A 228159-nucleotide genomic window follows, 5' to 3' on the forward strand; every position below is an offset into this window, starting at 1 on the left:
GATCGATCTCTCTAGTCGGGGGGATTTCTGGCGAGACGATAACGGACGCGGGGGAATCGATCGCTTTCCCAACCTGTAACCGAACTTTCACGGGACGCTGAAAAACCTTCTCGAACGCCAGTTCCAGGTTCGGGAGTCTAGAACGAACGAATCGAGATAATACTTGTTCTGAAGAAATACCCACGATCGCGACCGACTCGTCCATGCTTAAAAGATGACCGTGCTGACGGAATAAAGGACGAGTAGTAGCGGCAGGTTCGAGTACCTCGATAACTCTTTGCCAAATTTCGCTAGTCCCGTCCGCGGCCCCGGTCGCGACCGAACCGTTAGTATGATCGGGAATCGCTGGCGAGGTTTCTTCCCGGACGGGAGAAGGGGTCGGTTTCGGTTCGACGGGAGGGGGAGGGGGAGCGACGGGGGGGGGATTCGATCGAGCGGGAGTTTGAGGGACGGTAGCGGCCGGGGGAGGGTTCGATCGAACCGGGGTCGCGGGTACGGTAACGGTAGGGGCGACGCGCGCGGAGGGAAGAAGGCCGAGAAGGGTGATTTCTAGCCAGAGACGGGGCTGGGTGGTGTTTCTCAGTTGACTCTCGCTGTCCTTGAGCGCTTGCTGACCGCGGAGGATCTCGTCTAATTGCCAGGCGCGGGCTTCGGTACAGAGTTCCTGCCAGGTGGGGGCGGTCACGGCGACCATTTCCGGGCGATTGGGGGCGGTTTTGGCGAGGAGGAGATTCAGGTAAAAGCCGGCGAGGTTTTGCAGGACGATCAGGGGTTCTTTACCCCGGTTCATTAAATGGCGACACTGTTCGATCACTCGATCGGGAACGTCGGAACGGATCGCTTGAAGTAGGGCGAGCAGATCGCGTTCGGGAACCGCGCCGACGAATTCCCAGACCCGATCGGCCGTGACGGTTCCCGCGAGTAAACTGAGTTGGTCGAGGAGACTTTCCGCGTCCCGAAGTCCCCCGTTCGCGATCTGGGCGACTAGGGTGATGGCTTCGGTGTCGATATCGATCGATTCCAGGTGGGCGATTTTCTGGAGATGACCCACCATCGCGTCGAGGGGAATGCGTCGGTAGTCGAAACGTTGACAGCGGGAGATGATGGTGGGTAGAACCCGCTGGGGATCGGTGGTGGCGAGAACGAAGATCACTCGATCGGGCGGTTCCTCCAGGGTCTTCAGTAGGGCGTTAAACGCTTGCGTACTGAGCATATGGCACTCGTCGATCACGTAGACTTTGTAACGGCACTGGACGGGGGCGAATTGCGATCGCTCGATGATCTCCCGGATGTTATCGACCCCGGTGTTACTGGCCGCGTCGATCTCGATCACGTCGAGCGCGGAACCGTTGGCGATCGATCGGCACACCTCGCACTGGCCGCAGGGAATCGGGGTCGGAGAAGCGCTGGAGAGACAGTTTAGGGATTTGGCGAGAATGCGCGCGGAGGAGGTTTTTCCCGTCCCCCGCGGCCCGGTAAATAGGTACGCGGGAGCGATGCGCTCGCTGGTGAGGGCGTTACTCAAGGTCGTGGCGATCGCTTCCTGTCCCACGAGGTCGGAGAAGGTCTGCGGGCGATACTTGTGATGTAGGGGTTCGTAAGTCATGTCGATCGGATCGTTCCCACCGGCCGGAGACTCCTTATTATCTATCCTATTCTGATTCTTTTTTAAGATTAGAACAAGTGTATTTTTCTCTCTCGATCGGGCCGGGGGAAACGGGAGGCTTTTGGCGAGCGGCGTTCAGAGGGGTGGTGGAAACCGCTACGCTACTCTACCCTACGGATTGTCACGGGATACTTGACGGATTTCTTGATTTATGATAAAGAGAATTCCTGTGGTTATACGGCAACCATCTAAACGGGGTTAAACCTTTACAAATCCGTCGTAACCCACCATTTTCGGGGTGTCGATCGACGGGATATTATTCGGGCATTGTCTAGATCCGATAAGATTCGCCCCGATCGCTTTCTTCCTCGCTTCCGTCCTCTGTTTCGCGTGAAATTTAACCTAATTCCTTCGGTTCGATCTCTAGATTGGGTAATCCCTCCAACTTTTCCACGGGAGCGGGTTCCTCGATAAACGGGACGAAGATCGTCAGCGCGCCGGGGAGACAGGAGACCTCGATCGGCGTTGTCCCGAGAATTTCCCCGTCCACGACCACTTTTTGCGGCGGATCGGTGGTAATCCGGACCCGATCGCTCCGTAGATATCCCACGTCATCGCGTAGACTCGCCTCGCCCGATAACGCCGTACTCAGCAAATTATAGGACACGGCGATCGCTCCCAAAACGTTCGCGGGAGCGACGATCGTGATATCCAACAATCCGTCATCCCCCACCAATCCCGCGGGCCCCTGCGCCAGAATCGAGGTCGGCGGCGCGACATTCGCCACCGTTACCGCCACCGCCTCGGTTCGGATCACGCGATCGCCCGTCTCGATCTCCACCGCGAAACGCTCCATTTCCCGCAGTTGGGCGAGGCCCGCCAGCACGTAAGCGAGCATTCCCAGGCGATCTTTCGTCGCGCGATCGGCTTTTTCCACCGTTTCCGCCTCGAAACCGATTCCCGCCAGCAAAATCATCGGCTTACCGTTGCAGAGTGCGGTATCTACCTTTCTCGTCATTCCCGTCCGGATCGTCTCGCAGGCCGCGTTCAGATCGAGGGGGATACCCAGCGCGGTGGCGAAAGCGTTGGCCGTGCCGCGGGCGATAATTCCTAACGGGATTCCCGTGGTTATGGTCGCTTCCGCTACCGCCGAAACCGTCCCGTCTCCCCCGGAGGCGATTAACGCTTCTACCCCGCGCTCGATCGCCTGTCGCGCCATTTGTTCCGTGTTCGTATCCGGCGAGGTCAGCAGGATTTCTAACTCGATATCCGGTTCGAGGATCGATCGGATTCTTGCTAGATCGATCTCGGCATTTCCCTGACCCGCGACGGGGTTGAAAATGAGACAGGCGGTTTTCAGCATGGAATCACCGGTTTAGGAGGTTTTTCGCGCCGCTCTGGAGGTTTTGCAGGGTGGAGACGAGGGGTTGATAGATCGGTTGGCGATCGTGGAGGAAGGTACGCGCGCAGTTGCGGCCGGGCATCCCGGAGATCGAACCGCCGGGGTGGGTTCCCGCGCCGGTCAGATATAAGCCCTCGATCGGCGTTTTATAATTGGCTAATTCCGGCAGGGGACGGAAGAAAATCATCTGTTCGAGGGTCATATCGATGTGATAGTGATTGCCCTTGTACGCGCCTAAACGCTCCTTTAAATCGGCGGGACTCTCGATATAACGGTCGATGATGGCGTTTTTCACGTTCGGCGCGTATTCGGCGATCTTATCGATAATGCGATCGGCCACTTTCGCCTTCAGTTCCTCCGTCCATCCCGTCCCGTATAATCCCGTCCCTCCCGCGTTTTCCACCTCGTAGGGCGCGAAAAACTCGATCCACAGGGTATGTTTTCCCTCGGGAGCCATCGAGGGATCGAGGGTGGTGGGTTGCACGACGTAGAGCGTGGGATCTTCGAGGGGGATTCTGCCCACTTGCGGCTCGCTATGCCCGATCTCCACCTGTTTTATCGAATCGGCGATTAAAACGGAACCGATCGTGTATTCCTCGCGGTGTTGGTAGCGATCGAAACGCAAGGGTTCGGAGAGCGCGAGATCCATCTTGAGAATACTATCGTTCGTGTTGACGATGCGGCGCTCCACTCGCTCGCGCAGTTCCGGATCGGCCGCGTCCGTATCCGAGGGATCGACCAGTTGTAAAAACACCCGGCGCGCGTCGATATTGGAGATAACGCCGTATTTCGCGCGGTATTCTTCGCCGTTATCGGTCTGTACGCCGATCGCTTTCCCGTCGTCGATGAGGATCTTTTTCACGCCCCGATCGGTGAGGATCGTTCCGCCGTGTTCGCGCGCGAGTTTCACCAGCGCTTCCGTCAGCGATCCCGTCCCTCCTCTCGGCCGCGCCATACCGGGACCGTGACGCATGGCCATCATCATCGCGCCGATCGAGAGGTTTTTCTGCGAGGGGGGCGCGCCCAATTCCGAGGCCAATCGGGCCAGGGGAGCCTTGACGAACTCGCTATCGAACCATTCGTTCAAGATATCTTCCGGACTGCTGAACACGGTGCGGACGAGATCGAGGGTTTTATTCGGCCCGCCGAGGATAGAGAGTAGATCTTGAATTTTTTTAAGATCGTAATTTCCCGCGATATCGACGATCGATTTCGGGGGCGCGTTGAAAACGGGGACGATGGCGTTAATGAGCCTCTGCCAGAAGTGCATGAACTCGACGTATTTTTCCCCGTCGCGACGGTTGAAACGCGCGATCTCCTCGCCGGTGGCCTCGATCGATTTCCGTCCGAGAAAATAGGTTCCGTCGGGATGGGGGCAGAAAACGACGGGATCGCAAAAGAGATATTCCAACCCGTATTTTTCCAGTTCTAACTCTTCGACGACCGGGCCGAGATGGATAAATTCGTGATCGATGGCGCAACGGTTAAAATTGAATCCGGGGGCTGTTTCGGGCAGGATGGCCTCGGTGGTCGCCGCTCCCCCCGGAATCGAGCGTTTTTCTAGGAGTAGTACGCTGTATCCGGCTTTTAGTAAATAAGCGGCGCAGGTGAGTCCGTTATGTCCCGCCCCGATAATGATCGCGTCGTAATTGTCCATTATCCCACGCATTTATGATGGATATTGTCAATATCCCATACATAAAAATACAGATTCATCGCTCTTTTGAAAGACTGTTTCCCTCTTACTTTCGGCTTCGGGGGAGGGGAAATCCACGCGACTAAAAAAGCGGGTCGCGAGAACCCACTTTTTTAGATCGAGAAAAATACGGTATGACGGGGATCGGTATTTTCGGACATTCGGAAAGACGATCGCTATCCATAGGTTATAGACCGGATTATTCGGGGGACAAGGAAACATTAGACCTGTTCGAGAAAGTCATAAATTTTGTCTAATTGTTCCAACGTCACCAGACCGTATTGCCAGAGGATCATCGGTAAGTGAATACCGTCGGTTTGCATCGATCGCTCGGCCATAGCGATCGATTCCTGCGGCAGGGAAAGCTCCTCCTGCAAGAACCGACGGAATCGCGAGTAAGCTAGATGGGACATGAGCGGGGTTACTTCTTTAGGAATAAGTTTCATTTTGCGGGTCGTGCATCATTTTTCTCGGGCGGGGATAGTCGGTTTCCCGGCCGTCCTCTCTCGAACGCCGGCGATCGCGGGAACCCGATCGATGCCAACATTTTAACCCGAGGGTTTTCAATGATTTCGATAGATTTGCTTAAATTGTAGTGGGCGTTACGGGCGCCCGGCCTCACACCGGAGAGTATTTCGCTTCTTTATCGGGAGGGGGATTTTCGAGAGACTCGAAGGTTGACCACCGATAGAAGGCTTTTCTAGGGTCGCTTTTTGAGCTTCCGCTTAATCTATCCCAATCTGTCAGAATATTCAATGCCAGATCGGTAGAGCATACAAATCTTAACGTATTTTTCCAAATTTTCGGAAAGAATCTTCCATTAATTTTCAAGATGGTTCTCGCCGGAATATTTGATAGTTAACTCTACCTATGGATAGATGCGCGCTCGAACGGCTACGGTTTCCCGATCGATTCGATCCGGATCGTGTCGCCCTTTTTTACCCCCAATTCCCGCGCGCGACCTCCCGCGAGTTCGATCACGCTATCGATCGGGACCGAGGGGCCGTAAACGGGACAGGGATCGGCGGAACAGGGCGGTACATCGATGAAAACGGCTCTCACCACTCCCTTTTCGAGAAAGATCATATCCAAGGGAATCGAGACGTTCTTCATCCAGAAACGAGCGTATCGCGCCTCGGGAAAGGGAAACAACATCCCGCGATTTTTCGGTAGGGAGGAGCGATACATCAGTCCGATCGCTTGCTGTTCGCCGGTACGCGCCACCTCTAGATCGATACTCGCATCTTTAATATACGCCCTGGCGGTAATCGGTAACATTTGACCCCGGTTTTCGGTAATGGTTCCGGCGATCGATCGATCGGGGGAATTGACTTCCGTTGATAGAGTAGTACCACAGCCGATTAACCAAAAACCTAAAATAATGATTAAATTTTTTCCGAGCATACAGAAGCGGATCGATCGATCGCGAACAAACTAGAAATGAATAGGTATAAATTATCACGACTTTAGACGAGATCTTTCGCGGGAAGAAAAATTTTTCGGGGAATCGGGTGTAGGAGGCGGGAGGCGGGAGGCGGGAGTAGGGGGTAGGGAATAACTTTCTCGAAGCTCTCGATGTTGTCCCGAAATTATCTATCTCCCCATCTCCCGACACCCGACACCCCATCCCCCCATCTCCCGGAAACGCGCTTCAACTTTCCCGCAGGACGTAACCCACGCCGCGGACGGTGTGGATCATGCGTTTTTGACCTTCGGCTTCTATTTTCAGGCGTAGATAGCGGATATAGACCTCTATAACGTTTGATTCGCCGCGGAACTCGTCTCCCCAGACGTTTTCGAGTATTCGATCCCTAGATAGTACCTCCCGCGGGTGCAACATTAGATAGCGCAGGAGTTCAAATTCCTTCATGGTCAGGTCGATTTTTTTCGTTTTGTACGAGAGACGACGGGTGGCTAGGTCGAGGACGAGATCGCCGAAACGCAGTTGTTCGGTGACGATCTCGCTCGGCTGGAGATAAAAACGGATCAGACGCAGAAACGCGCGAGAATCGTAGGGTTTGAGGAAATAATCGTCGGCTCCCGCTTCCAGGCAGGCGATCCGTTCCTCTAGGGTTTCTCGATCGATCAATAAAATGATAATCACCCGACTGCCCAGCGATCGCAGGTGATGGCAGAAAGTGACCCCCGCGTTTCCCGCGCGCTCGCGATCGAGGAGGATCATCGAGGGTTGAACGGTCTCCACTTCCACGAGGGACCGATCGACCGTGGGGACGCTCACGGGATAGTAACCCGTCTCTTTTAAATCCGTACTCGCCTGTTTCGCCAGCGTTTCTTCAATTCCCACCAACAGGATACAGGGATTGTAACCGGGAGTCATCATGATGAGATCTCTTGCATAATTTAAAAACTTTCGTGGGGTCAAAGGAGGTAGGAGGCGGGAGGCGGGATTCAGCGGTAGTTAAGAGGAATTATAAAGAGAAAAATCGTCAAAGTTGCTAGAAAAAACTTATTTATCTTGTATAGTAGCGATTTTTGAAATTTTTATCCTTGTAAAGATGAGAGGTTGAGCGGCAACCCGAAAACGGCTAGTTAATTATACCTAATCCATGTCTCGCCAACCGATCCGATAAAAAAGTTAACGCGGTGGTTCGATCGAGGGTACCCGCGACATCCGACCAACCCGCGACCCGATCGGGGTCGGACCAGAGGGTAAGATGATCCGCGGGAGGGTCGGCGTAAAAATTCTCCGCGCCACCCCCGAGGAAAAGAGAACTCCAATGGGTAAAATAATCGTGACTCAGACGGTAGATCGGGAAATTTCCGACTAGGGGAACGCCCCACCCATCCAGAGCGAACAATGCCTCGACCTTTCCCCCGAAAGCTCGCCATAGCGTGGCGTTAGCCATCGCTGTCACCACTCCCGCGCTAAAACCGATCGCGATCAGGGGTTCCTCCGGCGACGGGACGCGATCGATTACGGTCAGGGGAGGCAGAATAAGATAGGGATCGACCCGGACGGACGCGCGCCGGAGTCTCTCGATCGATCGATCGCTGAGAGTTCGATCGTGGAAACCGGAACAGATCAGGAGAAGCATTCGGGAGCGTGGTGATGGGAGATGGGGAGATGGGGGGGATAGAAATTTTGTGGCCTAGCGATATAGTAGCTAGAGAAACGTTGAAAGGTTTTAACTCCTGACTCCTGACTCCTGACTCCTGACTCCTAACTCCTAACTCCTGACTCCCGACTCCTAACTCCCGACTCCTGACTCCCGACCCATGCAACTCGAATCTACCCTAAACCAGTTAAAAATCGCCTCGGAAGGGAAATTACCGCCTAGCTACGGGGTTTATTTCAAGAATACGCTCGTCGCTTTATGTCACGCGCTCGAAGATCATATCCTCCAGACGAGCGCCGGGGACGGGGACGCGAAACCCCTCGTTCTCGTCACCTTCCAACAGGGAAAATGGTACTTACAGGAGGCCGATCGATACGCGGACATCGCTCGATCGAGCCATCATATCGCCATCGCCGCGGTCGCCGATAGCGGTTTCGCCGAGCATAAAACGGGGAGTTTAGACAATGTTTCGCTGATCCATCTCGATAAAGCGGATAGTCTGGTCGAAGAGTGGAATTTAATCATTCTCTCGCGCGATTACGCCGCGATGGTGCTATGTCACGAGCTATCCGAAGAGGAATACCGCGCCGACACCCGGCCGACGGTGGACACGGAGCGGAAATTCTACGGGTTGTGGACGTTCGATCGCTCCCTTGTCGAGAAGACGGCGACCATCCTGCTCGATCGTTTCCGTCCCTATAACCCGACTCTCACCGGGGAGTTAGAGCTTTACCTATCACAAATCGAACAAAATATCAACCCCGTCCCCGCGGATCTTACGGCGGTCGTTTCCCGCATCGTCACCTACCTGCAAACCAGTCAACAGCAACTGTTTACCGTTAGTCGGCAGGCTCTAGAGTTACGGGAGTTAGAAGGACAGGCCTCGCGGATGAATAAAAATCTCGCCGCCAATCAACTCCAGGCTTTCCTCCGCATGGCGCAGAAAGTCGATGAACGGGATCGGGATAATCCCGTCGCCTCCTTACAGGTAGCCGCTCTAGCGGAAATGTTGGCGCAATTGCTCGATTTACCGACCCTGAAAGTCCGGCGCTTACGATTGGCGGGATTATTGTACCGGATCGGCTTGGCGGAAGCCCCGATCGAGGTGTTCACCCAGCGAGCCAGTCAGTTAGAAGGCTCTAGCGCTCTCTTCTGGCGCGACCGTTCCGTGTTGGGGGCGCGACTGTTGGCCACCATGCCGGAACTCACCCCCGTCCGGGAGATCATCTATCACGAGTGTGAATACTGGGACGGGAGCGGTGTTCCCAACGGATTAAAAGGGGAAGAAATCAGTCTCGAATCGAGAATCCTGGGATTAGTCGCCTATTTTCAGGAGTTAACACAACCGAGGGGCGATCGACCGGCGCTCGATCTCGGGGACGCGTTCGCTCGCTGTCAGGGGTATAGCGGGACGCGTTTCGATCCGTCTCTCGTGGAGCAGTTGGGATCGGTGATCCGTTTGTGCGAGATGGGATGGATGACCCTGCCCGATCGACCCAGCCAAGCGCCCTCGGTCTGGCTAGAGGAAGCTAGTAGCTGATTTCCAGGGTAACGAAGGCTCTCACCGTCTGTTCTCCGCCGATTACCGGACTAGGGGGGGCCGCGTCCGCGCTCCGGAAAACGGTCTCGCTTTTCGCGATGGGAACCGGATTGTTCGTGTTACCGATCTGGATAGAAACCGGCTCTTTCGGGGTGAAACCGAGCGATTGCAGGACGACCGCCGCCTGTTGTCGGGCTTGTTGGGTAGCCTTGACGAGCGCGCTTTGTCGGGCCGTGGCGATCGCCTCATCTTTCGCGGTAAAACCGATATTATCGATGCGGGTCGCGCCGGCTTTCACCGCTTCGTCGAGTAAATTGCCGACTTTCTCCGTTTCCATTTGGAAACTGACGATATTCGTTCCCACGTACCCCACTAACTGCCGTTGATTGTTGTTGTAGTTGTAATTGGGCTGTAGGTTGATGCCGGTGGTTTCTAATTTTTCCACCTGACGCGAACGGAGGAATTTTACCAGCGCGTCGCTCCGGGTGGCGATTTCCCGCTGGACGGTGGCCGCGTCGGCCCCCTGGATCTCGACCCCCAGTTGAACTCTCGCGAGCGTGGTGGGAATGTTTTCCACCCCTTCCCCGGTGACGGTAATGGTTCTTTCCTGTCTCTCGCTGGCATTACTCGGCATAATCAATCCCGTGTTGAGGACGGTGGTGGCGATTAAAAAGGCGGTTAAGAATTTTTTTCGGTTCATACCATTGTGGCGATCGATACTCTTCCATCTTAGCGATCGCGAGAGTAATTCGGGGGGAAGATCGATCGGTTCTCGACTCCTTCCTAGGATTTCCAAAGTTTATAGGGAAAACGGACTAAATTGCTGTTAAAGTAGCGCGGATCGCCCGTCACCTCCCGATCGATCCAGTCCGGCAGGTTAACCGATTGATTCTCGTCGTCTAACTCCACTTCCGCGAGGATCAATCCCTCGTTATCGCCGTGAAACTCGTCGATCTCCCAGATTACCGGATCGATCGGGATTTTATAGCGGATTTTCTCGATAAACGGTCTCTGACAGAGGGTTTCGAGAATCTCCCGCGCGTCTTCCACCGGAATCGGGTACTCGAATTCCGAGCGGCGACTTCCTTCGGTTTTACTTTTCAGGGTTAAATAGCCCGTATCCCCGACAATCCGCGCGCGTACCGTCACCCCGTCCACGCTGGGGATATATCCCTGACAGTAGAGTGTACCGGTCGCGAGAGCGCGCCATCGATCGCCCCTCACTAAAAATTTCCGTTCGATCTCGATTCCCATAACTTTACCGGGTCTGTTCTCGGCTTTTCCTCGAAAGCTCTATCGCGTGGATGCTACCCCGCTCAAAACTACGTCCCGATCTGTCCACCTATCGGAAAATCGGGAGCTATTGTTCGGTAAAGAACGGAGAGGGAGGGATTCGAACCCTCGGTACGGTCTTACGATTCGTACAACAGATTAGCAATCTGCCGCATTCGACCACTCTGCCACCTCTCCACGGTGACAAGATACGAGTGTAACACACCCGGCGCGTCTCTGGCAAGAACCCGGTTTTTCGCGAAAAGGAAGCGGGGAGAAAACCCCGCTCTGTCTACCCGTCTCAAACTTCTTTCAAACCGCCGGCGAGATTATCTCAGGAGAGCCTGCACCATGCGCGGGTGTAACTGTTCCGCCGCGAATTGGGGTTCGTTGGGGGGGTACAATTCTTCTTCGGCGAAGTTGAACCCGTATTCCTGACTGAGCGCGACCAACTGTTTCGCCCGCTCGCAGGTTTTCAGTTTTTCCCCGAGGGTGCTGTCTTCTTCGGCTTTTCGCGCGAAAGCTGTGATCTGACTGATAGACATGGTGGTTTCCTTATCCAATTCGTCACGGAGTATGAATTGACTGGAATTATTCTAAAAAAAATTTCCCTTCGATCGCAAGGTTATCGAAGATAATTAACGTATCTCTCGGTGAATTTTCGTGATAAAATAACTAAGTTTTTTTAACAAAAATTTTTTCTAGAATTTTGCCAAACTCCTTTCAGGTATAAATTCTAGCGTTTTTTCACTTCCCTCGACCTCGCACTTATTGTTGTTATTGACAAAGTGACGATCGATACAAAAGATTTTTTTTCGCCGGGGCAAGATCGGGAAAAAGAGCGAGGGACATCATGGCGACCTATCAAGTGACTTTAATCGATCGATCCCGCGATTTCCGACAAACGATTCCCGTCCCCGACACGGAAAGCATTCTCGACGAGGCGGCGGAACAGGGAATTAAAATTCCCTTCGAGTGTGTCGTGGGGGCCTGCGCGGTCTGCGAGAGTAAATTAGTATCGGGAACGGTGGATCAGGAGGAACAGATGATCCTGAGCGAGAAACGCGTCGCGGAGGGGTATGTCGTTACCTGCGTGGCGAAACCGACTTCCGATTGCACGTTAGAAATCGCCCTCGATAACTATCTCTAAACTTTCGGGGAGTACAATAGGGGGTGATCCGTCGATCGAACTCCCTTCATGCTTTCTTTGCCCGATTTTACCGATCCCTCGCTATTTTCCCTCGCTTTAACCCATCGTTCCTACGTGAACGAACATCCCGAAATCCCCGAACATAACGAGCGCCTGGAATTTCTCGGGGACGCGATCCTCGCTTTCCTGGTGGGGGAATTGCTGTATCAACGCTATCGGGAGATGAACGAGGCGGAATTAACCCGCTTACGGGCGAATTTAGTCGAGGAAGCCCAATTATCGAAATTCGCTGTCGAACTCGGTCTCGGCGAGTTACTGCGGTTGGGGAAAGGCGCGATCAAGGATAACGGTCGATCGAACCCGGCCCTTCTCTGCGATGCTTTCGAGGCGATGATCGGCGCGTATTACCTCGATTCCGGCTTGGAAGCCGTTCGCGCTTACGTTCACGCTCTCTTTCCCCCGGTAGCCGATCGATTCGTCTCCACGCCGGCGCGGGGTATTTCCTTCGTCGATCCGAAAAATCGCCTGCAACAATGGGCGCTGGAACGATTCGCCCGTAACCCGGAATACGTCATCGTCGGGGAATCCGGGCCGGATCACGCCAAGGAATTCACCGCCCAGGTACGGATTAATAATACCCTCTACGGGACGGGAACGGGAAAACGCAAACAGGACGCGACGAAAGCGGCGGCCGAGGACGCGCTGAGACGGCTGGATCTGTAGGGCGGTTCCGCGCCTACGGGAATCCACGGAATGTTACAGTGAGTCCAGAAAACTTGTACGTGTATTCCCTTGGCTCGATGAAAATTTTACTCGTAGAGGATGATAATCGGATCGCCGATCCCCTGGTCGAAGAACTCACCGATCGCCATCATGTGGTGGAATTGGCTACCGATGGCGAGATGGGGCTAGAATTGGCGCTCGCGAGTCCCCACGACCTGATTTTGCTCGATATCATGCTCCCGAAATTGGACGGCTTGCAGGTTTGCCGTCAGTTACGCGATAAAGGCGATCGAACGCCGATTCTCATGCTCACCGCGCGCGACGAGGTAGAGGATCGCGTGGCGGGTCTGGACGTGGGGGCCGATGATTATCTCGTAAAACCTTTCGCTTTAGAAGAATTATTCGCCCGCGTGCGCGCTCTCGGTCGTCGGGGCGCGCCCAATCTTCCCCCGGTTCTCGAATGGGGACCCTTACGCCTCGATCCCAGTAGTCGCGATGTCACCTACGATTCCACCCCCGTCTCTCTGAGTCCGAAAGAGTACGGACTTTTGGAATTGTTTCTCCGCAACGGCAATCGGGTATTCAGCCGCGCCCAGATTATCGATCATCTCTGGACGCTGGATCAGTTTCCCGAGGAAGCGACGATTAAAGCCCATATCCGCAGTCTCCGGCAAAAACTCAAGGCCGCGGGCGCGCCGGAGGATTTTATCGAAACGCTCTACGGTTCCGGGTATCGTTTGAAACCGTTGTAGGGAGAGGCGGGAGGCGGGAGGCAGGAGGCGGGAGTCAGGAGGCGGGAGGTGGGAGGTGGAAGATATCGATAATATCTTGTCTTTTACCCAGAATTCCGCCTCCTACAGTTGATTTCTGAATTTCGGGGCGGAGACGATCGAGCCTTCCGCGGCCGGGAGCGATCCCGAGATCAGGCGGACGGGGCGGCCTCATCGATCTCTACGAATGTTGGGGGATCGATCGAGTCGGAAGCTTTACCGTCGTTGCTAACGGTCTCGATCGCTCCCGCGACCGTCGGGGAAACCTCCCGCTCGCCGTTGGCTTCGGGGCGTAATAACTGTTGGATCTGACCGATCAGATCGCCTAATTTCCCCTCGTCTAGAAAGGTGTTAATCAACGATAAACCGCTGGTCGAAAGCAGGAGTTTATTGATCTCTCCCAGATTCTGCCCGGGGCGATCGCCTAACGTCGGAAAGGCGTAAATCCGCGCGTCGCCTAATACGCCGGGTTGCGGGGCGAGCGCCTGGACGATTTCCGGGAGACGGGTGACGAGTTCCGGCCAGATTGTTTTGATGAGATCGGCAGTGACGGTGACGGTATTCCGGCTATTAATGGCCGCGATCAGGGCTTGTTGGGCCTCGGCTTCGGCGATCGCTTTATAACGGTTGGCATCGGCGAGGGTTTTGATCGACTCGGCTTCTAACTGGGCGGCCTGACGGGCGATTTCCGCCTGCCGACGACGGCGGAACACGTCGATCTCGACCACGTTCTGATCGGCGACGCGTCGTTTCTGCGCTTCCTGTTCGGCGGCGATCAGGCTCAGGTTTTTCTCCCGTTCGGCTTTTTCCAGTTCCTGCGCGGTGACGATGGTGGCTTCGGCGCGCGCTCGTTCGGCTTCCGTGGTGAAGCGTTCTTTTTCCTTGTTGGCGATGGCGATCGCCGCTTCCTGTTGGGCGATTTTCGAGGCCTGTTCGGCGAGGGCGACTTCCGCGCGCGCCTCTAGGTTAGAGGATTCGATCGTTTTCTGACGGGTGATCTCGGCGATTTCCGATTCTTGTTGTTGGAGGATCTGGGTGACTTTCAACTGTTTATTGCGTTCTTCCAGGGCGATTTTGGCCTCGATCTGGCTTTGTTGGATCGCGAGATCCTGTTGGATTTTCTCTTCTTCAACGGCTTTCTGTTGGAGGATTTTCGCCCGTTCCATTTTGGCGATTTCCTGGGCTTGGGATTCTTGAATCTCCCTTTCCCGTTGTACTTTGAGCAGTTCGATCTCTCTTTGTCGATCGAGCCGCAGGGCTTCTAGATCTTTTTCCTGACTGAGGCGCGCGTCTTCTTTCTGTTTGGCGATCTCTAACGATTGTTTTTCCGCCGATAATTCCTGTTGTTCGACGGCGACCTTCGTGGCGAGTTCGAGTTCTTTTTTCTGGCGATGGGTGGTCAGTTCCACGTCTAGTTTCTGCTTGATCGATCGCTGGATCGTTTCGGTTCTTAATTTCACCCCCTGCGCGTCGAAAAAGTTGTTTTCATCGTAAGTGTCACTTTCTTCGATCTCGGAAATCGCGATATTATTCAGGGTTAACCCGACTTTTTTAAGATCGGGTTGAATTAGATTAAAAACTTCTTGAGCGAAACCGAGTTTATCGGAATCTATCTCGGCGATACTTTTCTGTTTGGCGGCGGCGCGAATGGCATCGTCCGCGCGTTTTTCGAGAGCGTCTTTAATATTCGCCTCGGAAACAATACCGTCTTTAGAAAGGCGGGAAGCGGCGTTTAAAACATCTTCTTTGATGGCGGTCACGCAAACGTAGAAAGTGACGCGCATATTCGCCCGTAAATAATCTTGGGTTCTCACCGCTTGATTCCCGGATCTCACCACATCGATCGAGATCTCCCGTAACGGCACGCGGGTTAATTTATGGAACCCCGGCAGAACCACGCACCCCCCGTTTAAAATTACTTCTTTATTTTTTAAAATAATCCCCCCGGTTCTCACGAAAGCCTCGTTCGTGGGAGCGATGACATACACTCGGGTATAGACGAAAACCCCGACGATCAGGAGGATAATAATCGCGCCGAGTAAACCGGGAAAAATTAATAGATCGCCGGCTCCTCCCACTTGGGCGAAGGTGGGTTGTGCGGGGAGGGTCGGGATCGGGCGATCGCTGACGAGAAGGAGATCCGCGGGTTGTTTCTCTCTAGCTACCGCGCGGGGGGAAACCGAGGGTAACGAGGTTAAAAATACTAACCAGAAGTTCATAGTTATTCTCCTTATTTTATTCTGGACGGTGAACTCGATCGATCCATTTATCTTCATCGGAACTATCTTTCGCGATGGCGATATAACTATGTTGCTGTCGATCGATAATTAAAATCCGCTGTCCGTAGTGGGGGATCACCGTCGCCCATTCCGGTAACGCGACACTAATGGTAACTAAATTGCCCGCGGAATCCATCACATCTCCCTGTCCTAATCTGCCTTCCACGAGATAGGGAATCGCTCGCGATGTCACCGTACCGATCCGACCGATCAATCGCTCGCTACTCACATCTTCCCCGAAAGACGCGAAGATTTTTCCCAGAGGACGCGCCAGCCAGGAACCGATCCCGAAACTGATGAATAAAGAGACCAGAAAAACGATTCCTCCCCATCCGAAAATACCTCTCGGTATCGGATAGGCAAGGATGGCGATTACTACATTAAAAAACAAGCCGATCACTCCCCACAAACTTAAATCTAACGCTAGGAGTAACAGGGTAGGGACCCGGCCGAATCCTAGAAAACCGAGGATATCGAGCGGGGATTCCGCCTCGCCGTCTAGATCGAGATCGTCATCTCCCATTCCCGAAAAAATCACGAATAGGAATAACGTGATGCCGATTCCGAACAAGAACCAATAGGGCGCGTTAGACGGGTGGAATAGCATAGTAAGCCTAGGCGATACAATGTCAATCTTTCGTGATTCTGACACGGGGATTGGTAACGGGAAAATCTCGATCGAGCGATCGAATGTCCACCTCGATACGCCGGGTTGTAGCGCTATCCTTGTCTCGGCAAATTTGTAGGGGAGTATGACCGATCGATCGTTTCCCGATTGCTCTCGATCGAAAAAATCCAGAGTTCGTTCAAGTACCGCCTTCATTATAACCAGCGTTCCCGATTTACCTCGGGAGATAGATAAAAATTTTAATACTCGCGAGGGATGGCGGTAGGATTCTGGAAGAGAAAACCCCGCGCGAATCGATCGCCCCGGCTCGATCGCTATAAATCCTGTAATTCGGGCAGTAAATTCTCGAAGGCTCTTCCCCGGTGGCTGATCCGTCGTTTTAAATCCGGGGACATCTCGGCGAAAGTTAACCCGTACTCGGGAACGTAAAAGATCGGATCGTAACCGAACCCACCGGAACCTCTCGGGCCGGTTAAAATCTCTCCGGGACAGATTCCCGTCGCGGAAAGAGCGATCGAACCGTCGGGGCGGGCGATCGCGATAACGCAGACGAACCGGGCCGATCGATCCGGGTCGTCGCCCAATTCCCGCGTGAGTCGCTCGATCCGCTCCCGATCGGTTCGGCCGTACCGCGCCGAATATAACCCCGGCGCACCCCCGAGCGCGGTCACTTCCAGCCCGGAATCGTCGGCGATCGACCATTCCCCCGTCGCTAGGGCGATCTGTGTGGCTTTAAGCTCCGCGTTCTCCTCGAAGGTAGTTCCCGTTTCCTCGATCTCCAGGGATTCGGGTTTGAGTTGCAGATCGATGTCGAGATCGGTTAAATACTCGGCGATCTCCTGTAATTTTCCGGGATTACCGGTGGCGAGGATTAATTTTTTCATGCTCGATCGATTCTCGGACGGGGCGTTTAGATGGGAACGGAATTTCTGTCAGAATTAACGGTATCTTTTTCGATTGTAACGGTATACCGAACTGGGGAAGAAGGACGCTCTAAATTCGGCGATCGGGAAAATTCGATCGATCGGCTCTCTCGAACGAACGCTCCAGGAATCCCCGGCCGCGGGGAGCGTCGCTTTCTCGTTCCCCGATCGGGAAAAGTGGGATTCTTCCGTTAAAGGCAACAGGGAACAGGGAAGGCATCTTCTCGGGGTTGAAATTCCCGAGAAGACGCGCTCGCCCCCAGGAGACCGGCTTCTGACCCGTCGGTCGGCCCTTGGAAACGAACGGGCAACAAATTTTGAATTCGACCAGAAGTTCTTACGGTTGCCCGTTGTCTGTTCCCGGTTCCCTCGGTCGAAGGTCGGTGAACGCGCGCCGACAAAAAGGGGGCGGGTAGCTAACCGATTCCCCTCGTTTCTAGGATAGCTTCCCAATACTTCTCGGATAACGCCATTCACTCGTTCACAAGAATACTGAAACCCTCGCAATTTCGTGGGCGAGAAACTCCAGGAAATCCTTAACCGAGAGGTATTGGATAGCTTCCGCCTCTTCATTTGTTATCGATCGCTGTAAGGAATTCTCGAATATCGATAAGTCGTTACGCTATTGATTTCGGGATTGACCGGTAACGAGAATCACCGTTTGCCGAATGTTCGCGAGACCTTCCTTCGGTTCGGTCCGTGGGCGATGTCTAGTTTTTCCCGGTGTTTTTGTAGCGTTGCCATCCCGTGATCGCGAATCGGATTCCTCATTTTCACGATAGCTTCCTTCGGTTCGGTCCGCGGGCGATGTCTAGTTTTTCCGGGAGTTTTTGTAGCGTTTCCATCCCGTGATCGCGAATTGGGTTCCTCCTAACAACAGGCAACCGAGTGCGAGAGAAGGTTCGGGAACCGGCGGCGGTGTCGTCGGGGAGAAAGCTTCTAAATCATCGAACGTGAAGAGCAGTCCGGGATTGTTGCTCGTGACTTCTAACTGGATATCGTAAATAGAGTTGAACGATACACCCGAGAAATTGGGGCTGGAGAACAAAAAGTCGATCGGGGTAGCGGAGGAGATTTCACCCAGTGTTTGCGAGAAGCTCGCGTAAGGCGCGACGGAACTATTGCGCGCTCGTAGCGTGATCGTGCCGACATTGGTGGAACCGCCGGCGTTGAGGGCGAAGCGGTTGGCGTTTAAGCGAAAGCGATCGAACGCGGAGAAATTGCCGTTGGCTCCCAGTCCCGAAACTCCTCCTCCTCCGTTCCAAGTCACCGTCGTGCTCGTGCGATTGCCCTCGGGTCCATTCACCGATAGATCGAGTCCCCCGCTAGTGATCTCGAGGATAGTAATGTCACCGCCAATGGTACTCCCCGGATCGAGGATCTCGAACACGGTGTTTCGCGCGCCTCCTAGTACGGAAGATAATCCGGTTTGAGCCTGGGGGGGAAGGGGGAGGGGAGTAGTAAAGCCGTCGTCAAAATAGGTTAGAGCGTCAGGGGGAGTGAACCCTTGCGTGAAATGGTCGATGGTCTGGGTCGCACCTAGCGTGGCGTTCGCTCCGAGAACGACGGAACTGAAGACAAGACCGAATATTAAGGCTTTTTTCATGGTTGCTCGTGTCATGGATAAAGAATTGCCGGTAGAGGCTCTTCGAGTTTTTACCGAGCGAACCCATCGCGCTCACCCGAAGCTCTTTCTTCTAGGGATACCGATGATTCCCGGCGATCGATCCAGAAGGGACGGAATTCGTTATCGATATACAAGCAAGTACAGATCGGGAGAGAAAACTTTATCGGAAGACTACACTCTGTCTCGAAAAATAAATTTTGATAGCGGGAAGTACAAAAAAAGACACAAAAAAAACCGCTCGGTGTGGCGGCTTTTCGCGAGATTTCGCTGAAATCGGCAGGAAACGGGACAGTTATCGTTAAAATCGGCTTTTTACGCTAAGAATCGGGTTTTAGTCATCGCGCGCACGCTTTCCCGAATTCGAGAAGAAAACGAACCCGATTACCGTTCCCAACCCCAGCACGAGAGAGGGTTCGGGAATCTCGTAACCCTGAATAAAATCTACCCGAACGGTCGAGGAGTTCCCCCCCCCCGTGATGACATTTAACTCGACGTAGTTAACCGCGTTCAGATTGAGAAGATTGTTAGCCGCTGTAAAGTCGGTGAACCGAATAAAAGTAAATTGATTACTCCCGATACCGTTTCTCACTACGCTGGCGGAGTTTCCGCTAATATCCCGGATGGTAACGGTGAACACGGGTTGAAAAAGGGGATTCGTGCTTCCCGTGATCACGTCCAGCGTCTTAAATCCGATCGACCCGACGTTCAGACGTTCTAAGAATTTACCGGAATTGCTTTGAGTGGCGGGAGCGAGGGGATCGATATTGTTCCAGATCATACTGGAGGAAACCCGGGCGTTGTTCGAGGAGGTCACTTGCCAGAATCCGCCGATCGAGGAACTGGGAATCACCCGAGACGTACCGCTCGTATTTAAATTCCCGGCGTTCCGGAGGGAATACATATTCAGGTCGCGATCTCCCCCGATCACCTGGTTAGCGGGTAGAGTGAACGGGGTGCTATTGATCGTGGCGGGAGAACCACTGGAGGTGGGAAAAGCGGTTCCCGTCCGAAGAATGGTTTTGTTGACTCCGCTGGCTACCTGACTATTGGTGTAGGGTTCGGTGAACTGCGTGTTGAACGTGTCAATGTTGAAAGAGGCGGCGAATCCCTGGCCGGCGCTCAACATGGTCACGCCGAGGGCTAGTCCCGTTCCCGTGAGTGCTTGCTTTAACATTTCTGTCCCGTGTAGTTTCTTAACTGTCTTTTTCGATTCGTGTATCTTTGTACGTCGGATACTAAGATAGGTTAATTTTTTCGGCGTTGTTTTAACGCCACTATAGCGAAATCATCGAGAAATGTCCAGACTGACCCTCGAACCTTCCGATAGTTTTTAGAATCTGTCCGGAGGCGCGGATAGGTTAAGATCCCCATAGCGTCTTGTGTTTCCCGCCCCGTACCTTCCCGCTCGAAAATCGCCCGCCATCTATCTAGACGATAGAATTTTGTGTATGGTTTACCCGGTTCCTCCCGACGATTTCCCCCCGCGACGGTTCCCGAAAGTCCCCCTAGACCGCCGCGCCTACGCTTTCGGGATCGATTTCATCTCGGTCTGGTTTCTCAGTTCTTTCGCGGGAAACAATCCTTTCGGACAATTCTTGGCATTTTTCGGGATCTGGTTCGTCCTGCGGGTGATCGTGGCGGTTCAGAACAAGGGGCAGAGCCTCGGCCGCTGGGCGTTGGATATGAAGGTGATCGAAGCTCGCGGTCGGCGGGTTCCGGGCGTGGTCGAACTGGCCAAACGGGAGGCGATCGTCGGCGCGGGGGCGGCGTTGACGATGGTCGGGGCGAACGCCGCTTTCGCCAATCCGTTAACGTTTATCCTGTTAGCCTCGCCCCTGGTGGCCGATTGCGGCATGGCGATCGGTGACGAGGAATTTTTCCGGGCCTTTCACGATCGCCTCGCCGGAACCCTCGTCATTCAAACCCGACGCGGTTTCTCCCTCGACCTGCGCCTCAAACGTCTCTGGTACGAGATCGTTAAAAGAAAGCAACGGTAAAAAAAGTCCCGGTTCGCGAGCGGAACCGGCGATCGGGAACGGTCGGGAAAAGGAAAAAAGAAAGCGGGAAAAAGTGAGGATTTCCTGACAGAAAATTCGCGAACGAAACCGGCGATCGGGAACGGCCGGGGAAAGGGAACAAGAAAGCGGCGAAAAGTGAGAATCTCGGAACGGGAAGGGCGGACGGTCACGGGATCGGCCGGGATCGAACCGGCGGCCTAGCGCTTAGGAGGCACTCGCTCTATCCAACTGAGCTACGACCCCACCCTGCTCTTCTATATGATAGTACAGGATTCGTAAAATCTAACCGGTTCTCGCTAATAGGCTCTCGATCGCCGTCACTAAGCGGTCGTTCGTCCAATTCCCGTACAGCGAGGCGATGATGGCGCATCCCCCCGCGCCGACCCCTTCTTTAACGAAACCGCGCTCGTAAGCCTGTAACGCGGGATATCTCGATCGGGAAAAATCTAACCGGCCCGCGAGTAAAGATACGTCCCCGACCAGATCCGCCAGGCCCGCGGTATCGCCGGTGGGATCTTCCGCCACCCATCGCGTCGTGCCGACGACAATATTCTCGGCGGGAAACGGGCGATCGAACCCGCGGGCGATCGCCCGGATCAACGCGTGAACCGCCAGCATCTGGGTTCCCCCGGCCAGCAGTACCCCGACCCGCCGGCCCGCGGCGATCGCCATTCCCGCCACGACGATCTGCTGGGGATCGCCCACGGCCGCCACTAACGCGAAAGGATCGGCGAATTTTCGCCCCCGTAAACCCCGATCGACGATCTCCCGTTTCTGTTCGTGATTACAGCGCGGGTGACTACTGTTCATCTTGCCTGTCACCGGGAAACCGAGTCCCGTCAGGATGGCGGCGGCGGTCGTCGTCCCCCCGACCACGCACTCGCCGATGGTCAGATAACCGTCCGGCACTTCCGTCGCCAATTTTTCCCCCCATTCCTGCCCCCGATCGAACAGGTGGCGGACGATCTCGATATCGAGCGCGTTTCCCGACCCCAGACAGCGGGCCGGCCGCCCCCCGAGGTCGATACAGGCGACCGGGGGAGGGTAGGGTAAACCCGCGTTAAACAGGTAAACGGGAATCTCGAAAGCCTCGACGACCGCGCGGGAAATATACACGGGAGACGCGCCGGCGATCAGGGGGGGGAGGGGATAGCGCGGGTTCGGACGCGGGCCGTGGACGAGAAATTCCGCGTCGGCGAGGGCGGTATGTTTTCGCGCCTCGCTCGTCGCGCCGGCCGCCGAGATGCCCTCGATCAGCCCGGTTTCGGTAAAGCCCAAGACGCAGGCGAAGACCGGACGTTTGCCCCGATAGCGGTTCAGCCATTTTTCCGCCCTTTCGAGACCGCTATAACACTGGATCATGGGTCACTCGTAATCTAGTAAAACCCGCACCCATTCGGGGGGACGGGGAATGCGATCGCCGAGTCGATCGAGAACCAACAGGGCCACGAGATGGACGGCGAACAGATACAATAAGCTATTGAGAAAAATACCGATAAAAGCCACGGTCTGCACTTGTACGAGCGTCGGTTTGACCAACCAGCCCAATCGCGTGAAAGCCCAATCGATAAAGTTGGTCGCCTGGGAGATGACGTACATCCAGAGATTTTCGCCGAGCAGGATAGAGAATAACCAGAAACGGAAGAACAACCCGATCGCTCCCAGAAGGGCGCCGGTAAAGATCGAGAACTCCCAACGCGCGCCCCGTCGCCAGCACAGCCCCAGTTGTACCCCCATCAGCCCGTAGGGGACGAGAAACACCACGCTCCGGGTCGGCCCCATCAGTACCGAGAGCAGTAAACTGGAGACGATCGCCGTCATCCAGGCGGAGCGATGTCCCCAGCGCAGGTAGGCCAGGGCGATCGGCAGGGGAAAAAAGAGTCGTAACAGCGGCCCGAGCGGGAAATAGTAATTGATCAACCAGAGTAAACTGGTCGCGCTGGCCAGAAAAGCCGTTTCTACCATCACGAGGGTAGAGAGCGATTTGACCGAGGGGGCGGGGGGCGACGGGGGGGAAGACGGGACGGGCGCGGGAGCGGTTTCGTCCCCCAGGTCCACCCAGTTGATCTCGTCCTGGCGATCCCGATCGAGATCCCCGGAAGAAGCGGTATCGGCGGAAAAATGATCCATCGGTATCCTCTAAGCGATCGCCCGTTCCAACGCTACCATATCGGGAATACAGAGCGTTTCCTGCTGGCGCACGATCAGACCTTTTTTCTCCAGTTTCGTCAGCGATCGGGTCACGGTCTCCCGCGCTAACCCGCTGATACTACTCAACTCGCGGTGGGGGAGATTGGGAATCGTGATGCCGCCGGCGGCGCGCTTGCCCTGTCCCTCGGCGAGAAATAATAGGGTGTCCGCGACCCGGGAGAGACTATCGGCCTCGCGTAATCGTAAACGGCGGTTGAGTTGGCGTAACCGTTTGGCCATTAACTGGGAGAGTCGGATGCCGGCTAACGGTTCGGAGTTGAGGAGACTGACGAAATCGTTCGCGGGAACGCTACTGATCGTCGTTTCCGTGAGGGTGATCGCGTCGGTCGATCGGGGGGCTTCTTCCAGGGCGGCCATTTCCCCGACCACCTCCCCCTTACCGACGATATTCAGGGTGACTTCCTTACCATCGACGTTATGGGTGCGAATTTTCACCCATCCCTCGATAATGAAATAGACCGATCCCCCCCAGTCGTTTTCTAGCAAGATAATCCGGTTGGCGGGATGGGTGCGGGTGACGGCATGACAGGTCGCTTTCGTGAGGATTTCTTCGGAAAGGCCGGCAAATAAGGAAGCTGTATCGATTAATCGTTTAATATCGGGTGATCTCTCGCGCGATTCGTGTCTTTCTTCCATAGCTAATAATTAAGTTGCTATCCGAGCCGTAGCGCCTACAATGGACGGTTGTTCAGTTTTCAGGTGATCTAGTGAGTGTCCAACCGGATTTTCGATCGCCCCTCACCGAGATCGATCTTATTCTCTCTAGGGTGATTTCGTCTCTAGTTAACCCGCGCGATGTTTCCCCGGAGACGATCGCGACGGCGTTGGAACAGTTAACGCGGGCGCGCGCGCTTTTACTCGACCTCGCGGTTATCCCGGAGGACGGGCGCCCCTCGCGGACCCTCTGGCGGATGGGGATCGAGAGCGATCGCGCGGGGGCGCGGGTGGCTTTTTTCCGGGAGACGGACGGGACGGTCGATCTCTTTCCCCTCTCCTGGAGTTTGGAGGACGGCGAGAGCGATCGGCTACCGGCCGGGCTGGTCGATCGCTATCTGGTCGATTGGTTGGCGACTCTCCCGCCGGACGGGGATTCCTGGCTCTACGAGGCCCTACGGGAGCTATCGGGGATCTGGATCGCCCACGATCGGGAAAGTTCCCTAGAAACGCTCGAGAATTCCCTGATCGCCGCGAAGATAAGCTCGCCCGATCGGATTCACCGGGTCGAGCGGACGATCGCCACCGCGCTAGCCCACGTCGCGCTCGCGGGCCGCGCCGGGGCGGAAACGCTATTGATCGTTCAGGGGGGAGGGGAGATGACCGAGTTAGCCCTGATCGAGATCCCGGCCGATCCCCTATCCCTGTCCCGCCGCTCGATCGCCTTCTCCCGCTTCGAGTACGGTTCGGAAACCTTTACCCGCCACCTGCTCGAACACGCGATCTATCCCCGCTGGCGGGCGATTGTCGCCGATTCCCTACCGGATCTCGATTCGCTGGACGATCATCCTCTCGGTCGGGCGTTACGGGAGGCGGCCCGGTTGACGCTCCTCATCCTCCAGGAGCGATCGGAATTTACCTCGCGTCTGGGCGATCGGGCGTGGACGGTTCATCGAGCGGAGGTGGAAAGGGAGGTTATTCAACCTTTTATCGGTCTTTTGCGGCAAAAAGTCGGTTTTCTATTGGAAAGTTCCCGAAAAAACCTGACCGAGAACGATCGGGTCATTTTCTGCGGGGATTTTTTCCTCTCGCTCTGGCCCCTCTTGTCCTCGGCGTTGACGGTGGAATTCCTACCGGCCCCGATCGTCGCCCCTGACTCCGAGACGATTTCCCCGGCCCTGTTCGGTCTCGGGCGCGTCCCCCTATATCCCTCGCTAGAGGACAGGAGTGGAAATAATGATTAAAAACTCGTCTCCCTCCCCCGGCTAAGGTCACAATTTAGGTGCGGTTAGTCAGTTTCTTAATCGTCAAGAGTCTAACTCTCGATCGCCTCGCTAACCGTGTCAACGTGAAAGCTAATCATGAATATTCCTTTCAAGCCCCTGTTTAGCTCTCCCTACGCCCGGCAGGAGACGATTTTCGCCTCTGAATCGCTCCATCCGTCGGTCTATAGTCGAAGCAAACGTCTAGTCGATATCGCGGGGGCGATCGTCGGATTACTCGTCACCGCTCTCCTCGCTTTGCCGATCGCCATCGCCCAAGCTCTAGATAGTCCCGGCCCGATTTTTTACCGTCAGCTTCGTTGCGGCCTGAACGGGGAAACCTTTTTCCTGTGGAAATTCCGCTCGATGGTGGTGGACGCGGAACAAAAACAACACCTCGTCAAAAATCAAGCGATCGGGCATATTTTCAAAAACGATCGCGATCCGCGGGTTACGCGGGTCGGTAGATTTCTCCGCCGTTCGAGTTTAGACGAGTTCCCCCAATTCTGGAATGTCTTAAAAGGGGAGATGAGTTTAGTCGGAACCCGTCCGCCAACACCCGACGAGGTGCGAAAATATAACACCTACCATTTCCTCCGTCTGCGGGTTAAGCCGGGACTGACGGGGGAGTGGCAGGTGAAAGGTCGATCGAGGGTGAGCGATTTCGAGGAGATCGTGCGGATGGATCTCGATTACCAGCACAAATGGTCGCTCGGTTACGATCTCTACCTGATCTGGCGCACGATCGGGGTCGTGTTAAGCGGTCGGGGCGCGTGTTAAACGGGGGAACTAACGCGCGAACCCCGTTACCGCTCCGTCCTTTACAAGCCCAATCGCTCCGTTTTCCTCGCGCCGAAGGAACGGAACAGCCAGATTGACCCCGAAACGAGGGAGGGGGCGAGGACAAAAATGGCCGCCAGGACGATCGGGTGTTCCCGCGCCCAGGCCGAGGAGAGCATGATGGCGAAAATTAACCCGCAATAGGCGACACCGAGAAAAGGTATGCCGATAACGAGGGCGGCGAATCGCGTATCTTTATCCATAAAAATTCTCACAATTTTCGCGTCGAATAAGCGTGAATTCGCTCTCGATCGAGCGTTTTCGCTTGTCTGTCTAACTCTACTTATAGCCTTTTCCCCCGCTCGACTTGTAGAAACGTCGGTAATTTTTTAGAATTAGTAAAGAATTCAGTGCCGGTTATCTTTGCCCAAACAACGACTCGATACGCTTTTAGTCGAGAGAAATCTCTGTTCGTCCCGCACCGAGGCCCGGAAGTTAATCCTCGCCGGGGAGGTGAAGGTCGATCGCCGGACGATCGACAAACCCGCCACGGAAATCGATCCCAACGCCGAGATCGAGGTTAAGCATAAATTGCCCTACGTGTCAAGGGGTGGCGAGAAATTAGCGAAAGCTCTAGAAACTTTCGGGATTCGGGCGACCGGTCGCGTCTGTTTGGACGGGGGCATCTCCACGGGAGGTTTTACCGATTGTCTCCTGCAAAACGGCGCGAAACGCGTTTACGGGGTGGACGTGGGTTACGGTCAGGTGGCCTGGACGCTACGGCAGGACGATCGCGTGATTTTGAAAGAGCGGACGAATTTCCGGTATCTCACCGCGGAAGATCTCTACGGAGAGGACACCCCGGCCGATCTGGGGGTGATGGATCTCTCGTTTATCTCCCTGACGAAAGTTTTACAACCGCTCCGGAATTTATTAATCCCTCCGAGGGAGGTAATTCTCTTAGTGAAACCGCAATTCGAGGTCGGACGGGAGAAGGTGGGAAAAAAAGGGGTGGTGCGCGATCCGAAAGACCAAGCGGCCGCGATTTTTCGGGTGGTGGAGGAAGCGATCGGTTTAGGATGGTTATACGGGGGATTAACGTGGTCGCCGATCACCGGCCCCGCGGGTAACGTGGAATATTTATTATGGTTGAACGAGTTTTCGGATCGATCGAGTCCCGCGTTAGCGGAAATCGAGGCGCTCGCGGTGGGTGCGATCGGCGAACTCGGGTAAACTTATGCCTAGCGGAGATCTCTATCACGAAGCGGTAAAAACGGCTTTAATCATGGAAAAATTAACTTTTTATCGCGGCGCGATCGAAAAAATATTAACGGAATATCGAGATCGTTTATCTTCGGCAACGGTAGAAGAAGTGGAAAATTGTTTATCCTTTGACGCAGTACGAGATCATTATTTTTGGTTTCGGGTAGGATGGGAGGGAAAGCGTAGAGTGAGCCAGATCTCGGTGTATATCCGCCTGAAAAATGGCAAGATCTGGATCGAGGAAGATTGGACGGAACGCGGGATCGCTACCGATTGGTTAGAAGCGGGAATCTCTCCCGAAGAAATCGTTTTAGGATTTCACCATCCGAGTAAAAGATTTTTAACCGAATTCGCGACCGCTTGAAAGGATCGATTATGGAAGAGACGATTTTACGCGTGGTTTTAGTCCATCCCCAGATCCCGCCGAATACGGGAAATATCGCGCGAACCTGCGCCGCGACGGGAACGGAATTACATTTAGTCGGGCCGTTGGGATTCGAGATTAGCGATCGCTATCTCAAGCGCGCGGGGTTGGATTACTGGCCCTACGTGAAATTGCACTATCATCTATCGATCGAGGATTTCTGTAAATACCGGGAAAAAATCGGCGGACGCTCGATCGGTTTTAGCGTGCGAGGGAATTGTAGTTACGTGCAATATTCCTATCAAAGTTGCGATTGGTTACTTTTCGGCAGTGAAACCGATGGGATTCCCGCGCCGTTACTCGATACCTGTGACGCGACGGTTTATATTCCCATGTCGCGACCGGAAGTGAGAAGTTTAAATCTGTCGGTGAGTGTTTCGATCGGTCTGTTCGAGGCGCGACGACAGTTAGGATTTATCGCGTGAATCCTAAAATTTGGCTATAATCCGCTGTTTCGGTCGGGCGATCGAGGTAAGCTAGAGATAGCCGCCAAACCGACAACCCGATCCGACTATGACGAAAAACGAATGGATTAAACTAATCAACGCCATCCGCCTCCGCAAAAAAGAGTACAGCGGCCAAGATGGAGAGATTTCTTATCATTTCAGCTATTCCAAAGCTTCTAATTTTAGAGGCTATTTAGAGAACGGTGATGGAGTGCAATTAAATCACGATGAATGCCGCTTTGGAGTTTCAACAAAACAACACAGCTTTGGTCTAACTTGCGTTTATGGACATGAAGCATTTCTAAATTGTGATGGACACGAAAATTATCCCTTAGAAAAACTAAAAAAATATCATCCTAGAGAAGCTTTTACTCCGCACATATCCACAGCGCATCCAACAACAACATCGGGGGCTTTTTCCTCTTTTCCAAATAATGCAGATCGGTTTGTATACAATGTGGGATTATACGCCGCCGCTTTTCTTTACGCGTTCGATGTTAAAGATCCCTACCTGCAATTAATTGATGATGAATGGATTGTCGTTGACTCTAAAACGGGTTATTTTGATTTTATTACCTATTTTTACCATCATCAAGTTATTCCGATCGAATTACCGATTCCTAAATTTATCGATGCTAAACAAGTCCCGATTTTAAAATTAGCGAACGGTGTCGAGATTAAAGATTCGATCGATCTCCCTTCCGAGACAACAAATACCGACGACGCGGGAGAGTATTTAAACGAGATTCGGAGATCGATCGAGGAAAACCAAACCACCTAGAATAAAAAAATTGATCGGAGGGGGGTCGTATCGGGTTTCGTCGCCTCAACTCAACCTACCGATTCTAGAGATAATCTAGAGAATTTTGGAATTATCAATCGGCTATTCTGGCTTTATTACCTCGATCGATTATTGATTTAAATACTCTTCTAATTTGGCATCATGAATGTGGTTGAAACTTGCATGAATTATCTTGTACGGTAAACCAAAGTATTTCGATATTCAGCATTGTTAAACAATCGATAAGTTCCTTGCTTTCTACGGGACCGGGTAATACAATAAACTTACTTACTTGATTCGCACCAGCCGTGTGCATGAAAAGCTGTCCGACTGCTGTATAAATCGAGGTTGTATCTAACGAGGTTTTAACTTCGTAGATCCGTTGAAGTATTCCGTTCTCTTCGTAAGCTAGATCTATTTTTTGAGTATTGTATAAAAAAGCCGATGGATTGGCCTTTTCAAGAAAATTTTTAAGGGCATCAACGACAAAACCATGTTTTACGTCGATCACGACAGAGCCACGCTTTGACAATAATTTTTCTCCGCTAAATTCGGACGAAAAAAAATTAGCTTGCGATACCTTGACTCGCTCGTTTTTTTCTTTAGCCAATTTTTCATCGTATGAATTTATGGAATAGAACCTAAGTCTTTCCCACAATTCAGCGTCCGATAACTTCTGTAGCTCGTCAAATACTTCTTGATTCAACGGAGATAATTGTTGAGGGCTTCCATTCTCCATCCATCCAGTACGAGTATTGTCCAAGTATCCATCGAAATGATCTCTTAAGTTTTTGAGAATATTGTAAAACTCATCTACTGTTGTTGAAGAACCAAAAGTTCCGTAAAATTTAGAATAAGCTTCTTTCCATGTTCTCGCGTTTAACTGAGGTGGCGGCTCTTGGATTCCGAGACGGGATAAGAAATATCCGACTTCAATCAATTCTTTGCGATGGGGTGCGCTCATAGATAGTTACTTCAATTTAAACAGTATAAGATCTCGCGAGTCAGGTTAAATTTGGATCGGGTGATGGCAATGTCTCGACAAGGCAACTCGCTAGGATCTTCTTCTGGCGTGTTCCGATCGAGTGACCGTAAAATAGAAGAAAGGGAAAGTTAAATGACCACGATGACTACTATCCTACCCGATCGATGGGAACGAGTCCAACGTATCACCCGACAAGCACTAGATCTATTCGAGGACGAGGGAGAAACCCGACGCTGGTTATCCACTCCGAAGGAAGCTTTAGAGGGAAAAACTCCCCTAGAGGCTATGGCGATCGATCGGGGGGAAAAACAGGTCGAAGAATTGCTTTATCGTGCCGAATACGGGATATTTGGCTAATGTACGTCTGGCGACTCTGTAACCGAAAACATCAAGAAACCGCCCGATCGAATTCAATTATCTCATCAATCCTAATCACCCAGATTGTACTCGATCGAAAACTTCAGACAAAAATAATCACCAATTGTCGATCGAAACACGTTACGCCAATCTAAAACCGAAAAAAAAGGATTCGGAAAAATCCGAACCCCATTATTATCTATCGAGTTCTATCTAGCGTTTCGCTAACTTTTTAACCGGCAATTTACGCAGACGGATCGATTTCGGGGTGATCTCCACCAACTCATCCGGGCCGATATATTCTAGGGCGCGTTCTAGACTCATATCTACCGGGGTTTGTAACTGTACCAACTCGTCGCCGGTCGCGGAACGATGGTTCGTTAACTGCTTCGTTTTACACACGTTCAGATCGACATCTTGGGGTCGATTGCTTTCCCCGACGATCATTCCCTTATAAACCTTCGTCCCCGGAGTGATGAAGAAAACGCCGCGATCTTCCGCGTTTTTCAGCGCGTAGAAAGTCGCCACCCCTTCCTCGAACGCGGTCATCACCCCGTTATAACGGGTTTCCAACTCGCCGGAGAAAGCGCGGTACTCTAGGAAACTATGGTTCATAATCCCCTCACCGCGAGTCAGACGGATAAACTCACCCCGGAAACCGATCAAACCCCGCGCGGGAATGACGAATTCTAGTTGAGTTCGTCCGTTCGTCCCGGTCTGCATATCCTGCATTTCCCCTTTCCGTTGGCCGAGACGTTCGATACAGGCGCCGACGGCCGTTTCGGGAACATCCAACACCAGATATTCAAACGGTTCGCAGGGTTGACCGTTGATCTCGCGATAAATTACCTGCGGCTGGGAAACTTGGAACTCGTAGCCTTCCCGACGCATGGTTTCGATGAGAATGCCGAGATGCAATTCCCCACGACCGGAAACTAGGAATTTCTCCGCGGAATCGCTTTCTTCTACCCGTAAAGCCACGTTCGTTTCTAACTCGCGCAGGAGACGATCGCGAATCTGACGGGAGGTGACGAAGGTTCCCTCGGTTCCCGCGAAGGGGGAATCGTTCACCGAGAAGGTCATCTGTAACGTGGGTTCATCGACCTTGATCAACGGTAAAGCCTGGGGATCTTCGGGAGAGGTTAGCGTTTCCCCGATGTTCGCGTCCGCGAACCCGGCGACCGCGACGATATAACCCGCGCTGGCCTCGGGGAGTTCTACCCGTTTTAATCCTTCAAAACCGAGCAGTTTGGTGACTTTTCCTTTGACGATCGATCCGTTATCTTTCACCAGCGCGGCCTGTTGTCCGGCTTTGATCACCCCGTTATGGATGCGACCGATCACGATCCGTCCCAGATATTCGGAATAATCGAGGGTGGTGACTTGTAATTGTAGGGGTCGAGTTACATCCCCGGCCGGTGGCGGAACGTGATGCAGGATCGCCTCGAACAGCGGTTGCATATCGCTTCCGGTGTCTTCTAGTTCGGCTTTGGCGAATCCTTGCATTCCCGACGCGTAGAGGGTGGTGAAATCGCATTGATCGTCATCCGCGCCGAGTTCGACGAAGAGATCGAACACTTTATCGACCGCGAGATGGGGATCGACGTTGGGGCGATCGATCTTGTTGACGACTACAATGGGCCGTAAACCTTTTTCTAGGGCTTTTTTGAGAACGAAGCGCGTCTGCGGCATCGGCCCCTCGTTGGCATCGACGATCAGGATACAACCGTCTACCATGCCTAGTACCCGTTCCACTTCGCCACCAAAGTCCGCGTGACCGGGAGTATCGACAATATTAATTAACGTATCTTTGTAACGAACGGCGGTATTTTTGGCGAGGATAGTGATTCCTCGTTCCCGTTCGAGGTCGTTGGAGTCCATGACGCAGGTGGGAACGTCTTCCCCCTCGCGAAAGATTCCCGACTGTTTGAGGAGTGCATCGACTAGGGTGGTTTTCCCGTGGTCAACGTGAGCGATGATAGCGACGTTACGAATGGGCAGTGACATACAATAGGGATTTAAGAGTCTAACGTTTATTTCTAGCAAGTAACGATTTTGTAATAATTCTAGCGCATCGTTGCCCGGCGCGAGGGAAGTTTATTTTTTATTTAGGATGGACTCGTTTAAACGAACTCCACTTTATATCGGGGTTCGGGAAGGGTTTTCGCGGTTCGATCGGGTTTCCCGGCTAGAATCCCCGATCGGGAACTACCGGCTTTTTCGCGTTTTTCTCGATAAGTTTTGTTACCGAACTCGGGGCTGAAGCGCTCGGTCATCGGGAGACCGTGCCATAATTACCCATGAGATAGCTTTGAGAATTTGTCGATCTATGAAAATCCTCCGATATCTGCAATGGTTAGCCGTGGGTTTATTTTTGTTCGTCAGCCTCGGTTTTTTTCTGGAACGATCGATCGCCCAAGATACGGAAAATAATCCCTGTTTCGAGACGATCGCGAGCGCGGACGAACTATTTCTCGCGGGGGAAAAGTCGGAAGCGCGAACGCTTTACCGTCAATGTAAACCCGATTTTCCCGAGAGTTCGGATAATGGAACCGAGGTTCCCCCTCCCGTTTACGATATCCAACAATTAGAGGGAGGTCATAAACTTTGGACGAACGCGCTCGACGGCATCGAATCGAATCTCGATAGCAAAATCTTTTTCAACCTCGTACCGTTAACCCAACGATACCCGCAATTTATTCCCGCTTCTTTAAAACTGGCGGATTTCTGTGTGAACGACTCGGAATTCTGCGAGCGATCGGCGCGGGAGGGACAGCCGAAAACGGCGAGCGAAGTGCTAGAGAGAGTGACCGAATTATATCCCGATAACGCCGATTTGGTCAAGAAAAAAATCGAATTACTCGCGCTAGAAGAGAAGTATTTAGAGGCGGCGATCGATGCCCGGCAGTTCTCGATCGTCTATAGCGATCGACCCGAAGCGGCGGAGTTCGTAGAAATCGCCGATAAATACCTCGGGAAATTTAAAGCTAAAATCAACGATCGATTGGTAGGACAGACCGTAGCCGGGGTGATTATCGGTGCTGGCGCGGGTTTCCTGAACGGCAATGTTTATCAAGGATTGTCCGGGCTACAAATGGTCGTCTTGATGTTACAGGGAGAAGCGAATTTCGGACGGGAAGCGGCAACGGCTTTAGCGAATAATTACATCGCGCGGGGAGAGTTAATCCAGGACGGGGAAGTTCTCGACTATATTCGCGGAATCGGCGATAAAATCACCCGGTTCATGGGTAGAAAAGATCTAGAATACGAGTATTACGTGGTGAAAGATGATAAATTGAATGCCTTCGCTTTACCGGGAGGAAAAGTATTTATCAACACGGGAGCGATTTTACAAACCAACTCGGAAGCGGAATTAGCCGGTTTATTAGGTCACGAAATTTCTCACGCGGTTCTCTCCCACGGATTTTTGCGGATCGCGGAATCTAGTTTACTGAATAACTTAAGTTTAGTCGTTCCTTTCCTCAATTATGTCTCTCCCCTGATCACCGCGCAATATAGTCAGGAAAACGAGCGACAGGCGGATATTCTAGGGACAAGAGTTCTTCCCCTCTCTAATTACGCGGCCGACGGACTATTAAATGTTATGGTCACGTTCAAAAAAATCTACGGTGACGCTCCCACGAATTACCTATCCACCCATCCCGCGCCCGTGGAAAGACTCCAGTATTTAGAGAAAATAATCCGGGATAATCGGTTCGATCGCTACGCCTACGAAGGAGTGAAAAAACACCAAAAAATCCAGCAAAAACTCCAAACAGATACCGAATAAATCTCCCGTCGGGTGGGTTACACCGTACTAACCCACCACCCCCGTCGAGAATTCCGAAAGATTTTGTCGGAAAATTCACGGATATTGTCATACATTCCTCGCCCTCAATTTCTCGATAACCAGGCGACCAGATCTTCCTCCCCGCTAAAATCGAGTAAATCCTCCCCGAGTTGTTCCAAACTCTCTACCGGTAGACCCCGAATCCGCTCGGCCACATCGGGCGATATTTCCCCGAAACGACGGGTAAGCTGGCGTAGAATCAAGATAGTTTCTCCTTCTTGCTTTCCGGCCGCTTTTCCTCTGGCCTCGCCTCTGGCTTCGCCTCGCGCGAGAATATCTTGATAGATCACGGATTCTTTCACGATTTCCTCCCGAAATAGATGTCGGATCAGATCTTTCCTCAATACTAAACCGGCGAGAATACTCGCGGCGGCGGCCGCGTTGCTTTTCTCCCGCCGTCTCTGTATCCCCTCCACTCGTTCCGCCACGTACCGCAGGATTTCCGCTCGATTTCCCGTTTTTCCGAGAGGCGCGAGCGGGAGTAATCCGGGGAATTCGAGCAATTCTTCGGAAGGGATCTCCCAGAGACGGACGACCTCGAATTCGTGACGGGTGTTCGGAAGGTGAAAAGAGGTTTGATAGACGAGTTCGGAACCGGTTTCCCGGAGATAGATCACCACCTGTCGCATGATTTTATTCGGGAAACGACGGTAGACCCTGGTTCGGTAATCGAGCATACGGAAGGGCATGGTCTCGTCGGGTTCCGTCTGGAATTCGAGATGTAGTACCACCTCGTCGGACTCCAGAAGTATTAAGGCATCGGCGCGGATGGGTTCGAGGGAGAGTTCCGAGGGGCTGAGGGCGGTTAACTCGATCGATTCTCCGAGTAGCCAAGAGGCGAAATCCCGGCTGTAGGTTTCGGCGAGAAATTTGCAGATATTATCGTACATTCTCGAATGACGGCGCGATGGGCGAGGTTAGCGGTGAAATCGCTCGCTTTCTAGATAAACGAGCGATAAGCTCCTCCTCCCCGTTACAATCGAGTCAATCCTTCCCGAATCGTTCCCAACTCTTTCGGGGTAGATGGAAATTTCAGAATCGACGATTTCCGGCGGGTTTCGCGGTGCTAACCTAACCCCGCGGTCTTCGGTTAGCCGTCCCCGACGCGCTCTTGAAGACGCTGACGGATGCGATCGAGATGTTGCCGATTATTCGCGGGTAATTGGGGACAGGGTAAATCCAAGTTCGGCCAGTTTTCCAGATCGTGACAGGGACAGACCATCGCTAGATATCCCGCGACTTTCATCGGGACGGGTAACTCGCACCGCGCGCAGGGATGGACATCCCAGGAGGGAGAGAGAAGATCTTGAATCGTTTGTTCGGTTCCTTCTAGATAGCAATCGCCGTTCGCGGGATCGAGAACCTCGCGCCAACAGTCTTCAAACTCGATCGAATAACGATCGCCGGAAAAGATCGGCGACGGGAGCAGGGCTTTCCGTCCGTTATCGACGATCACCCTCTTGCCCAGTTGAAACCAATGGGCGAGATATTGTTTAACGTGTGTCGGATCTGCCATAAATAATAGACGCTACCTCTCGCCTCGATCGCCTGTACCGTCCATCCTAACGCGCCCGATCGACATCCCTCCGTAGAATTTCGGATTAAATTCGGATTTCCCGCTCAAAAGCGGACGGGACGGATTCGGAACCGATCGCCTCGATCGCGCGATCGATGACATCGCACCCCTCCCCCACCGACTCGATCCGCGAGAAACGATCCCGCAATCCGGCCGCCCCGGCGAATCCCTTACAGTACCAGGACAGATGTTTGCGCGCCTGGAAAATCCCCCGTTGTCCCTTGTACTCCCATAGCCCCTGTAAATGCTCTTTAGCCAGGCTTAAAAGCTCCATAGAGGTCGGCGCGGCTAACTTTTCGCCTGTTTTGAGGTAATGATCGATCTCGCCCACGAGAACGGGATAACCGAGGGTTCCCCGCGAACACATCACCCCGTCCGCCCCGGTCGCTTCCAGACAGCGGATCGCCGATTCGAGATCGAAAATATCCCCGTTCGCGATCACCGGGATCGAGACCGTCTGTTTCACCCGGCGAATCCAGTCCCAACGAGCGGGGCCGGTGTATCCCTGCGCCCGCGTCCGCCCGTGAACCGTGATCATGGTCGCCCCCGCGTCCTCCATCCGTCGCGCGAAATCGAGAATCGTGATCTCCGCGTCACTCCATCCCAGCCGCGTTTTCACCGTCACGGGAACCCCCACCGCGCCGACCACCTCGCGGACGATCTGTTCGGCCACTTCCGGCTGTCGGAGGAGGGAGGAACCGCCGCCTTTGCGGGTGATTTTATTGACCGGACAGCCCATATTGATGTCGATCGTCATCGCCCCCTCGCCGACCGCCTTTCGCGCCGCCTCCGCCATAAAATCGGGACGACAATCGAACAGTTGAATACTCACCGGCTGTTCGTCGGGATCGATCTCCATCAGTTTCGGCAGGCGCTGGAGATGGTGGATCTCGGTCGCACTCACCATTTCCGTGTACATCATCGACACGGGCGCGAAACGTCTCACCAACCGCCGGAAAACGAGATCCGTGACCCCCGATAGCGGCGACTGGAAAACGCGGCTTTTGAGGGCGATCGAACCGATTTTTAACGGGTCCGAGAGATGGGGAAGAAGAGATCGCATGGAAAATAGTTAAAGGAAAGAAACGTTTTCGGGAACTCTAGAGAGGAAAGTATTACAGTGTCGGGATAGCCATCCTTCGTTGAAGAGCGTTTCAAGGAGTCGCGACCATGCCGTATCTATTTTTACTGCCCCTGTGTCTCGCCGTCGGGATGGTTTATCTGGCGCGGAACAGTAGTGACGAGATCGCCTATCTGTCCACTCTCGTCGCGGTGGGAAGTCTTCTGTTCAGTTTAATCCTCGCCCCGTGGGAGATCCAGTTACTGATCCTGATCGCCGTCGTGGCGATCGTTACCGTACTCTGGAAGCGATCGGGAGAGGAAGGAGAGGGAGCGATCGAGTCTCCCGTCGAGGAGACAACGGGAGAGAAAATCTATCGCGGAGTATCCTACACGGAGACCCCCGCGGAAGAAGTTCCCGAAATCGAAGTAGAGGGAAAATACCGGGGCGCGAGCGTGAAAATTAGCAACACTCGCTCGATCGCCGCCCCGATCCGTTCCTCGGCCTTAAAATACCGGGGGGCGAGCGTGGCCGGGGACGGGGAAACGGAATAGAGGTTATTCGGGGACTCGGATTAGCCCTTCGGAACGGAGGCAACCCTGATCCCAGCGACAGTTGGGGTTCACTTCCACCGGTTTCACCCGCGCCCAGATCTCGCCGTTGCTATCCGCGTAGAAACTATCGATCAGCGCGGCCACGCGGGTTCCGAATGGTTCGGTGATCTCGACGCGATCGCCCGGATTGAATACCTCACCGTTCGCGCCGGTCGCCTTCTCGATGACGGGAATTTCCGCTTTCGGGATCGGTTTGCGGATGGCGGGCCGGGGACGGGCCCCGAACGCGGGCACCTCGGGGGTAACCGGTTTCGCCACCTCGAAAACGGGCGGTTTTTCCGGGGGTTGTTCCAGGGGTTTTTCCGGCGGTTTCGGCGGAACCGCCGAGGTTCCTTTTTTGATAATTTGCAAGGGTTGAAGCGGGGGAGTGGCCGGGGGGGTCGGTTTCTTGGGTTCTTTGGGTTGTTCCGCGGCCGGTTCTTGGGGTTGTTTCGGAGTGCGTGGCATGGCAGGAAAGGCTAAGGGGCAAAGATTTTACTTACTGATTGTAGGGTAGAGAACGGGGTGTCCGAAAGCGCGCCCGGACACCTCGGGCGATTAGGGTCGGATCGATAGGCGACCCTGACAGAAAAAGGTTCGATCGATTAACCGGAAATCCTCGATTTCTACGTCCGTTCCCAGATCTAGGGTGAAGGGACACAGAGCGATCGACGACCGTTCGGGTAAACCTTCGAGATACCGGGGAATAACGGTCAACTTTCGCGAATTTTCTAATTGTAGATCGGCGGCGAGGGCGATCGAACTCCCGTTTTCGAGAATTCCCGAGACGCTAAAATAGCCGTCGTTTAACGTCGCTTTCGTCCACCGGGGTTTCTGATTTTTCACCCGATCGCGCGCGTCGGCCACGCCGTTTTCCTGTAAAAAGAGGATTAATAAATCGGTTAACGCGCCTTTGAGAAGGGGGGACCCGATCGAATCGTTTAACTTCGTCTCGTCGATTTTTACCTCGCCACTGACGCGGATCGGTTCCAAAAGCTGGAGGGGTTTGCCACGGAGAACCTGACCGATATTGAGGCGGATATTTTCCCCCTGAAGTTGTACCCGGCCTAAATGTAACCCCTGATAGATGGCGCTCTCGACTCCCAAGCGTACACCGGGAATATAACCGCGGAGGATCTGGCGATCGTGTCCCTGAATCTGCACGTCTAGATCCTCGATCTGTTCGACGCTCGATCGCAAAAATAAGCGCACCGCGGGAGACAGCACTTTGCTGATGATATCACTCTGCGTATTGACCCACATTATCGTTCACTCACACACACACATTTCCGTTCGATTGTAACGTCGATCGGGCGCGGCGGCGATCGGGATGTGTTACCCTATCGCTAAAAAAGTTCGCCCCCCGACTTCTATGACCGTATCCCCGCGCACCTGCCTCAACTACATCAACGGCACCTGGACGGCTTCTAGTAGTTATCGCGTCGCGGAAAGCCGCAACCCCGCGGACGATCGGGAGATAGTCGCTACCTTCCCCCTCTCCGATCGGAGCGATGTAGAGAGAGCGATCGGGGCGGCGCGGGAGGCTTATAAAGCGTGGCGTTTGGTTCCCGCGCCCGAACGAGCCGAATATCTCTACCGAACCGGCGAGATCATGGCGAAACGGAAGGAAGAACTCGCCGTGCTGATGACGCGGGAGATGGGCAAAACCCTGACGGAAACGGGGGGGGACGTGCAGGAGGGCATCGACTGCGCTTTTTACTACGCGGGGGAGGGACGGCGTTTATTCGGACAGACGACCCCATCGGAACTACGGAATAAGTTTGCCATGACGGTGCGCCAGTCGATCGGGGTGTGCGCGTTGATTACCCCGTGGAATTTCCCGGTGGCGATTCCCTGCTGGAAAGCTTTCCCGGCGCTCGTTTGCGGCAATACCATCATTCTCAAACCGGCGCGGGATACCCCGGCCTGCGCGACAGTTTTGGTGGAAATTCTCGAAGAAGCGGGATTTCCGCCCGGTGTGGTCAATTTACTCCACGGTTCCGGGCAGAGTGTCGGTCAAGCTCTCTGCGAGAGTCCGGGGGTGAACCTAGTTTCCTTTACCGGTTCCTCGGCGACGGGCGCGACGGTGGGGGAAATCTGCGGTCGCACCCATAAGCGGGTTTGTTTGGAAATGGGGGGGAAAAACGCCCAGATCGTCATGGATGACGCGGATCTCGACCTCGCGCTAGAGGGGGCGTTATGGGGCGCGTTCGGAACCACCGGGCAACGCTGTACGGCTACCAGTCGCTTATTGTTACACGAGAAAATTAAGGCGGAGTTCGTGGAAAGATTGCTTGACAAAACAAGGCAATTGTGTATCGGCTCGGGACTCGATCCGAACACGGATATCGGCCCGTTAGTGAATCGCCAGCAATTGGACAACGTTCGCCAATACATGGAGATCGCCAGGGGAGAAGGGGCGAAAGTGCTGATCGGTGGCGAAGTTCCCCAGGATAGCGGGCTAGAGTACGGTTATTTCTTTCAGCCGACAATTTTGGATGGTGTTACCCCGTCGATGCGGGTGGCGCGGGAGGAGATTTTCGGGCCGGTAGTTTCGGCGATCGAGGTGAAGTCTTTCGAGGAAGCGATCGAGATTCTAAATAACACTCCCTACGGGTTATCGTCTTCGATTTATACCCGCGACGTGAACCGCGCTTTTCAAGCGATACGCGATATCGAGGCGGGAATCACTTATATTAACGGCCCGACGATCGGCGCGGAGGTTCATTTACCTTTCGGGGGGGTGAAACAAACCGGTAACGGACATCGCGAGGCGGGAAGTGCGGTACTCGATGTGTTCTCGGAATGGAAAACGGTTTATGTCGATTTTTCCGGTCGTTTACAGAGAGCGCAGATCGATAATCGGGAGTAGTTCGGGGAGCGATCGGGAAATCCGTAGAATATTTCTAGGGGCCTGTTCTACGGATATATATCGTCATCGTCTCGATCGAGGGCGAGATACGGAAAAAATCCTTAAAAACGCCTCTATAGGGTTGTTATACGGATAAGATTGGTATAATGTATGGTTGGGAACAAAAGATTATGGATTGTATAGCAATCGCAAAAGGTGTCATTACAAATCTACGCAAGGAGCAACAGCCAAGCCCCGAAAGTGCTAATGTCTTTTGGAAGGGGATCTATATGACTTTTGATGAGGCGTGGGCTGTTATTCAAGCTTTTGAACAAGAGAAAGCGAGCTATCTGGAATGGCATCGAAATACTGAAACCGGGGCAGGAGTAACCGAGCTAGTATTCAGAGGCTTGAGTCAGGCCGCTCAAGGTGCCGGGAAAGGTTTAAAGCTTTTCATTCCTTTGGTTGGTGATGTAGTTGAGGGAGCGGCAAAGAACGTTGAGAATCTTGGTAGCCAAGTTGGTGAAGGAATTAGAGAGGTCAATGAGCAACGTCATCTACCCATATTTTCAGAACTTGATCAACAGATCCAGTCTCTTAAAGACGCAATTGAAAAAGTAGATAGGAGACCTAAAAACTAACTGAAAAATTCACGAGATACGGATTAGATTCTGTTTCTCGAACCGACCCGCGTTTATTATATGCTCTTGTCGATCAATGCCGATCTCGGGGTGTCGGGTTTCGTTTCTAATTGGGAGAGTTGTTTATAAAGCGCCAATTCAAATCTGAATTGCATCACGGTCTGATCCTACTCCATAGAATACCTCGAATGGGGTTCGATAGTCAAGACATTTTCGAGGACGATTGTTAATTAAGTTTACCACTCTTTGAACTTCTTCGGGCTTGACGATTTTCAAGTTCGTTCCCTTGGGAAAGAATTGTCTAATCAGACCGTTGGTATGCTCGTTCAATCCTCTCTCCCAAGAGTGATAAGGATGGGCGAAATAAATATCAACGTCTAATTTTCGGCTTAACTCTTGATGACCGCTAAACTCTTTTCCGTTGTCACAAGTGAAGGTTTTTCTTTTTTCTCCTGGAATCGCTTGGAAGAGTTCTTCCGTTACCCGATTAATTTCCCGTGCGGTTTTATCTTTGGCTAATCCCGCTACTAGGAATTTCGAGGCTTTATCTACATGAGTCACTAACACCCCGATATGATTCGCACCGATTACCGTGTCGCTCTCCCAATGTCCGATCTCGGTTTTCTCGTCGGCGATTGCCAGTCGGTTCTCGATTCCCACGCGCCCCGGAATCACTCCCCGCTTGCTTTTCGCCCCCCCTCGTCTCTTTCTTTTCCCTCGTCCCCGGCGTAAATACTCTCGATACTGGCCGCACCCCTGATAGTTCTCGTAGATCATCTTATAGATCGTCTCGTGAGAGATGGATTCTTTCCCGGACCAGGACAAACGGCCGGCTATTTGTTCGGGACTATGATAATCTTTCAGCCCTTTTTTCACCTCGTCGATCACCGTCTCGGTCACATTGGCAAAGGGATGTTTGGAGTTTTTTCTTCGCTCCTCACTCTTTCCTTGTGCCGTGTCGGGTAGATAGACCCCGAGCTCACTTTGATTTCTTCGGAGTTCTCGAGAGATCGTACTTTGACTGCATCCGAGCAATATCGCCATCTGTCGTTGAGATAAACTTCCCTCTTGATGTAATTGGTAGAGTCGATTTCTTGGCTCTATGGTAAGATGTTGGTGGCTCATTTTCGGATTTGATCTAGTGTTGTTAATGATCAGACAGTACCTGATGAGCCTTTTTCTGTCAACTCTTGAGGTTGATGCGTTTCATTTTTGAATTGGCGAAGGCTTGGAGAGTTTATCGCTCAAGATCGATCGAATTGGCCCCAGAAGATTCTTCGTGTTCGACTCGTGGGATAAAATGGGAAGGTACTCTACATCCAGTGAGCGCGAAGTTTGGACGGAAGAGGGTATATGAACGATAATCTGAAAATTGGCGATATTATTAAGCTGAACGATAATCTTGCCGTGATCGTCGCGATGGCGGGAGATTGTATCGATGACCAAATAGTTCCGGACGAACACGTCGCCTTGTGGTATGGCGGCATAAACCAAGAGAAAGACAACGAAGTATGGACGGTTCCCGGCGAGTATTGCCATAAAGTAGAAACGGTTCGTGTCCGTCACTAAACTTTCGACGGGTAAAAAAACACCCGAAAGGAAACCCGAAAATTTACTGGAAAATTAACGAGATACGGGTTTCGTTTCGTTCCTCGAACCGACCCGAGTTTATGATATGCTCTTGTCGATCGATGCCGATCTCGTGGTGTCGGGTTTCGTTCCTAACCGGGAGAGTTGTTGATAAAGACTTTGAAAGTCTACGGTTCGGGATCGATCGATAATCTATATAAAATCCTAACCCCCGAATAACGGGTTAGATAGCGTTACCCATCCAACCCGATCGAATCCTAGCGCATCGTCACGAACTCCTCGGCCGCGCTGGGGTGAATTCCTACCGTCGCGTCGAAATCCGCCTTTCTCGCGCCCATTTTCACCGCGATCGCGACTCCCTGAATGATTTCCGCCGCGTGATCCCCGACCATGTGCGCGCCTAACACCCGATCGCTCTCGATATGTACCACTAATTTCATCAGGGTTTTATCCTCCCTGCCGGGTAAAACATTATATCCGGGACGGAATTTCGATCGATAGATTTTAATCGCGTTTTCCCCGTATTTAACCCGCGCTTCGGCTTCCGTCAATCCCACCGTAGCCGCTTCCGGAGTGGTGAAAACCGCCGAGGGAATATTTTCGTAACTCATCACCCGCGATTTTCCGCCGAAAACCGTATCCGCGAAGGCGCGTCCCTCGTTAATCGCCACGGGAGTCAGATTCACTTTATCGGTGCAATCTCCCACCGCGTAGATGTGCGGTTCGCTAGTTTGGCTGTACTCGTTGACGGCGATCGCCCCGTTTTTCACCTCCACGTTAACATTCTCCAGTCCCAGATTCTCCAACTTGGGAACCCGTCCGGTAGCCGCCAAACCCACCGCGTCCACGAGGACGATTTCCGAACTTTCCGGGTGTTGAATAGAGACTTTTAAGCCGTCGGACGTTTTTTCGATCGAGGTAGGAAAACTCTTCGGCATCAGTTTAATTCCCTGCCGGATCATTTCCGCCTGGATCTCGTCGCGGATATCCTCGTCAAAACCCCGTAAAATCTTATCGCTCCGGATTAACTGCGTCACTTCCGTCCCCAATCCGTGCATCATACACGCGAATTCTACCCCGATATAACCCGCGCCGAGAACGAGAATCCGTTTCGGTTGTTCCGGTAGGTGGAACATGGCATCGGAAACCATCGTGTACTCGATCCCCGGAATATCCGGTTTGACGGGATATCCCCCGACGGCGATGAGAATTTTATCGGCCGTTATCTTTTTATCCCCGGCCTCGATCGTGTGGGAATCGAGAAAACGGGCGATCGCGGGGAAAACTTCGACTTTAGAATTATCTAACATCCGTTCGTAAACACCGTTCAGACGCGCCACATCCCCGTTGACGTTGGCGATCAATTTCTGCCAATTTAAATGACTCTCTACCGGACTCCAGCCGTATCCTTCCGCGTCTTTAAATAACTGCGGGAAGCGGGAAGAATAGACCATCAATTTTTTCGGGATACAGCCGCGATTGACGCAGGTTCCCCCCAGTCGATCGAACTCCGCCAATCCCACTCTAGCCCCGTATTCCGCGGCCCGGCGCGCCGTAGCGATGCCCCCCGATCCGCCGCCGATAACAAATAGATCGTAATCGTAACTCATAAATGACGTTCCTCTGCTAAATTAAGTGAAAATCGCCCGCCTACACCGGTTGAATCCATGCTATCGCGTTTCTCGATCTTCCCTCTGTTCCTGTTCGCGTTTACCCTGTTCCCGTCCCCGAAACCGGTCGTCGCGGATACTCCCCCTTCGCGGTTTATCTGTCCATCGGAGCTAGAAACGGGGATCGATCGAATCCTACAAAGGGAAGAGTTTACCCGTTCCTACTGGGGAATCCTCATCCAACCCCTTCATTCTAATCAGTCCCTCTACCGACGGAACGAGAATAAATTCTTTATCCCGGCTTCTAACGCCAAATTATTAACTACCGCCGCCGCTTTACAGGCTTTTCCCCCCGATTATCGGATAAAAACGCCCGTTCTCGCCCGAGGGAACGCGCCGAATCTGGAAACCCTCACCGTCGTGGGAAAAGGCGATCCTACCCTCACCACCGAGAAACTGCAAACCCTCGCGCGACAGTTGAAAGATCGCGGCATCCGACAGATCGATCGATTACAGGTAGACGATAGCTTTTTTCCCCGATCGAATCTCAATAAAACGTGGGAATGGGAAGATATCTTTTTCTATTATGCCGTCGCGCCCTCTAGCCTGACGCTCAACGAGAACGCGGTCAAACTGGAAGTTTCCCCGACCCGCGTGGGGCAACCGATATCGCTACAATGGTCGGATACTCTCGCCGCACGGCAGTGGTCGATCGAGAACCGCGCTACCACCGCGCCCGCTGGAACCCCGAATACTCTGGAAATAAAAGGAAATCTCGGCGATTCCCGTTTAATTATCACCGGTTCGCTGGCGATCGACGCGAAAGATGATTTCTCGATCGCCATCCCCGATCCGACCCGTTATTTCCTCGATCGCTGGCGGGAGATCCTACAGGACGAGGGAATTACCGTCAAAAGCGCGGGAATTACCCCGGAACCCGTCGGCGAAGAAATTACGTCGATCGAATCCGATCCTATATCACAAATCGTTCAAAGAGTCAATACCGAAAGTCATAATTTCTTCGCCGAAACCCTCCTGCAATTAATCGGGGGAACGGAGGGAGTGAAAGAACGTTTAACCGGTTTAGGGATTAATAGCGACGGGTACAGCCTTCAGGACGGTTCCGGACTCTCGCGGCAGAACCTCACCACCCCCGAAACCCTCGTCCGCGCCCTGCAACTTTTCGAGAAGAATGCTACCTATCGCGATTCCCTAGCGATCGCTGGAGTGAGGGGAACTTTAGCGGGAAGATTTCAAAATACACCGATTCAGGGAAGACTACAGGGGAAAACCGGCACATTATCGGGAGTGGTATCCCTCTCCGGCTATCTAGAAAATCCGAATTACGATTCGATCGCTTTTAGTATTCTCGTCAATCATAGCGATCGACCGGCGACGATTACCAGAAACGGCATCGACGAGATTATCCTACTCTTGGGAAGATTAAAACGCTGTTAAGGGGAGTAGAGGAGTGGGGAGAAAAGCGGAAAGCTTCCTGTCTCCCACCTTCTCCTAAATCCCGCAGGAACGCGAGCGGGTGAGTTGGAGGACGATCGAATCGATCGATTTCACCAGCGCCTGCCCGGAAACACTACTATTATTGGCGAGAATGCTGAAAACCATCACGCCTTCATCCGGATGGATCAGATAACCGGAAAGCGCCCGGACTCCCCAGAGAGTGCCGGTTTTCGCGTACACGGTGCCGGTCGCGGTCGTGTTCCGCATCCGGTTTTTCAGGGTTCCACTGATGCCCGCGACCGGTAGGGAAGCGTAAAACGTGTCCCGATTGGGAGAAAAATACATGGCGCGGAGGATTTCCACGAGAGCGCGGGGAGTGGTCACGTTCTTTCTCGATAAACCCGAACCGTCCGATAAACGATAACTATTGGGATCGATGCCCATTTGGGAGAGGAGAGATCGCACGCTTCGGAAACCGCCGATGAATTTAAATAAAGTATCGGCGTAGACGTTATTACTGTGTTGATTGGTAATATTCACCCAATCGCGGAGGGTTTTATTGCGGATGGCCGCTTCGGGATTCATGGCCTGTAGCGCGGCGGCCGTGGTAAATATTTTCGTGTTCGAGGCCGGGATAAAATACCGGTCGGCGTTATGGCTATAGTAAACCGTTTTCCGATCGAGCGACTCGACGAGAATCCCCCATTGATTCGGGGAGCGTTCGATCGAGCGGGCGATACTATCCCCGACGAATTCCGTACAGACGCGAGGGGCGTTATTATCCGGGGGGGGAACGTAAAGTTCTATAACATCGGATTGACGGATCGGGTTCGGGTGAGTGGAGAGATCCATCTCGTTCGCAACGCCCGGCCGCGCCAGAGCGAGCGTCGCCATACCGACGATCACGAGAGGATTCAAGCACCGGGAAAACTGTTTCATGCTGTTATTACGGGTAAGCGTCTGAGTCGAGGAGCGAGTTCGCCCTATTGTACCAGTTCGCGCTTCGGTATAATGGTTATCGATCTCACAAATTAAACCTGAATATTCCCGTTTTCTGACATCCAAGAGCGAATTTTCAGCCATAAAGGGGCTTTATCCGGGGCCGATCGAGACCGGACGCTCTGATAGCATTCGTAGGCGTGATTGAGACGCGCGGTAATCTCGGTGGCGTTGGGGTGGGAATTGCGATCGGGATGCCAGTAACGCAGGAGGGTTTTATAAGCGATCTCCACGCGAGAATCGGGAGTTAACGGGGTAATTCCCAAAATTCTCCACCAATCCGGCGAGGGATCGCCGACGAGCAGTACGGCGAGCGATCGATCCGAGGGATAGAGAATCGTGGCGATAAACTCCCAACTCGCCCCGTAACAGACACGGTACACGGCTTTTAATCGCTCTTTCCCCAATCTTTGACAGGCTTGTAAGTGCCATTGCCGGAACTCCTCGCGGGCTTTTCGGTGCGTTCGGAAATCCCGCTCGGCGAACCTGCCCTTGCCTACCCTGTCCGCGAGAACGGCGAGATTGTTCCCGCGCTCGATCGCCCGGAGATCGAGATAGGGATGGTAAAACGGATCTCGACCGCCGGCGAGGGTTTCCAGGATTTCTTTGACGTGACCGGTCGCGGGGGGAAGACTCAACAGCCAGTTCAACTCCGGACACACCCGATCGACCTCCGGCTTATCGCGCCACTGCCAGTAATCGATATCGACGCGGGCGAGGGAGTTCCGATAGTAATCGTGCCACAACCGGGGGACGATACAGGCGATCGGCGTGGCGAGCGGGGTGGCGAGCGGGTAGGATTGACCGGTTAAGGCGCTTTCCGGCGCGTCTTCGAGAAGACAGGCGAGATGATAGGCGGGATGGCGACGGGGCTGTTTTCTGGGGGTAATAAACCAGAAAGCGGCCAGGATCAAGGAAACGTACAGCAGGATGGATAGAAATCGATCCGCCACGATGGTTAGCGTCGGGTAAAGTTACTCGCTACTTTATACCATTTGAGGGATGACAAAAGGGAGGGAGTGGGGAGGTGAGGGAGGTGAGGGATGAGGGAGATAGGGAAGGTGAGAGATTATTAAAGATAATCGATCTCCTGCCTCCTGACTCCTGACTCCTGACTCCTGCCTCCTGACTCCTGACTCCTGACTCCCGCCCCCTCTTAACTCTGCCAGAGCCTTTCTAGGACGGTTTCCGGTTTGATATCGGCGACTTTCGCGGTGGGGGAGAGGATTTTCACGAAACGATCGTCGGTGGGTAGCAACTCGATCGAAGAGGGAGCGAGAAGGGCGATCGTCGGGGTTCCTACCGCCACGGCTAACTGTAGGGGAACACTATCGGTGGATAACAGGATATTCCCCCCGGCGATCATCGCCGCCATTTTGCCGATATCCGCGGTTCGCGAGATCTTGAGACCGCCCACTTTCTGGCTTAACGCGGCGACCCAGGATTCCTCGCTAGTCCCCTCGATGGCGACGAGCGGTAAACTCGGTTGTTTCCCCTGAATCTCTTGGAGGATTTTCGCCCAAGCGTCGATCGGGTAAACCGTCTCGGTTCCTTGAGAGGCCAGCAGATCGCTCCCTCCCCCGTAGACGAGAATATAGCCGCTATCCTTGATATCGAGGCGTTTTTGTTCCATTTCCGCCCAATCGATATCTTCTTTTTTCAGGGTGACTTGGAGCGGGGGACGGGGCGAGGCAATCTTTAACGCCGCGACGAGATCGTGATAGATATCGGCCAGATAGCCGGACGTTTTGCGGGGGACGGAATTGGAGAGGAACCAGCTTCCGTCTTTTCGGTAGCCGACGCGGACGGGGATACCGTTAAGCCAGAGTAGGAGACCGACAGGGCCGCGACCGGAGAGATCGAGCGCGATCTCGTACTCGCGATCGCGGATCACCCCGAGTAGATTGAGATAGTCCGCCAATCCGTATCGATCCTGATAGTCGAATAAAAGAATTTCCTTAACGTTCGGACAAACACGATAGGCGGCCTTCGCTCGCGGCTCGACGAGGACATCGATCGACGCTTTCGGATAGGTTCGCTGGAGGGTTTCTAGGGTGGGAAAAAACAGAAGTTGATCGCTAATTCCCCCCGGTACAAGGGTTAATACTCGCATCTTATCTGGCTAGACCTGAATCGATCAGCTTAATTCTAGCAGTGTCCCCGAACATCCCATCCAGAATGTCAGGAAGAATTCACGAGTCCCCCGCGGATTCCCGGAAAAACCCTCTAACTTTCATCAGAACGTGACCTAAACGGTTCTTTCCCGTCCCGTCCGCCCCGCACCCCCAGTAGTAATCGATCGGCGAATTCTCGATCAATAATTCCTCTCCCGTCACTAGCAAAATTTCTCGAATCTCGCCATGAATTGTAAACTTTCTTAATACGCCCCGGTACATGATTTCTTCTTTCACCGTTTCCCAATCGGGACGGAGGGGATAGAGGCGCTGTCTTCCCATCTCGGCCGCCTCTCTCGGCGTTTTCGCCAGTCGGATCGCTTCCCCGTAGGGATGGCCGGGATATTTGGCCGCCTGGAAGTAATGCTCGCTCGTCGGCCACCAGAATCCGTCGAGATCGAAGCCGTGACGGGAAAAGTTGGAAAAACACCCGTAAGGTTTCTCGTGAATGCTATAAAAGAAAATAGTCATTTCGATCGCTCGCCCCCAAGTTATATGCCACGCACTCAAAAGAACGATAATTTTATCGATAAAAGTTTTACCGTGATGGCGGACATTATCCTCAAGGTACTGCCCGCGAATAAAAAAGCCAAAGAGGCTTTCGTCTATTATCGCGATGGGATGTCGGCGCAGGCGGACGGGGAATACGCCGAGGCACTGGATAACTACTACGAGGCGTTGAAATTAGAGGAAGATCCCAACGATCGCAGTTATATTCTCTATAATATCGGCATTATTCACGCCAGTAACGGCGAACACGAGAAAGCCCTGGACTACTACGAGCAAGCGATCGATCTCAACCCCCGAATGCCCTCGGCCTTGAATAATATCGCCGTGATCTACCATTATCAGGGCGAGAGAGCCAGGGAGGAAGGAAAAGAGGCGGAAGCGGAAGCGCTCTACGATAAAGCGGCGGAATACTGGAAACAGGCGATCCGACTCGCCCCGAATAACTACATCGAGGCGCAGAACTGGCTGAAAATCACCGGTCGATCGGAAATCGACGTGTTTTTCTAGATCGCCGAATCCCCCCCTATCCACCCGTAACCCTCGAAACCTTCGTGAAACCTCTTGCACCATTCGTTGTTGAGGGTCTAAAAACTTCAAAAATGAGAATTTTACAAGATAAATGGGGTTTCTGAGAGATTTTTAGCCTTAAAATTCTTTAGTCTTCCTCCTGACTCCTGACTCCTGACTCCCTAACCACCCGACAATTCTTGAATTCCACGAGAGGTCTATGATCGATCGAGCCACCGTCCAGAAAATCGCCCACCTAGCCCGTTTAGAAATCACCCCCCAGGAAGAAGAACGCTTTACCGGACAATTGAGCGGGATTCTCGACTATTTCGAGCAGTTGAGCGAATTAGATACCGAAAACGTGCCGCCGACGACTCGGGCTATTGAAATCAGCAATATTACCCGCGCCGATCGCGCCCGCGTCTATAGCGAGCGCGAGGAATTATTGCGGGAATCCCCCGAACCGGAAGGCGACTATTTTCGGGTTCCCCGGATTCTCAACACCGACGAGGAAGGCTAGAACGCGAGACCGGAAAAGAAGCGGCCGATACGGCGATCGAGAAATTATCTGCTATCTTGGTCTATGATCGCCGTACTGTTGGAGGCAATAAGCATGGTCGCGTCTCAAGATGTCCTTTCCTTTCCCGGTTTTTCGGGAGATTCGTCCACCCCGACCGAAATTAGACCGTGGGGATCGTTTACCACTCTAGAAGAAGGGCCGGGATACAAGATCAAGCGGATTGAAGTGAATCCGGGCCATCGTCTTAGCTTACAGATGCACTACCATCGTAGCGAACACTGGATCGTGGTCTCGGGAACGGCGAAAGTCACCTGCGGCGATCGGGAGGAAACCTTGGGCGCGAATCAGTCTACCTACGTGCCGCAGTGTACCGCTCACCGTCTGGAAAATCCCGGCGTGATCAAATTAGTGTTAATCGAAGTGCAAAACGGGGAATATTTAGGAGAGGACGATATCGTTCGCTTTCAAGATGACTACGCTCGCCATAAAGCTTGAGCGGGTTTCGGGTTCCTAGGATAGTCAACTCCCGAACACGACCTGATTTCTCGCCCCGGCGATAGCGATCCCTGTCAGTTCCTTGAAAAGCCCACTTTTGAACGGATGGCGAGAATCAGGTCATCATGCCTACCTATAGATGTAAACGATGCGGTAACGAGATTACCCTGTCTATCAAGCCCGGTCAATGCGAGTTTTGCGGTAGTACCCAATTCAAGCCAGTCGGTCAAAATAGCTCGAAATTCGTCACTCCCGATAGCGAGGATCTTTCCGATAAAAAGAGTCCCCCCCCGTCGCCAACCCGTATCGCCCGCTCCCCGAAAACAACGCTTTCCGATGATTCCCTCATCTCCAAGCTGGCGACCCCCGCGAAAATTCCCCCTTCCCCTCCCCCCGAAGTACCGATTTATTCTAGCCCGCCCCCGCGCGGTATCCCCCCGCGCCCCCCTTCGCCGGCCCGGAAAGCTTTCTTCCCGAAACTCCCGATCGCCTTACTGGTCAAGTTTTTTCTCTTCCTCGGGATCTGCGGTCTCGGGGCGGGAGGCTACGCGTTCTGGCGATCGCTATTCGATACGAGCGAGTTTCAAAAAACGATTTTACAGGAAACGTTCGATCGGCCTCGATCGTGGGCTTTAACGGATAACGCCTCGTTCCAGAAGGGGGGACTGTACCAACGACAGGTTCGCCGCAACCATTTCGGGGCCTCGATCTGGATGGGAAAAAGTTTTCAAGACGTGGATTTCTCGGCGGACGCGACGAAAACCTCCGGACCGAACGATATTCCCTACGGGTTGATCACCCGGATCAACACCAAAAACGATCAGAAATTTTATTATCTCTTCATCAACGGTCAGGGCAATTTTGTCATGGGGAAACATGACAAGGATCAATGGCTCCATCGGGTGGGATGGGAGAAACACGAGGCCATCAAAACCGGGAGCCGTCGCAATCGTCTCCGGATCGTGACGAAAGGGAATCTCGTGATCGGTTTTGTCAACGGTCAGCAAGTGGGGAGTTTTTGGGATAGCGATTATCGATCGGGCCGGGTCGCGCTTTTCTCGATGCGGGGACGCGGCGATCGGGTGAGCGTTTATTTCGATAACGTGTTATTAAAAGAGAGAGTTCCCAAAAAATCGGGCAAGTAGGCGATATAGCACTCGTCTTTCCACTTTCAACGGCAATATCGCTCGATAGTAACAATCTTACCTAAAAAAATGCTAGAAAAGCGCGCCGGAGGCCGGGGGAGCGAGAAGGAATCCGGGACGGCCGCTTTTCCGCGAAACTGGATGGTAACGATGAAAATCTTGCCATTCCCCGCGAGATCGAGCGGTGGGGAGTGAATTTCCCCCGGCGAGCGTGTGAGAAGTGATCGGTAGTTCTCGCCGGGGGAAAAGATGTGTTCCTTTGCTGGATGACTTCTATCATAGGCACCCCATTTGTCAGGACTATCGCGGCGAGATGTCAATGCCGTGACGGGAGGGGAAAATCCGAGCCACGAGCCGCGTCGATCGGATTCCGCGGTCGATCGGGGAACGATTCGCCGTGGTTTTTTCCGGGGAGGTTTCCCGCGCCGATCGAGTTCGAGCGCGAGCGTAAAAAATGAAAAAAAATGCGGTAAGAGCGAGTCGTGGGGTCGGTATGTACGCCCTCTCGACTTTCTCGAACCGCGGGTAGACGCTTAACGATGAAATTTTTTAGTATCGCTCTAGTGACAGGGGTTTATTAATGTTTCACCTCGCTATTGGAAGGTTGGCTCCGATGAGCGGTGGTATTCGAGGGTTTCTTACTAGAATGCTGTTGGGTTACGGGTTTTTTCGAGTGGCTACTTTTGACTCCGGTTACGGGTTTTTTCGAGGAGCTACTTTTAACTCCGGTAGTGGGTTTCTTCGAGGAGCTACTTTTAACTCCGGTAGCGGGTTTCTTCGAGGTCGTCATCTCCGATTTCGTGGCGGTACCGGGAGATGATTTCGCTCCGGTCGCCGCGGTGGCGGGAAGGTTAATCGCCAGAGAACCGAGCGCGAGAGCCGTTAACATTCCGAAGACGATTTTTTTCACGGTTTGAATCTCCTAAATAGGGTAAATAGGGTCAGTTTGGAGCGAATTGACGCGAAGGAGAGTGTTATAAGCGATTCGGTTAATCTCGTCGGTGGAAATTAAAGTATTCCTTGACTGGATTACCTTCACGATAGGGATCGAATATGTCGCGACTATCGCCGTCCCGTGACAATCCCGTGACAATCTGGAAGTTTTTTTTCGATGGTATTCCCGAAAACTATAGCAAAAAGTCTATGCGAGGGGCGCGGGGCGATCGAGACGGCCGGTGAACTCGCTTTCTTTCCCCCGGAAAGCCGATTTCTCGCGGAATTCAAAAATTGGCGCGTGGTTCAGGAGCCGGGAGTTGGGAGTCAGGAGGAATAATAAAGAATTTTATCGCTATAAATCTCGAAAAAACCTCATTTATATGGTATAAATCTGATTTTTGTAGTTTTTAGACCCTCGCGAACGAATCGCGTGAGAGGTCTGGCTTTCGTTCCCCCGATCGAACTCTATCGCGTGGATAGTCTTCGGAAAGAGAGACGCTTCGCGATCGAGCGCTCCCGACTCTAATCGGGAGAATCGATCGGGGATTTTTCACACCCGTTCGCGACGGTAACTAGGGAACGGTTTAGCGTTCCGTTGCTGTTCGAGAATCCCGATCGAACCGGGGTTCTTCGAGAAAAATTCTGTCGGGAAATTTCGCTTGCTTGAAGGGAGTTTACAGGAAAGTACAGATTCCCATTATATAAATAATGGTATGTCAAGTCGTCGGTTTTGTCAAGCCCTTTTCTCCTTATCCCCGTCTTCTTAGAGTCCGGTTTCGGGAGATTCGCGAGCGCCACGTCCCGCGAACCCCTAACATATCCTTAACGCCGATGAACCGGTCGGGAACTACCTGTATGATTGGAGAGGACAGCGATGAAAGCGAACCCCCAGCGAGAGATCAAGTAAAATTTCAGTTTTTTTCTATGGATAATCTGCAACTCTGGCAACGTTACCAAGATTGGTTATACTATCACCCCGGACTCGAACTGTATCTCGACGTGAGCCGCGTCCGCTTCGATAACGCTTTCGTCGAAACCCTCGCCCCCAAGTTCGATCGGGCCTTCCGCGCTCTAGAAGCGTTAGAGAAAGGAGCGATCGCCAATCCCGACGAACAGCGCATGGTCGGCCACTACTGGCTTCGCGCCCCCGAACTCGCCCCGAACGACCAACTTCGCGCCGAGATTACCGAGCCTCTATTACAGATTAAAGATTTTGTCCGAAAAATTCACGCGGGAGAGATAAAACCGCCGGATCGAGAGAAATTCACCACCATTCTCTCCGTCGGTATCGGCGGTTCGGCGCTGGGCCCGCAATTTGTCGCCGAAGCGCTCGCCCCGGATGTCCCGCCGATGGAGATTCACTTTATCGATAATACCGATCCGGCGGGGATCGATCGGGTTCTCGAACACCTGGATCTCGCCACCACCCTCGTCATTATCACCAGCAAATCCGGCGGCACCCCCGAAACCCGTAACGGGATGTTAGAAGTGCGTCACGCCTACGAGAAACAGGGGCTAGACTTCCCGAAACACGCCGTCGCCGTCACCATGCCGGGGAGCAAGATGGACGAGTACGCGCGCGACTGGTTAACCCGTTTCCCCATGCAGGATTGGGTGGGGGGACGTACTTCCGAACTTTCCGCCGTCGGTCTCCTTCCGGCATCGCTACAGGGAATCGACATCGACGCGATGTTAGCCGGCGCGAGGGAAATGGATATCGCCACCCGCGTCCACGATTTGAAAACCAATCCTTCCGCCCTTCTCGCCCTCGCGTGGTATTACGAGGGCAACGGCAAAGGCGAGAAAGATATGGTCATTCTCCCCTACAAAGACAGCCTCTATCTTTTCAGCCGCTACCTACAGCAATTGGTGATGGAATCGTTGGGTAAAGAAAAAGATCTCGACGGTAACACCGTTTATCAGGGTATCGCCGTCTACGGGAATAAGGGTTCGACCGACCAACACGCTTACGTCCAACAACTGCGCGAGGGGGTTCCCAATTTCTTCGCCACCTTTATCGAGGTTCTCGAAGACCGCCGGGGAGAATCTATAGACGTGGAACCGGGCGCGACCTCGGGCGATTTTCTCTCCGGACTGCTACAGGGAACCCGACAGGCACTGTACGAGAATCACCGGGATTCGATTACCATCACGATTCCCGAGGTCACGCCGCGTCACGTCGGCGCGTTAATCGCCCTCTACGAGCGCGCGGTGAGTATTTACGCGAGTTTGGTCAATATTAACGCCTACCATCAGCCAGGAGTGGAAGCCGGGAAAAAAGCGGCCGCCTCCGTCCTCGATTTACAACGGCAGATTGTCGGGATTCTGCAAGAATCGGGAAATCCGCTCGATCTGAACGCGCTGGCGGCAAAAGCGGGGGCGAGCGATCGCGTCGAGGCGATCTATAAAATCGTCCGCCATCTCGATGCGAATCATCGGGGGGTGAAAGTGGAGGGAGATTTCGGTAAACCCGATACGTTACAAATTTCCGCCCGATAACCGTAGGGTGGGCCGAGTCCCACCTTACAATAGATCTCCGCGCGGAATTCAAAAATTGTCTTGTGGTTAGGGAGTCAGGAGGAAGAAGAAAGAATATTATAAATATTTTTTTAGACCATACTTATTTATCGTCTATAATTCCAGTTTTTGATTTTTTGAGAGCATCGAAAATGAATTGTGCAAGAGGTCTAATAGTCAACTAGAGTTAAGGAGCTTCACGAGGTAAATTTAGGTACTCTCCCATGTCAAAAGCTCGATACACGGATGAAGAAATTCGATCGATCCTCGCGCGAGAGGCGGGGCAAGAACTGGAAAAACTCGCTCCCGATTACCCGATCTATGTTTCGGGAACCGAGAAAACGATTCGCTTCGGAGACTTACCCGTTTCCGAACAGGAATCCCTTCGGCAAGCTTTAGAGAGACAGGCGAGGGGCGAAATCGTCAAGCTCGAATTATAGAGAATATGGCTTACAATTTATGGCTATCTTTACAAGCTAGGGATTTTCTTCTGTTTTTACAAAATAGCGAATTTTCTGTCTATAGAGGGATAACAGAAAGATTATAAAAAATCGCGACGGAAAGAGAAAATTTTATAACGGGTCAACCCGATCGGCTCGAAACTTTTTCGGTCAATAATTTCAAGGTTTATTATCGGGTCTCTCACCGATTACAGGCGATCGACGCGATCGAGATTGTCGAGTTACCTTAAACTTTCGGCTCGTTTCAGATTACCGTCAGAGAGCCATCGATCGACTGTCGAGCGAGAACCTTTACCGGAAAAACAATCGCGTTCGAGGGCGAAATCGTCAATACTCTTCCCGAAACCGATTCTATAACCGAGTTTTTATCGCTCGGATACTCTCCAGATTAGCCATCGGTGTAGACGTACAGACTAGATTTCGCGAACCGGTATTATAATCGGTTGAAGCCGTATCATCCGAGTTGTATCCCGATGACTTTTTCGCTCCTGTCCCGTGTCTGGCGACAAATCGGTAAAAAAATTCCTCTACTCTGGTTTCTCGCCTCCTTGATCGCCGTCCTGTTATCTCCCGGGCTTTCAATCGCTTTTTCCCAACCGGCCGATCCCGATATCCGGGGGGTTTGGATCACCACCAACGATACCGAGATCCTGCTCGAACGCGACAAACGGGATCGGGCGATCGAGGATTTATCCAAGCTTAACTTTAACGCCGTCTATCCGGTGGTTTGGAATTCCGGCTACGCGCTCTATCCCAGCGAGGTGGCGAAACGGGAAGGAATTCAGCCCTTCGTTCCCACGGGATCGAAGGGGGAAGACGCGCTGAAGGAATTGATCGATCGCTCTCGGGAGAAGGGATTACGGGCGATTCCCTGGTTTGAATTCGGTTTTATGGCCCCTCCCACGTCCGAAATGGCGATGAAACACCCCGGCTGGCTGACGCGCAAACGCGACGGAACGACCACTTGGGTAGGGGCGGCCGGCGAGGTCGTCTGGTTGAATCCTTTCCGGCCGGAAGTGCAGAATTTTATTAGCGAGTTGGTTTTAGAGGTGGCGAGACAGTACGATATCGACGGGATTCAATTCGACGATCATCTCAGTCTTCCCAACGAATTCGGCTACGATGATTTTACTGTCGCTCTCTACCAGCAAGAAACTCAGAAAACGCCGCCCGCGAACCCTAGAGATCCCGAATGGACGCGCTGGAGGGCCGATAAAATTACCGCGTTCGTCGCCAACCTCAATCAAGCGCTCAAAGCGATTAAACCGAACGCGCGTTTCTCGATCGCTCCCAATCCTTACGAGTTCGCCTATAACGGACATTTACAAGATTGGCTCGGTTGGGTGCGCCAGGGGTTAGTCGATGAACTGATCGTGCAGGTGTATCGCCCCGATATGGCGGGTTTTCTCAAACAACTCGATCGACCGGAAATTCAGGAAACCCAGCAGAGAATCCCCACGGGGATCGGGGTATTAAGCGGTTTGAGAACCCGACCGATCGAGCTACCGTTCATTCAAGAAAAGGTGACGGCCGCGCGATCTCGCGGGTTGGGAATTATTTTCTTTTTCTACGAGAGTCTCTGGAATCGGGCGCCGGAATCGATCGGCGAACGACAGGCGGCGATCGGCGCGATGTTCTCTCAACCGATCGCGCCGCGAGTCCCGATGGTCGAAAACACCCCGATCGCGACCGATCCCGGAGCGCGCCCCGCGGAAAAACCTATCCAAAATTATTTAGCCCCGGACGGTATCGAGATCCCGGTGATCCCCCCTCCCGCAGGTCCGACGCGATAGTTCGTTCGCGTCATTCAACCAATGTACAATTTTATCGCGTCAACTCAAATCTGAATTGGCGTATTTTTTATGATTTGCCCTTCAGATAATTGGAATTTTTTGCTGACTATCGAATTGGATTTTCAGGCTTCTTCAATAGAGATAATATTTTCTAGTGTATTGATGAGTTCTGGTAAAGCTAGTTGCACGGTATCCCAAATCACTTCTAGGTCTAGCTCGTCATATTCATGAACGAGACGATTTCGCATCCCGATAATTTTCGGCCAAGGAATAGCCGGAATCGCGGTCTGTGTTTCCATAGAAATTCTACGGGCGGCCTCGCCAATAATTTCCAGTTTTCGAGTGACCGCGGCCTGACGCATCAAGTCGAGTTCAAAGGCTTCTCGATCGATCCCGGCTACAAAGTCTCTCGCTAACCTCGCGGAGTCGAGCATATCTTGCAAATAATTCAGTTCACGAGGTAGCATAAATCACTTGAGCGGATTCAAGAATGGCTTTACGGCGTAAATAGTTACGACTACGTTCGATGCCTCGACGACTAACTAGATCGACATCTCTTTGAAAGACATTCTTAATATCTTCTTCCATATCAACCCAATCGAACAGTGTCCAGTGAGCGTCTTCGGCGAAGGAAACCAAGACATCAATATCACTGCTTTCCGGACGAAAATCCTCTCGTAATACCGAGCCGAACAAAGCTAGTTCGGTGATTTTCCACCGTTGGCAGAATTCGGCGAGCTTTTGGGGTTCGATCGGGATTTGAATCGTTTGAATACTTTGCATAATATTAAACCAATTTACAATGTTATGGTTTCGATCGACTCCAGCGACTTTTTTCATCCCGCTTAGGTGGTAAACTAACCACTTCTCTACCGTTTTCCGCCTGTCTTTTTTGCCAGTTCGCGAACATTGCGTCTAAATCATAGTTAAAAGAGTTAGCGTGTTCTTCTCGATATTTATGAATTTCCTCTAGAACTTCATCTTGCCACATGGTTACATTTTCAGTGTTTTTATAGTTTTAAACTGTTTTGTAGGAACTTATGTATCCTGACCGATCAATGATTGTTCTAAATGTCTATTTAAATTTCTTTATACATCAGAATCCGAGATCGGTAGGGCGACATTTGCATAAGCAATAATTAAAGTTTTAATAAATTCATCATCGGAATTAAGCATTTCTTGAATTTTCTCGTTAGGTTGCATTGAAATACTTATTAAATTGGCATAAATTGACTGTAGTTTATTTGATGAAAAATCCTGTTGAAATGTTACGTCCAAATAGGTTGCCGCAATTTTTTCCCAAACTTTTAATTCATTATAAGGATAGAACTCTCTTTGAAAATTTTCAATAAATAGTTCTAGTGATGAGTGCATAACCTTTTCTAATGCTTGATAAACTATCTTGGCTCTTATAAGTAAATCTTCTGGAAGGCTTGAATGACGTATAGGACTGGGAACAAGTTTACTTAGATCAATATATTCCCATCTTCCATCACTCTTTGAATTCAGCCATGCTATATATCTTGTTAAATTATTGAAAATATCAGGTCGGATTACTTTAAGCAAGTTCAAGGCAATTTCTGAAAGGCTCTTTTTAGAGGTGTCTAGAGCAACTTTGTCCGCGAGTGGTGGGCTTACTCGCTCGATTTCTTGACGACTAATATCATGCCATAAAGGTAAAACTACTTTACTTTTTCCGATTTCTCTAGTAAGTAAGCTGCGAAGTTCATATTTAGTCCAACCTTTACTAAAGAATGAGCGACTTAACACAACAACCCCAAATTTAGAGTTTGCTAGTCCTTCATCAATTGACTCCAGCAAGCTATCACCAACCTCTAGAGTAAATATATCCAACCAAACATTCAGACCGAACGCCATCAGTATTTCTGCCAGAGGTTTAGCCACGGCTTCTTTGTCTTCTGAAGCGTGAGAAATGAAAGCATCGTAGGTATCGCTCATTTAGTTTAACCTCGAAAACTCGGAGTTTATCGAACATCAGTTCTACAAGCTACCTCTTAAATATAACCCTAAAACAGTAGAGACACACCGAAGTGTGCCTCTAGCCGTGTGAAAATGACTATACATATATCATTTCTTCTGTCAAGGTTTGCCGTGATTCGCCCCGTGTCTCATCCGATCGAGTTTCTGCTGGACCTTCGCGTCGAGGGAATGCATTAAAAAACGACCCCTAGCGGTTTGTCGGGATCGTTGATAGTCTCGAATTTTGCGGCCGGACAGGTCTACTTCCGCTTCCAGGCGTTGCGCGGAGATACATTCCGCCCCGTAACCCATTACCGTCAGTTTTTGGGCGTTATCGGAAGTGGCGACGATAATGCGCGAAAAATCCGTTCCCCGTTCGCGCCAGAAGTCCGCGCAGGTTTTTTCGATATAGGTGTCCGCGGTTTGGGCGTGGGCGGTAAAGTAAACCCAGAGATGGGGCGTGTATTGCTCTTGCGCGCCGGGGGTGTCCTGATAGTAGGAATCGAAAACGATCCGCGTCTGACAGCCCTGGTGGTGACTGTAACTAACGAGTGCCTCGATGAGCTTGTTCCTCGCCGGTTCCAGGCCGTGACGATCGCGCGTTTTTTTCAGGGACGACCAGGCGCCGATGATATTGTAGCCATCAACTAGCAGTAGAGAACGATAAAGAGGTGTATTCATGGTAGGGAGAGGGTATAAAAGGCATTGGAATCATCTAACCAGAGCGAATATTTTCAAATTTTAACAAAGGTTTTAGGATTCTCCCTCGGTATTTTTCAAGAGACGATCCTTTAAAGCGATCGGATCGCCCTTGGCGACGACCTTTCCCCCTTCGAGCAGGAACGCGCCGTCGCTATAATCAAGCTCGTCCAAACGGTGCGTGACCCAGAGCGCGGTAATATTTCGGCTCTTAACCAGTTTTCGCACCTGAGAGACCAATTCTAACTGTGTGTCCGCGTCTAACAGCGCGGTCGGTTCGTCGAGTAACAAAACCTCGCAGTGACGGGCTAACGCTCCCGCGATCGCGATTCTCTGCTTCTGTCCGCCACTGAGCGCGTAAATCGGTCGCCGCTCCAACTCCAGTAAATTGACCGCGGCGAGCGATTCCCGCACCCGCTCGCGGATTTCGGCGGGGGATAGTTTTTCCTTGACCAATCCGAAAGCCACGTCCGCGCCGACAGTGGGCATAACTAGCTGGTGATCCGGGTTTTGGAACACGAAACCGAGGGGGCTGGAGATCGAGATCGTGCCGGACGCGGGGGCTAATAATCCCGCGAGAAGCCGTAAAAGCGTGGATTTACCGCTCCCGTTCGTTCCCAACAACATCCAGAATTCCCCGGTGGGAACCTCTAGGGAACAGTGATCCAAGACCGGTTTCCCGCTCGGCCAGTTAAAACATAGATCCTTGACCTCGATCGCCATCGCCGGTTACTCTGCCGTCAGCGTGACGAATCCGGGGACTCTACCGGCCGAGGCGGCGCCCGATTTCTGGGAGACGATCACGGCGGTAATCTGGTCGCTGAACAGGGCGACTTTTTTATCGGTCTGCTTCTCGCAGGTCAACTCCAGTAGTTCCGGGGTGGGGGACTTCATGGCGTTGATAATGGTTTGATACAGTGCTTCCGCCGCGTCCGCTTCTTTGCGTTGGACGGAAATGCCGATGGGAGAGAGTTTCAGCGTGATATCGATCGAGTACATAAGCGACGTTCCCTGTCATTACAAGCGAGTCCAAAACCATTGTATCCGGTGCTACCTCTCGATCGACGTTTCCCGTCCCGAAAGATTTTCAGATTTTTTTTAGACTTCCCCGGAAACTTCCGGTCATTTTCCCTACTATAGTGTAAGTTAAGAAAAGTAAAGATTTCTCACAATCCGCCCCCCCATCTGCATTTATACTTAGAGGGAAGGGCGGCCTGTCAGAACATCAGCCCTTATATCATTTTCGGAGAAAACTCCCATGACCATAGCAGTCGGACGCGCCCCGGAAAGAGGGTGGTTTGATGTAGTAGACGACTGGCTCAAAAGAGACCGCTTCGTCTTCATCGGCTGGTCGGGTTTACTACTCTTCCCCTGCGCCTACCTGGCCCTGGGGGGATGGTTAACCGGAACCACCTTCGTCACCTCCTGGTACACCCACGGGTTAGCCAGTTCCTACCTGGAAGGCGGCAACTTCCTCACCGTAGCCGTATCCAGCCCCGCCGATGCCTTCGGACACTCCCTCCTGTTCCTGTGGGGACCCGAAGCGCAAGGTAACTTCACCCGCTGGTGTCAGATTGGCGGTCTCTGGCCGTTTGTCGCCCTCCACGGAGCTTTCGGACTGATCGGCTTCATGCTGAGACAGTTCGAGATCTCCCGTCTGGTCGGCATCCGTCCCTACAACGCCATCGCGTTCAGCGGCCCGATTTCCGTATTCGTCAGCGTGTTCCTGATGTACCCGCTCGGACAATCGAGTTGGTTCTTCGCCCCCAGCTTCGGGGTGGCGGGAATCTTCCGCTTCATCCTGTTCCTGCAAGGGTTCCATAACTGGACGCTGAACCCCTTCCACATGATGGGGGTAGCCGGTATCCTCGGCGGCGCGTTACTGTGCGCCATTCACGGGGCGACGGTAGAAAACACCCTGTTCGAGGACGGCGAGGGTTCCAACACCTTCCGCGCCTTCGAGCCGACCCAAGCGGAAGAAACCTACTCGATGGTAACGGCGAACCGTTTCTGGTCGCAGATTTTCGGGATCGCTTTCTCGAACAAACGCTGGTTACACTTCTTCATGCTCTTCGTCCCCGTGACGGGATTGTGGATGAGTTCCGTCGGTATTGTCGGGTTAGCGCTGAACCTGCGGGCTTATGACTTCGTATCTCAGGAATTGAGAGCGGCGGAAGACCCCGAATTCGAGACTTTCTACACGAAAAACATTCTACTGAACGAGGGTCTGAGAGCTTGGATGGCTCCTCAAGATCAACCCCACGAAAACTTTACATTCCCCGAAGAAGTATTACCGCGCGGTAACGCTCTGTAAGGACGGTAAAAAGTACGAGGGAAGGGTGATTCGATTACCCTTCTCTTTTTTTAAATCGCGGTGACGAATTATCGTAAAATTTTAGATACTCGATTAACAAAAAAATGGTACTTAATTTTGATAGTTTAGGCGAGAAAACCCTGAATAAGATCGCAGAGATGGCGTTATCGTCGCGGATGGAAAAAGCCGATCGCCTGACGGTACGGGTGAAAACCGACCCGAATCTTCTGGCTCAGGGAATGTTAGAATCGCTGGCGATCGACGGACGGGGATTGGTGATGAATCCTTCCCTCCAGATGCAGGAAATGCGGATCGATCTCGACACGATCGCCGTCAGTCCTTTTAAAGCTTTGATGGGAAATATTCAGTTAACCCGTCCCAGTCAGGGAACGATTTACGTGGTTTTGAACGAAGCCGATATCGAGACCGCCTATCGATCGAGTTCCCTACCGCGAAAACGGATCGAGGGAGTAACCTGTCACGTTCGATCGAACGGTCAAATTAGCGTTCGATTACAGGTTCGATCGCTCCCGTCCGGCGATCGGGAAACCCTCGATTTTATCGTCACCCCGAAAATGAGCGGGGAAACCGTTACAGCGGACATCACCGGATTAGAAGAAATTCCCTCGGAATTTGCGGGCGAGATCGTCAACAGAACGCGGGAGATCTTTCACCTGAAAAACTTTGAAATCGACGGGATATCGCTATCGATCGAGCGCGTCGGCATCGAGGAAGGAAAAGTAACCTTACAGGGACGCGCCGGAATCACGCGTTTTCCCACGCGATAAGGACGGAGAGAGCGAGAGAAATTCAATATCGATCTCGTTATCGGGAAAATCGCTGTAAGATTTATATCCGAAGAGATCGATTCTATAAACCATGCTACGAAAAGCTTTTTTCTGGATTCTGCCCGTATTGATTATCGCCCCCTCGATCGCCGAGGAAGCCGTCGCCAGAACCTCTCGCGTTACCTGCGAGAGTGTCCGGGGGAAAACCACCCGTTGCCCCGTGGACGCGCGCCGGGGAAGTCAGATCCGACTCGTCCGTAACCGTTCCGATACGCCCTGCGACGGGAATTGGGAGTTTCGGAACGGGAGTATCGTGGTTAGAAACGGTTGTCGCGGTGATTTCGAGGTGCGAACCGATGGCGGCGGCGACAATTGGGAGGAGGACTTCAGTGGCGATCGCTATCGGGAATTCCGCAATGTCCCTGAAATCGGTAGATTTATCGTCGATCGACGCAGTTATTACGATAGCCGCCGGATTCGGGAGTTCGACGCGATCGTGAACGGGAGTCGCGAGCGTTGGTGGGCGAACTGTCGTAGCGGCGATGAACTCGGTACGGGAAGCCGTCGCGCCCCCGAAAATCGCCAGACCCGGAGAATCGTCGATTTCGTCTGTGACGATAGTTTTTGAGCGATCGCCCCCGGCGTTCCAATCGATAGCGTGAAAAAAGAGGACGATCGAGATCGTCCCCTTTTTTTATTTCACGAGATGCACGGTAATAAGAATAAAGATTACATCAGACCTAACTGGGCGAGGATGCCTTTGCCGGTTAACAATTCGGTAGCGACACCGATCACGAAACCGAGCATGGCTAAACGTCCGTTCCAGTTTTCAGCGAAGGCGGTGAAACCGAGTTTGCTTTCTTGCTTTTCCATGATGCTAACCTTCCTAGAGTATAAATGCAGTTAAGTCAAGCGCTTATCCCTAAATGTAACGCAATTTTTAAACTATCGCAACATTTAGTTACATTATTTTTCTCTATACTCGGCATTGAGAAAAATAATCGGCGATCGATTCCCGGCGGTCACTCGATAAACGCTTCCAACGTCGCCACCACCGATCCGGCCAGCGCGTCGAGATCGTATCCCCCCTCCAACCCGAAGACGATCGGGCGATCGAGCGTCTGTAAATACTTGGCGAACACCCCGTAATCGCTGGGCTGGAGGGAAATTCCCGCGAGCGGATCGGCCTCGTTCGCGTCGTACCCCGCGCTGACGATCAGCAGATCCGGCTGGAAATCCCGCAGAAACGGCAATATTTTCGCCTCGAAAGCGGTCTGATAATCCGAGAGCGCGCTACCCGACGGTAGGGGAATATTGAGAACATTCCCGTGACCGCCCGTTTCCGTGGCCCTGCCCGTCCCCGGATAATTGGGGTACTCGTGCAGGGAGCAATAGGCGATCCGCGGGTCATTTTCCACGATATCCTGCGTTCCGTTGCCGTGATGCACGTCCCAATCGATAATCGCCACTTTTTTCACCCGTTTATCCTCTAGGGCGTAGAAAGCGGCCAGCGCGGCGTTAGAAAACAGACAGAAACCCATCCCCCGATTCGAGGTCGCGTGATGGCCGGGGGGACGCGCGAGGACGAAAGCCGGATCGGGGCCGGATAGCGCCAGATCGACCCCATCGAACCAGGCCGCGACCGCCAGTAACGCCACCTCGTAACTTTTCGGCGATACGGGGGTGTCCGCGTCCAACATTCCCCCACCCCGCGCGGCGATCCTCCGCAGGCGATCGATATAATCCCGATCGTGTACCCGTTCGATAAAAGTTATCACCTCGTCGCGGATCTCGATCGGCGTGGGTTTGTGCCATCGCAGGCGATCGGCCCGGGGGATCTCCCGCAAGGCGCTGACGATCGCCGTCAACCGCGCCGGCTTTTCGGGATGGAAAGATCCCGTATCGTGATCGAGAAATTCATCGGAATAGATAATCGAGATCATAAGATTTGAGGTAGGGGTGAGATTTTACCGCCCTCGAAGGATTCAGAAATTCGGGAGAATCAAGCGATATGTTCGAGGGATTTGAAAAATTTCGCGTTAATGCCAACGGAATCGAGATTAACGGGGTCAAAGGAGGCGAGGGCTATCCCGTCCTACTCCTCCACGGCTACCCGCAAACGCGCGCCATGTGGCACAAGATCGCGCCGCGTCTGGCGGAGAATTTTACCGTCATCGCCAGCGATCTCCGCGGCTACGGGGATAGCGCTAAACCCTTACCGGATAGCGATTCTAGTAACTATTCTAAGCGAGCGATGGCCCGCGATCAGGTGGAGTTGATGCGACATTTCGGGTACGAGGAATTTTATCTGGTCGGTCACGATCGGGGGGCGAGGGTTTCCCACCGTCTCGCGCTCGATTTTCCCGATCGGGTCAAAAAACTCGTTTTACTCGATATAGCCCCCACGCTGGCGATGTACGAGTTCACGGATAAGACGTTCGCGAGTGCCTACTATCACTGGTTTTTCCTCATCCAGCCCGCCTCTTTCCCGGAAACTCTGATCGAGGCCAATCCCGACTATTATCTAGAACACTGTCTGAAAAGCTGGGGAAAGGATTTTTCGGCGTTTACCGAGGAGGCATTAGGGGAATACCGGCGTTGTTTTCGCGTTCGAGCGACGATAGCGGCTACCTGTGCCGATTATCGGGCCTCGGCGACGATCGATCTGGAGGACGATCGCCGGGATCTCGATCGGAAGATTTCCTGTCCCCTGCTCGTTTTATGGGGGAAAAAGGGCGTGATCGAGCGACAGTACGATGTTCTCGGGTTGTGGGGGGAGAGGGCGATCGAGGTGACGGGGAAAGCGATCGAGAGCGGGCATTTCCTACCGGAAGAAGCGGCCGGGGAAACTTCGAGCGAGATCTCCGCTTTTTTAAGCGTCCCGTGAAACTCCCGTTACCTCGATCGAGAGTTTACTAGAATCGGGAGTATCGACAATCTAAGATTTTTTTATCGATAATCATTCGGGGAATTTTCGATAATTTTTAGAGATATACGAACCTGTTATCACTTGTTTACAATGAGTCAATATTCTTTCATTATTCCAATCTATAACGAGGAAGAAACGATCCCGGAAATGTATCGCCGGGTTAGTGCTGTCATGGACAACTTAGAGGATTCTGTAGAATTAATTCTCGTCAACGATGGTAGTCACGATCGATCCCTGTCATTACTGCGAGAACTGAAAGAAAAAGATCCGAGAGTTTGTTATATTAGTCTCGCCCGCAATTTCGGTCATCAAGCGGCGGTAACGGCCGGACTCAATTTCGCGAGGGGTGAGGCGATTATCGTTCTCGACGCGGATCTGCAAGACCCGCCGGAACTGATTCCCGCGATGATCGATCGCTGGCGGGAGGGCTATCAAGTGGTCTACGCGCGCAGAACGAAACGGAAAAAAGAAAGATGGTTTAAAAAGTTGACCGCCCACGTTTTCTATCGACTTCTCAAACGGTTAGCCGATGTGGATATTCCCGAGGATACCGGCGATTTTTGCCTGATGGATCGTCGGGTAGTGGAGGTATTAAACACCATGCCCGAACGCAATCGCTACATTCGAGGATTGCGCGCCTGGATCGGTTTCCAACAAACCGCCGTCAAGTTCGAGCGAGATCCCCGGTTCGCGGGAGAGGTAAAATACACGTTTCGGAAATCCCTGTCTCTAGCGATCGATAGCCTCGTTTCCTTCTCGAAAATTCCCCTCCGCTTCTCGACCTATCTAGGACTTTTTTCGGCCTCGATCGCGCTGTTCATGGCCTTACTGGTTCTCTACTGGCGGTTACAACAACCCCACTCTCCCGTCACCGGTCTAGCCACAATTTTGATCGCCGTATTTTTCTTAGGTTCGGTACAGTTGATCAGTATCGGCATACTCGGAGAATACATCGGGCGAATTTACGAGGAAGTTAAAGGCAGACCGATCTACACGATCGCCGAGATCGCCGGTTGGGAAACGAACCCTACAATTAAAAGCCCTTGACAATCCCCCGTCGTACCATTTCTTTCCGACCGGCGCGAGCGCGACGTTCCCGCGAGATCGGAGCGATTCGTGCTATTCTAGAAAATGCTGTCTTTACAGGTTCTATCTTCTTCCAGAAACCATTATGGCGAAAAAATCCATGATCGAGCGCGAGAAAAAGCGCGATCTTCTCCGAGAAAAATACGCGGCGAAACGCGCGGAACTGAAAGAACAATTCCGCACGGCCGAAGATTTTGAAGAAAAACTAGCGATTCACCAACAATTGCAGGAACTCCCCCGCAACAGTTCCCCCGTCCGTCACCGCAACCGTTGCAAAGTGACCGGCAGACCCCGAGGCTACTATCGCGATTTCGGCCTCTCGCGGAACGTTTTACGGGAATGGGCCCACCAGGGATTACTGCCCGGTGTGGTCAAATCTAGCTGGTAGTCTCGGAACTGCCCCCCTCGTGTAGAGACGTGATTCCAGCGTCTCTATTGTTGTATACGGATTCATTGGTGTAAGCGAAATTCAAGATCGAAAAACAATGCCCCTACAACTGCAATACGATAAAATCAACTGGAACGATCCCGAATTAATCGAGACTTTAAAACGTTACCGCGAGACGATCGACTCGTCCTCTCCTCTCGTCAAAAGTATCGATAAAGCTTTCACTCCCGAAGAAAAAATCGCCCGACAGAAAGCCTATTTTGCGGTTCTTGAAAAGTATAAAGTTTAAGCTTTTAGCGGTCAGCTTTCAGCTAGAAACCGTAAGCTTTCCCGCGATGATTAGTAACCATACATTCGCTGAAATCCCGATAATATTGTAGGGACGCAAGGCTTGCGACCGGTCGATTTTACGGTTATCCGCTCTCATCCTTCAGCCAGACGATGGCTCGAAGCGGAAAGCTTACGAAAAAAGTATCCTAGGCTACGGGTTATCGTTCTAACTCTAAAGAAATCCCCAAGATTTCGCCCGTTACTCCCGAAGAAACGATATAAAATTAGCGAAGCGGTTATCGTCCCCTCGCGAGAGTGTTATGAACGTCACCAATTTATCGGAACTCGAAGCATTAATCCAACGGGTTAAGACAGCGCAAAACCAATTCGCCACCTACTCCCAAGAACAAGTCGATCGCATTTTCAAAAAAGCGGCGCTCGCGGCCAACGCGGCCCGGATTCCCCTCGCCAAACTCGCCGTTCAAGAAACGGGAATGGGCGTGATCGAGGATAAAGTTATCAAAAATCATTTCGCTTCCGAGATTATTTACAACAAATACAAAAACGAGAAAACCTGTGGCGTGATCGAGGAGGATAAATCCTTCGGATTGCAGAAAATCGCCGAACCCGTGGGCATTCTCGCGGGGATCGTACCCACTACAAATCCCACCTCCACCGCCATTTTTAAAGCCCTGATCGCCCTGAAAACCCGTAACGGGATTATTTTTTCCCCCCACCCCAGAGCGAAAAACTGCACGATCGAGGCGGCCCGGATCGTTCTCAACGCCGCGGTCGAGGCCGGCGCTCCCGAGGACATCATCGGCTGGATCTCCGAACCCTCGGTCGAACTGTCCCGATCGCTCATGCAACACCCCAGCGTTAATCTGATCCTCGCCACCGGCGGGCCGGGCATGGTCAAGGCCGCCTACTCTTCCGGGCGACCCTCCCTAGGAGTCGGCGCGGGCAACACTCCCGCCCTGATCGACGAGACCGCCCATATCAAAATGGCCGTTTCCTCGATTATCCTCAGTAAAACCTTCGATAACGGCATGATTTGCGCCTCGGAACAGTCGGTGATCGTCGTGGATAGTATTTACGAGGAAGTGCGACAGGAATTCATCGATCGGGGGGCGTATCTTCTCGACCCCGAGGAACGAGTGAAAGTGGCGAATTTACTCATTGTAGACGGTCACATCAATCCCGATGTGGTCGGTCAGCCGGTCACGAAACTCGCGGAAATGGCCGGCTTTTCCGTCCCCGAATCGACAAGGCTATTAATCGGCGAAGTGGAAAATATCGGCCTCGATGAACCCTTTTCCTACGAGAAACTATCGCCGATCCTCGCCATGTACCGCGCCGAAAACTTCGACGATGGCGTGAAAAAAGCCGAAAAACTGGTACTTTTCGCCGGTCGGGGTCATACCGCCGTACTCTACACCTCGCCCTCCAACCGCGACCATATCAAACGCTTCGAGTCCGCGGTGGAAACGGCGCGGGTACTCATTAATACTCCCTCATCCCAGGGAGCGATCGGCGATATCTACAATTTCCGTCTCGATCCCAGTCTCACCCTCGGTTGCGGCACTTGGGGCGGGAATTCCATCAGCGAGAACGTCGAACCCAGCCATCTGCTCAATATCAAAACCGTCGCCGAACGCCGGGAAAATATGCTCTGGTTCCGGATTCCCCCGAAAGTGTACTTTAAATACGGGGCGCTCCCGATCGCTATCCGGGAGTTAGCCGGAAAACAGCGCGCTTTCATCGTCACCGATAAACCCCTCTTCGATCTCGGTGTTACCAAACAGTTAGAGGAGGTTTTAGAGGAAATCGGCATGAAAACCGCGATTTTCTACGATGTAGAACCCGATCCCTCCCTGGAAACCGTCGAACGGGGTTTAAGCGTGATGAACACCTTTAACCCGGACGTGATTATCGCCATCGGTGGCGGTTCCCCGATGGACGCGGCGAAAATCATGTGGTTACTGTACGAACACCCGGAAATCGAGTTTGAAGGGTTGGCGATGCGCTTCATGGACATCCGCAAACGGGTGTACGAACTGCCCCCCCTCGGCGCGAAAGCCTTGATGGTAGCCATTCCCACCACCTCGGGGACGGGTTCGGAAGTGACTCCCTTCGCCGTCGTCACCGATCGCCGGAACAATATTAAATACCCCCTCGCCGATTACGCGCTGACTCCCAGCATGGCGATCGTCGATCCCGAACTGGTGCTGAATATGCCGAAAAAACTGACCGCTTACGGGGGAATCGACGCGTTAACCCACGCCCTCGAAGCCTACGTCTCGGTTTTAGCCTCGGAGTACACCAACGCTCTCGCCCAAGACGCGATCCGACTGCTGTTTAAATATCTCCCGAGTTCTTACCAAAACGGGGCGAACGACCCGAAAGCGCGCGAAAAAGTCCATTACGCCGCGACGATGGCGGGAATGGCCTTCGCGAACGGTTTTCTCGGCATCTGTCACTCGATGGCGCACCAATTGGGCGCGGCGTTTCATATTCCCCACGGACTGGCGAACGCGTTGATGATCTCCCACGTCATCCTCTACAACGCCACCGACGCGCCGTTCAAACAGGCGACTTTCTCCCAATATAAATATCCGAACGTGAAATGGCGGTACGCGCGGATCGCGAATTCTCTCGGTTTGGGAGGGGAGACGGAGACGGAAAGCGTGGAACGATTGGTACTGGCGATCGAATCCCTCAAACGCGAGTTAGATATTCCCTCTAGTATCAAGGAAGTGATTCCCGAAAGCGAGGCGGAATTCATGGCCAAATTAGAAAGTATCGCCGATCAAGCCTTCGACGATCAGTGTACGGGATCGAATCCCCGTTACCCGTTGATCGAGGATTTGAAAACGCTTTTAATTCAGGCCTATCACGGTACTTTACCGTTACAGGTCGCGGTCAACGGACACGGAAATGTCAGCCTCGCGGATCTGAAATTAGACCCGCAACCGTTGGTATTGTAGGAGGCAGGAGGCAGAAGGCAGGGGGCAGGAGGTGAGCGCGCCCGCGTTTATGAACGGATGAGCTATGATTAGCGATAAGCTTTCACCTTCTGTACCCTCATGAATCCGACCGATCGACAGGCACAAGGACTTTATCGCATCTGTTATCGTTTGACCAACGCTATTTATCCGGGATGGCAGTATCGATCGATAGAGTTAGTTAGACTGGATGAAAGAACGGGAAATCTATATGTATTAGCCGAAGATTTAGATTTTGAAATCAAACCATCCGGGGGATACGAACCATGAAACCGATCGATTATAATACTCTCGATTTAGACGAACTCAGACAATATGTATTAGCCCATCGCGAGGATACGCGAGCGTTTTACACCTATATCGATCGATCGAAACAGGCAGGACGAATGATCGGTATCGATTTAGAGGATAGTCGTTGGGAAGAGAAAATGATCGATCGAATCCGGGAAAAATAAGGATCGATCTCGGCTCGTTTAGGCTAGGATTAAGTCCGCGTGAGCCGTCTGTCATTTAAATCGCGTAAAAAAGCAAAGCAACTTTCGGGATCTCGGATTAGACTCTTTCCGAATAATAATCTTTCTGAAAAATTCATTTCACCGCATCGAAAATACTCCTGGCTTATCTTCTAATTGCCATTTGATCCAATTGGGGTATTTCTGATAATAGACGTTCGGATAAGAACATAACATTTCCACGATGTACCATTCTAGCATTGGAATAGCAAAGGACAAATCGAGGAGAGAGTAAATTGTCTATAGCTCTTCTATCCTCCTCACTATGATATTCCAAGTAAAGAATATCGATATTCGGAAAATAGCTTTCCAGATCTGCCAGGATAGGAACCTCGCAACCTTCAGTATCAATTTTGACCAGGCATCGCCGACCACTCAGAATGTCTTTTAACTCGGCGGATGCGGATTTGATTTGGGCTAATTCAAAATTGCCGCTTACCTCGACACTTGGATAAAGAGAATTTTGCAAACATTGAGCGTTGCCGATATAAAGTTTCGCCGTATAAGATTCATTGCTCAAGCCAATATTAAAATTTTTGATCCTTTTTAAAAAACTCGTATTTTTCTGTAAGTAAACAAAGTTTGACGGGGACGGTTCGTAACAGAAACAATCTATATCGGGATAAACTTTCGTAAAGAATAAAGCCGAAGCGCCGATATTCGCTCCTATATCAATAATACAGTCTGGCTTGAAATGAGAGCTTAAAATAGGATAGTCATGGCCCGATAAAATATTAGAAATATGCCACGCGGCATTCGCGTAATCGGGAAAACAGACATCGATCACGCTACTACCGTGTTCGATAGCTAGATTGCCTTCTCTAATTGCCTGATTCATAGCTTGACCTCCAGCTTCTATTTATAGAAAATCAGAGCGTTATAGATTCTTGAATAATTTAATTGGGAATGTAAGGTTTAGTTTGTCAGCGAGATATCGAGTGTAAGTGGTCGAACATTAACTCGGTCTAAATACAACGAGTAGAGGTCTCACCGAGCGAGATTTCTATGCTGGATAGAACGCTCGAATTATACAGAAATTATGTTCGATCGCTTAATTCTAACATCACCAGTTAGAGCCATGATAGCAGATCGCTCCTAGCAAAGCAATCTTTCTTCTCCGGTAAAGTTCTGGGAGGGTGCGTTAATAAAAGGTAACGCACCGTATCGATCCCGATTCCCACTATCCCACCGTTACAAACGTTTTTTCCTCGACTCTCGCGGGTTTCCGTACCGGGGTGCGGCAGTAAATTTCCGCGGAATTATTGGGACTCTCGATTAGTTTTACTTTATCGAGTTCCGCCCCGATCGCCCGAATCGGTTCCTGTAATAATTGAGCGATATGCAGGGCGATATTTTCCGCGGTCGGCACCACTTCCGCGAAATAGGGAATATCTTTATTCAAAAACGTGTGATCGAACGGTTCGACCACCAGATCGTCGATAATTCGCTGTAAATCGCCCAGATCGACGATCATCCCGGTGCGCGGGTCGATCTCGCCGAAAACGGTCACTTCCAGATGGTAATTATGCCCGTGGCCGTTGACTCGCGCGCACTTGCCGTAAATCTCCGAATTTTGCTCTAAAGTTAACTCCGGTAACGCCAGACGATGGGCGGCGCTAAAATGGGTTTTGACGCTTAAGGTTGCTTCCATATCGTTTCCTTGATATTCTGCCCACAGTTCGGGATGTTCAAAAAGTTGAATATTGACGAGGGGTAAATGGGGACTTAATCTCTGCCAGATTACCCGCGCGATATTTTCCGCCGTCGGTAAAGTATCGCGGAATTCGGGCCAGACATCGTTGAGATGGGAATAATCGAGTTGTTCCGTCACCACCCGTTGAATCACGCGTTTGACGGTGGAAAGATCCTCGACCATGCCGTAGCGATCGAGTTCCTTGTATAAAGAGACGTATAGCTCGTAATTGTGTCCGTGGCCGGGAAAACGGGTTCCCGCCCCGAAACGCCGCTGATTTTCCGCCTCATCGAGTTCGGGTAGCCAATAACGATGGCTGGCGAAAAATCGCGCTCGACGGTGAATGATGCAATCCATAGAAAGCGCGCGCTCGTTAATTTTGTAAAGTTACGTTAAGATCCGCTCTCTCTAGGATAAACCGGTTTCGCTCCTCGCGGTCGGAGGAGTCAGGAGTCAGGAGACAGGAGGCAGGAGGCAGGAGGCAGGAGACAGGAGACAGGAGACAGGAGGGGGAAGAAGAAGTAAAGAGCTTTTAAAAAGTCAAAAAAATACCGTTTTCAAAAAATATTCCTGAAAATATAAGTTTAAAGTTGATTCTGATTTTCAATTCTCATTTTCGCCAGAGGTCTAATCGACAAATAAAGTCGGATCGTTCCATTGTCGCTTTTTTCTGGCGATACTCTCTAATATTCTGGCGAACGCTCGATCGATCGAATGGTTCACTCGATGCCCATTTCCCGATCGCGTTCTTCCTTCAACTCTTTAATCGTCTGTAAACCGCCACCGATCAGGAAACCGGCGATCGCCCCGGAGACGGTAAAATATCTCGCGTAGAGCGATTGATAGATATAGTGATTCCGGTAGAGAACCTGACTGGGATTTCGCTCGATTTTACTAATGCCGAAACCGATACCCGCCCCCACTAAAGCGGTCATGCTGGCGGAAAAGAGAATTAGGCGCAGGTTCATGCTCTTGTCTCCACGACGCTCGATCGGATCGAGATAGACGATCTCACCTTCATTATCGAGAAATCGCGGGGAATAGCAAGAGATCGCAACAATTCGTTATTTACTGAGCCAGATCGCCGCCAAGCTCAAAACTGTCGCGAAAAAGACAATATGATTCATCCAATCATCGAACGACCATTTTTTAAACATGATCCACCGCGCCTAATTTTTCTGCTATCTTACCGCGGGCTTACCCTTTCTCGATAATCCCGCCGCCCAAAACCGTATCGCCGTCGTAGAGAACCGCCGCCTGTCCCGGCGTGATGCTGAATTGCGGTTCGTCGAACACCAACCGCGCGCGATATCCCTCTAGAGGGATGACATTGACGGGGACGGCGCGGGAACGGTAGCGTACCTGCACCTCGGCGCGAATCGGGGTTGTCGGTTCGGCGATCGAGGCCCAGTTCATCCGTCCGACGGTACAATCGGTGCTGACGGCACTCTCGCGACCGCCCACGATCACGCGATTGGTGACGGGATCGAGTTTGACCACGTAGAGGGGTTCGGCCGCCGCGACACCGATGCCCTTGCGCTGGCCGATCGTGTAATGATGGATACCCGTATGTTTGCCGAGAACGTTACCGTCGAGATCGACGATATCCCCTTCCGCGGGCGCGATGTATTTATCGAGGAAAGTTCGCATGGAACCGTGGGTCTCGATCAGACATAAATCCTGACTATCGGGCTTTTCCGCGGTTTTCAATCCGAACTCGCGGGCGATCTCGCGGGTTTGCTCTTTGGTTTGCTCTCCGAGGGGAAAAATCGTCGCTGACAGGAGATCCTGGGTGAGATCGTAGAGAAAATAGGATTGATCTTTGAGCGGATCGATCGCTCTCAGGAGTTGATAGCGATTGTCCGCTTCCGAGAAACGGATTCGCGCGTAATGACCCGTGGCGATGCGATCGGTTCCGAGGGTTTCTCGCGCGTAGCGGACCATCGGGCCGAATTTGACCGTTTTATTACATTGAGAGCAGGGCAGGGGAGTGATGCCGGCCTCGTAGCCGTTCACGAGATAATCGATGATTTCCGTTTGAAATAGGTCGCGACTATCGACAATATGGTGGGTAACGCCTAATTGCTCGCAGATAAAAGCCGCATCTACCATTCCCTCCGAACAGCACTGACCCTTTCCTTTCATCAACCAAAGGGTCAATCCGATCACTTCGTAACCTTGATGGTGTAGGGTAGCGGCGGCCACGGAGCTATCCACGCCCCCCGACAAGCCGACGACGACTTTTCGCATAAACTTTCGTACTGATTTTCGATCGATTTTCTTTACTATTTTAGCTCGCGTAGCTAGAAAGCCTCACACCGTAGCGATCGAACCGTAACCGTCCGCGGGGTGGATTCGTGAAGCGTAATCTACCGAAAATCGGCATCCTCGCGCTTAAAAATCCAATTTTCGGACTTTTAAGCCTCTCGAAAGGGAGGGAACGAGACTCGATCGGAAGATGTGGATAATCCCGAATACTCTCGCTATCATGTTAAAAAACGTGAAGGTAAGCGGCAATACGCGAACGAGAGGAGGCCCGGATGAACGCGTCGGAACAGGCGAAAGGATTGGAACTCACCGCGAAAATCGCGACGATCGTGAACCTGTTTAAACGGGAATTTCCCGACGCGCGCGCCGATCTCAAGCCGTGGCATAACGATCCCAACACGCGGGAATTTCTCGACCCGGACTCGATCGATATCGCGTTCCATTTCCCCGGTTGGAGTAGACGGATTCAGAGTCGCAGTATTCTCGTGCAGATCCGCTTTTTCAACGACGCGGAAGAGAAACACCGACGCTTGATCGGCCTGGAAATGCAGGCGATCAACTTTCAGGGACTCGCGTGGCGACTCTCGACGATCGAGAATTGGCAATTCGTCGGTAACTATCTCCCCGCGCCGGACGCGGCCGATAAGCTTAAATCGTTCAGCCGTCAGATTTTCGATGTTTTTAAACACGAGGATCGATCGTGAGCGGGATTTCCGGCGTGATTCTCTTGTAATTTGTCGGGTCAACGGTCGTTAAGGCTTTTCTAAGATCGCGCCCAAAATTTGACCGAGACAGATTCCCCCGTCATTAGGAGGTACAAGGCGGTGCCAGTAGGGAGAAAATCCCGATTCCTGTAGACGGGAAATCGTTCGTTCGGTGAGATAGCGATTTTGGAAACAGCCACCGGATAGGGCGATTTTTTCCTCTCCGATCCGTCGGGCGATCGAGACAATTATTTCACTCAACGTATTATGAAACCTCGCGGAAATCAGCCCGATCGATCTTCCCGTTTCCACATCCCGTAAGATCTCATTCACCATTCCCGTCCAATCGATATCGATCGGTTTCTCCCCGACGAGAGAGAAAGAATAACACTCGTCTGTCTTCTCTTTTCCTATCGCGAATTCTAATTCCATCGCCGCCTGTCCCTCGAAACTCAGCCGATCTCGTAACCCGATTAACGCCGCGACTCCATCGAATAAACGCCCCGCGCTAGAAGTTAGGGGACTATTGATCGAGCGCGATAACATCTGGTTTAAAATCGACCATTCTTGCGAGGTAAAAGCCTTTTTCATAATCGAAATATCGCCCGCGATCTCTAACAATCCTAACGCCACCCGTCGCGGTTCCTTGACGGCTTTTTCTCCTCCCAATAATTTCCACGGACGCAAGCGCGCCACCCTCTCCCATCCCGTCGCGGTAACGTGGAGAAATTCGCCACCCCAAATCGTGCCGTCGAGACCGTAGCCCGTACCATCCCACGCGACCCCTAAAACGGGCTGAGAAAGTTGATTTTCCGCCATACAGGCGAGAATATGCGCGTGATGGTGTTGGATGGGAATCAGGGGTAAATTCTGTTCGCGAGCGTATTTTGTCGAGAGATAATCGGGGTGGAAATCGTGGGCGATAATTTCCGGGGTAAAGTCGTAGAGTTGTTGTAAACTTCCGAGAATATTTTGAAAATGCTCGTAGGCCGCGAGGGTTTCTAAATCGCCGACGTGTTGACTAATAAAAGTTTGATTTCTCGTGTGAATGGCGATCGAGTTTTTAAAATATCCCCCCACCGCGAGGATCGACGCGGTGGACTCGCGCTCGATATTGACGGGAAACGGCGCGTATCCCCGCGCGCGGCGCAGTACCATAGTTCTGCCCGCCATCTCTCGGAGGATAGAATCATCGACGGGACGGACGATCGATCGATTATGCACGAGAAAGAGATCCGCGATGGCGCCGAGTCTGTCTAGTACCTCCGTTTCCCCGATACAGATCGGCTCGTCGGCAAGGTTTCCACTGGTAGCGACAATCGGAAACCCCAATTCCGCCATCAAGAGATGATGTAAGGGAGTGTAGGGCAGTATCACGCCGAGATAGGGGTTATTCGGGGCGACAGAATCGGCGATACCGGCATTTTTTCGCGCGAGGAGAACGATCGGACATTCGGGAGACTGGAGTAAGCGCGCTTCTAGGGGGGATACATGGCAGTCCTGTTCGATCGCCTCCAAAGACGGGTACATCACCGCGAAAGGTTTATCCAGTCGATGTTTGCGTTGCCGGAGTCGGTTTACCGCGTCCGCGTCGCGCGCGTCCACCACCAGATGGAAGCCACCGAGTCCCTTGATGGCGAGGATTTTTCCCTCCCGGATCGCGTCCGCGGTAGCCAGTAAAGCGGGATAGTTTTCGGCGATTAAACGCCCTCGATCGTCTAAAAGGGAAATTTTCGGGCCGCATCGCGGACAGGCGTTCGGTTGGGCGTGAAAACGGCGATCGAGGGGGTTTTCATATTCCTCCCGACAGTCCGGACACATCGCGAATTCCCGCATCGTCGTGTTCGGTCGATCGTAGGGTAGCGACTCGATAATGCTGTAGCGCGGCCCGCAGTTGGTGCAGTTGGTGAAAGGATAGTGATAGCGACGGTTTTCGGGATCGAAGATCTCCGCGAGACAGTCGGGACAGGTGGCGAGATCCGGCAGAACGATCGCCGTTTTCTCCCCCCCGCTACTGTGTCGGATCTCGAAGGACGTGTAACCGACGGGGGATAACCATTGTGTCTCGATGTTCTGAATGAAGGAGCGATCGGGCTTCTCGCGGGATAATCGAGCGAGAAAGGTTTCTAAAACGGGTTTCTCTCCCTCGACCTCGATAAAGACTCCCGCGGAAGTATTATTGACCCATCCGAGCAGTTGCAGTTCGATCGCTAACCGATAGACGAAGGGACGGAATCCCACTCCCTGTACCGCCCCGCGAACGATCAGGGATAATCGTCGTGTTAGATTACCGGAATCGCCGTTCATACCGATATTTCGGATTACAAGATCTGTTGTAACATCCGATTGGCCTGGGACGCGTACCCACCCCCGAAAAGATTGAAGTGATTGAGGATGTGATAGAGATTGTAAAGGGTTTTCCGCTGTTGATAGCCCGCGTCGAGGGGAAAAATCTCGTTATAACCGCGGTAAAAAGCGGCGGGAAATCCGCCAAAAAGTTCCGTCATGGCGATGTCTACCTCTCGATCGCCCCAATAGGTCGCCGGATCGAGAATTACCGGTTCCCCGTCGTTGGTGATCGCGGCGTTTCCCGACCAGAGATCGCCGTGAACGAGGGACGGCCGCGGGTGGTGAGATCCCAACATCTCGCGAACCGCGGGAAGTACCAGATCCTCGCCGGGAAGATTCGCCCCGCGTCGTTCGGCCAATCTTAATTGATAACCGATCCGGTATTCGGCGAAAAAATCCGCCCATTTGTCCGTTAACGTGTTAATTTGCGGGGTGGAACCGATCGTATTGTCGCGTTCCCACCCGAAGCGATCGCCGATATCGACCCGATGGAGACGCGCCAGATTCGCGCCCATTTTCTCCCAGGATTGGTGATTCCCGCCGCCGAATTCCAGCCATTCCATCACCAGATAACTCGATCGATCCGCCGTCCCCCAGGCGACCGGCCGCGGAACCCGGATCGTCCGCGTCCGATACATCTGTTCCAATCCCAACGCCTCCGCCTCGAACATCGATCCCCGCGCCGCGTCGTTAATCTTGACGAAGTAGATCGAGCCGTGTCCCATTACCGAGTAACCCTGATTGATACAGCCCCCGCTAATGGAACGGGTTTTCTCGATATCGAACGGTTTATCGGTAACTTTAGCGATATGTTGGGCGATTTGGTTCCACATGGGCGATCTAGGGGTTCACGTTATTCGATCGGATCAACCAGGTTATCATTCCACTGATAAACGCGGTCACGGTCACGATAGCGATTTGTTTCCAATTTTTCAATTCCCCTACTTTTTCAATCAGATCGGGAATTTTCTGGGTTAATGTCGCCTGCGCTTCCAGCGTTCCTTCTATCTTGCTCGAACTAATCTTGAGGTCGATCACGTCTTTCTGCAAATCGGTGACGTTCTTTTTTAATTCGGCAACATCCCGCTTTAATTCGGAAACATCCTGCTTTAGCTCGGAAACATCCTGCTGTAGCGCGGTAAATCGCTCTCGATTTTCCTGCCTTAGCGCTCCGATCAGGTCTTTGAGTTCCCGAATGTCATTATCTGTAACGGCTGTCATGGTATAAACCCCCGCGAGCGACGGAAAACGTCGGTTATTTACCCGGTCTGACTACCACGATCCCGTAAGCATCGGTATCTAGATACTGTCGCGCCGCGGTTCGGATATCGTCCCTTTCTAGCGATCGGATCGTCTCCGGATAGTGGAAAGCCGGCGCGAGATCGCCGAGTTGGGAGTGATAGTAGCCGTAGAGATTGGCCCGATCGCTCGGTCGCTCGTTGCCGAAAATAAACCGGTTCGCCACCTGAGTACGTACCCGGTTCAGTTCCCCGATCGTGACCGAATCCTCTTGAATCCGGCGGATGTGGTCGAGAATTTCCCGTTCGACGATCGCCACGTTTTCCGCGGGTAACTGGGCCGAGATCGAGAACATTCCCTGTACCCCGTGGGAAGTATTGCTCGCGCCGATCTGCGACACTAGACCCCGCTCTTCCCGGAGGGATTGAAACAGTCGGGAAACCTTGCCCTGTCCGAGAATGACCGCCAGCACATCGAGCGCGTAGGTTTCCTCTAAATGCCGTAATCCCGGCACTTTCCAGAACATCACCATACGAGCTTGCTGAAGATCCGCGTCCTCGTATTCCAGGCGGACGATCTCGGAAAAAGGGGTTTCCGGGTGTAATTCGGTTAGGGGGTGCGCGTCAGTCGCGGGATTCGGGGGAACCGGGAGCGATTCTAACGATCTCGCCACGATCTCGATCGACTCCTCCGCGGGTAGATTGCCCACCACCACGGCGGTCATCCATTCGGGACGGTACCACGCGCCGTGGAAATCCCGCATCTGTCCGGGGGTAAGGTTTTCAATCACCTCGCTCGGGCCGAGAACGGGACGACGGTAGGGGAGGGAATGGAAACAGGTTTCCATCGTGCGGTAATAGGTTCGACGACGGGGATTATCGTTCGATCGCCGGATTTCCTCTAGAATCACGTATCTTTCGCGCTCGAACGCCTCGTCGGGAATCAGGGGCGCGAGGACGACCTCTAGCTGGAGGGGAGCGAGTCGGGCGAAATCTTTCGGCGCGGCGGTAATGTAATAGTGGGTGTATTCCTGACTGGTGGCGGCGTTGGTGACGGCCCCGCGGGATTCGATCGCCCGCTCGAACTCGCCACTACCGAGGCGATCGGTTCCCTTAAAAACCATGTGTTCGAGAAAATGCGCCATCCCGTTAATCGCGTCGGTTTCTAAAGCCGAGCCGACTTTCAGCCAGAGATTCAGATTAACCGCCTCGACCGGCATCTGTTCGGCGATAATCGTCAGTCCGTTGGAGAGGCGATGCACGGTGGGAGCGTTCGGGGGAGAGGGAGGCAGTAAAGTGGCTGTCATTCGTTGAGTCCTTGAGCGTCACCGGAATCGAGCGGAAACCGTCGCGTGTACTCTACCATTCTAAGGCAGGAGGCAGGAGGCAGGGGGAAGGGTGTAGGAGGCAGGAGGCAGGAGGAAACATATTTCTCTCCCTATCTTCCTCATCCCCCTCACCTCCCGATCCCCCCTTGCCTCTTTGTCGAAAAATGGTTATGATGAATGGACATAGGCTTCTACGTTGGTGACTGCCATTCAAGTTTTTTGATCTATGCTTGAGTGATAAGGGAGCGATTAAGGAATTCGTGTGGTAGTAGACCGAGCTTGTACTCGGAAACAGAAACGCGAAACAGAGTTCCCACCTGGTTAACCCAGGTCATAAACTTAGGTAAAACGGCGTAGCGGTCTTTTCAATCTTTTGACGATTGTGAATATAAATTCCCGAGATTCGATCGAGTTCGTTTCCCGTTACTCCGGGCGTTCTCGATCGAGTTTTCGTGTTCGGAATCGTGAAGAATCTAGCTTCGTGGTGGGGAGCGCGAAGCGTAACCCACCTAACTCCTAACTCCTAACTCCTGACTCCTGACTCCTGACTCCTGACTCCTTTCTCCGCGAGAAATTTAACGGTCCGCGGGAGATCTAGAGGCGTGTCGGCGAGATGGCAGTAGGGACGGCTATAGGCGAGGGGCGGTTCGAGATCGTGTCGTTCGAGGAATTCCCCGTCGCTTAAAACCTTGTCCGTTTTATCGTCGCGAACGATCCGACCTTTGTTTAAAATGACGGTGCGATCGCATAATTCCCAGGCCATATCGAGGTCGTGGGTGGCGATGATCTGGGTTTGGGGCAGGGTTCGTAGGAGGTGAATCAATTGACGACGCGAACGGGGATCGAGTTGGGCGGTGGGTTCGTCGAACACGAGAACTTGAGGTTGCATGGCTAGAACCCCGGCGATCGCCACGCGTTTTTTCTCGCCTCCGGATAGATTTTGACTAGGACGGTTCCCGTAGCGATCGGGGTCGAGGCCGACCGCGTGAAGCGAGTGAAGGACGCGGTGGTGTAGTTCCTCTCCCCGTAAACCCTGATTCATCGGTCCGAAAGCGACATCCTCCCGAACCGTCGGCATGAATAATTGATCGTCGGGATTCTGAAAGACCAATCCCACGAAATTCCGGATCGCCGCTAAATTTTCCGGCGCGACGGGATAGGGGCCGATAATAACTTTCCCGGATTGTGGCGCGAGAATGCCGTTGAGATGGAGTAATAGGGTGGATTTTCCCGAACCGTTCGCCCCCACTAAGGCTACCCGTTGGGCCGCCTCGATCGATAGCGCGATCCCCTCTAACGCCCGCGTGCGATCGGGGTAAGTATAGGTCAGATCTTCGATAAAAATGGGGTTATGGTGCATAGGTTCGGTAGGAAGGTGGGGGATGGGGGAGTTTTTGGGGCAAAGGGAAAAGGGAACAGACTACCTTTACCCTTTACCCTCTTCTCCTGCCTCTAGGGAAATAAATAGACGATCTGGCCGAATAGGATCAGGGAAACGGTTAGAAATAGGGTAAGAATATCGCCGATCGCCATTTTCGGCATCGACTGCGCGGGGGGTATCCCGGTGTAGCCGCGGGATAACATGGCCTGATAGACGCGCTCGCCCCGATCGAGGGTACGGAGAAACAGCGAGCCGATCATATTCCCCAGGACTAATCTCTGCCAACCCGGATTTCCCATCAGGTTCCGGGAGAGGGCCGCGCGACGCGTGGCGGTGAATTCCTCGATGAGTAGGGCGATATAGCGCACCATCGAGGCGATAATCGCCACCAGTAACGGGGGGATTTTCAGATTGACCAGCGCTTGTAAGAGGTCGGGAACGGAAGTGGTTAACACGAGAATATTCACCGTAACGAGGGAAAGAAAGGCTTTTAACGCCACGCTCCCCAACAGGATTAATCCTTCGTCGGTAATTCGCAGGAAACCCCACGACCACAGCACCTCGCCGCCCTCGCGGAAGAGAGTTCCCAAAATGACCAGGCCGATGAAAACGAACTCGATCGCCACCCGTCCCAGAAGTACGGGAAAGGTGACGCGACTGACGATCGCTAACAGCGCGATACCCGCGCCGTAAATCGCCCACGTCCACCAGTGTCCGTTCGGACTGCCGGCGACGGCGAAAACCATCAGGAGAGCGCAGAGAACGCGGGTCCGCGGGGCGAGTTTCTGCCAGGGAGCGGGACGCTGACTGTCGATAGCGAGAGAGAATGCACCGATCGATAAAAGCATGAGCGGGGTAAATTAGCGATCGCCGGAGGATTCCCGCGGGTTATCGGATTTCGGAACGGTCAATTTACCGATGCCCCAGGCGAGTCCGAAGGTAGCCAGGGTTCCTACAAGACCGGCGAGAGGGGTGGCTAGATATTCCGGGACTCCCTTGAGGGCGTACCCGTCGAAAATACGGGCGGGGGGGAGTTTACCGGCGGGAGGTTCGGGGGCTTCTTTCCGGTGAAATTGTAAGTCTTCGGAGACTCGAACGAGTCCGTCGGGATGTTTACTAGCGAAAGGAGAGAGAAAAACGGCGATCGCGAGAGCGGCGAGGAATCCCGTTAACAGGAACGCTCGATTGTGGCGATTATTCATTAGCGTTTACGGGCGAGAGGCGTAGGAACGGGGAACAGACTCGGGGGAACGCCGGGGAGGATCGTAGAGAAGATCGGGACGTGTTCGCCAGATGTAACTAAGGGCGGAGACGGTGATCATCGCCTCGCCGATACCGATCAGGCTATGCCAGAAGAGCATCGCGGAGAGCGCGATCGGTAGGGGAACCGTACCCGATACCGCCAGTTGAAGGGCGCAGAGGACGGAGGCGACCACGACACTGACCCAGGAGGCGATCGCCACGGCCACGGACATCTCCCACCAGCGGTTCATCCCGAGCGCTTTCCGAATTCCTTTATAAAGGTAGTAACCGCCGAAGGTGCCGATCAGCCCCATGTTAAAAATATTCGCCCCCAGAACCGTCAGGCCGCCATCCTGGAAAATAACCGCCTGAACGATAAAGATCACCGTCATGACGAGAGAGCCGGCCCAGGGGCCCAGGAGTACCCCGGCGAGGGTTCCGCCTAATAGGTGTCCGGAGGTTCCGCCGGGGATGGGAAAGTTAATCATCTGGGCGGCGAAAATGAAGGCGGCACAGACCCCCATCAAAGGGACGACGCGTTCGGAGTAGCGGCCGCGTACCCGTTTCAGGGCGAGGGCGATGAAGGCGATCGAGATTCCCCATGTAACCAGACTCACGGGTAAATTGAGGAAACCATCGGGAATATGTAGGGCGAGGTAGGGAGCGAGAGGATGGCCGGACAGACCACCACCTGGAAAAGTTACCAACATCGGGAATGAATCTCCGTTTCGGGGTTCGATCGATCTACCGGATAGCGATGCCGGTAGCGAGAGGAGAAAAGTCTCTCTTTAGTAGAAAACTAATCTCTTGATTTTACAATCCCCTACCGAGGGATCTGACCCGTTTCACGCATTAAATTTTTCTGGATTTTTTTCGAGTCAATTTCGTAATTATTTCTTAATTTTTATTGTGTTCATGTAAAGTTGTCGTAACGGGAACCCCGGTATCTAACTATCGATAGAAGGAGCGATATAGCTCGCGGGGGATGAGCGATCGAGGGGAATCTCGTTTTTGTAGCGAGAGAGATAGCGGTAATCCGATCGGCTGTTCGCGATCGATTCCGAGGAGAGATCTAGCGATCTCTAAGTCGCGCGATGGAGGGATTTTTTACCCGGAAGACACGCGGGGATCGAGGAAATCGTCGGGCGAAATTTCCCCGGCGATCGAGATCGATCGCTAGTTCCAGACCGATTCTATCGGGTAATATCCGGGCGTATTTTTCTGAATAGTATTTTTCTGAAAAATTATCCCTCGTCGTCGGCGATCACCCGGAGACGGACCATCCGCTTACCGCCCTCGTCTAGTTCCACCTCGATCACCTCGCCGGTGAGGGTTTCCAGACAGGTTAACATCGATCGCAGGTGGGGATTACTCGCGCCGGTATCCACGTAGAGGCGATCGGATAAACTCCCCAAACGTTTCCAGGTGGTATACAATTTTGCGACGAATTGTTCGAGTTGCGTGGCCTGTTTAACGAGATCCGCGGCGGTATTGAGACATTCCAGGCGTAGGGCTTCTTCTAGCGCCATCTCGATGTCTAAATTGCCCCGTCGGAGGGTCTGTACCCGCGCGGCCGCGTCGAGATATTTGGAGAGACTACGCGCTTCCGAGGTCATTTCTTTGATCGTGTCCACGTCTGGACTCGCGGCGATCTCTTTTTTAATGGTCCCGATGTGACTATCGGGTAATTTCTCCAATTCTTTGACGAGAGGGGCGAGATGACGCGCCGGTAAGGTTCCCTCGGCGGCTTTTTCCTTCACTTCTTCCGGGAGTAAATCCGAACTCATCGCCATCCACTCGTCGGAAAGTTGTTTCACCTCGCGCCGGGTGATGCGATCGCCCTGTTTCGCCGCGTCACTGACCAATTTCTGCACTTCCGGGGAGGATTTCGCCGTTTCCACGAAGGCGCGTTTACTGAAATTATTAATGCTTTCCGGATCGAGTTGGCCTTCCGCGAGGAGAGTGTCGGCACTATTGGCCAGTTGAATCAGGGCGTAAGCCTGACTTTTGGTGATCTCGCGCGCTTTTAGCCAGTTTAGGAAGCCGGTTCCCCGACTATCGCCGCCCTGCTTCTCGCGATCGCGGATGGCGCGTAAAATCCGCCCGCGCCAGATTTCCGTCTGGAGGTCGAAGCGATCGCACACCTTCCAGAAAGAATCGAGTTGTTGCTGGAAATCGTGTTCCTGTATCGTCTCGTCCTCGGGATCGGGCAGTTGGAAGTTAAATTCTAACGGGGTCTCGAAAGCGGCGATAATTTCATCGGTAGAGGGGGCGAGATCGACATCAACCATAACAGACTCGACATAACGAAACGGCCGGACTCTTTAACCTAGCACACTTTTCGATTTCCGTTAAGAAGCTCCTGGCGGTAAGCTAGGGGTCTGAAATTCGGTAATTTCGGGGTGATAATCCGATCGACTCGCCAACTTTCCCGGATATGGAGTGGACGACCGACCAGGTATCGAAAGCCGGCCGGTGAACTCGATCGGAACGAAGCGCGGTTCCGACTTGGTACACTGGAGAGTATCGCGATTTCTACCCACGTATTATGACTTCATCCCTCGAAACCGATTTAAAGACCCTCGAAACCACGGCCAAAGAAGCGATCGCCACCACCGATACCCTCGACGGGATCGAAGGGTTACGGGTGCAATATCTCGGTAAAAAGGGGCAATTATCCCAGATTTTGCGAGAGATGGGCAAATTATCCGCGGAAGACCGGCCGCGCGTCGGGGCGATCGCTAACGAGGTCAAGGAAACTTTACAAACTCTCCTCGATACCCGGCGACAAACCCTCGAAAACGCCGAGATCGAGGCGAAATTGGCGGCGGAAACCCTCGATGTTACCATGCCCGCGGTCGGTCGTCCCCTGGGACGGATTCACCCCCTCAACAGTACGGTCGATCGGATGATCGATATTTTCGTCGGTCTGGGTTACTCGATCGCCACCGGGCCGCAGGTGGAAACCGATTACTATAATTTCGAGGCGCTGAATATTCCGGCCGACCACCCCGCGCGGGATATGCAGGATACCTTTTTCCTCTCCGATGGTCGTCTCCTGCGAACCCATACCTCTCCCGTCCAGATTCGCTACATGGAAAGCCACGAACCGCCGATCCGTATCGTCGCGCCCGGTCGGGTGTACCGTCGGGATACGGTAGACGCGACCCATTCCGCGGTTTTCCATCAGGTGGAACTCCTCGCGGTCGATAAGGGGTTGACATTCACCGACCTCAAGGGAACGATCAAGGAATTTTTAAAACAGATGTTCGGGGAAGATCTCCCGGTCAAGTTCCGCGCGTCCTATTTCCCCTTTACCGAACCCTCCGCGGAAGTGGATGTCCAGTGGAAAGGCAAATGGTTAGAGGTGATGGGCTGTGGTATGGTGGACCCGAACGTGTTAAAAGCGGTCGGTTATGACCCCCAAGTTTATACGGGTTTCGCCGCCGGATTCGGGGTGGAGAGATTTGCTATGGTGTTACATGAGATAGATGATATCCGCCGTTGCTACAACAGCGATCTCCGCTTTCTCCGCCAATTCTAAAGGGAATAACCCTGACGATCATGAGTGATAATTCGACGAAAAAAAAACTTCTATCGGTAGCTTCCCACGCTTCGATTTTCTTGAGCGCGACGTTCGTTTCGGTAGGGATTCCGTTAGTAATTTACTTTGTTTCCGACGATGAAACGGTGAAGGAAAACGCGAAAGAAGCGTTAAACTTTCACTTGAATGTTTGGATAGCCGGGATTATTTCCGGGATTTTAACCTGGGTGTTGATCGGTTGGCTATTTCTCGCCATTCTCGGTATCGCCACTCTAGTTCTGCCGATTCTGGCGATCCTTCAAGTTTGGGGCGATCCCTATAAAGTTTTCCGTTATCCGTTTATTGTCCGAGTTCTGTAGTCTTTATCAACGGGGGAGGGGCGATCGCTCCCCCGTTCGGTTTTTAGTCGGCGGGGAGTTCGATCGATTTCACTCGACGACATAACCCCGTTCCTGTAAACAGGTTTCCACGATCTGGTTATAAGTTTGTACTTGTTGCTGTCTCTCCGCTCTCACTTCCGGGGTATTTTTCGCGTCGTCCCGAGATCTTCGAGCGAGATTCAGACCGGTTTTCTGTCGGGCCATCGCGTTACACTCGCCGATATCGCGGGTTTGTTGTTCCCGATCCTGTCCGCGTTGGGGGACGATCGAGATCAGCGCGTAGGACGGGCCGGCGATCAGGAGCGTACCGAAAAGGACGAGTAGCGTTTTCTCGATCGGATGGTGTTTCATAAAATTACGAGGGTCGATAAACGTCGGTTTTTTCCAATTCGATGACGGGTAAAAGTTAACCGGTGACGCTGTTTTCCAGCCAGTCCGCGTAAGGGGGGTAAATCGATTCGAGCGCGCGCGCGTGAATGTCGGGTAGGTCGTAGGGATGTAGTTCCCGAATGGCGGACTCTACAGCTTGATAGCGATCGCCGGTCGTCTTACACACCAGTTGAAATTCTTTCTCCTCCTGTAGCGCGTCCTGCCAGATATAAAAACTCTCGATCTCGGAAACGTGCGCGCAGGCCACTAGCTTACGCTCCACGAGCGCGCGGGCTATAGATCGCGCCTCGTCGAGATTTCCCACGGTCGTGACAACGGCGATATATTTCATGGAGGCGATCGACGGAAGGTTCACTCTTTCCTATGATACTAGCCCTTGAATTCCGCCAGTGAAGCTGTCCTAATCAACACTCCCGCCTGAAATTCTCTTTTATTCTAGCATCGGGTATGTTTTTTTATCGTATTTGCACGAATATTGTCAGAAAATTATATTTTCGTCTTATTCTGCCGTCATTGAAGGTTGCTTCGGATTCCCGGCCTATCGTTACACTTCTCCCGCTGAAAACCTAAATATATTTCAGGTATAATTTACGGATGATGGTCGGTGTATAAAGAAAAAACTTTAATCGTAGTATTATGAGCCAGCCTAGACTTTTATCATTTACTCTCGATGGTTGGACCGCTCTAGGTGGTGAAGTGTCCATCTCCCTAGTCGATCGGGTCGGGGTATTAGTTGGCAAAAATGGGGCGGGCAAATCAGCGATCCTAGAAGGATTTGAAGCTATCTCCTCTTGGGCGATCGGCAGATCGAGACGCTCTCGGATGCTCGGTAGTGATAGCATTCCTAGAATCTTGGATATTGAGATTTTAACCCCAAACAAGCGTCGGCTGGAATACCGGTATGAACTTATCCCCCTCCCTGCCTCTATCGACGACCCGGATATAGATGACTCTACCAGTGAGAATTCAGAGGAAAGTTCATTTACTTGGAATGATTATTGTCAATATATTGATGGAGATAAAGAGCGTCTATGGACTACCGAGGTGGGAGTAACGACCTTACACAATAATAGCGAGCCGAATATTACCATTCTTGGCAATACCAATTCGCTTCGAGAATCGCCTCTCCCGGAAAATTCACAACTCAAGCTACCTCTGGAGATGCAATGGGTGTACGCTGTTTTAAAGGGAGTTCGCTTTCTTGGCAAAGCTCCTGTTCGTATACCACAAAAGCGCCGTCCTTCTTTATTAAAAGTTTCAAGACGAGGTATTGATCCAAGCCTTTTTGGGTTAGCCGATCATCTAGCTCGTAAAATACTCCGACGTATAGGAACAGAAGAACTTGACGAGCTTGAGAGTGTTTGTAAGCGAATTGGACTCGCCAGCAAAATAACTGTACAAAAGCTTTTTTTAAGTGAAGGTTCTGGAGAGGCGAGCCGGAATGGAGATGAAGAATATCTTGCTTTTGTGTTGTTAGATGGGGTCAATATCGGATTACTCTCTGACGGCACGTTACGGGTTCTATCAATTCTTATAGATATCATACCATCCTCTCTTAATGCGACGATAATTATTGAAGAGCCAGAAACACAAATTCATCCTGGAATGTTAGCAAAGCTCCTGAATGAAATTCAAGTCTATACTTTTGATGAAAATTTACTTATCTCGACGCATTCACCCCAAGTAGTATCTTGGACAAGCCCCGACAAACTGAACTTAGTTTATCGAGATCACGGACGAACAAAGATTCGGAAATTACAAGAGGGAGAAATCAACAAAGTTGTAGAGTACCTTCGTGAAGAAGGGGATTTAGGGGAGTGGCTTTATAGTGGTATTCTCGATGAGTAGGATCACGATCGCCTTAATTGCTGAAGATGACACGGATTGCGACGCGATTCGTAAAATCGTCCATCGCGTACTGGGTTCAGATATTACCATAAAAAAATGGGCATCTAAATCCTGTAGTACCTTGAAGAACAAACTATCCAAAAAGCTTACAGCCATGTCTAATGAAGGTTGCGACGCTTTCATCATTGTTCATGATTTAGACCGCGACCCTAATAATAATTCTCTCAACGATGAAAAAAAGTTGCGATCGGACTTAGAAGCCAAATGTTCTGTACTCGCGGGTATTAGGAAACATATCTGTATTCCTATTGAAGAATTAGAAGCTTGGTTTTGGTCCGATCCAGAGGTTATAAGGGATGTTGGGCGAGGGAATGGTAAAGCAAGTCCCAGCCCTCATTTAATTTCCAAACCCAAAGAAGCATTGATAAGATTGTCAGTTGGTAAAAATAAAAAGCCTCGTTATAGCACTAACATGAATGCCGAACTAGCGGAAAGGCTCAATTTAGAACTTTGTTCCGATCGTTGTCCTTCCTTTAGAGATCTTCTTGACTTTCTTCTGAGTTTACAGATTAGTGCTAAACAATTAGAAGTAGAGATTTTTGAAGTGGTTTTTGCTTTTTTCCTTGTTGTACAGAGCGAGTTACATATACTCGCCAAATTACTTTTGGAGGATTACCGTTTCAAGAAGTGTAACGACCAAGATCGATAAAGTTCACGAACCTCGGAACATTTCCCGGAAGCTCGATCGACGGTACTCGGAAGATTCATCGGCTAGATTCCATAAACTCTCGTAGAAGAAGAAAGAAACGCCTTTAAAGTTTTGTTCCCGTGATTTATTGACCTGTGTGGTAATATTTCCCATCGGAATCGGGCGACCTTTTAAACCCGCGAGAATGCCGATCGCCACGGGAATCGAATCTCTCGCTTCCTGTAGTTCACTCTGGGATAACTCTCGATCGAATGCCTCCATATCCGTCCGATAGACCTGAATCACTAATTCATCGATCGCCCCTTTTTGTCGTAATGTATTCCAATCTAAAAGATAGGATTCTAGAGAAAAAGTTTGCGGGTTCGGAGAGAGGGAAACGATCGCCCGCGGGTTTTTCATTTTGATCGTTTTCGATAATCTCATCATATAGGCGGTAATTTTATCGGCGCGCCATTGAATCCAATCTTTATCGAGATAATCTTTCGGGGGTAATTTGCCTTCGTGTTCGCGTTGATAGAGTTTTACCGTGTAATCATCATAGCCGAAATCGGAGGGATAGCCGAAATGGTCGTCGAATTGAATCCCGTCTACATCGTAATTGGTGATAATTTCGCTAACGAGATCGGTGATAAAGGTTTGTACTTCCGGACGTAAGGGATTTAACCACACTCTTTGATGGACTTTTCCCTCCCACCAGATAACACTTCCGTCTTGTCTTTCGGTTAACCAATCCGGGTGTCTTTTCGCGAGTTCCGAGTCAGCGGGAGCCATAAAACCGAACTCGAACCAAGGGATAACGGTCAGTTTTTTTCGGTGTCCGAGTTTAGTAATTTCGGTTAATAGATCTCGTTTTTGTAGGGACGCGTGGGGATCGATCGATCTCCCCGTCACTCTTCGCGCCACCCGCGACGGATACAGGGTATAGCCCCAATTCCACACCGTCGGATAGAGGGTATTGAACTGTAAATCCGCTAGTTTATCTACCGCGTCGGCGAGGGTTTCTTTTTGAAAGAGAACCTCACTATCGATATTCGTCAGCCAAACCCCGCGAATTTCCGATCGCTCTCTCGGAACCCGCGCCGATAACGAGGGAAAACTAAAGCTAATCGCCACGATAAACGCGAAAATTACTAGGAAGATCAACCAACTCGATCGACCGTATCGCTGACTATACACCACCAAGCTATCCGCGAGCGCGTTAAACGTTTTACTAATTTCTTTTTTCATGGGATCGTGCGAGGATAAATAAAGTTAACGCGAGGTAGAGGAGTTAGGAGCCAAGGGAATTTTAGATTTTCTGACATCCGATCGTTAATTCTGTTTCCCTACCGAATCGAATTGCCGGTAAACCCAACCCATCGATCGAATTTTTTCTGCCTCCTGCCTCCCTCATCTCTCCAAACTTCTCGGATCGAGCGCGTCCCGTAGCCCATCGCCGAGTAAATTGAACGCTAGTACCGTGAGAACGATTAATAAGGCGGGCGGCCAGATTAACCACGGTTGTAGGACGATAATCGAGGCATTCGTCGCTAGAGAGAGTAAATTTCCCCAACTGGGATCGGGTTGTTGGATACCGAGACCGATCAGACTCAGCACCGATTCGGCGACGATAAAGCTCGGTACGGCGAGAGTGGCGGAGATAATGATATAGCTCGCGGTTTGGGGCAGGACGTGACGGGTAATAATATACAGGGGTTTCGCTCCCAACGCCCTCGCGGCCTGAATAAATTCCTGTTCCTTCAAGGAAAGTACCTGTCCGCGAATAACTCGCGCCAATCCCGACCAACTGATAAACGAGGTGATCAGCACGATCAGTAAAAAACGCTGACTACTGCTCAATCCCGCCGGTAAAACGGCCGCGAGCGCCACTAACAGATAAATGGTCGGAATCGTCATCAATACCTCGACGAAGCGCATCGATATCGCGTCGAGCCACCCCCCGAAATAGCCGGAAATCCCGCCGACGAGCATCCCGATGGGGAAAGAGATTAAAATCCCCACTAAGCCGATAAATAGGCTAATTCTGCTCCCGAATAAGAGACGGCTAAAGCTATCCCTTCCCGATTCGTCGGTTCCGAGGATATTGATCCGCCCGTTACCGATCACCCCGAAAAGATGCCGATCGAACGGAATACCGGGAAAAATCGTCACCTCGTCCCATTTCGGGGGTAAAGGAAGGCGGATTTGCAGGAAATTATACGGGGTTCCCTTGACGAAAAGCCGCACCGGTAAGGGGTCGTTAAAATTCTCGATCAGTTTTCGCTCTCCGGTGTTAATATCGATCGAGCTTTGGGTTGTCGGGTAAACGTGGGGGCCGATCCATTGTCCCCGGTTTTCCCCTTCTCTGGCGATCCAGTAAATTCGGGTGGGGGGCAATAGCGAGGAGTCCGTTTCGGAAGAGTAGGGATCGTAAGGGGCGATAAAATCGGCCGCGATCGCGCTCAAATAGAAAACTAACAGTAAAATCGCTCCCCATCGGGCTAGAGGGTTATCTTTCAGCTTATGCCACCAGTCCATATTCGCTCTCGATCGGGTTAACGGGATAAATCTTACGTTTTTACTCCTTTCTGGGGATGTAAATCGATACAATTTATACTATCAAATATTTTTAACGTTTTAAAAAATCAGCGAATGTTTATCGATCCAAGTGTCAGGGAGAATCTATCGGCCTACCGGCAGGCTTTCGAGTCCGCTCGACCGTTCAAGCACGTCGTTATCGATAACTTTTTAGTTCCCGATCTCGCGAGATCCCTGCTCGATCGATTCCCGGTTTTCGATCCGTCCAAGGCGATCGCGGAAACGGGAACGGTGGGAGGTAAAGCGGTTAATGAAAATCTGAAAGCGATGGGCGATATCTATCGGGATCTCGCCGAGTATCTCGACACTCCCGAGTTTTTAGCGCAGATATCGGCGATCACCGGGATCGACCGATTGATGAACGATCCTAGCTTTTTCGGGGGAGGAACGCACGAAAATTTACACGGACAGGAACTCGATCCCCATCTCGATTTCACGATCGACGAGACCGGCTGGTATTACCGTCGTTTGAATATACTCATTTATTTAAATCCGGAGTGGGATGAGAGTTGGGGCGGCTCGATCGAGCTACATTCTAACCCCCGTCAACCCGACGAGAATAAAATCATTTCTTTTCTCCCGATTTTCAATCGTTGCGTGATTTTCGAGACGCATGACTATTCCTGGCACGGTTTTTCTAAAATTCAATTACCCGAAGATAAACGCCATCTCTCGCGCAAATCTGTCTCGATCTATCTATACACGAAAGAACCCCCCGAAGGGAAAACGGTTCCTTCTCACACGACGTTTTACGTCCATCGTCCCCTTCCCGAATCGATTCAACCCGATCGGGTCTTAACGCGAGAAGATTACAACCACATCAGAATTTTACTCCAGAGACGGGATGATTTAATCCGTTTCTATCAAGAACGCGAGATCGATGAATCCTACAGTTTACCCGTGTTGAAATCCCGGATCAAGCGCTATTTCTCCCTGCGGCACCCGAAACTCTGGACAGGTTTCCTCCGGGTATCGCGCTGGAAACAGGGGAAACCGTAACTTTCTCGAAGGCAGGAGGCAGGAGGCAGGAGGGAAAAATCGAGTAAGTAACCTCGGTTCGAGATAACAATTTGACGATTTTTCGGTGAGAGGCCGAGTTTTATTCGGGGGACTAGCCCCCCGAACCCCCCACCGGTGGAGGGGTGCCTCCCCCGGACCCCCTGCACAAGGCCACGCGCGACATCACCGCGAGTGGACAAGATTTCGAGATGACTCGAATGAAAGGATCTCGATTCTGGCTTACTTATCCCGAACTGATGTTAAGTAGTTTAAACGCGCGATAGCTTACATCGATCGAGTGAAATTTTCTCGGGTCTAGATCGATTTTCTTTATCGAATCGGTAATCGAAAAACCATTGACAAAAAATGCGTCTGGCTAAATAAAGGTTCGATTTATTGATTTTCTGATGCGAGGTTGTTTCGAGAATTTAAAAGCGAAAAAAACACGATTGCAAACAACCAATCAATTTCTCCTCGCCGGGAACCGTTCCCCGCGGCCGCCCTCCGCTCGCTTATCCTTATAAAATGCTATATAAAATACCCCGGCGATACGAATATGCCAGATAATCGATAGTTACGAGTATTTATAAGGATAAGCATGGTTAACCTAACGCCTAATCCTAGCTACAGTTTAAGCCTGAAGATCGAGATTCCCAACCGGGCGGGAAACCTCGCCTCGGTCTTGGGGGCGATCGCCAACGTGGGCGGTAGCTTGGGACAGATTTCCCTGATCGAGCGCGATCTGAAAATCAGTCGGCGAGAGATCACGGTAGACGCTTCGAGTACCGAGCAAGCCGAACAGATTATCGCGGCCGTCAAAGAATTACCCGATGTCAAAGTCTTGAAGGTGTCCGATCGCACCTTCGATCTCCATCGTAGAGGGAAGATCTCGATCGAGAGCCGCATACCGCTCACCTCGCAATCGGATCTGGCCATGGCTTACACGCCGGGAGTCGGTCGCATCTGTAAGGCGATCGCTCAAGATCCCGCGCAAGTTTTCTCGCTGACGATTAAAGGCAATACGGTCGCGGTCGTCACCGACGGGAGCGCGGTGTTAGGATTGGGCAATCTCGGGCCGGAGGCCGCCCTGCCGGTGATGGAAGGAAAGGCGATGTTATTCAAGGAATTCGCGGGAATTGACGCGTTTCCTATCTGTCTGGCGACGCAAGACACCGAGGAAATCATCCAGACGGTGAAACGGATCGCGCCCGTGTTCGGCGGGGTGAATCTAGAGGATATCGGCGCGCCGCGGTGTTTTGAAATCGAGCGACGCTTGCGGGAGGAGTTGGATATTCCCGTTTTCCACGACGATCAACACGGGACGGCGATCGTCTCCCTGGCCGCGCTTCTTAACGCGCTGAAAGTGGTCGAGAAATCGATCGATACCGTCCGGATCGTCATCAACGGCGCGGGCGCGGCGGGAATCGCCATCGCCAACCTCCTGAAAAAAGCCGGCGCGCTGGATATCTGGCTGTGTGACTCGCGGGGCATCCTCTCGAAACAGCGTGGCGATCTCACCCCGGAAAAACAAGCGTGGGCGGTCGAGGCCGCTGGAACCCTGGCCGACGCGCTGAAACGGGCGGACGTGTTTCTCGGAGTGAGCGCGCCGGGGGTGTTAACGCCGGAAATGGTTCGATCGATGGGGCGGGACCCGATCGTTTTCGCGATGGCTAACCCGATTCCCGAGATCCAGCCGGAATTGGTGCGCGATGACGTGGCGGTGATGGCCACCGGACGGAGTGATTATCCGAACCAGATCAATAACGTCCTCGCGTTTCCCGGACTATTTCGCGGGGCGTTGGACTGTCGCGCTAGAGCGATCACGGATAATATGTATCTGGAAGCGGCCAAAGCGATCGCCTCGTTAATCGCCCCGGCGAATCTCGATCGGGAGAGTATCATTCCCTCGGTCTTCGATCCGCGGGTCGTTACCGCTGTCGCCGCCGCCGTCCAACAGGCCGCCCGTCAGGACGGGGTAGCTAGTGATTAAATAGGGTTAGGAGTGAGACAACCGTGAAACCGATCGACGATATTCCGGAAGCGTTGAGGGATAACCAGAATAAGAAAAGCGCGAATCCAAGTAAGGTTCTGGCGATCGGGAGCGGTTTTCTCGCCCTAGCGGGTGTTATCGCTATCGGGATAGCCCTCGTCGGTCGTTCCTCGAAAACGCCCACGGTCGCGGCCTCCCCGACGGTCTCCCCGAGTTCTTCGCCCGTCGAGAATATTCTCGGTCATCTCCCCTACAAGGAAGCCCCCGCGTCGGAGTTGGCCCCGATCACCGCGAACGGTCAATTATTCATGCGGAAATCGGCGGCCCGATCGTTTCTGGCGATGCGGGACAGCGCGAGGCGCGCGGGGGTGATCCTGGTTCCCATCTCGGCGTTTCGATCGAAGGCCGATCAGGAACGTCTTTTTTTTAAGGTGAAAGCGCAACGCAATCAGGAAACGAGAAAACGGGCCGAAGTTAGCGCGCCCCCCGGCTACAGCGAACATCACACCGGCTACGCGATCGATATCGGCGACGGTCGGACTCCCGCGACAAATTTAAATCCCAACTTTGAAAATACCGCCGCGTTTAATTGGCTAAAAAATAATGCGGCGCAATTCAGTTTCGAGTTATCTTTTCCCCGCGATAATCCTCAAGGGATCAGTTACGAACCCTGGCACTGGCGCTACGTCGGCGACAGCGATAGCCTAGAAACGTTTTATAAAGCGCAACAGTTAAGAAAAGAAAAATAGTTCGGCGATCGCGTGGATTCCTCCATTCAGTTTAGTCTCCTTCCGTTCGAGAACATCATCCGCTTTTACCATCGATCGCCCGCGTCGTAGATGGTTAACCGTCCCACCCCGAGATAGAGTCCGGTGGTTTTCTCTCCCGCGGGATAAGCGGTAATTCCGAATTGATAGATACCGCCGTAATCTGGGTTACGGGTGGGAATAAAAGCGATCGAAACGGGATTTCCGGGGGGGACGGGAGGATCGAAGACGACGGTGATGGTTTTCGTGGCCGGATCGAAATTGGTCGATCGAATCGATAACGGTTGCCCCCGGTTCTGCCGGGTACCGACGAAAGCGAAGGTTTTATTCGAGAGAAAATCGATCGATTGAATACCGTCTCGCTGTTGTAAGCTGACACTGCCCAACGGTTCGCCGGTATTCGCGGGTAGATCGATCGTCACGTAATATTTCGCGCCCCACACTCGCGCCGATTGAAAAGTCGAGTAAAAATTCAGTAAACGGGGAGATTTCTCGAAAAATACCGTTCCGTCGCTCAATTGTCCGGCGATCGAGGGGGGGACGGCTACAGCCAGCATCGCGAGGAGAGAGAGTACGGTTTTCATGGGGGGGAATCCTGGGCGATCGCTCCTCGATCCTACTCGATCGAACGGGGCGATCGCCAGGAAATCCTCCCGCGGGGCCGATCGTCGAATATGACCGGAACGGTCGGAATATAGACATTGTAGAATTCGGGGGAGATCGATCGGGTCCCGCGATCCGGCCCCGATCGATTCGGATGTAGCGATCGCCGATTCTCGCGCTTTGGAACCGCCGGAAAAATATCGGGCCGGGGAATCGCCCTAGAAGTTGTAACCGACTCCCAAAGTCACGCCGAACTCGGTATCTCTAAAAAAGCCCACGTTGGTATTCGCCACGGCCGTGATCCGGTTATTGATGGGAACGTCGAACCCGGCCGTTATGATGGGACGCACGAGACTTTCATGCCCGGTCGAAATGCCGATACCGCCCCCCGCGAACGGGGTGAAGCCGACCCGTCCCCCGCCGATCTCCGTCACCACGGGAAAGTCAACGGTGACGGGGAGCAGAAACGTCGTGCGATTGCCCACCAGTACGCCGGGTCGGGCCGAAAAGTTCTCCGTTAAGCCCACTTTACTCAGGATGGCGAAATTTCCCCGACCAATGCCGGTATCGCCCCCGAATCCGATATTGCCACCGATCCCGACATAACTGGGGATCGATCGGGTCGTCCGGCCGGGTTCGATCTGTGCCACGGTGGGGGTTTCCCGTGTCCGGGACGGCATGACCGCGCCCGTTTGGCCGGTTAACCCGATCGCTCGCGAATCGGGCGCGACTTCTCCGGCGGGAGTTGCCGGAGTGACTTCGGAAGACGGTTGGAAATCGCTCGATCGGGGGGAATTCGGTACCGATTGCCCGAGGACGGCTTTACCTCCCGACAGGAGGAGAATTCCGACCAGACCGAAAACAGAAAATAGTTGTTGACAACGCGATTTATTCATAATTCGCTATTCGGTCGAAAGATAGGTCAACGATCGAGATCGCCCGTATCGAACCCTGGAATCTTGATATAAATATTCGGCTCGGTCGAGGGACAAAAGGCGACAGAAACCCCACGCTATTGGATTTCCAGAACTTTCACCCGACCCACGGAAACAGCTTCGTCATTCGATCGGCGATCGGGGTCTTATTTTTCATGGTAAACAAAAATATTGGAAAAAGATCAATATTTTTGAGATTTTTTGATAGCGTATTTTGATAAAATCCGACAAAAGATAGAAAACAGTTTTTCAAAAAAACTCTATAATATTTTAAATAAAAAAAGATTTCGATCTCTACTAACGATCTCGGAACGGAATCCGTGAGCGAACTATCGGGGCTAAACCGACACGAGAGAAAAAATAAAGCGACTTCTCGCGTGGATAGAATCGCTCGATCGATCCGCACTCTACGATTGGATACTGGCAAACTCGATCGATCTTTGCGAGACGATTTCGACGGCTACCCCGTTTCAAGCCACGCCATAATCCGTATACGGACGCTTGTAAGCCGGCTGTAAACCCAAGACGATATCCTCTCTCGGAACCCCCATCGCGACCAATTCCTCCGCGGGATTCCCATCGGTCAGATTTTGCTGAAGCCAGATTTTTCCGTCTTTAATATCGAAGTGAACGATACAATGGTAAACCCGGTTAAACTGTTGCCATCCCACGTTCATCCATTGATAATGATCCCGTTGAGTATCGAAGATTAGTTGTATCTCGACCTCGCCATCCACGACATCCTCCCTCGCGTATCGACTCAATAATTCTTGAACACATTCTCGATAGCGAACTATCTTATCCATTGCCAAATCACCTCGTTTACCGGTTCGTAGACAATTCTCAAGACTTAATACTGTTGTACCGCGGTTCGGGGATGACCGCCACCGAAGCGTTCGATCGAGCCGAGAACCGAGACGGCGGAAAAAGTGGTAAAGTAATGTTAAGAATTCGAGGAGGGAAACCCATTGCCACACACGATCGTCACAGAAGTTTGCGAGGGCGTTGCCGACTGCGTGGACGCTTGCCCCGTCGCCTGCATCCATCCCGGCCCCGGTAAAAATATGAAGGGAACCGATTGGTACTGGATCGATTTCGCTACCTGTATCGACTGCGGGATCTGTTTGCAAGTATGCCCGGTCGAGGGAGCGATCGTTCCCCAAGAACGCCCCGATTTACAGAAAACTCCCTAATTTGGCGAGAAATGACCTATCTTCTAGAAGTTGAAAACGTTTACGCGGGTTACGTGCAGGATCTCTACATCTTGCAGGGAGTCAACTTTCGCGTCGCGCCGGGGGAGTTGGTCACGGTCATCGGCCCCAACGGCGCGGGCAAATCCACCCTCGCCAAAACCATTTTCGGACTTTTGACCCCGAAATCGGGCGCGATCACCTTTAAAGGCGAAAATATCACCGGATTGAAATCGAATCAGATCGTTCCCCTCGGCATGGGTTACGTTCCCCAAATCGCCAACGTTTTCCCCTCGCTCACGATCGAGGAAAACCTAGAAATGGGAGCCTTTACCCGCAAGGGAACGATTAAATCGCTCAAAGATCGCATTTTTACCATGTTTCCCCGTCTTCGGGAACGCCGGAACCAGAAAGCCGGAACGCTCTCCGGTGGGGAACGGCAGATGTTGGCGATGGGACGCGCGCTGATGCTGGAACCGAATTTATTGATTCTCGATGAACCCTCCGCCGCGCTGTCACCGATTTTAGTGAATAGTGTTTTCGAGCAGATCAAAGCCATTAACGAGACGGGAACAGCGATTATTCTCGTGGAACAGAACGCGAAAAAAGCGTTAATGATGGCCGATCGAGGCTATGTTTTAGAGAGCGGTCAGGATCGGTGCGAGGGGACGGGACAAGAGTTATTAGATAATCCGAAAGTGGGCGAACTGTATCTCGGCGCGGCCTATCATGGAAAAGAGCGATCGGAGGGATAAAACCCCGCGAGATATTGTTATTATCGGGAGCGGTATCGGTGGATTGGTCGCCGGAGCATTACTAGCCCGAAACGGTCGGGATGTATTAATCTGCGAGAGTCACACCATCGCGGGAGGTGCGGCCCATAGTTTCACCCGAAAAGGCTTTCATTTCGATTCCGGCCCGTCTTTTTATTGTGGCTTAGGTAATCAAAATCCGAGCCGTAATCCGTTAAAACAGGTACTCGATTTACTCGGAGAATCGCTAGAAGTTGTTCCCTACGATCCGCTAGGTTTCTATCACTTTCCCGATCGAACGATCCCGATCTATTGTCAACTCGATCGATATTGCCAGGAAATCGCGAAAATCAGCCCATCCGGCGCGAGAGAATTAGAAGAATTCCAACGGCGATTACTGGCGGTTTACGATTGTTTGCAGGAAATTAAAACCATAAATCTCCGCGCGGATTGGCGAGTGATTCCCGATTTACTTTTTAATTCTTTCGGCAGTTTACTAAAAGCTTTCCCACAATTACCGATTATCAATAGTTCGGTCGGGAAAGTTATGTCGGAAACCGTGACCGATCCGCGGGTGAAACGATTGATCGATCTCGAATGTTTTCTGCTATCGGGATTGAAAGCCGAGGGAACAATCGCCCCGGAAGTCGCGTTCATGCTGGGGGAGAGAAATCGATCGAACGTCGAATACCCGATCGGCGGAAGCGGCGCGATCATCGACGCGTTAGTACGAGGATTGACCCGTTTCGGCGGCGAATTACGGTTAAACTGTACGGTAGAAAAAATCCTCGTGAAATCGGGAAGAGTAACGGGAGTTCGCCTACAAAACGGCGAGGAAATCCCCGCGAATACCGTCATTTCTAACGCGACGATCTGGGATACCTACGGACATCTATTAGAACCCGAAGATTTACCCGTTGACTACCGAAAAAAAGCCCTAGAAACCCCAGCGATCGATAGTTTCCTGCATCTACATTTAGGCATAAAAGCGGACGGATTGGAGGGATTAGCCGGGCATCACGTCGTCGTTCATTCAGACGAGCGGGACATTACCGAACCGGGCAATACCTGCATGATCTCCATCCCCACCGTCTGGGATAAAAAACTCGCGCCGGACGGACACCACGCTATCCACGCATATACATTGGAACCCTACGACGGATGGCGGAAAGATTCCAGTTACGAGGAGCGAAAACGGCGGAAAGCGGAGATATTGTATCGGGCGATCGAGCGGGTGATCCCGGATCTACGGGAGAGAATTGTTTTAGAATCGATCGGGACTCCCCTAACTCACGCGCGTTTCCTGCGTCGTCACCGGGGGACATACGGGCCGGGAATCGTCACGGGACAGGGAATGTTTCCGAGTTGCCACACACCCATCAAAGGACTCTACCGTGTCGGGGATAGTACACTCCCCGGAATCGGGGTTCCCGCGGTAGCCATGTCGGGGATTTTATGCGCGAATACCTTAAAAAACTAACCCTCTCTCGCGCCAGATCAGTAATAATCCACTAATCGACACGAATAACATTACCACCTGTTTAAATTGGTCGATACTCATTCGTTCCAAAACTTTCTGACCTAACCAGTTGCCCGGCCACGCGGCTAATCCCAACAGCAAACCGTAACCGAGAAAGGGAATATGTAATACTCCGAAAGCGGCGTAGGCGATTAATTTGGCGACGTGAACCGCGACCATGTGAACCGATTTCGTGGCGATCATCGGTTCTTTTACCAGTCCGTAGTTAATATAAAATAGATTCAGCATCGGCCCGGTACTGCCTACCAACCCGGACAGGAAGGCGTAGATTAAACCCGCGGGCATAAAATACCAAGTACGGATTTTGAAAAAGGGATTGTTCTGTTGAAAGAGTTGGCTGACGGAGGAGAAAACCAGGAAGATGCCGAGGACGAGAGGGAGCCATTTTAGTTGAATATGGGCGAAAACAAACGCCCCTAGGGTAGAACCGACGATCGCCCCCGGCATATACCACCAAGTCGAGGGCCAATCGATTTCCTTCCAATACAACCCCATCCGTTGCAGATTGCCGAATAGCATTCCCGTGGTCAACACCGGGGGAATTACGGTCGCGTCGAAGAACCAGCCTAAAACCGGGAGTAGGATTAACGGACTCCCCCCGCCGGCTAGGGTACTAAAAAACCAGCCCAGACTTCCCGCCACAAAAAGCGTGATCGTTATCATCGATTGGAAAACACGTTTTTAAAAGTTTCTTAACCAATCTTAGTCGATCGGGATGTCTTCCGAGGGATCTTCATCCACGTATTTCCATTCCAGATTGGGCATGGCCTCGAAAGCCTGTCGGACGTAATCCTCCCAGAGTTTCCGCATTTTTGCCAGATAGGGATCGCCCAAGCGCAGTTGTAATTTGTGACGGAGGTGCAGGCTATCGGTCTCGTACATGACGATATACAGGGGCGGGCCGACGGAAATATTCGATTTCATTGTCGAATCTAGGGATAATAGGGCGCATTTAGCCATTTCCTCCAGCGGGGTGTCATAGGTGATCGTGCGATCGAGAATCGGTTTCCCGTACTTCGTCTCGCCGATTTGCAGGAAAGGTGTTTCCCTCGTGGCTTGAATATGATTTCCCTGGGGATAAATCAGAAATAATTGGGGATCTTCTCCTTTAATTTGCCCGCCGAGCAGGAAATTACACTGAAAATCGATATTATCGCGCTCTAACCACGCTCGATCCCGGTCTTGGATCTGCCGGCTTTTATCGCCGATATAGTTGGCGACATCGTAGAGACTGTTGAGGGAATGTAAATTGATATCCTCGCGGTTGTGAATATCCCGTTTGAGTTCATGGATCATTCCCTGCGTCACCGAGAGATTCCCCGACGCGCACATCAGGATCGCCCGATCGCCCGGTACGGAAAAATCGAACAATTTCCGATAGGCTGAAATATAATCGACCCCCGCGTTCGTGCGCGAGTCCGCCCCCATAACGATCCCGAAACGATTGATAATTCCCAAACAATAGGTCATATTCCGCGACTGAAGGTAGTTATTAGCTATCAGCATTCAGCGTTCAGCATTCAGCTTTTAATTTTACGCTATCGATTCCAGCTTAGGGGCTGACGGCTGATAGATGACTGGAAACCAACGGGTTACAAGCCTCCCTTTTTCAGGGGAAAAGTTTTCGGGGGGAGTTTGGACTTCCCTCCAAAAACCTACCTCCTGCCTCCTGCTTCCTGCCTTCTGCCTTCTGCCTCCTGCCTCCTGCCTCCTGCCTCCTTACGCCATGACCATACCGCCATCGACGTTGAAAACCTGCCCGGTGATGTAGGCCGCGGCGGGATCTACCGCGAGAAAACGCACCATTCCCGCGACTTCCTCCGGTTTGCCGTAGCGCGCGAGGGGGATAAATTTCAGGATTTCCTCGGCTTTCAGGTCGTGGGTCATGTCCGTTTCGATGAAACCGGGGGCGACCGCGTTGACGGTGATGCCGCGGCTGGCGAATTCTTTAGCGAGGGTTTTGGTCAGACCGATGACCCCGGCTTTCGCGGCGCTGTAGTTGGCCTGTCCGGGATTGCCCATCAGACCCGATACAGAGGTGATATTGATGATCCGGCCGCTTTTCTGCTTGAGCATGAATTTACTGACGGCGCGGGTGCAGAGGAAAACCCCGGTTAGGTTGAGATCGATGACCGCTTGCCAGTCCTCTAGCTTCATTCTCAGCATGAGGGTGTCGCGGGTGATGCCGGCGTTATTGACGAGAATATCGATCTGGCCGAATTTGGCGCGCGCGTCCTCGACTAATTTATCCACTTCTTCGGTTTTGGAAACATCTGCCTGGAGAGCGATCGCCTCCCCACCCGCGGACGTAATTTCCGCGACCACTTCATCGGCCGCGGTACTCGATCGAGCGTAGTTTACCACCACGCGCGCGCCCTGCTCGGCCAACGCGAGGGCGATCGCTCGACCGATGCCCCGCGAGGCCCCCGTCACTAACGCTACCTGTCCTTTCGCCGATTGATATTCTTCGGGTAATCGCTTCATACTCTTTCGATCTCTCCAATATAATAGAGCCGATGCCATCTCGCTCCCGCCATGAAACCTCTGTATCGGGTTATCTCCAGACTCTCGATCCTATTTTTTCTCTCCTTTCTGGCAACCCTGACCATTTTTTCCGATTTTCCAGCACAGTCGCGAGTAGAACCCACGGTCTCGGTCAAAACAATTTATTATCCCATTCAAGGGACAACCTCGACACAGCTACGGGAGCAAATGGATCGATTCGGCCCTCCCGACCCGAAAACAGGCCGGCGTTTCAGCGCTTACGCGAGGTGGAATGTCAACTGGCGCTACTGGACGTTTAAACCCGATAACAGTGCCTTGTGTGGTTTGACGCGTCTGGAAGTCACGACCAATGTAACGATTACCTTACCGCGTTGGATTCCCCCGGCGAATGTATCTCGATCGCTGGTACAACAATGGAATAAGTTTATGAGCGCTTTAGTGATCCATGAAAACGGACATAAAAAGCACGGTGTTCTCGCGAGTCAGGAAATCGGTCAACTCTCGTGGGATCGATTCGCTCGATCGAACTGCGACGAGGTAGGGCAACTCTTTAATCAAACCGCGAACGCGATTATACAAGCTTACAGTCAAGCGGATGTCGAGTACGATAAGGTCACGAAACACGGCATCACACAGGGAGCGGTTTTCCCGTAATTTTTACGGAATTTTACAAAACTCGCGGATTCTCGATCGAAATCTCACGATTTTTAAAATTGTTTCTATTGGCAACCGCTAACCATCCTTCGATCGCATCTTTCAGATTCGCGATCACTTCTTGTTCCGTATCCCCCTCGGTAATACAACCGGGCAAAGCGGGAACTTCCGCCCAATACCCACCCTCTTCAGCGGGATGAATAATCACATTGATTTTCATGCTAATTGCCCAATGATTCTTGGTTTTTCTGATTCTATCGTAAGCTCGATCGAAGACTCACGTTGGAATTCAAGCAAGTAATAGCCGTCCTTTGGGTTGGGGAATCTCCCGTCCTAATTCTCGTGCGGTTTCAATCCATTCTTGAATCGTGATTTCAGCATTGTGTACGGCATCTTGATAAGTTTCCCCATCGGCCATACATCCGGGCAATTCGGGAACTTCAACGATAAAAGCCTGATTGTCTTCACTCCAATAAATAATCAATTCATAGCGAATCTTCATTTTGTTTTCCTAATTTATATTTTAAAATCAAGCCACGAATCTATTTGATCTGACAAGTTTGAATTTTTCCTTTTTTATCTTTTCGATTCCTGATCTCGTGAAAGAAAATAGGATGATTTCTTCGTGAGCGTTTCATGAGATCGCCTGGATCGTTGACATAAATCAGAATATTAGTATCAACGGCGTTCATGTAACATATCCCGTGTAAGCCGAGGAGTGTTTGACGGAATCGGATTCTGTCGCATTCTCTCGACGAGAGATTTTAGAAATTGTTTTTTAACCTCTACATCGGTAATCGGGGGGGATACAACCGCGGGAGACTGAATTAGCAATTCTACCTCGGTTCCTTCGGGCAACTCGCAAGGCGATCGAAGTACAAAAGTACCATTGCTATAGCTCGCTTTTAGAACTTGGAACATAAAAAACTACCTTTATCCACAATATGATTATTAAAAAACATGAATTTATAGCTCATAAAAGCGATATTTGAAAATTAGCATCACCTTGCTCAAGGTGGCAGGTTTGAATGGCGATATAAAATGGGATTTTCTCTAGTTCTCTGTTAGGGTGCCAAGAAAATGTGACTAAGTTATCGCATCTTTTAAAATACGCAAGTAAGAGCATTTGAAGTTGGATAAGTACCACTCTTGTCGCGTGTTTAATCATAGATTCGTGTAAATTTTCCGAATCATCGTTTTCATGAAGTAGAGGTACGGGAAAAGTAAGGCTTCCGTGAGCGAACTGATTTCGCAATTGAGAAACTATCAAGAGACCTATTCCAGCAAAACCAAATTCCGTAGTTTCCAACAAATCTGTATTAACTACTTTAGTATCAAGGCATACCGAAGCCGATTCACGAAAGAGGTTCACTTCTTCAACAAGACCAGTTAGTAATCTCTTTGATGCAAATTCTTGATTTAAGTAATAATAGGCTTTAAAAATTTTGGGGTTTGTATCTCTATTTTTGGATTTCTTAGGTGGCTTAGGTAGCTTAATAATGTTCAGGGTTGCTTCGAGCGCTCCCCAAGTAAAATTAAATACGGAGCAAGCCTCAACAAAGCGAGTCAAAAGATCCTGGCGTGCGATATCGTATTCATCCGCCAGCGCGCACCAACCGAAGCTTAGGTTATGTTGCGTGGTCTCGACTTTAATTTTACGAATTGAGGCCGCAATCATTAGCCAATCACATACCAAGTCCCAATCTGAACCATCTGGCAAATCACTTAATATATGAGCTAAACCAGCGCAGTGTTGGTCGAGAGCGATGAGTGATTCATTAGATTTCATTAGCTTACACAAAAGTTGAGGTATTAAAAAAGTGATAAAGTGAACAACATAAACTTTCTAATGTAAACCGATTGTCGCTATTATTACAAGCGTTACATATTACCGCCACTCCAGCATTTCCTCTATCGTTAAATTAATATCACTAGCGATCTGCCGTAGCAACCTCGGGGCTATATCACGACCTTTGTGAACGGGGACTGTTGTCGCCCTTCCATCTTCGTGACGGAATTGTTTGTGCGAGCCTTTCTGTCGTACTTCTACAAATCCTAAATTTTCTAGTATCCGTACAACCTCTTGCGGCTTGAGAACAGGAATGTTATTCACGCTTTAAGAAACCGAAATTTGTTGTACACCGATGAACTCCGTCTCGAAGACGAGAGTTTCATCCTCTAGAAGCATCTCGACCACCTCGCGCAGATTTTCCTGTAATTCATCCAAGGTCTCCCCTTGAGAGTGCGCGCCGGGAAATCCGGGAACATAACCGATATAAAGATTAGTAGCCGTATCCTTTTCAATAACAGCCGTGAAAGTTTTCATAGGCGCAATTCCATTTTAATAAGTCTTATAGTTATCGCGACTATCCACAGCATAGCATTGGAGTCTAGGAGTTATTTCTTAAGAGATCGTGTATTCACTATGTTGACTCCAACCTCTAGCCAACCCTCGATCGCTTCTTTGAGCATTTCGCTCGCTCGTAACTCTCTCCCCAAGGCCGGGTAAAGCCGGGACGGAACCACACCAAACGCCGTCCTCTTGCCAGATAACCGCCTTAATTTTCATGTTTTTTGTCGTGAAAGTTTCCTTTCAGATAACACCGGCAATTCGTGGGGAATTCTCGCGAGAGGATTACCGTCCGTGGGTGGGAAAGCCGAGTTGACGGATTACCTGATGCTTTCTCGCTTCTTCTAAATTCTTCAGATCGTTATAGTGAACCCAGTGGATACAGTCTACCGGACAGGTATCGATCGCTTCCTGAACGATCTCTTCCTCGTCCCCGTCCTGATTGAAGACGCGCGATCGACCGTACTCTCCCTCGATAAAAAACGTGTTCGGGGCGACGTGCGCGCAGTGTTTACAGCCGATACAGGTGGGTTCATCGACATAAACCGCCTTCTGGCGCAGTAAACCCCCTAGCTCTGGCTCGAAACCGGAGCGATCGGGCGAATCTCGAAGAAAGCCCCCTAGTTCTGGCTCGAAACCGGAGCGATCGGGGGCGAAATCAAACTCAGCCATCTATTTAGGCGCTCCAGCGTTGAACGACCAGACGAATGGAACCATCGGGATTTTTCTGTTGTTCGGCCACTTGAAAACCCTGTTTCGAGGTTTCCGACAGGATCGCGTGGACAGCGTAGCCCTGATTCACCTTTCTCAAAAATCCATCGACCGTTAACGGTTGTTGCCAGTATTGTAGGTCGGCGACTAACTCGTACTCGTTCCCGTTCCAACGGAAGCCGATGTCGTGGTTATTCTCTTGCTCGATCACCACGTTGGCCGTCACCGTCTGGCCCTGATAGCCTCTAACCGGGTGGGGACCCTCTTTCCACTCACAGCCCATATCCGAGAGAGCGGCTTTGAGGGACGCGAGATCGCGGATCTTGGTTTTGATGTTGCTAAAGTGTGACATAGTTTTCAGTGGCTAAAATGAAGGAATTTCAAGGGAAGTAGGCAAAAAAATCACCAATCGCTAAAGCTGGCCTCATTGGTCGCCGTCGCGGATTGGGTAACGCTTTGATGGTAGTATTCCGATGTTTTCTCCTGAGCGACCACCACCCCGAGACTCGCCTCGATCGCCGCGGTCACTTCTTGACAAGATGAACCGACTATGCCTGTCACCTTTTCCAGGACTCGACCATCGGGATAGATGATGAACTCTAGGCTTTCCATGCTCATAGGGGTTCGGGGGCGAGAATCGTCTTCAGGGTAAACTGGCCGTTCAAGAGGCTCTATCGCTCTCCTAACAATAGTTTGTTAATCGTAGCAATATGGTTAAAATTTTAGCAAAAGTTTATATTCTGTCATCCCCTAACTAGGGATAATTCTAGGTCGCGTTTCCTCTCTTTCCGGCGATCGGGGAGGGCGATCGAGCGACGGCGAAATTTTAACAAAACTACACGAAAAGAGCGGTAGGAAGGGATAAAGTGAAAAAGAGAGGAGGAGTGACCGGGGACGACCGGAACGGCGATAATAGAAGTTTGTCTATATTGATCCCAACAGATATGAATAGAGAATCAGCGAGCGATCGGATTCGGGTCGGCGTGTTAGGCTTCGGCGGATTGGGACAGGCCGCGGCGCGAATGCTGTTCCCGAAACAAGAAATGATCTGGACGGCGGCCGCGGATAAGGCGGGCTACGCTTACCGCCCGGAGGGATTAGATCCCGACAGCGCCATCGAAACCTATCACCGACACGGTTCGATCGGTTATCTCGAACCCTACGGAACTCTCAGCCAGGACAGCATCGGCGAGTTAATCGCCCGCGCCCCCGTCGATGGTTATTTCCTCGCCCTGCCCAACCTGCCGAATACCTTCATGGCGGACGTGGCGAGAACTTTTATTCGATCGAACTGGCGCGGGGTATTAGTAGACGCGCTCAAACGTACCAGCGCGGTCGAACAGTTACTCGAACTGAAAAACGAACTCAAGGAAGCGGGAATCACCTATCTCACCGGTTGCGGCGCGACCCCCGGATTACTCACCGCGGCGGCCGCTCTAGCGGCGCAGAGTTACGCCGAGATCCATAGCGTGAAAATTACCTTCGGCGTGGGAATCGCCAACTGGGAAGCCTATCGCGCCACGATCCGCGAGGATATCGCCCATTTACCCGGCTACGACGTGGAGACGGCGCGGGCGATGAGCGATGCCGAGGTAGAAGCGTTATTAGATAAAACCAACGGTATCCTGGCACTGGAAAATATGGAACACGCGGACGATATCATGCTGGAACTGGCGGGAATCTGTTCGAGAGAACAGGTAACGGTCGGCGGCGTGGTGGATACGCGCAACCCGAAAAAACCCCTCAGTACCAACGTGAAAATCACCGGGCGCACCTTTGAAGGAAAGCTTTCCACCCATACGTTCACCCTCGGGGACGAGACGAGTATGGCGGCCAATGTCTGCGGGCCGGCCTTCGGTTATCTCAAGGCGGGAATCTCTCTCCACCGTCAGGGATTACACGGGTTATGGACGGCGGCGGAAATTATGCCCCGATTCGTGCGCTAGGGTGAGCCACGCGTCACTACAAACACCAAGCGTCTAGAATCGGCTAAAACTAAAGTGAATTTAGATCGGGCGGGAAAATCTCGCCCATTTTTTAGTCTCATTATCCGGCGGTCGGTAAACCACCGATTCCCGCACCTATGACCGCGATCTTCGCCATCTTACTACAATTACCACCGTGGAGATTTTTTGCGTTATATAACCATATAGCTGTATCGTAAAATGTTTTTTAGAAATAACTTTATAGTGATATAGTTATATCATGGTTTAATCAAAGGAGTCCGGCACCGATCGCCCGATCTCCCCGCGCCCGATCGAGAGTCGGCAGAGGTAACGCTCTATGCGAAGATTCTGGTTATTTTTCCTCGTTCTCGTCAGTTTCCTGCTTTTTCTGGCGTTTGATATAGATTACATCCCGCCCGCACTCGCCCTCACCCGATCGCAACGCGAAGCACCCGGACAGATGTTATATCAATCCCGTCACAGCTTACGGGACGAAACTGGAAGTCCGTGGCAATTGGTGTTATTTAAACGGGTAAAAGAGGGACAAATTACCGATTTAAGCCTCCGTTTAGTCGGTTTTCCCGAAGGGATCGAATTCCTGCACCCGGACAGATTACCGATTACTACCGAAACCGGGGAAATTTTGACCGCTCCGGACGAATTCGCCCGGAATTCCCCCGCGCCGAATGTCGGTCAGTACGCGATGGCGGATATCCTCCCCCGACTCCCCGCGTCCGGGGATCTCGAGCTTTCCCTACCCCTCGAAAAACCCCGAACCCTGACCGTTCCCGCGCCCGTTTTACTCGAATGGCAACTTTTTAGAGACTATTACCCTATAAAACAAACTTTATCGCTATGATGTGGATTACCGGCCATATTATCGCCGTTTTTATCGGTATTAGTCTCGGTTTACTCGGTGGGGGGGGATCGGTTCTCGCGGTTCCCACCCTCGTCTACGTGATGGGAATCCCCCCGAAAGAGGCGATCGTTCTCACCTTGGTCGCGGTCGGTTTCGTCAGCGTTCTCGGCGCGATACCCCATTGGAAACTCGGTAATATCCAGCTAAAAACCGCCGCCATCTTCGGTTTCTCGACGATGATCGGGGCGTACTCCGGCGCGCGGATCGCCACGTTACCGTTCGTCACCGATACCCTCCAGATGTTACTATTCGCGGCGATGATGCTCGTGGCCGCGCTCGCCATGATCGTCAAAAGTAGTCGCCGGGAGAAATCGATCGAACCCGAAGAACTCGATTTCTATTCCAGACCGGTTTGTCGTTACTGTTGGCTCTGGCTAATAACCGAGGGCATCGGAGTCGGTATCCTGACGGGATTGGTGGGAGTGGGAGGGGGATTCGCCATCGTTCCCGCGCTGGTATTACTGGCGAAACTGCCCGTGAAACAAGCGATCGGGACTTCTCTAGTCATTATTTCTATGAACTCGGTGGCGGGATTTCTCGGCTATTTCGGTCGCGTTCCCGTGAATCTGTCCCTTTTGGTTTCCTTTACCCTAGCGGCGAGTATCGGCATGATCGCGGGCGCGTATCTGGTCAAATTCGTCAGCGCGAAGCACCTTCAGAAAGCTTTCGGCTATTTTCTCCTAACTATCTCGGTTTTCGTCCTCTGGCAAAATCGCGAGGTCTTTAAACCCGCTTCCTCTGCCAAGATGAGCGGGAATTACGCGGGATTATCCGGCAAAAAACCGCATTACGCGACGTTAAGCGACAATCGATCGCTTTCCCGATACTAAAACGTCAACACGCGATACTCCACTCCCGTTTCAAAAATCCTTACCCCACCCCCCTCGGCGATCGTTTGTTTCAGGGCGATCGGGTTCGTTACATTCACTCCCGCGAGGTAATCTACCCCCATATCGGCGAATTCCGCTAACCAGGGAACGGTGGGACCCATTAGAACCACTTTCGCGTTTCGCGATAGTTCCATCAGACGGGGGAAAGTTTTATTGGCGATCGAGGTGGCGGTGAGAAAAACCCAATCGACACCGGGTAAAATATACTCGGCCGCGGGATCGGGCAGGTCGCGCTCGGTCGGTTGTCTCTCGATCACGGTTAACTCCACCTGTTCCTCGTAACGCTGTAAACCGGGATAACGACCGATGACCGCCACTTTCCGACCGCGAATCAAGGGCAGAAAACGCTCGAAAACAGCGAGATTTCCCGTTCCGATAGGTTCGGCGCGCTCTATCAACGTCGATCGCCGATTGATCGAAGCGTTAATCGCCGCGAGTCCGATCGTAGCCTCGTAAGCGTTCCAAGATTTTACCCAAGGCGCGAGGGAAGCGATCGATTTTCCTACCAGCGTTCCCGGCCACGGTAACGTTCGCGTGGGAATCGCCGGACTCATACATAAACCGATCCCGTCCGCTTGGCAATAGGTCCACGTCAGACCGATAATAATTTCTTCGATCGAAGTTTCATCTTCGGCGCGTTCGAGAAGGAGTTCGTAGATCGATCGGGGGTTCATAATTAAATCGGGAAAGGTAACAGTTAGCCGGTACACTACATTCTAATGATCGACGCTAAAATTATCTAAAAATTCCCGAACCGTTACAATCGGAATCCATCAAAAAGGATGTAGTACCAATAAATCCTCATCACCGGTAATTAGATACTTGGCTCGTCCACTAACCGCGAGTTCTAAATATTTATTATCCTTGGAATCTCGACATTCCTCGATCGGTTCGATACTCTCGATCCAAACCACCCGCGGTAACAATTCGGTTAAAAACACGGTTCGATCATCGAGCGTGAGATATTTATCGAACTTCGGACGATAGAGAACCGTTATTAGTTCTTCTTGGATAGTATCTGTCATTAAAATACGACCTTGATAACGAGCGATATCTAAAGCTTGCCTCGGATTGCTTCGGGGAAAAAGAAGCGCGCTGACAATCACGTTAACATCGAAAACGAATCGGCGTTCATTCATTTTCCTGCAAAATTTCCGCCAGTATTTCCATCGTCAATCCTCTTTCTATAGACTTATTACCGATTTCATCCATAATTCGACCCAAACGATCTTTTTCGGGTTTCCGATCGCTCTCCCGCGAAGATTCTAAAATCTCAGAAGTTAAGCTATTTTCTCCCGCTTCTCGGCGGACTTTTTCGAGGCTTTTTTTCAATCGATCGATCGCCTGTTCCCGCGAGTTTTCAACGATCGATCGCAAAATATCCGTTAATTGTAACCCGATACGCTCTTTTTCTTCCGGGCTGGCAGAGCGGTAAAATCGGGCGATTTCCGAGGGAACTTCGATAGGGATGGTTTCTCGATCGGACATAACGAACGCGCTTTTAAAATCTCTACCTCGATTATAATTCACCGTTCCCGTTGGCTATCTCCCGGATCGCGTCTACTAAAGTTTGTAAATGATGGGGTTCGTGGGTGGCCATGAAAGTAAATCGCAGGCGACTGGTGGGAACCGTGGGCGGCCGGATAGCGGGAGCGAAAATCCCTCGATCGAGTAATCGCCGCGACCATTCTAACGCCTCCCCCGGACCCGACAACGCGAGGCAGAGAATCGGCGACTCCGACGGCAGAAGATTAAAATCCCGCAAATTATTCTTGACAAATTCTGTATTTCGGTGTAGTAAAACACGGCGATCGGGTTCCTGACGGACAATCTCGATCGCCCGTCTCGCGGCCGCCGTATCCGCCGGGGATAACCCGGTCGTGTAAATCCAGGTCGCCGCGCGATTGCGGAGAAAATCGATTAACTTCGCCGATCCCGCCACGTATCCCCCCAAACCGCCCAACGCCTTACTAAGCGTTCCCATCTGAATTAACTCCCGTCCCGTACAGCCGAAATACTCCACGCATCCCGCCCCGTTTTCCCCCATCACCCCCGTCGCGTGCGCCTCATCGACTAAGACCATACATTTATATATATCCGCGAGATCGAGCAATCCCTCTAGCGGACATAAATCCCCGTCCATGCTGAACACGGTATCGGTAAGGATCAGACAATGACGGTACTCCCGCCGATACTCCCGTAATTGTCGCTCTAAGTCTTCCAGATTACAGTGGGCGTATTCCCGAACCGTCGCGCCACTGAGATTCGCCCCGTTTTTCAAACTGGAGTGATTGTATTTATCCCCGAAAATCAGATCCCGTCGCCCTACCAGGCAGGCAATCGTCCCCAGATTCGCCAGATAGCCGGAACTGAAAACGATCGCCCCATCCGTTTGTTTCAGGGAGGCGATCGCCGTTTCTAAGTCTCGATGAATGTCTCGGTGTCCACTAAGTAGACGCGATCCGGTGGTTCCGGTTCCGTAAACCCGCGTCGCCTCGATCGCCGCCTCGATCGTCCGTTCATCCGCCGCCAGACCTAAATAATCGTTACTGGCGAAATTAATCAGCGATCGACCGTCTAACTCGATTACCGCCCCCGATCGACCCCGTATCGTCCTCGTCTGACGGTACCAATCGGCGCGATGGATAGTATCTAGGGCTTTCTCGATCCAATCGTAGGCGGAAGACATAGGGATATGGGGGGGATAGGGAGATCGGGAAGTTTTTCGGGAAAAAGGGAAAGGGAAAAGGGGAAAGTAATAGAAATATACCAATGATGAATATAGAGAAAGTAATAATTATTTTCTCCCTCGTCCCCCTCACCTCCTGCCTTGTGCCTCCTGCCTCCGCCTTACGTTTCCGGGTTCACTCGGAGTAAATAGCCGAGTAACCAATTGGCCGCGGTGGCGCGACGGGTCATTCTCGGGTTAAATTCGCCGATTTTATAGCCTTTAAAGCCGAGTTTCTCTTTCAAGAGTTGTTTATCTTCCGGGGGGATCGATCGGGTTAATTTAACCGTCGGCGGACGATTCTCGATAAAATCGGGCGGTTCGGGGTAATCTTCCCGCCAATCCCCGTCAACCTCGCTATTGTCCCATCGCTGTTGACTCTCATCCCAGCGATAACCTAAACTTTCCCAGACCAATCGATTTACCGTAGCATCATCGATCTCGTCGTTGAGAATCATCCAGATCGTATCGATCGATAGTGATGGGTTCATAAATTGTACCTTCGCGCGAAAATCCAAATCTATCGAGCTACCGCTCTATACTGAATTGTATTCCGATTGTTCTCTGTCCCCCCCGATCCCTTGCCTCCCTCCCCCCTGAAAATCGCTCTCGTTCTCGCTATCGGGGTTCTCTCGGTATCGACGGCCGCGATTTTTATCCGGTTGGCGAGTGAGGCGGCCGGAGGGGGTAGCATCGCCTTCAGTTTATTTCTAGCCGCCTCCCGGATGATTCTCGCCTCGATCGTCCTGCTTCCGAACTGGTTTCGGAACACGAGCGAGAAAACCACCGCGAAAGCCTATTATCTAGCGATCGCCGCCGGATTCGCCCTCGCCTGTCATTTCGCCACCTGGACGGCTTCCCTATCCTACACCTCGATCGCCGCCTCCACCACTCTCGTGGTCACCAATCCCCTCTGGATCGCCCTGATCGGTTGGTGGTGGTTCGGAGAAAAACCCCGGCGATCGACCTTTCTCGGGATTTTCCTGGCTTTGTCCGGCGGCATTCTCGTCGCTTTCGGCCCGACAGACCACAACGCGGCGTACCCGAATCCCTTACTGGGAAACGGACTGGCTTTAGGCGGCGCGTGGATGGCCAGTTTCTATATCCTATGTGGACGGGAAGCGCGGCGCGAGGAATTGAGCGTCGGCCGTTATGTAACGCTCGCCTATAGTACCGCCGCCCTAGTGTTATTACCGTTGCCATTTTTGACGGGAGGAAATTATCTTGAGTATTCCCCCGCGGTATACACTTACGTGCTGTGGATAGCCCTCGTTCCTCAGTCGATCGGTCATACGAGTTTTAACTGGGCTTTACGTTGGGTGTCCCCCACGGTGGTTAGCCTGGTCATCCTGTTCGAGCCGATCGGCTCTAGCCTTTTAGGAGTCTTGATTTTTCGAGAAATCCCCCCCGCGAGCGCGATCTACGGGGGATTTATCCTGTCGATCGGGGTGATATCGGCCATCGTGGGAACGAGAGATAAATCACAGCCCTATAGTGATGCCGATCACACCGAGTGATCCGTCCTGGATATAAAGTAGAAAGTGTGGACAAAATTGTACGTGTTTTCACGATCCAAGTTTGTACGGATTCAATCTTACCCGATCGAATCGAGAAATCTTCCCTCGCGTGATCCGATAGTTCCCTTTCTTTCCGGATCGGGTACTCTAATCACGCGTGATTTCCGATCTTGACGGCACTAGAGGGAATACAGTTAACTGAATTTCATCGAGCGGGAGTGTTCTGCCCGAGCGGGAGGTAACAACATGAGCTGGAAACGATGGGCGAGGAGATCGTCTCGATCGCCCTCGAATCGAGGATTCACGATGTTAGAAGTCGTGATCGCTATTTTAACGATCACGACCTTTCTTACCGGAACCTTACAGTTAATGGCGATTAACGCCCTCTATAAAGCGAGATCGGAAAGACAGATCCGAGCCAATTACTGGATTCAAGAAGACATGGAAGATGTCAAGTTGACCGCATCGCGACTCAACGATCCGGGAGCTTGCACGACAGGATACGCCCAAGCCCTGAAAAGCGCGTTAGCCGCTCAAGTCATTGCCTCGCGTACCTTCGTCGGTAAGCGATACGAACTTATCCGAAAATTTCCCGATGACAAAAAGGGTCTCCATCGCCTACGAATTGACTATACCGTGCAGTTAGCCTCGACCGAAACGGCTAATGACTACCAAAATCAAGAAACCGTGATTGCCACTAGTTCCTTTGAGGTGATTCCCGATGCTTCTTTCCAATGTCCGTAGGCTCTCGCTCGATCGAGGTTACACTCTCGCGGAAATCTTAGTGGTTCTCGTGATCATCGGCATCAGCGCGGCTTTGGCGGCCCCGAATCTGATCTCCTGGTCTCACCGTCAAAAAATGCGATCGGCCGTAAAAATCGTGCAGGGAGCGATGGAAGACGCGCAGAGGCAGGCGATCCGTCTCGGGAAAAAATGTACCTTACAACTCGATGGGGCTAGGAACGATGGAATGACCACTTACAATCGGTTAACAGCCGAGACAACCGATCGGGGGCAATGCCTAGTAGCCACGGCAAGTGCCAGACCGTCGGGATTGGATGAAAATGACAAGGATCGGGTGATTTTGGAACTTCCCAACGAGATTCGGATGGTAACAAACATTGCATCTTACAACAACTATCCTAAGATCGTTTTTTCTTTTCTCGGAAATGTCTCGCATCCGAACCAGGCTCTGGATCTCTTTCCGTCCGACAGCTCGAATCCAGCGGAGAACTTCAAAAAGTACCCGATGATCGTGCTGTATTCCACCCTGGAAAATCCATCGTCCGCGTCCACCTCTCAACAGAGACGCTGTGTGGTGATCGTTTCCATGTTAGGAGCGCTTCGCACGGGGATTTATAAGGGAGCGTTGACCGATCTTGACGCGAATCAATGCAAAATCCAGGTTGATGGTGGTGCCTCCAATTAGCCCCCGAGCCTCGTCTTCCCGAAAGGCACTCGATCTCGATCCGAGAATCGATCAATTGTAAAGAAAATCACCAATCTTCTCGATCTCGATCACCGATACAATTGCTTGTTCGGCTAATATAGAGTAAGATCGAGAGTGTAGATAGATTTTCAGTAGTGCGGGAAAACCCTTAGCGATGTTTGTAGCCGAGAGGCGGAAAACGCTCCGAACTCACGAACCTCGCCAATCGAATATTATTAACAAAATTAATGGAAGGGTAACGTCATGCGCCTCTATCTTGAATACATTCTCTCTATCCACCGTCCGTCTAAGATCCCCACGCGTCGTCAACTTAGGACAGGCTTTACATTAATTGAGTTAGTCGTCGCCGCTTTTTGCATGCTCTTCGTGGTATCGATCGCTGGAAGCGGGCTGGTTAATTTGATGAGAAATAACTACAAAGCGAACGCCGACAGCGATCAACGCAATAGCCTTCAGCGCGCGCTAGAGCTGATGAGCAACGAGATCAGACGGGCGAAAGTAATCGCCGCCTCTACGAACGACATTCAATCCACTCAAACTTTTGACTGGAGCAAGGACGCGAATAAAAAGCCGATCTTGGCTTTCCGCATCACGGACCCCGACGATCCCACGCGGGCAATTAGCCAGCAGATTATCTACTACGTTCAAAAAGGCGATAATCAGTGGAACAATTCCAGTAACTCTCCCGTGTTATGGCGTTACGGCCCTCCCGTAGACTCCGAAGGCAACTACAAAGACCTCGAAGATACCGGTCAATGGAAGGCAACTCCCTTAGTATTCGGCTTGCAGGACGCGATCTTGGAAGAGTCTAAATTGGATTGCGATCTCTACCGTGATTCTCCCGATTTGCAAAAGGAATGGCAAAGATTCCCGGCTTTCAACACTTCCGATCCCGTCCCGGGAATGTACGCCTGTGTCAAAAAAGTTGACGGAACTTCGGCTCAAAATTATGGGACTCAGGTTGTCCTAGTCGCGAGTACCGAGACGAAACTCGCGATGGGTGATTCTTCTTCTTTGACCTTAAGTTCCAAAGTTTCGGCTCCCGCGGAGGATCGTTCTTACATTATCTCGCAAAGCAAGACTAATCTTCCAGCGTCGGCAACGGTTAAAATTCAGCAAGGAAATGATGTCCTTCGTATTATTCCCGTTCAAGAATCGTACGTCATCCCTAAATTGATAGAAGGAAAATGCGATTCCGTATGCCAATATGATGTGGGAGGAAATTACGATGAGTTAGTAGGTTTCGACACAATTAAAACAGCTCCGGCTAACTCCGATATTGTCGTTTATTTGGGAGGTACGGATAGTATAAGTGGGAACGTGGGCGGCGTTCAGAAAGTATCCGCTTATACTCGAGATAATCCGCCACCATCCAGTGTCAATTTTTCTCGGCCTTTGACCAATGAAGAGGTTTTATTGGTTGTGACCGACCTACAGGTAACTCCAAATCAGACTTATGTAGTTTTACTAACTATCAAGCCAACGACATGAGCGGATGTTCGAGAGGTCGAGGACAAGGGTTTTATCCCTTATCGCTCCATCGAGTAGCGACCGGCAAAACCCTTTCCTTCTTGAATAACCCGTTAAGGCCAACGCGAATTCGGAAAAGCTCACCGATACCCCGGAAAACTCGAACCGATGCAACCGATACCTGATTTCGGTTCAAAGTTTGGGAAATTTTACGCGACATTAGACAACGGGAATCGTGCTACTTAAACAACTCCCGATCCGAAATCTAGCCCGAATTCCCTTTCTAAGCGGTGAAGGCATCCCGACTCCGGGTTGGCCGATAGCGGAAACGCGAAGACATGGTGCTTCTCGATAGAAAACCTCCACGCGATTCCGTCGGGATTACATCTTTACTATCTATCAAGGTGTTAAGCTGTCCATAAATTAAATGGAATTTACGATTGATAACGCTGTTAGGCATCTAAATTTCCGGGGTGATCCAAGCCGAGCTAGGGGTTCAGCACCCGAAACACGCGATTTAAAATACGTGCGGCTTACCCTCATCCTTAATTTTTAGCTTTCGCTCCCATTGAATAAGTAAACTTCTTTCATTTAAAAGTTTATGTAAAAGAGTTTCTAAGTCTTCTTTTGATTTAAAAAATCGATGAGATACAAAGTTTTTTGCGAAATGCCAGATCGATTTAGTTAAATTTATATCCAGGCCGGATTCTAACCAATATTCCAAAATCAAAAATCAAATCCGGTATACGATCGGTAATTGAGTGTGAATCGATTTTGCCGGTATCAAAATGCCGGGGAGCGTTCGATAATCTTTCCCGGAGCGCGCTTCTCCTTTTGTCCCCGTTCTTACTCGACCCCACCCTATAGCGCTCTTCGATCACTCCGGGGTAGGTTACGGTTAGAATCACAAGCGGAAACGCGGATCGGATCGGAACTTCCCGAGAAGAGAGGGTGATCACGTCTCGAACGGGAGAAACGGTTGGTAACTCGCGAGCGAAATCCTTCCCCGATCGGAATTTTAAACGGGCGATTCGAGAGCGATCGCTCTTCGAGCGGGAATGGAAAAAAATTACCGCTAGAGGAATAGTTTCTAGGTCGGAAATTGTTGCGTGAATTCTGGCTATTTTGGACAATTAACAGATATAACGGCTAATATCTTCCCCGCGCTCGTCCGCGAGATAACTGAGAGCGCGGAAACGGAGGGCGACCGTCTCATCGTAGAGGGGATTTAATTTGCACAGGGGAGGGATATGAAAAAGGGTACGACCGAAAAGAGTAACATCTCGTTCAAACGGGCAACAACAGGGGATAACCCGAGCGAGGAAACGCGCGAATCGGACATCTTTCACTTGAATACTATCGATCGAGTGTCGGAGCGGGGCGAGAAGATCGGGAAAGCGATTCGGTTTGCCGGGGAGTGGCGGATGGGAATGAGTTAGCGTCATAGTCGTTAATTCTGGATAGGTGGGATGAGCTTTTATGGCTTTTTCGGTGCGATTTTCTTTTAGAAAAGAATCGATATATCGGGAGAAGGATAGAAAAAAAATCAGCCACGATCGAAATTTATATTCTCTCTCGGTATCCTAATCACTAGGGCTATTTTTATACTATCGCCTTTCTAGCCGTAAGGAAGTATAGAACGATTCATTTTCTTGCAATTTAAAATAAAAAAAATTCTTTTCTTAAAGCATTTAAAAAATGCTCCAAAAATTTACACGGAAACACAAATAGTTAATAGTGAACGCTCTCACTATTAACTATTCGGGCATTGAGCGGATTAGCGGATCAAGTCGTAGGAAATGTCCGTTTTCGCCGGGACGATCGTGTTGCGATCGAGTTCGTCGAGGATGCTGTTCGCGATCCAGTTGAGTAGGTTAATCGCGCCGTTGTAACCGATCGTGCTATAGCGGTGGAGGTGGTGGCGATCGAAGATCGGGTAGCCGATGCGGATTAACGGGGTTCCGGTATCCCGCCAGAGATATTTGGCGTAGGAGTTACCGATTAAGAAGTCAACCGGTTCGGTGAACAGGAGCGATCGCATATGCCACAGGTCTTTACCACCCCAAACCGTCGCGCCTTTGCCGTAGATACTGCTATCAAGGAGCGCTCTCGCTTCCGCTTCAAATTCTGGGGTGGAGTTGGTAACGAGGACGTGAACCGGTTCGATACCCACTTCTAACAGGAATTGCAGTAAACCCATCACGAGATCGGGATCGCCGTAGAGGGCGGCGCGTTTGCCGTGTAACCAGGCTTGGGTGTCGGTGATCGCGTCTACCGCGCGGCCGCGTTCTTTCTCGATTTCCGCCGGGATCGGATTGCCGGTGAGTTCCGAGAGTTTCATGAGGAATTCATCGGTGGCTTTGATCCCCCAGGGACGGGATACCGAGGTGGGCCGTCCCCATTCCTTGGCGATATAGTCGCGGGTTTTGCTGGTGGTGTAGGTTTGCAGGGCGATCGTGTGTTCCGCGTTGATCGATTCCGCCGCTACATCGAGAGGGGTTCCCCCTTGATACATCCGGTAAGTTCCATCGTTGGGAGAATCGAGATAATCCTCGTTATCGGCCAGGATGGTCGCGTTAACGTTCATCGCTTTCAACAGGCTTTTCAGTTCCCGGAAGTTGCCCATATAGGTCTCGAAACCGGGGATAAAGTTAATCGTCCCGTTGGTGGTTTCCTTTTTCTTACCCGCGGTCAGGGTGGTGAGAATCCCTTTCATCATGTTGTCGTAACCCGTGGTATGGGAACCGACAAAGCTGGGGGTGTGAGCGTAGGGAACCGGGAAATCCTCGGGAATCGAACCCTGATTTTTCGAGGTGGTGATGAACGCGCCGAGGTCATCCCCGATAACTTCCGCCATACAGGTGGTGCAGACGGCGATCATTTTCGGTTTGTAGAGGGCGTAGGTGTTAGCCAACCCTTCCACCATGTTTTTCAGTCCACCGAACACCGCCGCGTCCTCGGTCATCGAGCTAGAAACCGCGTTGAAGGGTTCTTTGAAGTGACGGGTGAAGTGGGTACGGAAATAGGCTACACAACCTTGGGAACCGTGAACGAAGGGCATGGTAGCCTCGAAACCGACCGCGGCGAGGATCGCGCCGAGAGGCTGACAGGCTTTGGCGGGGTTAACGGTGAGAGCTTCACGGGCGAAGTTTTTCTCTCTATATTCCCAGGTTTTCGTCCAATCGGCGGCTTCTTTCACCGTTTCATCCGCGGGCATTCCCTCGAAAGCTTTTTTCGCTTTAAACAGTTCCTGATACTCGGGTTCCTGGAATAGTTCGGCGTGGTCTTTAATCTTGTCTACATTCTGAGCCATTTTCAGTTTCCTCTTGAGAAATGGTGATTAGATGAGAAGGCAGGAGGCAGAGGGCAGGAGGCAGGAGGGGGAGGAGGAGGGTAAATTTTATCGGGTTTACTCCCTATCTCACCGTCTCCTTATCTCTCCGTCTCTCTTACTTTTTCCAAGGAGCGCCGATCAGATCCCAGGTGGGGCTGTTGAGGGCTAGATCCATATCGCGGGCGAAGATGGCGAATCCGTCGTATCCGTGGTAGGGACCGGAGTAATCCCAGGAGTGCATTTGACGGAAGGGAAGCGCCATTTTCTGGAAGACATACTTCTCTTTAATCCCGGAAGCCACGAGGTCGGGTTTGAGGGTTTCGACGAACTTCTCGAACTCGTAACCGGTCACGTCGTCGTAGATCAGAGTGCTGTCTTCGATGTAGTGGGTGGTCCGTTTGTAGTCGTCGCCGTGTCCGAATTCATAGCCCGTACCGATCACTTTCATGCCGAGATCGTAGAAGGCGGGAACGACGTGACGGGGGCGCAGACCGCCGACCATCATCATCACGGTTTTGTTTTCGAGACGGGGCAGGTATTTGGCGATGATTTCATCGACTTGGGCTTGATATTGGGCGATAACGCGTTCGGCTCCTTCTTTGATCGTGTCATCGAAGTGAGCGGCGATCGCTCTTAAGGATTCGGCGATTTTGGTGGGGCCGAAGAAGTTGTATTCAAACCAGGGAATCCCGTATTTCTCTTCCATGTGGCGGCTGATATAGTTCATGGAACGATAGCAGTGGACGAGATTCAGTTTGACTTTCGGCGTGCATTTGATCTCGTGGAGGGTTCCATCGCCCGACCATTGCGCGACGACGCGTAAGCCCATTTCTTCGAGAAGGATGCGGGAAGACCAGGCATCTCCACCGATGTTGTAGTCGCCGATAATCGCGACATCGTAGGGAGAGGGTTCAAAGCCGAGATCTTCTTTGTCGGCGGCGGGGAATACCCAGTCGCGGATCGTGTCGTTGGCGATGTGGTGTCCGAGGGATTGGGAAACGCCGCGGAATCCTTCACAACGAACGGGAACGACGGTTTTATTGATTTGTTTCGCGGTTTTTTTGGCGACCGCTTCGATGTCGTCTCCGATGAGACCGATCGGACATTCGGATTGGATGGACACCCCGCCGTTGAGGGGGAATAATTCTTCGATCTCTAGGATCAGTTTGCTCAGTTTTTTGTCACCGCCGAACACGATGTCTTTTTCTTGGAAGTCGGAGGTGAACTGCATCGTGCCGAAGGTATCGATGCCCGTGGTGCCGATGTAGTAGTTGCGGCGACCGGACCAGGAGTAATAACCGCAACCGACGGGCCCGTGGGAGATGTGGATCATGTCTTTGATCGGTCCCCAAACCACCCCTTTCGATCCGGCGTAGGCGCAACCACGAGTGGTCATTACACCGGGAAGAGATTTGACGTTCGATTTAACCCCGCAATCGGCTTTACCTTCTTCAAAGACGTTGAGGTGTTTCGAGCGTTTTTTCTGGGCTTGTTCGGGATAAACCGACAAGACCTCCTCGATTAATTGTTTCTTTTCTTCTGTGGTCGTCATAGCCGTGTTCTCGGGTATCAGTAGTGTTGGGATTCGGAAGACGGGGGAGGTAGAGACGCGATCGGATCGCGCCTCTAGCGCGTTAACTAGACGGTCGCGGGAGCTTTGCCTTGATCCGCGGCGAGCGCTTTTTCGTATTCGGCATCGCCACCGAGTAAGCCGAAGTCGATGAGCAGTTCTTCGAGTTCGTCCATCGTGATCGGGGTCGGGATGACGAGGTTTTTGTTTTCCTCGATTTTCCGCGCCAGGGTGCGGTATTCGTCCGCTTGGGGGTGTTCGGGGGAGTATTCGATCACGGTCATCCGACGGATTTCCGCTTCCTGTACCTGTTTGCTACGGGGTACGAAGTGGATCATTTGAGTGCCGAGGCGACGGGCTAATTCTTCGATCAGTTCGACTTCTTTTTCGACGTTACGGCTGTTGCAGATCAGACCGCCGAGACGGACACCGCCGGAGTGAGCGTATTTGAGAATCCCACGGGCGATGTTGTTAGCGGCGTACATCGCCATCATTTCCCCGGAGGTCACGATGTAGATTTCTTGGGCTTTGCCTTCCCGAATGGGCATCGCGAAACCACCGCAAACCACGTCGCCTAACACGTCATAAGAAACGAAATCGAGGTCTTCGTAAGCTCCATTTTCTTCGAGGAAGTTGATGGCGGTGATGATCCCCCGACCGGCGCATCCTACACCGGGTTCCGGACCACCGGACTCGACGCAACGGACATTTTGATAACCGTTGAGTAGCACTTCTTCGAGTTCGAGGTCTTCTACGGAACCGCGTTCCGCCGCTAGGTGAAGAATCGTGGTTTGGGCTTTACTGTGTAACATTAAGCGGGTAGAATCAGCTTTGGGGTCACAACCGACGATCATGATCCGGTTTTTTTCAGCTAACGCCGCGATGGTGTTCTGGGAAGTGGTGGATTTACCGATACCGCCTTTGCCGTAAAATGCTATCTGACGCATTGTGATTTCTCGCTTAAACTAGAACAATAAGTGAACGAACGTTGGGGTGATTTTAGATACCGATCGGGGAAACCGGAACGTTTTCAGTGATAGGTAGGGATTTCGCCCCTTCGATTTCTCGGAATTCTCGCTCGATCGATCTAAAATCCGGGTGAAGTGAAAGTTTGAGAGGGTATAGGTTCGGGTAGGGTTTTAGATGGGGGGAAGGGGATAAGACAGAGCGAAAATATTTCGTTACGCTTATCCCGGTCAATCATCTAATCTCCTGTTGGACATTTTCGGATGGGTTATCCTTTCTGTCCGTTGAGAGAGCGTCGTTCAGGGGGCGCTCGGCGAAGCCGCGCCGGAGGCGACCGCTCTCTCGTTTTACCGGAGAGATAAATCATGGGTTTACACCGATTCAACGATAATGTCGGGAGAAATACGCTCTTTGAGACGCGCCTCGATCGCTATCTTTAAGGTGACGGTACTACTGGAACAGGAACCGCAAGCGCCTTTGAGAATGACTTGAACGAGATTCCCGCTCACGTCGAACAGTTCCACGTCGCCGCCATCTTCCGCGAGGACGGGTTTGATCTCTTCTTCGAGAATTTGCTGGATTAGATTAATTTTTTGCAGGTTAGTCAGGGGTCGAGCGCTAACAGCAGTGGACACGCCACCGGAGCGCGACGGGTGAGTAACCGAGTTTGCCATCGCCACGGTTTGCGCTTTCTGTTTAGCAACTTCGGCGATGAGGTCATCGATGTCAGCGAGGCAGGAACTACAGCCGCCTCCGGCTTTGACGTAGTGGGTAACTTGTTCGGCGGTGGTGAGGTCGTTTTCGAGGATAACCCGACGGATTCGGGCATCCGTGACCCCAAAGCACTTACAAACGAGAGCGCCTTCATCATCTTCATGGTTGTCGAGAGGGATTCCCCGGTAGTTGAAGATCGCGGCCTCTAGCGCTTCCTGTCCCATGACGGAACAGTGCATTTTCTCTTCCGGCAATCCCCCCAGAAAATCGGCGATGTCTTTATTGGTGAGTTTCAGGGCTTCATCGAGGGTTTTGCCGATGATCAGTTCCGTCAGAGCGGAGGAGGAGGAGATGGCGCTGGTACAGCCAAAGGTTTGAAATCTCGCGTCGAGAATGATGTCGGTGGCTTCATCGACTTTCAGGTGCAGTCTCAGGGCATCCCCGCAGGCGATACTTCCCACTTCCCCGGTCGTGAGCGCTTGACCGTCCTCTTTTTCTGTAATCGCTCCCTGGTTGCGAGGATTATAGAAATATTCCATTACTTTGTCTGTATATTCCCACATGGTCAATTACCCGTCGTTACGAATTATTTAGGAGTTATTTAGGGGCTGAAAGCCGGTAGCTTCTATCGGGCTAAAACCGCCTGTTCTTGCTCTTTGAGCCAGTCCGCGTCATCGCTGTTAAAGGGAGAGAGGGCGCGGAGACGCTCGGTGATCTCGGGCAGGACTTCCAGGACTCGATCGATCTCTTCGGCGGTGGTGTACCGGGAGAGACTGAAGCGGATCGAACCGTGCAGGACGCTATAGGGTAATCCGTAGGATCTCAAGACATGGGAGGGTTCGAGCGAGCCGGAGGTACAGGCGGAACCGGAAGAAGCGCAGATCCCGTAGCGATCGAGGGATAATAAAATCGCTTCCCCTTCGATATATTTGAAGCCGATATTGGTGGTGTTCGGCAGTCTCTGCACGGGATGACCGTTGATCGCCGTGTCGGGAATCGTCGTCAAAATGCCGTGTTCCAAGCGATCGCGCAGTTGTTGTTCGTGTTCGACGTTAACGAGGTGATATTCCGCCAATTCCGCCGCTTTCCCCAGCGCAATCAATCCGGGTACATTTTCCGTTCCCGCGCGGCGGCCTCTTTCCTGGTGTCCGCCGATTAACAGGGGACGGAAGCGGGTTCCGCGACGGATATATAACGCGCCGATACCTTTAGGGGCGTGGAGTTTGTGACCGGAAAGGGTGAGAAAATCGATCGTGCTAGTTTTCATGTCGAGGGGAATTTTTCCCACCGCTTGCACCGCGTCCACATGAAAGATCGCGCTGTATTCTTTGGCCATCGCGCCGATTTTTTCGATGGGGAAAATCACCCCGGTCTCGTTATTCGCGTACATCACCGACACGAGCGCGGTATTTCCGGTTAACGCGGCGCTTAATTCATCGAGATCTAGCTGTCCCTGTCCGTTGACCGAGAGATAGGTCACGGTGTAATCCTGTTTCTCTAACTGTTTGCAGAGATTGAGGACGGCGGGGTGTTCGACAACGGTGGTGATAATATGTTTGCGATCGGGGAGGGCGCTTAACGCGGCTCTAATCGCGGCGTTATTACTTTCCGTCCCGCAACTGGTGAACACGATCTCGGAATGATCCGCACCCAACAGGGAAGCCACTTGATCTCTGGCCGTTTTGACCGCTTTGCCCACTTGCCCCCCGAAGGTGTGCATACTAGAGGGATTCCCGTAATACAGGGTTAGGTAGGGCAACATTGCCGAGAGGACTTCCTCATCGATTTTCGTCGTGGCGTTGTTGTCTAGATATATGCAATCTCTCATGGCCGGATACCAGGTGATTAGATGATGAAGTGAAGGTGTCGGGAGTGGGGAAAGAACAGGATTTCTCGATCTTTTTCTGTCTGCCTATTGTTCTCTCATTTTTGGTGGATTACGCTTCGCTAATCCACCCTACCCACCCTACGGCTGACCGCTCACGGAAATTAGGGATTGGAGTTTCCGGGAATAGGTATCGAACCAGGTGTCCCAATATTGCGGTTGTTGCCGTGTTTTGAGATTTTTCACCAGTCGATCGTAGTGGTTGAACCAAGATTCCCAATAATCATCGGAAGCGGGTGAACTCGGTTGACAAGCGGAGGTTGTCGGGCAGAAAGAGGCACACTGGGGCGTTCCGTGATAACCGACGCAATCGTTACACAGTCTGGGATTGATGAAGTACACCCCGTTGATGTTTTTAATAGCGCCCGTGGGGCAGTGAGGACGGCATCGATCGCAACTGATGCAGGACTGGGTGATCGTGTAAGCCATGATGTGTACCCCCTCTAACCGAATAGTCAACTTGTCATCCGTTTCTTAATGCGTTTGAAGTTGCGTTTCCCGGTATTTCTCGTAGTAATCGAGAGCGACCTGGGTGATCGTGTCGTAGCCTTCCACCGGTTCGATTCCCGCGGCGCGCAGTTGATCTTGGGGGCAGGAACCGATTTTCGAGGCGAGAACGGCTTTACAATCGGCGATCGATTTGATAATTCCCTCTAGCGTCGCGTCTTCGCCGTAACCGCTCTGGCAGTAGTTATCGATCTTGCGGTGGCCGACGAATTTCGCTTCCACACCATCCACCTCGAAGACTTGGAACTCTTTCGCGTGTCCGAAGTGCTGGTTGACGATTCCCTGTCCTTTGGTAGCCACGGCGACGAGGATTTTCGGGCCGGCTTGACCTTTTTTCGCGGCGGCTTTGGCTTCTTTGGCGGCTTTCAGTTCGTCGCGGAATTTGGCGATCCCTTCATGGACTTCTTTGCGTTTTTCGAGATCGTATTCCGGAGACATCTCCATGAATTTGTCTTTGGTGAACTCCTGCGATCGATCTTCACCCAGTAATCCCACGGCATCGGCGCGGCATTGACGGCAGTGGCGCATCATTTTCATGTTGCCCGCGCACGCGTCTTGAAGGGCTTTCAGTTCTTTCGGGGTGGGGCCGCGCTGTCCGGTCAGTCCGAAGTAGGTTCCGTGTTCCGCCGCCGAGATCAGGGGCATAATATTGTGGAGGAACGCGCCTTTCGATCGGATCACCTGATTCACTTCGGCGAGGTGTTCGTCGTTGATACCGGGGATCATCACCGAGTTCACCTTGCAGAGAACATCGTGTTCGCGGAGCGCGTCGAGGCTTTCCATCTGGCGCTCGTGGAGGATTTTAACGGCATCGACTCCCTTGTAACGTTTGCGATTCCAACGTACCCAGGGATAGATTTTCTCGCCGATTTCGGGATCGACCATATTAATGGTCAGGGTAACGTGATCGACGTTCAGTTCTTTAATTTTTTCCACGTATTCGGGAAGCATCAAGCCGTTGGTCGAGAGACAGAGTTTGATGTCGGGAGCTTTTTCGGCGATGCGATCGAACGTTTCAAAGGTTTGTTTCGGGTTGGCGAGCGGATCGCCGGGGCCGGCGATTCCTAACACGGTCATTTGGGGAATTTTTCCGGCGATAACTAACACTTTATGCGCCGCTTCTTCCGGTGTCAGAACCTCACTAACCACACCCGGCCGGCTCTCGTTCGCGCAATCATATTTACGATTGCAGTAGTTACATTGAATATTGCAAGCCGGGGCGACCGCGACGTGCATCCGAGCGTAATGATGATGCGCTTCCTCGCTATAACAAGGATGTTTTTCAATCCGTTGACGGGTTTTCTCGTCCATCTCCGGCGCGGGCGCGGAACCACTATCGCACCCGCAGTTACTAGCGGCTTTTTTCTCGGTCGTGGAAAAGGTCGGCAGTGTCGCGGCTTGGGGCGCGGCAGTTAGTGTGCTGGTTGTCTCTAACATTGAATTCCGTGATACTCGTTGTGGACAGAATCAAATCTCGGAACGTTGGATCGGCGAAATCGTGTTGTCTCGATCGACTTTCAAGTACAACTCTCTCGCTCGTTCAACTCCTCTCTCTTTGCTGATGAACAAGTTATACCACCCCCGTCCGGCGGTACTCGCGAGGGTAGATGCGTTCAGATTGATTGAGTTTATCTAGCGCGTACTCGCGCCTAGAAACCCTTACGAAATCAGGAAAAAATTTTTTTTCAGGGATGGGGGACTGGTTTTTCCGAGGGGAGGGATCGGTATTTTCACAGTTTCCATCCTGTATTTCTGCACTCATGCCCTAGAGGTGCGAACCGCTAGGCTTACCGTTCTTACGGGCTGTACTCCACATCTTCTCGCTTCTGCACTCGCGCGCTCGCTACCTATCCGATGGGGCGACTAATCTGTATCTAAATATACTGTATCACGGGAATCGGGATTTCTCTCTTCTTTTCGATTTCTTTAACAATCGCAGTCGTTATCGGGAGATGGGGGGGATGGGGAGATGGGGGAGTTTTTGGGGAAAAGGGGAAGGGGAAAAGGGAAAAAATTACTTTTGGTCTCTTTACCTTTACCCTTTACCCTTTACCCTCTCCTCCTACCTTCTGCCTCCTGCCCCCTGCCTCCTGCCTCCTGCCCCCTGCCTCCTGCCTCCTGCCCCCTGCCTACCGGTAGAATAAGAGGGTCTGAAGGCTATCGGTTCGATAGGGTTACGCGACGACATCGATCGACCCGACCGGTAATCTATCAGCGGACAATATCGCGCGTGTATTCCGGTTATGCAGTTTATCGATCGAGCCGAAATCGAGGTAGAGGGCGGTAAGGGAGGCGATGGCATCGTCGCTTTCCGTAGAGAGAAATACGTCCCCGCGGGAGGCCCTTCCGGGGGCAACGGGGGCAAGGGGGGATCGGTGATTTTTGTCGCCACCGACAATTTACAAACCCTTTTAGATTTTCAATATCAACGTCGTTTTAAAGCCGATGATGGCAAGCGTGGCGGCCCGAACAATTGCACCGGCGCGAACGGAAGCGATCGAGTGGTGGAAGTTCCCCGCGGTACGGTGGTGTACGATCTCGATAGCGAGGAAATTATCGGTGATCTCGTCACTCAGGGACAAACCCTAGTCGTGGCCGCCGGTGGGAAAGGGGGACTAGGAAACCAACATTTTTTAAGCAATAAAAATCGCGCCCCCGAATACGCGTTACCGGGCTTAGACGGGGAAAAACGCAATTTACGCCTGGAATTGAAATTACTGGCGGAAGTGGGCATTATCGGGCTACCGAACGCGGGAAAATCGACGTTAATTTCCGCTCTCTCGGCCGCGCGCCCGAAAATCGCCGATTATCCCTTCACCACCCTGATCCCGAATCTGGGAGTCGTCCGCAAACCCACGGGAGACGGCACGGTTTTCGCGGATATACCGGGACTGATCGAGGGCGCGCACGAGGGAATCGGACTAGGCCACGAGTTTTTGCGCCATATCGAGAGAACTCGCCTGTTAATTCACCTAGTCGCCGTCACCTCGGAAGATCCGATCGAGGATTACCGGATTATTCAACGGGAGTTATCCGCCTACGGACGGGGATTGATCGATCGCCCGCAAATACTGGTTTTAAATAAAATCGACGCGATAGACGCGGAAACGCTGGAAGAATTGAAAACCGAGTTCTCGCGCGCGACCGATTCGCCGATCCTGACGATTTCCGCCGTCACTCGATCGGGTTTAGATAGCTTATTAGAAAGAGTTTGGAATACTTTAGACTCGATCGATGCGGAAAACGAGCGGGAAAGCGAAGAGATTCGGATGTAGGGCGCGGGAGGTAGGAGTTAGGAGATGTTTAGCGATCGGCTTCTCCCCTATCTCCCCACTCCCCACTCAAGTATGCTCGATCGGACGACGGGGGGCTGAGCGAGGTCGGCGATTGTTCGGCCGTCTCTCGAAACCGTTGGTATAATTACCGGGACGGCGGCCGCCACGACGTTGTTCGCCCTCGTAGACTTCTAGATACAGCGATCGACCCGTACCGTTAGCCGTGGTTTCCAAGACCGAGCGAATCGCCTGTAGATTGCGTCCCCCGCGACCGAATACCTTGCCTTTATCCGTCTCGTCGAAGGCTAGACGAATCCACACCCGTTCCTTCTGTCGGTAATATTCGAGATCGATACTGAGCGCGTCGGGGTCTTCTAGAAAAGGCTCGATGAGAAACTTGACCAGCCCGATATAGTCAGGGCCGGTAGAATTCGATTGAAGATTAGGCATTGACTTTCTCGAAGATTTTCTGCTTCGTTAGCAGGCTACGCACGGTTTCCGTCGGTTGGGCCCCTTGTTGCAGGCGTTTGATAATCGCTTCCTCGTTCAAGCGGACTTCATCGGTTCTGGGGTTATAAAAACCGAGTTCTTCTAGGGGACGACCATCGCGGCGGCTGGTGCTAATAGCGGCGACGATCCGATAGCTCGCCTCCCGCTTTTTCCCGAATCGTTTCAGACGTAATTTGATCATGGTGACACGAAAATACTCCTTTCCGATTCTACCTCAACCGAGTGGAAATTCGGCGAGCGAGATTTATCCCGGTGGGGAGATGGGGGGATGGGGAAAGGGGAAAGGAGAAAGGGTAGATAGGGAGATGGGGAGAAACTGAAAGCTATAGCTAAAATCCTCCTGTCTCCTGCCTCCTGTCTCCTGTCTCCTGTCTCCTGTCTCCTGACTCCTGCCTCCGAATCTAATAATGAATTCCCGATTTCCGGTGATGGATGGCGGTTAGTCCGTCGTGGAGTACCTTGCCCTTGTCCGCGGTCGCGTAAATCACCCAGTGATCGCCGCATTCCATCCGACTGGCGACCCGACATTCTAGGTAGGCGAGCGCGTCTGTGAGGATGGGCGAACCATTTTCGGCGATCTCGATATCGATATTGGCGAAGCGGTCTTCTCCGGGGGCGAAGGGCTTGAGAAACTGCTTCATTAAGCCTAAATGCTGGCCTTCTTGGAGAATATTGAGGACGAAGGGATTACCGGTGTGGAGGAGGGATTCGATCGCCCGTTCTTTGGCGACGGCGATGGTTAAGCCCGGTGGGGTGAACGTGGCCTGCGATACCCAGGAGGCCAACATGGCGCCCCGGAGTTCTTCCCGATCGCAGGTGACAATACATAAAGAACCGACAATTCGACCTAGTGCCTGCTCCATGCGATCGGAGGCGGATTGATTGACACTTCCCTTCGGTTTTCGCGCTTTTTGGGCTTTTTTAATCGCTTGGGCGAAATCGGTTCCCGCTTCCTCGCAGGTTTTTAAAATCGCGGCGGTGGGTTTAAATTTCGCCCGGATCGGCTCGAATCCGAAGCGATAGCCCGCGTCTTTAAATTTACTCTCCAGCATATCGATCGCCTCGCCACTCCAGCCGTAGGAACCGAAAACCCCTACCAGCTTACTTTTATCGCCGTTCGCGAGGGTGATTCCCAGCGCGGTCTGGATCTGCGTGGGCGCGTGGCCGCCGAGGGTGGGGGAACCGAAAATGAATCCGGCACTTTTCTCGATCGCCGTTTTGATCTCCTCGGGTTCCGCGGATTCCGCGTTGATCGCCTCTACCGCCACGCCCGCTTTCGTGATTCCCATCGCGATCGCCTGCGCCAGTGTCGCCGTATTCCCGTAGGCACTAGCATAAATTAGCGCGACTGTCAACTCCTTCGCGTTCTGTTCGGTCAACCATTGTTGATAGGCGAGGGTTAATTCGTGTAAACCGTAGCGAACGAGCGGCCCGTGACCGACGGCATAAAACGAGGCGTTTTTCCCTTCGATTTTCTCTAAAGCCGCCCCGATCTGTCGCGCGTGGGGAGCCATGAGACAATCGAAGTAATAGCGTCGATCCTCGTTATAGATCGTCCAACCCTCATCGAAAATCTGATCGCCGCAAACGTGCGCGCCGAACAGTTTATCGGTGAAAAGAACGCCCGTTTTCGTGTCGTAAGTGCAGAGTTGATCGGGAAAACGGGGGTTAGGGGTGGGGATGAATTCTAAGGTATGGTTTTCGCCGAGAGATAACGTTTCTTCCCCTTTGACGATCAGAAGATTTAGATTGTCGTTTTCGAGGATTTTCCGGACCGATAGCGCGCCGGGGTTCGAGCAAACTAGGGTCGCGTTCGGGGCGAGTTCTAGCAGTGCTTTCAGGGTCGCGGCTCGGTTCGGGTTGATGTGGCCGAGGATGAAATAGTCGATCGAGGCGGGATCGAGCCGTTGCGTTAGCGCTTGGAGAAAGATTTCCGTGAAGGATTCTCCGGGGGGATCGAAGAGGGCGATTTTATCCGATCGGATCAAGTAACTATTGGCGGTGGTTCCTTTCTGTAAACCGTACTCGATCTCGAATTTCAAGCGCTCCCAAGTCCGCGAGCGGAACACGAACGTATCGGCGGCGATCGGCACGACCTGTACATCTCTAGCTTTATTGACGATAGAATTCATGGTAGTTTTTTCCTTTATTTTTAATACGCTTACTAGATGAGCCGAACCATTACATCGATCGACCGATTTCGCCAGGATCTCGCGAGGAGACCTCGCCCCTACCTCGATATTCTAAACCGTATTCCGTTCGTTAGAATTTGCGATTCTATCTCTCCCTTTTTGTCGGAACAATTCTGATTTTTTCTACCTCCTGCCTCCCGCCCTCTAAGGCTCCTTACTTTCCGCGAGAATTTCTTGCAAAACGGGGGAGAGATTAGTGCTTAGGCGGCCCGATCGAATAAATTCGGCGTAGGTGTCCGCTTCTATATCTAACAGAGTTTCGCGCAGTTGTTCCATCGTCAACAATTGTAATTGTGGATAGCTATCATTGAGATTTTGAATCGCGTCCTCGACGTTTTTTAACTGTTGTTTGACGAGATGTTGCTCGTAACTGAAGAATTCGGGATCGATATCGGGCGATTGCTCCAATTTGGCGAGATAATCTAATACTCGCTTGAGAGCGACGCGGCGCGCCAGTAGTTCGGAATAATTCTGACGGAGGGGTCGATCGCCGATGAGATCGAGTTTAGAGAGTAACCATTGAATCGTTAGCCCTTGGAAGAGAAGAGTAAACAGAACGACTCCGAAGACGATATCGATGATATCCTGACGATTGGGCAGGATAACGGGGACACTCAGCGCGAGGGCGATCGAGACCGAACCCCGCAGTCCTCCCCACCATAAAACCGTTTTTTCCCGCAGATCGATCTCGGTTTTGGCGATCCAATTACTGAGCGTGGCTAGGGCGAAAGTAGCTACCAGACGCGCCAGTACCACCGCGGCGATGGCGATAAAGATGAGATTGAGATTATCGGTGAGCGTGGATAGACGGATCTGATCGCCGATGAGCAGGAAGACGATCGAGTTGACGAAAAACGCGAGAAATTCCCAGAACTCGGTCACTAACAAGCGGGTACGGGGATTCATGCCGATCCGCGAGCCGAAATTGCCGAGAATAAGCCCGGTTGTCACCACGCCGATCACTCCCGAGCCACCGAACTCCTCGGTTAACAAATAAGCCCCGTAAGCGGAGACGAGGGTAAGGGATTGTTCTACCAACGGCAGATCGAGACGCTGGGTGAGGTAGGAGATGCCGAAACCGACGAGAGCGCCGATCGCCACCCCGATCCCGACGAAGGCGAAAACCCGGCTAAGGGTCGTTTCCACGGATAAACCGTGCGCCCCGAGGGGAATTTCTACCAGTAAAACGAAGGCAACTACCGCCACACCGTCATTAAATAAGCTTTCCCCCTCTAATAGTACGGTTAAGCGTTTACTCGCCCCCAATTCCCGAAATAACGCCACCACGGCCACGGGATCGGTCGAGGACAGACTCGCCCCGACCAAGAGCGCGGTAACGAGCGGGAGCGGGGTAAACTGGTTGAGAGCGAAGCCTACCCCGACGATCGAGACGATCACCCCCATCACCGCGAACAGGATCACGGGTATCCAATTGGCCTTAAGATCGCGCCATCGTGTATTCCACGCGGCCTCGAACAACAAAGGGGGCAAGAAAATTTCTAGAATAAGTTCGGGCGAGAGATTGATTAGATGGATATCGATAAACGCCAGTCCCAGTCCGACGATCACGAGGAGGAGGGTGTATGGAATCTGACGAAACCAGCTAAAAATCCGCGAAACGGTGGCCACGCTTAAAGAAACGGAGAGAACGATCAGAAATTGTTCTAAATTTTGCTTGATAACTTCATCGGTAACGGTTTCTAGGCTCATTGGATAGGATTGCGATGCCGGGTTAGGAAGAGAATAAAGAGCGATCTAGATTATTATGACACTTTAGAACGAGCCTCTTTTTCGAGAGAACAAGGTTTCCCCGATCGATCCCGAAATTTATCGTCATCCCTATTTCCCGTCTATGCGTCCGACTGTGAACACCGCGAACGAGTCCCCGCGACCGGAGGATCTACCCCTCCCGGAATCGCCGAATGAGGAACGCCTAGAGAGTATAAAAGCCCACCTGGATTTAATTCTGACGGCTCTCGAATCGTTGGCGAACATTAATTCCGAGGCGATCGTCGAGGCCGCCAGGGAGTTAGGGGTAGAGGAGACGATCGCCGATCGAATGGCTCTCTGGCGTTTGCGACAGTCGAACCCACAGCGCAAAAGCTCGGGAGGACGCAAGAAATTAGACGTGGAGGAAGCCCGCGCCCTGGTTCTCGTGACCGGTTATCTGGCGCGCCGCTACCAGGAACCGATCCGCCGGGCCGTGGTTTTACTGGAACAAGTGACCGCCGAGAACCAAGAACCCCACCGCATCGGTCTTTTGGGAGATTATTTAGACCGGTTTAGTAATACCTATCTCGATCGCATGGAGGACGGCGACACCATCCCGTCCGCAAAATTGACACGGCTGGCCTTCAAGCTCTTGATCGATCTATTGTTTTATAGCGCCCCGAACGGTCATCGCCGCCTCTGGTTAGCGTTGATCGGGTGAAAGAGGAGGCGGGAGGCAGGGGGAAAGGGAAAGGGGAAGGGGGAAAAAATGAATCGATTAAAAGTAGTCTTTTTCCGAAAATATCCCCCATCTCCTTATCTCCCCATCTCCCCATCTCCCCACCCCCCACTCCTGACTCCTGTCTCCTGTCTCCTGTCTCCTGTCTCCTGTCTCCTGCCTCCTGTCTCCTGTCTCCTGTCTCCTGTCTCCTAAGCGTTATGAACACGTTAATCCGCAAGTACACGCCGCCGACCTGTACCCTGGAAATCTGGGGAAAAAATTCGCCGTTATCGGTTTGGGCGGGAAAAAATCTTTTATCGGACGCTCGTTTTGAATTGCGTCTGGACGATCCGAGAATCGCCGAGGAGCGACAGGTAACGTTACGGGGCGATCGCTCGCAGTTGCAGTTATTGCGGGAGATCGTCGATCGCTACGTTCAGGGGTTACTGGCGATTTCGCCCGTCGATTCGCCTGCTACCCCGCCTTTGCCCTCCCTGCCCTCGCTAGTGCCGAAAGACTTTCTCCATCACGAACTCTCTTTCGGTTCCCTGACGGCGGATAGCGATCGGGGTTCGATCGAGATCACCACCTCGCAGTTGTTCGATCTGGCCAACGCGCTGGAAGAATACGGCTCGGAAACGGAAATCCTCCCGGAATTGCTCCGGAAACAGGGTCGGAAATCCGCGCTGATCTGGTCGGTGGTAGCGGCGGGCGCGGTGGCCGCGGTCGGGGGGACGGTGATCGCGCTGAGGACGTATCAGGGGGAGAATGTCGCGACTCTAGCCCCCGCGCCCTCGCCGACGATTACCGGTCAACTTCCCGACCTTCCCCTCCCCCCGACGGGGCCGGCCGCTCCCTCGCCGAGAGTCCCGACGACTTTGAGCGGGAAAACCCCGTTACCCCCGCCACCGACCGCGGGCGGTGTCGTCCCGCCGCTACGACCCTCTTCGGTTCCGCTCGTCGTGCCGCCGCCGCCGAAGTTACCGCCCCCGCCGGCGGCCGGCCCCTCGCCCTCGGGAACCGCGAGCGTCATCGAACCGCGGAATGATTCCCCGACACCGGCCGGGCCGATTACCGCCCCGCCCGCCCCGATTAGCGATCGCTCTCCCGCCGTGGAACAGGTCAGCCCGAAGACGCTGAACCCGACCCCCGCGCCGCCGAAACTGCCGAAACTACCGCCGATCGCTCCCCCTACCCCGGAAAAAAGCGACGAGAACGCGCTCGCGCCGGCCGCTCCCCCGCGAGAAACGGCGATCGCCCCGGAGACGAATTTACTGGATACTATCCCCCAGGTGGCCGAGACGCGGGAGTATTTCAAAGCGCGCTGGAAACCGCCGGAAAGCCTCAAACAGACCCTAGAATACCGTCTGGTGATGAATCCAGACGGCTCGCTCAAACAGATTATCCCCCTCGGACGGGCGGCCGGGGTGTATCTCGATCGAGTGGGAATGCCCCTACTCAACGAGCCGTTCGTTTCTCCCCTAGAGGTTCCGGGAAATCCGCGGGTACGTCTCGTTCTCAGCCCGGACGGTACGGTTCGGACTTTCTGGGAACAACCCTGAGCGGGGGACGGCGGGAAATCGGACTTTTCTCGATCGAGACGGCGATCCGGCCGTCCTCGCCGTCCTGTAACCCTCGAAAGTAGCGGTGGTAAAGAAACTCGGTTTCCGCCCTCCCGAAGGGGCCCAGAGAGTAGGTTCCGTCGGGTTCCCCGGTGACGATCTCGATCGAGTAGCGCGTCCGATCGACCGACGGGGAGGGTTCCGGGGCGGTTCGCCCGATCGGGGACGGTCGGGTTTCGGCGATTTCCTCGACGATGCCGAGCAGTTGCGGGGACGGGTCGCGGGTCGATCGAAGGTAGGGGGTTTCCCGCGAGCGGAACCGACCCCACGTTCCGTCGGCGCGTCGCATACGATAGGTGATTTCTAGAATTTCTCCCGATTGAAGGCCCGAAAATCGCTGGAAATATTCGGCGACGAGCGTGAGATCTTCGGGGTGTACGAGGGTGGCTAGAGCCAACATTCCCATCGTTTGAATTTCCTCTCGCGTGTATCCTAACCGTTCCGCGACGGAACCGCTGACCCACAGATTTCGCTGTTCTACCAGATCGAATACATGAATCATACAGGCGAATTGTCCGGCCACTTTCTGGCAGATCGATCGGGGTAATCGGGCGAGGAGTTGGAGAACGAGCGGCGGAGTTCCCTCGCTTTCGTCCAAATTTTTCCCAGTATACGCCATCGGTTTTTTAGCACCGATCGCCGGATGTAAAAGATGAGTAAAGATAGAATTCAACGGGTGCATGAAAATCGAGGAAAGGAGTAGAATAAGGGGAAGGGAAGCTGGCGGGTAACGATCTTTACGTTCGCGGCGGAAAAGTTGAGTGTCTCTCTTCCTTTTTAATTATGAGGATCGACCGTGAGGAAGTTGTGAAAAAACGCGAGCTACTTTAAACAATCCCGGTCTGGATTGATCGGTTCGCGAAAAAGCGATCGTTCGTAACGAGCGATTCAGGCAAGAGCGGATAGTTTATAAGCTTTTATGAAGATTCTCGTGGTCGAAGATGACCGATTCGTGTCGATGACGGTAAAACACCTTCTCGCCTCGCGGGGTCACGCGGTAGATACCGTGGCGGACGGCCGGACGGGATTGGAGATGGTGGAGGCTTTCGAGTACGACCTGATCCTGCTCGATATCCGGCTTCCGGGTTTGGACGGGATCGCGCTCTGTCAACAGATCCGCTCCCGCGGCTACCGGATGCCGATCCTGATGTTGACGGGGATCGAGGATCGACAGGAAAAAGCGATCGCCCTGAACACGGGGGCCGACGATTACGTGGTCAAGCCTTTCGATAGTTCGGAACTGCTCGCGCGGGTTCACGCGCTCCTGCGTCGGGGCAAGGTGGCGGGCGCCCCCGTACTGGAGTGGGAAAACCTGCGCCTCGATCCGAACCGGCGCTCTGTCACTTACGGGGGAACGCTCCTAACCCTGACCGCCAAAGAATACGCGTTACTGGAATTACTCTTACGGGAACCCCGGCGGGTTTGGAGTCCGGCGGAAATTATCGAGCGGGTATGGGAGAGCGATAAGCCCAGAGGGGAAGAATCCGTCCGCTATCACGTTAAAGAACTGCGGAAGAAATTACAGGGGGTCGGCGCGCCGTTCGGACTCGTGGAAACGGTGTACGGGGTGGGCTACCGAATGAATGCCCGCTTTTCGGGGTCGATCGAACCGGGTCCGGGAAAACCCGAGCGACCGACGGTACTCCTTTTAACCGACTCGCCCGCTCTACGGGACTCGATCGGGCGATTACTGGCCGATCGGGGGATACAGGCGATCGCCGTCGATTCCGTCGCGCGATACTGGCAAACGCTGGAGAAAGTGAAAGTATCCCTGGTGATGATCAACGCGGGAACCGCCGCGATCGACGCGCTCGAACTCGGTAAAACCACGCGACAGACTCTCCGCTGGCGGAATTTACCGATGATCGCGCTGATCCCGAACACCGAACCGAGCCTGATCGAGCGGGTATTCGCCGTCGGGTTCGATGACTTCGTGAGTCAACCGATTCTCGGCCCGGAACTCGTCAGCCGGACGCTCTCCCGTGTACGGTGAGGCCGGGTTTTCCCCCGACAGCGCGGGCAGGTACACGGTCAATCGCGAGCCTTTCCCCACCCGGCTCGATACCCACACGAAACCGCCGTGATTTCGGACGATTCCCAACACGGAGGACAAACCGAGTCCGGTTCCTTTGCCCGGTTCCTTGGTCGTGAAAAAGGGATCGAAAATGCGATCGAGCCGTTCGCGGGGAATCCCCGTCCCGGTATCGGACACGGCGATCGACACGTAGGAACCCGGCCGCGCGTCCGGGTCGATCCGGGCGAACCGTTCGTTAATCCGAACATTTCGGACTCTCAGCGTTAATTGTCCGCCGTCGGGCATGGCATCGCGGGCGTTAACGAGTAGATTCATCACCACCTGTTGCAGTCGCGTGGGATCGGCGGCAACGGGCCACACCTCGCCATCGGGACGGGAGAACGATACCCGGATAGTTTTCGGGAAAGCGTTCCGGGCGATCTGGAGGGTTTCCGAGAGAAGGGGGAGCACCGATATCGGGACGCGATTTCCATCGCCGCCGCGGGAAAACAGTAAAATTTCCCGGATCATTGCCGTTCCCCGTTTGGCGCTACCTTCTAACGCTTCCAAAAGTTGCCGGATAGACTCGCTCGTGTCGGTCAATTCCAGGGAAAGAACTTGAGCGATCGTCAGGATCGGGGTGAGAATGTTGTTCAGGTCGTGGGCGATCCCGCTCGCGAGCGTTCCCAAGCTTTCTAAACGCTGGGCGCGGTAAAACTGTTCTTCCAGTCGTTTTCTCTCGGTAATATCGGTGGAGATGCCGCAGACCGCGTGGGGTGTGCCGTCCCCGTCCAGAAGGGGAAATTTGACCGTTAAATAGGTATGGAGTCCGTCCGGGTGCGGCACGACTTCCTCGGATTGCACCAATCGGCCGGATTCCCAGACCTGCCGATTATTTTCCGCGAAAGTGGCGGCGATTCTCGCGGGCCAATACTCGTGAATGCTTTTACCGGAAAGCTCGTCCAAGGTAGTCGAGAGCAGTTCGGCGTAACGGCGATTGGCCAGTAGTAATCGATCTTCGCGATCGATCACGTAGATCACGGCGGGAGAATGATCGAGGATCGCTTGTAGTTTCCGCTCGCTCTCCCGTAGGGCGGACTCGGCTCGCACCCGATCGCTAATATCCGTCATCGAACCCACGTAACCGATCGTCACACCGTTTTCATCGGTTTCGGGGAGGATCTGAGCGTAAACCCAACAAATACTCCCATCGGGGCGAAGAAGATACGTTTCTCTTCCGTAGGGACTACTCCGATCGCCCGATAGCCATCGTTCCCAGGCTTGCAGGGTGCTATCGCGAGCGTCGGGGTGAATCGTGTCTACCCAACCTAAGCCCATACCTTCCTCGATCGATCGCCCGGTCATCTCGCTCCAGCGACGGTTCAGGTAGATACATTGACTGTTGATGTCGAAACGGAAGATCGCCACCGGGGAGGCTTCGGTTAGATTGACGTAGCGGCGATCGCTCTCGCACCGGGCGTTTTCGGCCCGTATCCGATCGGTGATATCGATCGTCGTACCCACATAACCGATCGCCTCCCCGCTCGCCGAACGGATCGGGGCTATCCGCGAGGTCACGTAGCGCGTCCCGCCGGACGGGGTTAACATTCGGAACTCCGGAACCGGATCTCCCTCTCCCCGTAACATGGCTTTCCATCCCGCGAAAACGGCCGATCGATCGTCGGGATGGATCGTCTTCACCCAATCGTCCCCGATGCTCTCGATATCCCTCGAATCGAGCATTTCCCGCAGGCGATCGTTCGCGTAGAGATTGATACCGTTGGCATCGGTCAGATAGATGCCGATCGGGGCGGAAGCGCACAGGGAACGGAAGCGTTCCTCGCTTTCCAAGAGAGCGTTCTGGACTCGTTGGCGTTCGAGCAGTTGGCGGTGGGTATTCTGATAGAGTTCCGATTGTTGAACGGCGATACCGACCTGGAGTGCCAACTGTCGGAGTAGCTCGATCTCGTCGGGTGTCCATCGTCGGGGGCCCGAGCAGTGATGGGCGATCAGCAGGCCCCAGAGATTCTCGCCCTGTCGGATCGGGACGACAAGATTCGCCCTAACCTGAAACGGTTCGAGAAGTTCGAGATAACAGGGATCGAGATCGATCGCCCGGATATCCTCGACCGCCCATACCCTTCCCTGGCGGTAGGGTTCCGCGTAGCGCTCGCCGAAACAGGGATCGAAAATCACGGTGGAGAGAATCGCGGGCCAACCGGGCGCTACCGATTCCACCACGACCTCTCCCTGCCAATCCGGCTGGAAACGGAAGATAATGACCCGATCGGTCGCGAGTAACCGGCGTACCCGATCGACGGTTCGCTGTAGTACCTCGTTCACGTCTAGGGATTGTCGGATATAGTTCGTGATCTCCACGATCGCTTGTTCCCGTTCTAGTTGCCGTTGCAGTCTCGCGCTCGCTTCTACCCGATCGGTGATATCGGTATTAACCGCCGTGACCGTCCAGTATCCTTCCTCGCTTTTCCGGGAGGCGTAGGTACTATAAAACCAGCGGATCGAGCCATCCTGACAACGGAAGCGATACTCGGCCGCGATCGATCGTTCGGCGAAGAAAGCCTCGAACAGGCGCTCGAATAAATTATCTCCCTCCAGAGGGATGACGCTAGACACCCACAGGGTTTTATCCGCCAGAAATTCGTCCGCCGTATAACCGAACAGAGCCTCGAAACCCGCGGAATAATACTCGTACTCCCAATCGCGATCGGCGAAAACGCGAAAACTGGCGATCGCCACGATCCGGCTATTGAGAATATCTTGTAATTTGCGATCGGAATCTCGCAGGGTGCGTTCGAGTCGCTTGTAGTCGGTCACATCGATCACCACCGATCGACCCAGTAAAAAATTCCCCTCGTCATCGTAAACCGCCTCCGCGCTCAGATTTTGGAACAGGATCGAACCGTCTTTCCGGTAGATCGGATGATCGATATTGTTGATCCACCCCCGCTCTTTAAATACGGGAAAATTCCGCTCGAAGCTCTCTCTTCCCTCCGGGGGTAGAAAATCGGTGATATGTCTGCCGATCACTTCCTCGCGGGTGTAACCGAGCGATTTTAGTTCGGTATCGTTCATTTCGACGATGAATCCCTCTCCGTCGAGGCAGTGGTAGCCACAGGAAACGTTCTCGTAGAGCGATCGAACCTCGCGGGCGATCGATTCGAGAATCTGTCGATCGTGGTGAGCGTCGATCGCCCCGGCGAACGCGACCGGATCGATCGCCCGGATCAGGTTTTCCGCGGTGACGATCCCCAATAATTCCCCTTCCTCGTCCACTACCGGCAAACGGGACAGCCCGTGTCGGCGCGCCAGAGTCCAGGCACTCAGGGCGTTTTCCGTTCCCGTGTAGGTGAGGGTGACGCTCGATCGATCCGTGATTTCCCCGATCGGCATTTCCCGCCAATCCCGAACGGTGGCGATCGCCTGTAGGATAGCTTTTTCGGTGACGATTCTCGGTAATCCCGGTTTTCCCCGCGCGAGAACGCAATTTTTTCCCTCTTCTCGATTCAGGAGGTCGATCGTTTCGCCGAGAGAGGTATCGGGAGTGACGAGGAGGAAATCGGTCGTGAGAATCGCTTCTAAAGTCGGTATGGAAAGAGAGGCACTACTGAACATAAGGGGCGCACAGAAAACCCGAACGCGATTGTTTCGATCGTAGCGGAAATTTCGGTCGGGCGATCGTTATTTTGCCGCGACGATCGCCGGGCGATCGACAGGGAATCCCCGACTTCCCGTGGTAGAGTCATCCCGAATCCGATTCCCCAAAGCGATCGCTATTTCGCCGGGCAGGAATCGGAGGGCTTCGGCTTCTACCATAGTCACCGAATTTCGGATTATCAAAAATCGGCAAATCTCTCTTTAAATGTTACTCGCTGGCTAAGAAAGCGACCTTTTTGTAAAATGAATACGCTCCCTCTTTGTTTAGGACAATTTTCATTTTCTAAATTTTATAAACCTTGTTCTATAGGGATTTTGGGATTTCGACAATAATAGATGAATTCGCCAATGCATTTTGTTCTTAAGAAAAAATGAACGATATTTTTTACGAAATAAATCATTGCATTTGATTCAAGCTTAATATTTCTATAATTAACAAATATATAATATTTTTGTGCACCAAAAATATTTTTGTAAATTAGAGATCAACTCAATGCTTTTTGGCAATAAATGCTAGAATAAATATCGGACAAGTATTTCGAGAAAAAAATTCTTGTTTTGCGTTTGGAATCTACTAAGGTTCACGACATTCTTAACCGGGGATAATAATGACCATCGACGAATTACTACAACCTTTCCAGCGTTTCGGGGTTCATTTAGGGCTAGAACGGATCGAACGCCTACTCGCGGATTTAGAGAATCCCCACCATCGCGTTCCCATCGTCCACGTTACGGGAACCAACGGGAAAGGGTCGGTGTGCGCCTACCTTTCCTCCGTGTTAACCGAGGCCGGTTACAAGGTCGGGCGGTATATTTCCCCACATCTGATCGACTGGACGGAACGGATCTCCATTAACGGGGAGAACATCGAAACGGCCGAGCTAGAAAACATCTTGCAGGAGATCGGCGCGAAGATCGATCCGTCCCGCGAGAGTCCGACCCAATTTGAAGTGATCACCGCGGCCGCGTGGTGGTATTTCGCGCGGGAAAATGTCGATATCGCCGTGATGGAAGTGGGATTAGGGGGACGGTTAGACGCGACCAACGTTTGCCCGAATCCCCTGGTGAGCGTGATCACCTCCATCAGTCGGGAACACTGGCAGAATCTCGGGCCGACGCTGGCCGATATCGCCCGCGAGAAAGCCGGAATCCTCAAGCGAGACTGTCCCGCGGCGATCGGCCCGCTACCGGAACCGGCCCGAACGACGATCGAGGAGCGATCGAACCTCCTTGGCTGTCCCACCGTCCGCGTACAACCCGCGGAGAGAATCGGCGACAATCTGGCTAGATACGCGGGAATCGAGTATCCATTAGCTTTAGCGGGGGATTTCCAGCTAATCAACTCGGCGATCGCCATCGCCACCCTATCGATCCTCCGGGAAAAAGGCTGGCGGATCACCGATGACGCGATTTACCGGGGCATGGAGAAAACCCGATGGTTAGGCAGATTACAGCGGGTAAATTGGGGCGATCGGGAAATTTTAATCGATGGAGCGCATAATCCCGCCGCCGCGTTCGGATTACGGCAATATGTCGATCGGTTCGGGAAATCGATCGCCTGGGTGATGGGGATGCTCTCCACCAAAGACCACGACGAGATTTTTCAAGCCTTATTACGGGACGGGGATAGTCTGTATCTCGTCCCCGTCCCCGATCATAGTAGTGCCGACCCGGAAAAACTGGCCGATCTGGCCCGATCGATCGGTCCTTCCCTCGATACGGTGGAAACTTTCCCCGATTTACGCGCGGGATTGGAAAAAGCGATCGAGCGGGAACCGGGGCGATCGATCGTCCTCTGCGGTTCCCTGTACCTCGTCGGTCACTTTCTAGGGAACTTCCTTGAGGGTGAGTAAAACATCCATCTTCCCGACCCCTTTATCCGGCTGGGTGGCCGTCATCGCCACTCCCTTCACGGACTCTAGAAACGCTTTCATCTCCGGGTTCACGTCGGCCGGGATATTGGCCAGACCGCCGGTTTTGGCGACGATCCCCTCCACGTCCACGTAAAAATACCCGAGATTATTTTTCGGAAAACCGGCGATCGATTTTCGGAAGTTCGGGTTAGCGGCGATCGATTCGGTCGGTCGCGCTTGGTAAGGGATCGCGAGCGTCACGGCCAGAGAATCGTTATCGAGCCAGCCGTAGGTAAACACCGTTTGGCCCCCCATTTGCCATTGGGTGACTTCCTGGCCGTCGATCGGCGTTTTTTCCACGGAAATCGCCGGGGCGAGTTTGACCAGTTGATTTAGCTTATCGAGGGTCGTTTCCGCCGCTTGGCGATTGCCGGTCTCCCAGATCATCAGTCCCCCGACCCCGATTCCTTGCAGTGCCTGACTACTGGGAAGAAGACCGACGGCGAATTCCCCGTCCATCCAGCCGAAAATATCCCGATCCGCGTCGAAACCGCCCATCTGGACAGCCCCGCGGATCTGGCGCAGGACTTCCTGTAAATTCGGGTCGCCGGTCGCCTGTCGATCGAGTTCCGTCCAACTCTGGCGGAGATTATTACCGGTCAACAGGACGAGAGTATCGCCGGGAAAACGCGCCAGCAAGCGATCGCCGGCCGCGGGAGCGAGGTTCGTGACCGTCGCGGGATCGACTTTCGCCACCGCCTGAAAATGTAATCCCCCGTCCGTCGCGCCCACCCCGGCGACGATACCTTGAATCTGTTGCAATTTTTGAAGCGTTTCCGGGGGAAGATTCGCTCCCTTGGCGATAATATCGGCGTAATTATCGATATAGACTCGCGCGAGGGGATTCTCGATATCCAGCGCCCGGCCGAGCAGTTGTTTCATTTCCGGGTTACTGGCGAGAGAGGGCCGGCCCCGGTAGGTATCGATCGCCGCCTCCACCACTTTCCGATCCATGCCCACCAACAGGTAATCCCCCGCGACCGCCGTATAGGTGTTATCGCCCGCTCCCGAGGAGATCTGACTGATTTTCGTCCCGTTGTAGTCGGTTTCGGTGATTTTCCTGCTTTTCTGTTCCTGTAGTTTCCGGGAGAATTCGTTCGCTTTCAGTTTATCTTTAATGCCGACTACCATTAACACGCCCGGAGCGCCCTCCGTCGAGGGTAGGAAAGCGAAAGTAACCCCCCCCACCCAGGGACGGATATCTCGCTCGTAATCGAGGTCATCGCTCGCTAACTCTTTCTCGACCCCGGTTAATCCCCGATTCACCAGATCGCGGGCCTCCGGTGTACCGTATTTCGCTAAAACCGACCAGGCTTTCGGGTCGGTGGAAACGAAGCTAGTGGCGAAAGCGTTTTCGGGAACGACCTTCGCCGCGTCTAGGGGGGTGAATTTCTGCCAGGGTAATTGTCCCCGGAGATAGAGATACGCCCCGCCGGCCGCTACCGCCGCTAGGGTGAATACGGTCAGACAACCGGGTAAACAGGATTTTTTCGACATAGCGTGTTTTCTTGCCTCGCGGGTGGATAGAGGGCGTTTCCCGCTCTTTTGTCGCCCCCACTATCGATCGTAATCAGTTTCTCGGTAGGGATTTCCGTAATTTTTATAAGATTTTTCCCCCGATTCTTCCGTCTAAAATTATCCTAGGATTAGTACCTTGGGAACAGATCGGACGAGAACGGCAAAAAATGTAGCGAATATTGCATTTATCCTCAATAATTCGGGATGGATCGATGAAAGAACTGGAGCGGTACTATAAAGCTTTAGGATTGGATTACGGGGCTTCGCTGGACGAGATCAACCAGGCCTACAAGGATCTGGTGTTTATCTGGCATCCCGATCGCATTCCCAAGGATAACCAGCGTCTTCTCGAAAAAGCGACCGCTAAACTTCAGGAGATCAACCACGCGCGCGACCAACTGCGTCAGGTTCACGGCGAGCGCGAGCGTCCCGAACCGGCTCCTAAAGCCAAAAAGACGGAAAAACAACCGGCTTACGCCCACGGGTCTCCCCATCCCCATGCCCATCCCCATAACCATCCCCCGCGGACTCCCCATCCCCATCCCCCGCGGACTCCCCAAAACCATCACGCCCATCACGCTCCTTCCAACGGTCGCCCCCACTATCGGGATCTCAACGGTGCGGATTTAAAGGGCGCGAATTTGAAGGAAAAGGATCTATCGGGCCGCAGTCTCGTCGAGGCCGATCTCTCCCACGCGGATCTCAGCGATAGTTTTTTACACAAGATTAATTTAGAACGGGCGAATCTGTATAAGGCGAATCTTTTCCGGGCGAATCTTCTGGAGGCGAATTTACAGGGCGCGAATTTACAGGAAGCGAATTTAATCGGCGCGGATTTTAGCGGCGCGGATCTCTCCAACGCCGACCTACGCGGCGCGAAAATCGGTTTCGGAAAACGCGTGATGGTCAAGTTAACCGGCGCGATTCTCACCGGCGCGATTCTCCCCGACGGTTCGGTTCACGCGTAGGTTAATCTTTTGAATTAACCGCGCTCGTGGAACGGCTCGATCGGGAATTCGATCGAATAGAAAGTGACGCGAGGGAAGCGATCGAGATCGGGACAGTTCTATTACATCGTTAATAAGGGTGACGCGGGTTAAAAATCGATTGGAGAGTTTACGGTGATGGAAGCGAAAGATACAGGACTGAATAAACAGGAACGGCGGAAAAAGCCCGATCGATGCGCGAGGTAATCCTGGAAAATTCTAAAAAATGGTGCGAGAGAGCGAAACAATCGCCGAAAGTAAGATCGGGTCACTGAAATAACTGAACCGATCGAATTTTTTCGCGATCGGGATTCGATGAATCCTTACCTCAAGGCGCGGAGCGATCGAGAAACTATTGATTTGGAATAGTCGGGAGTTCGATCGGTATATCTAAAACAAATAGGAACGGGAAAGTTATTTTTCCCCGTTCCCCGTTTTCTCGAAACTGCCGCGGTTAGAATCGCCTCTCCGGGAGGATTCTACGGTAAATCGGTCGCGCCCATCAGATAGCGATCGCACTCCCGGGCCGCCCCGCGACCCTCGTTAATCGCCCAAACCACGAGACTCTGACCGCGACGGCAATCCCCGGCCGCGAACACCCCCGGTAAACTGGTGGCGAATTTCCCGTGATCGGCTTTCACATTACTCCGCGCGTCTCGATCGAGGCCGAGGTCATCGAGTAACGGCTGTTCGGGGCCGAGGAAACCCATCGCCAGTAAAACCAGTTGAGCGGGCAGAACTTTCTCCGTTCCCTCGATCGGTTTGGGGATGAATTGCCCTTTCTCGTTGCGCGTCCACTCGACCTGTACCGTGTGGATAGCCTTAACGTGACCGTTCTCATCTCCCTCGAACTTCGTCGCGGTGGTGGTATAGACGCGGGGATCGTCCCCGAAACGCGCGGCCGCTTCCTCCTGTCCATAGTCCATCCGATAGATTTTCGGCCATTCGGGCCAGGGGTTATCGGCGGCGCGCTGTTCGGGCGGCCGGGGCATAATTTCCAGTTGCGTCACGCTGTTGCAGTTGTGCCGTAGGGAGGTTCCCACGCAGTCCGTCCCCGTGTCGCCACCGCCGATAATCACCACGTCTTTTCCTTCCGCGGAGATGAAATCACTTCCGGGCTGTCTGTCGAGAATCGCCTTGGTATTCGCGGTGAGGAATTCCATCGCGAAGTGAATTCCCTTGAGTTCGCGTCCCTCGATATTCAAATCGCGGGGTTTGGTCGCGCCGGTGCAGAGTACGGTAGCGTCGTATTCTCTTACTAGCTCTTCCGCTCCGATGTCTTTGCCGACCTCGGTATTACAGATAAATTTCACGCCCTCGCTTTCGAGAACTCGCAGGCGACGGAGTACGACCTCTTCTTTATCTAGCTTCATGTTAGGGATGCCGTACATGAGGAGGCCGCCAGGGCGATCGGCCCGTTCGTATACCGTGACCGAATGGCCGGCTTTGTTGAGTTGGTCGGCGGCCGCTAATCCCGCGGGGCCGCTTCCGATGACGGCGACTTTTTTGCCGGTGCGTTTCGCGGGGGTTTCGGGGGTGATCCAGCCCTCTTCCCAGCCTTTATCGACGATCGAACACTCGATATTTTTAATCGTCACCGGGGGGTTATGGATGCCGAGAACGCAGGAACCCTCGCAGGGCGCGGGACAGACCCGGCCGGTAAATTCGGGGAAATTATTGGTTTTGTGCAATCGATCGAGCGCCTCGCGCCACAGTCCCCGATAGCTCAGGTCGTTCCATTCGGGAATCAGATTATTGATCGGGCAACCGCTGGCCATACCGCTTATCAGGGTTCCCGTGTGACAGAAGGGGGTTCCGCAGTCCATACAGCGGGCGGCCTGCTCGCGGAGTTTATCTTCTGGCATGGGGAAATGGAACTCGTCCCAGTTGTGTACCCGATCGAGGGGGGAGAGTTCCGAGGGAAGTTCGCGGAGGAATTCGAGAAAGCCGGTTGGTTTGCCCATAGTCGTATCTTGTAGCGTTCTGTTGTCGATCGTCTCATCGTTCATTTTCGGGCAAGGTTCGATCGAACCCCCGTACTTTAGGGATTTCTTTACGAATGCGCTTTTCCATCCGGTAGTTGGTGAAGCTTTGCCCGCGACAGTAAACTTGTTGAGTTTGGATTACCGAAAATCCCATCCTCTCGAAAAACGGTCGGGCGGTAATGCTGGCCTCGGTGACGAGGCGATCGATCCCCAATTCTAAAGCTTTCGCTTCGATCGTTTCGTAGAGTTGGCGACCGATTCCCCGACCTTGATAATCTTTGTGGCAGAAAAAGCGATCGATATGCCCGTTTTTTTTCAGATCCGCGAAACCGAGAATCAATTCCCCTTCTTCGGCGATGTAGGTAAAGTCGCGGGCTGTAAACTCGGTAAAGTTCACGTCATCCGGCGCCCACGCTTTCACCTGTTCGATACTGTAATCGCGGATATTGATCTCCCGAACCGTATCGTGAAACAGTCGCGCGATTCGGTTCGCGTCGCGGGGTTGAAAGAGACGGATGTTCATCGGAACTCTTGCAAAAATCAAAAATCTCTCGTTGGGACGGGAGTCAGGAGCCAGGAGCCAGGAGTCAGGAGGCGAAAGAAAGATTAACGAAATTATAGAGGTATGATGCCCGTATTTTCGCTAAACGTTCTTGACATTTTCACTTTCTTCGATCGTGTCAAATTTTACCCCGATCGAGCGATCTATCCACGGCATTCTCGCGATCATCCCTCTTTCGGTATGGATCGACCGCGGGATCGATCGCCTAAAATAAGAATCGATCGGGCGATTTCTCCATTTTATAAGCGAATTCAAAGAATGACTTTCTATCTTGGCTGTGCCGTTTGGTCTTATAAAGGATGGGTCGGGGAATTTTATCCCCCGAAGACTCAGAGTAAAGATTTTTTGTCCCTCTATAGTCAGCGATTCAATACCGTCGAGGGAAACACCACCTTTTACGCGGTTCCCGACGCGGGGACGGTGGCGCGCTGGAAACAGGAAACCCCCTCGGGATTCAAATTCGTGCCGAAACTGCCGCGGACGATCACCCATAGCGGTCTGTTAACCCCCCACCTGAGCGACGCGATCGCCTTTATCAGTAGAATGCAGGGACTCGGCGATCGATTAGGGCCGATTTTCGCCCAACTCCCTCCAAGTTATAGCCCGGAATATTTGGCGGATCTGGTGAATTTTCTGACCGCGATCGCCGATTACGACGTAGCGATCGCCGTGGAAGTCCGGCATCGGGATTGGTTTGAAGATCCCCACCGGGAACGGTTAAATGATAGTCTGGAAAAACTCTCGATCGGCCGGGTTTTACTGGACACGCGACCGATTTACAACTGTCCCGACGACCCACAATTAGCATCCGAGCGCCGCAAGCCGGAACTACCCCTACAACCCGATCTCACCGCGAATTTTACCCTGATCCGCTTTATCAGCCATCCCGAAGGCATTTACAATCACGCGTATCTCCGGGAGTGGGCAACGCGCGTCGGCCGGTGGTTACAATCGGGAACCGATGTCTATTTCTTCGTCCACTGTCCGGTAGAGGAGCATTCCCCCTTCACCGCGCGGGATTTTTACCGATTATTAATCGAAAAAAAAGTAAAACTCGCCCCTTTACCCTGGGATCGCCTACAGACCCCCCCGGAGCAGTTAAGTCTGTTTTAGTGCGGTAGGGAGGTGAGGGAGATGGGGGAGACGGGGGAGATGGGGGAGACGGGGGAGATGGAGAAGATTAGGGAGATGAGGGAGATAATAAATAATGTTATTGTTTCGTCCTGCCTCCTGACTCCTGACTCCTGCCTCCTGCCTCCTGCCTCCTGACTCCTGACTCCTGACTCCCCATCTATGACAGAGACTACCCCGGAAAAACTGCATTTAGCGACGAAAATCGCCTACGGAGCGGGAGATCTCGGCCCGGCGATCACGGCGAATATCTCCGTGTTTTACCTGCTCTTTTTCTTTACCGACGTGGCCGGATTACCGGCCGGACTGGCCGGAAGCGTGTTGATGATCGGGAAAATCGCCGACGCGATCAACGATCCGATTATCGGGATGTGGAGCGATCGAACCAATACCCGCTGGGGTCGCCGTATCCCGTGGATGTTATGCGGCGCGCTCCCTTTCGGAATTATCTATCTCTTACAATGGCTCATCCCGACGGATAATCAAGGGTTATTGTTCGTTTATTACGTTATAATCGGCATTTTCTTCAATATTACCTACACGATCGTCAGTCTTCCCTATCAGGCGCTCACCCCGGAATTGACCCTCGATTACAACGAACGCACGAGCTTGAATAGTGTCCGATTCGCCTTCTCGATCGGGGGCAGTATTCTCTCGCTAATTCTCTATATTCTCGTCACCAACGCCTATCCGGACAACGCGCGGGAGCGATTTATCCTGCTCGCGCTCATTTGCTCGTTATTATCCGTGATCGCCGTGATTTGGTGCGCTCTCGGGGTACGCGAGCGCGGGGTGACACCGATCCTCGGTATTTCTCAAAAAATCCGACTGGGGACGGGATTGGCGATCGCCGGCGGGATATCGGGAATCTACGGGATCGCGCGCGTTTTCCTCAACGGACTCGATTTCACGACGATATCGACGTTATTGTTAGGAATCCAGGTTATCGCGTTCGGATTAACCCTACGCTACGGTAAACCGGAACCGCATTTAATCGATGAAAAAGCGACGCGACAACGACAGGAATCGATCGATACCCCCGCGATCCCCTTCCGCGAACAGCTAAAAATCGTCTTTAATAACCGTCCTTTCCTGTACGTGATCGGGATCTATCTCTGTTCCTGGTTGGGGGTGCAGTTAACCGCGTCGATTATCGTCTATTTCGTGGTTAGTTACATGGGATTACCGGAAAAACAATCCGGTTTAGTCGCCCTAGCGGTGCAGGGGACGGCGTTAGTCATGCTGTTTTTCTGGCAGAAAGTCAGCGAGAAACTGGACAAGAAAACCGTGTATTTTTTGGGGATGATTTTCTGGATCATCGCCCAGATCGGTTTATTCCTCCTACAACCGGGCCAGGCCGGATTGATGTACTTTCTGGCGATTCTGGCGGGATTCGGCGTATCGGTGGCTTATTTAATCCCCTGGTCGATGGTTCCCGACGTGATCGAACTCGATGAACTCCAGACCGGCAAGCGTCGCGAGGGGGTTTTCTACGCGTTCATGGTACTCTTGCAGAAAATCGGTCTCGCGTTAGGGTTATTTCTCGTCGGCATCGCGCTCGAAGCGGCGGGATTTAAAGCGGCCGTCGCGGGAGAAGCGATTCCCGTCCAGCCGGAAAGCGCGTTAACGGCGATCCGGTTCGCTATCGGCCCGTTACCCGCGTTTTTCCTGATTATCGGGCTAATCCTCGCCTATTTCTACCCGATCACCCGCGCCGTTCACGAGGAAATTCTCTTGAAATTAGCGGAAAGAAAACGGGAGACGGGGGAAAATCCTTAAATTTCTAGCGCCTCGTAGGTGAAGAATTTCCGACCGACGGCGATCGTGCTGAACTGGTAACTGGGAACGGGCGCGGGAAAGGAGAGTTCGGTTTGATAGACGCTAAAAATCAGGAAGTTTTGGCGGGTCGTTCCCGCCGCGATCACTTGCTTTAGGAAAGGATGCCCCGTATCTACGAGTAATTTACAATATCCCCGCAATAATGCCTGGATTTCTGGGTTCGATCGGGCTTTATCACAGGCTCCCTCCTTTAGATAGGTCGTTAGCGCTCTCGTAGCGTACTGTTCGTAATCCTGTCGGTTAGGATTCGTGGTCAGCAGGACGGCGCCGATTCCCGCTAGGAAGGTTCCCAGCACTATCCCCCCGAATTTCGCGAGTTTCATAATCCCTCACCCGATCGCCGATCACTCTTAACGATAGCGTGAATCGGCCGGCGAAATAACCGGTCAAAATCGATCGCCCCGTGCTATACTTACAAAGGTGCGTGGCGAGCGTAGCCAAGTGGTTAAGGCAGTGGATTGTGGTTCCACCACTCGCGGGTTCGAGTCCCGTCGTTCGCCCTGATAGATGAATTTACTTTCCGAAGCGATCGGGAACCCGGTAACTTCGATCCGATCCCGGCGACCTTGAAATAGAAGAGCGTCCCGCGAGCGACGATCGACCGGTCTCCAGGCGATCGCTCTCTCGCGGATTCATTGTAGAGTTTGTAATAACTCTCTCGCGAGATTCGTTTTCGAGAGTCTATAAACTCAAAAATTAGCGAGAGAAATCGTTTTTTAGTACAGTTTGGTGCTATCCCGTTCTTTATTCCGCCTCCTGGCTCCTGAATACTGGCTCCTATCTCCTTTCTCCGCGAGAAATTTTGAATTCGGCGAGAGGTCTAGTAAGATCGGGATCGATCGAGTTTAGGGAAATCTGTATGACCGCGGAAAGTTTATCCACCACCGAGGAAGTGTTGGAAACGATGACCGATGAATTTATCGCCAACACTAGCACGCACAAGGAGATGATCGAGACGGTGATCTCCAGTCTCCAGCAGAATGATAGCGCGATGGTACAGGAATCCGGCGACGGCTATCTCTGGAAGTTCGAGTATGGAAGCGTCGAGGTTTTCGTACAGTTAACCGGGGAAAGCGACGATGATTTTCTCTCGGTTTGGTCGTTTGTCCTGAAACTCCCGGTCAAAGATGAACTCGGATTAATGCGAAAAGTCCTAGAGATGAACTGTTCCGAGACGTTTGAAGCGCACTTCGGGATTATGGAAGATCGTCTCGTGGTGATCTCCCAGCGTACCGTGGCCGATCTCGCTCCGGGGGAAATCTCTCGATCGATCACCCTGGTCGCGACGGTGGCCGATAATAATGATGAGTATTTAAAAGAAACTTTCGGTGGAACCTAACCTCTGGCGGTATATTCCCCCGCTAGTCGCGTCCGGAAACGTCCAGATGGCGATCGATACCTGGCTACTGGAACAACATCACCGTCACGGTCATCCCCCCGCTCTCCGATTCTATCGCTGGTCGTCCCCGACGATCTCCCTCGGCTACCATCAACGCCGTTACCCGGATTTCTGGAACGATCTGTCGATCGATATCGTGCGTCGTCCCACGGGAGGGCGCGCGGTCTTGCACGACGGCGATTTAACCTACGCGGTAGTAACTTCGGGCTTATCCGGTAATATCTCTCAAGTTTACGGGCGGATCTGTCAGTTTCTGATCGAGGGATGGCGATCGCTGGGAGTCGAATTACACTACGGCGAGGCCGGACGGGGCTATATTCACTCGGCCAATTGTTTCGGAACCGCCACCGCGGCCGACCTCGTGGATGGCGACGGGAATAAATTTATCGGTAGCGCCCAACTGAAACGGGAGAATTTCGTCTTACAACACGGTTCGATGCTCCTCGGCGGCGATCGAACCTTATTTGAAAAGGTTTTCGGGACACCGGCCCCGGCATCGGTCGTCGCGGGATTCTCGATCGCGACGGCGATCGAAACCCTGAAAACCTCGGCCGCCAACTGTTTCGCCTGTCAACTCGTCCCGAGTCCCCTGTCCCCGGCGGAATGGCGGGAAATCGACGCTATAGCGGGAAGATTAGCCTCCCGAGCGCGAGGGAGCGGCTAGATTCGGATTTGCCTCGATCGACCGGTTTAAATATTTGTAAAGAGCGCATTGACAAAAAACAGGTCTCGTGAATCGAGAAAGATTATGAGTCAGCTTGTATCGAAATGTAATTTTTTGCTAATAATGAGTAAAGCTAGTTTCCGGGATCGGGGAAGTGAAACCCCGCCCGGAGTCGCAATTATCCCTAGCTTGTGCTAGTTTAAGAAACGTTAATCTTTCGGGGGTTCGAGAGATTGACGGGCGATCGCACCCTCTCTAGTTCCTCTAGCGGGATCGTCGCGATGGCCACATCTTATAAGACAATGGGAATAACTCCCATCTCAAAAACGTTAAGAAATCTTGCCCTTGATTTCAGTTAAGCAAGAGGAAAATCCCCTATGACCATAGCAGTCGGACGCGCCCCGGAAAGAGGGTGGTTTGATGTAGTAGACGACTGGCTCAAAAGAGACCGCTTCGTCTTCATCGGCTGGTCGGGTTTACTACTCTTCCCCTGCGCCTACCTGGCCCTGGGGGGATGGTTAACCGGAACCACCTTCGTCACCTCCTGGTACACCCACGGGTTAGCCAGTTCCTACCTGGAAGGCGGCAACTTCCTCACCGTAGCCGTATCCAGCCCCGCCGATGCCTTCGGACACTCCCTCCTGTTCCTGTGGGGACCCGAAGCGCAAGGTAACTTCACCCGCTGGTGTCAGATTGGCGGTCTCTGGCCGTTTGTCGCCCTCCACGGAGCTTTCGGACTGATCGGCTTCATGCTGAGACAGTTCGAGATCTCCCGTCTGGTCGGCATCCGTCCCTACAACGCCATCGCGTTCAGCGGCCCGATTTCCGTATTCGTCAGCGTGTTCCTGATGTACCCGCTCGGACAATCGAGTTGGTTCTTCGCCCCCAGCTTCGGGGTGGCGGGAATCTTCCGCTTCATCCTGTTCCTGCAAGGGTTCCATAACTGGACGCTGAACCCCTTCCACATGATGGGGGTAGCCGGTATCCTCGGCGGCGCGTTACTGTGCGCCATTCACGGGGCGACGGTAGAAAACACCCTGTTCGAGGACGGCGAGGGTTCCAACACCTTCCGCGCCTTCGAGCCGACCCAAGCGGAAGAAACCTACTCGATGGTAACGGCGAACCGTTTCTGGTCGCAGATTTTCGGGATCGCTTTCTCGAACAAACGCTGGTTACACTTCTTCATGCTCTTCGTCCCCGTGACGGGATTGTGGATGAGTTCCGTCGGTATTGTCGGGTTAGCGCTGAACCTGCGGGCTTATGACTTCGTATCTCAGGAATTGAGAGCGGCGGAAGACCCCGAATTCGAGACTTTCTACACGAAAAACATTCTACTGAACGAGGGTCTGAGAGCTTGGATGGCTCCTCAAGATCAACCCCACGAAAACTTTACATTCCCCGAGGAGGTTCTACCCCGTGGTAACGCTCTCTAATATTCCCGCCGGAAGTGGACGTGACCAAGATTCTAGCGGATTCGCTTGGTGGTCTGGTAACGCCCGTCTGATCAACCTATCCGGTAAACTCTTGGGCGCTCACGTCGCTCACGCCGGTCTGATCGTTTTCTGGGCCGGGGCGATGACCCTGTTTGAAACCGCCCACTTCATTCCCGAGAAGCCCATGTACGAACAGGGCTTGATCCTACTTCCCCACCTCGCCACCCTCGGTTTCGGGGTCGGCCCCGGCGGTGAAGTGGTCGATACCTTCCCCTTCTTCGTCGCGGGTGTTCTCCACCTGATTTCCTCTGCCGTTCTCGGTTTCGGTGGGATTTACCACGCTCTCCGCGGTCCGGAAACCCTAGAAGAATATTCCAGCTTCTTCGGCTACGACTGGAAAGACAAAAACCAGATGACCAACATCATCGGCTACCACCTGATCCTGCTCGGATGTGGCGCGCTGTTGTTGGTGTTCAAAGCCATGTTCTTCGGCGGTGTCTACGATACCTGGGCGCCCGGTGGTGGTGACGTTCGCGTGATCACCAACCCCACCCTGAACCCCGCGGTGATCTTCGGTTATCTAACCAAAGCTCCCTTCGGTGGCGAGGGCTGGATCATCAGCGTCAACAACATGGAAGACATCATCGGCGGTCACATCTGGATCGGTCTGATCTGTATCGCCGGCGGTATCTGGCACATTCTCACCAAACCCTTCGCTTGGGCGCGTCGCGCGTTCATCTGGTCGGGTGAGGCTTATCTTTCCTACAGCCTCGGCGCGCTGTCCATGATGGGCTTTATCGCCGCGGTTTACGTGTGGTTCAACAACACCGCCTATCCCAGTGAGTTCTACGGCCCCACCGGGATGGAAGCCTCTCAAGCGCAAGCTTTCACCTTCCTCGTCCGTGACCAACGCCTGGGCGCGAACGTCGCTTCGGCGCAAGGCCCCACCGGTCTCGGTAAATACCTGATGCGCTCTCCGACCGGGGAAATCATCTTCGGTGGTGAAACGATGCGCTTCTGGGATTTCCGCGGCCCCTGGTTAGAACCCCTCCGCGGTCCGAACGGTCTGGATCTCGACAAGATCCGGAACGACGTTCAACCCTGGCAGGTACGTCGCGCGGCGGAATACATGACCCACGCGCCCCTCGGTTCGCTCAACTCCGTGGGTGGAGTTATCACCGACGTTAACTCGTTTAACTACGTGTCTCCCCGCGCTTGGTTGGCGACCTCCCACTTCACGCTCGCGTTCTTCTTCCTCGTCGGACACCTGTGGCACGCGGGTCGCGCTCGCGCCGCGGCGGCCGGTTTCGAGAAAGGGATCGATCGCGAGACGGAACCCGTACTCGCTATGCCGGATCTCGACTAATTTCGGTTAGTCCGGTCTAATAGGCTCCCGTCCCCGCGGCGGGAGTCTTTTTACTGAATAGTATTGACGAATATTTTTGATAAATATTTTTGATGAATAAAGGTTACAGGCTCACGGATATCCCCTAGCAATCCGAGTAAGATAGGTATTTTGAAGTTGTGTAACAAACAGCACGGCACTCGCCTGTAAGTACAATAGTATTGTAGATAGGCTTGATACGCGCCAGTTTTAAAAAAGAAAATGAAAGGGGAACTGCTAAAAAGGTTATTTAGGGCGATCGCTAGTGATGATACAACGGCGATCGACAAGTTAACCTATTTAGTGATCGAGGAGGAACGTCAAAAAGGGCATACCCTACTGGCGGAACAGCTAGAACGGATTAGAAAACAACGGAAATCTGAAGTGCCTACCGTCGAGGGGGCGAAAAAAGCCGCCGTTATCGCCCCCGACACGATCCAAGCCCTACAAGAATTACCGACCAACAAGCGTCTCAATTTACCGCTCGTTACTTTTATTCCGAGAGAGCGGCTTCGCCATCACATGATCTTGCCGGAGGCGGTTGAAAAGCGTTTCCGAAGGATCGAGCGCGAATACGCCGCTAGGGATAGACTCGCTCATTATGGCTTACGATACCGACAGAAAATTCTTTTGTACGGTTCTCCGGGCTGTGGAAAGACGTTAGGAGCGGAGCGTTTAGCGTGGAATACGGGTTTACCTTTGCTGAAAGTTCGATTTGACGCGATGGTATCTTCTTATTTAGGGGAGACCGCCAGTAATTTACGTTTAGTTTTCGATAAAGCTTCCGAAAACCCCTGTTTGTTATTTCTCGATGAATGTGACTCGATCGCTAAATCGAGAGAAGATATTCAGGAAGTGGGAGAAATGAAGCGGGTTGTTAATACTTTTTTACAAATCCTCGATGATTATGAAGCGTCTTCCGGGCTTTTAGTGGCCGCGACGAATTTGGATAAATCCTTGGATAGCGCCCTGTGGAGACGGTTCGATGATGTGATTGAAGTCCCCAAACCCGGAAAGGATGAGCTACAATCGATCTTAAAGCAAAATCTGTCAGCGATCGAGACCGGTGTGATCGATTGGGAGACAATCATCCAAAAAATGGATGGTTTTTCCGCCGCTCAAGCCGTCCGAGTCGCCCAAGATGCCGCTAAACGTGCCATTCTAGAACGGGAAGACTTAGTTATCCCCGAACATCTAGAAGAGGCTATCAAAGAAATTCAATCATCTTAAGTCATTAATTGAATACGTCGATCGTCCATGCCTACCAATTCTAAAAAATTCCCTCACATCCCTCTTGAATTAACAACAACAGGAACAGCCGCTCCTATTCGTGGAGGTTCAAGAAAGAAAAATCCGATTACCGCCGCTAATTTTGGCAATCGCACGGGTCACGGAGGTAAATTAAAAAGTTCTGTATATTCTATTATCGCTTATTGGGAGCAGGAAGAAAATGATCGAGAACGAGAAAATAAGCCAAGCCTTCCTCCTGCTCGCCGTCTGATTTTACAGATCGATCCTAATTCCTTTGATGCTGAATCTCTTAAAGGTTTTGGAATCGAAGTGATTGCTGAATTAGAAGACGGTTATATTATTGGAGCATCGTCCGATTTAGAATTATCTAAACTACAACAAAAAATTGATAAATTTATCAGTGAAGAGTATGGAGGCAACAAAGTAGCTGAAATATGGGATATTATTGAAGGGTATAAGAAAATAGACTATATTTTGTCCCCTGAACTTTTAGAAAATTGGGATAAAATCAAAGACAATCAACTTGAAATTGTAGACGTGGGAATTTCTTGTTTAGGCACCAAAAGCCAATTACCAGATTATCCCATTCAAAAAGACAATGAGAGCAACGAACGTTACTCAAAACGTGTTAATGATTGGATAAATAAACGAAACATGACTTATGAAGAATGGGATAATTTAAAATTTATTAGAGAAGAAGAGCTTGAAAATTTTCTTCAAGATTGTCAGGGAAAGATCTTGTCAATACTCGATGGAGATATTCCTAATTCTGCCATTTTACCTGATAGCTTTACTTGTCGTATTCAGATTTCAGGAAGAGGGTTAAAATATTTGGTTTTTAACTTTCCTTATCTTTTTGATGTAAGTAGACCAGATGAAATTTTAGAATTTATAGAGAATCAAAATATTATCGATAAAAATGAAACTCCTTTTCATTTAGAATCACCTCCTGAAAATGCACCTCAAGTCTGTGTTATTGATAGTGGGATTCAAGAGGGACATCGCTTGTTAAGAAATGCGATCAGATATACTGATTCATTTTCTTGGGTTCCACAAGATGATATGACCGCAGATCTTGTTGAGGGTGGAGGCCATGGGACACGAGTAGCGGGTGCGATTCTATATCCTAGAAGTATTCCTCGTCAAGGAACGAACCAAGCGGTTTGCTGGATACAAAATGCCAGAATCTTAAACGATCAGAAAGAGTTGCCAGATACATTGTTTCCTCCAAACATTTTAGATGAAATAATTGAGTTTTATCATAAACAAAAGGGGACGAAGTTATTTAATCATTCCATAACCGGAATTGTACCCTGCCGAACAGGTTACATGAGTGCTTGGGCTTCCGCAATCGATCAGCTAACTTGGCAAAATGATATTCTTTTTATTGTAGCTTCTGGAAATCTACCTTCAATTAATACCTCACAATTTCAAAATCATATCACTCGGTTATCTGTGAAAGAGCATTTGCAAAGAGAGAGAGCTTATCCTCACTATCTACTTGAAAGCTCTTGTCGGATTGCTAATCCCGCACAAAGTTTACAATCTTTAACCGTTGGATCAATAGCGCTAACTTCTTATTCTAATTTTCCTTTTAAATCTATTGCGGAACAAAATCAACCCTCCGCTTTTTCTTGTACTGGTTTTGGCATTTGGAATACTATTAAGCCAGAGGTCGTAGAATACGGAGGAGATTTTGTTATTAATGAAAATAACAAAACTGATCTTGCTACACATAGTGAGGTTTGCCCTGAATTAGTCCGTTCAACTTTAGGCGGGAGTAGCCCGGCTTTTGCTAGGGATAGTGTAGGAACTTCATTTGCCACGCCAAAAGTTACCCATATAGCGGCTTGTTTACAGGCTGAATTTCCGAAGGAAAGTTGTTTACTATATCGAGCGTTAATCGTACAGTCAGCCCGTTGGCCAGAATGGACAGAATCTAGTGATCTTAATAAACGAGATATTCTTCGGATGATCGGTTATGGGATTCCTAACCTCGATCGAGCGATAGAAAATACTCAGAATCGTATTACTTTAATCACGCAGGGTGAGAGAACTATTCAAGCGAAATATGCTCATGTTTATCAAGTTAAATTACCAGATGACTTACGATCTCAAGGGGAAGATATCGATATTTTGCTAGAGGTAACGCTATCTTATAAAGCTCAACCCCGTCGGACGCGACGGAATCATCGAAAGTATTTATCTACTTGGCTAGATTGGGACTGTAGTAAAAGAGGAGAAGAGCCCGATCGCTTTCTCAATAGAGTTCTGAAAGAATATGATGCACTCGAAAATACAGAAGAAGGAGAAGGTTTATTTAAATGGACGCTAGGTAAACAAAAAAATTATGGATTAATCAAAGATGTATCTAGGACGCTAGGAACCCTACAAAAAGACTGGACAAAAGTAAAGTCCTACGAACTAAGAGAAGCTTTCTGTATCGCGGTTGTCGGGCATGAAGGATGGAATAACGATCCTGACGCTTCCGTTCCCTATACTTTGGTCGTTAGTTTTGAAGCCTTGAATGTCGATATCCCAATTTATACAACTATCTCTCAAGCGCAAACACAAATAGAAGTTACCGAAACAGTGCGATTACGGGCTGGACAGTAAAAAAGCGATCGAAATTCAAGTATTCAAAAATTCAACATTTAAACGAACTCTAGAATTATACCGATCGCAGAAACCCCACTCCCGACAACGCCCTGTCTCCCGGAAGCGATCGAGCTAAAATAGTAGATCGGATTGTCACCGGGGACTAGAAAAAGCGAGATGACGGGAAAAACGCGCCTGAAAAAAGAAGAATCGCCACTCGCGCCGATCGATCTGGCGATCGAAAACGGGGGGGCGATCGAGAAAGTTGCCCCGGTTCGGAAGTGGTCGATCGAGGATAGCGAGAATCTGTACCGGATTCAAGGCTGGGGAGAACCCTACTTCTCGATCAACGCGGCGGGACATATTACCGTCTCGCCCCAGGGAGATAGAGGCGGATCGCTCGACCTCTACGAGCTAATTTCCGCCCTCAAGCGTCGGAATATCGGTTTACCGTTACTGATCCGTTTCAGCGATATTTTAGAAGATCGGATCGAGCGCCTGAACGCCTGTTTTTCGCGGGCGATCGCCCGTTACAATTACCCCAACGTGTACCGCGGGGTGTTCCCGATCAAGTGCAACCAGCACCGGCACATCGTCGAATCCCTCGTCCGCTACGGCAAACCCTATCAATTCGGGTTGGAGGCGGGATCGAAACCGGAGCTAATGATCGCCCTGGCGACCCTAGAACCCGTCCTCGACGGCAAAAACGAGAAAAATCGCCCCTTGCTCGTTTGTAACGGCTATAAAGACAAAGAATACATCGAGACGGCTTTACTCACCACCCGACTCGGCCACAAACCGCTGATCGTTATCGAACAACTGGAAGAATTGTATCTCGCCCTACGGGTCAGTAAGGAACTGGGCATCGCGCCACACCTGGGAGTCCGCGCCAAACTGGGAACGAGAGGGAGCGGTCACTGGGGCAATTCCACGGGCGATCGGGCGAAATTCGGGCTAACGGTTCCAGAAATCCTCACCGTGGTCACGGAACTGGAAAAAGCGGGAATGTTGGACTGTCTGCAACTCCTGCACTATCACATCGGTTCGCAGATCTCCTCGATTAGCGTCATTAAAGATGCCATCCGCGAGGCCGGTCAGATTTACGTGGAACTGGCGAAAATGGGCGCGAAGATGACCTATCTCGACGTGGGAGGCGGGTTAGGCGTGGACTACGATGGCTCGAAAACCAACTTCTACGCCTCGAAAAACTACAATATGCAGAATTACGCCAACGATATCGTGGCGGAGGTGAAGGAAGCTTGCGAGGACGGGGGCGTACACGCGCCGATCCTGATCAGCGAGAGCGGCCGGGCGATCGCCTCCCATCAGTCGGTTCTCGTTTTCGATATCCTTAGCACGAGCGAGGTTCCCTGTCAACCCCCGGAGCCATCGATCGAGAAGGAACATCTCATCCTGCGGAATCTCTGGGAGACCTACGAGAATATCGACGAGCGCAACTATCAGGAAGCCTATCACGACGCGGGACAGTTCAAGGAAGAGGCGATTAGCCTGTTTAACTTCGGCTATCTCGGTCTTCGCGAACGCGCCCGAGCCGAACAATTGTATTGGGCTTGTTGCTCGAAAATCCTTCAGGTCGCCCGACAACAGGAGTACGTCCCGGACGATCTCGAAGATCTCGAACAGATCATGGCCTCGATTTATTACGCCAATCTCTCGGTGTTCCAGTCGGCGCCGGACGCGTGGGCGATCGATCAACTGTTCCCCATCCTGCCGATTCACCGACTCGATACCGAACCGACGCGACGGGGAATTCTCGCCGATCTCACCTGTGACAGCGACGGGAAAATCGATCGATTTATCGACCTGCGCGGCGACGTGAAATCGGTTCTCGAACTGCATCCCCTGGAGTACCGGGAGGGCAAAACCACCCCCGAACCCTACTATCTGGGAATGTTTCTCGTAGGGGCCTATCAGGAGATCATGGGCAACCTACACAATCTGTTCGGTGATACCAATGTCGTCCATATTCAGATGAATCCGAAGGGCTACGATATCGAGTATCTGGTGAAAGGGGACACGATTACCGAGGTTCTCGGCTACGTGCAGTATTCGGCCGAGGATTTACTCGAAAAAATCCGCCGCCGTACCGAACAAGCTCTACAAGAAAACCGGATCACGATCGAAGAATCTCAACTGCTTCTACAGGATTACGAACGTAGTCTGAGACGGTATACCTATTTGGTCGGGGGAGAGTGAACGGGGGGAAATCCCCGATCCCGCTTGTATCCAGCTTATCCTCGCGCGATCCGGGAAAAATCCCGATCGCCCCCCGGCCGTAAGGGTTTCCCTCTCTAATCCGAGAGATTTCCTTTCTCTCTCCCCGTCGGTATACTCGATATCTACCGAAAGGAAGAAGGAACGGGAGGATGGATGCCCTATACTGAGTACAGAAAGGTTGAGACAAACAAAACCCAATGAATCCGATGCCTTTCCGAGATCATGACGACTTGCCCGATATGTTCGAGAACCGCACTCCGCCACATTACCTCTAGTCGTGTATACTGGTATTGTCCACATTGCCACGAAGAAGTCCCGGATCTCGTAGGATGCTCCTCGGCGAAGAACGAGCGAGGAAAAGGCAAAAGAAATACAAGGTTTTTAAGTTGGTAGATGGCAATAAGACCTGTAGGATGAGTTAACTGTAACGCATCCTACTTTTTTTTTTCAACCCTCAAATCTCTCTAGGGTTAAGTTCCATCATCTTCCAGGTGGTATAGGTACCGATCGGACTCCAGAGGAGATAGGGAAGCAGTAAGATTCCCGCCCACGTCGAGACGGGGAAGACGAACGCCGCGAGAATCAGGCCGAGAACGAAACCCGTACCGCCGACGATCGTTCCGGCCTGGAGACTGCGAAGTTTACAGGTAACGGGAGTGTAGGCGGTGATGGTGATTTCCACGAGCAGATAGAAAAGCATTAACGGCCAGCCGTTATCCGGTCGCGCCTCCCAGACGAGGTAAGCCGAGATCGCGCCACAGATATAGATCACCGTCCAGATAACGGGAATCAGGGCTTCAAAGGTTAACCAGGACGGACGGCGGAGACGGGCGAACCAACGGACATCGCGCGGGGTCAGCGTTCCGCCCCCTAACGCGATCAGGAACGTTACCGCCCCGATCGCTAACCAAGATGGGATCATCATCGTACCTCGATCGATTTGTCTCTATCTTAGGCAACCGCGGGAAAAGGAGACTCTATCGTTCTGTCGATTATCCGCCGCTAATTTTGGCTTTATAGCCCGCTTCGGTGAGAATCTGGAGGATTTTCGAGCGTTGGTCGCCCTGGATCTCGATCGTGTTGTCTTTAATCGTTCCCCCGGTCCCGCAGGCGGTTTTTAGCTGTTTTAATAACTTGGCCAGACTTTCCGGTGACAGTTGAAAGCCCGAGATGACGGTGACGGTTTTTCCGCCGCGGCCGGAACGGGAAGCCTGTACGCGAAGGTTCTGTTGGTTCGGGGGCGCTTCGGGAACGGGACGGGCGAAAGCGTCCTCGTTACTCTCCCCGAACTCCCAATACGCGACGCGATTTTTGTCGGACGATTTACCCATGACGGTTTCTGTCTGTAGTTTCTCTCTCTAGCGTAAACCCCGCGGTGATTCTCTCTGTCAAAAGTGATAGTTTTTTTCCTATATAGAAAGAGTAATTAAAGAAGACCGCCTTGCTATTCGAGTAACGATCGATACCGATAAATTCCCCGTTTCTCAAACTTTTGTCTCGATCGATCTCGCCGGGCGCGGGATTTTTTTTCGGGAAGTACACTGAAAAGAAACGAGGGATCGAGGCGATGAAAAATCGAACGAACTTTCGACCGCTTTTGCTCCTCCTATCCGTTCTGAGCGTTATTTTCCTCTCGTCGATCGCTCTCGGTCAAACCGATATCAATATTAACGATCGAGATCTCGTCCGTATCGGGGGAGACGTGATCGTTCCCGCGGGGAAAGTGGTGGATAACGCGCGCGCGATCGGGGGCGACGTGTCGATCGAGAAAGGCGCGAGAGTAAGGGAAACGGCGATCGCCATCGGGGGGGACGTGATTCTCGGAGAAAAAGCCCGCGTGGACGGGGATGCCTACAGCATCGGGGGCGATATTGTCCGGGGCGCGGGCGCTTCGATCGGTGGCGCTTCCCGGGTCTTCACCGAGCAGGGGCGTTGGGATATGCACGGTTCCCGACAGCGGGGGATGGACGGATTCCTGTTTCACTACCTCCTCGGTCTCGCCTCGCACCTGTTGATCGTGCTGGTTAGCGGGATCGTCGGTGTTTTGCTGTTGCGGTGGCGGCCGCGATTTCTGTTGGATCTCGCGGACACGGTGCGCCAGTACCCGATCGAATCGATTTTGGCGGGATTGGGGGGAATTGTCGCCGTTATTATGCTCGCGATCTTGCTGGCGATCAGTTTAATCGGGATTCCGCTCTTGCCCCTGCTGGGTTTAAGTTTTATCGGGGTGATGTTGCTGGGAACGCTCGGCGTGGCGTTGTGGATCGGCGAGAGGGCGTGGACGAAACCGGATAGCACGATCGTCCGCCAGTTTCTCGTCGGTTTGCTAATCTTGGCGTTGATCGGCTTGGTTCCGGGGGCGGGCGGTTTGGTCTTGTCCGCGGTCAATTTGGTGGGTTTCGGCGCGGTTATTATCTGGGCGTTAAATCGACAGCGACCGCCGATCGATCGGGTCGATCGCGGTTCGATCGAGGGCGATCGATAAGGGTGTAGGAGGCAGGAGGCAGGAGGCAGGAGGCAGGGGGAAAGATGGGAATTCCGATTTTATCCGAGATTATTTAGAGGATTATTTTCGACAAGAAAACGGAAATAATATTTTTACAAATCGATGATTCAGGAATTCAATTTTTTAAAAAATCCTTCCTAAGAAAGATGATTTCTAGAAATGATTCATCCATAAATAAAGGGTCGATCGCCCTGTCAAAAAAAGGATCGATTCATGGAAATCGCCACGAATTTCTGGTCGGATACCGTCGTCCTGTCACGGATGCAGTTCGCGTTAACCGCGAGTATTCATATGCTCTGGCCCGCGCTGACGACCGGCGTGGGTATTTATTTAGTAATCATCGAGGGATTGTGGTTAAAAACCCGCGACCCGGACTATTATTATCACGCTCGATTCTGGGCGAAACTGTACGCGCTGAATTTCGGGGTGGGAGTGGCGACCGGGATTCCGATGGAGTTTCAATTCGGGACGAACTGGGGGCCGTTTTCCGAGGCCGTGGGGAATTTTTTCGGGAGCGTGATCGGGTTTGAAGCTTCGTGGGCGTTCATGTTAGAGGCCGCATTTCTCGGCATCATGTTATTCGGCTGGGAGCGGGTGAATCCGATCGTTCACTATCTCTCGACGATATTCGTGGCGATCGGGGCGAATCTCTCGACTTTTTGGATTTTAACCGCCAATTCCTGGATGCAAACGCCCGCGGGCGGGGAGATGATCGACGGGAAATTTATCGTACACGATTACTTCCGGGCGATCGCCAATCCCTTCACGGCCAAAAGTGTCCTGCATATGTTTCTCGCCACCCTAGAAACCTCGTTATTCGTCATCGCCGGGATTAGTGCCTGGTATATTCTGAAAAATCGCCATAAAGATTTCTTTTCTAAATCTTTCAAACTTTCTCTCTCCGTTATCATCGCCGTCGCCCCCCTTCAGATCTACGCGGGCCATTTGAGCGCCGAACAGGTGTATCGCTATCAACCCGCGAAACTGGCGGCGATGGAGGCACAATGGGAGACGGTTCCCGCGGGAGGGCCGGCCGACTGGAGTGTGCTGGCGTTACCGAATAATCGCGCCGAGCGAAACGATCGAGAATGGGTCATTCCCAACGCGCTCGGATACATTTTAGAACTGAAAAGGAATCTCAGCGAGCCGGTTTACGGCTTGAAGGAGTGGGAACCGAACGATCGCCCGCGTTTGGTCGGTTTAATTTACTATTCCTTCCGGACGATGGTGGGAATTGGTTTTCTGTTGGCGGGCTTGATGGCGATTAGCGTCCTCTACTGGCTGATCGGCGGACTTTCGGGTGAGAGAATCGATCGAGCGCGGTGGTTACTGCGCGCCTGGATCTTCGCCGCGCCGTTGGGATTTATCGCCATCGATACCGGTTGGATCGTCCGGTGCGTGGGACGGCAACCCTGGACGCTGTACGGGCAGATCCGTACCGTCGATTCCGCCTCGTCGATCCCGGCCGGAAACGTGGTGGCCTCTCTAAGCGGTTTTACCGTCGCGTACCTGCTTTTACTGATCGCCTACGCGTATTTCGGGAGTCGGATTATCCGTCGGGGGCCGAGATTCGATCTCCCCGTACCGAGTTTAGAACCGACGCGCCCGGCGATCGATACCACCCCCGGCGAGTTCGAGCCGAACGAACGTCCGGTAGAAGCCAAACAGTAGGATCGGAGGCGCTCGAATGGAAACTCTCGCGTATTTTCTCCCGCAAGTTTGGTTCGGAATTCTGGCTCTTTTTCTCTTTCTCTATGTCATGCTCGACGGTTTCGACCTGGGGGTGGGAATTCTCTCGCTCACGTCGTCTAACGAGGAAAGACGCGGGATTTTAATGACCAGCCTTAGTAATATTTGGGACGCGAACGAAACCTGGCTTGTGCTAATGGCCGGGGGACTTTTCGGCGCGTTTCCCCTCGCCTACGCCACGATTTTGACCGCGCTGTATATCCCGATCGTTCTCATGGTTTTCGGGTTTATTTTTCGGGCGATCGCCTTTGAATTTCGCGAGCAGGCGAAACGAAAATTCGTCTGGAATCTCTCCTTCGGGATCGGCAGTTTTCTCGCCGCGCTCGGACAGGGTTTCGCGCTCGGAGCGGTTTTAAAAGGGATCGATGTCGATGAATCGGGGCATTTTATCGGGGGGAATTGGGATTGGTTCAGTTGGCAATCGGTGCTGATCGCGCTGACGTTAATTCAGGGGTACGTGTTGATCGGTTCTACCTATCTCGTTTGGAAAACGACCGGGGAATTGCAAACCCTACACTATCGAACGGCGAAAATCGCCGCGTGGACGACGTTGGTGGGGGCGATCGCTATCACGATTTTCACGCCCATTTTCTACGAGAGCGCGCGGGAGCGTTTATTTCATCCCCCTTTAGTCTATGTTTTCGGGAGCATTCCGGTGTTGGGTATCCTGTTGATCTCGCGGCTGTTAACCAGTCTCGATCGACGCGAGGAACGCGCCCCGTTTGTCTGGACGATCTCGATCTTTTTACTGTCTTTTATCGGCTTGGGATTGGTGGTTTTTCCCTATATCATTCCCACGGAAATCACGATTTACGAGGCCGCCGCCGATTCCAGTTCCCTCGTGATCATGATTATTTTTATCGGTTTTTTAATCCCGGTCATGCTGTTTTATAACCTCTATCAATACATTGTTTTCCGGGGGAAAGTGACGGGAGGGGGTTATGGCGAGTGAGGATTTCCGCGGTGGTTGGTCGTCGCGGGCGACATCGACGACCATCGGAAGCGTGATAAGATCGATCGAGTATGTAAAATCCTAGTCCTTGAAAATCTAAATCATGTTCGACGCGCTGGCCGATCGCCTGGAAGACGCTTGGAAAAAGCTACGGGGTCAAGACAAAATCTCCTCGGCGAATATACAAGACACCCTCAAAGAAGTCCGTAGAGCCTTATTAGAAGCCGATGTAAACCTTCAGGTCGTTAAAGCGTTTATCGCCGAAGTTGAGAAACAAGCGCTCGGCGCGGACGTGATTTCCGGGGTTAATCCGGGACAGCAATTCATCAAGATCGTTTACGACGAACTCGTGAACGTGATGGGGGAAAGTAATGTTCCCCTCGCCAGCGCGGATAAACCCCCCACCGTCATCCTCATGGCCGGTTTACAGGGGACGGGGAAAACGACCGCCACCGCGAAACTCGCCCTCTATCTCCGCAAACAGAAGAAAAGCTGTTTGATGGTGGCTACCGATGTCTACCGTCCGGCGGCGATCGATCAGCTTGTTACCCTCGGCAAACAGATCGATGTCCCCGTCTTCGAGTTGGGAAGTGACGCGAATCCGGTCGATATCGCCCGTCAGGGGGTGGAAAAAGCCAAAGAACTCGGCGTGGATACCGTGATCATCGACACGGCCGGTCGTCTCCAGATCGACGCGTCGATGATGGACGAACTAGCACAAATTAAGAAAGTTGTCAAGCCCGACGATACTTTACTGGTCGTCGATGCCATGACCGGGCAAGAGGCCGCCAACCTCACCCACACTTTCCACGAACAGATCGGCATTACCGGCGCGATCCTCACCAAACTCGACGGCGATACCAGAGGGGGCGCGGCGTTATCCGTGCGTCAGGTTTCGGGACAACCGATTAAATTCGTCGGTATGGGCGAGAAAGTGGAGGCGTTAGAGCCTTTTTATCCCGATCGACTCGCCAGCCGCATTTTAAATATGGGGGATATCATCTCCTTCGTCGAGAAGGCGCAGGAACAGATCGATATCGCCGACGTGGAGAAAATGCAGGCCAAGATCCTCGAAGCGCGGTTCGATTTTAACGACTTCCTCAAACAGATGCGCTTCCTCAAGAATATGGGGTCGCTGGGCGGAATTCTGAAAATGATCCCCGGTATGGGCAAACTGAGCGGGGCGGATATCGAGAAAGGGGAAAGCGAACTGAAGCGAACCGAATCGATGATCAACTCGATGACCGCGGAAGAGCGCGCCGATCCTGACCTTTTAGCGAAATCTCCTAGCCGTCGTCGTCGCGTGGCGAGAGGTTCGGGACACTCGGAAACCGACGTGACCAAACTGATCACCAATTTCACCCGGATGCGATCGATGATGCAACAGATGGGTCAGGGACAGATGCCGGGGATGGGAATGCCCGGTATGGGAATGCCCGGTATGGGTGGCATGGGAGGAATGTTCGGCGGTGGGAATCGTCCCGCGCCGGGATTCCGCGGCTATCCCGGTGGTGGTGGTGGCGCGCCGAAAAAACCGAAGAAAACCAAGAAAAAGAAAGGTTTCGGCGAATTGTAATTCACGAGAAGTTAGCCCGGATCGATCGATCCGGGTTTTGTCTTGCTCCTTCGTTTTCCAATTAGCGATCACTCGAAATTTGCAAATAGATCATTATCAGTATTACGACCTATGGACGAGACACTAAAAAACAAAATTAAGGATGAATTGAAAGCGAATATTAGAAAATTTTTTAAAGATAAAGATAAAACTTCCTATCAAGTCTTAAATCATATCTTTCCCGCTGAACGTCGAATACGTTCCCTGATAGGGGGACTAGAAACCAGTTTGGGAAAGCAATTTTGGGAGCCGATCGCGAAAATCCTCGCAGAACTGAACGGTTTTGAAATTATATCTGAACCATTATTAATTCCTGAACCTTTCCCCAAAACACTGCGAGACGAACTCAATTCTTTAATCAATCAACGAGAGCGCAATGTTATTTCTACTCTAGACTGTATCGCAAGGCTCAGGCGAGCCGCCGCCGAATCTAACTTTGAAAATGTGAATTTTGTACCGCCGCAATCAGGCACTGGAGTCGATATTTATCTCAAAAAAGATAACATCGAATATCTTTTCGATATTAAAACGGCACAACCAAATCAAGGGCTTCTTAATTCCTTTAACGGCCAACTATTAAGATGGTATTCTTATCGATTCGCTCACGATTCTACTTGCCATGTACAAGCTCGAATTATTATACCTTTTAATCCTTATAAAAAGGACTGGTATGTATATAACAAAAGTAAGTTAAACGAGTCACATTTAGATCGAAATAATGATTTATGGGTGGGAAACGAATTTTGGGATTTTTGTTCTGGTTTTGAGAACACCTTAGAACATCTGCAAGATGTTTTTATAGACTTGGGAAAAGAAAACTTCGCCCAAGAGTTTCATGACATTTTTTACGATCCGTCAAAAATTGCCGATATTCGAGATAGAAAAGATCGCTTGGATACACCTGAGAGTGTCAAAAGAAAAACTAAAAAAACAGAATAATAGGTAACTCACAAAAACAAGTCACTTTTCGTGTTCATCAAAAAATTAAATTCCAAGGGCTTTTAATAATTCCCTCGCCACGTATTCAACGACGGGGACAGGAACTGCATTACCGAACTGTTTTTTGGCAATATCTTCTCTTTTGTGATACTCGAAATCGGCGGGAAAACCCTGTAATTTTCTAGCGTCACTAGCCGTTATTTCTCTATATTTTTTCGGCTTATAAATTTTTTGCAGGAATAATTTTTTATACTCCGCGGGATGACTCGCCTCGATCGCTACCGTCGCGATATAATCCTTCGCACCCGTCGCGGTTAACGTGGGGATAATATCGGCGGTCGGTAGGATCACTCGATAGATCCCGTTAATTCCCGACATATTTTTCGAGTTGATGAATTCGTATTCTTGATTAGGTTCCGATCGAAAGATTCCCAATCTCACCAATTCATCTAATTCGTCTTTTTGAATATCCGGGATAAAACGTTTAAATTCTTCTAAAGCTACAGGATGTCCGTCTTTTTTCCCTTCCGACTTACATCTTCTCCGTTTTAAGTGAATCAGACAAATTTCTTTCTGACGATCGGTTGTTTTAATAATATCCCAAGAATGGATCGTCGTGTGTCCGTTGCGGAGATCGGAAAAAATGAAAAAATCGTTTAACTCGTCTTCTTTTTGAAAGCGAGTTCTCGACGGGGGAATAAAACCGTTAAATAAAACATCGGCGGTTAGCTTGGCTTTTTTAACTGGTTTGATATTTTTAAGTTCCTCCAGGATATCTAAAACTTTCGGATGGATATTTAACGGTCGCGGGAAACTATACTCTTGACAGATTTCTAAATCTTGTCGGATACCGACGATAAAGACTCGATCTCGATTTTGCGGTAAACCGAAATCGTAAGCGTTCAAAACTTTCCATTTCACACAATAGCCGATCGATTCGAGTTCGTGTACGATCAATTCTAAATTGGCTTGATTTTTCGGACTGGCTAACCCGCTAACATTCTCGAAAATAAAACTTTTGGGCCGGCTTTTCTTCACCAAGCGGATCACGTCAAACCATAAGCGGCCTCTCGGGTCGTCGAATCCTCGCAATTGTCCGGCTACCGACCAAGGTTGACAGGGAACCCCACCCACTACCACATCTATATCCGGGGGAAGTTCGTTAATTTTGGTAATATCTCCGAAGGCGATTTCGTCGCGGGTTAAATAATTAATAAAATTGCGTCGGTACACCTCGATCGCCTGTTTATCGATCTCGGAATAGCCCAGACATTGCCCGCCTAACTTTTTGAGAGCGATTCTGAAGCCCCCGATTCCCGCGAAAAGATCGACGAAGGTAAATTTCGATCGAACGCTAATTTCTTCTAAGGGCAGTTTGATTTGAAGGGGAGAAGGAAGACATCTACCGAGCATTAGAGTGATTTCCAACCGAGCGACCTTACGGACACGCGAGTGTCTTAGAAGTCAATTCTAGCAAATGTATCCCCGTGAAAGAGATACTAAAAAGCGATCGATTAGAATAACCGCCAGATCAGGGGCAGGAAGATAAAACTCGCGACTAACAGGGCGGCCAGGGAGGAAATTAACACCGCGCCGGCCGCACAATCCTTGGCGATTTTCGCGAGATCGTGATAGGACTGCCCCACCGTTAGATCGACCACCGATTCGAGGGCGGTATTGAGCAATTCTAGGACGAGGACGAGGGCGCAGGTGAGCGTGAGAATCGCCATCTCTACCGGGCTAACCTTGAGCCATAATCCGAGATTAATGGCGATGACGGTGATCAGGGTATGGATGCGGAAATTGCGCTGACTGCTGAACGCGTACCGGACACCGGCCCAGGCGTAGCGGAAACTGACGAGGAGATTCGAGGCGACCTGCCAGGCGTATTCCCGTTGACTAGGAGACCCAGAATCGGCGATTTTACTCGATCGACCGAGGAAATTGGTCGCCACGTAGGGAGAGGGGGGATTCCCGGATTGGGAAGGTTTATTTAAATTAGATTTCATATTATACGGGTAACGATTGACAAAAAGCGGAGTTTATCCGTTCTCGATTTCGACGGATTCTAATAAAGCTTCCTGTAAAGATAGCATTTCTTGCAAGCTTGTTTCATCGGGATGATCCCAACCGAGGAGATGGAGTAAACCGTGAGCGGCTAACCAGGCGAGTTCCCGTCGCGGGGAATGGCCGTGTTCTTCAGCTTGTTTTCGGGCCGTTTCTACAGAAATGATCAGATCGCCCAGGTATAAAGGTTCTTCCCGTCGGATCTCTTCATCGGTGGGGACATCGACTTCTAGGGAGGCGAAGGCGAGAACGTCGGTGGGTCGGTCTTTGGCGCGATAATTGGCGTTATAGGTTTGAATCTCCCGATCGTCGGTTAAGCGTAAACTCAGTTCGTATCCGGGCGCGGGGGGCAGATATTCCGCCAATTCCGTCAGCCAGATTTCCATCCAGTCGCGCCAGGTGGATTCGGCGATCGAGGATTCGCCCCCGCCGGAATAATGATCCTGTACCGATACCTCGATCGATCCGAGAAAAGATCCGCTCACGATCGACCCCCTAACGGGTGAGATAGGAAACACCGACGAGAAATCCTAACAACGCGGCGGTCGTCAGGAAAAAATGCTTCAAAGACGTGCCTTTTTTGCGAACCATGTTCCGCATCGCTAATTTCACGTAACTCGGGGGCGGTTCGGATACGGCTTGCCCTTCGGTCACTTCGGGGTTCGTCGTCACGGGTTCGGTCATGGAAATCACTCTCGTAGAAAATCGATCGACTTCAGTGTAACAGTTTATTACGAGAGCGAAACGCGATTTACAGATTTACAGATTTGGCGCGAGATCGGGTGAGAACAGCCTCTTCGGGGCGAGACGATCGGGGCGATCTTCGCCGATCCTCGATCGAGCGTGAGATAATTGAAATCGGGGAGCGGGATAGAGGCTCCCACCACGCGATAGCTCGATAGCTCGACTTATTTACCAGGGAATTCTCGCGGCAATGTTTTTCAGAAAAAATACCGATCGAGACGCGCGCCCGCGCCGGCTTATTATCGGCGATGTCCACGGTCATTTCGATACCTTGATGAGATTATTAGACAAGATCGCGCCGAGAGAGAGCGATCGGCTTTATTTTCTCGGGGATTTAATCGATCGGGGCGAAAAGAGTAAGGAAGTGGTGGATTTCGTCATCGAGAACGACCATTCTTGTATTTTGGGCAATCACGAACATATGTTACTCAAAGCGATCGGCGAGGAAGAAGTTTCCGAACACTGGTTACAGAATTGGTTACACTCCGGGGGAGCGGAAACGCTGATCGGTTACGATAACCAAATTCCGGAAGAACATCTCGCGTGGTTTAAAGCGCTCCCGAATTATCTGGATCTAGGAGATATCTGGCTCGTTCACGCGGGGGTCGATCCGCGGGTACCGATCCAACAACAGACGAGCGATCAATTCTGCTGGATTCGCGATCGATTTCACGCCATAACAAAGCCCTATTTCCCGGATAAATTAATGATCACCGGACATACCGTAACCTTTACTTTTCCGGGGGTAAAACCGGGCAAAATCGCTCGGGGAATCGGTTGGATCGGCATCGAAACGGGGGCTTATCATCCGAAAAGCGGCTGGTTAACCGCGCTGGATCTGGGCAATCAAAAAGTATATCAAGCGAACGTTCTAGATAAGAAATGTCGGGTTCTCCCGCTAGACCGAGCGATCGTCGATATCGATCCGGGACAGATCGCCGCGCGGATGAAAAAACCTTCCCGTTCCGATCGGGAGCAAGAATAATACGAAATCCGCCTAAATGTCCCTAAAATTGGAGGGACGCGAGAAACCTAAATTTTCTCGCGCCCTGGGAAGTCCCCACACCCTTGTCATCCGTACACCTTCGCGTAATATTCCTGATATTCCTTCGATAATAACGGTTGCCACCAATCGCGGTTTTCTAAATACCATTGAATCGTTTTCTGCAAGCCTTCCCGTACCGTTTCTTCCGGTTCCCAGCCCAATTCGGTACGGATTTTCGTGGCGTTAATCGCGTAACGGCGATCGTGTCCGGGGCGATCTTTGACGAAAGTAATTAACTCCCGCGCCGGTTTGATGGGGAGATCGGGGGCTAACTCGTCCATCAAATCGCAGAGCGTTTTCACGAGATCGAGATTTTTTACCTCGTTATTGCCGCCGATATTGTAGGTTTCTCCGGCTTTCCCTTTATGAATCACCGTATCTAACGCCCGACAGTGATCTTTAACGTACAGCCAATCGCGGATATTCATACCGTCCCCGTAGACGGGTAAAGGTTTTCCGAGGAGGATATTAATACACATCAGGGGAATTAATTTTTCGGGGAAATGATAGGGGCCGTAATTGTTGGAACAATTGGTGATAATTGTCGGCATTCCGTAGGTGTGATAGTAGGCGCGGGCGAGGTGATCGCTTCCGGCTTTCGACGCGGAATAGGGGCTATTCGGCGCGTAGGGAGTGGTTTCGGTGAACGCGGGATCGTCGGGTTCCAGACTGCCGTAAACCTCGTCGGTGGAGACGTGCAGAAATCGGTAATTTTCGGGTTTTCCGTTCGCCATCCAGTGATGACGGAAACTTTCTAAAAGGGTGAAGGTTCCGACGACGTTGGTTTGCACGAACGCGGAGGGGCCGAGAATCGATCGATCGACGTGGGATTCGGCCGCGAAATGGGCTACGGTATCGATTTTCTCACTTTGAAAGAGTTCGTCTACGAGGGTTCGATCGCCGATATCCCCTCGGACGAAACGAAAATTCTCGCGGTCTTTCAGTGTCGTCAGATTGTTTAAGTTGCCCGCGTAGGTGAGCGCGTCGAGAACCACCACGTAATCCTCGGGGTATTTCTCGCACCAGTGATGGACGAAATTCGAGCCGATAAATCCTGCGCCACCCGTGATTACTATTCTTCTCTTCCCGTCAGTCCGTGATGTCATGACAATCTCTCGCTACTATCGCGTAATATTCTAGAGTCTTTTTGGTTTTTTTTGACATCTAACCGGAGACCGATGCTCGCGGGTTGGGATCGATCGCTTCCGATAACGTCGTCACCCGATAACCCCGCTCTCGCAGGGTCGGTAATAATTCTCTCAGAACTTCCGCCGTCTGGAGCGATCGAATTTTCGATCCCCCGTGGAGGACGAGGATGGAACCGGGAAAAATAAAGCGCGATAGGTAGGAAAGGGTAAATTTCGGCGAACCGGTGAAATCGAAGGTATCGAGCGGGATCATCGAGGCGAGCGCGAAAAGGGGATTATAATCGTGTTTAATCACCATTTTCTGTAAAACTTCGCTCATCAGGCGATTATAGCGACCTCTCCCCGGCCGGAACCAGCGAATCATCCCCTCGCGATTATCGCTTAAAATCTCGTGCGCGGTGGTGATCTCCCGATCGAATTCCCCCGGCAACCACAAATCCGCGTGGGTTCGATCGAAACAGCCGTGATTGCCGATTTCATGTCCTCGCTTCAGGATCTCGTCGATAATTTCGGTTTTTCCCGCGAGGAAATCGGTGATGATAAAAAAAGTCGCCCGAACCCGCTCGATCGAGTTAGAAACGCTTTGATTCTGTCGTTCGATCGCTTCTAGAATGATTTCCGTGGAAGGATCGCCCACATCATCGATTGTCAGGGCGATCGTTCTCTCGCGGGTGGGTTGATAGAATATCGCTTCGGGAAATTGTCGGGCGATAGGAATGAGAAGTTCGCGCATCGGGAAAGTCCGCTCGGCTCGATCGTATTGTTTTAGTATAGCGATCGGGGTGATGAGAACTACACTTTACTAACAGAACCCGAGAGATTTGGGTAAACGAAACGAAATCTAACAACGAGTTGGTTATAGGAGCGGATAACGATCGATAGCTTCCCGACTTAAGGATTCTACGTATTCTTCGATATATTGGATCTCGAAAGCGTTATTATCGGCTTTTTTTCGATTGCACCGCCAGCAAATCGCCTCTAGATTATCGTGATCGAACATTTTTTCCGGACAGCGAGCTTTATTGATTTTATGATCTAAAGTGAGATAGTTCGGGTGGAAAAAGGTTTTATTCGCTTCGTTGATAACCGGATGTCCGTTCTCGTCTCGATATTCATAGCCTCTAGCGATCGCTTCTTTTTTGGACGAGGTACTATATAGATCTTTTCCCTGTACCATTTTTTTTCCGCAGTAGGGACAGGGTTTTCCTTTATACATCGATCGATAGTGATTAGGGCTAATCCAACCGATTTCGGGATGCTCGATCAGCGGTGTATGTTGTTCCGCCTCCCATACTTCGGCGATCTCGGAAGCTTTGTATAAAGTTTTTAGTTTTTTTCTATCGATATTATCCATCGTCAAATTCGGTTATAAAAGATCGTATTTTGCCAAGGCTCTTTTCGCTAACTGTTCCGCGTCTTGTTGGGTTTTGTCTAGTTCTTCCAGAGTATTTTTCGCGATTGTTTTTCCTCTCTCTAGTTCGAGTATAGATAGCTCTATCGCCCCGACTAAATCCCCTCGATCGAGTTTCGCGTCGAATAGATTAACTACCTTATCAGAAAGGGATTGGAGGATCTTCCAAGATGCTTTCACTTTTTCCCAACCGACATTATAATAGCCTTGTTCCCTCGCCCGATTCTGTTTCACCTTATCGAGCGAGCGGAAAAGTCTGGTGTTTCTTGCCTGCCATTCACGGTAATTTAGGTTTTCTTTCATGTTCCAGTATCCTCTTGCGGATCTTCGGGCATAGTTTTCAGGATATTATTCCAAGTTTTATATCCGTAATTATTAATAATATAATTTTTAAGAAACTCTAGCTGTTTTTTTCTCGAATCAATAATATCTTCGAGTTCGGCTATTCTTGTTTTAGCCAACTTAGTTTGATCTCGCATTTTTTGATTTAACTCTTGGATAGTATCTTTTAAATCGGTCACGCTAAGGTTATAATCTTCCTTATGCAATAAGCCTTTTTCCAATAACCCTTGCTTGCGCTCTTGTCCTTTTTTAGCAAGATTATTAAAGAGCCATTGACCCATTTTAAGTATTTCGGAATTTTCCAACTCGATCAATTTTTTGAGTTTCGCGTTCGCTTCCGCTGTTTTCTGTCCTTGACAGTAACGGTTATAATTATTAGCCGATTTAACGATCCGCAACACTTCTAGATGTTGAACGGCTTCGCTAACCTGTTCATCGGTTAACTTTTCTTCCAGGGCGTACTGGGCGATTCCAGACGCTTGACTAATTTTACCAATTAATTGTTTTCTCTCTTTTTTTGCAAGTTTCATTTTTTATCGCCTCTAGAGATTCTTGTCCTAGGATAACCGATCCGTCCCGATCGCTCGTGTGATCTGGCTCACTTTCTCGCCGCTCGGGAAGCCCCGGATTGCCGCGTGGCTTTCTAATATTCTATTCGTAAAATGTAGTAAAATTGCGAATAATTTCAAAATAGAGAAACCCAGTGATCGAAGAAAATTACATAAAAAACGTGTTTAGAAGGGGTTAAAATTTGTCTGCCATGAATGGAAAAAATCGAAACTTTCGAGAGAATAAGTAAGACTTTTTACGAGAAACGGGAGAGATCGAACGCTCCAGAAAATTATTTTTATAAGAATTTTAGCCCGATCGCTATCGATTCACCGGATTCGATCGCCCCATCCAAATCCCATCAAAAAATACCGCCCGATATCCGGATCGAGCGGCCTTTACAAATTTGATCGCTCTCCGAATCTAACAGTACAATCCCTGAATCCATTCCCACTCGCGGGCTAATCCTTCGGCTAGGGGGACTCGCGGATTGTAGCCGAGAATCGTTTTCGCCTTGGTGACATCCGCGGAAGTGTGGCGCGCGTCGCCGCGGGCGGTTTCCTGATGTAGTCGCTTAATCGGTTTACCGATCACTTTTTCCATCGTGTCCAGGACATCGGTTAAAACCACGCGACTGCCGCCCCCGATATTGAACACCTCGCCGATCGCTTCCGGAACCTCGGCCGCCGCTAAATTCGCCGCCACCGCGTCACTGACGAAAGTGAAATCGCGGGTTTGTTGTCCGTCGCCGTAGATCCCGATCGGTTCGTCAGCGATCGCCGCCTTGAAAAACTTATGAAAAGCCATATCCGGGCGTTGCCGCGGCCCGTAAACGGTGAAATAGCGCAACGCCGTCACCGGAACGTTAAAATTCTGCTGATATAGCCAGCAGAGACGTTCCGCCGCCAGTTTCGTGATGCCGTAGGGAGAAACCGGTTGCGGGCAGATCGTTTCCGGGGTGGGCATCGTTTCCGCGTTGCCGTAAACCGACGAGGTGGACGCGAAAACCATCCGTTTCAGCGACGGGGTTTCTTTGGCCGCTTCTAGGATAATTTGGGTGGCGTTGATATTGCGTTCCGTGTAGTTGCGGAATCCCTCGCCCCAACTCGCTCTTACTCCCGCTTGCGCCGCCTGATGGAAGATCACGTCCACGCGCGCCAGTAATTCCCGCCAATCGAGCGCTTGAATATCCGCCTCGATTAACTCGAATCCCGCGTGATCTTTTAAAAAACTGACATTTTTCCGCTTTAAGGAGATATCGTAGTAATCGTTAAACTGATCGATACCGATCACGCGATCGCCTCGATCGAGTAGGGTTCCCGCGAGATTAGAACCGATAAAACCCGCGACACCAGTAACAATATGTGTGGCCATTACATTCCGGTGATGAATATCGTGCTTAGATTGTAATCGTTTTGGCTCTCTTTGTTGACTTGGCGCGGGAGATAGCCGTCATGTGGGGAGATGGGGGGATGGGAGGATGGGGAAATTTTTCGGGGAAAAGGGCCCCCGGAAAAGGGAAAAAAGCTTTCTTAATTCTTTCACCTTTACCCTTTCACCCCTCACCTCCCTCACCCCCCTCACCCCCCTCACCTCCTGCCCCCTGCCTCCGAATCTAGGTTTCCGACGGGATATGCTGGACGATCAGAACCGAACAGGGCGCGTGATGGAGAACGTAGTTACTCACGCTTCCCAAGAATAACTCGCCGATGCCCGATCGACCCCGGCGGCCGACAACGATCAGATCGACTCCTTCCTCCTTGGCGACTTTGGCGATCGTCCGTCCCGCCTGACCGTAAATTTGTCGGTATTCCCCTTCTATTCCCTTCTCTCCGGCCAATTTAGATTTTTCTTGTAAAAAATCGATTCCTTTTTGCTCGAACTCTTGCCATTGCTGTCGCCAGTAGTCGAGGGTGAGATCGTTACCCCGCGCCGGGTAAATCTCGCCTAAATTCGGGGGGATCGGCATAGGACTATAATCTTCTTCAGGGGAGAGAACGTGTAGGAGTAGTAAGGTGGCCCCGTATTTCCCGGCCACCGATAACGCTTCGTTGAACACGATGTCACCCATCGGGGACATATCCATCGCCGTCAAAATTTTTCGATACATCTTCGCGTCCGTTCCTAATCTATGTCTTACCTGACCGAAATTGAAGATATTCGAGCCGCTATCGATCGCTTTAGCCACTCCCGCGTTCTCTGGCTAGACACGGAAATCGCCGATCACGACACGAAAAACCCCCGGATATCCCTGATCCAGATTTTAGAAGACTCGACGGATCTGGTGGGCGATCGTGTCACGATTCTTGACGTTCTCGATCGAGCGGATCTGATTAAAGAGTTTATCGCCAAAATTATGGTCGTACCGGGCATCGAAAAAGTTTTCCACAACGCGAGTTACGATTGTAAATTTCTCGGCGGTAAGACGAAAGTAAAAAATATCACCTGTACCCTAGAACTGGCGCGGAAAATTCCCTACTACATCGCCCCGCTACCGGATTATAAACTCAAAACCGTCGCCGAACAATTGTGTCATTTTCCCTCGATCGATAAAAGCGAACAGGGTGGGGATTGGGGACGGAGACCGTTAACCGAGAAACAACTGAATTACGCGCGCAAGGACCCGGTTTATACCGCCGCGATCCATCACCGTCTCCTGCAACTCTCCCACCTGATCCATCCCGATCCCGCCCGGGAAAATATTCCCGCGTTAACGGGACGTTATTGGGAGATTTACCATCAATGGAAGATTCTCGATACCGAGATCGAACACTTGAAAGAACGGATGAAACAGGCGATGCTCGAACAGGATATCGAGGAGTTTAACGGCTGTTTTTTAACCGTTCAAAAACGCACCACGAAAAAGGTAAAACTTCAGGAACTCGCGAAAGTTATCTATTTATCTGGAAATTCGATCGATCTCTCGATCACCCTAACCAACGATATGCTAAAAGAACTCGGCGATCTGTCTAAAGAACTCTCGATCGAGGAAATTCACCAGAAAACCCCCCAGTTTAAAACTCGAAGTATCGAGGAAGATGATGAGTAGTTTAATTGTCCCGATTCACCTTTCTAATTAACCAATAACTCGCCGCGAGGGCTAGAGTCCCGAACGTCAACGAGATCAGATCGACTTTATCATACTTGGACGGATCGAAAATAATGATTTTCCGCGAGATAGCGATCAGCGCCGTCACGACGACTAATTCCACTTGAACGATGTGTTTTCTCAGGTAAGCGGTAACGTTTTCTAACAGTTCTAGCGCGATTAAAATATTTAAAAATAAGCCGAATATTTCAATGAGCGTTTTACTAAAAAATCCCACTGGTTCGGTCGTGAATAAATCTTTTATCAGAATAACAACTAGATCGTAAAGAGAAACAATGATAACGATAATTAAAGCGATCGATAAAATTTTCGATACCAAGTTTTCAACGATATGAATTGATTTCATAAAGTTGTCATCTCGAAATTGTTTGACAAAAGCGATCGCTAATTTCTCTAATTTCTTAAACACTGAATTGTAAATTTTTTAATAAAAAATCAAGATTATAGAAGCGATTTAAGAGAGTTTCCCCGATTAAATCGCTTCGACCGACGAACGAAATCCTCTCGCTCTAGCTAACGTCATCGTGAGCGAAACGATTATAAAGGAAGTCGAGAGCGTAGTTACGGAGACGGTAGTATTCGGGGTCTTCCATGATTCTCTCCCGATCGCGCGGACGGGGGAAAGGAATCTTCATCACCTCGCCGACTTTCGCCTCCGGCCCGTTGGTCATCATCACCAGTTTATCGGCGAGGAAAAGCGCCTCATCGATATCGTGGGTGATCATTAACACCGTACACCGTTTGTCCTGCCAGATCTTCAATAACTCCTCCTGTAATTCCTCCTTGGTGATCGCGTCCAGCGCGCCGAAGGGTTCGTCGAGGATCAGCACTTCGGGACGGATCGAGAGCGCGCGGGCGATCGAGACCCGTTGTTTCATCCCCCCGGAAATCTGCGTCGGTTTTTTCTCCATCGCTTCCGATAGCCCCACCATCGCCAGATGTTCCCGGACGATCGCCCGTTTTTGCGCTTCCGGCGCGTTGGGAGAAACCGCGTCTACCGCGAGATAGACATTCTCGAACACCGTCAGCCAGGGTAATAACGCGTAGTTCTGGAACACCACCATCCGATCGGGCCCCGGCTTGGTGATTTTCTTGCCGTTGACTTTCACCGTCCCGTCGGTGGGGGTCGCGAAACCGGACACCATATTTAATAACGTCGATTTACCGCAACCGGAGTGACCGATCACGCAGATAAATTCGCCCTCGTTCACGCTGAGGTTGACATCCTTGAGGACGGTGTAGGGGCCTCTCGGGGTGGGGTAAACCTTGGACACTCCCTCGATCGAGACGAAAGCTTCTCTAGCGGGGGCTTGAGTCTTGAGATTGACAGCGTTAGTGGTTTGAGTTCCGGTAGTGTACATCGTTCGTTTTCGTCGTGATTTGGTAAATAGTGTATGGGAGAAAGGAAAAAAGGGGGAAGGGGTCCCCCGACTTTAATTTCCTAGGCGATCTTACGACTATCGCCAGCGATCGGACGGGCATCTATGGCAATCTCCGCCATCGTCACGTTCTGCTTGATCTGTAAACTGTTGAGATAGCCGATCGGGTCTTCCGCGTCGAACTCGATGCCGTCGAACAGGCGGATCGGGGTACGGCGGTATTTAATATCTCCGAGACCCAACTCGCGGGCCGCGGTACTGAACACGCCGACACGACAGACGCGCTCTAAAATCTCCACCCAGTTACGCGGGAAGGGAATATGTCCCCAACGGGCCATCTGGGTCATCATCCAGAGGTGTTCGGTACGGCTAGGACGGTTCACACCCTCACCGAAGAACATATGGTGCGCGTACTCCTTCATCGGCTCGTCGAGACTGCAAGAGTAGAAGTCCGGATCGCCCAATTGAATATAGTCCACGCTGGTGCTGAGGTACTCGCGACGGGCCAGCATTTCCCGGATTTCCTGCTGGTTAGCTTCCTCGGCGCAGTAGCGGCAGGCTTCTAATAGCGCTTTCACGAGGGCGACGTGGGTATTCGGGTACGCGTTCGACCAATCTTCCCGCACGCCTAACACTTTTCCAGGATGACCCTGCCAGATTTCCAGATCGGTCGCCACCGTGTAGCCGATCCCTTCCATCGCGGCGCGCAGGTTCCAAGGCTCACCGACGCAGTAACCGTCGATACTGCCGTTTTTCAGGTCGGCGACCATCTGCGCGGGGGGAATCGTTTCGAGGTGAACGTCCTGATCGGGGTCGATACCCGCGGCCGCTAACCAGTAGCGGAGTAGGAGGTTGTGCATCGACGAGGGATGAACCATCCCGAAAATGTGGCGTTGCTCGTCGGATTCCAAGAGCATCCGTTTCAATGCCGTCCCGTCGATCACTCCCTGTTCGTAGAAACGTTGGGCGAGAGTGACCCCGTTGCCGTTGCGGGTCATGGTGAGCGCGCTGACGATCGGTAGGGGTTGATCCTGATGACCGCCCACGGTTAACCAGGTGGGCATCCCGGAGGGCATCTGAGCGCCGTCGAGGAATCCCCCGGCGAGACCGTCCACGATACCGCGCCAACTGGTTTCCCGCACCAAATTCACTTCATCGAGGCCGTGTTTGGTGAAGAAGCCTTTTTCTTTCGCGACCACGAGGGGCGCGCACGCGGTCAGGGGAACGAAACCGATCTCTAGATTGACTTTTTCCAAACCGTGACGCGCGATCACTTCCACCTTGCGGGCCCGTAGTTTCTTGATCCGTTTCTGTTGGTTGAGGAAGTAGATGATCTCGCTTCGGAGGCTGTAGTAACTGGGGTGTTCCACCACTTCCATCCGTTTGCGGGGACGGGGGATATCCACTTCCAGAATGCCGCCGATTTTCGACGCGGGGCCGTTGGTGAGCATGACGATGCGATCGGACAGTAGAACCGCCTCGTCCACATCGTGCGTGACCATCACCGCGGTGATCTGGTATTCCTCGCACAATTGCATCAGTTGTTCCTGTAGATTCCCCCTAGTTAACGCGTCCAACGCGCCGAAGGGTTCGTCTAACAGCAGGAGTTTGGGACGGATGGCGAGGGCGCGGGCGATCGCTACCCGTTGTTTCATCCCCCCGGAAAGTTCGTTGGGCCGCTTATCGACCGCGTGGGAAAGGTTAACGATTTTAATATATTTATCCACTTCCGCCTGACGTTCTTTTTCCGAAAGTTGGGTAAGAACTTCATCGACGGCGAGGGCGATATTTTCCCGCACCGTCAACCACGGCAGGAGGGAGTAGTTCTGGAACACGACCATGCGATCGGGCCCCGGTTTTTTAATTTGTTTGCCTTCGAGAGTGACCACGCCATCGGTGGGTAGGTCTAACCCGGCGATCATATTTAATAGGGTGGATTTTCCGCAACCGGAGTGACCGATCAGCGAGATGAATTCCCCTTTTTTAATCTGTAAATCGATCCCCTTGAGGGCGACGTATTCCCCTCCACCGCTCAGGGAGAATACCTTATCAATGTTATCTACCGCTACAAACAGACTCATCGCTTTACTACCTTGTAATTATCATTGGGATGGACGAGAACGAGGGGAGGGAGAGACTGTCCCTCGTACCGCTCGCTTATTGTTTAACGATCTGGGTTTGAAGCCAGGCCATGAAGCGATCGAGGATGAGACCCACCGCCCCGATCCAGATCAGCGCGAGGATAATATCGCTAATGTAGTTGTTCTGGTACGAGTCCCAGATGAAGAAACCGATACCGACGATCCCCGACATAACGATCTCGGCGGCGATAATCGCGAGCCACGCCAGACCGATGGCGATCCGTAAACCGGTGAAGATGTAGGGAAGCGCGGAGGGAAAGAGAATCTTGAAGAAGAATTTTTTCTGCGATAGCTGGAGAACCTGTTTGACGTTGATATAGTCTTGGGGGATCTGTTGCACGCCGACCGCGGTATTGATCAGGATCGGCCAGACGGCGGTAATGAAGATCACGAAGAGCGCCGCGGGTTGGTTCTGTTGTAGCGCGGCCAGCGCGAGGGGAACCCACGCGAGGGGAGGAACGGTACGCAGGAACTGGAAGAGAGGATCGAGGGCTTTATTTAAAAATTGATTGAGACCGATCATGATGCCGACGCCGATCCCGACGACGGCGGCGAGGGAGTAACCGATCAATACCCGTTGAAGACTCGCGAGGGTTTGCCAGAAAAGACCTTTATCGGTCCCCCCGCGATCGAAGAAAGGATAGAGAAGATAGACACGGGTACGCTCGTCGGTGATGAGCGAGGTCGGAGGGGGGAGTTTGATGATCCCGGTCATCGACGCTAACTGCCAGACGATTAGAAAGCCGAGAATACCGATGATCGGGGGGATGATATTTCCCGAGTTTTTCTTCCAGAATTTACTGAAATTGAATCCGTTATTGCTGACTCGAACGCTACTTGCCATTTTGCCGTTTTCCTCTGTTTAATAAAGTCTTCGGGATCGTGGTCGGGTTGATGAATAGTGTACAGAAAAAGGACACTTTTTGAAGAACGATCGAGAAGAAATTTTCCCCTCGATCGCTCGAGTTAGATCTTCTTAATCGCCAAGCTATCTAGATAGGCTTGGGGATTGGCGGGATCGAAGGTTTTGCCATCGAAGAATTTCTCGACACCGCGGGAGGTGCTAGTGGGGATATCCGCGGCGGGAACCCCCAGTTCTTGAGCGGCCTCTCTCCAGAACTTCTCGCCGTTCACCGAATCGATCAGGCCGTTCGCCTTCGCCATATAGTCTTTCGGTAAAAAGCCCCAACGCACACTCTCGGTAAGGAACCAGAGATCGTGGCTCTTGTAGGGATAGGACACGCTACCTTTCGGGTCTTTCCAGTACAGTACGCCTTTATTTTTCTCGGTAACGTCGGCCTTCTTGTCTCCCAACTTGTAATTACCTTTGAGGGGAAGGGCGATCAGTTCCTCTTTGAGGTTAAAGTAAGCGGGTTTCGCCAGGATCGCCGCCGCTTCCGTCCGGTTCGCATCCTGATCGAGCCACTGTTGGGCTTCCATCACCGCTTTGAGAACCGCTTTGGTGGCGTTGGGGTTCGCGTCTACCCAGTCTTTCCGGATCGCGAGGTATTCCTCGGGGTGGTACGGCCAGATGTCGGCGGTTAACGCGGCCAGGAAACCGATGCCGTCGGTAGCGATCCGGGCCGGCCAGGGGTCGCCCGTACTGAACCCGTCCATCGATCCCGTTTTCATGTTGGCCACGGTCTGGGCCGCGGGAACGGTCATCAGGCTAACATCGGTATCGGGATTAATTCCCGCCGCCCCCAGCCAATAACGAATCCAGAAATCCTGATTGACTTTCGGGAAGGTGTAGGCCGCCCGGAAGGGGGTTCCCGACGCTTTGAGGCCGACAATATAATCTTTCGCTCCTTTGAGATCGAGCTCGATCCCTTTGCCTTCATGCTTGTTGGCGATCGCGATCCCGTTTCCCTGGGTGCTGAGTTGCGCCAGCACGTACATGGGGATCTTGTTGTTATTTTTGGTGATCAAACCTTCGGAGATCAGGTAAGGCATGGGCATCTGCCACTGGCCCCCGTCGATCCCGCCCGCGGCGGCACCGATTTCCACGTTGTCTCTAGCCGCCCCCCAGTTGGCTTGTTTGGAGATTTCCACATCGGTCATACCGTGTTTGGCGAAGAATCCTTTTTCTTGGGCGATGATGAGAGGGGCCGCCTCGAAGATCGGAATATAGCCCAGTTTGACTTTCGTGGTTTCGGGCGCGGGCCCGGTAGCTCCCGCACTACCACCGGCCGCCGGGGAAGCGGCCGGAGCCGAAGTATTCGCCGCCGTATCCGACGACGGGGGATTGCCCACGCATCCTTTGAGGACAACTGCCCCGGCCGCGGACACCGCCGCCGTCGTTAAAAATTTCCGTCGCGAAAAATTAGACACAGAATCCTCCTGCTTGCTTGTCGATCGAGATTGTCTACCGAGTTACGGGCGTAGAAAACCCTGCCGGGCCTAGCTTCTAGTCCCTTCTATAGAAAATCAGCTATGGAATGTTTTTGATTGATTGAACTTAATAGATAAGTGTAGCGGAATTTTGAAAAAATAATTAACTAGCGATCGAATTTTTTGAAGAAAATTTTAATTCGATCGATAAGCGTTGATTAAGATCCTCGCCAGGACTGGGATTCGCGCCCCTCAACCGATCCGGGTCATTCAGGAATATCAATGACAGGCATCGATCGGGCTTGATCGCGGAACCCTTTCCATCGAGAATTATCGATTCTATCCATCGAGAGATCCATCGCCCTCCGTCGGGATAATCGCGAGCGGAACTTTCCATCGAGCATCCTCGATTCTGTCTATCGATCGTTCTCGATAGTGTCGATCGGGAAACCCGAGCGAACCCGATTCCGTCAGAATTACATCGCTTCAGCTAGACAGAGCCTTAAAAATGTATTAAGATTCTTATTCGGTTGTACTGTCAAACTCGCTTATTCCCGTTATCTCGAATTACCGGTAAGCTATCTCCCTAGTGTGTTGACTACTTCTTCCCAGAGCGTATGCTTTCCCTTCTTCCCTCTCTTCTCCTAGCTCAATCGGCCTCGGTGTTACCCTCCCTAGAGCGTCAATACGTTACCGAGTACCAAGACATCCGGCCGCTTCCCGGCCAACTCAATGACGTTCTCGTTTTCAATAGCAACAGTCCCGAGGTCGTGCCGAAGGAGGGAATCCTCCTCTCCACCTTCCCCGGAACCGGAAAACGTTTCCCCGTCGCCCACCTCAATCAATCCCTAGAGGGTCGTTTCGATATCTTCACCCACCACATCGCCCGACCGACGGACCCGCAACGCAATCTATATCAAGGAATAATCGTTACCAATCCCACCTCGAAAACGGTGGTGATCCGTATCCTGCAAGGGGTGAGTTACGTGACCGCGGCGGACGCGCCGTTTGTCGATCTCCCCTCGGTGGTGGAAGATCCCGCGGGAAAAGTTTTTTCCGGCCCGGGATCGCGACTGGCCGGGGATATCCTGCGCCGTCGCCACGACGGTCAGTTTCCCAATCAGATCGTCATTCCTCCCGGCGAGAGTCGGATGCTTTTTCAACTTTTGATTCCCCGCAGTAGCGCCCGATCGACCCTCATGCGTCTCTACAGTAGCGGTCCGGTCTACATGGCCAATCTCGCGCACTACGAGGTCTCCCAGAAAACCTCGATCGAGAATACCGAGGTGGAGGCCCTCCGCCCCCCCACCCTCGAAGAATGGCGCGCGTTACTCGTCCGGGGAGATCTCGTCGCCCCCAGGGATTACTCCCCCACCCCCCCGGAAAAATGGGGACAGGGACCGAATTATTACGGACGGGTCGCGGGGGTCTCCGTCGGTTCGGAATGGGCGACCCGGATTGTCGATCCGAACGGGGGAACCCGTCTCACCGTCCCGAAAAAAGGCCGCGGATTCGCCTATCCCCTCAGTACCGTGACCGCCGCCACCTTCGGCACCCGTCAGATCCAGAGCGCCCCGATGCTCGTGCGCTATCCGGATACCGCCTTGAAAGCCCACGGCAATTACGGCGTACACTATTACCTCACCCTCCCCCTCTATAACAACTCCTCGGAAACGAAAACGATCGCCCTCTCGATTCAAACTCCCGTCAAAGAGGACGATTACAGCGATCGCCTCTTTTTCGTTCAATCCGTCGGCGGGCCGGTCTTTTTCCGCGGTACGGTTCGGGTTAGCTATCGCGACGCGAGTTTCCGCACCCAGGAGCGCTATTTTCACCTCGTCCAACGCGAGGGCGAACAGGGACAACCCCTCGTCACCGTGGAAGTTCCCCCCGGACAACAGCGAGAGGTACAACTCGATTTTCTCTATCCCCCCGACGCGACCCCACCCCAAGTATTAACGGTGAAAACCCTAGAGTGATCGAGGGAAAATGTTTCCTATAGCCCGTATTTCCCGCTTTTCCCCAAAATGACGCTCGTGGTGGTGATTTTCGCGAATCGCGGCCCGATCCGCTCCCCGGTTAGCGAGTACATCGATCGCCGAAGCGCTCGATCGCTTTTTCGATCGTTTATAATGGGCTGTCTTTACTTGTCCCGCGCGTCGATCGATTTTCAATTCCCTCGCGCTCTAAAATCTCTCCCCTCGCATGGACTTACCCTCGTTTCTCTGGTTATGGAAAATCGCCGCCTGGTCGATGGGTTTATCGCTGTTCGCCTATAGTTTACTGGCGGTTTCGGGCGTGAATCTGGGGTATCGTCGTCTCGCGGGACAGGTTCGGCCGGTCTGGAACCGTCCCCTTCATATAACCATCGGCGTAATTCTCGTGGGTTTGGTATTACTCTTACTGGCGATCGGACTGATCGGCACGATCGGACACTACGGCAATCTCGGCCATTCTCCCCATCTGTTCGCCGGGTTATCGGTGGTTTTCCTCGTCCTCGTCGCCGCGGTCAGCGGTCTGAATATCCATCCCGACAAACCCCTCGTCCGTTTCCTACATATCGGGACGAACGTTCTTTTACTGCTCGGTTTTCTCTACGTTTCTCTCACCGGCTGGACGGTTGTACAAAAATACCTCCCATAACGCGAGTTCGGGATAAGTTGCCGGATTTCGACCTCGGGCTAAAATCCCGATTTTTCGGCGAAATACTGGCGAATATCGCTTATCCCGAACTGACGTTAGGCGAGAATTAAAACACGGGCAAAAAATCCCGAGCGTTACATTCGTGAACTCCCGCGAGCGTTGCGTCGGGAAGCGATTCCGAACGTTCCTATCGCGACCAAGCCCAGTATCATCGAGGGTTCCGGGATACTAGGCGCGGTGGGTCCGGTCGGTCCGGTGGGAGAAGTGGGCCCGGTCGGAGAAGTGGGAGACGTGGGAATAACGATGCCGAAATAAGGATTAGTACCGCTAGTCGGGGGAGGTGGGGGAGCGACCGGAGGGGGAAGCGGAGAAGAAGCGCTACCCAAACCGATCGGATTGAGAGCGCTGTCGAAAGAGCCGCTACCGATCGTCGCGATCGAGAAGGAAAAAGCGGTGATCCGGTCAAAGTTCAGAACGCCATTTCCCCCGCTGGCCGTCGCGTCCGAAAAAAGGAGCGAAAACGTTTGAGGGGTCGTCACACTAGCGGTAAAGTCCCGGCGTAACGTTCCCACCGTGTTGTCACTGTCGGTGAAATTCAACGTGAAAGCTAGGGTAGACGAGGAGGAGAGCAACAGGCTATCGAGGTCGAGCAGGATACGATCGGCCGCGCCCGCGACAGTAAAGTCCTTGGACGTGAAAGTTCCGTAATCGGTCAGCGCGTTCCCGAGAACCCCGTTGGTCGCGGTAAAAACGAATTGGTTGCTCGAAGAGTCCACGATCGCTTCGAGGGAGCGCGATTTTAGCCCGGCGGTTTTTGTCGCGGTAATGGTTCTCGTGACATTCCCGAGAAGGGCGCTAGAAATTTCGGTGGAGGCATCGGCGGAAACGCTAGAGGCAGGGGAAACAGTCCCTCTCACGCTCACTCCCCCATCGGAGGTAAAGGGATCGATCCACTGAATTAAATTGGCCGCACGAACGGGTGCGGCAGAAAAAGAAGCCATAGCGGACGATATTGTGGCGATCGTCCCCACGGTAATTCGATTTATTTGGCGCATTTTTTTACCGATTTACTCGTTTTAAATTATCAATTTTGAGATGGGCAATGTAGCGAATGTGCAACGATGATAACACGGGTAACACAAATTGTCGCAAATTTTATTATTTATTTATCTAGGGTAATAGATTTAAATTTTTTAATGATTTCATGACACGCGACCGGGAAGAACGCGCTCGGTAGAGGTCGATCGTTGGTCTCGCCGATCGCCCCTCGCTTTTCAGGGACGAGAAAGTTTTTCGGCTCGGGAAAAGAACGCGCCAGACCCGCGTTTTCTCCCTGTTTACCCCGATCCGGGGTCGTGGCAACGTCCGGCCTTTTCCCGTTTTACCTCGATCGATCTGTCAGGTATTCCTGATATTTTCAACGCGGGAACTCTCCTTTCTGTCCAGAGATTACCGCTCTTCTCGCGCTCGGATCGCTAATCGTTGTCTGGAGGGGTCGGAACTTGCTTTTCGAGACCGGATCTCGCGTTCTTTCCCGCTCGATCGAGGTCGTAAACGGATCAGGTAATAGCCGTTATTTTCCATTCTCTCGCTACAATATTCGCCTTCCGTTACCCGGCCGGAAGCGACAGGCAAACTCGATCGATCGTACAGGGTGAGAAAGACATAATAATCCTCCAGGATCGAGGGTTCGATTTCTAGTTCTAAGACTTGTCCCCCGTCCAATCGATCGTAGATAAACTCCGTATCCGGCGCGCCCACGGGTAAATATTCCCGTCGGACAAAATCTTCCCCCAGGGATTCCCGATATTTCAAAATCGTGTAAATATAATAGTGCAGTGCCAGATAAAACCCATTCTTTCGCCGAATTAAATCCCGACAAAAATCGTTGATATTTTCGGAAACAGTTATTACTTCCGCGAGGGGGGAACCGTCGATTTTAACCTCGGGGAAAACGATCGGGGGGGTTCGATCGTAATACCGTAACCCGATACTATACCGACCCGATTTCAAGGGGATCTCTATCCATTCTTCCAGCGAATCGATCTGATTAGAATCGAGATTGGTGATCGTCTCGTAGTCCGGAAAGCTATAGATCACCAAAATCCAGGATTTCGCCGAATTTTTTAAGGTGGGTAAATGAACGGCGATCGATTCTCTGACCGCGAAGGGACCGAGGGTTCCGATGATGGCGTGGGTGTTCCAGCGCGGGCCTTTGGTCATCAGGACGGGAACACTCAGGGGCGATCGAAGGGTTTCCTCGGATAGAATCCGCCATCGCGAGGCTTTTTCCCGATCTTTTATTAAATAGAGGGTGTAAAGATTACCGATCAGGAATTTCATCCCCTTGTAGAACAAAAAGGATAAAACCGCTAAAGGAATTTCTAGATATTTCATGAGACCTCGAAGGGCGATTGAAAATTTTTCGGGAGTGTTCGGGAGCCGGGAGGAAAAATCCAGAAAACAATACAGCAAACCCCTGAAAGAACTAAAACATTTTTAGAAATTGCGATTCCGGGGATTTGGTAATTGGCGTTCGGGAAGAAATCGATCGAACCCTCGATCGATTTATCGAACCGTTTGGCGGGATCGTGGCCGCTACAGGATTCGGACACGATCGCCTAACCCTTACACGCTACCCCCCTTACACGCTCCCGAAATTGACTATACTATGACCCGTATAATCAGGAAATTGAAGATTTCTCGCCCGTTACCTCCCGCCTTCCGTCTCCCGATCGAGGTATGATACAGAGTCGAGCTAGAGACAGGGAACTATGACGGATAAAATCGGGGTAGCGATCGTCGGGACGGGATTCGGTCAGAAAATCCATTTACCGGGATTTCAAGAACACCCGCGTACCGAAGTGGTCGCCGTTTACCACCGCGATCGAGACAAAGCGAGAGCGATCGCTGACGAACACGGAATCCCTCTCGCGAGCGACAATTTAACCGATATTCTGTCCTCTCCCGATGTCGATGTCGTCAGTATCTCCACGCCGCCGTTTTTGCACTACGAGATGGCGAAAATGACCCTAGAGGCGGGAAAACACCTTTTACTAGAAAAACCCCTCACGCTCAACGCCGGGGAAACTCGGGAACTATATCATCTATCCCGAGAGAGAAATCGGGTAGCGATCGCCGATTTCGAGTTCCGTTTCATTCCCGCGTGGCAACTCCTCGCCGAATATTTGCAACAGGGTTATGTCGGCGAGATCCGGCTGATTACCATCGATTGGTTAGTCGCCAGTCGCGCCGATAGCGATCGACCCTGGAACTGGTACGCGCGCGAGGAAATGGGAGGCGGCGCGTTAGGGGCGGTCGGTTCCCACGCTTTCGACTATATTTACTGGCTATTCGGCCCGATTCGGCGTTTATCCGCTCATTTAAGTTGTGCCATTCCCTACCGTCCCGATCCGTTAGAGGGGAACGTGTTAAAACCCGTCACCGCGGACGATACCTGCCTGATCACCTTGGAATTGAACGAGGGAACCCCCTGTCAACTGTCGATCAGTTCGGTCGCCCGCGCCGGTCGGGGACATTGGGTGGAAATATACGGGGATAAGGGAACGATCGTGCTAGGTAGCGATAATTTGAAGGACTACGTGCATGGTTTCCGACTGTTTGTAGCTCCCGCGGGGCAATCTCTCTCGGAAGTGGAGATCCCGAAACGGTTGGCTTTCCCGCGGGTGTTTACCGACGGCCGGTTAGCGCCCTTTATCCGGGTGGTCGATCGACTGGTAGAATCGATCGATCTCGGCGAATCCTTAACCCCCTCGCTACGAGAAGGCACTCACTCGCAATTATTAATGGATCTTAGCCACGAATCCCACCGGCGAGGTGTACGCGTGGATGTCCCGGATTTGGATGCGTTTTTACTGGGATAAGGTGCGTTAGCCCTTTTTTTGCAGAAAATTAAGCACTTGTCCGTAGTTTTCATCGGCGAGGACGGCGAAGGTATGTTCTCTATCTTCCCCGCTACCGATCGATTTCGAGCCAATCATCAGCGACCGTGAAGAGAGCGCGGGAAAGCTCACCCGATAAGCTCACGACAACGCTCGATTGTCAACCCTTGTCACAATTCTTCGCGATCGTCGAGAATGGAGATCGGGTGAGTTTTCTATTTCAGGAGTTAGGACGGCGATGACGGGAATGAAATCGATCGCTCGAAAAATCAAGCAGGATCTCAAAAACGACCTAATTGCGGGATTATTAGTCGTTATCCCCCTCGCGACAACGATATGGCTGAGTTACACCGTCGCGCTCTGGGCGATCGACTTTTTCACCAGCATCCCCAAACAGTTCAATCCTTTCGGAAATCTCGATCCCCTCACCGCGAACCTATTAAATATCGCCGTGGGTTTCAGCGTCCCCCTGTTGGCCATCTTATTGATCGGACTGATGGCGCGCAACATCGCCGGACGCTGGTTACTCGATACCGGGGAGAATATCGTCGCCTCGATCCCCCTCGCGGGAGCGATCTATAAAACCCTGCAACAAATCCTCGAAACCCTGTTCAAAGACTCGAAAAGTAAGTTTCGCCGGGTGGTCATGATAGAATATCCTCGTCAGGGGGTGTGGAGTATCGGCTTCGTCACGGGAACGATCGCTCCCTCCGTTCAAGCCAACCTCGCGAAACCATGCCTCAGCGTCTTCATCCCCACCACCCCCAATCCCACCTCCGGATGGTACGCGATCGTTCCGGAAGAGGAAGCCATCACCCTCGACCTCTCGATCGAGGACGCGTTTAAAATTTTAATCTCCGGAGGGATCGTCAGTCCCAACACCGCGCCCTCCCTACCGATCGATTTTTCCAAAACCCGTAGCGCCGCTAACGCCCCGCTCGTGGCGATCGACGATCCCGTGTAATCTTTCCACTCACCCGCGAATTGTTATGTCACCCCGTCAACAACCCCGTCGCGTCGCCCGCGAACTCGCCCTCCTGAGCCTCAGTCAGGTTAAAGGAAATCCCGAAAATCTGGACAAACAGACGTTAAACGACTTGATTCTAGCGGCGACGCGCACCCTGAACGCCGAAATTCAAGAGACCCTAGAAACTGCGGCCGCCGAGATCAGCCGGAGTAACGAACGCGTGCATTCTAGCGATCTCAAAGCTACCAATCTCAACAGCGCGCGGGCGATGGTACAGGAAGCCATTTCCCTCACCCACGACGCGATCAACCGGTTGGGTACGGTGATCGATCTACCGGAAGTAGTACAGTTATCGAGTCAGTACGAGGTGCGGGAATACGCGATCGAGTTAATCGGTACTGTCTTCCGTCGTCGGGTAGAGATCGAGCAAGAATTAACCGCGGCGTTAGTCGATTGGCAATTATCCCGTTTACCGAGGATCGATCGGGATATCCTGAGAATCGCCGTCGCGGAAATCAGTTATCTAGAAGTGCCGCGGAAAGTGGCCATCAACGAGGCGATCGAACTGGCGAAACGTTATTCCGACGAGGAAGGCTATCGATTTATCAACGGTGTCCTGCGTCGGGTGGTAGACAAACAGGAAAAACCGACGGCCGAAAGCGCGGGCGGCCGGGTATAAGCTCCGTCACGTTACAGAAAGAGCGAATGAAGCTAGGGAATCGATTCCTTAGCTTTATTTGTTTTTTAAGAGATTTCACCGATTGTCGAGATTGGAAAAGCCGAGGTAGCGATCGCCGCGAATGCCCGGAAACCAACGGGTGATCCCAATTCTGGAAAGGTTGGCTATAGACCGGACGCGAGACTCGCACCCTAGGGAATTCGGGATTTCGAGCCATCGTCTAATTTTCCAGAATCGGTATTGCAAGCCGGACGCTAGGGGAAAAGTTTTCGCCGGTCGTTTTGGCTTCCCTCCGAAAATCTACCTCCTACCTCCTACCTCCTGCCTTCCCGGACGAAGGTGACGGTACAATCACGTACTTAGTGCGGGAAATCACGTACAATCTTTCCGAAATCCATTACAGTAATTCTTAACTAAACCTCACTAGGCTCCTCTGGAAACTTATGACAACGATGGAGATGACCCTCACGGAACACGGGAAGAACCGATCGAAAGAACCCCGGAGATCGTTCGCGGTAACGCTCGATCGCCTGGAATATTTAATCGCTCGGGGGCTAGTAACCTGGGATTCGGTTAAAAACGATGCCTTGGTTCCCGATCCCGACGCGCTCGTCGATCGATTATCCCGAGAGCGCGAAAAATTCGAGCGTTTGGAGATTACCGGTTTTATGACGAGCGGCCGATTCGTCATCGAAGGGGTGAGAATTCAAGCGAAAAACGCCTTCCCGGAATGTATCTACGGGCTTTCCCGCGAACTCCTATCGAGCAAGCAACCGAGCGAGTTCACGTTTAAAAATAACGCGCTCAGTATCCGTTGGGCTTGATCGATCGAGAGAGATGTTCTAGTCTCCGAAAAAATACTTAGAGCGCGGTTCGCGTGATTTCCGCGGTTCTTTCTAATCCATCGTTAACGGATCGACATCGATCGCCAGACTGACCGATCGGGGAACGAGAGATTTCAACGATTGTAAACGCTCGACGATCGATCGATTCTCCGCCGGAAATTTCAGGAGAATCTGCCATCGGTAGCGACTCGCGACCCTCTGTACCATCGCGGGGGAGGGACCGAGAATCTCGCAATCCGTCCCCAACACCTCGATACACGCGTCGGCTAAAACTTCCGCGCTTTTCTGTACCTCTTCCCCGTCTAATCCGCTCAAACGAAGCAGAATTAACCGTCCGTGGGGAGGATAGAACAAAGTTTCCCGCTGTTCTAACTCCGCCTCGACAAAGCCCTCGTAATCGTGAGTTTGCACCGCGCGAATAACCGGGTGTTCCGGGGTGTAGGTTTGCACGATCGCCCGGCCCGGTACTTCCCCCCGTCCCGCGCGTCCGACCACCTGGGTCAGCGTTTGAAAGGCGCGTTCGGCGGCCCGATAATCGGAGTGATACAGGAGTCCGTCCGCGGCCATCACCCCGACTAACGTGACTCGATCGATATCCAGTCCCTTCGTTAACATTTGCGTTCCCACCAATACATCCGCCTCCCCGCTCGCGAACTGGCGTAATAGCTCCCGCGAGGCGTTTTTTCGGCTGGTGGTGTCGCTATCGAAACGGATACAACGTAAATCGGGAAATTCTTCGCTTAAATCTCTCTCCACCCGCTGGGTTCCCGTACCGAAAAATTTGAAATAGGGGGAACTACATTCCGGACACGAACGCGGTTGTAGACGGCTATAGTTGCAGTAGTGACAGCGTAACAGTTCCGCCGCGCCAGAGCGCGTGTAGTGATAGGAAAGAGAAACATCACAGTGGGGACACTCGGCCACGTAGCCGCAACTCCGACAGGAAACGAAGGTACTATGACCGCGACGACTGACGAAAAGAATCGCCTGCTCTCCGCGTTCGCGCAGATTTTCTAAAGACTTTCGTAGAGAACGGCTGAATAGCGATCGATTGCCGCTTTGCAGTTCCCGACGCATATCGACGATCTCCACCGGGGGAAGGGGGCGATTTTGAATTCGATCGGGAAGAGAAAGGTAACTATCGGGATTTTCTACCGCTTTTAACCAACTTTCGAGGGAAGGGGTCGCGGAACCGAGAAGTAACGGACAATCTTCCAATTCGGCGCGCCATTCGGCCACGGTTCGCGCGTGATACGCGGGTAAGCGTTGCGTCTGTTTAAAACTAGAATCGTGTTCCTCGTCGAGAATAATCATCCCGAGACGGGGTAACGGGGCGAAAACCGCCGATCGGGTGCCGATGACGACCTGTGCCTCTCCCGCGAGCATCTGTCGCCAGGTATCGTAGCGTTCCCCGTCCGATAGCGCGCTGTGATAGACACACACCCGATCGCCGAACCGGGCCGCGAATCGATCGGTTAACTGGGGAGTCAGACCGATTTCCGGGACGAGAACCAGCGCGGAACGGCCGGATTCTAAAATAGGGGCGATCGCCTGCAAGTAAATCTCGGTTTTTCCCGATCCCGTCACACCGTGTAGTAGGGCTTGTTGTCCCCCGGTTAAACTTTGAATTTTTTCCAGGGCGATCGATTGCGCGGGGGTGAGGGATTTCGCGGTGTCTCTCGGTACGATCGACGAGGATAAACGCAGTCTTTCCCGCTCTTCTACCACCACGTAGCCTTTTTTTTCGAGAGAGCGGATACTATCGGTTTCCGCCAATTTGATGAGATCGGTTTTCCAAAGTTCCCCACCGTACTGCCGGAGAATCCCGAGCGTTTTACTTTGTTTTTCATTGAGATCGGCGGGGAAATGGTCGATCAGGAGAGTGACAATAAGCTGTAATTCCGGCTTGACCGTTTTCGGTTCTTCTAGGTAACTTTCCGCCCATCCCCGTTTAATTAGGTCTTTAATGCCCCGATCGACCGCCGCCCCGCTTTTGATCTGTTGCTTGATATGTCGGATCGAGTAATCGCCCTCCGACTGCGATCGCAGGAGTTTTAACACTCTTCGGGTATTCAACGGACACAATTCCTCGGCTCCAGGGGGAATCTCTCCTGGTTTGAGCCGTAAACGGCGCAGAGATTGTTCTAAAAGACCGGGAGGAAGGGCGATCCGGATCGCGGTCATTAAATCCGTCGCGTAATAGCGCGCCACCCGTTGGAGGAGTTCCCAGTAGCGATCGCTAAAAAATCCCGTGGCGATAATCCGGTTAACGGGGCGGACACGAGCGGGATCGAGAGTTTCCGGCAATCGATCGAGCGTTCGGATGGCGATCCCCCCGAACACCTCCGAGCGGATGGGAACGCTGAGGATATCGCCGGCGCGGATCGGTAATCCTTCGGGAATTCGGTAGGTTAAGAAGCGTTGTTCGTCTTCCCCGTCCGGTCGCGATCCGGGGAGATCGAGCAGTACCTCCACGTAGCGATCGATCGACTCGGTGAGGTGATAGGGGGTTGAGGGTTCGGCGACCGCGAGGGTCGGGGATCGATCGAGCATGGGAAACCGGCGCGGCGAGGGGGCGTTCCCTTATTTTACTTTCGAGAGCGGACGGAAAGGATCGCCGGTACCCGATGTCGCGAAAGACGATACTTTTCATCGATTTTTTTCAATGTCCGATTTCTGCCGAACGCGGATTCTCTCCGAACACCTCGCGAGCGCCGGCATTCCTTCGGGAACCCCCGATCGCCCGCGTCGCGCCTATCTTTCTCGCGATTGTTCCGCGGTAATCATTAAGAAACGTGATCGCTCCCGGACAATTTCTCATCTCTTTGGATACAGTGTATATGTGGTCTTTCTATAACCCTCTAGAGCGAGAAGAAATCGGCTTCTCGAATCGGTGAATTCTGTAACACTACACACAGATACTCTCGATCGGGAAGGAAAAAGAGAATCCATTAATTAAGAAAAGATTTAAAAAATTCCTTTCCAGAAAATTCGATGCAACAATCAGCCCATCGGGAAATTCTGTTTTTTCCCCGCCCTGATTCTTATCGCTCGATCTATCTCAACAATAATCGCTTATGAAAATCGCTAAACTCCCCCCCGATGACAGTTTGAGCCAACCGGTCGCTCTAGAGGGAGGCAATACCTTAGAGTTAGAAAGTACCGATTTGAGCGAGCGAATCGACGAAGAGCTATCGGAGGCGATCGAGCGAGCGCGGTCGGGAGCCTCGGCCGGATATAGTAAAACCGATAGCGACGATACGGTCGGGGCGTTTTTTAAGGAAATGGCGCGCTATCCCCTGCTCAAACCCGATGAAGAGGTGGCCCTGGCCCAATCGGTCAAGTTCCTCATGGACGCGGAACAGGCCCGCCAGCAATTGCAGGAGAAGTTACAACGTCCCCCCACGAAAACGGAATGGGCGATCGCCTTACAGTTAGAGAACGAGCGTCAGTTAGAAAACCGTCTCTATCGCGGTCGCACGGCGAAACGGAAAATGATCCGCTCGAATTTACGTCTGGTCGTCTCGATCGCCAAACGCTATTTAAATCGGGGCGTTCCTTTCCTGGATCTGATTCAAGAAGGAGCGATCGGCCTCAACCGAGCGGCGGAAAAATTCGACCCCAATAAAGGCTATAAATTCTCGACCTACGCGTATTGGTGGATACGTCAGGCGATCACCCGCACCATCGCCAACGATGCCCGCACCATCCGTTTACCGATTCATATCGTCGAGAAGTTAAATAAACTCAAAAAAGCCCAACGCGTTCTCAAACAGCAATTACAACGCAACCCCAACGAACGGGAACTGGCGCGGGAACTGGAAATGACCCCCGACCAGTTGCGTCAATTGTTACAACTTCGCCGTCAATCGCTCTCGTTAAATCATCGCGTCGGCAAGGGGGAAGATACGGAATTAGTCGATCTTTTAGAGGACGACGATCTGCAACTACCCGAAGATAGAATGAACGAGATGATGATGCGTCAGGAAATCTTCGCGGTTTTGAGTGACGTTCTCACCGAACGGGAAAAAGACGTGATCTCCCTCCGCTACGGGTTAGCTACCAGCCAACCCTATACCCTGGAGGAAGTCGGCGGAATGTTCAATCTCTCGCGCGAACGCGTGCGCCAGATCCAGAGTAAAGCGATGCGAAAATTACGCCGCCCGCAGGTCGCCCGCCGTCTCAAAGGATGGTTAACGTAAAGGCTCGATCGAGTGTACTCGGTTCTCCTCTCTCTCCCGGCCGTTGGAGAGTTTTTTTTTGGGAGGCAATCCGGAGGCAGGAGGCAGGAGGCAGGAGGTGAGAGAGGGAAAAGGTGAAAAGATTAAGAAATCCCTTTTCCCTTTTCCCTTTTCCCTTTGCCCTTTTCCCTTTTCCCTTTGCCCTTTTCCCTTTTCCCCTTCCCCTTTTCCCTTTTCCCCTTCCCCTATTCCCCGAAAAATCTCCCCATCTCCCCACTTCAAACCATGCACGAAGATCACTGGTTACTCGATCGATCGATCGATTTTCTCAATCACGGTTCCTACGGCGCGACCCCGCGGGTGGTTCTAGAATACCAGCAAAAACTGCGGGAAAGAATGGAAAGTCAGCCCCTCGCTTTTCTAGGACGGGATTTAGAGGGATTACTCGATAAGGCGCGCGAGGGATTGGCGGAATTCGTCGGGGTGAACGCGGACGATCTGGTATCCGTACCGAACGCGACCACCGCGGTCAACGCCGTTTTACGTTCCCTCTCCCGCGAAACCGGTGACGAGATTTTAATCACCGACCAAACCTATAACGCGTGTCGCAACGCGGTGGAATACGTGGCCGGACAACACGGGATCACGGTAATCGTCGCTAACGTTCCTTTTCCCCTGCAATCTCCCGAACAGATTACCGAAGCGATTCTGGCGAAAGTTTCCCCGCGGACGAAATTGGTTTTACTCGATCACGTTCCCAGCGTGACGGCGCTAATCTGGCCCGTCGCGGAGATCGTTAGAGAACTCAACCGTTTAGGGATCGATACCCTCATCGATGGCGCTCACGCGTTGGGTTTTTTGCCCCTGGACGTGGGTTCGATCGCCCCGACGTATTACACCGCGAACTGTCATAAATGGCTGTGTAGCCCCAAAGGAGCCGCTTTTCTCTACGTCCGGCCCGATCGCCAGGCCGCGATCCGTCCCGTCACCATCAGCCACGGCGCGAACTCCCCGAGGCTCGATCGATCCCGTTTCCAGTTAGAATTCGGCTGGATGGGAACCGACGATCCCACGGCGTATCTATCGGTTCCGAGAGCGATCGAATTTCTCGAATCCCTCTACCCCGGCGGCTTACCCGAACTCTGGCAGAGAAATCACGAGGTAATCCTACAAGCGAGAGAAATTATCTGTAACGCGCTACAGGTAGAAATTCCCTGTCCCGACGAAATGATCGGTTCGATGGCTTCTATTCCAGTACCACAAAGTCAGGTAAACGGCGAAAAATTGTATCAAAAATTAATCAACGAATATTCGATCGAAGTACCGATCATGCCCTGGGGCGAGGGAAAATTCGTCGTTCGGATCTGCGCCCACGCGTATAATTCGATCGACCAGTACGAGCGTTTAGCCGAATGTTTACGAGAATTGGAGAATTGGAGATAGGGAGATGGGAAAAAAGCGATCAGCCGTCAGCCGTCAGCTAGATCTCTCTTTAGATAGTAGCCAAGGCGGAAAAACTCGCTCTTTGAAAGCTGATAGCTGATAGCTAAAAGCCTCCTGCCTCCTGCCGACCGCCTCCTACCGACTGCCTCCAACCCGAAACCCTATACCTCATCTAAGTGAGAAAGACTGTAAACAATCCACAGACTTAGCGCGCTACCTTTTTTCGCTCCTGTCCATTTTTTTCACATTAATTTACGAACGCCTTCTTCAACTAATCCCCGATCAAGCAGATGTTGCCACTCAAAAAACTTTTCAATCAACGCGAACAGCAACCACCGAGTAGTGAAACAGATCCCTCTATAAAATCCAGGGGAGATGTTGGTAAAAAAGACCCTTATCAGGAGTCTAAGGAAGATATTCGTAAAAAAAAATGGGAAGAAAAAGTTCGTGTAAGAGCTTATGAGATTTGGGAAAAACGGGGACAAAAAGGTTCTTCAGAAGAAAATTGGGATATTGCGATTAAAGAAATTAAGCGAGAGAGACTTACTCAATTCATCTCTGATTTTGGAAAATGGACTGGTTTTGGAGAGAAAAAATTATGGGATTTTATACAGTTATTAATTGTTCCTATTATTCTTGGATTGGCTACATGGGGATTGAGCGAATTTGGTAAACAGCGAGAGCGAGACTTGGCTCAAGATAAAGCAAGGCAAGACACGCTGATAACTTACTTAGACCAAATGTCAAAGCTATTAAGCGATGGTTTGCGAAAAGCTAAAACAGATGATAATAAATTTATTATTGGCCAAGCAAAAACGGTTATAGCTCTACGTTCTTTGGATACAGACAGGCAAAGTCTCGTATTTCAGTTTTTACAGGCATCTAAACTGGATTCTTTAAACAACGATCGAGGAATTTTGTATGAAGCGCGCTTAGAGCGAATCGACCTCGGAGAGGCTAACATCGAAGGGGCTAACCTCAAAAGGGCTCACCTCGAAGGGGCTACGCTCAAAGGGGCTAACCTCTTTGGGGCGGACCTTTTGGGGGCTCGCCTCGAAGGGGCTCACCTCGAAAGGGCTAACCTCGAAAGGACTCACCTCGAAAGGGCTCACCTCGAAGGGGCTAACCTCGCCGGGGCTAACCTCGAAGGGTCTAACCTCGTCGGGGCTAACCTCGAAGGGGCTAACCTCGAAGGGGCTAACCTTAACCTCGAAAAAGTCAAAAGCTTAACACTTGCACAGGTTAAATCTGCCTGCGATTGGGAAGACGCGATATATACTGAAGCCAATTGGTCACAGAATCAGGGTATTTGGGTAGCTAAGAATTCTACAGCAAATCAACAGATAATCGAGAAATTAAAACAAGATAAGGCTTCAGATCCCAAAACACCAGTAAATTGCCGTTATTAAAAGGAATTGTCCAACAAAGCCGTTTTTAAATCGGTTCAGAAAACCAAAAAGCTAGTAAACCAGAAAATCAGAAAACTGGTAAACCAGATAACTGAAGACTCGATCGGGTTTCCCGATCGCCGCCCGGACGAGCGTCGATCGATCCCGGAAACGAACACTCCCCCGACTAATCGAAAATTACCCGATAGCCGTTATTCTGCCAAAATTGTTCTTTTAAAGCGATTGTAATACCAATTTTTCAAAATCCTGCAAGAGTTAGTTGTTTTGTACGTTCCGAACCCCTTGATTAGAGCTTCCTAGAGCCACGGATGTATCGCGCGATTAAAGAAAATTGGTATAATGTATTCTTCCCATAAAATACCCCGCTCGATCAAAATCTCACCCAATCGCTTCGATTCTTTTTTTTGAAGATCGAGGACGTGCTGTAATTGCTCGGAAGAGATAACTCGGTGTTTAATCAAAATTTCGCCCGACCGCATGAGAGTCTATTCGGTATCGTGTATCTAGAGGTCTGTCTATCTTAAATTGACGGGTTGAGACCGGCGGGGAGAACAGGAAGAGCGGAGGCAGATTTCACCGTCACAAACATTCCCCGTTCCCCGTTCCCCGTTCCCCGTTTTCCGTCAAAATTAGCTTGACACAGCACTACTTTTAATTGATTGATCTTTCCCCTTTCCCCTTTCCTCCTGCCTCCTCCCTAATACCGCCGCGGTTCTCCCAACAGAACGATCGAACCCGTTAACCCCTTCAATACCCGTGTCGTTACCTCGCTGACTCCCAATCCCCCCGCGGTACGGTAGCGAACCGATCGCAGGACGGTGAGATCGTGATTTTTCGCCTCGTGGACGATCGCCCCGGACACGTTATCGTCGGCCACGACGCGGATACTCGCGTTCGCCGGCAGGGAACTTTTGGCCAGAAATCGGGAGAGTTGAAACTTGAACACGTCCAATTTTTGCGGGGAAACATAGCGATCGTGAACGTGGAGGATCACCACCGACGCGCGATCGCCGGCCAGAATCCGAGCGAACTGGATCGCCGCTAAAGTGGACTCGCTTAAATTGCCCGCGGGAACGAGGATCGATCGGAACTCGATCGGACTACTCAACAATCTCGTCACCGCGACCGGACAATGGGACGACCAGAACACGCTATCGATAATGCTACCGAAAACGCGGGCGCGGATTCTCCAAGGATCGCCCCATCCCATCACCACTAAACTCGCGTTCTGTTCGCGACTGGCACGACTGATCGCGAGCGCCACCTGATCGTCGATCCGGGCGATCGGCGTGGTTTTTACGCCGAAACTCTCGCTAATCGCCACGGCTTCCCGCAATCTCCGGTCACAATCCGCCAAAGCGGTTATTAAGTTCGGATCGTCCATGTGAACGTGAGCGATCGCCACCGATAGGGGAACGATTCTCCCCCCCTCGTGACTCGCTAACAGCGCGGCCATCTCGATTAGATAGCGCTGGCTGTTGGGGTTATAGATCGGCACGACGACGGTAAAGGGATGATCGTCCGCTTCTTGCCAGACCGTGAACGAGCGATCGTCGCTCTCGTCCGCTTTCGGTAACGGTAGACGGGGCGCGAATCTGGCCGTGATCATCGGGCCGGCGATCGAGGTGACGAGCATTAAAACGATGACGCTGTTTAACACCTCCTCGCCGATTAGCCTTTCTCCCGCGGGGTTCACCGTCTCGTAAGCCACCAGCGCGGCCGCTAGGGTGGCGGCTACCTGTGGCAGAGATAGCGACCACATCGTTAATAATTCATCCCGGTTGTAGCGGTAGAGCAGTTTGGCGAAAAACGCGGCGAGAAATTTACTGCCGATTAACGCGACGACGATCGCCAGGGTGAGGGCGATCGAGGATAGGGTTTTTATAAAAGCGGGAATATTGATTAATAGCCCCATATCCACGAAGAAGCAGGGGATAAATAATACGCTACCCACGAATTCAACTTTTTCCTTGACCGGACTACGACCGAGAACGTCATTGACCGCCAACCCCGCCAGGAACGCGCCGACGATTTTCTCGACCCCGATCACCTGCGCGCCGACGGACGCGAGAAAGAGGGCGAGGAGAATGAAGAGAAATTGATTGCTCTGTTCGTCTCCAGAGCGACGGAAGAACTCTTTTCCCGCTCGATCGAATCCCACCAGAATCACCAGCGAGTAGAGGGCTAATCCGACGAGGAGGGTTACTAACTTCCCGGCGGTAAAATCCCCCCCGTGAATGCCCGCGCAGACCGCGAGAACCAATAACGCGCCGGTGTCGGTGAAGATCGTCGCGCCGATCGTCACGGTCACGGCCTCGTTCGTTACCACTCCCAAACGACTGACGATCGGGTACGCGAGTAGGGTATGGGAAGCGAGGAGAGAACCGATCAGAACCGACGCATTCCAACCGAAATTAAACATTCGCCCGACGAGAATGCCGGCGATCATCGGCACGAGAAAGGTGAGAGAACCGAATCCGATCGAGCGATTTCTCGTTTGTCGGAATTGAGCGAGATCGATCTCCAATCCCGCCACGAACATTAAATAAACCTTGCCGATATCGGAGAGTAATTTAATCGTGTCCGTTTCGGGATTTAATAGTTTTAAAGCGTTTGGCCCGAGAATCACGCCCGCCAACAATAAGCCCACCAATCCGGGCAATTTTAGACGCTCGAATATCGGCGGGATCGTGAAAATTACCGCTAAAAGAACGGTAAAGGTAATGATAGGACTATCGAATGACAAGAAAAACTCCTAGGATTACTTGTTATAAATCACTCAAGAATATTTTATAAATTGATTGAAATTATAGCAAAATTCTTTGCAAAAATCAAGCGATATTCGAGAGTAATACCGATTCCGTGAAAACTGGCTACAGACCGGGAGAGGAGACCTCGCCCCCACGAGAATCAATACTCCCGACTGTAGTTTCGGTTTCCAGAATCGGTATAATCGGTAATTTTTAGAGTTCACCGCTCTCGTGTCGCGAAGCTAACGGCTGATAGCGGATAGGTGACGGCTCTCGATCGCCATTCTAGGGAGAACTCCCGCTACCGGAACCGGTTCCGCTCCCGCTCGAACCGCTAGAGGTTCCCGACGTGCCGGATGTACCGCTCGATCCCGATGTCCCGGATGTACCGCTCGTTCCCGACGTGCCGGATGTACCGCTCGATCCCGATGTATCGTAGTTGCCGGTCGTTCCCGATGTGCCGTAGTTGCCGGATGTGCCGGTCGTTCCCGATAAACCCGATGTGCCGGTCGTTCCCGTCGTTCCCGATGTGCCGGATGTGCCGCTCGATCCCGATGAAGGGGTCGTGGTACTGGAATTGGGGACGGTGATATTCACGTCCGGGGCGCTCGATCCGGGTCGCGAGATCGGAACCTCGCGGGTTCTCTCGATAATCGTGGTCTGATTCGGGGGTTGTTGACCGGTTTGCGGGGAGGGAGAGTTTTGGGGAACGGGGACGTAGACGGGCGTTACCGTTTCTCTAGGACGGCTGGTGTACCAGAGGAGTCCGCCGATCGCCGCGACGAGAGCCGGCAATAGCAAACCCAACAGAACGCCACGACTCACATTCGCGCTATCCCGCTCGCGTAACTCTTCCCGATAAGGATCTCTCTCGACGGCGCGCTCGGGAACGTAGCCGCTCGGGTAATCCGGGCGATCGACCCGGCGATCGGTTCCCACGTTTCGGTTCGCGGAATGATCCGGGTTAACGAACTCGGGTAATCGCTCGCCATAGATCTCTCGATCGTTCGGATCGTTATTGTTAAAGTTCGTCATGGTAAATCCTATATTTTCGATAAAAGGCGGGAGGCGGGAGGGAAAAACCCGTTAGAAATGCCGATGGATTTTTCCGAACTCTTCAGCTTGAAGCCGATCGCCGTACTCTAGCTCGGAGGAACCAGACCCTACCTCGTGGAAGGAAACGGATAAAAACAGTAATTTCATCTTTATTTTTGAGAGTAATCGCTAATAAACGATTTCCGCGTCCCCCGATCGATAGTTCCTTTTCCCTCCCCCGGAGAGAAAAAAATCGGGCCGGTGAGTGCCGGCCCGATTCGCGAAACCTAAATCGGTTTAATCACCCCGATCGCCCCGCCGAACGCCGCCGCGATCGCGGAGACGAGGGCGATGAAAAATAACCACCAAGCCGCTTTCGTGGCCGCCTCGCGGGTTTCTTCCATCTGTTCGCGGGCTTCCCGTTTCACCTGTTCCAGCCGGTGTTGGGTCTGTTCTTGAAGGCGTTCCGCTTTTCGCAGGATACGATCGCGCGTTCCCTCGATCCCGGCGATAATCCGTTCGGCCTGCGCGGGGGAAATATCCTCGCGGGAACTCAAGAGCGCGATCAGCGTATCCCGATCGATGTGGGAGAAACGATCCCGGAGCGCGGTGAAACCCGCCCCCGGATCGTCGAACAGTCGCCGGATATCGTCGCGGATGCCCTCGTAATTCAGTTCGGGACGCTCTAAACTGTTGAGATAATCGCGAATCCGGGCGAATAACGCCTCGATCGCCCGTTGAACACCGCGTTGCATTCCTTGCAGTCTTTCGAGGAACCGCTCGCGGACGACCATCATCTCGTCGATAATGCGGTTCACGTCCTTCTCGTCGATATCCTGACGTTGGGAGAGGAGCGCGACCAGGGTATCGCGATCGAAGTGCGACAGTCGTTCCTGGAGATTTTCCACCCCCGCGCGGGGATCGTTCAACAGTAGGGTTAAATCCCGTTGAATGCCTTCCGGGTTCAGTTCCGATCGGTGGGTAGAACGGAGGTACTCGGCGATCGAGTCGCGGAAGTTGCGGGCCTCCTCGGTGGCGCGTCGGGCCAGCCGTCGCGGGGTGCGGGCGAAAACGCGCAGATTTTCCTGTATCGCGTCGATCGTTTGATTAACCTGCTCCTCGTTGAGATCCTGCCGTTGGCTCAGGAGTTTTACCAGGGTATCGCGATCGACGCGTCCGAGACGTTGCCGGATAGCGGAGCTTCCCGCGCGGGGATCGGCGAGCAGGAGGTTCAGGTCGCGTTTGATGCCTTCCGGGTTCAGTTCCGCTTTCCCGGTGCCACGCAGGTAATCCTCGATCGATCCCATGATCCGATCGTACTGTTCCTGTACCCGTCCGGTGAGTTGGCGACCGGTCACGCGGGCCCGAATCCAGTTTTTTTCCACCTCATCGACGATATTTTCCGCTTCCTCGTCGGTGAGATCCGATCGCTGACTCAACAGCAAGATCGGACGATCCCGATCGAAATCCTCCGAACCGCGGGTTTCCTGTAAAATCGTTCCCAATTCCCGGCGCATCGCGTCGGCGTTGAGATTGTCTTTCCCCGTTCCCCGGAGATAATTTTCCAAATTCGTCCAGCGTTCCTCGATTTTCGTCTGGCGCTCGATCTGGCGAGCGCGAGCCTGTTCGAGCAGATTATTGAGGATCTGTTCGAGTTGCAGGACGATCGCGGCGCTCTCTTCGGGGGTGAGATCTTCCCGGCCGGCCAGCAGTCGTTCGAGGAGGGGACGATTCAGGGGCGCGAAACGGACGAGAATCGTGTCGAGATCCGCGGCAGTATCCTCGATCAACCCGCGGAAGTTCAGACCGAGAATTTCCGAATTGGTTAATTCCTCCTTCGGGGTCGTTAATAGATAATTTTCCACCTCCGCTAACATATCCATCGCGATTTCCTGCTCTCGGGCCTCTCGGGCTACCGATAGCACTTCCAGACGCACCTCGTTTAACAGATCGGCGGTACGTCGGATCTCCTCGCGGGTTAACAGTCCCTTACGTTCGAGGATTCCCCGGAAATCGGCGCGGGTGACGCGTTCGAGTTCTTGGAGTACCTGTTCCGGATCTGCCTCGCGATCGTACAGTAGATTCCGGAACTCCCGACGCAGGATCGCGGGTTGCATCTGCCAGGAATAGGCGCTTTCGAGATAATGCTCGATGTCGGTTTTAATCGGGTTGTAGGAAGGTTCCGAACTCACCGTATCGACGATTTTCTCGGTTCCCTCGCCGAGTTTTTCCTTCGCTTTATGAAACTGACCGACGATTTTTTCCAGGTCCAGATCGGAAAGATCCGTCCGTCCCAGGATCAGACCGATCAGACCGTTTAAACCGAGGGCGAGGGGGCCGGACATTCCGGGGCCGCCGTCCGGTTGTTTCGATCGGGCGATAAAATCGTCGAGCTTCCGACCGAAATCGCTTCCCAACAGTTGATCGCGGGTGGCGGATTTCAGGTAATCGATAAAACTATCCGGTTTACTCGTTTTCTGGCGTTCTTTAACCGTTTTTTGCCAGACAGATTCCAGTTGATCCGCGAGACGTTCCACCTCCCGTTTGGAGAGGTCGGAGCGATCGCCGATCAGGTCGATAAAGGTCTGGCGATCGAGTCGGGGAACCTCGCCGCTCTCGATCGCCTCCCGGATGCCCGGTTCGGTGAGCATGGCCTCGAAATCGGAGCGAATCCGATTCCAATCCATCTGCGGGGGGCGGATCATCTCGATATAGTCCTGCACACTCTCCCGCAGACTCACGGGGTCGATCGCGCTACCGATCTCGCGACGGACGGCGGCGGCGGCGGCTTCCGCGGTGGCGACCACCTGACGGTTCACGGCTCTCCCTCCCAACAGCGCGCCGACACTGGAAACGAGGGTTTGAAAGCCCGCGGTGGCGGTATTCACCAGCGATCCCAACAGGGAACCGACGGTACTGGAACTAAACCACACCAGGATCACGAAATAGGTCGCCCAGATGACCAGGCCGACGATCGCGCCCAGGGTGGGGGAAACCAGCAGGCTCAATTTCGCGGCGAAGAAACTGGCGAAAAACAGGGAAACGGTAACGCTCACGAGCGTGGCTACCCCGACCACCGGGCCGGTCTGCTCGTGACTCTCGCCGTGGCGGGGGGATTCGCGGTGTTTTCTACCGGAATCTTTCCCCATCAGGGACATCCAGGCGGCCAGACCGAAGTTGGTCAGCAGTAGCCCGAAAGCGAAGGCGAGTAATACCCCCGCGATCAGGGCCGTGAAGAATTGCGGGCCGCTGAAGACGAGAGCGGCATTTTCGGCGGCGACCCGATCGCCTCGCGTGCCGTCGAGGATTTGGGCTAACAGGGGAATAGGGGGATGGATGAACATTGTTTTTTCTAGGAATTTTTTATAGGGTCCGCGCGCGGGCGGATAGGGGCGGGAATCGACTTTCTTCACCCCGCTACTGACAAGTTCTCGTTAATAGTTTCGTAAATATATGTCGTTGAGTTCATCCATCCCAAGTGCTGGAGTTATCCGAACTGAACGCTTTTCCTTTCCCCCGATCGACGGAGAGAGCGATCGAATTTTTTCCTACCGGATGAGGGTGCGAGGGGATCGATCGAGCCGGTTAACTATTAGAGATAAGATCCGCGATCTATTGGAAAATCATGCGTAAAATTAATATCGGACTGACGGAAGAACAACTACAAGGCGTGAACGAGTTGTTAAATCAAGATTTAGCGGACGCGTACCTCCTCCTGATTAAAACCAAAAAATATCATTGGGATGTGGTCGGCCCGCAATTTTTATCCCTACATAAACTGTGGGAAGAACATTATGAAATTCTCACGGAAAATATCGATAGTTACGCCGAGCGGGTACGGGCGTTAGGAGGGTATCCGGTAGCGACGGCGCGGGGATTTTTAGAGCGGGCGACGTTGAAAGAAAATCCCGATCGCCTGCCTCTAGCGACCGATATGGTCGCGCGATTGGTAGACGATCACGAACAGATCATCCGGAATTTACGCGAGCATATCGATCGATGCTCGGAAGAATATCACGATCAGGGAACGGCGGACTTTTTAACCGGTTTCATGGAACAACACGAGGAAATGGCCTGGATGCTCCGTTCCTTTATCGAGGGACAAGCGATCCAACCGGATCAACAAGCGCCCGCCGCCGACGGTAATAAAGTTCCCGTGGGCGTTTAATTCCTCGGAAAAATTTTTTCCCGATCGATACTTTCCCCCTCTTTCCGGTTCCCGAAAGAGGGTTCCCCATAGATCGATCCCGTTCCCGTCGCGAGTCTCGATTTTCCCGAGATTGGCGACGGGAATATTAATTTTCGTAAAACCCGCGTAAAATCTATAATTTCGCGAGAAGTAAAGGATAGGAGAACTAGAATTCGGATGAGCGACCCCGCTCTCCCTTTTCTCCTTCCACTCCTTACTCCCTCGTGAATATGAACCCGATTACCCGTCAAAAACGCTTTTTTTCGGCTCTCTCGGCCGTTTCTTTCGCTTCTTTCCTGTTGGTAGCCCCGTTGACGAAACCGGCGCGCGCGGACGATCTAACCGAGGCGATGGAGAGCGTCCTGCAATACACGGCCGAATTACACGATATTCAGTTCCGCTATCAATTGAGCGATCGACCGATCTTAACTCCTTGCGGGGTCATTTCCCTAGCCGCTTTCTGTACTGTCGATAACACGGTGTACGTGAACGTGACGGAAGTAAACCGTACCAGCGCGAACCCCCTCTTTCCCCTCTACGCCGTCGCCCACGAATCGGCGCACGCGATTCAATGGAATCGGGGTATCGGCGGCATGAACACGGGGGGAATGACGATCGGCATCGAGTTACACGCGGATTGTCTGGCCGGGGATACGCTCTCGTGGATACTCTCGCGAGCGCGAACGCTTTCCAAGGAGGAATACGTGATGGCGGGAAATTTTCTGGCTAGGGCGGCCGCGGAAGTGGGAGACTTCGAGACTCCCGATAAGTCCCACGGTACCCCACAACAGCGATCGGACGCGGTGTTACAGGGATTCTACGGCGAGAATCACGAAGCCTGTTCTCGTTAGACCTCCACGCGGAATTCACAACTTGTCATGTAGTTAGGGAGTCAGGAGTCAGGAGTCAGGAGGAAGAATCAAGAATTTTATAGACAAGAATTTCGATAAAAACCTATTTATCTTGTAAAATCCCTGTTTTTGAAGTTTTTAGTCTTTCAAAAACAAATAGTGCAAGAGGTCTAGGAATTTCGGGAATTTCGATCGACTCTCCGGCAAACGTGAAAATTATTCGTAAATTTTCACCTAAAAAGTTAAGATTTAAGGTTTGTTGCGAGAAAATAGACATTTTATCGAATTTGGCTACTTTTATCGTCTATTTACTTCTCCGAACTCCGAACTCCGAACTCCTGACTCCTGGCTCCTGACTCCTGACTCCTGACTCCTCGAACCCGCGCGCGACGAGTCCCCCTACTAGGCATTTTCTCCGGTCGATCGAATCCGCTAAGATAACAGAGCGTTTTCGAGAGCTTTCCCGCAGGAGACTGACCCGTTAATGACTGTATCGACTCAATTCACCGAATCATTATCCTTGCCCCCGCTTCCCGAAAAACGTCCCCTCCTGATGATCGGTCACGGGACGCGGGACGAGGAAGGCCGGCAGACCTTTTTAGACTTCGCGCGGGTTTATCAGGAGTTAGACACCTCCCGTCCGGTGATTCCCTGTTTTCTGGAGTTAACCGCGCCGACAATTCTGGAAGGGGTCGAGTATTGCGTCTCGCGGGGTTACACGGAAATCTCGGCGTTACCCCTACTCCTATTCGCCGCGCGTCACAATAAATTCGATGTCACCAACGAACTCGATCGATCCCGCGAGCGTTTCCCGGACATCAAATTCCATTACGGTCGCCATCTGGGAATCACCCCGAGTTTGATCGATCTCTGGCACGATCGGTTAGCCCACCTCGACAGTCCCCATCACAATCCCCGGCAGATCCCTCGATCGGAAACGGTGTTACTCTTCGTCGGTAGAGGTTCCAGCGATCCCGACGCGAACGGCGATGTCTGCAAATTCGCCCGGATGCTCTGGGAGGGTAGCGGCTATCTCAGCCTGGAAACCTGTTTTATCGGCATCACCCATCCCCGTCTCGAAGAGGGATTCCGTCGCGCCCGTTTTTATGAACCGAAACGGATTATCGTCTTACCCTATTTCCTGTTCACCGGCGCGTTAGTGAAAAAAATCTTCACGATCGCCGAACAACAACAGCAATTAAACCCGGAAATCCAGATCGATTGTCTGCCGGAAATGGGCATTCGATCGGAGTTACTGCGGTTAGTGCGCGAGCGCGAGATCGAGACGCATCTCGGACAGGTGCAGATGAATTGTGAAATGTGCAAATTCCGCCTCGCCGCGTTGGGGAAAGGAGGGGAACACCATCACCACGCTCACGACCACTCTCACGCTCACGACCATTCTCACGCTCACGATCACGGGCATCATCACCACCACGGCGCGCCCGATCCCTATGCTAAGTTAGAAGATTATCACGATCGCATCTGGCAGGTTCCATGACCGCTATTTCCGTGGGTTGTCAAGTCCGTCTCGTTTCCCTACCCCCCTACCTGAAAACCGCCGAACCGATGCCGATGCTCCGTCCTCCCGATCTGCTCGCGGTCGGGGACACGGGAACGGTGATCGATCGCCGGCCCGGCGGTTACTGGGGGGTAAAATTCGATCGGGGCGCGTTTTTACTGGACGCGAAATATTTAGAGGCGATTTAAACGATTACTTCGAGGCCCGAATTGCCACCGCGCGATCGGACTCCCGTTTGTTTGGCGATCGAACGTATTGTAAATTCGGGGAAAGGGCGAGCGGACTGTCTCTTAGAATGATTTCAGCGATCGATCTCCCGCGGGGTATCCGGGGAACGGAGAGAGGCTAATATTTTCATCGCGCGATCGATCCGGTGGTATCTCGGCCAGTTTTCCGATTGTCGGGTGAGGTTTCGAGACAATCCTAAGTCTTGGTAGGCGATTTGGAGGTGAAGGATCGCCCGGCGAGAACGCGCCTCTTCATCCTCGGGTTGAAGTTCGATCGCCCGCGTGTAATTCTCGATCGCCCGATCGTATTCTTTTAAGCGGATGTAAATTTCACCCCGTAGTTTATAAGCTGTAGCGAGGGTATTACAGCCTTTCTCAGATACATAAGGTACGTTCTCGCGGTTGGAATCTTTTAGCGGTAAGGGTTGGTATGTACTTCACCTTTACGAGAAAGGCTGTATCTAGGGCGATCGATCGATCGAGAGCCTCAAGAGCTTCTTGATTTTGCCCGTCGGTCATTTTTTGCCGACCCATCTCGACAGCGATTTCCGCCGCTAGTCGGGTTTGTTGTAGCTGGGTATAGAGTTCGATCGCTCTCTCCCAACCTTGATTTTGTCGATGATCTTCGGCGGCCTTTTCCAAACAACGGCGCTCGTCATCCCGGCGACCTAATCCTTTCCATCGACGCGCCGCTTCCTCCCATTCCTGCCGTTCCTCTAGGGATTTAGCGGCCTGTTCAAAACAACGGCGCTCGTCATCCCAGCGACGTAACTCTTTCCATCCGCGCGCCGCTTCCTTCCACTCCTGTCGTTGTTCCAAGACTCGAATCGCGCAAACATTCGCTTTCGCGAGATTAGGAAGCGCTTGCCAGCAAGATTCCGCGTTCTCCCAATCCCCCGCTTTTTCGTAGGATTCCGCCGCTCGATCGAGATCTCCGGCTTCTCTCCAGCAATCGGCCGCCTGTCGCCAGTCCTCGATTCTCGCCCACAATTTAGCCGCCTCCGCCCAAAATTTTAGTTCCTGGAATAATTCGGCGGATTCGCTATATTTTTCCTCTTGCCGTAAACGTTTTGCTCGCGCTTCTTGATATTTTAATTCCGCTCCCGCTTTCTGAAAGCATTCTTCCGCTTGTAAATAGCGTCCGGCGTTTAAATAAAACTCGCCTTGTTGTAACCAATTACCATCTCCTGATTGACGTTCGCCAGCGACTAAACTCGCTTCTAGAGGAACGCGATATTCTAACACCTCCGATTGATGCCAAAACGACAAGCGAGGGGTTTCTTGTTCTGGAATTTTTTCCCAAATGTACAAACACCGACGCGCTCGGGTAATTGCGACGTAAAGTAGATTTAGCTCTAACTCCAATCGCGGTCGATCGCGATCGTGTTGGGGGTTATTGGGTACTAAACGTCCGTGGCGGAGGGCTAGATCCCATACCTTCCTGTATAAGTCAAAGAAATTTACCAAAAAAACCGTATCGAATTCTAGACCTTTCGCTTCCTCGATCGTGAAAATTAACGTGGAATTAAATTCTTCCCTGATTCTCTTTTTGTCTGCTTCCGTCCTCACTAAAATTGCGTCTCCCGCATTGAGAGATTGTAGGGATTCTTTTAGGGCGGAGGGATCGGCATTCACGAGTCTAGCCATACTAGCGAGATCGACATTCGCATCGGGTTCTTTCCGCACTGATTCATTCAATAAACGGGAACGTACTTGTAAGACTTGGTTAGCCAAAATTGACAATGACCTTAGATTGCGAAAATTGTAAGTCAATTCTGTCTGTATAGACTCTCGATAGTTTTGATACAGAAGATCCCGTAAATAGGGCCAGCGAAACCCGCTAGGACTAATAACTTGATTTTTATCTCCCGCAAAAAATAAACTTCCATCTGGAGAAACCGACCGAACTAATAGTTCTAGTTGGATTTTAGCCAAATCTTGGACTTCATCACAAACGATCAAGTGATATTGCCTGTGGAATCCGTTTTTGTAACAAGACAGAACTTGCCGAGCAAGATCGATTTCATCGTATTGTCTGGTTTCTCTTAATCTATTTTGATACCCTTGAGCGATTGGATATAACTGTCTTTTTTCTTGTTCCGAAAGAATCAAACAGCCTTCCATATTTTTATTAAAATCCAAATATTTTTGTAGAGAGAGTAATTCGGATTCTGTAGATAGCTGAGAGCCTTTGAGAATACTACGAATTTCATTCCAGACCAGACTCGAAGAATATTTTGGTTGTTGATACCGACTATCGAAAGCCAGAAAATCCACAAAATCAACTTCTTCCCCAGGGTCGAAGCTCTGATTTTCACTGGAAGCATAACATCTTCGCAAAATCATTACCCAAAGTAAGAGTGTAGCAAGGGGTTTAAATCTCCTGAAAACCGCTAACGTACAAACGGAAAAGACTTCCTTTTGTTGAGTATTTAGAATTTCCAGGCAAAGGTCACGAATAGTCTTAAATTCAAATAAATACCTATATCTTTGAAAATTCAAAGGTAAGGTTTCGTATAATCTCTCAAATTGTTCTCGTGCGTTGCTTGCCAGTAAAGGATTATACGCAACGTAAAGACGTGGCACAGGGAGAGGATAATCCTGCAAATCTTTTAATAAACGATAAATCCCGACGGTGGTTTTACCCGTTCCCGCACTTCCCGATAGAAGTAAATTTCCCTGTTGTTGAACTAAATTATATTCTTCGGGGCTTAATTTTAATGGTAAATCCGCATCTTGGTTATGAATGAACGATTCCCAAGTTTCGACAGAATCAACCACTTTCCACTGAATCGATCCTCTCAATTCATCGGGTATATTTTCCAAAAACGTTAATTCTGGATCAACCTCTTCAAAAAGTTCATTCTGTTCTTCGTCCGTTAGATCTCGATCGAGGCTACCGCGCCACTCATCCTCTTCTGGATACCACCATCCCGAATCAACACTGAATTTTCTGGCTCTTTTCGCGCTTCTGTTTACATCGTCATGATCGAGACAGACATCCTGAACCGCTAGGTAAGTCGTTCGCTCTCCCGCGGGAGAAACCGAGCGATCATAGCTAAAAATCAGGCGAGAGGCTTCGCTTATTCTCGCTTCCCAGATATTATGTCCCTGTAACTTTTTTACCCTCGATCCGGAATTAAAATCACGTTCTCTCAGTCTCTCCAAGCGTTTCCAGATTAGCTCGGCAAGCTCGGGGGGGCTATATTCCTTCAGGAAACGTTCAACATCGGGATGGATGACGAGCGGTAACGGCATATCGTGACCAGTAACGGGGATAACCGTAGTGTTCCCGAAAAGACACGATAAATCCACATTATCGAGCTATTTTTTCAAAATCGAGCTAAATTTATCGATGGAGCCAATTTACTGGACAAAAAAGACTAAAGATCGGGGGAAATCGACAGTAGAATCGAGAAAAAATTTATTCCATCCGAAGATTTAATTCCTATTTTTTTTAGCGATCGACTACATTTCCCGAACTCTAACGGGTCGATCGCTCTCAATCCTCCAAGCGTTGCCCCAATTTCGTGAGATCGAGCGCGTGGCCCCCGGTGACGAGGTAAACGGTATCGGCGATCGATCCCACCCGACGGGTAAGACTCCCGAGACGATCGCGGAACAGACGACCGATCGGGTACGCGGGAACTACCCCCCAACCGGTCTCCTCGGCGACGAGAAGGATATCCGCGGCGGATCTCTGCAAGGAAGCGAGAAAATCCGTCACCCGATCGCCCCATTCTTTCCCGTCCATTTCCAGGCCATTCGCTACCCAAGTTCCTAACGAGTCGATCAGCAGACAGGACGGGGATTCCGCGGTCTCGATCGAGGCGCTCAATTCTAGGGGGATCTCTAACGTTGTCCAGCGCGGGGGCCGTCTCTGTCGGTGTTCCCGCACCCGATCGAGCCACTCCGGATCGTTACTATCGAGCCGCGAGGTGGCGATATAGATCACCGGTTTCCCCGATCGGCCCGCGAGGGTTTCGGCCCATTGGCTCTTGCCCGATCGGGCCGCTCCGGTAACGAGAATAATCCGTCGATCGTCGCTCATCCGAGGAAAAAAGGCGAAGTTTCCCCTCTAATTTTAGATGTATCGGGCGTATAATATAGCCTATTGTCCGAATATTGCCATCTCGCGCGATCGGGGCAAAACGCCTTGACCAACGGGGATAGTATAGTAAGATGAGGACAATTCCGAAGTCCCGGTTCTCGATTTTCGAGCGATGAATGGGTTCCCGGAAAGATGCGAACACCCCGCCCAATTCCCTAAAAGCAGATGTTGAGCCAATCCGAAAAAATTCCCGTTTCGGTTTTAATTCCCGCCAAAAACGAGGAATTAAACCTTCCCGCCTGTCTAGAAAGTGTCGCCCGGGCCGATGAAGTGTTCGTCGTCGATTCCCGGAGTAGCGATCGATCGGTGGAGATCTCCGAAAGTTACGGCGCGAACGTCGTTCAATTTCATTTTAACGGTCGCTGGCCGAAAAAGAAAAACTGGTCCCTGGAAAACCTTCCCTTTCGCAACGATTGGGTTCTGATCGTCGATTGTGACGAGCGGATCACTCCCGAACTCTGGGACGAGATCGCCACGGCGATTCAAGATCCGAACTACGAGGGTTACTATCTCAATCGTCGGGTTTTCTTCCTCGGTCAGTGGATACGGTACGGGGGAAAATATCCCGATTGGAATTTACGTCTATTCAAACATAAATTAGGTCGGTACGAGAATTTAAGTACCGAAGATATTCCCAATACCGGCGATAATGAAGTTCACGAACACGTTATCTTACAGGGTAACGTGGGCTATCTGAAAAACGATATGCTTCACATCGATTTCCGGGACATCTATCATTGGTTAGAACGTCATAACCGTTATTCCAACTGGGAAGCGCGGGTCTATTACAATCTCCTGACCGGGAAAGACGAGAGCGGCACGATCGGGGCTAACTTATTCGGTTCCGCGGTCCAGAGAAAGCGTTTCCTAAAGAAAATATGGGTTAAATTACCATTTAAGCCTTTATTGCGGTTTATCCTCGCCTATATTATCCGTCTCGGTTTCCTCGATGGAAAAGCCGGCTATATCTACGCCCGGCTGTTGAGTCAGTACGAGTACCAGATCGGCGTGAAACTATACGAATTACGGCGCTTCGGCGGGAAATTAAACGTTCAGCCCTCTTCCCCTGCCGCCCCGATCGCCGTCGATAAGAAACCCGAACCCGCGGAAGTAGCCAAATGATCGATTCCGAACCGCGAAAATCGCCGATTTTGAACGATCCCGCCCGGATCGACCTGCGAAAGTACGATCAATCCGGGTTCGATCGGGGTCGATCGGGCCCGTTTATCCTACTGTGGTGGTTGGTGCAGGCGATCGCTTTCCCGTCGAGCTTGCACAATATGGACGGTTTCCGTTGCTGGTTATTACGTCGCTTCGGGGCGAAAATCGGCGCGGGGGTGAAAATCCGTCCCACCGCGCGAGTTACCTACCCGTGGAAGCTGGAAATCGGCGATTATAGCTGGATCGGCGATGACGTGGTGCTGTACAGCCTCGATCGAATCTCGATCGGTTCCCACGCGGTCATCTCGCAAAAATGCTATCTCTGCACCGGCAGTCACGATCATCGCGATCCGGCCTTCGGGTTGTCCACCGCTCCGGTCTCGATCGGTAATGGAACCTGGATCGCGACCGATTGTTTCATCGCGCCGGGGGTGAAAATCGGCTCTAACACCGTAATCGGGGCGAGAAGTAGCGTTTTTAGCGATATTCCCGAAAATCAAGTCGCGTGGGGGAGTCCCTGCCGTCCCCGCTACGATCGCCAGATGCAAGATATTTGAGGCAGGAGGCAGGAGGCAGAAGGCAGGAGGAAGAATAAAGCTCCGATCCCGAAATCGATCGCTTTTTTTCTATCTCTTTACCAGAAAACCGATCGCCGCGCCACCGATCATTAACCAGGTCGAATTCACCTGAAAACGGAGTAATAAAATCGCGGCGATCGCCGAGAGTACAATCGAGACGATATCCACCGGAAAACCCGCGAACGGTTGCCCCCAGGTTTCGAGCGCTAATTTAAACACCACCGCGCCCATTAACGCCACCGCGCTCACGTTCACCGCGTCGAGAAAAGCGCTCGCCCACCTCGATTGTCGCAGTTTCGGGATCAGGGGATTGAGTATTAAAACGAAGACGAAAGACGGGAAAAAAATCGCTAGTGTCGAGATAATCGCCCCGCTAATTCCTAAGATTTGATAGCCGATAAACGTCGCGGTCGATAAAACGGGGCCGGGAGTGAATTGACCGATCGCTACCGCGTCGAGTAACTGTTGCCGGGTTAACCAGCCGCGACCATCGACCAGATCCCCCTCTAAAAAAGCGACTAAAACGTAACCGCTCCCGAATAACACGCTTCCCACTTTCAGGAAAAATAACCCCAATCCCGCGAGCGTCGGGGGATCGACGACAGTAGAGGGAGCGACGGATACCAGTCCACTCCCTCCCGCGATCAGTAACGGGAAAGTCGCGAACCGCTGGATCACCAACATCCCGATCAGACCGCCGAGTAAGAGCGCGACGATCTCGTTGAGTCCTAGTACGAGTAAACCGATGACTCCTAGACCGATAAAGAGCAATTGTGAATTTTTGACCGCTTTTTTACCCAAACGCCATAAAGCTTGGAAAATCACCGCAATAACGATCGGCTTGATCCCGGCGAAAAACGGGGCGACTTCGGGAAGGGTTCCGTAGGTGGTATAGATCCAGGCGAAAAAACCGGTAATAATAACCGCCGGGCCGATAAAACACGTTCCCGCGAGCAGTAAACCGGGAAATTTTCCCAGAATATACCCGATATGGATCGCCATTTCCGTGGAATTCGGACCCGGAATGAGATTGGTCGCGCCGACGAGATCGAGAAATTGTTCTTTATCCATCCAGCCGCGGCGTTTCACCACTTCATCCTCCATCATGGCGATGTGCGCGGCCGGCCCCCCGAAACCGAGAATACCGATTTTGAGAAAGAGGAGGGCGATATTAGAAAGACGGACGTTCGATCGATCCTGCATATCGGGAACGGTTTTTCGGATAAGGATGCCAGATCGATCGTACCGGGTCGATCGAACCCGATCGAGTGTAAAGGAACACGTCGTCTCGCGGTCGGGATCGCGCGAAATCCTACCGGACGGCCGGAAGCCGATCGATTAGCGCACTATAATCGATCGAGGACGAGCCGCTACATCGAATCGAGATGGTACTAACCGATTTCATCCAATCCGAGGAAGTCAATCTCAACAACTGCGATCGGGAACCGATTCACATCCCCGGTTCCGTTCAACCCCACGGAATCCTGCTGGTACTCTCGGAAAACGACTTTCAGATCGAGCGCGTTAGCGAGAATACCCTTTCCCTCCTAGGAATCGAGAGCGATCGATTGCTCGGAACCCCTCTCTCGCGATGGCTAGACGGAACACAGATCGAGACGTTACAAAACTGTCTAAAGGGAGATTTCGAGCAGATTAACCCGTTAGAGTTACTCTTTCGCGCGGGCGATCGCTCCCTGCCCTTCGACGGGATTCTCCATCGTTCCCCGCGGGGCCAAATTATCCTGGAACTCGAACCGAATATCACGCGTAAGAGCGATTTCCTCCAGTTCTATCAGAAAGCGAAGGTTATCCTCGACCAGATGCACGGAGCGCGCGATCTCGATACCCTCTGTCACTCGATCGCGCGAACGCTCCGGAAAATTACCGGATTCGATCGGGTCATGCTCTATCGCTTCGACCCGGACGGATCGGGAACGGTGATCGCCGAGGATAAAATCGACGAACTCGAAAGCTATCTCGGATTACACTATCCCGATACCGACATTCCCAAACAGGCCAAATACCTCTACACGCTCAACTGGCTCCGTTTGATCCCCGACGCGAACTACCGACCGGCGAAAATTCTCGGGGGAAAAGAGGAGGAACCGATCGATCTCAGTTTCAGCACCCTCCGCAGTGTCTCACCGATCCATATCGAGTATATGCACAACATGGGGGTCGCCGCGTCCATGTCCATCTCCCTGGTGCGCGAGGGCGAACTCTGGGGATTGATCGCCTGCCATCACCACGAACCGAAATTCCTTCCCTACGAGAGCCGGACGTTGTGCGAGTTTCTCGGACAGGTACTCTCGATCGAGATCGCGGGCAAGGAAGAAAAACAGGATCTCGACGCGAAAATCCGCCTGAAAACCATTCAAACCCAATTTATCGATGCCATCTCCCGATCGAATGAATTTACCGACGCGCTGGTAAGCGATCGCTCCCGATTACTCGAACTCGTCCGTGCCGAGGGTGTCGCGATCTGTTCCGACGGTCATCTAACGTTAGTCGGAAAAACCCCCGACGAGACGATGATTCAAGCCTTGATCGAGTGGTTAAGCGATCGCTTTACCAACAACCTGTTCGTCACCGATTCCCTCGCCAAACTCTACCCTCCGGCCGGGGAATTCGCGGCGATCGCCAGCGGTTTACTCGCCATCTCGATCACCCGAATCCAACGCAATTACGTTCTCTGGTTCCGTCCGGAAATTCTCCAACAGGTGACGTGGGCCGGGAATCCCGAGAAACCGCAACGGGTCGAGGCGGACGGAACCCTAACCATTTTCCCCCGACAATCCTTCGCCGCGTGGCGGGAAACGGTACGGGGAAAATCCTTACCGTGGCTATCGAGCGAGATAGAAGGAGCCTTAGAACTCCGGAGCGCGATCGTCGGCATCATACTCCGGAAAGCGGACGAATTAGCGGCGATTAATCTGGAATTGGAGCGGAGCAATAACGAACTCGACGCTTTCGCCTACATCGCCTCCCACGATCTCAAAGAACCGTTACGGGGGATTCATAACTATTCGACGTTCCTGTTAGAAGATTACGGGAATATCCTCGAACGCGACGGGGTGGAGAAATTGGAAACCCTCGTCCGTCTGACCAAGCGGATGGAAGATCTGATCAATTCCCTGCTCCATTTCTCCCGTTTAGGACGGCAGGAACTGAATTTACAGACCCTAGATCTGAATCGATTACTGAATAATGTTTCCGAGGTGATCCGCATGAGTTACGGGAAAAATCACCTCGAAATCGCCGTTCCGAGACCCTTACCCGCCATCCGGGGCGATCGGATTCTGATCGAGGAGGTCTTAACTAATTTAATCGGGAACGGTTTCAAATATAATAAGAGTGGTCGTAAGCGTGTAGAAATCGGTTATCTAGACTCGGAAAAGGAAAACGAGGACTACATTACTTTTTGCATCCGCGATAACGGGATCGGCATCCGCGAGAGACACCTAGAGGCTATTTTCCGGATATTCAAACGTCTCCACGCCCCCGGCGCTTACGGGGGAGGGACTGGCGCGGGATTGACGATCGTGAAAAAAATCATCGAGCGTCACGGGGGAACCATTTGGGTAGAATCCGTTTACGGTAGCGGCAGTACGTTTTATTTCACCCTACCGAAAGGCTGAGCGTTAAAAATTTAGTGACATGGAAAGAACGAAAATTATTCTGGCGGTAGAGGATAGCGATGAAGATTTTGCCGCTTTCACCCGCGTTTTGAAGGACTTCCCTCAAAACAACATCTCCATTCGTCGGGCCAGAGACGGGGACGAAGCGTTAGACTATCTATACTATCGGGGAGAGTACGAAGATCCCGCCCGCGCCCCCCGGCCTTCCCTGATCCTGTTGGATTTAAATTTACCCGGAACCGACGGCCGGGAAGTGATCGAGGAGATCAAACGGGATCAAGAACTGAAAAAACTGCCGGTCGTTGTCCTCACCACCTCGTCGAGTCCGAAAGACGTACAAACCTGTTACAGCTACGGGGTAAACAGTTACCTGATCAAACCGATCGGTGTGGAGGAACTAAAAAGCACGATCCGCGCGTTTTTAAACTATTGGTTCGCCGCCGTCGTCCTCCCCGACGCGGATTTACAGCATTAAGGAAGTAGGGTGTAGGGGGTAAGTTTCTCGAAACTCTCGATCTTTTTCCCGAAACTATATCCTCTCTAAATTGATTTCCCACTCCCCATCACCCGACACCCGACACCCTATCTCCCCACTACGAAAATGACTTTACTCGCGAAATCTCTCGAACAACTTACCGATTGGGTACGGGAACAGGGACAACCCGCCTATCGGGGTAAGCAGTTACATCAATGGCTGTATCAAAAAGGGGCGCGTTCTCTGAACGATATTTCCGTTTTCCCGAAATCTTGGCGGGAACAGGTGGCCGAAACCCCGATCGGTCGATCGAACGTGGAATACCGGACGATCGCCCCCGATCGAACCCGAAAATACCTGCTCAAACTACACGACGGCGCGATTATCGAGACGGTGGGCATCCCCTCGGAAAAACGCCTGACGGTATGCGTTTCCTCTCAGGTCGGTTGTCCGATGGCCTGCGATTTCTGCGCCACGGGAAAAGACGGTTTCACCCGTAATTTGAAAGCGCACGAGATCGTCGATCAGGTTCTCACCGTTCAGGAGGATTTCGGCGAGAGAGTGAGTAACGTGGTGTTTATGGGCATGGGCGAACCGTTGTTAAATCTCCCGGAAGTCGTCCCCGCGATCCGTTCCCTCAATCAAGACGTGGGCATCGGTCAGCGTTTCCTCACAATATCCACGGTGGGAATCCCGAAAAAAATCCGAGAATTAGCGGAATATAACCTACAGATCACCTTCGCGGTCAGTCTCCACGCCTCCAATCAACCAGTACGGGAACAGTTAATCCCCAGCGCCGATCGCTATCCCTTGGAAACCCTTTTACAAGATTGTCGCGATTACGTGAAGATCACGGGACGACGGGTGACATTCGAGTATATCCTCCTCGCGGGAGTGAACGATCTCCCCGAACACGCGCGCGAACTCGCCCGACAGATTAAAGGCTTTCAATCCCACGTTAATCTCATTCCCTATAACCCGATTCAAGAAGCGGACTATCGACGGCCGGACGCGGGACGGATCGAAACGTTCAAACAGATTCTCGAAAAGGAAAAAGTAGCCGTTAGCGTGCGTTATTCGCGGGGATTAGAGGCCGACGCGGCCTGCGGGCAATTACGGGCGAAAAAAGAGGGAATCGCGCCCGCTATCTCACGGTAACGATTCCCCGTCTAGCCGTTTACCGTTTTACCGTCTTAACCCGATACCCGGAGCGTAGGATTCCACTACGTTCCCCGTTTTCGTGCAACTGATCAACAGGTAATCGCAGGCTTGGCAGGCCGTGCGGGTGAGTTGATGGGTGAGGAGAAAATGTCTCTCCGCGAAAGAGCCGCAATTGGGACAGCGTACCTGTTGTCTCGTCATTCTCGTAACTCCCGTTCTTTTTTTAACGTGTTTATAAAAATTGTTTCCGTCGATCCCCGTCCATTCTAGTCTAGTTTTTCCTTGATCCCCATTATGTAATCATCGATACGATCTTAGGGGGAATTTTTACGAAACTTCGCACTACACGAGACGGATAATCTTCCAGAAAAATTAATTATTTTTTTAGATTTAATTAATTCTTTAGAAAGAGTTGAAAACAAGATTCATTGATTATATAGCGATCGGGGCATTTTCGTCCGTCAGCGTTCACTTGGAGGCGCGCCATAGGCGATCGAATTCACGCGATCGCTAGGTCGATCGCCTCGATCGGGCGTGAATTTTCCGCCGGACGATCATAATTGAAAGTCATTAAGCCGAGGGCATAACGTGTATCTTTTTTCTTTATTATCTATTACCAAAGAAATAGAGGAGACCTGATACAATTGTCTGTCAGTCGTTTTTTGGGTAAAACCTTATGGGTCGCGCCAATAGAGTAGTTTTAGCGTATTCGGGTGGGGTCGATACCTCCGTCTGTATTCCCTATCTGAAAGAGGAATGGGGAGTGAAAGAAGTGATCACCCTCGCCGCGGATCTGGGGCAGGGGGATGAACTCGGCCCGATTCAGGAAAAAGCCCTACGCTGTGGGGCGATCGAATCCCTCGTCGTCGATGCTAAGGAGGAATTCGTCAAAGAATACGCGTTTCCGTCGATCCGTGCCAACGCGCTCTACGAAAATCGTTATCCTCTCTCCACCGCCCTCGCGCGTCCCCTGATCGCGAAATTACTGGTCGAGGCGGCGGAAAAATACGGCGCGGATGCCGTAGCCCACGGTTGTACGGGGAAAGGGAACGATCAGGTACGTTTCGACGTGGGGATCGCGGCGCTGAACCCGAATTTGAAAGTTCTCGCCCCCGCGCGCGAGTGGGGCATGAGTCGCGAACAGACGATCGCCTACGGGGAAAAATTCGGGGTCGAGTCGCCGGTGAAAAAATCCTCGCCCTTCAGTATCGATCGAAATCTTCTCGGACGCAGTATCGAGGCCGGTCCTCTGGAAGATCCGATGACGGAACCCCCGGAAGAGATCTATCTGATGACGAAAGCGATCGCCGATACTCCCAACGAACCGGAATACGTCGAGATCGGCTTTGAAACCGGGATTCCGGTCACTTTAAACGGTCAGGCTCTCGATCCGGTTACTTTAATCGGTCAATTAAACGAAGTGGTCGGTAAACACGGGGTCGGTCGTCTGGACATGATCGAGAATCGCGTCGTCGGCATCAAATCGCGGGAGATCTACGAGGCCCCCGCGCTGTTAGTCCTCATCGACGCGCACCGCGATCTGGAGAGTCTGACGCTAACGGGAGATGTCACCCAATACAAACGCGGCATCGAGGAAACCTACGGGCAATTGATCTATAAAGGTTTGTGGTATAGTCCGCTGAAAGAAGCGATCGACGCGTTTATTAACAAAACCCAAGAACAAGTGACCGGTCTGGTACGGGTGAAACTCTTCAAGGGTAACGCCCGGATCGTCGGTCGTCAGTCGATCAACTCGATCTACTCGCCGGATCTCGCCACCTACGGCGAGGAGGATCAATTCGATCACAAGGCCGCGGAAGGTTTCATCTACGTCTGGGGACTCCCCACGAAAGTCTGGGCGGAGAAAACCCGCGGGAAATAGTCAATAATCCCCGATTCCCCCATCGATCGCCCTTCGAGATCGGTGGGGGATTTTTTGTCGCGTTGGAACGCGGCCAGACGGGGCTATCTCTTCCGTGAGCGAGAGTCAAGGGATATTTTTTGTTAGAATCGATCGAACGCGCGATCGAAGTAGAATCCAAAAACGCTTAATTTGTCAATTAATATCATT

At 52.1% G+C, this 228159-nt stretch carries 226 protein-coding genes, 3 tRNA genes, 1 other RNA gene and 3 pseudogenes; 99 read left to right on the plus strand and 134 right to left on the minus strand.

Annotated elements, in window-relative coordinates; all coding sequences use genetic code 11:
- The 7 genes from V0288_RS00005 to V0288_RS00035 all read right to left on the minus strand — a co-directional run.
- Positions 1 to 1606, minus strand: a 1606-nt coding sequence (locus tag V0288_RS00005; RefSeq protein WP_332862941.1) for a DNA polymerase III subunit gamma/tau, incomplete at its 3' end; no start/stop codon positions are given.
- Positions 1607 to 2003: 397 nt separating this feature from the next.
- The gene (locus V0288_RS00010) at positions 2004 to 2969 is read right to left on the minus strand and encodes a YegS/Rv2252/BmrU family lipid kinase (RefSeq protein ID WP_332862942.1); all 966 of its coding nucleotides are present in this window, start codon (positions 2967 to 2969) and stop codon (positions 2004 to 2006) included.
- 4 nt (positions 2970 to 2973) lie between these two features.
- On the minus strand, positions 2974 to 4665 hold the full coding sequence (gene crtO / locus V0288_RS00015; protein ID WP_422661859.1) for a beta-carotene ketolase CrtO: 1692 nt from the start codon (positions 4663 to 4665) through the stop codon (positions 2974 to 2976).
- Between the two features lie 260 nt (positions 4666 to 4925).
- The gene (locus V0288_RS00020) at positions 4926 to 5117 is read right to left on the minus strand and encodes a DUF2949 domain-containing protein (protein WP_422661860.1); all 192 of its coding nucleotides are present in this window, start codon (positions 5115 to 5117) and stop codon (positions 4926 to 4928) included.
- Positions 5118 to 5598: 481 nt separating this feature from the next.
- Positions 5599 to 6108, minus strand: coding sequence for a DUF192 domain-containing protein (locus V0288_RS00025; protein WP_332862945.1), 510 nt, complete (start codon positions 6106 to 6108; stop codon positions 5599 to 5601).
- Positions 6109 to 6355: 247 nt separating this feature from the next.
- Entirely contained in the window at positions 6356 to 7042 is a 687-nt protein-coding gene (gene nblR, locus V0288_RS00030) for a response regulator transcription factor NblR (RefSeq protein ID WP_422661861.1), read from the minus strand.
- Positions 7043 to 7250: 208 nt separating this feature from the next.
- Positions 7251 to 7760: a hypothetical protein gene (locus V0288_RS00035; RefSeq protein ID WP_332862947.1), complete on the minus strand. Its 510-nt coding sequence runs from the start codon at positions 7758 to 7760 to the stop codon at positions 7251 to 7253.
- Positions 7761 to 7941: 181 nt separating this feature from the next.
- Between V0288_RS00035 and V0288_RS00040 the strand changes: the two genes are divergently transcribed.
- On the plus strand, positions 7942 to 9321 hold the full coding sequence (locus V0288_RS00040; protein ID WP_332862948.1) for an HD domain-containing phosphohydrolase: 1380 nt from the start codon (positions 7942 to 7944) through the stop codon (positions 9319 to 9321).
- Here V0288_RS00040 and V0288_RS00045 read toward each other — a convergent pair.
- The 4 genes from V0288_RS00045 to V0288_RS00060 all read right to left on the minus strand — a co-directional run bounded on the left by V0288_RS00045 (position 9311) and on the right by V0288_RS00060 (position 11138).
- Positions 9311 to 10021: an SIMPL domain-containing protein gene (locus V0288_RS00045; protein WP_332862949.1), complete on the minus strand. Its 711-nt coding sequence runs from the start codon at positions 10019 to 10021 to the stop codon at positions 9311 to 9313. The genes V0288_RS00040 and V0288_RS00045 overlap by 11 nt on opposite strands.
- Before the next feature lie 83 nt (positions 10022 to 10104).
- Positions 10105 to 10575 carry a CYTH domain-containing protein gene (locus V0288_RS00050; RefSeq protein ID WP_332862950.1) on the minus strand — a complete coding sequence of 157 codons (471 nt, stop codon included), beginning with the start codon at positions 10573 to 10575 and terminating at the stop codon, positions 10105 to 10107.
- A 124-nt stretch (positions 10576 to 10699) separates the two neighbouring features.
- A tRNA-Ser gene (locus V0288_RS00055) sits at positions 10700 to 10791 on the minus strand.
- Positions 10792 to 10922: 131 nt separating this feature from the next.
- Entirely contained in the window at positions 10923 to 11138 is a 216-nt protein-coding gene (locus V0288_RS00060; RefSeq protein ID WP_332862951.1) for a Nif11-like leader peptide family natural product precursor, read from the minus strand.
- A gap of 308 nt (positions 11139 to 11446) precedes the next feature.
- On the opposite strand from V0288_RS00060, the gene V0288_RS00065 reads away from it, so the two are divergent.
- From V0288_RS00065 to V0288_RS00075, 3 genes are all read left to right on the plus strand, one after another.
- Positions 11447 to 11743: a 2Fe-2S iron-sulfur cluster-binding protein gene (locus tag V0288_RS00065; RefSeq protein WP_332862952.1), complete on the plus strand. Its 297-nt coding sequence runs from the start codon at positions 11447 to 11449 to the stop codon at positions 11741 to 11743.
- 48 nt (positions 11744 to 11791) lie between these two features.
- The gene (rnc, locus tag V0288_RS00070) at positions 11792 to 12466 is read left to right on the plus strand and encodes a ribonuclease III (protein ID WP_332862953.1); all 675 of its coding nucleotides are present in this window, start codon (positions 11792 to 11794) and stop codon (positions 12464 to 12466) included.
- A 77-nt stretch (positions 12467 to 12543) separates the two neighbouring features.
- Positions 12544 to 13218, plus strand: coding sequence for a response regulator transcription factor (locus V0288_RS00075; protein ID WP_332862954.1), 675 nt, complete (start codon positions 12544 to 12546; stop codon positions 13216 to 13218).
- Between the two features lie 170 nt (positions 13219 to 13388).
- Here V0288_RS00075 and V0288_RS00080 read toward each other — a convergent pair whose 3' ends face one another.
- The 5 genes from V0288_RS00080 to V0288_RS00100 form a co-directional block, all read right to left on the minus strand.
- Positions 13389 to 15455 carry an SPFH domain-containing protein gene (locus V0288_RS00080; protein ID WP_332862955.1) on the minus strand — a complete coding sequence of 689 codons (2067 nt, stop codon included), beginning with the start codon at positions 15453 to 15455 and terminating at the stop codon, positions 13389 to 13391.
- 16 nt (positions 15456 to 15471) lie between these two features.
- Positions 15472 to 16122, minus strand: coding sequence for a DUF1449 domain-containing protein (locus V0288_RS00085; RefSeq protein WP_332862956.1), 651 nt, complete (start codon positions 16120 to 16122; stop codon positions 15472 to 15474).
- Between the two features lie 335 nt (positions 16123 to 16457).
- Positions 16458 to 17027 (minus strand): RdgB/HAM1 family non-canonical purine NTP pyrophosphatase, encoded by a 570-nt coding sequence (gene rdgB, locus V0288_RS00090; RefSeq protein WP_332862957.1) that lies wholly within the window; start codon positions 17025 to 17027, stop codon positions 16458 to 16460.
- 850 nt (positions 17028 to 17877) lie between these two features.
- The gene (locus V0288_RS00095; RefSeq protein WP_332862958.1) at positions 17878 to 18687 is read right to left on the minus strand and encodes a hypothetical protein; all 810 of its coding nucleotides are present in this window, start codon (positions 18685 to 18687) and stop codon (positions 17878 to 17880) included.
- Between the two features lie 337 nt (positions 18688 to 19024).
- Positions 19025 to 19867: a PEP-CTERM sorting domain-containing protein gene (locus V0288_RS00100; protein WP_332862959.1), complete on the minus strand. Its 843-nt coding sequence runs from the start codon at positions 19865 to 19867 to the stop codon at positions 19025 to 19027.
- A gap of 274 nt (positions 19868 to 20141) precedes the next feature.
- On the opposite strand from V0288_RS00100, the gene V0288_RS00105 reads away from it, so the two are divergent.
- Complete coding sequence (locus V0288_RS00105; RefSeq protein WP_332862960.1) at positions 20142 to 20690, plus strand: RDD family protein; 549 nt, start codon at positions 20142 to 20144, stop codon at positions 20688 to 20690.
- Between the two features lie 190 nt (positions 20691 to 20880).
- Here the strand turns inward: V0288_RS00105 and V0288_RS00110 are convergent.
- The 4 genes from V0288_RS00110 to V0288_RS00125 form a co-directional block, all read right to left on the minus strand.
- A tRNA-Arg gene (locus V0288_RS00110) sits at positions 20881 to 20954 on the minus strand.
- 39 nt (positions 20955 to 20993) lie between these two features.
- Positions 20994 to 22073 (minus strand): nicotinate mononucleotide-dependent phosphoribosyltransferase CobT, encoded by a 1080-nt coding sequence (gene cobT / locus V0288_RS00115; RefSeq protein ID WP_332862961.1) that lies wholly within the window; start codon positions 22071 to 22073, stop codon positions 20994 to 20996.
- A gap of 3 nt (positions 22074 to 22076) precedes the next feature.
- The gene (locus V0288_RS00120) at positions 22077 to 22841 is read right to left on the minus strand and encodes a DUF2232 domain-containing protein (protein ID WP_332862962.1); all 765 of its coding nucleotides are present in this window, start codon (positions 22839 to 22841) and stop codon (positions 22077 to 22079) included.
- A 9-nt stretch (positions 22842 to 22850) separates the two neighbouring features.
- Positions 22851 to 23558: a Crp/Fnr family transcriptional regulator gene (locus V0288_RS00125; RefSeq protein WP_332862963.1), complete on the minus strand. Its 708-nt coding sequence runs from the start codon at positions 23556 to 23558 to the stop codon at positions 22851 to 22853.
- A 71-nt stretch (positions 23559 to 23629) separates the two neighbouring features.
- Between V0288_RS00125 and V0288_RS00130 the strand changes: the two genes are divergently transcribed.
- Complete coding sequence (locus tag V0288_RS00130) at positions 23630 to 24820, plus strand: hypothetical protein (protein ID WP_332862964.1); 1191 nt, start codon at positions 23630 to 23632, stop codon at positions 24818 to 24820.
- A 117-nt stretch (positions 24821 to 24937) separates the two neighbouring features.
- Complete coding sequence (locus V0288_RS00135; RefSeq protein WP_332862965.1) at positions 24938 to 25618, plus strand: sugar transferase; 681 nt, start codon at positions 24938 to 24940, stop codon at positions 25616 to 25618.
- Positions 25619 to 25659: 41 nt separating this feature from the next.
- Here the strand turns inward: V0288_RS00135 and V0288_RS00140 are convergent, their stop codons facing one another.
- Positions 25660 to 25881: a hypothetical protein gene (locus tag V0288_RS00140; protein WP_332862966.1), complete on the minus strand. Its 222-nt coding sequence runs from the start codon at positions 25879 to 25881 to the stop codon at positions 25660 to 25662.
- A 160-nt stretch (positions 25882 to 26041) separates the two neighbouring features.
- On the opposite strand from V0288_RS00140, the gene V0288_RS00145 reads away from it, so the two are divergent.
- The 4 genes from V0288_RS00145 to V0288_RS00160 all read left to right on the plus strand — a co-directional run bounded on the left by V0288_RS00145 (position 26042) and on the right by V0288_RS00160 (position 28532).
- Positions 26042 to 26851: a TlyA family RNA methyltransferase gene (locus V0288_RS00145; RefSeq protein ID WP_332862967.1), complete on the plus strand. Its 810-nt coding sequence runs from the start codon at positions 26042 to 26044 to the stop codon at positions 26849 to 26851.
- Between the two features lie 4 nt (positions 26852 to 26855).
- Positions 26856 to 27245 carry a XisI protein gene (locus V0288_RS00150; protein ID WP_332862968.1) on the plus strand — a complete coding sequence of 130 codons (390 nt, stop codon included), beginning with the start codon at positions 26856 to 26858 and terminating at the stop codon, positions 27243 to 27245.
- Positions 27246 to 27256: 11 nt separating this feature from the next.
- On the plus strand, positions 27257 to 27730 hold the full coding sequence (locus V0288_RS00155) for a tRNA (cytidine(34)-2'-O)-methyltransferase (RefSeq protein WP_422661851.1): 474 nt from the start codon (positions 27257 to 27259) through the stop codon (positions 27728 to 27730).
- An 88-nt stretch (positions 27731 to 27818) separates the two neighbouring features.
- Positions 27819 to 28532, plus strand: coding sequence for a hypothetical protein (locus tag V0288_RS00160; protein ID WP_332862969.1), 714 nt, complete (start codon positions 27819 to 27821; stop codon positions 28530 to 28532).
- Between the two features lie 160 nt (positions 28533 to 28692).
- On the opposite strand, the gene V0288_RS00165 is transcribed toward V0288_RS00160, so the two are convergent.
- Positions 28693 to 29496, minus strand: a complete 804-nt coding sequence (locus V0288_RS00165; RefSeq protein WP_332862970.1) for a hypothetical protein — start codon at positions 29494 to 29496, stop codon at positions 28693 to 28695.
- Between the two features lie 153 nt (positions 29497 to 29649).
- On the opposite strand from V0288_RS00165, the gene V0288_RS00170 reads away from it, so the two are divergent.
- Entirely contained in the window at positions 29650 to 29874 is a 225-nt protein-coding gene (locus tag V0288_RS00170; RefSeq protein ID WP_332862971.1) for an antitoxin Xre/MbcA/ParS toxin-binding domain-containing protein, read from the plus strand.
- A 213-nt stretch (positions 29875 to 30087) separates the two neighbouring features.
- Here the strand turns inward: V0288_RS00170 and typA are convergent, their stop codons facing one another.
- Positions 30088 to 31881 (minus strand): translational GTPase TypA, encoded by a 1794-nt coding sequence (gene typA / locus V0288_RS00175; RefSeq protein ID WP_332862972.1) that lies wholly within the window; start codon positions 31879 to 31881, stop codon positions 30088 to 30090.
- Positions 31882 to 31997: 116 nt separating this feature from the next.
- Positions 31998 to 32150: a hypothetical protein gene (locus tag V0288_RS00180; protein WP_332862973.1), complete on the minus strand. Its 153-nt coding sequence runs from the start codon at positions 32148 to 32150 to the stop codon at positions 31998 to 32000.
- 53 nt (positions 32151 to 32203) lie between these two features.
- Between V0288_RS00180 and V0288_RS00185 the strand changes: the two genes are divergently transcribed.
- Positions 32204 to 33664 (plus strand): M48 family metallopeptidase, encoded by a 1461-nt coding sequence (locus V0288_RS00185; protein WP_332862974.1) that lies wholly within the window; start codon positions 32204 to 32206, stop codon positions 33662 to 33664.
- 104 nt (positions 33665 to 33768) lie between these two features.
- Here V0288_RS00185 and V0288_RS00190 read toward each other — a convergent pair whose 3' ends face one another.
- The 3 genes from V0288_RS00190 to dusB form a co-directional block, all read right to left on the minus strand.
- A complete protein-coding gene (locus tag V0288_RS00190) occupies positions 33769 to 34614 on the minus strand; it encodes an Rpn family recombination-promoting nuclease/putative transposase (protein ID WP_332862975.1) in 846 nt (281 codons plus the stop codon).
- A gap of 200 nt (positions 34615 to 34814) precedes the next feature.
- The gene (locus V0288_RS00195) at positions 34815 to 35240 is read right to left on the minus strand and encodes a hypothetical protein (protein WP_332862976.1); all 426 of its coding nucleotides are present in this window, start codon (positions 35238 to 35240) and stop codon (positions 34815 to 34817) included.
- Positions 35241 to 35325: 85 nt separating this feature from the next.
- A complete protein-coding gene (gene dusB / locus V0288_RS00200) occupies positions 35326 to 36363 on the minus strand; it encodes a tRNA dihydrouridine synthase DusB (protein WP_332862977.1) in 1038 nt (345 codons plus the stop codon).
- A gap of 107 nt (positions 36364 to 36470) precedes the next feature.
- Between dusB and V0288_RS00205 the strand changes: the two genes are divergently transcribed.
- The gene (locus V0288_RS00205; RefSeq protein ID WP_332862978.1) at positions 36471 to 36914 is read left to right on the plus strand and encodes a DUF4278 domain-containing protein; all 444 of its coding nucleotides are present in this window, start codon (positions 36471 to 36473) and stop codon (positions 36912 to 36914) included.
- 3 nt (positions 36915 to 36917) lie between these two features.
- Here V0288_RS00205 and V0288_RS00210 read toward each other — a convergent pair whose 3' ends face one another.
- Both V0288_RS00210 and V0288_RS00215 read right to left on the minus strand, forming a co-directional pair.
- Positions 36918 to 37421 (minus strand): hypothetical protein, encoded by a 504-nt coding sequence (locus tag V0288_RS00210; RefSeq protein WP_332862979.1) that lies wholly within the window; start codon positions 37419 to 37421, stop codon positions 36918 to 36920.
- 90 nt (positions 37422 to 37511) lie between these two features.
- Positions 37512 to 38216, minus strand: coding sequence for an LmeA family phospholipid-binding protein (locus V0288_RS00215; RefSeq protein WP_332862980.1), 705 nt, complete (start codon positions 38214 to 38216; stop codon positions 37512 to 37514).
- 109 nt (positions 38217 to 38325) lie between these two features.
- Between V0288_RS00215 and V0288_RS00220 the strand changes: the two genes are divergently transcribed.
- Complete coding sequence (locus tag V0288_RS00220) at positions 38326 to 39825, plus strand: aldehyde dehydrogenase family protein (RefSeq protein ID WP_332862981.1); 1500 nt, start codon at positions 38326 to 38328, stop codon at positions 39823 to 39825.
- A gap of 146 nt (positions 39826 to 39971) precedes the next feature.
- Positions 39972 to 40445 carry a hypothetical protein gene (locus V0288_RS00225; protein ID WP_332862982.1) on the plus strand — a complete coding sequence of 158 codons (474 nt, stop codon included), beginning with the start codon at positions 39972 to 39974 and terminating at the stop codon, positions 40443 to 40445.
- Positions 40446 to 40583: 138 nt separating this feature from the next.
- On the opposite strand, the gene V0288_RS00230 is transcribed toward V0288_RS00225, so the two are convergent.
- A complete protein-coding gene (locus V0288_RS00230) occupies positions 40584 to 41570 on the minus strand; it encodes an IS30 family transposase (protein WP_332862983.1) in 987 nt (328 codons plus the stop codon).
- A gap of 228 nt (positions 41571 to 41798) precedes the next feature.
- Here V0288_RS00230 and V0288_RS00235 point away from each other — a divergent pair, with 228 nt between their 5' ends.
- Positions 41799 to 42014, plus strand: a complete 216-nt coding sequence (locus V0288_RS00235; protein WP_332862984.1) for a hypothetical protein — start codon at positions 41799 to 41801, stop codon at positions 42012 to 42014.
- Positions 42015 to 42292: 278 nt separating this feature from the next.
- Here V0288_RS00235 and gorA read toward each other — a convergent pair whose 3' ends face one another.
- Entirely contained in the window at positions 42293 to 43645 is a 1353-nt protein-coding gene (gorA, locus tag V0288_RS00240; RefSeq protein ID WP_332862985.1) for a glutathione-disulfide reductase, read from the minus strand.
- 57 nt (positions 43646 to 43702) lie between these two features.
- On the opposite strand from gorA, the gene dacB reads away from it, so the two are divergent.
- Entirely contained in the window at positions 43703 to 45103 is a 1401-nt protein-coding gene (dacB, locus tag V0288_RS00245) for a D-alanyl-D-alanine carboxypeptidase/D-alanyl-D-alanine endopeptidase (protein ID WP_332862986.1), read from the plus strand.
- 54 nt (positions 45104 to 45157) lie between these two features.
- Here dacB and V0288_RS00250 read toward each other — a convergent pair whose 3' ends face one another.
- The 4 genes from V0288_RS00250 to V0288_RS00265 all read right to left on the minus strand — a co-directional run bounded on the left by V0288_RS00250 (position 45158) and on the right by V0288_RS00265 (position 48747).
- Positions 45158 to 46042 (minus strand): D-alanyl-D-alanine carboxypeptidase, encoded by an 885-nt coding sequence (locus tag V0288_RS00250; RefSeq protein ID WP_332862987.1) that lies wholly within the window; start codon positions 46040 to 46042, stop codon positions 45158 to 45160.
- Between the two features lie 92 nt (positions 46043 to 46134).
- Entirely contained in the window at positions 46135 to 47055 is a 921-nt protein-coding gene (locus V0288_RS00255) for a J domain-containing protein (protein ID WP_332862988.1), read from the minus strand.
- Between the two features lie 203 nt (positions 47056 to 47258).
- Positions 47259 to 48215 (minus strand): glycosyltransferase family 9 protein, encoded by a 957-nt coding sequence (locus tag V0288_RS00260; RefSeq protein WP_332862989.1) that lies wholly within the window; start codon positions 48213 to 48215, stop codon positions 47259 to 47261.
- Between the two features lie 79 nt (positions 48216 to 48294).
- The gene (locus V0288_RS00265) at positions 48295 to 48747 is read right to left on the minus strand and encodes an NADAR family protein (protein ID WP_332862990.1); all 453 of its coding nucleotides are present in this window, start codon (positions 48745 to 48747) and stop codon (positions 48295 to 48297) included.
- 24 nt (positions 48748 to 48771) lie between these two features.
- Between V0288_RS00265 and V0288_RS00270 the strand changes: the two genes are divergently transcribed.
- From V0288_RS00270 to V0288_RS00285, 4 genes are all read left to right on the plus strand, one after another.
- Positions 48772 to 49293: a photosystem I assembly protein Ycf3 gene (locus V0288_RS00270; protein WP_332862991.1), complete on the plus strand. Its 522-nt coding sequence runs from the start codon at positions 48772 to 48774 to the stop codon at positions 49291 to 49293.
- Between the two features lie 220 nt (positions 49294 to 49513).
- Positions 49514 to 49813: an Asp-tRNA(Asn)/Glu-tRNA(Gln) amidotransferase subunit GatC gene (gene gatC / locus V0288_RS00275; RefSeq protein WP_332862992.1), complete on the plus strand. Its 300-nt coding sequence runs from the start codon at positions 49514 to 49516 to the stop codon at positions 49811 to 49813.
- A 93-nt stretch (positions 49814 to 49906) separates the two neighbouring features.
- Positions 49907 to 50308: a phosphomannose isomerase type II C-terminal cupin domain gene (locus V0288_RS00280; protein WP_332863178.1), complete on the plus strand. Its 402-nt coding sequence runs from the start codon at positions 49907 to 49909 to the stop codon at positions 50306 to 50308.
- Between the two features lie 125 nt (positions 50309 to 50433).
- The gene (locus V0288_RS00285; RefSeq protein WP_332862993.1) at positions 50434 to 51453 is read left to right on the plus strand and encodes a TFIIB-type zinc ribbon-containing protein; all 1020 of its coding nucleotides are present in this window, start codon (positions 50434 to 50436) and stop codon (positions 51451 to 51453) included.
- A gap of 577 nt (positions 51454 to 52030) precedes the next feature.
- Here the strand turns inward: V0288_RS00285 and V0288_RS00290 are convergent.
- Positions 52031 to 52363, minus strand: coding sequence for a hypothetical protein (locus V0288_RS00290; RefSeq protein WP_332862994.1), 333 nt, complete (start codon positions 52361 to 52363; stop codon positions 52031 to 52033).
- A gap of 201 nt (positions 52364 to 52564) precedes the next feature.
- On the opposite strand from V0288_RS00290, the gene V0288_RS00295 reads away from it, so the two are divergent.
- From V0288_RS00295 to V0288_RS00310, 4 genes are all read left to right on the plus strand, one after another.
- A complete protein-coding gene (locus V0288_RS00295) occupies positions 52565 to 52726 on the plus strand; it encodes a hypothetical protein (RefSeq protein ID WP_332862995.1) in 162 nt (53 codons plus the stop codon).
- 587 nt (positions 52727 to 53313) lie between these two features.
- A complete protein-coding gene (locus tag V0288_RS00300; RefSeq protein WP_332862996.1) occupies positions 53314 to 54888 on the plus strand; it encodes a glucose-6-phosphate isomerase in 1575 nt (524 codons plus the stop codon).
- 242 nt (positions 54889 to 55130) lie between these two features.
- Entirely contained in the window at positions 55131 to 55346 is a 216-nt protein-coding gene (locus tag V0288_RS00305) for a hypothetical protein (protein WP_332862997.1), read from the plus strand.
- A gap of 494 nt (positions 55347 to 55840) precedes the next feature.
- Positions 55841 to 57160 (plus strand): glycoside hydrolase family 10 protein, encoded by a 1320-nt coding sequence (locus V0288_RS00310; protein ID WP_332862998.1) that lies wholly within the window; start codon positions 55841 to 55843, stop codon positions 57158 to 57160.
- A gap of 122 nt (positions 57161 to 57282) precedes the next feature.
- On the opposite strand, the gene V0288_RS00315 is transcribed toward V0288_RS00310, so the two are convergent.
- The 7 genes from V0288_RS00315 to V0288_RS00345 all read right to left on the minus strand — a co-directional run bounded on the left by V0288_RS00315 (position 57283) and on the right by V0288_RS00345 (position 60838).
- Complete coding sequence (locus tag V0288_RS00315) at positions 57283 to 57627, minus strand: HepT-like ribonuclease domain-containing protein (RefSeq protein ID WP_332862999.1); 345 nt, start codon at positions 57625 to 57627, stop codon at positions 57283 to 57285.
- A complete protein-coding gene (locus V0288_RS00320; protein WP_332863000.1) occupies positions 57614 to 57943 on the minus strand; it encodes a nucleotidyltransferase family protein in 330 nt (109 codons plus the stop codon). Before V0288_RS00320 ends, V0288_RS00315 begins: the two co-directional genes overlap by 14 nt.
- Positions 57944 to 57965: 22 nt before the next feature.
- Entirely contained in the window at positions 57966 to 58151 is a 186-nt protein-coding gene (locus tag V0288_RS00325) for a hypothetical protein (RefSeq protein ID WP_332863001.1), read from the minus strand.
- A 98-nt stretch (positions 58152 to 58249) separates the two neighbouring features.
- Positions 58250 to 59119 carry a toll/interleukin-1 receptor domain-containing protein gene (locus tag V0288_RS00330; protein WP_332863002.1) on the minus strand — a complete coding sequence of 290 codons (870 nt, stop codon included), beginning with the start codon at positions 59117 to 59119 and terminating at the stop codon, positions 58250 to 58252.
- A gap of 141 nt (positions 59120 to 59260) precedes the next feature.
- The gene (locus tag V0288_RS00335) at positions 59261 to 59821 is read right to left on the minus strand and encodes an NYN domain-containing protein (protein WP_332863003.1); all 561 of its coding nucleotides are present in this window, start codon (positions 59819 to 59821) and stop codon (positions 59261 to 59263) included.
- Positions 59822 to 59893: 72 nt separating this feature from the next.
- Positions 59894 to 60562 carry an energy-coupling factor ABC transporter ATP-binding protein gene (locus V0288_RS00340; RefSeq protein WP_332863004.1) on the minus strand — a complete coding sequence of 223 codons (669 nt, stop codon included), beginning with the start codon at positions 60560 to 60562 and terminating at the stop codon, positions 59894 to 59896.
- A 6-nt stretch (positions 60563 to 60568) separates the two neighbouring features.
- Positions 60569 to 60838 carry a UPF0367 protein family gene (locus tag V0288_RS00345; RefSeq protein ID WP_422661852.1) on the minus strand — a complete coding sequence of 90 codons (270 nt, stop codon included), beginning with the start codon at positions 60836 to 60838 and terminating at the stop codon, positions 60569 to 60571.
- 259 nt (positions 60839 to 61097) lie between these two features.
- Between V0288_RS00345 and psbD (V0288_RS00350) the strand changes: the two genes are divergently transcribed.
- From psbD (V0288_RS00350) to V0288_RS00360, 3 genes are all read left to right on the plus strand, one after another.
- Complete coding sequence (gene psbD, locus V0288_RS00350) at positions 61098 to 62153, plus strand: photosystem II D2 protein (photosystem q(a) protein) (protein ID WP_332863005.1); 1056 nt, start codon at positions 61098 to 61100, stop codon at positions 62151 to 62153.
- 104 nt (positions 62154 to 62257) lie between these two features.
- Complete coding sequence (locus V0288_RS00355; RefSeq protein WP_332863006.1) at positions 62258 to 62941, plus strand: LmeA family phospholipid-binding protein; 684 nt, start codon at positions 62258 to 62260, stop codon at positions 62939 to 62941.
- A gap of 91 nt (positions 62942 to 63032) precedes the next feature.
- Positions 63033 to 63569 carry a DUF3011 domain-containing protein gene (locus tag V0288_RS00360; protein ID WP_332863008.1) on the plus strand — a complete coding sequence of 179 codons (537 nt, stop codon included), beginning with the start codon at positions 63033 to 63035 and terminating at the stop codon, positions 63567 to 63569.
- Positions 63570 to 63670: 101 nt separating this feature from the next.
- On the opposite strand, the gene V0288_RS00365 is transcribed toward V0288_RS00360, so the two are convergent.
- Positions 63671 to 63814, minus strand: coding sequence for a high light inducible protein (locus tag V0288_RS00365; RefSeq protein ID WP_332863009.1), 144 nt, complete (start codon positions 63812 to 63814; stop codon positions 63671 to 63673).
- 149 nt (positions 63815 to 63963) lie between these two features.
- Entirely contained in the window at positions 63964 to 64884 is a 921-nt protein-coding gene (locus V0288_RS00370) for a histone deacetylase family protein (protein WP_332863010.1), read from the minus strand.
- Positions 64885 to 64952: 68 nt separating this feature from the next.
- Here V0288_RS00370 and V0288_RS00375 point away from each other — a divergent pair, with 68 nt between their 5' ends.
- The 7 genes from V0288_RS00375 to V0288_RS00405 all read left to right on the plus strand — a co-directional run bounded on the left by V0288_RS00375 (position 64953) and on the right by V0288_RS00405 (position 71074).
- A complete protein-coding gene (locus tag V0288_RS00375) occupies positions 64953 to 65828 on the plus strand; it encodes an alpha/beta fold hydrolase (RefSeq protein WP_332863011.1) in 876 nt (291 codons plus the stop codon).
- 132 nt (positions 65829 to 65960) lie between these two features.
- Complete coding sequence (locus V0288_RS00380; RefSeq protein WP_332863012.1) at positions 65961 to 66917, plus strand: glycosyltransferase family 2 protein; 957 nt, start codon at positions 65961 to 65963, stop codon at positions 66915 to 66917.
- A 124-nt stretch (positions 66918 to 67041) separates the two neighbouring features.
- Entirely contained in the window at positions 67042 to 67344 is a 303-nt protein-coding gene (gene rpsN / locus V0288_RS00385) for a 30S ribosomal protein S14 (protein WP_332863013.1), read from the plus strand.
- 97 nt (positions 67345 to 67441) lie between these two features.
- A complete protein-coding gene (locus V0288_RS00390; protein WP_332863014.1) occupies positions 67442 to 67633 on the plus strand; it encodes a hypothetical protein in 192 nt (63 codons plus the stop codon).
- A gap of 301 nt (positions 67634 to 67934) precedes the next feature.
- A complete protein-coding gene (adhE, locus tag V0288_RS00395; protein ID WP_332863015.1) occupies positions 67935 to 70601 on the plus strand; it encodes a bifunctional acetaldehyde-CoA/alcohol dehydrogenase in 2667 nt (888 codons plus the stop codon).
- A gap of 99 nt (positions 70602 to 70700) precedes the next feature.
- Complete coding sequence (locus V0288_RS00400) at positions 70701 to 70889, plus strand: DUF6888 family protein (RefSeq protein ID WP_332863016.1); 189 nt, start codon at positions 70701 to 70703, stop codon at positions 70887 to 70889.
- Positions 70886 to 71074: a DUF6887 family protein gene (locus V0288_RS00405; RefSeq protein ID WP_332863017.1), complete on the plus strand. Its 189-nt coding sequence runs from the start codon at positions 70886 to 70888 to the stop codon at positions 71072 to 71074. Before V0288_RS00400 ends, V0288_RS00405 begins: the two co-directional genes overlap by 4 nt.
- Positions 71075 to 71237: 163 nt before the next feature.
- On the opposite strand, the gene V0288_RS00410 is transcribed toward V0288_RS00405, so the two are convergent.
- The 4 genes from V0288_RS00410 to mnmA form a co-directional block, all read right to left on the minus strand.
- A complete protein-coding gene (locus V0288_RS00410; protein ID WP_332863018.1) occupies positions 71238 to 71969 on the minus strand; it encodes an FkbM family methyltransferase in 732 nt (243 codons plus the stop codon).
- Between the two features lie 342 nt (positions 71970 to 72311).
- A complete protein-coding gene (locus tag V0288_RS00415) occupies positions 72312 to 73181 on the minus strand; it encodes a 6-pyruvoyl trahydropterin synthase family protein (protein WP_332863019.1) in 870 nt (289 codons plus the stop codon).
- A 362-nt stretch (positions 73182 to 73543) separates the two neighbouring features.
- Positions 73544 to 73792, minus strand: coding sequence for a hypothetical protein (locus tag V0288_RS00420; RefSeq protein ID WP_332863020.1), 249 nt, complete (start codon positions 73790 to 73792; stop codon positions 73544 to 73546).
- A gap of 229 nt (positions 73793 to 74021) precedes the next feature.
- Positions 74022 to 75101, minus strand: a complete 1080-nt coding sequence (mnmA, locus tag V0288_RS00425) for a tRNA 2-thiouridine(34) synthase MnmA (protein ID WP_332863179.1) — start codon at positions 75099 to 75101, stop codon at positions 74022 to 74024.
- A gap of 263 nt (positions 75102 to 75364) precedes the next feature.
- Between mnmA and V0288_RS00430 the strand changes: the two genes are divergently transcribed.
- Entirely contained in the window at positions 75365 to 75796 is a 432-nt protein-coding gene (locus V0288_RS00430) for a hypothetical protein (RefSeq protein WP_332863021.1), read from the plus strand.
- Positions 75797 to 75844: 48 nt separating this feature from the next.
- Here V0288_RS00430 and hypF read toward each other — a convergent pair whose 3' ends face one another.
- The 4 genes from hypF to V0288_RS00450 are packed head-to-tail and all read right to left on the minus strand — an operon-like array spanning position 75845 to position 80690.
- Complete coding sequence (hypF, locus tag V0288_RS00435; RefSeq protein ID WP_332863022.1) at positions 75845 to 78103, minus strand: carbamoyltransferase HypF; 2259 nt, start codon at positions 78101 to 78103, stop codon at positions 75845 to 75847.
- Positions 78104 to 78117: 14 nt separating this feature from the next.
- Entirely contained in the window at positions 78118 to 78978 is an 861-nt protein-coding gene (locus tag V0288_RS00440; RefSeq protein ID WP_332863023.1) for a fructosamine kinase family protein, read from the minus strand.
- A gap of 7 nt (positions 78979 to 78985) precedes the next feature.
- Positions 78986 to 79366 (minus strand): hypothetical protein, encoded by a 381-nt coding sequence (locus V0288_RS00445; RefSeq protein WP_332863024.1) that lies wholly within the window; start codon positions 79364 to 79366, stop codon positions 78986 to 78988.
- A gap of 34 nt (positions 79367 to 79400) precedes the next feature.
- A complete protein-coding gene (locus V0288_RS00450; RefSeq protein WP_332863025.1) occupies positions 79401 to 80690 on the minus strand; it encodes a M16 family metallopeptidase in 1290 nt (429 codons plus the stop codon).
- A gap of 45 nt (positions 80691 to 80735) precedes the next feature.
- Here V0288_RS00450 and V0288_RS00455 point away from each other — a divergent pair, with 45 nt between their 5' ends.
- Positions 80736 to 80885, plus strand: a complete 150-nt coding sequence (locus V0288_RS00455) for a hypothetical protein (protein WP_332863026.1) — start codon at positions 80736 to 80738, stop codon at positions 80883 to 80885.
- An 8-nt stretch (positions 80886 to 80893) separates the two neighbouring features.
- A non-coding RNA gene (ssrS, locus tag V0288_RS00460) (6S RNA) lies at positions 80894 to 81078 on the plus strand.
- A gap of 156 nt (positions 81079 to 81234) precedes the next feature.
- Here the strand turns inward: ssrS and V0288_RS00465 are convergent.
- The 5 genes from V0288_RS00465 to V0288_RS00485 form a co-directional block, all read right to left on the minus strand.
- Entirely contained in the window at positions 81235 to 82071 is an 837-nt protein-coding gene (locus tag V0288_RS00465) for an energy-coupling factor ABC transporter ATP-binding protein (RefSeq protein ID WP_332863027.1), read from the minus strand.
- Between the two features lie 92 nt (positions 82072 to 82163).
- Positions 82164 to 82940 carry a cobalt ECF transporter T component CbiQ gene (cbiQ, locus tag V0288_RS00470; protein WP_332863028.1) on the minus strand — a complete coding sequence of 259 codons (777 nt, stop codon included), beginning with the start codon at positions 82938 to 82940 and terminating at the stop codon, positions 82164 to 82166.
- Positions 82941 to 82952: 12 nt separating this feature from the next.
- Positions 82953 to 83294 (minus strand): PDGLE domain-containing protein, encoded by a 342-nt coding sequence (locus V0288_RS00475; protein WP_332863029.1) that lies wholly within the window; start codon positions 83292 to 83294, stop codon positions 82953 to 82955.
- Between the two features lie 6 nt (positions 83295 to 83300).
- Positions 83301 to 84044, minus strand: a complete 744-nt coding sequence (gene cbiM / locus V0288_RS00480) for a cobalt transporter CbiM (protein WP_332863030.1) — start codon at positions 84042 to 84044, stop codon at positions 83301 to 83303.
- Positions 84045 to 84578: 534 nt separating this feature from the next.
- Complete coding sequence (locus V0288_RS00485; protein ID WP_332863031.1) at positions 84579 to 85625, minus strand: hypothetical protein; 1047 nt, start codon at positions 85623 to 85625, stop codon at positions 84579 to 84581.
- A 257-nt stretch (positions 85626 to 85882) separates the two neighbouring features.
- Between V0288_RS00485 and pheS the strand changes: the two genes are divergently transcribed.
- Both pheS and V0288_RS00495 read left to right on the plus strand, forming a co-directional pair.
- A complete protein-coding gene (gene pheS / locus V0288_RS00490; RefSeq protein ID WP_332863032.1) occupies positions 85883 to 86878 on the plus strand; it encodes a phenylalanine--tRNA ligase subunit alpha in 996 nt (331 codons plus the stop codon).
- Positions 86879 to 86898: 20 nt separating this feature from the next.
- Positions 86899 to 87237 carry a DUF4870 domain-containing protein gene (locus V0288_RS00495; protein WP_332863033.1) on the plus strand — a complete coding sequence of 113 codons (339 nt, stop codon included), beginning with the start codon at positions 86899 to 86901 and terminating at the stop codon, positions 87235 to 87237.
- Positions 87238 to 87306: 69 nt separating this feature from the next.
- On the opposite strand, the gene V0288_RS00500 is transcribed toward V0288_RS00495, so the two are convergent.
- Both V0288_RS00500 and cutA read right to left on the minus strand, forming a co-directional pair.
- A complete protein-coding gene (locus V0288_RS00500; RefSeq protein WP_332863034.1) occupies positions 87307 to 87609 on the minus strand; it encodes a hypothetical protein in 303 nt (100 codons plus the stop codon).
- A 55-nt stretch (positions 87610 to 87664) separates the two neighbouring features.
- On the minus strand, positions 87665 to 87979 hold the full coding sequence (gene cutA, locus V0288_RS00505) for a divalent-cation tolerance protein CutA (protein WP_332863035.1): 315 nt from the start codon (positions 87977 to 87979) through the stop codon (positions 87665 to 87667).
- 305 nt (positions 87980 to 88284) lie between these two features.
- Between cutA and V0288_RS00510 the strand changes: the two genes are divergently transcribed.
- Both V0288_RS00510 and V0288_RS00515 read left to right on the plus strand, forming a co-directional pair.
- Positions 88285 to 89496 (plus strand): AAA family ATPase, encoded by a 1212-nt coding sequence (locus tag V0288_RS00510; protein ID WP_332863036.1) that lies wholly within the window; start codon positions 88285 to 88287, stop codon positions 89494 to 89496.
- Positions 89489 to 90205, plus strand: a complete 717-nt coding sequence (locus V0288_RS00515; protein WP_332863037.1) for a DUF4276 family protein — start codon at positions 89489 to 89491, stop codon at positions 90203 to 90205. Before V0288_RS00510 ends, V0288_RS00515 begins: the two co-directional genes overlap by 8 nt.
- Positions 90206 to 90208: 3 nt before the next feature.
- On the opposite strand, the gene V0288_RS00520 is transcribed toward V0288_RS00515, so the two are convergent.
- Positions 90209 to 91432 carry a glycoside hydrolase family 10-like protein gene (locus V0288_RS00520; protein WP_332863038.1) on the minus strand — a complete coding sequence of 408 codons (1224 nt, stop codon included), beginning with the start codon at positions 91430 to 91432 and terminating at the stop codon, positions 90209 to 90211.
- Between the two features lie 162 nt (positions 91433 to 91594).
- Entirely contained in the window at positions 91595 to 92722 is a 1128-nt protein-coding gene (locus V0288_RS00525; protein WP_332863039.1) for an ABC transporter permease, read from the minus strand.
- 114 nt (positions 92723 to 92836) lie between these two features.
- Here V0288_RS00525 and V0288_RS00530 point away from each other — a divergent pair, with 114 nt between their 5' ends.
- The 3 genes from V0288_RS00530 (at position 92837) to V0288_RS00540 (ending at position 96520) form a co-directional block, all read left to right on the plus strand.
- Positions 92837 to 93781 carry a 2OG-Fe(II) oxygenase gene (locus tag V0288_RS00530; RefSeq protein ID WP_332863040.1) on the plus strand — a complete coding sequence of 315 codons (945 nt, stop codon included), beginning with the start codon at positions 92837 to 92839 and terminating at the stop codon, positions 93779 to 93781.
- A 598-nt stretch (positions 93782 to 94379) separates the two neighbouring features.
- On the plus strand, positions 94380 to 95771 hold the full coding sequence (locus tag V0288_RS00535) for an NAD-dependent malic enzyme (protein ID WP_332863041.1): 1392 nt from the start codon (positions 94380 to 94382) through the stop codon (positions 95769 to 95771).
- Between the two features lie 23 nt (positions 95772 to 95794).
- The gene (locus V0288_RS00540; RefSeq protein WP_332863042.1) at positions 95795 to 96520 is read left to right on the plus strand and encodes a M15 family metallopeptidase; all 726 of its coding nucleotides are present in this window, start codon (positions 95795 to 95797) and stop codon (positions 96518 to 96520) included.
- Positions 96521 to 96585: 65 nt separating this feature from the next.
- Here the strand turns inward: V0288_RS00540 and V0288_RS00545 are convergent, their stop codons facing one another.
- The 3 genes from V0288_RS00545 to V0288_RS00555 all read right to left on the minus strand — a co-directional run bounded on the left by V0288_RS00545 (position 96586) and on the right by V0288_RS00555 (position 98888).
- The gene (locus tag V0288_RS00545; RefSeq protein WP_332863043.1) at positions 96586 to 97122 is read right to left on the minus strand and encodes a DUF2808 domain-containing protein; all 537 of its coding nucleotides are present in this window, start codon (positions 97120 to 97122) and stop codon (positions 96586 to 96588) included.
- A 237-nt stretch (positions 97123 to 97359) separates the two neighbouring features.
- On the minus strand, positions 97360 to 98037 hold the full coding sequence (locus V0288_RS00550) for a hypothetical protein (protein ID WP_332863044.1): 678 nt from the start codon (positions 98035 to 98037) through the stop codon (positions 97360 to 97362).
- Positions 98038 to 98546: 509 nt separating this feature from the next.
- Entirely contained in the window at positions 98547 to 98888 is a 342-nt protein-coding gene (locus V0288_RS00555) for a XisI protein (protein ID WP_422661853.1), read from the minus strand.
- Positions 98889 to 99044: 156 nt separating this feature from the next.
- Between V0288_RS00555 and V0288_RS00560 the strand changes: the two genes are divergently transcribed.
- From V0288_RS00560 to V0288_RS00570, 3 genes are read left to right on the plus strand one after another with little or no spacing between them, the layout of a single operon-like run.
- Positions 99045 to 99269: an indolepyruvate ferredoxin oxidoreductase subunit alpha gene (locus V0288_RS00560; RefSeq protein WP_332863046.1), complete on the plus strand. Its 225-nt coding sequence runs from the start codon at positions 99045 to 99047 to the stop codon at positions 99267 to 99269.
- An 11-nt stretch (positions 99270 to 99280) separates the two neighbouring features.
- Entirely contained in the window at positions 99281 to 100021 is a 741-nt protein-coding gene (locus V0288_RS00565; protein WP_332863047.1) for an ABC transporter ATP-binding protein, read from the plus strand.
- Positions 99996 to 101498: a phytoene desaturase family protein gene (locus V0288_RS00570; RefSeq protein ID WP_332863048.1), complete on the plus strand. Its 1503-nt coding sequence runs from the start codon at positions 99996 to 99998 to the stop codon at positions 101496 to 101498. The genes V0288_RS00565 and V0288_RS00570 overlap by 26 nt, the downstream gene beginning before the upstream one ends.
- Here V0288_RS00570 and V0288_RS00575 read toward each other — a convergent pair.
- From V0288_RS00575 to fabG, 3 genes are all read right to left on the minus strand, one after another.
- Positions 101487 to 102221, minus strand: a complete 735-nt coding sequence (locus tag V0288_RS00575; protein WP_422661854.1) for a sulfite exporter TauE/SafE family protein — start codon at positions 102219 to 102221, stop codon at positions 101487 to 101489. The two genes, V0288_RS00570 and V0288_RS00575, sit on opposite strands and share 12 nt — an antisense overlap.
- Positions 102222 to 102260: 39 nt before the next feature.
- Positions 102261 to 103028, minus strand: coding sequence for a proteasome-type protease (locus V0288_RS00580; protein ID WP_332863050.1), 768 nt, complete (start codon positions 103026 to 103028; stop codon positions 102261 to 102263).
- A gap of 249 nt (positions 103029 to 103277) precedes the next feature.
- On the minus strand, positions 103278 to 104042 hold the full coding sequence (fabG, locus tag V0288_RS00585) for a 3-oxoacyl-[acyl-carrier-protein] reductase (RefSeq protein WP_332863051.1): 765 nt from the start codon (positions 104040 to 104042) through the stop codon (positions 103278 to 103280).
- 51 nt (positions 104043 to 104093) lie between these two features.
- On the opposite strand from fabG, the gene V0288_RS00590 reads away from it, so the two are divergent.
- Complete coding sequence (locus V0288_RS00590) at positions 104094 to 104717, plus strand: DUF922 domain-containing Zn-dependent protease (RefSeq protein ID WP_332863052.1); 624 nt, start codon at positions 104094 to 104096, stop codon at positions 104715 to 104717.
- A 13-nt stretch (positions 104718 to 104730) separates the two neighbouring features.
- On the opposite strand, the gene V0288_RS00595 is transcribed toward V0288_RS00590, so the two are convergent.
- The 10 genes from V0288_RS00595 to V0288_RS00640 form a co-directional block, all read right to left on the minus strand.
- Complete coding sequence (locus tag V0288_RS00595; RefSeq protein ID WP_332863053.1) at positions 104731 to 104937, minus strand: type II toxin-antitoxin system HicB family antitoxin; 207 nt, start codon at positions 104935 to 104937, stop codon at positions 104731 to 104733.
- A gap of 69 nt (positions 104938 to 105006) precedes the next feature.
- Positions 105007 to 105219 (minus strand): type II toxin-antitoxin system HicB family antitoxin, encoded by a 213-nt coding sequence (locus tag V0288_RS00600; protein ID WP_332863054.1) that lies wholly within the window; start codon positions 105217 to 105219, stop codon positions 105007 to 105009.
- A gap of 176 nt (positions 105220 to 105395) precedes the next feature.
- The gene (locus tag V0288_RS00605; RefSeq protein ID WP_332863055.1) at positions 105396 to 105638 is read right to left on the minus strand and encodes an antitoxin family protein; all 243 of its coding nucleotides are present in this window, start codon (positions 105636 to 105638) and stop codon (positions 105396 to 105398) included.
- Positions 105639 to 105690: 52 nt separating this feature from the next.
- The gene (locus tag V0288_RS00610; RefSeq protein ID WP_332863056.1) at positions 105691 to 106506 is read right to left on the minus strand and encodes a hypothetical protein; all 816 of its coding nucleotides are present in this window, start codon (positions 106504 to 106506) and stop codon (positions 105691 to 105693) included.
- Positions 106507 to 106605: 99 nt separating this feature from the next.
- A complete protein-coding gene (locus V0288_RS00615) occupies positions 106606 to 106830 on the minus strand; it encodes a type II toxin-antitoxin system HicA family toxin (protein ID WP_332863057.1) in 225 nt (74 codons plus the stop codon).
- A 3-nt stretch (positions 106831 to 106833) separates the two neighbouring features.
- Complete coding sequence (locus V0288_RS00620; RefSeq protein WP_332863058.1) at positions 106834 to 107043, minus strand: type II toxin-antitoxin system HicB family antitoxin; 210 nt, start codon at positions 107041 to 107043, stop codon at positions 106834 to 106836.
- A gap of 78 nt (positions 107044 to 107121) precedes the next feature.
- Positions 107122 to 107286: a hypothetical protein gene (locus V0288_RS00625; RefSeq protein WP_332863059.1), complete on the minus strand. Its 165-nt coding sequence runs from the start codon at positions 107284 to 107286 to the stop codon at positions 107122 to 107124.
- 66 nt (positions 107287 to 107352) lie between these two features.
- Positions 107353 to 107739, minus strand: a complete 387-nt coding sequence (locus V0288_RS00630) for a ferredoxin (protein WP_332863060.1) — start codon at positions 107737 to 107739, stop codon at positions 107353 to 107355.
- A 4-nt stretch (positions 107740 to 107743) separates the two neighbouring features.
- Positions 107744 to 108130 carry a DUF1257 domain-containing protein gene (locus V0288_RS00635; RefSeq protein WP_332863061.1) on the minus strand — a complete coding sequence of 129 codons (387 nt, stop codon included), beginning with the start codon at positions 108128 to 108130 and terminating at the stop codon, positions 107744 to 107746.
- A gap of 50 nt (positions 108131 to 108180) precedes the next feature.
- Positions 108181 to 108396: a DUF2997 domain-containing protein gene (locus tag V0288_RS00640; RefSeq protein WP_422661855.1), complete on the minus strand. Its 216-nt coding sequence runs from the start codon at positions 108394 to 108396 to the stop codon at positions 108181 to 108183.
- A gap of 326 nt (positions 108397 to 108722) precedes the next feature.
- Between V0288_RS00640 and bioU the strand changes: the two genes are divergently transcribed.
- From bioU to V0288_RS00655, 3 genes are all read left to right on the plus strand, one after another.
- Positions 108723 to 109724: a (S)-8-amino-7-oxononanoate synthase BioU gene (gene bioU, locus V0288_RS00645; RefSeq protein WP_332863062.1), complete on the plus strand. Its 1002-nt coding sequence runs from the start codon at positions 108723 to 108725 to the stop codon at positions 109722 to 109724.
- Positions 109725 to 110061: 337 nt separating this feature from the next.
- Positions 110062 to 110583 (plus strand): DUF3122 domain-containing protein, encoded by a 522-nt coding sequence (locus tag V0288_RS00650; RefSeq protein ID WP_332863063.1) that lies wholly within the window; start codon positions 110062 to 110064, stop codon positions 110581 to 110583.
- Complete coding sequence (locus tag V0288_RS00655; protein WP_332863064.1) at positions 110580 to 111473, plus strand: sulfite exporter TauE/SafE family protein; 894 nt, start codon at positions 110580 to 110582, stop codon at positions 111471 to 111473. Before V0288_RS00650 ends, V0288_RS00655 begins: the two co-directional genes overlap by 4 nt.
- Here V0288_RS00655 and V0288_RS00660 read toward each other — a convergent pair.
- The 5 genes from V0288_RS00660 to V0288_RS00680 all read right to left on the minus strand — a co-directional run bounded on the left by V0288_RS00660 (position 111470) and on the right by V0288_RS00680 (position 114752).
- Positions 111470 to 112207: a DUF364 domain-containing protein gene (locus tag V0288_RS00660; protein WP_332863065.1), complete on the minus strand. Its 738-nt coding sequence runs from the start codon at positions 112205 to 112207 to the stop codon at positions 111470 to 111472. The two genes, V0288_RS00655 and V0288_RS00660, sit on opposite strands and share 4 nt — an antisense overlap.
- Positions 112208 to 112306: 99 nt before the next feature.
- Complete coding sequence (locus V0288_RS00665; RefSeq protein ID WP_332863066.1) at positions 112307 to 112672, minus strand: putative toxin-antitoxin system toxin component, PIN family; 366 nt, start codon at positions 112670 to 112672, stop codon at positions 112307 to 112309.
- Entirely contained in the window at positions 112665 to 113021 is a 357-nt protein-coding gene (locus V0288_RS00670) for a hypothetical protein (RefSeq protein WP_332863067.1), read from the minus strand. The genes V0288_RS00665 and V0288_RS00670 overlap by 8 nt, the downstream gene beginning before the upstream one ends.
- A 31-nt stretch (positions 113022 to 113052) precedes the next feature.
- Positions 113053 to 114222 (minus strand): 8-amino-7-oxononanoate synthase, encoded by a 1170-nt coding sequence (bioF, locus tag V0288_RS00675; RefSeq protein WP_332863068.1) that lies wholly within the window; start codon positions 114220 to 114222, stop codon positions 113053 to 113055.
- Positions 114223 to 114383: 161 nt separating this feature from the next.
- Positions 114384 to 114752 (minus strand): DUF1823 family protein, encoded by a 369-nt coding sequence (locus V0288_RS00680; protein ID WP_332863069.1) that lies wholly within the window; start codon positions 114750 to 114752, stop codon positions 114384 to 114386.
- 90 nt (positions 114753 to 114842) lie between these two features.
- On the opposite strand from V0288_RS00680, the gene V0288_RS00685 reads away from it, so the two are divergent.
- From V0288_RS00685 to V0288_RS00700, 4 genes are all read left to right on the plus strand, one after another.
- A complete protein-coding gene (locus V0288_RS00685) occupies positions 114843 to 115778 on the plus strand; it encodes a DMT family transporter (RefSeq protein ID WP_332863070.1) in 936 nt (311 codons plus the stop codon).
- 306 nt (positions 115779 to 116084) lie between these two features.
- The gene (locus V0288_RS00690; RefSeq protein WP_332863071.1) at positions 116085 to 116522 is read left to right on the plus strand and encodes a hypothetical protein; all 438 of its coding nucleotides are present in this window, start codon (positions 116085 to 116087) and stop codon (positions 116520 to 116522) included.
- On the plus strand, positions 116500 to 117207 hold the full coding sequence (locus V0288_RS00695; protein ID WP_332863072.1) for a pilus assembly FimT family protein: 708 nt from the start codon (positions 116500 to 116502) through the stop codon (positions 117205 to 117207). The genes V0288_RS00690 and V0288_RS00695 overlap by 23 nt, the downstream gene beginning before the upstream one ends.
- Positions 117208 to 117471: 264 nt before the next feature.
- The gene (locus tag V0288_RS00700; RefSeq protein WP_332863073.1) at positions 117472 to 118719 is read left to right on the plus strand and encodes a PulJ/GspJ family protein; all 1248 of its coding nucleotides are present in this window, start codon (positions 117472 to 117474) and stop codon (positions 118717 to 118719) included.
- A gap of 1112 nt (positions 118720 to 119831) precedes the next feature.
- Here the strand turns inward: V0288_RS00700 and V0288_RS00705 are convergent.
- The 9 genes from V0288_RS00705 to V0288_RS00745 form a co-directional block, all read right to left on the minus strand.
- Positions 119832 to 120143 carry a Mo-dependent nitrogenase C-terminal domain-containing protein gene (locus tag V0288_RS00705; RefSeq protein WP_332863074.1) on the minus strand — a complete coding sequence of 104 codons (312 nt, stop codon included), beginning with the start codon at positions 120141 to 120143 and terminating at the stop codon, positions 119832 to 119834.
- 332 nt (positions 120144 to 120475) lie between these two features.
- A complete protein-coding gene (gene nifK / locus V0288_RS00710; RefSeq protein WP_332863075.1) occupies positions 120476 to 122011 on the minus strand; it encodes a nitrogenase molybdenum-iron protein subunit beta in 1536 nt (511 codons plus the stop codon).
- 136 nt (positions 122012 to 122147) lie between these two features.
- Positions 122148 to 123584: a nitrogenase molybdenum-iron protein alpha chain gene (nifD, locus tag V0288_RS00715; protein ID WP_332863076.1), complete on the minus strand. Its 1437-nt coding sequence runs from the start codon at positions 123582 to 123584 to the stop codon at positions 122148 to 122150.
- A gap of 86 nt (positions 123585 to 123670) precedes the next feature.
- A complete protein-coding gene (nifH, locus tag V0288_RS00720) occupies positions 123671 to 124549 on the minus strand; it encodes a nitrogenase iron protein (protein WP_332863077.1) in 879 nt (292 codons plus the stop codon).
- Positions 124550 to 124939: 390 nt separating this feature from the next.
- Positions 124940 to 125845: a Fe-S cluster assembly protein NifU gene (gene nifU, locus V0288_RS00725; protein WP_332863078.1), complete on the minus strand. Its 906-nt coding sequence runs from the start codon at positions 125843 to 125845 to the stop codon at positions 124940 to 124942.
- A 62-nt stretch (positions 125846 to 125907) separates the two neighbouring features.
- The gene (nifS, locus tag V0288_RS00730) at positions 125908 to 127110 is read right to left on the minus strand and encodes a cysteine desulfurase NifS (protein ID WP_332863079.1); all 1203 of its coding nucleotides are present in this window, start codon (positions 127108 to 127110) and stop codon (positions 125908 to 125910) included.
- A 138-nt stretch (positions 127111 to 127248) separates the two neighbouring features.
- Entirely contained in the window at positions 127249 to 127626 is a 378-nt protein-coding gene (locus V0288_RS00735; RefSeq protein ID WP_332863080.1) for a 4Fe-4S binding protein, read from the minus strand.
- Positions 127627 to 127641: 15 nt separating this feature from the next.
- Positions 127642 to 129111, minus strand: coding sequence for a nitrogenase cofactor biosynthesis protein NifB (gene nifB, locus V0288_RS00740; RefSeq protein WP_332863081.1), 1470 nt, complete (start codon positions 129109 to 129111; stop codon positions 127642 to 127644).
- A 625-nt stretch (positions 129112 to 129736) separates the two neighbouring features.
- Entirely contained in the window at positions 129737 to 129862 is a 126-nt protein-coding gene (locus V0288_RS00745) for a hypothetical protein (protein ID WP_332863082.1), read from the minus strand.
- A 55-nt stretch (positions 129863 to 129917) separates the two neighbouring features.
- On the opposite strand from V0288_RS00745, the gene obgE reads away from it, so the two are divergent.
- Positions 129918 to 130949, plus strand: a complete 1032-nt coding sequence (obgE, locus tag V0288_RS00750) for a GTPase ObgE (protein WP_332863083.1) — start codon at positions 129918 to 129920, stop codon at positions 130947 to 130949.
- Between the two features lie 66 nt (positions 130950 to 131015).
- Here the strand turns inward: obgE and V0288_RS00755 are convergent, their stop codons facing one another.
- The 4 genes from V0288_RS00755 to V0288_RS00770 form a co-directional block, all read right to left on the minus strand.
- Entirely contained in the window at positions 131016 to 131399 is a 384-nt protein-coding gene (locus V0288_RS00755) for a KH domain-containing protein (protein WP_332863084.1), read from the minus strand.
- The gene (gene rpsP, locus V0288_RS00760) at positions 131392 to 131640 is read right to left on the minus strand and encodes a 30S ribosomal protein S16 (RefSeq protein WP_332863085.1); all 249 of its coding nucleotides are present in this window, start codon (positions 131638 to 131640) and stop codon (positions 131392 to 131394) included. The genes V0288_RS00755 and rpsP overlap by 8 nt, the downstream gene beginning before the upstream one ends.
- Positions 131641 to 131860: 220 nt before the next feature.
- Complete coding sequence (locus V0288_RS00765) at positions 131861 to 133591, minus strand: diflavin flavoprotein (protein ID WP_332863086.1); 1731 nt, start codon at positions 133589 to 133591, stop codon at positions 131861 to 131863.
- A 204-nt stretch (positions 133592 to 133795) separates the two neighbouring features.
- Positions 133796 to 135361, minus strand: coding sequence for a Na+/H+ antiporter (locus tag V0288_RS00770; protein ID WP_332863087.1), 1566 nt, complete (start codon positions 135359 to 135361; stop codon positions 133796 to 133798).
- 142 nt (positions 135362 to 135503) lie between these two features.
- On the opposite strand from V0288_RS00770, the gene V0288_RS00775 reads away from it, so the two are divergent.
- Both V0288_RS00775 and V0288_RS00780 read left to right on the plus strand, forming a co-directional pair.
- Positions 135504 to 136082, plus strand: coding sequence for a DUF3038 domain-containing protein (locus V0288_RS00775; protein WP_332863088.1), 579 nt, complete (start codon positions 135504 to 135506; stop codon positions 136080 to 136082).
- Positions 136083 to 136300: 218 nt separating this feature from the next.
- Positions 136301 to 137644 carry a DUF4335 domain-containing protein gene (locus V0288_RS00780; RefSeq protein ID WP_332863089.1) on the plus strand — a complete coding sequence of 448 codons (1344 nt, stop codon included), beginning with the start codon at positions 136301 to 136303 and terminating at the stop codon, positions 137642 to 137644.
- On the opposite strand, the gene V0288_RS00785 is transcribed toward V0288_RS00780, so the two are convergent.
- Positions 137601 to 138323 (minus strand): PAS domain-containing protein, encoded by a 723-nt coding sequence (locus V0288_RS00785; protein WP_332863090.1) that lies wholly within the window; start codon positions 138321 to 138323, stop codon positions 137601 to 137603. The genes V0288_RS00780 and V0288_RS00785 overlap by 44 nt on opposite strands.
- 300 nt (positions 138324 to 138623) lie before the next feature.
- Between V0288_RS00785 and V0288_RS00790 the strand changes: the two genes are divergently transcribed.
- On the plus strand, positions 138624 to 139697 hold the full coding sequence (locus V0288_RS00790) for a response regulator (protein ID WP_332863091.1): 1074 nt from the start codon (positions 138624 to 138626) through the stop codon (positions 139695 to 139697).
- A gap of 33 nt (positions 139698 to 139730) precedes the next feature.
- Here V0288_RS00790 and V0288_RS00795 read toward each other — a convergent pair.
- Positions 139731 to 143351: pseudogene (locus V0288_RS00795) on the minus strand (PAS domain S-box protein); the annotation flags it as partial.
- A 66-nt stretch (positions 143352 to 143417) separates the two neighbouring features.
- Complete coding sequence (locus V0288_RS00800; RefSeq protein ID WP_332863092.1) at positions 143418 to 143552, minus strand: hypothetical protein; 135 nt, start codon at positions 143550 to 143552, stop codon at positions 143418 to 143420.
- A gap of 449 nt (positions 143553 to 144001) precedes the next feature.
- On the opposite strand from V0288_RS00800, the gene V0288_RS00805 reads away from it, so the two are divergent.
- Positions 144002 to 145246 (plus strand): bifunctional folylpolyglutamate synthase/dihydrofolate synthase, encoded by a 1245-nt coding sequence (locus tag V0288_RS00805; protein ID WP_332863093.1) that lies wholly within the window; start codon positions 144002 to 144004, stop codon positions 145244 to 145246.
- Here V0288_RS00805 and V0288_RS00810 read toward each other — a convergent pair.
- Positions 145220 to 146803, minus strand: a complete 1584-nt coding sequence (locus V0288_RS00810) for a DUF3352 domain-containing protein (protein ID WP_332863094.1) — start codon at positions 146801 to 146803, stop codon at positions 145220 to 145222. The genes V0288_RS00805 and V0288_RS00810 overlap by 27 nt on opposite strands.
- A 233-nt stretch (positions 146804 to 147036) precedes the next feature.
- Here V0288_RS00810 and V0288_RS00815 point away from each other — a divergent pair, with 233 nt between their 5' ends.
- A complete protein-coding gene (locus V0288_RS00815) occupies positions 147037 to 147792 on the plus strand; it encodes a pentapeptide repeat-containing protein (protein WP_332863095.1) in 756 nt (251 codons plus the stop codon).
- Positions 147793 to 148289: 497 nt separating this feature from the next.
- Here V0288_RS00815 and V0288_RS00820 read toward each other — a convergent pair whose 3' ends face one another.
- The gene (locus V0288_RS00820; RefSeq protein WP_332863096.1) at positions 148290 to 149774 is read right to left on the minus strand and encodes a glutamate synthase subunit beta; all 1485 of its coding nucleotides are present in this window, start codon (positions 149772 to 149774) and stop codon (positions 148290 to 148292) included.
- Positions 149775 to 149808: 34 nt separating this feature from the next.
- The gene (locus V0288_RS00825; RefSeq protein WP_332863097.1) at positions 149809 to 150318 is read right to left on the minus strand and encodes a GNAT family N-acetyltransferase; all 510 of its coding nucleotides are present in this window, start codon (positions 150316 to 150318) and stop codon (positions 149809 to 149811) included.
- A 297-nt stretch (positions 150319 to 150615) separates the two neighbouring features.
- Between V0288_RS00825 and V0288_RS00830 the strand changes: the two genes are divergently transcribed.
- Entirely contained in the window at positions 150616 to 151470 is an 855-nt protein-coding gene (locus V0288_RS00830; RefSeq protein WP_332863098.1) for a DUF72 domain-containing protein, read from the plus strand.
- On the opposite strand, the gene V0288_RS00835 is transcribed toward V0288_RS00830, so the two are convergent.
- On the minus strand, positions 151456 to 151680 hold the full coding sequence (locus V0288_RS00835; protein WP_332863099.1) for a hypothetical protein: 225 nt from the start codon (positions 151678 to 151680) through the stop codon (positions 151456 to 151458). The genes V0288_RS00830 and V0288_RS00835 overlap by 15 nt on opposite strands.
- Here V0288_RS00835 and V0288_RS00840 point away from each other — a divergent pair.
- Positions 151651 to 153267 carry an MFS transporter gene (locus V0288_RS00840; protein ID WP_332863100.1) on the plus strand — a complete coding sequence of 539 codons (1617 nt, stop codon included), beginning with the start codon at positions 151651 to 151653 and terminating at the stop codon, positions 153265 to 153267. The two genes, V0288_RS00835 and V0288_RS00840, sit on opposite strands and share 30 nt — an antisense overlap.
- Here the strand turns inward: V0288_RS00840 and V0288_RS00845 are convergent.
- Positions 153264 to 153650, minus strand: a complete 387-nt coding sequence (locus V0288_RS00845) for a DUF4359 domain-containing protein (RefSeq protein WP_332863101.1) — start codon at positions 153648 to 153650, stop codon at positions 153264 to 153266. The two genes, V0288_RS00840 and V0288_RS00845, sit on opposite strands and share 4 nt — an antisense overlap.
- Positions 153651 to 153754: 104 nt before the next feature.
- Here V0288_RS00845 and V0288_RS00850 point away from each other — a divergent pair.
- The 8 genes from V0288_RS00850 to speA all read left to right on the plus strand — a co-directional run bounded on the left by V0288_RS00850 (position 153755) and on the right by speA (position 164273).
- A tRNA-His gene (locus V0288_RS00850) sits at positions 153755 to 153827 on the plus strand.
- Between the two features lie 359 nt (positions 153828 to 154186).
- Positions 154187 to 154666, plus strand: a complete 480-nt coding sequence (locus V0288_RS00855; RefSeq protein ID WP_332863102.1) for a YbjN domain-containing protein — start codon at positions 154187 to 154189, stop codon at positions 154664 to 154666.
- A 46-nt stretch (positions 154667 to 154712) separates the two neighbouring features.
- Positions 154713 to 155390 carry a lipoate--protein ligase family protein gene (locus V0288_RS00860; RefSeq protein WP_422661862.1) on the plus strand — a complete coding sequence of 226 codons (678 nt, stop codon included), beginning with the start codon at positions 154713 to 154715 and terminating at the stop codon, positions 155388 to 155390.
- Positions 155391 to 155767: 377 nt separating this feature from the next.
- Positions 155768 to 156823 carry a photosystem II D2 protein (photosystem q(a) protein) gene (psbD, locus tag V0288_RS00865; RefSeq protein WP_332863005.1) on the plus strand — a complete coding sequence of 352 codons (1056 nt, stop codon included), beginning with the start codon at positions 155768 to 155770 and terminating at the stop codon, positions 156821 to 156823.
- Entirely contained in the window at positions 156807 to 158189 is a 1383-nt protein-coding gene (gene psbC, locus V0288_RS00870; protein WP_332863104.1) for a photosystem II reaction center protein CP43, read from the plus strand. The genes psbD (V0288_RS00865) and psbC overlap by 17 nt, the downstream gene beginning before the upstream one ends.
- Positions 158190 to 158429: 240 nt before the next feature.
- On the plus strand, positions 158430 to 159437 hold the full coding sequence (locus V0288_RS00875; RefSeq protein WP_332863105.1) for an AAA family ATPase: 1008 nt from the start codon (positions 158430 to 158432) through the stop codon (positions 159435 to 159437).
- A gap of 27 nt (positions 159438 to 159464) precedes the next feature.
- The gene (locus tag V0288_RS00880) at positions 159465 to 162074 is read left to right on the plus strand and encodes a S8 family peptidase (RefSeq protein ID WP_332863107.1); all 2610 of its coding nucleotides are present in this window, start codon (positions 159465 to 159467) and stop codon (positions 162072 to 162074) included.
- 159 nt (positions 162075 to 162233) lie between these two features.
- Positions 162234 to 164273 carry a biosynthetic arginine decarboxylase gene (gene speA, locus V0288_RS00885; protein WP_332863108.1) on the plus strand — a complete coding sequence of 680 codons (2040 nt, stop codon included), beginning with the start codon at positions 162234 to 162236 and terminating at the stop codon, positions 164271 to 164273.
- Positions 164274 to 164748: 475 nt separating this feature from the next.
- Here speA and V0288_RS00890 read toward each other — a convergent pair whose 3' ends face one another.
- Both V0288_RS00890 and V0288_RS00895 read right to left on the minus strand, forming a co-directional pair.
- Positions 164749 to 165216: a TspO/MBR family protein gene (locus tag V0288_RS00890; RefSeq protein WP_332863181.1), complete on the minus strand. Its 468-nt coding sequence runs from the start codon at positions 165214 to 165216 to the stop codon at positions 164749 to 164751.
- 70 nt (positions 165217 to 165286) lie between these two features.
- Positions 165287 to 165625: a translation initiation factor gene (locus V0288_RS00895; RefSeq protein ID WP_332863109.1), complete on the minus strand. Its 339-nt coding sequence runs from the start codon at positions 165623 to 165625 to the stop codon at positions 165287 to 165289.
- A 236-nt stretch (positions 165626 to 165861) separates the two neighbouring features.
- Here V0288_RS00895 and V0288_RS00900 point away from each other — a divergent pair, with 236 nt between their 5' ends.
- The 5 genes from V0288_RS00900 to V0288_RS00920 all read left to right on the plus strand — a co-directional run bounded on the left by V0288_RS00900 (position 165862) and on the right by V0288_RS00920 (position 172055).
- Positions 165862 to 166779 carry a DUF8173 domain-containing protein gene (locus V0288_RS00900; protein WP_332863110.1) on the plus strand — a complete coding sequence of 306 codons (918 nt, stop codon included), beginning with the start codon at positions 165862 to 165864 and terminating at the stop codon, positions 166777 to 166779.
- Between the two features lie 234 nt (positions 166780 to 167013).
- Complete coding sequence (locus tag V0288_RS00905; RefSeq protein WP_332863111.1) at positions 167014 to 168471, plus strand: cytochrome ubiquinol oxidase subunit I; 1458 nt, start codon at positions 167014 to 167016, stop codon at positions 168469 to 168471.
- A gap of 16 nt (positions 168472 to 168487) precedes the next feature.
- Positions 168488 to 169501 carry a cytochrome d ubiquinol oxidase subunit II gene (cydB, locus tag V0288_RS00910; protein WP_332863112.1) on the plus strand — a complete coding sequence of 338 codons (1014 nt, stop codon included), beginning with the start codon at positions 168488 to 168490 and terminating at the stop codon, positions 169499 to 169501.
- Positions 169502 to 169604: 103 nt separating this feature from the next.
- Positions 169605 to 171077 (plus strand): signal recognition particle protein, encoded by a 1473-nt coding sequence (ffh, locus tag V0288_RS00915; RefSeq protein WP_332863113.1) that lies wholly within the window; start codon positions 169605 to 169607, stop codon positions 171075 to 171077.
- A 111-nt stretch (positions 171078 to 171188) separates the two neighbouring features.
- Positions 171189 to 172055, plus strand: coding sequence for a TdeIII family type II restriction endonuclease (locus V0288_RS00920; protein ID WP_332863114.1), 867 nt, complete (start codon positions 171189 to 171191; stop codon positions 172053 to 172055).
- A gap of 45 nt (positions 172056 to 172100) precedes the next feature.
- On the opposite strand, the gene V0288_RS00925 is transcribed toward V0288_RS00920, so the two are convergent.
- From V0288_RS00925 to V0288_RS00940, 4 genes are all read right to left on the minus strand, one after another.
- The gene (locus V0288_RS00925) at positions 172101 to 173468 is read right to left on the minus strand and encodes a DNA cytosine methyltransferase (protein WP_332863115.1); all 1368 of its coding nucleotides are present in this window, start codon (positions 173466 to 173468) and stop codon (positions 172101 to 172103) included.
- Between the two features lie 101 nt (positions 173469 to 173569).
- A complete protein-coding gene (locus tag V0288_RS00930; protein ID WP_332863116.1) occupies positions 173570 to 174064 on the minus strand; it encodes a diacylglycerol kinase family protein in 495 nt (164 codons plus the stop codon).
- A 33-nt stretch (positions 174065 to 174097) separates the two neighbouring features.
- A complete protein-coding gene (ybeY, locus tag V0288_RS00935) occupies positions 174098 to 174607 on the minus strand; it encodes an rRNA maturation RNase YbeY (protein ID WP_422661856.1) in 510 nt (169 codons plus the stop codon).
- A 10-nt stretch (positions 174608 to 174617) separates the two neighbouring features.
- Entirely contained in the window at positions 174618 to 174806 is a 189-nt protein-coding gene (locus tag V0288_RS00940) for a DUF3285 domain-containing protein (RefSeq protein WP_332863117.1), read from the minus strand.
- Between the two features lie 250 nt (positions 174807 to 175056).
- On the opposite strand from V0288_RS00940, the gene V0288_RS00945 reads away from it, so the two are divergent.
- Positions 175057 to 175851, plus strand: coding sequence for a metallophosphoesterase family protein (locus V0288_RS00945; RefSeq protein WP_332863118.1), 795 nt, complete (start codon positions 175057 to 175059; stop codon positions 175849 to 175851).
- Between the two features lie 86 nt (positions 175852 to 175937).
- Here V0288_RS00945 and rfbB read toward each other — a convergent pair whose 3' ends face one another.
- The 7 genes from rfbB to V0288_RS00980 all read right to left on the minus strand — a co-directional run bounded on the left by rfbB (position 175938) and on the right by V0288_RS00980 (position 181471).
- A complete protein-coding gene (rfbB, locus tag V0288_RS00950; RefSeq protein ID WP_332863119.1) occupies positions 175938 to 177017 on the minus strand; it encodes a dTDP-glucose 4,6-dehydratase in 1080 nt (359 codons plus the stop codon).
- Between the two features lie 58 nt (positions 177018 to 177075).
- Positions 177076 to 177792 (minus strand): polysaccharide deacetylase family protein, encoded by a 717-nt coding sequence (locus tag V0288_RS00955; RefSeq protein WP_332863120.1) that lies wholly within the window; start codon positions 177790 to 177792, stop codon positions 177076 to 177078.
- A 123-nt stretch (positions 177793 to 177915) separates the two neighbouring features.
- Complete coding sequence (locus V0288_RS00960; protein ID WP_332863121.1) at positions 177916 to 178413, minus strand: HNH endonuclease; 498 nt, start codon at positions 178411 to 178413, stop codon at positions 177916 to 177918.
- Positions 178414 to 178425: 12 nt separating this feature from the next.
- Positions 178426 to 178773, minus strand: a complete 348-nt coding sequence (locus tag V0288_RS00965) for a hypothetical protein (RefSeq protein WP_332863122.1) — start codon at positions 178771 to 178773, stop codon at positions 178426 to 178428.
- Positions 178770 to 179342, minus strand: a complete 573-nt coding sequence (locus V0288_RS00970) for a hypothetical protein (protein WP_332863123.1) — start codon at positions 179340 to 179342, stop codon at positions 178770 to 178772. The genes V0288_RS00965 and V0288_RS00970 overlap by 4 nt, the downstream gene beginning before the upstream one ends.
- Positions 179343 to 179784: 442 nt before the next feature.
- Entirely contained in the window at positions 179785 to 180735 is a 951-nt protein-coding gene (locus V0288_RS00975) for an NAD-dependent epimerase/dehydratase family protein (RefSeq protein ID WP_332863124.1), read from the minus strand.
- A gap of 241 nt (positions 180736 to 180976) precedes the next feature.
- Positions 180977 to 181471 carry a universal stress protein gene (locus V0288_RS00980; protein WP_332863125.1) on the minus strand — a complete coding sequence of 165 codons (495 nt, stop codon included), beginning with the start codon at positions 181469 to 181471 and terminating at the stop codon, positions 180977 to 180979.
- Positions 181472 to 181492: 21 nt separating this feature from the next.
- Here V0288_RS00980 and V0288_RS00985 point away from each other — a divergent pair, with 21 nt between their 5' ends.
- Complete coding sequence (locus tag V0288_RS00985) at positions 181493 to 182410, plus strand: ribonuclease D (protein ID WP_332863126.1); 918 nt, start codon at positions 181493 to 181495, stop codon at positions 182408 to 182410.
- Between the two features lies 1 nt (position 182411).
- On the opposite strand, the gene V0288_RS00990 is transcribed toward V0288_RS00985, so the two are convergent.
- The 5 genes from V0288_RS00990 to V0288_RS01010 all read right to left on the minus strand — a co-directional run bounded on the left by V0288_RS00990 (position 182412) and on the right by V0288_RS01010 (position 188321).
- Positions 182412 to 182816: a phosphate-starvation-inducible PsiE family protein gene (locus V0288_RS00990; protein ID WP_332863127.1), complete on the minus strand. Its 405-nt coding sequence runs from the start codon at positions 182814 to 182816 to the stop codon at positions 182412 to 182414.
- 163 nt (positions 182817 to 182979) lie between these two features.
- Complete coding sequence (locus V0288_RS00995; RefSeq protein WP_332863128.1) at positions 182980 to 183831, minus strand: nitrate ABC transporter ATP-binding protein; 852 nt, start codon at positions 183829 to 183831, stop codon at positions 182980 to 182982.
- 80 nt (positions 183832 to 183911) lie between these two features.
- Positions 183912 to 185930 carry an ABC transporter ATP-binding/substrate-binding protein gene (locus tag V0288_RS01000; protein WP_332863129.1) on the minus strand — a complete coding sequence of 673 codons (2019 nt, stop codon included), beginning with the start codon at positions 185928 to 185930 and terminating at the stop codon, positions 183912 to 183914.
- A gap of 76 nt (positions 185931 to 186006) precedes the next feature.
- On the minus strand, positions 186007 to 186834 hold the full coding sequence (gene ntrB / locus V0288_RS01005; RefSeq protein ID WP_332863130.1) for a nitrate ABC transporter permease: 828 nt from the start codon (positions 186832 to 186834) through the stop codon (positions 186007 to 186009).
- A gap of 122 nt (positions 186835 to 186956) precedes the next feature.
- Positions 186957 to 188321 carry a CmpA/NrtA family ABC transporter substrate-binding protein gene (locus tag V0288_RS01010; protein ID WP_332863131.1) on the minus strand — a complete coding sequence of 455 codons (1365 nt, stop codon included), beginning with the start codon at positions 188319 to 188321 and terminating at the stop codon, positions 186957 to 186959.
- Between the two features lie 617 nt (positions 188322 to 188938).
- Between V0288_RS01010 and V0288_RS01015 the strand changes: the two genes are divergently transcribed.
- Both V0288_RS01015 and V0288_RS01020 read left to right on the plus strand, forming a co-directional pair.
- Positions 188939 to 190300: a DUF3370 domain-containing protein gene (locus V0288_RS01015; protein WP_332863132.1), complete on the plus strand. Its 1362-nt coding sequence runs from the start codon at positions 188939 to 188941 to the stop codon at positions 190298 to 190300.
- Between the two features lie 226 nt (positions 190301 to 190526).
- Entirely contained in the window at positions 190527 to 190964 is a 438-nt protein-coding gene (locus V0288_RS01020; RefSeq protein ID WP_332863133.1) for a DUF4079 domain-containing protein, read from the plus strand.
- A gap of 134 nt (positions 190965 to 191098) precedes the next feature.
- On the opposite strand, the gene V0288_RS01025 is transcribed toward V0288_RS01020, so the two are convergent.
- Positions 191099 to 191965: a PEP-CTERM sorting domain-containing protein gene (locus V0288_RS01025; protein ID WP_332863134.1), complete on the minus strand. Its 867-nt coding sequence runs from the start codon at positions 191963 to 191965 to the stop codon at positions 191099 to 191101.
- A gap of 448 nt (positions 191966 to 192413) precedes the next feature.
- Positions 192414 to 193361, minus strand: a complete 948-nt coding sequence (locus V0288_RS01030; protein WP_332863135.1) for a DUF6208 family protein — start codon at positions 193359 to 193361, stop codon at positions 192414 to 192416.
- Between the two features lie 377 nt (positions 193362 to 193738).
- On the opposite strand from V0288_RS01030, the gene V0288_RS01035 reads away from it, so the two are divergent.
- The 4 genes from V0288_RS01035 (at position 193739) to V0288_RS01050 (ending at position 197336) form a co-directional block, all read left to right on the plus strand.
- Complete coding sequence (locus V0288_RS01035) at positions 193739 to 194848, plus strand: Gfo/Idh/MocA family protein (RefSeq protein WP_332863136.1); 1110 nt, start codon at positions 193739 to 193741, stop codon at positions 194846 to 194848.
- Positions 194849 to 195104: 256 nt separating this feature from the next.
- The gene (locus tag V0288_RS01040; protein WP_332863137.1) at positions 195105 to 195830 is read left to right on the plus strand and encodes a DUF502 domain-containing protein; all 726 of its coding nucleotides are present in this window, start codon (positions 195105 to 195107) and stop codon (positions 195828 to 195830) included.
- 25 nt (positions 195831 to 195855) lie between these two features.
- On the plus strand, positions 195856 to 196512 hold the full coding sequence (gene nusB / locus V0288_RS01045; RefSeq protein ID WP_332863138.1) for a transcription antitermination factor NusB: 657 nt from the start codon (positions 195856 to 195858) through the stop codon (positions 196510 to 196512).
- A gap of 443 nt (positions 196513 to 196955) precedes the next feature.
- Entirely contained in the window at positions 196956 to 197336 is a 381-nt protein-coding gene (locus V0288_RS01050; protein ID WP_332863139.1) for a hypothetical protein, read from the plus strand.
- A gap of 72 nt (positions 197337 to 197408) precedes the next feature.
- Here V0288_RS01050 and priA read toward each other — a convergent pair whose 3' ends face one another.
- Complete coding sequence (gene priA / locus V0288_RS01055; RefSeq protein ID WP_332863140.1) at positions 197409 to 199910, minus strand: primosomal protein N'; 2502 nt, start codon at positions 199908 to 199910, stop codon at positions 197409 to 197411.
- Positions 199911 to 200434: 524 nt separating this feature from the next.
- Here priA and V0288_RS01060 point away from each other — a divergent pair.
- The 3 genes from V0288_RS01060 to V0288_RS01070 all read left to right on the plus strand — a co-directional run bounded on the left by V0288_RS01060 (position 200435) and on the right by V0288_RS01070 (position 204390).
- Complete coding sequence (locus V0288_RS01060) at positions 200435 to 201559, plus strand: RNA polymerase sigma factor, RpoD/SigA family (RefSeq protein ID WP_332863141.1); 1125 nt, start codon at positions 200435 to 200437, stop codon at positions 201557 to 201559.
- Between the two features lie 264 nt (positions 201560 to 201823).
- Positions 201824 to 202981, plus strand: coding sequence for an aminotransferase class V-fold PLP-dependent enzyme (locus tag V0288_RS01065; RefSeq protein WP_332863142.1), 1158 nt, complete (start codon positions 201824 to 201826; stop codon positions 202979 to 202981).
- A 290-nt stretch (positions 202982 to 203271) separates the two neighbouring features.
- Positions 203272 to 204390, plus strand: coding sequence for a pentapeptide repeat-containing protein (locus tag V0288_RS01070; protein WP_332863143.1), 1119 nt, complete (start codon positions 203272 to 203274; stop codon positions 204388 to 204390).
- 697 nt (positions 204391 to 205087) lie between these two features.
- Here V0288_RS01070 and V0288_RS01075 read toward each other — a convergent pair.
- The 3 genes from V0288_RS01075 to V0288_RS01085 form a co-directional block, all read right to left on the minus strand.
- Positions 205088 to 207136, minus strand: a complete 2049-nt coding sequence (locus V0288_RS01075; protein ID WP_332863144.1) for a cation:proton antiporter domain-containing protein — start codon at positions 207134 to 207136, stop codon at positions 205088 to 205090.
- A 289-nt stretch (positions 207137 to 207425) separates the two neighbouring features.
- Positions 207426 to 208175 carry a hypothetical protein gene (locus V0288_RS01080; protein ID WP_332863145.1) on the minus strand — a complete coding sequence of 250 codons (750 nt, stop codon included), beginning with the start codon at positions 208173 to 208175 and terminating at the stop codon, positions 207426 to 207428.
- Between the two features lie 287 nt (positions 208176 to 208462).
- Positions 208463 to 211519, minus strand: a complete 3057-nt coding sequence (locus V0288_RS01085; RefSeq protein ID WP_332863146.1) for an MFS transporter — start codon at positions 211517 to 211519, stop codon at positions 208463 to 208465.
- A gap of 281 nt (positions 211520 to 211800) precedes the next feature.
- Here V0288_RS01085 and V0288_RS01090 point away from each other — a divergent pair, with 281 nt between their 5' ends.
- The 4 genes from V0288_RS01090 to sipA all read left to right on the plus strand — a co-directional run bounded on the left by V0288_RS01090 (position 211801) and on the right by sipA (position 214925).
- Entirely contained in the window at positions 211801 to 212343 is a 543-nt protein-coding gene (locus V0288_RS01090; RefSeq protein ID WP_332863147.1) for a Dps family protein, read from the plus strand.
- A gap of 251 nt (positions 212344 to 212594) precedes the next feature.
- Complete coding sequence (locus tag V0288_RS01095) at positions 212595 to 213215, plus strand: neutral zinc metallopeptidase (RefSeq protein WP_332863148.1); 621 nt, start codon at positions 212595 to 212597, stop codon at positions 213213 to 213215.
- A 484-nt stretch (positions 213216 to 213699) separates the two neighbouring features.
- Positions 213700 to 214716, plus strand: a complete 1017-nt coding sequence (locus tag V0288_RS01100; protein ID WP_332863149.1) for a sirohydrochlorin chelatase — start codon at positions 213700 to 213702, stop codon at positions 214714 to 214716.
- Positions 214713 to 214925, plus strand: coding sequence for a regulatory protein SipA (gene sipA / locus V0288_RS01105; protein ID WP_332863150.1), 213 nt, complete (start codon positions 214713 to 214715; stop codon positions 214923 to 214925). The genes V0288_RS01100 and sipA overlap by 4 nt, the downstream gene beginning before the upstream one ends.
- 113 nt (positions 214926 to 215038) lie before the next feature.
- Here the strand turns inward: sipA and V0288_RS25020 are convergent.
- The 4 genes and pseudogenes from V0288_RS25020 to cobU all read right to left on the minus strand — a co-directional run.
- Positions 215039 to 215308, minus strand: a pseudogene (locus V0288_RS25020) (tetratricopeptide repeat protein); the annotation flags it as partial.
- Positions 215309 to 215339: 31 nt separating this feature from the next.
- Positions 215340 to 216611 (minus strand): 3'-5' exonuclease, encoded by a 1272-nt coding sequence (locus V0288_RS25245; RefSeq protein ID WP_479687448.1) that lies wholly within the window; start codon positions 216609 to 216611, stop codon positions 215340 to 215342.
- A 210-nt stretch (positions 216612 to 216821) separates the two neighbouring features.
- Positions 216822 to 218222: pseudogene (locus V0288_RS25250) on the minus strand (UvrD-helicase domain-containing protein); the annotation flags it as partial.
- Positions 218223 to 218466: 244 nt separating this feature from the next.
- Positions 218467 to 219015 carry a bifunctional adenosylcobinamide kinase/adenosylcobinamide-phosphate guanylyltransferase gene (gene cobU / locus V0288_RS01115; RefSeq protein ID WP_332863151.1) on the minus strand — a complete coding sequence of 183 codons (549 nt, stop codon included), beginning with the start codon at positions 219013 to 219015 and terminating at the stop codon, positions 218467 to 218469.
- Positions 219016 to 219240: 225 nt separating this feature from the next.
- Here cobU and V0288_RS01120 point away from each other — a divergent pair, with 225 nt between their 5' ends.
- Both V0288_RS01120 and hpsU read left to right on the plus strand, forming a co-directional pair.
- Complete coding sequence (locus V0288_RS01120) at positions 219241 to 220197, plus strand: glycosyltransferase family 2 protein (protein ID WP_332863152.1); 957 nt, start codon at positions 219241 to 219243, stop codon at positions 220195 to 220197.
- The gene (hpsU, locus tag V0288_RS01125; protein WP_332863153.1) at positions 220194 to 220793 is read left to right on the plus strand and encodes a hormogonium polysaccharide biosynthesis acetyltransferase HpsU; all 600 of its coding nucleotides are present in this window, start codon (positions 220194 to 220196) and stop codon (positions 220791 to 220793) included. The genes V0288_RS01120 and hpsU overlap by 4 nt, the downstream gene beginning before the upstream one ends.
- A 69-nt stretch (positions 220794 to 220862) precedes the next feature.
- Here hpsU and chrA read toward each other — a convergent pair whose 3' ends face one another.
- Complete coding sequence (gene chrA / locus V0288_RS01130; protein WP_332863154.1) at positions 220863 to 222017, minus strand: chromate efflux transporter; 1155 nt, start codon at positions 222015 to 222017, stop codon at positions 220863 to 220865.
- Between the two features lie 182 nt (positions 222018 to 222199).
- Here chrA and V0288_RS01135 point away from each other — a divergent pair, with 182 nt between their 5' ends.
- The 3 genes from V0288_RS01135 to rlmN all read left to right on the plus strand — a co-directional run bounded on the left by V0288_RS01135 (position 222200) and on the right by rlmN (position 226085).
- Positions 222200 to 224452: an ATP-binding protein gene (locus tag V0288_RS01135; RefSeq protein WP_332863155.1), complete on the plus strand. Its 2253-nt coding sequence runs from the start codon at positions 222200 to 222202 to the stop codon at positions 224450 to 224452.
- 19 nt (positions 224453 to 224471) lie between these two features.
- Positions 224472 to 224927 (plus strand): response regulator, encoded by a 456-nt coding sequence (locus V0288_RS01140; RefSeq protein WP_332863156.1) that lies wholly within the window; start codon positions 224472 to 224474, stop codon positions 224925 to 224927.
- 126 nt (positions 224928 to 225053) lie between these two features.
- Positions 225054 to 226085 carry a dual-specificity RNA methyltransferase RlmN gene (rlmN, locus tag V0288_RS01145; RefSeq protein ID WP_332863157.1) on the plus strand — a complete coding sequence of 344 codons (1032 nt, stop codon included), beginning with the start codon at positions 225054 to 225056 and terminating at the stop codon, positions 226083 to 226085.
- A gap of 27 nt (positions 226086 to 226112) precedes the next feature.
- On the opposite strand, the gene V0288_RS01150 is transcribed toward rlmN, so the two are convergent.
- A complete protein-coding gene (locus V0288_RS01150; protein ID WP_332863158.1) occupies positions 226113 to 226289 on the minus strand; it encodes a replication restart DNA helicase PriA in 177 nt (58 codons plus the stop codon).
- 475 nt (positions 226290 to 226764) lie between these two features.
- Here V0288_RS01150 and V0288_RS01155 point away from each other — a divergent pair, with 475 nt between their 5' ends.
- Positions 226765 to 227970: an argininosuccinate synthase gene (locus tag V0288_RS01155; protein ID WP_332863159.1), complete on the plus strand. Its 1206-nt coding sequence runs from the start codon at positions 226765 to 226767 to the stop codon at positions 227968 to 227970.
- Positions 227971 to 228159: the final 189 nt, after the last annotated feature.

Origin of the sequence: Pannus brasiliensis CCIBt3594 (genome assembly GCF_036688125.1) — a bacterium.
Lineage (GTDB): Bacteria > Cyanobacteriota > Cyanobacteriia > Cyanobacteriales > Microcystaceae > Pannus > Pannus brasiliensis.

Bases quoted from the DNA above. Each gene is read 5' to 3' on its own strand.
- V0288_RS00010 (WP_332862942.1), bottom strand. From the start codon at position 2,969: ATGCTGAAAACCGCCTGTCTCATTTTCAACCCCGTCGCGGGTCAGGGA.
- crtO (WP_422661859.1), bottom strand. From the start codon at position 4,665: ATGGACAATTACGACGCGATCATTATCGGGGCGGGACATAACGGACTC.
- V0288_RS00020 (WP_422661860.1), bottom strand. From the start codon at position 5,117: ATGTCCCATCTAGCTTACTCGCGATTCCGTCGGTTCTTGCAGGAGGAG.
- V0288_RS00025 (WP_332862945.1), bottom strand. From the start codon at position 6,108: ATGCTCGGAAAAAATTTAATCATTATTTTAGGTTTTTGGTTAATCGGC.
- nblR (WP_422661861.1), bottom strand. From the start codon at position 7,042: ATGACTCCCGGTTACAATCCCTGTATCCTGTTGGTGGGAATTGAAGAA.
- V0288_RS00035 (WP_332862947.1), bottom strand. From the start codon at position 7,760: ATGCTTCTCCTGATCTGTTCCGGTTTCCACGATCGAACTCTCAGCGAT.
- V0288_RS00040 (WP_332862948.1), top strand. From the start codon at position 7,942: ATGCAACTCGAATCTACCCTAAACCAGTTAAAAATCGCCTCGGAAGGG.
- V0288_RS00045 (WP_332862949.1), bottom strand. From the start codon at position 10,021: ATGAACCGAAAAAAATTCTTAACCGCCTTTTTAATCGCCACCACCGTC.
- V0288_RS00050 (WP_332862950.1), bottom strand. From the start codon at position 10,575: ATGGGAATCGAGATCGAACGGAAATTTTTAGTGAGGGGCGATCGATGG.
- V0288_RS00060 (WP_332862951.1), bottom strand. From the start codon at position 11,138: ATGTCTATCAGTCAGATCACAGCTTTCGCGCGAAAAGCCGAAGAAGAC.
- V0288_RS00065 (WP_332862952.1), top strand. From the start codon at position 11,447: ATGGCGACCTATCAAGTGACTTTAATCGATCGATCCCGCGATTTCCGA.
- rnc (WP_332862953.1), top strand. From the start codon at position 11,792: ATGCTTTCTTTGCCCGATTTTACCGATCCCTCGCTATTTTCCCTCGCT.
- V0288_RS00075 (WP_332862954.1), top strand. From the start codon at position 12,544: ATGAAAATTTTACTCGTAGAGGATGATAATCGGATCGCCGATCCCCTG.
- V0288_RS00080 (WP_332862955.1), bottom strand. From the start codon at position 15,455: ATGAACTTCTGGTTAGTATTTTTAACCTCGTTACCCTCGGTTTCCCCC.
- V0288_RS00085 (WP_332862956.1), bottom strand. From the start codon at position 16,122: ATGCTATTCCACCCGTCTAACGCGCCCTATTGGTTCTTGTTCGGAATC.
- rdgB (WP_332862957.1), bottom strand. From the start codon at position 17,027: ATGAAAAAATTAATCCTCGCCACCGGTAATCCCGGAAAATTACAGGAG.
- V0288_RS00095 (WP_332862958.1), bottom strand. From the start codon at position 18,687: ATGACACGAGCAACCATGAAAAAAGCCTTAATATTCGGTCTTGTCTTC.
- V0288_RS00100 (WP_332862959.1), bottom strand. From the start codon at position 19,867: ATGTTAAAGCAAGCACTCACGGGAACGGGACTAGCCCTCGGCGTGACC.
- V0288_RS00105 (WP_332862960.1), top strand. From the start codon at position 20,142: ATGGTTTACCCGGTTCCTCCCGACGATTTCCCCCCGCGACGGTTCCCG.
- cobT (WP_332862961.1), bottom strand. From the start codon at position 22,073: ATGATCCAGTGTTATAGCGGTCTCGAAAGGGCGGAAAAATGGCTGAAC.
- V0288_RS00120 (WP_332862962.1), bottom strand. From the start codon at position 22,841: ATGGATCATTTTTCCGCCGATACCGCTTCTTCCGGGGATCTCGATCGG.
- V0288_RS00125 (WP_332862963.1), bottom strand. From the start codon at position 23,558: ATGGAAGAAAGACACGAATCGCGCGAGAGATCACCCGATATTAAACGA.
- V0288_RS00135 (WP_332862965.1), top strand. From the start codon at position 24,938: ATGAATATTCCTTTCAAGCCCCTGTTTAGCTCTCCCTACGCCCGGCAG.
- V0288_RS00140 (WP_332862966.1), bottom strand. From the start codon at position 25,881: ATGGATAAAGATACGCGATTCGCCGCCCTCGTTATCGGCATACCTTTT.
- V0288_RS00150 (WP_332862968.1), top strand. From the start codon at position 26,856: ATGCCTAGCGGAGATCTCTATCACGAAGCGGTAAAAACGGCTTTAATC.
- V0288_RS00155 (WP_422661851.1), top strand. From the start codon at position 27,257: ATGGAAGAGACGATTTTACGCGTGGTTTTAGTCCATCCCCAGATCCCG.
- V0288_RS00160 (WP_332862969.1), top strand. From the start codon at position 27,819: ATGACGAAAAACGAATGGATTAAACTAATCAACGCCATCCGCCTCCGC.
- V0288_RS00165 (WP_332862970.1), bottom strand. From the start codon at position 29,496: ATGAGCGCACCCCATCGCAAAGAATTGATTGAAGTCGGATATTTCTTA.
- V0288_RS00170 (WP_332862971.1), top strand. From the start codon at position 29,650: ATGACCACGATGACTACTATCCTACCCGATCGATGGGAACGAGTCCAA.
- typA (WP_332862972.1), bottom strand. From the start codon at position 31,881: ATGTCACTGCCCATTCGTAACGTCGCTATCATCGCTCACGTTGACCAC.
- V0288_RS00180 (WP_332862973.1), bottom strand. From the start codon at position 32,150: ATGACCGAGCGCTTCAGCCCCGAGTTCGGTAACAAAACTTATCGAGAA.
- V0288_RS00185 (WP_332862974.1), top strand. From the start codon at position 32,204: ATGAAAATCCTCCGATATCTGCAATGGTTAGCCGTGGGTTTATTTTTG.
- V0288_RS00190 (WP_332862975.1), bottom strand. From the start codon at position 34,614: ATGTACGATAATATCTGCAAATTTCTCGCCGAAACCTACAGCCGGGAT.
- V0288_RS00195 (WP_332862976.1), bottom strand. From the start codon at position 35,240: ATGGCAGATCCGACACACGTTAAACAATATCTCGCCCATTGGTTTCAA.
- dusB (WP_332862977.1), bottom strand. From the start codon at position 36,363: ATGCGATCTCTTCTTCCCCATCTCTCGGACCCGTTAAAAATCGGTTCG.
- V0288_RS00205 (WP_332862978.1), top strand. From the start codon at position 36,471: ATGCCGTATCTATTTTTACTGCCCCTGTGTCTCGCCGTCGGGATGGTT.
- V0288_RS00210 (WP_332862979.1), bottom strand. From the start codon at position 37,421: ATGCCACGCACTCCGAAACAACCCCAAGAACCGGCCGCGGAACAACCC.
- V0288_RS00215 (WP_332862980.1), bottom strand. From the start codon at position 38,216: ATGTGGGTCAATACGCAGAGTGATATCATCAGCAAAGTGCTGTCTCCC.
- V0288_RS00220 (WP_332862981.1), top strand. From the start codon at position 38,326: ATGACCGTATCCCCGCGCACCTGCCTCAACTACATCAACGGCACCTGG.
- V0288_RS00225 (WP_332862982.1), top strand. From the start codon at position 39,972: ATGTATGGTTGGGAACAAAAGATTATGGATTGTATAGCAATCGCAAAA.
- V0288_RS00230 (WP_332862983.1), bottom strand. From the start codon at position 41,570: ATGAGCCACCAACATCTTACCATAGAGCCAAGAAATCGACTCTACCAA.
- V0288_RS00235 (WP_332862984.1), top strand. From the start codon at position 41,799: ATGAACGATAATCTGAAAATTGGCGATATTATTAAGCTGAACGATAAT.
- gorA (WP_332862985.1), bottom strand. From the start codon at position 43,645: ATGAGTTACGATTACGATCTATTTGTTATCGGCGGCGGATCGGGGGGC.
- dacB (WP_332862986.1), top strand. From the start codon at position 43,703: ATGCTATCGCGTTTCTCGATCTTCCCTCTGTTCCTGTTCGCGTTTACC.
- V0288_RS00250 (WP_332862987.1), bottom strand. From the start codon at position 46,042: ATGAAACAGTTTTCCCGGTGCTTGAATCCTCTCGTGATCGTCGGTATG.
- V0288_RS00260 (WP_332862989.1), bottom strand. From the start codon at position 48,215: ATGCGAGTATTAACCCTTGTACCGGGGGGAATTAGCGATCAACTTCTG.
- V0288_RS00265 (WP_332862990.1), bottom strand. From the start codon at position 48,747: ATGACTATTTTCTTTTATAGCATTCACGAGAAACCTTACGGGTGTTTT.
- V0288_RS00270 (WP_332862991.1), top strand. From the start codon at position 48,772: ATGCCACGCACTCAAAAGAACGATAATTTTATCGATAAAAGTTTTACC.
- gatC (WP_332862992.1), top strand. From the start codon at position 49,514: ATGATCGATCGAGCCACCGTCCAGAAAATCGCCCACCTAGCCCGTTTA.
- V0288_RS00280 (WP_332863178.1), top strand. From the start codon at position 49,907: ATGGTCGCGTCTCAAGATGTCCTTTCCTTTCCCGGTTTTTCGGGAGAT.
- V0288_RS00285 (WP_332862993.1), top strand. From the start codon at position 50,434: ATGCCTACCTATAGATGTAAACGATGCGGTAACGAGATTACCCTGTCT.
- V0288_RS00295 (WP_332862995.1), top strand. From the start codon at position 52,565: ATGGTATTCCCGAAAACTATAGCAAAAAGTCTATGCGAGGGGCGCGGG.
- V0288_RS00300 (WP_332862996.1), top strand. From the start codon at position 53,314: ATGGATAATCTGCAACTCTGGCAACGTTACCAAGATTGGTTATACTAT.
- V0288_RS00305 (WP_332862997.1), top strand. From the start codon at position 55,131: ATGTCAAAAGCTCGATACACGGATGAAGAAATTCGATCGATCCTCGCG.
- V0288_RS00310 (WP_332862998.1), top strand. From the start codon at position 55,841: ATGACTTTTTCGCTCCTGTCCCGTGTCTGGCGACAAATCGGTAAAAAA.
- V0288_RS00315 (WP_332862999.1), bottom strand. From the start codon at position 57,627: ATGCTACCTCGTGAACTGAATTATTTGCAAGATATGCTCGACTCCGCG.
- V0288_RS00320 (WP_332863000.1), bottom strand. From the start codon at position 57,943: ATGCAAAGTATTCAAACGATTCAAATCCCGATCGAACCCCAAAAGCTC.
- V0288_RS00325 (WP_332863001.1), bottom strand. From the start codon at position 58,151: ATGTGGCAAGATGAAGTTCTAGAGGAAATTCATAAATATCGAGAAGAA.
- V0288_RS00330 (WP_332863002.1), bottom strand. From the start codon at position 59,119: ATGAGCGATACCTACGATGCTTTCATTTCTCACGCTTCAGAAGACAAA.
- V0288_RS00335 (WP_332863003.1), bottom strand. From the start codon at position 59,821: ATGAATACACCTCTTTATCGTTCTCTACTGCTAGTTGATGGCTACAAT.
- V0288_RS00340 (WP_332863004.1), bottom strand. From the start codon at position 60,562: ATGGCGATCGAGGTCAAGGATCTATGTTTTAACTGGCCGAGCGGGAAA.
- V0288_RS00345 (WP_422661852.1), bottom strand. From the start codon at position 60,838: ATGTACTCGATCGATATCACGCTGAAACTCTCTCCCATCGGCATTTCC.
- psbD (WP_332863005.1), top strand. From the start codon at position 61,098: ATGACCATAGCAGTCGGACGCGCCCCGGAAAGAGGGTGGTTTGATGTA.
- V0288_RS00355 (WP_332863006.1), top strand. From the start codon at position 62,258: ATGGTACTTAATTTTGATAGTTTAGGCGAGAAAACCCTGAATAAGATC.
- V0288_RS00360 (WP_332863008.1), top strand. From the start codon at position 63,033: ATGCTACGAAAAGCTTTTTTCTGGATTCTGCCCGTATTGATTATCGCC.
- V0288_RS00365 (WP_332863009.1), bottom strand. From the start codon at position 63,814: ATGGAAAAGCAAGAAAGCAAACTCGGTTTCACCGCCTTCGCTGAAAAC.
- V0288_RS00370 (WP_332863010.1), bottom strand. From the start codon at position 64,884: ATGATCTCGATTATCTATTCCGATGAATTTCTCGATCACGATACGGGA.
- V0288_RS00375 (WP_332863011.1), top strand. From the start codon at position 64,953: ATGTTCGAGGGATTTGAAAAATTTCGCGTTAATGCCAACGGAATCGAG.
- V0288_RS00380 (WP_332863012.1), top strand. From the start codon at position 65,961: ATGAGTCAATATTCTTTCATTATTCCAATCTATAACGAGGAAGAAACG.
- rpsN (WP_332863013.1), top strand. From the start codon at position 67,042: ATGGCGAAAAAATCCATGATCGAGCGCGAGAAAAAGCGCGATCTTCTC.
- V0288_RS00390 (WP_332863014.1), top strand. From the start codon at position 67,442: ATGCCCCTACAACTGCAATACGATAAAATCAACTGGAACGATCCCGAA.
- adhE (WP_332863015.1), top strand. From the start codon at position 67,935: ATGAACGTCACCAATTTATCGGAACTCGAAGCATTAATCCAACGGGTT.
- V0288_RS00400 (WP_332863016.1), top strand. From the start codon at position 70,701: ATGAATCCGACCGATCGACAGGCACAAGGACTTTATCGCATCTGTTAT.
- V0288_RS00405 (WP_332863017.1), top strand. From the start codon at position 70,886: ATGAAACCGATCGATTATAATACTCTCGATTTAGACGAACTCAGACAA.
- V0288_RS00410 (WP_332863018.1), bottom strand. From the start codon at position 71,969: ATGAATCAGGCAATTAGAGAAGGCAATCTAGCTATCGAACACGGTAGT.
- V0288_RS00415 (WP_332863019.1), bottom strand. From the start codon at position 73,181: ATGGATTGCATCATTCACCGTCGAGCGCGATTTTTCGCCAGCCATCGT.
- V0288_RS00420 (WP_332863020.1), bottom strand. From the start codon at position 73,792: ATGAACCTGCGCCTAATTCTCTTTTCCGCCAGCATGACCGCTTTAGTG.
- V0288_RS00430 (WP_332863021.1), top strand. From the start codon at position 75,365: ATGAACGCGTCGGAACAGGCGAAAGGATTGGAACTCACCGCGAAAATC.
- hypF (WP_332863022.1), bottom strand. From the start codon at position 78,103: ATGAACGGCGATTCCGGTAATCTAACACGACGATTATCCCTGATCGTT.
- V0288_RS00440 (WP_332863023.1), bottom strand. From the start codon at position 78,978: ATGTGGAACCAAATCGCCCAACATATCGCTAAAGTTACCGATAAACCG.
- V0288_RS00445 (WP_332863024.1), bottom strand. From the start codon at position 79,366: ATGACAGCCGTTACAGATAATGACATTCGGGAACTCAAAGACCTGATC.
- V0288_RS00450 (WP_332863025.1), bottom strand. From the start codon at position 80,690: ATGACAGCCACTTTACTGCCTCCCTCTCCCCCGAACGCTCCCACCGTG.
- V0288_RS00465 (WP_332863027.1), bottom strand. From the start codon at position 82,071: ATGCACCATAACCCCATTTTTATCGAAGATCTGACCTATACTTACCCC.
- cbiQ (WP_332863028.1), bottom strand. From the start codon at position 82,940: ATGCTTTTATCGATCGGTGCATTCTCTCTCGCTATCGACAGTCAGCGT.
- V0288_RS00475 (WP_332863029.1), bottom strand. From the start codon at position 83,294: ATGAATAATCGCCACAATCGAGCGTTCCTGTTAACGGGATTCCTCGCC.
- cbiM (WP_332863030.1), bottom strand. From the start codon at position 84,044: ATGTTGGTAACTTTTCCAGGTGGTGGTCTGTCCGGCCATCCTCTCGCT.
- V0288_RS00485 (WP_332863031.1), bottom strand. From the start codon at position 85,625: ATGGTTGATGTCGATCTCGCCCCCTCTACCGATGAAATTATCGCCGCT.
- pheS (WP_332863032.1), top strand. From the start codon at position 85,883: ATGACTTCATCCCTCGAAACCGATTTAAAGACCCTCGAAACCACGGCC.
- V0288_RS00495 (WP_332863033.1), top strand. From the start codon at position 86,899: ATGAGTGATAATTCGACGAAAAAAAAACTTCTATCGGTAGCTTCCCAC.
- V0288_RS00500 (WP_332863034.1), bottom strand. From the start codon at position 87,609: ATGAAACACCATCCGATCGAGAAAACGCTACTCGTCCTTTTCGGTACG.
- cutA (WP_332863035.1), bottom strand. From the start codon at position 87,979: ATGAAATATATCGCCGTTGTCACGACCGTGGGAAATCTCGACGAGGCG.
- V0288_RS00510 (WP_332863036.1), top strand. From the start codon at position 88,285: ATGAGCCAGCCTAGACTTTTATCATTTACTCTCGATGGTTGGACCGCT.
- V0288_RS00515 (WP_332863037.1), top strand. From the start codon at position 89,489: ATGAGTAGGATCACGATCGCCTTAATTGCTGAAGATGACACGGATTGC.
- V0288_RS00520 (WP_332863038.1), bottom strand. From the start codon at position 91,432: ATGAAAAAAGAAATTAGTAAAACGTTTAACGCGCTCGCGGATAGCTTG.
- V0288_RS00525 (WP_332863039.1), bottom strand. From the start codon at position 92,722: ATGGACTGGTGGCATAAGCTGAAAGATAACCCTCTAGCCCGATGGGGA.
- V0288_RS00530 (WP_332863040.1), top strand. From the start codon at position 92,837: ATGTTTATCGATCCAAGTGTCAGGGAGAATCTATCGGCCTACCGGCAG.
- V0288_RS00535 (WP_332863041.1), top strand. From the start codon at position 94,380: ATGGTTAACCTAACGCCTAATCCTAGCTACAGTTTAAGCCTGAAGATC.
- V0288_RS00545 (WP_332863043.1), bottom strand. From the start codon at position 97,122: ATGAAAACCGTACTCTCTCTCCTCGCGATGCTGGCTGTAGCCGTCCCC.
- V0288_RS00550 (WP_332863044.1), bottom strand. From the start codon at position 98,037: ATGAATAAATCGCGTTGTCAACAACTATTTTCTGTTTTCGGTCTGGTC.
- V0288_RS00565 (WP_332863047.1), top strand. From the start codon at position 99,281: ATGACCTATCTTCTAGAAGTTGAAAACGTTTACGCGGGTTACGTGCAG.
- V0288_RS00570 (WP_332863048.1), top strand. From the start codon at position 99,996: ATGGAAAAGAGCGATCGGAGGGATAAAACCCCGCGAGATATTGTTATT.
- V0288_RS00575 (WP_422661854.1), bottom strand. From the start codon at position 102,221: ATGATAACGATCACGCTTTTTGTGGCGGGAAGTCTGGGCTGGTTTTTT.
- V0288_RS00580 (WP_332863050.1), bottom strand. From the start codon at position 103,028: ATGACCTATTGTTTGGGAATTATCAATCGTTTCGGGATCGTTATGGGG.
- fabG (WP_332863051.1), bottom strand. From the start codon at position 104,042: ATGAAGCGATTACCCGAAGAATATCAATCGGCGAAAGGACAGGTAGCG.
- V0288_RS00590 (WP_332863052.1), top strand. From the start codon at position 104,094: ATGAAACCTCTGTATCGGGTTATCTCCAGACTCTCGATCCTATTTTTT.
- V0288_RS00595 (WP_332863053.1), bottom strand. From the start codon at position 104,937: ATGAAAATCAATGTGATTATTCATCCCGCTGAAGAGGGTGGGTATTGG.
- V0288_RS00600 (WP_332863054.1), bottom strand. From the start codon at position 105,219: ATGAAGATTCGCTATGAATTGATTATTTATTGGAGTGAAGACAATCAG.
- V0288_RS00605 (WP_332863055.1), bottom strand. From the start codon at position 105,638: ATGTTCCAAGTTCTAAAAGCGAGCTATAGCAATGGTACTTTTGTACTT.
- V0288_RS00610 (WP_332863056.1), bottom strand. From the start codon at position 106,506: ATGAAATCTAATGAATCACTCATCGCTCTCGACCAACACTGCGCTGGT.
- V0288_RS00620 (WP_332863058.1), bottom strand. From the start codon at position 107,043: ATGAAAACTTTCACGGCTGTTATTGAAAAGGATACGGCTACTAATCTT.
- V0288_RS00625 (WP_332863059.1), bottom strand. From the start codon at position 107,286: ATGAAAATTAAGGCGGTTATCTGGCAAGAGGACGGCGTTTGGTGTGGT.
- V0288_RS00630 (WP_332863060.1), bottom strand. From the start codon at position 107,739: ATGGCTGAGTTTGATTTCGCCCCCGATCGCTCCGGTTTCGAGCCAGAA.
- V0288_RS00635 (WP_332863061.1), bottom strand. From the start codon at position 108,130: ATGTCACACTTTAGCAACATCAAAACCAAGATCCGCGATCTCGCGTCC.
- V0288_RS00640 (WP_422661855.1), bottom strand. From the start codon at position 108,396: ATGAGCATGGAAAGCCTAGAGTTCATCATCTATCCCGATGGTCGAGTC.
- bioU (WP_332863062.1), top strand. From the start codon at position 108,723: ATGAATAGAGAATCAGCGAGCGATCGGATTCGGGTCGGCGTGTTAGGC.
- V0288_RS00650 (WP_332863063.1), top strand. From the start codon at position 110,062: ATGCGAAGATTCTGGTTATTTTTCCTCGTTCTCGTCAGTTTCCTGCTT.
- V0288_RS00655 (WP_332863064.1), top strand. From the start codon at position 110,580: ATGATGTGGATTACCGGCCATATTATCGCCGTTTTTATCGGTATTAGT.
- V0288_RS00660 (WP_332863065.1), bottom strand. From the start codon at position 112,207: ATGAACCCCCGATCGATCTACGAACTCCTTCTCGAACGCGCCGAAGAT.
- V0288_RS00665 (WP_332863066.1), bottom strand. From the start codon at position 112,672: ATGAATGAACGCCGATTCGTTTTCGATGTTAACGTGATTGTCAGCGCG.
- V0288_RS00670 (WP_332863067.1), bottom strand. From the start codon at position 113,021: ATGTCCGATCGAGAAACCATCCCTATCGAAGTTCCCTCGGAAATCGCC.
- bioF (WP_332863068.1), bottom strand. From the start codon at position 114,222: ATGTCTTCCGCCTACGATTGGATCGAGAAAGCCCTAGATACTATCCAT.
- V0288_RS00680 (WP_332863069.1), bottom strand. From the start codon at position 114,752: ATGAACCCATCACTATCGATCGATACGATCTGGATGATTCTCAACGAC.
- V0288_RS00690 (WP_332863071.1), top strand. From the start codon at position 116,085: ATGTTAGAAGTCGTGATCGCTATTTTAACGATCACGACCTTTCTTACC.
- V0288_RS00695 (WP_332863072.1), top strand. From the start codon at position 116,500: ATGCTTCTTTCCAATGTCCGTAGGCTCTCGCTCGATCGAGGTTACACT.
- V0288_RS00700 (WP_332863073.1), top strand. From the start codon at position 117,472: ATGCGCCTCTATCTTGAATACATTCTCTCTATCCACCGTCCGTCTAAG.
- V0288_RS00705 (WP_332863074.1), bottom strand. From the start codon at position 120,143: ATGACGCTAACTCATTCCCATCCGCCACTCCCCGGCAAACCGAATCGC.
- nifK (WP_332863075.1), bottom strand. From the start codon at position 122,011: ATGGCTCAGAATGTAGACAAGATTAAAGACCACGCCGAACTATTCCAG.
- nifD (WP_332863076.1), bottom strand. From the start codon at position 123,584: ATGACGACCACAGAAGAAAAGAAACAATTAATCGAGGAGGTCTTGTCG.
- nifH (WP_332863077.1), bottom strand. From the start codon at position 124,549: ATGCGTCAGATAGCATTTTACGGCAAAGGCGGTATCGGTAAATCCACC.
- nifU (WP_332863078.1), bottom strand. From the start codon at position 125,845: ATGTGGGAATATACAGACAAAGTAATGGAATATTTCTATAATCCTCGC.
- nifS (WP_332863079.1), bottom strand. From the start codon at position 127,110: ATGAGAGATTGCATATATCTAGACAACAACGCCACGACGAAAATCGAT.
- nifB (WP_332863081.1), bottom strand. From the start codon at position 129,111: ATGTTAGAGACAACCAGCACACTAACTGCCGCGCCCCAAGCCGCGACA.
- V0288_RS00745 (WP_332863082.1), bottom strand. From the start codon at position 129,862: ATGTCGTCGCGTAACCCTATCGAACCGATAGCCTTCAGACCCTCTTAT.
- obgE (WP_332863083.1), top strand. From the start codon at position 129,918: ATGCAGTTTATCGATCGAGCCGAAATCGAGGTAGAGGGCGGTAAGGGA.
- V0288_RS00755 (WP_332863084.1), bottom strand. From the start codon at position 131,399: ATGCCTAATCTTCAATCGAATTCTACCGGCCCTGACTATATCGGGCTG.
- rpsP (WP_332863085.1), bottom strand. From the start codon at position 131,640: ATGATCAAATTACGTCTGAAACGATTCGGGAAAAAGCGGGAGGCGAGC.
- V0288_RS00765 (WP_332863086.1), bottom strand. From the start codon at position 133,591: ATGAATTCTATCGTCAATAAAGCTAGAGATGTACAGGTCGTGCCGATC.
- V0288_RS00770 (WP_332863087.1), bottom strand. From the start codon at position 135,361: ATGAGCCTAGAAACCGTTACCGATGAAGTTATCAAGCAAAATTTAGAA.
- V0288_RS00775 (WP_332863088.1), top strand. From the start codon at position 135,504: ATGCGTCCGACTGTGAACACCGCGAACGAGTCCCCGCGACCGGAGGAT.
- V0288_RS00780 (WP_332863089.1), top strand. From the start codon at position 136,301: ATGAACACGTTAATCCGCAAGTACACGCCGCCGACCTGTACCCTGGAA.
- V0288_RS00785 (WP_332863090.1), bottom strand. From the start codon at position 138,323: ATGGCGTATACTGGGAAAAATTTGGACGAAAGCGAGGGAACTCCGCCG.
- V0288_RS00790 (WP_332863091.1), top strand. From the start codon at position 138,624: ATGAAGATTCTCGTGGTCGAAGATGACCGATTCGTGTCGATGACGGTA.
- V0288_RS00800 (WP_332863092.1), bottom strand. From the start codon at position 143,552: ATGGTAGAAGCCGAAGCCCTCCGATTCCTGCCCGGCGAAATAGCGATC.
- V0288_RS00805 (WP_332863093.1), top strand. From the start codon at position 144,002: ATGACCATCGACGAATTACTACAACCTTTCCAGCGTTTCGGGGTTCAT.
- V0288_RS00810 (WP_332863094.1), bottom strand. From the start codon at position 146,803: ATGTCGAAAAAATCCTGTTTACCCGGTTGTCTGACCGTATTCACCCTA.
- V0288_RS00815 (WP_332863095.1), top strand. From the start codon at position 147,037: ATGAAAGAACTGGAGCGGTACTATAAAGCTTTAGGATTGGATTACGGG.
- V0288_RS00820 (WP_332863096.1), bottom strand. From the start codon at position 149,774: ATGGGCAAACCAACCGGCTTTCTCGAATTCCTCCGCGAACTTCCCTCG.
- V0288_RS00825 (WP_332863097.1), bottom strand. From the start codon at position 150,318: ATGAACATCCGTCTCTTTCAACCCCGCGACGCGAACCGAATCGCGCGA.
- V0288_RS00830 (WP_332863098.1), top strand. From the start codon at position 150,616: ATGACTTTCTATCTTGGCTGTGCCGTTTGGTCTTATAAAGGATGGGTC.
- V0288_RS00840 (WP_332863100.1), top strand. From the start codon at position 151,651: ATGACAGAGACTACCCCGGAAAAACTGCATTTAGCGACGAAAATCGCC.
- V0288_RS00835 (WP_332863099.1), bottom strand. From the start codon at position 151,680: ATGCAGTTTTTCCGGGGTAGTCTCTGTCATAGATGGGGAGTCAGGAGT.
- V0288_RS00845 (WP_332863101.1), bottom strand. From the start codon at position 153,650: ATGAAACTCGCGAAATTCGGGGGGATAGTGCTGGGAACCTTCCTAGCG.
- V0288_RS00855 (WP_332863102.1), top strand. From the start codon at position 154,187: ATGACCGCGGAAAGTTTATCCACCACCGAGGAAGTGTTGGAAACGATG.
- V0288_RS00860 (WP_422661862.1), top strand. From the start codon at position 154,713: ATGGCGATCGATACCTGGCTACTGGAACAACATCACCGTCACGGTCAT.
- psbD (WP_332863005.1), top strand. From the start codon at position 155,768: ATGACCATAGCAGTCGGACGCGCCCCGGAAAGAGGGTGGTTTGATGTA.
- V0288_RS00875 (WP_332863105.1), top strand. From the start codon at position 158,430: ATGAAAGGGGAACTGCTAAAAAGGTTATTTAGGGCGATCGCTAGTGAT.
- V0288_RS00880 (WP_332863107.1), top strand. From the start codon at position 159,465: ATGCCTACCAATTCTAAAAAATTCCCTCACATCCCTCTTGAATTAACA.
- speA (WP_332863108.1), top strand. From the start codon at position 162,234: ATGACGGGAAAAACGCGCCTGAAAAAAGAAGAATCGCCACTCGCGCCG.
- V0288_RS00890 (WP_332863181.1), bottom strand. From the start codon at position 165,216: ATGATCCCATCTTGGTTAGCGATCGGGGCGGTAACGTTCCTGATCGCG.
- V0288_RS00895 (WP_332863109.1), bottom strand. From the start codon at position 165,625: ATGGGTAAATCGTCCGACAAAAATCGCGTCGCGTATTGGGAGTTCGGG.
- V0288_RS00900 (WP_332863110.1), top strand. From the start codon at position 165,862: ATGAAAAATCGAACGAACTTTCGACCGCTTTTGCTCCTCCTATCCGTT.
- V0288_RS00905 (WP_332863111.1), top strand. From the start codon at position 167,014: ATGGAAATCGCCACGAATTTCTGGTCGGATACCGTCGTCCTGTCACGG.
- cydB (WP_332863112.1), top strand. From the start codon at position 168,488: ATGGAAACTCTCGCGTATTTTCTCCCGCAAGTTTGGTTCGGAATTCTG.
- ffh (WP_332863113.1), top strand. From the start codon at position 169,605: ATGTTCGACGCGCTGGCCGATCGCCTGGAAGACGCTTGGAAAAAGCTA.
- V0288_RS00920 (WP_332863114.1), top strand. From the start codon at position 171,189: ATGGACGAGACACTAAAAAACAAAATTAAGGATGAATTGAAAGCGAAT.
- V0288_RS00925 (WP_332863115.1), bottom strand. From the start codon at position 173,468: ATGCTCGGTAGATGTCTTCCTTCTCCCCTTCAAATCAAACTGCCCTTA.
- V0288_RS00930 (WP_332863116.1), bottom strand. From the start codon at position 174,064: ATGAAATCTAATTTAAATAAACCTTCCCAATCCGGGAATCCCCCCTCT.
- V0288_RS00940 (WP_332863117.1), bottom strand. From the start codon at position 174,806: ATGACCGAACCCGTGACGACGAACCCCGAAGTGACCGAAGGGCAAGCC.
- V0288_RS00945 (WP_332863118.1), top strand. From the start codon at position 175,057: ATGTTTTTCAGAAAAAATACCGATCGAGACGCGCGCCCGCGCCGGCTT.
- rfbB (WP_332863119.1), bottom strand. From the start codon at position 177,017: ATGACATCACGGACTGACGGGAAGAGAAGAATAGTAATCACGGGTGGC.
- V0288_RS00955 (WP_332863120.1), bottom strand. From the start codon at position 177,792: ATGCGCGAACTTCTCATTCCTATCGCCCGACAATTTCCCGAAGCGATA.
- V0288_RS00960 (WP_332863121.1), bottom strand. From the start codon at position 178,413: ATGGATAATATCGATAGAAAAAAACTAAAAACTTTATACAAAGCTTCC.
- V0288_RS00965 (WP_332863122.1), bottom strand. From the start codon at position 178,773: ATGAAAGAAAACCTAAATTACCGTGAATGGCAGGCAAGAAACACCAGA.
- V0288_RS00970 (WP_332863123.1), bottom strand. From the start codon at position 179,342: ATGAAACTTGCAAAAAAAGAGAGAAAACAATTAATTGGTAAAATTAGT.
- V0288_RS00975 (WP_332863124.1), bottom strand. From the start codon at position 180,735: ATGGCCACACATATTGTTACTGGTGTCGCGGGTTTTATCGGTTCTAAT.
- V0288_RS00980 (WP_332863125.1), bottom strand. From the start codon at position 181,471: ATGTATCGAAAAATTTTGACGGCGATGGATATGTCCCCGATGGGTGAC.
- V0288_RS00985 (WP_332863126.1), top strand. From the start codon at position 181,493: ATGTCTTACCTGACCGAAATTGAAGATATTCGAGCCGCTATCGATCGC.
- V0288_RS00990 (WP_332863127.1), bottom strand. From the start codon at position 182,816: ATGAAATCAATTCATATCGTTGAAAACTTGGTATCGAAAATTTTATCG.
- V0288_RS00995 (WP_332863128.1), bottom strand. From the start codon at position 183,831: ATGTACACTACCGGAACTCAAACCACTAACGCTGTCAATCTCAAGACT.
- V0288_RS01000 (WP_332863129.1), bottom strand. From the start codon at position 185,930: ATGAGTCTGTTTGTAGCGGTAGATAACATTGATAAGGTATTCTCCCTG.
- ntrB (WP_332863130.1), bottom strand. From the start codon at position 186,834: ATGGCAAGTAGCGTTCGAGTCAGCAATAACGGATTCAATTTCAGTAAA.
- V0288_RS01015 (WP_332863132.1), top strand. From the start codon at position 188,939: ATGCTTTCCCTTCTTCCCTCTCTTCTCCTAGCTCAATCGGCCTCGGTG.
- V0288_RS01020 (WP_332863133.1), top strand. From the start codon at position 190,527: ATGGACTTACCCTCGTTTCTCTGGTTATGGAAAATCGCCGCCTGGTCG.
- V0288_RS01025 (WP_332863134.1), bottom strand. From the start codon at position 191,965: ATGGCTTCTTTTTCTGCCGCACCCGTTCGTGCGGCCAATTTAATTCAG.
- V0288_RS01030 (WP_332863135.1), bottom strand. From the start codon at position 193,361: ATGAAATATCTAGAAATTCCTTTAGCGGTTTTATCCTTTTTGTTCTAC.
- V0288_RS01035 (WP_332863136.1), top strand. From the start codon at position 193,739: ATGACGGATAAAATCGGGGTAGCGATCGTCGGGACGGGATTCGGTCAG.
- V0288_RS01040 (WP_332863137.1), top strand. From the start codon at position 195,105: ATGACGGGAATGAAATCGATCGCTCGAAAAATCAAGCAGGATCTCAAA.
- nusB (WP_332863138.1), top strand. From the start codon at position 195,856: ATGTCACCCCGTCAACAACCCCGTCGCGTCGCCCGCGAACTCGCCCTC.
- V0288_RS01050 (WP_332863139.1), top strand. From the start codon at position 196,956: ATGACAACGATGGAGATGACCCTCACGGAACACGGGAAGAACCGATCG.
- priA (WP_332863140.1), bottom strand. From the start codon at position 199,910: ATGCTCGATCGATCCCCGACCCTCGCGGTCGCCGAACCCTCAACCCCC.
- V0288_RS01060 (WP_332863141.1), top strand. From the start codon at position 200,435: ATGAAAATCGCTAAACTCCCCCCCGATGACAGTTTGAGCCAACCGGTC.
- V0288_RS01065 (WP_332863142.1), top strand. From the start codon at position 201,824: ATGCACGAAGATCACTGGTTACTCGATCGATCGATCGATTTTCTCAAT.
- V0288_RS01070 (WP_332863143.1), top strand. From the start codon at position 203,272: ATGTTGCCACTCAAAAAACTTTTCAATCAACGCGAACAGCAACCACCG.
- V0288_RS01080 (WP_332863145.1), bottom strand. From the start codon at position 208,175: ATGACGAACTTTAACAATAACGATCCGAACGATCGAGAGATCTATGGC.
- V0288_RS01085 (WP_332863146.1), bottom strand. From the start codon at position 211,519: ATGTTCATCCATCCCCCTATTCCCCTGTTAGCCCAAATCCTCGACGGC.
- V0288_RS01090 (WP_332863147.1), top strand. From the start codon at position 211,801: ATGCGTAAAATTAATATCGGACTGACGGAAGAACAACTACAAGGCGTG.
- V0288_RS01095 (WP_332863148.1), top strand. From the start codon at position 212,595: ATGAACCCGATTACCCGTCAAAAACGCTTTTTTTCGGCTCTCTCGGCC.
- V0288_RS01100 (WP_332863149.1), top strand. From the start codon at position 213,700: ATGACTGTATCGACTCAATTCACCGAATCATTATCCTTGCCCCCGCTT.
- sipA (WP_332863150.1), top strand. From the start codon at position 214,713: ATGACCGCTATTTCCGTGGGTTGTCAAGTCCGTCTCGTTTCCCTACCC.
- V0288_RS25245 (WP_479687448.1), bottom strand. From the start codon at position 216,611: ATGGCTAGACTCGTGAATGCCGATCCCTCCGCCCTAAAAGAATCCCTA.
- cobU (WP_332863151.1), bottom strand. From the start codon at position 219,015: ATGAGCGACGATCGACGGATTATTCTCGTTACCGGAGCGGCCCGATCG.
- V0288_RS01120 (WP_332863152.1), top strand. From the start codon at position 219,241: ATGTTGAGCCAATCCGAAAAAATTCCCGTTTCGGTTTTAATTCCCGCC.
- hpsU (WP_332863153.1), top strand. From the start codon at position 220,194: ATGATCGATTCCGAACCGCGAAAATCGCCGATTTTGAACGATCCCGCC.
- chrA (WP_332863154.1), bottom strand. From the start codon at position 222,017: ATGCAGGATCGATCGAACGTCCGTCTTTCTAATATCGCCCTCCTCTTT.
- V0288_RS01135 (WP_332863155.1), top strand. From the start codon at position 222,200: ATGGTACTAACCGATTTCATCCAATCCGAGGAAGTCAATCTCAACAAC.
- V0288_RS01140 (WP_332863156.1), top strand. From the start codon at position 224,472: ATGGAAAGAACGAAAATTATTCTGGCGGTAGAGGATAGCGATGAAGAT.
- rlmN (WP_332863157.1), top strand. From the start codon at position 225,054: ATGACTTTACTCGCGAAATCTCTCGAACAACTTACCGATTGGGTACGG.
- V0288_RS01150 (WP_332863158.1), bottom strand. From the start codon at position 226,289: ATGACGAGACAACAGGTACGCTGTCCCAATTGCGGCTCTTTCGCGGAG.
- V0288_RS01155 (WP_332863159.1), top strand. From the start codon at position 226,765: ATGGGTCGCGCCAATAGAGTAGTTTTAGCGTATTCGGGTGGGGTCGAT.